The organism is Vibrio antiquarius, from assembly GCF_000024825.1.
In the GTDB taxonomy this organism is placed as follows: domain Bacteria; phylum Pseudomonadota; class Gammaproteobacteria; order Enterobacterales; family Vibrionaceae; genus Vibrio; species Vibrio diabolicus.
In genome coordinates this window covers 1,843,825-2,074,510 of sequence record NC_013456.1, presented here as the reverse complement: position 1 = coordinate 2,074,510, position 230,686 = coordinate 1,843,825, and the positions used below count along the sequence as shown (strand labels likewise).

207 protein-coding genes and 2 pseudogenes (2 of these 209 running past the window's edge) are annotated in these 230,686 nt (G+C 43.6%); 78 read left to right on the top strand and 131 right to left on the bottom strand.

Annotated elements, in window-relative coordinates; all coding sequences use genetic code 11:
• From VEA_RS09735 to VEA_RS09725, 4 genes and pseudogenes are all read left to right on the top strand, one after another.
• On the top strand, positions 1 to 3,317 hold the 3' portion of the coding sequence (locus VEA_RS09735) for an RHS repeat-associated core domain-containing protein (protein WP_006742583.1). 838 nt of this gene lie to the left of the window's left edge; the window shows 3,317 of its 4,155 coding nt (coding positions 839-4,155); the start codon falls outside the window, past its left edge; it ends in the stop codon at positions 3,315 to 3,317.
• 2 nt (positions 3,318 to 3,319) lie between these two features.
• Positions 3,320 to 3,826 carry an ankyrin repeat domain-containing protein gene (locus VEA_RS09730; protein ID WP_012841835.1) on the top strand — a complete coding sequence of 169 codons (507 nt, stop codon included), beginning with the start codon at positions 3,320 to 3,322 and terminating at the stop codon, positions 3,824 to 3,826.
• Between the two features lie 9 nt (positions 3,827 to 3,835).
• A pseudogene (locus tag VEA_RS24675) lies at positions 3,836 to 3,946 on the top strand (immunity 49 family protein); the annotation flags it as partial.
• Positions 3,947 to 4,288: 342 nt separating this feature from the next.
• Positions 4,289 to 5,509: an ammonium transporter gene (locus tag VEA_RS09725; protein ID WP_012841834.1), complete on the top strand. Its 1,221-nt coding sequence runs from the start codon at positions 4,289 to 4,291 to the stop codon at positions 5,507 to 5,509.
• Positions 5,510 to 5,541: 32 nt separating this feature from the next.
• On the opposite strand, the gene VEA_RS24455 is transcribed toward VEA_RS09725, so the two are convergent.
• Entirely contained in the window at positions 5,542 to 5,715 is a 174-nt protein-coding gene (locus VEA_RS24455; protein WP_012841833.1) for a hypothetical protein, read from the bottom strand.
• Between the two features lie 118 nt (positions 5,716 to 5,833).
• On the opposite strand from VEA_RS24455, the gene cobB reads away from it, so the two are divergent.
• The gene (cobB, locus tag VEA_RS09720) at positions 5,834 to 6,565 is read left to right on the top strand and encodes a Sir2 family NAD+-dependent deacetylase (RefSeq protein ID WP_005396469.1); all 732 of its coding nucleotides are present in this window, start codon (positions 5,834 to 5,836) and stop codon (positions 6,563 to 6,565) included.
• Positions 6,566 to 6,655: 90 nt separating this feature from the next.
• On the opposite strand, the gene VEA_RS09715 is transcribed toward cobB, so the two are convergent.
• From VEA_RS09715 to potA, 5 genes are all read right to left on the bottom strand, one after another.
• The gene (locus VEA_RS09715; RefSeq protein WP_005396470.1) at positions 6,656 to 7,693 is read right to left on the bottom strand and encodes an extracellular solute-binding protein; all 1,038 of its coding nucleotides are present in this window, start codon (positions 7,691 to 7,693) and stop codon (positions 6,656 to 6,658) included.
• 247 nt (positions 7,694 to 7,940) lie between these two features.
• Entirely contained in the window at positions 7,941 to 8,972 is a 1,032-nt protein-coding gene (locus VEA_RS09710; RefSeq protein ID WP_012841832.1) for an extracellular solute-binding protein, read from the bottom strand.
• A gap of 106 nt (positions 8,973 to 9,078) precedes the next feature.
• A complete protein-coding gene (potC, locus tag VEA_RS09705; protein ID WP_005396472.1) occupies positions 9,079 to 9,849 on the bottom strand; it encodes a spermidine/putrescine ABC transporter permease PotC in 771 nt (256 codons plus the stop codon).
• The gene (gene potB / locus VEA_RS09700; protein WP_012841831.1) at positions 9,849 to 10,709 is read right to left on the bottom strand and encodes a spermidine/putrescine ABC transporter permease PotB; all 861 of its coding nucleotides are present in this window, start codon (positions 10,707 to 10,709) and stop codon (positions 9,849 to 9,851) included. The genes potC and potB overlap by 1 nt, the downstream gene beginning before the upstream one ends.
• Positions 10,690 to 11,805: a spermidine/putrescine ABC transporter ATP-binding protein PotA gene (potA, locus tag VEA_RS09695; protein ID WP_012841830.1), complete on the bottom strand. Its 1,116-nt coding sequence runs from the start codon at positions 11,803 to 11,805 to the stop codon at positions 10,690 to 10,692. The genes potB and potA overlap by 20 nt, the downstream gene beginning before the upstream one ends.
• A 401-nt stretch (positions 11,806 to 12,206) precedes the next feature.
• Between potA and VEA_RS09690 the strand changes: the two genes are divergently transcribed.
• The 4 genes from VEA_RS09690 to ttcA all read left to right on the top strand — a co-directional run bounded on the left by VEA_RS09690 (position 12,207) and on the right by ttcA (position 15,602).
• Positions 12,207 to 13,004, top strand: coding sequence for a DUF2189 domain-containing protein (locus tag VEA_RS09690; protein WP_012841829.1), 798 nt, complete (start codon positions 12,207 to 12,209; stop codon positions 13,002 to 13,004).
• On the top strand, positions 12,997 to 13,833 hold the full coding sequence (locus VEA_RS09685) for a glucosaminidase domain-containing protein (RefSeq protein ID WP_031780554.1): 837 nt from the start codon (positions 12,997 to 12,999) through the stop codon (positions 13,831 to 13,833). Before VEA_RS09690 ends, VEA_RS09685 begins: the two co-directional genes overlap by 8 nt.
• 13 nt (positions 13,834 to 13,846) lie before the next feature.
• Positions 13,847 to 14,509, top strand: a complete 663-nt coding sequence (locus VEA_RS09680; protein WP_005396478.1) for a DUF2987 domain-containing protein — start codon at positions 13,847 to 13,849, stop codon at positions 14,507 to 14,509.
• A gap of 199 nt (positions 14,510 to 14,708) precedes the next feature.
• Entirely contained in the window at positions 14,709 to 15,602 is an 894-nt protein-coding gene (gene ttcA / locus VEA_RS09675; protein WP_005377502.1) for a tRNA 2-thiocytidine(32) synthetase TtcA, read from the top strand.
• A gap of 139 nt (positions 15,603 to 15,741) precedes the next feature.
• On the opposite strand, the gene uspE is transcribed toward ttcA, so the two are convergent.
• The 10 genes from uspE to ccoN all read right to left on the bottom strand — a co-directional run bounded on the left by uspE (position 15,742) and on the right by ccoN (position 24,740).
• Complete coding sequence (gene uspE, locus VEA_RS09670; protein WP_006742588.1) at positions 15,742 to 16,689, bottom strand: universal stress protein UspE; 948 nt, start codon at positions 16,687 to 16,689, stop codon at positions 15,742 to 15,744.
• 180 nt (positions 16,690 to 16,869) lie between these two features.
• Positions 16,870 to 17,616, bottom strand: coding sequence for an FNR family transcription factor (locus VEA_RS09665; RefSeq protein ID WP_006742589.1), 747 nt, complete (start codon positions 17,614 to 17,616; stop codon positions 16,870 to 16,872).
• A gap of 90 nt (positions 17,617 to 17,706) precedes the next feature.
• The gene (locus tag VEA_RS09660) at positions 17,707 to 18,384 is read right to left on the bottom strand and encodes a sulfite exporter TauE/SafE family protein (RefSeq protein ID WP_006742590.1); all 678 of its coding nucleotides are present in this window, start codon (positions 18,382 to 18,384) and stop codon (positions 17,707 to 17,709) included.
• A gap of 8 nt (positions 18,385 to 18,392) precedes the next feature.
• Complete coding sequence (gene ccoS, locus VEA_RS09655) at positions 18,393 to 18,557, bottom strand: cbb3-type cytochrome oxidase assembly protein CcoS (protein WP_012841826.1); 165 nt, start codon at positions 18,555 to 18,557, stop codon at positions 18,393 to 18,395.
• 15 nt (positions 18,558 to 18,572) lie between these two features.
• On the bottom strand, positions 18,573 to 20,936 hold the full coding sequence (locus tag VEA_RS09650) for a heavy metal translocating P-type ATPase (RefSeq protein ID WP_006742591.1): 2,364 nt from the start codon (positions 20,934 to 20,936) through the stop codon (positions 18,573 to 18,575).
• A 4-nt stretch (positions 20,937 to 20,940) separates the two neighbouring features.
• On the bottom strand, positions 20,941 to 21,417 hold the full coding sequence (locus tag VEA_RS09645) for a FixH family protein (protein ID WP_005396484.1): 477 nt from the start codon (positions 21,415 to 21,417) through the stop codon (positions 20,941 to 20,943).
• A gap of 105 nt (positions 21,418 to 21,522) precedes the next feature.
• Positions 21,523 to 22,497, bottom strand: a complete 975-nt coding sequence (gene ccoP / locus VEA_RS09640) for a cytochrome-c oxidase, cbb3-type subunit III (RefSeq protein ID WP_005377487.1) — start codon at positions 22,495 to 22,497, stop codon at positions 21,523 to 21,525.
• Positions 22,497 to 22,670, bottom strand: coding sequence for a cbb3-type cytochrome oxidase subunit 3 (locus tag VEA_RS09635; RefSeq protein ID WP_005396487.1), 174 nt, complete (start codon positions 22,668 to 22,670; stop codon positions 22,497 to 22,499). Before VEA_RS09635 ends, ccoP begins: the two co-directional genes overlap by 1 nt.
• Before the next feature lie 9 nt (positions 22,671 to 22,679).
• Complete coding sequence (gene ccoO / locus VEA_RS09630) at positions 22,680 to 23,300, bottom strand: cytochrome-c oxidase, cbb3-type subunit II (RefSeq protein ID WP_005377475.1); 621 nt, start codon at positions 23,298 to 23,300, stop codon at positions 22,680 to 22,682.
• 12 nt (positions 23,301 to 23,312) lie between these two features.
• Complete coding sequence (ccoN, locus tag VEA_RS09625; protein WP_005396488.1) at positions 23,313 to 24,740, bottom strand: cytochrome-c oxidase, cbb3-type subunit I; 1,428 nt, start codon at positions 24,738 to 24,740, stop codon at positions 23,313 to 23,315.
• Positions 24,741 to 24,997: 257 nt separating this feature from the next.
• Here ccoN and VEA_RS09620 point away from each other — a divergent pair, with 257 nt between their 5' ends.
• The 3 genes from VEA_RS09620 to VEA_RS09610 all read left to right on the top strand — a co-directional run bounded on the left by VEA_RS09620 (position 24,998) and on the right by VEA_RS09610 (position 28,360).
• Complete coding sequence (locus VEA_RS09620) at positions 24,998 to 25,354, top strand: hypothetical protein (protein WP_041852960.1); 357 nt, start codon at positions 24,998 to 25,000, stop codon at positions 25,352 to 25,354.
• A 113-nt stretch (positions 25,355 to 25,467) separates the two neighbouring features.
• Positions 25,468 to 26,649 (top strand): FIST signal transduction protein, encoded by a 1,182-nt coding sequence (locus VEA_RS09615; RefSeq protein ID WP_006742592.1) that lies wholly within the window; start codon positions 25,468 to 25,470, stop codon positions 26,647 to 26,649.
• Positions 26,639 to 28,360, top strand: coding sequence for an ATP-binding protein (locus VEA_RS09610; protein WP_006742593.1), 1,722 nt, complete (start codon positions 26,639 to 26,641; stop codon positions 28,358 to 28,360). The genes VEA_RS09615 and VEA_RS09610 overlap by 11 nt, the downstream gene beginning before the upstream one ends.
• Before the next feature lie 174 nt (positions 28,361 to 28,534).
• Here VEA_RS09610 and VEA_RS09605 read toward each other — a convergent pair whose 3' ends face one another.
• On the bottom strand, positions 28,535 to 28,903 hold the full coding sequence (locus VEA_RS09605; RefSeq protein WP_005389163.1) for a DUF3693 domain-containing protein: 369 nt from the start codon (positions 28,901 to 28,903) through the stop codon (positions 28,535 to 28,537).
• Positions 28,904 to 29,086: 183 nt separating this feature from the next.
• Here VEA_RS09605 and VEA_RS09600 point away from each other — a divergent pair, with 183 nt between their 5' ends.
• From VEA_RS09600 to VEA_RS09565, 8 genes are all read left to right on the top strand, one after another.
• The gene (locus VEA_RS09600) at positions 29,087 to 29,704 is read left to right on the top strand and encodes a 3'-5' exonuclease (RefSeq protein ID WP_012841823.1); all 618 of its coding nucleotides are present in this window, start codon (positions 29,087 to 29,089) and stop codon (positions 29,702 to 29,704) included.
• A gap of 3 nt (positions 29,705 to 29,707) precedes the next feature.
• A complete protein-coding gene (locus VEA_RS09595) occupies positions 29,708 to 31,738 on the top strand; it encodes a replication endonuclease (RefSeq protein ID WP_006742595.1) in 2,031 nt (676 codons plus the stop codon).
• A gap of 83 nt (positions 31,739 to 31,821) precedes the next feature.
• Positions 31,822 to 32,127 (top strand): hypothetical protein, encoded by a 306-nt coding sequence (locus VEA_RS09590; protein WP_012841822.1) that lies wholly within the window; start codon positions 31,822 to 31,824, stop codon positions 32,125 to 32,127.
• A gap of 269 nt (positions 32,128 to 32,396) precedes the next feature.
• The gene (locus VEA_RS09585) at positions 32,397 to 32,660 is read left to right on the top strand and encodes a major coat protein (RefSeq protein ID WP_012841819.1); all 264 of its coding nucleotides are present in this window, start codon (positions 32,397 to 32,399) and stop codon (positions 32,658 to 32,660) included.
• Positions 32,661 to 32,730: 70 nt separating this feature from the next.
• The gene (locus VEA_RS09580; protein ID WP_006742597.1) at positions 32,731 to 34,311 is read left to right on the top strand and encodes a hypothetical protein; all 1,581 of its coding nucleotides are present in this window, start codon (positions 32,731 to 32,733) and stop codon (positions 34,309 to 34,311) included.
• Positions 34,311 to 34,670 carry a DUF5455 family protein gene (locus tag VEA_RS09575; protein WP_012841818.1) on the top strand — a complete coding sequence of 120 codons (360 nt, stop codon included), beginning with the start codon at positions 34,311 to 34,313 and terminating at the stop codon, positions 34,668 to 34,670. Before VEA_RS09580 ends, VEA_RS09575 begins: the two co-directional genes overlap by 1 nt.
• A complete protein-coding gene (locus VEA_RS09570; RefSeq protein ID WP_012841817.1) occupies positions 34,670 to 35,743 on the top strand; it encodes a zonular occludens toxin domain-containing protein in 1,074 nt (357 codons plus the stop codon). Before VEA_RS09575 ends, VEA_RS09570 begins: the two co-directional genes overlap by 1 nt.
• A gap of 17 nt (positions 35,744 to 35,760) precedes the next feature.
• Positions 35,761 to 37,113 carry a secretin N-terminal domain-containing protein gene (locus VEA_RS09565; RefSeq protein ID WP_005389156.1) on the top strand — a complete coding sequence of 451 codons (1,353 nt, stop codon included), beginning with the start codon at positions 35,761 to 35,763 and terminating at the stop codon, positions 37,111 to 37,113.
• Between the two features lie 39 nt (positions 37,114 to 37,152).
• Here VEA_RS09565 and VEA_RS09560 read toward each other — a convergent pair whose 3' ends face one another.
• The 7 genes and pseudogenes from VEA_RS09560 to matP form a co-directional block, all read right to left on the bottom strand.
• The gene (locus VEA_RS09560) at positions 37,153 to 37,812 is read right to left on the bottom strand and encodes a DUF2726 domain-containing protein (protein WP_006742600.1); all 660 of its coding nucleotides are present in this window, start codon (positions 37,810 to 37,812) and stop codon (positions 37,153 to 37,155) included.
• A gap of 136 nt (positions 37,813 to 37,948) precedes the next feature.
• Positions 37,949 to 39,340 carry a hypothetical protein gene (locus VEA_RS09555; RefSeq protein WP_012841814.1) on the bottom strand — a complete coding sequence of 464 codons (1,392 nt, stop codon included), beginning with the start codon at positions 39,338 to 39,340 and terminating at the stop codon, positions 37,949 to 37,951.
• Between the two features lie 35 nt (positions 39,341 to 39,375).
• Positions 39,376 to 39,741, bottom strand: coding sequence for a phage protein (locus tag VEA_RS09550; protein ID WP_041852959.1), 366 nt, complete (start codon positions 39,739 to 39,741; stop codon positions 39,376 to 39,378).
• Positions 39,719 to 39,922 (bottom strand): annotated as a pseudogene (locus VEA_RS23420) (DUF3693 domain-containing protein); the annotation flags it as partial. The pseudogene VEA_RS23420 and the gene VEA_RS09550, both read right to left, overlap by 23 nt.
• 170 nt (positions 39,923 to 40,092) lie before the next feature.
• Positions 40,093 to 40,416, bottom strand: coding sequence for a hypothetical protein (locus VEA_RS09545; RefSeq protein WP_012841811.1), 324 nt, complete (start codon positions 40,414 to 40,416; stop codon positions 40,093 to 40,095).
• A 114-nt stretch (positions 40,417 to 40,530) separates the two neighbouring features.
• Positions 40,531 to 40,842, bottom strand: coding sequence for a DUF3634 family protein (locus tag VEA_RS09540; RefSeq protein ID WP_005396496.1), 312 nt, complete (start codon positions 40,840 to 40,842; stop codon positions 40,531 to 40,533).
• Between the two features lie 15 nt (positions 40,843 to 40,857).
• Positions 40,858 to 41,307: a macrodomain Ter protein MatP gene (gene matP / locus VEA_RS09535; protein ID WP_005396497.1), complete on the bottom strand. Its 450-nt coding sequence runs from the start codon at positions 41,305 to 41,307 to the stop codon at positions 40,858 to 40,860.
• Positions 41,308 to 41,517: 210 nt separating this feature from the next.
• On the opposite strand from matP, the gene VEA_RS09530 reads away from it, so the two are divergent.
• Positions 41,518 to 43,158 (top strand): S16 family serine protease, encoded by a 1,641-nt coding sequence (locus tag VEA_RS09530; protein WP_012841810.1) that lies wholly within the window; start codon positions 41,518 to 41,520, stop codon positions 43,156 to 43,158.
• A 70-nt stretch (positions 43,159 to 43,228) separates the two neighbouring features.
• Positions 43,229 to 43,747: a bifunctional 3-hydroxydecanoyl-ACP dehydratase/trans-2-decenoyl-ACP isomerase gene (fabA, locus tag VEA_RS09525; RefSeq protein ID WP_005396499.1), complete on the top strand. Its 519-nt coding sequence runs from the start codon at positions 43,229 to 43,231 to the stop codon at positions 43,745 to 43,747.
• Between the two features lie 120 nt (positions 43,748 to 43,867).
• Here the strand turns inward: fabA and rmf are convergent, their stop codons facing one another.
• The 14 genes from rmf to VEA_RS09460 form a co-directional block, all read right to left on the bottom strand.
• Complete coding sequence (gene rmf / locus VEA_RS09520; RefSeq protein ID WP_005377453.1) at positions 43,868 to 44,041, bottom strand: ribosome modulation factor; 174 nt, start codon at positions 44,039 to 44,041, stop codon at positions 43,868 to 43,870.
• A 181-nt stretch (positions 44,042 to 44,222) separates the two neighbouring features.
• The gene (locus tag VEA_RS09515; protein WP_006743220.1) at positions 44,223 to 45,956 is read right to left on the bottom strand and encodes a DUF3466 family protein; all 1,734 of its coding nucleotides are present in this window, start codon (positions 45,954 to 45,956) and stop codon (positions 44,223 to 44,225) included.
• A gap of 7 nt (positions 45,957 to 45,963) precedes the next feature.
• A complete protein-coding gene (locus VEA_RS09510) occupies positions 45,964 to 47,883 on the bottom strand; it encodes an ABC transporter ATP-binding protein (protein ID WP_006743219.1) in 1,920 nt (639 codons plus the stop codon).
• Positions 47,861 to 48,061: a glutaredoxin family protein gene (locus VEA_RS09505; protein ID WP_012841808.1), complete on the bottom strand. Its 201-nt coding sequence runs from the start codon at positions 48,059 to 48,061 to the stop codon at positions 47,861 to 47,863. The genes VEA_RS09510 and VEA_RS09505 overlap by 23 nt, the downstream gene beginning before the upstream one ends.
• A gap of 63 nt (positions 48,062 to 48,124) precedes the next feature.
• On the bottom strand, positions 48,125 to 50,245 hold the full coding sequence (gene rlmKL, locus VEA_RS09500) for a bifunctional 23S rRNA (guanine(2069)-N(7))-methyltransferase RlmK/23S rRNA (guanine(2445)-N(2))-methyltransferase RlmL (protein ID WP_005396504.1): 2,121 nt from the start codon (positions 50,243 to 50,245) through the stop codon (positions 48,125 to 48,127).
• Positions 50,246 to 50,733: 488 nt separating this feature from the next.
• On the bottom strand, positions 50,734 to 51,276 hold the full coding sequence (locus VEA_RS09495; RefSeq protein WP_005396505.1) for a cell division protein ZapC: 543 nt from the start codon (positions 51,274 to 51,276) through the stop codon (positions 50,734 to 50,736).
• 168 nt (positions 51,277 to 51,444) lie between these two features.
• The gene (pyrD, locus tag VEA_RS09490) at positions 51,445 to 52,455 is read right to left on the bottom strand and encodes a quinone-dependent dihydroorotate dehydrogenase (protein WP_006743218.1); all 1,011 of its coding nucleotides are present in this window, start codon (positions 52,453 to 52,455) and stop codon (positions 51,445 to 51,447) included.
• A 314-nt stretch (positions 52,456 to 52,769) separates the two neighbouring features.
• Entirely contained in the window at positions 52,770 to 57,611 is a 4,842-nt protein-coding gene (locus VEA_RS09485; RefSeq protein ID WP_012841807.1) for an NAD-glutamate dehydrogenase, read from the bottom strand.
• 201 nt (positions 57,612 to 57,812) lie between these two features.
• On the bottom strand, positions 57,813 to 58,031 hold the full coding sequence (locus VEA_RS23415) for a DUF2835 domain-containing protein (protein ID WP_046876238.1): 219 nt from the start codon (positions 58,029 to 58,031) through the stop codon (positions 57,813 to 57,815).
• A 64-nt stretch (positions 58,032 to 58,095) separates the two neighbouring features.
• On the bottom strand, positions 58,096 to 60,702 hold the full coding sequence (gene pepN / locus VEA_RS09480; RefSeq protein ID WP_012841806.1) for an aminopeptidase N: 2,607 nt from the start codon (positions 60,700 to 60,702) through the stop codon (positions 58,096 to 58,098).
• A 228-nt stretch (positions 60,703 to 60,930) separates the two neighbouring features.
• Entirely contained in the window at positions 60,931 to 61,596 is a 666-nt protein-coding gene (locus VEA_RS09475) for a hypothetical protein (RefSeq protein ID WP_005396553.1), read from the bottom strand.
• Between the two features lie 196 nt (positions 61,597 to 61,792).
• Positions 61,793 to 63,799, bottom strand: coding sequence for a carboxy terminal-processing peptidase (gene prc / locus VEA_RS09470; protein WP_005396554.1), 2,007 nt, complete (start codon positions 63,797 to 63,799; stop codon positions 61,793 to 61,795).
• A 17-nt stretch (positions 63,800 to 63,816) separates the two neighbouring features.
• Positions 63,817 to 64,443, bottom strand: coding sequence for an RNA chaperone ProQ (proQ, locus tag VEA_RS09465; protein ID WP_005396555.1), 627 nt, complete (start codon positions 64,441 to 64,443; stop codon positions 63,817 to 63,819).
• A 97-nt stretch (positions 64,444 to 64,540) separates the two neighbouring features.
• Positions 64,541 to 65,014, bottom strand: a complete 474-nt coding sequence (locus VEA_RS09460) for a GAF domain-containing protein (RefSeq protein WP_012841805.1) — start codon at positions 65,012 to 65,014, stop codon at positions 64,541 to 64,543.
• A gap of 92 nt (positions 65,015 to 65,106) precedes the next feature.
• On the opposite strand from VEA_RS09460, the gene VEA_RS09455 reads away from it, so the two are divergent.
• From VEA_RS09455 to rsmF, 4 genes are all read left to right on the top strand, one after another.
• A complete protein-coding gene (locus tag VEA_RS09455; protein WP_006743267.1) occupies positions 65,107 to 66,903 on the top strand; it encodes an ABC transporter ATP-binding protein in 1,797 nt (598 codons plus the stop codon).
• 24 nt (positions 66,904 to 66,927) lie between these two features.
• Positions 66,928 to 68,178: a paraquat-inducible protein A gene (locus VEA_RS09450; RefSeq protein ID WP_006743266.1), complete on the top strand. Its 1,251-nt coding sequence runs from the start codon at positions 66,928 to 66,930 to the stop codon at positions 68,176 to 68,178.
• The gene (locus tag VEA_RS09445) at positions 68,171 to 70,819 is read left to right on the top strand and encodes a PqiB family protein (RefSeq protein WP_041852958.1); all 2,649 of its coding nucleotides are present in this window, start codon (positions 68,171 to 68,173) and stop codon (positions 70,817 to 70,819) included. The genes VEA_RS09450 and VEA_RS09445 overlap by 8 nt, the downstream gene beginning before the upstream one ends.
• Positions 70,820 to 70,969: 150 nt before the next feature.
• Positions 70,970 to 72,406, top strand: a complete 1,437-nt coding sequence (gene rsmF / locus VEA_RS09440; RefSeq protein ID WP_012841802.1) for a 16S rRNA (cytosine(1407)-C(5))-methyltransferase RsmF — start codon at positions 70,970 to 70,972, stop codon at positions 72,404 to 72,406.
• 283 nt (positions 72,407 to 72,689) lie between these two features.
• Here rsmF and VEA_RS09435 read toward each other — a convergent pair whose 3' ends face one another.
• The gene (locus tag VEA_RS09435; protein ID WP_006743264.1) at positions 72,690 to 73,523 is read right to left on the bottom strand and encodes a CvfB family protein; all 834 of its coding nucleotides are present in this window, start codon (positions 73,521 to 73,523) and stop codon (positions 72,690 to 72,692) included.
• Between the two features lie 192 nt (positions 73,524 to 73,715).
• Here VEA_RS09435 and VEA_RS09430 point away from each other — a divergent pair, with 192 nt between their 5' ends.
• Positions 73,716 to 75,068, top strand: a complete 1,353-nt coding sequence (locus VEA_RS09430) for a hypothetical protein (protein ID WP_006743263.1) — start codon at positions 73,716 to 73,718, stop codon at positions 75,066 to 75,068.
• A 28-nt stretch (positions 75,069 to 75,096) separates the two neighbouring features.
• Here VEA_RS09430 and VEA_RS09425 read toward each other — a convergent pair whose 3' ends face one another.
• Positions 75,097 to 75,594, bottom strand: coding sequence for a DUF4442 domain-containing protein (locus VEA_RS09425; RefSeq protein ID WP_012841801.1), 498 nt, complete (start codon positions 75,592 to 75,594; stop codon positions 75,097 to 75,099).
• A gap of 374 nt (positions 75,595 to 75,968) precedes the next feature.
• On the opposite strand from VEA_RS09425, the gene VEA_RS09420 reads away from it, so the two are divergent.
• Together VEA_RS09420 and VEA_RS09415 are read left to right on the top strand one after the other, a co-directional pair.
• A complete protein-coding gene (locus VEA_RS09420) occupies positions 75,969 to 77,027 on the top strand; it encodes a 3-deoxy-7-phosphoheptulonate synthase (protein ID WP_006743262.1) in 1,059 nt (352 codons plus the stop codon).
• A gap of 21 nt (positions 77,028 to 77,048) precedes the next feature.
• On the top strand, positions 77,049 to 77,531 hold the full coding sequence (locus VEA_RS09415; RefSeq protein ID WP_012841799.1) for a YajQ family cyclic di-GMP-binding protein: 483 nt from the start codon (positions 77,049 to 77,051) through the stop codon (positions 77,529 to 77,531).
• A gap of 101 nt (positions 77,532 to 77,632) precedes the next feature.
• On the opposite strand, the gene VEA_RS09410 is transcribed toward VEA_RS09415, so the two are convergent.
• A complete protein-coding gene (locus tag VEA_RS09410) occupies positions 77,633 to 78,553 on the bottom strand; it encodes a precorrin-2 dehydrogenase/sirohydrochlorin ferrochelatase family protein (RefSeq protein ID WP_006743261.1) in 921 nt (306 codons plus the stop codon).
• A 460-nt stretch (positions 78,554 to 79,013) separates the two neighbouring features.
• On the opposite strand from VEA_RS09410, the gene VEA_RS09405 reads away from it, so the two are divergent.
• Positions 79,014 to 80,042, top strand: a complete 1,029-nt coding sequence (locus tag VEA_RS09405) for an amino acid ABC transporter substrate-binding protein (protein ID WP_005396567.1) — start codon at positions 79,014 to 79,016, stop codon at positions 80,040 to 80,042.
• A 6-nt stretch (positions 80,043 to 80,048) separates the two neighbouring features.
• On the opposite strand, the gene VEA_RS24450 is transcribed toward VEA_RS09405, so the two are convergent.
• Entirely contained in the window at positions 80,049 to 80,189 is a 141-nt protein-coding gene (locus VEA_RS24450; protein ID WP_005396568.1) for a hypothetical protein, read from the bottom strand.
• A 71-nt stretch (positions 80,190 to 80,260) separates the two neighbouring features.
• Between VEA_RS24450 and VEA_RS09400 the strand changes: the two genes are divergently transcribed.
• From VEA_RS09400 to VEA_RS09385, 4 genes are all read left to right on the top strand, one after another.
• Positions 80,261 to 81,466 carry an amino acid ABC transporter permease gene (locus VEA_RS09400; protein ID WP_006743259.1) on the top strand — a complete coding sequence of 402 codons (1,206 nt, stop codon included), beginning with the start codon at positions 80,261 to 80,263 and terminating at the stop codon, positions 81,464 to 81,466.
• Position 81,467: 1 nt separating this feature from the next.
• Complete coding sequence (locus tag VEA_RS09395) at positions 81,468 to 82,565, top strand: amino acid ABC transporter permease (protein WP_012841798.1); 1,098 nt, start codon at positions 81,468 to 81,470, stop codon at positions 82,563 to 82,565.
• Between the two features lie 23 nt (positions 82,566 to 82,588).
• Positions 82,589 to 83,338 (top strand): amino acid ABC transporter ATP-binding protein, encoded by a 750-nt coding sequence (locus VEA_RS09390; RefSeq protein WP_005377400.1) that lies wholly within the window; start codon positions 82,589 to 82,591, stop codon positions 83,336 to 83,338.
• Positions 83,339 to 83,588: 250 nt separating this feature from the next.
• Positions 83,589 to 84,251 carry a Bax inhibitor-1/YccA family protein gene (locus VEA_RS09385; protein ID WP_012841797.1) on the top strand — a complete coding sequence of 221 codons (663 nt, stop codon included), beginning with the start codon at positions 83,589 to 83,591 and terminating at the stop codon, positions 84,249 to 84,251.
• A 76-nt stretch (positions 84,252 to 84,327) separates the two neighbouring features.
• Here VEA_RS09385 and VEA_RS09380 read toward each other — a convergent pair whose 3' ends face one another.
• A complete protein-coding gene (locus tag VEA_RS09380; protein ID WP_012841796.1) occupies positions 84,328 to 84,702 on the bottom strand; it encodes a chromosome partitioning protein ParB in 375 nt (124 codons plus the stop codon).
• Between the two features lie 408 nt (positions 84,703 to 85,110).
• Between VEA_RS09380 and VEA_RS09375 the strand changes: the two genes are divergently transcribed.
• Positions 85,111 to 85,440, top strand: coding sequence for a TusE/DsrC/DsvC family sulfur relay protein (locus VEA_RS09375; RefSeq protein WP_005377396.1), 330 nt, complete (start codon positions 85,111 to 85,113; stop codon positions 85,438 to 85,440).
• A 3-nt stretch (positions 85,441 to 85,443) separates the two neighbouring features.
• On the opposite strand, the gene yccX is transcribed toward VEA_RS09375, so the two are convergent.
• On the bottom strand, positions 85,444 to 85,716 hold the full coding sequence (gene yccX / locus VEA_RS09370) for an acylphosphatase (RefSeq protein ID WP_041852957.1): 273 nt from the start codon (positions 85,714 to 85,716) through the stop codon (positions 85,444 to 85,446).
• A 90-nt stretch (positions 85,717 to 85,806) separates the two neighbouring features.
• Between yccX and VEA_RS09365 the strand changes: the two genes are divergently transcribed.
• Both VEA_RS09365 and VEA_RS09360 read left to right on the top strand, forming a co-directional pair.
• Entirely contained in the window at positions 85,807 to 87,210 is a 1,404-nt protein-coding gene (locus VEA_RS09365) for a methyl-accepting chemotaxis protein (protein ID WP_012841794.1), read from the top strand.
• 162 nt (positions 87,211 to 87,372) lie between these two features.
• Positions 87,373 to 88,566 carry a class I SAM-dependent methyltransferase gene (locus VEA_RS09360; RefSeq protein ID WP_012841793.1) on the top strand — a complete coding sequence of 398 codons (1,194 nt, stop codon included), beginning with the start codon at positions 87,373 to 87,375 and terminating at the stop codon, positions 88,564 to 88,566.
• A gap of 72 nt (positions 88,567 to 88,638) precedes the next feature.
• Here the strand turns inward: VEA_RS09360 and VEA_RS09355 are convergent, their stop codons facing one another.
• The gene (locus VEA_RS09355) at positions 88,639 to 94,794 is read right to left on the bottom strand and encodes a Calx-beta domain-containing protein (RefSeq protein WP_041852956.1); all 6,156 of its coding nucleotides are present in this window, start codon (positions 94,792 to 94,794) and stop codon (positions 88,639 to 88,641) included.
• 402 nt (positions 94,795 to 95,196) lie between these two features.
• Here VEA_RS09355 and VEA_RS09350 point away from each other — a divergent pair, with 402 nt between their 5' ends.
• Both VEA_RS09350 and VEA_RS09345 read left to right on the top strand, forming a co-directional pair.
• Positions 95,197 to 96,513, top strand: a complete 1,317-nt coding sequence (locus VEA_RS09350) for a TolC family outer membrane protein (RefSeq protein WP_006741558.1) — start codon at positions 95,197 to 95,199, stop codon at positions 96,511 to 96,513.
• A gap of 2 nt (positions 96,514 to 96,515) precedes the next feature.
• Positions 96,516 to 97,130, top strand: coding sequence for an OmpA family protein (locus VEA_RS09345; RefSeq protein WP_006741557.1), 615 nt, complete (start codon positions 96,516 to 96,518; stop codon positions 97,128 to 97,130).
• A gap of 87 nt (positions 97,131 to 97,217) precedes the next feature.
• On the opposite strand, the gene VEA_RS09340 is transcribed toward VEA_RS09345, so the two are convergent.
• Positions 97,218 to 111,764, bottom strand: coding sequence for a tandem-95 repeat protein (locus tag VEA_RS09340; protein ID WP_012841790.1), 14,547 nt, complete (start codon positions 111,762 to 111,764; stop codon positions 97,218 to 97,220).
• A 400-nt stretch (positions 111,765 to 112,164) separates the two neighbouring features.
• Here VEA_RS09340 and VEA_RS09335 point away from each other — a divergent pair, with 400 nt between their 5' ends.
• The 4 genes from VEA_RS09335 (at position 112,165) to VEA_RS09320 (ending at position 116,773) form a co-directional block, all read left to right on the top strand.
• Positions 112,165 to 113,475 carry a TolC family outer membrane protein gene (locus VEA_RS09335; protein ID WP_005395046.1) on the top strand — a complete coding sequence of 437 codons (1,311 nt, stop codon included), beginning with the start codon at positions 112,165 to 112,167 and terminating at the stop codon, positions 113,473 to 113,475.
• Positions 113,476 to 113,477: 2 nt separating this feature from the next.
• Positions 113,478 to 114,092 (top strand): OmpA family protein, encoded by a 615-nt coding sequence (locus tag VEA_RS09330; RefSeq protein WP_012841789.1) that lies wholly within the window; start codon positions 113,478 to 113,480, stop codon positions 114,090 to 114,092.
• Between the two features lie 167 nt (positions 114,093 to 114,259).
• The gene (locus VEA_RS09325; RefSeq protein WP_005395049.1) at positions 114,260 to 114,613 is read left to right on the top strand and encodes a DUF2750 domain-containing protein; all 354 of its coding nucleotides are present in this window, start codon (positions 114,260 to 114,262) and stop codon (positions 114,611 to 114,613) included.
• Positions 114,614 to 114,799: 186 nt separating this feature from the next.
• Positions 114,800 to 116,773, top strand: coding sequence for a tetratricopeptide repeat-containing diguanylate cyclase (locus tag VEA_RS09320; RefSeq protein WP_006741555.1), 1,974 nt, complete (start codon positions 114,800 to 114,802; stop codon positions 116,771 to 116,773).
• Positions 116,774 to 116,785: 12 nt separating this feature from the next.
• On the opposite strand, the gene queC is transcribed toward VEA_RS09320, so the two are convergent.
• Positions 116,786 to 117,481, bottom strand: coding sequence for a 7-cyano-7-deazaguanine synthase QueC (gene queC, locus VEA_RS09315; RefSeq protein WP_006741554.1), 696 nt, complete (start codon positions 117,479 to 117,481; stop codon positions 116,786 to 116,788).
• Between the two features lie 14 nt (positions 117,482 to 117,495).
• Entirely contained in the window at positions 117,496 to 118,146 is a 651-nt protein-coding gene (gene queE / locus VEA_RS09310) for a 7-carboxy-7-deazaguanine synthase QueE (RefSeq protein WP_041852955.1), read from the bottom strand.
• 216 nt (positions 118,147 to 118,362) lie between these two features.
• On the opposite strand from queE, the gene VEA_RS09305 reads away from it, so the two are divergent.
• Positions 118,363 to 119,172 (top strand): Cof-type HAD-IIB family hydrolase, encoded by an 810-nt coding sequence (locus tag VEA_RS09305; RefSeq protein WP_041852954.1) that lies wholly within the window; start codon positions 118,363 to 118,365, stop codon positions 119,170 to 119,172.
• Between the two features lie 162 nt (positions 119,173 to 119,334).
• Here VEA_RS09305 and VEA_RS09300 read toward each other — a convergent pair whose 3' ends face one another.
• From VEA_RS09300 to VEA_RS09255, 10 genes are all read right to left on the bottom strand, one after another.
• Positions 119,335 to 120,780: a bifunctional NUDIX hydrolase/phosphatase PAP2 family protein gene (locus tag VEA_RS09300; protein WP_006741551.1), complete on the bottom strand. Its 1,446-nt coding sequence runs from the start codon at positions 120,778 to 120,780 to the stop codon at positions 119,335 to 119,337.
• Between the two features lie 388 nt (positions 120,781 to 121,168).
• Positions 121,169 to 122,500 (bottom strand): trypsin-like serine protease, encoded by a 1,332-nt coding sequence (locus VEA_RS09295; RefSeq protein WP_012841787.1) that lies wholly within the window; start codon positions 122,498 to 122,500, stop codon positions 121,169 to 121,171.
• Between the two features lie 194 nt (positions 122,501 to 122,694).
• Entirely contained in the window at positions 122,695 to 123,171 is a 477-nt protein-coding gene (locus VEA_RS09290) for a GNAT family N-acetyltransferase (protein ID WP_012841786.1), read from the bottom strand.
• A gap of 190 nt (positions 123,172 to 123,361) precedes the next feature.
• Entirely contained in the window at positions 123,362 to 125,239 is a 1,878-nt protein-coding gene (locus VEA_RS09285) for a propionyl-CoA synthetase (protein ID WP_012841785.1), read from the bottom strand.
• A gap of 57 nt (positions 125,240 to 125,296) precedes the next feature.
• Positions 125,297 to 126,493, bottom strand: a complete 1,197-nt coding sequence (prpF, locus tag VEA_RS09280; RefSeq protein ID WP_006741548.1) for a 2-methylaconitate cis-trans isomerase PrpF — start codon at positions 126,491 to 126,493, stop codon at positions 125,297 to 125,299.
• A 9-nt stretch (positions 126,494 to 126,502) separates the two neighbouring features.
• Positions 126,503 to 129,094, bottom strand: coding sequence for a Fe/S-dependent 2-methylisocitrate dehydratase AcnD (gene acnD, locus VEA_RS09275; RefSeq protein ID WP_006741547.1), 2,592 nt, complete (start codon positions 129,092 to 129,094; stop codon positions 126,503 to 126,505).
• 156 nt (positions 129,095 to 129,250) lie between these two features.
• Positions 129,251 to 130,393 carry a bifunctional 2-methylcitrate synthase/citrate synthase gene (prpC, locus tag VEA_RS09270; protein ID WP_012841784.1) on the bottom strand — a complete coding sequence of 381 codons (1,143 nt, stop codon included), beginning with the start codon at positions 130,391 to 130,393 and terminating at the stop codon, positions 129,251 to 129,253.
• A gap of 130 nt (positions 130,394 to 130,523) precedes the next feature.
• Complete coding sequence (gene prpB, locus VEA_RS09265; protein WP_005395068.1) at positions 130,524 to 131,420, bottom strand: methylisocitrate lyase; 897 nt, start codon at positions 131,418 to 131,420, stop codon at positions 130,524 to 130,526.
• Positions 131,421 to 131,432: 12 nt separating this feature from the next.
• Entirely contained in the window at positions 131,433 to 132,146 is a 714-nt protein-coding gene (locus VEA_RS09260) for a GntR family transcriptional regulator (RefSeq protein ID WP_005395069.1), read from the bottom strand.
• A gap of 265 nt (positions 132,147 to 132,411) precedes the next feature.
• The gene (locus tag VEA_RS09255) at positions 132,412 to 132,810 is read right to left on the bottom strand and encodes a GFA family protein (RefSeq protein WP_041852953.1); all 399 of its coding nucleotides are present in this window, start codon (positions 132,808 to 132,810) and stop codon (positions 132,412 to 132,414) included.
• Between the two features lie 259 nt (positions 132,811 to 133,069).
• Here VEA_RS09255 and VEA_RS09250 point away from each other — a divergent pair, with 259 nt between their 5' ends.
• The 5 genes from VEA_RS09250 to VEA_RS09230 all read left to right on the top strand — a co-directional run bounded on the left by VEA_RS09250 (position 133,070) and on the right by VEA_RS09230 (position 137,966).
• Positions 133,070 to 134,041 carry a tripartite tricarboxylate transporter substrate binding protein gene (locus VEA_RS09250; RefSeq protein ID WP_005395072.1) on the top strand — a complete coding sequence of 324 codons (972 nt, stop codon included), beginning with the start codon at positions 133,070 to 133,072 and terminating at the stop codon, positions 134,039 to 134,041.
• 239 nt (positions 134,042 to 134,280) lie between these two features.
• Positions 134,281 to 134,775: a tripartite tricarboxylate transporter TctB family protein gene (locus tag VEA_RS09245; protein ID WP_012841781.1), complete on the top strand. Its 495-nt coding sequence runs from the start codon at positions 134,281 to 134,283 to the stop codon at positions 134,773 to 134,775.
• Positions 134,776 to 134,794: 19 nt separating this feature from the next.
• Positions 134,795 to 136,321, top strand: a complete 1,527-nt coding sequence (locus VEA_RS09240) for a tripartite tricarboxylate transporter permease (RefSeq protein WP_006741545.1) — start codon at positions 134,795 to 134,797, stop codon at positions 136,319 to 136,321.
• Between the two features lie 277 nt (positions 136,322 to 136,598).
• On the top strand, positions 136,599 to 137,114 hold the full coding sequence (locus VEA_RS09235; RefSeq protein WP_012841780.1) for a P-loop NTPase family protein: 516 nt from the start codon (positions 136,599 to 136,601) through the stop codon (positions 137,112 to 137,114).
• A gap of 81 nt (positions 137,115 to 137,195) precedes the next feature.
• Complete coding sequence (locus VEA_RS09230) at positions 137,196 to 137,966, top strand: sulfite exporter TauE/SafE family protein (RefSeq protein ID WP_005395076.1); 771 nt, start codon at positions 137,196 to 137,198, stop codon at positions 137,964 to 137,966.
• Between the two features lie 305 nt (positions 137,967 to 138,271).
• Here VEA_RS09230 and VEA_RS09225 read toward each other — a convergent pair whose 3' ends face one another.
• The 14 genes from VEA_RS09225 to sctW form a co-directional block, all read right to left on the bottom strand.
• A complete protein-coding gene (locus VEA_RS09225) occupies positions 138,272 to 139,243 on the bottom strand; it encodes a TAXI family TRAP transporter solute-binding subunit (protein WP_006741544.1) in 972 nt (323 codons plus the stop codon).
• Between the two features lie 292 nt (positions 139,244 to 139,535).
• Positions 139,536 to 139,901, bottom strand: coding sequence for a hypothetical protein (locus VEA_RS09220; RefSeq protein ID WP_031780445.1), 366 nt, complete (start codon positions 139,899 to 139,901; stop codon positions 139,536 to 139,538).
• Positions 139,902 to 140,302: 401 nt separating this feature from the next.
• Positions 140,303 to 141,307: a type III secretion system translocon subunit VopD gene (gene vopD, locus VEA_RS09215; RefSeq protein ID WP_006741542.1), complete on the bottom strand. Its 1,005-nt coding sequence runs from the start codon at positions 141,305 to 141,307 to the stop codon at positions 140,303 to 140,305.
• A gap of 10 nt (positions 141,308 to 141,317) precedes the next feature.
• Positions 141,318 to 142,517 (bottom strand): type III secretion system translocon subunit VopB, encoded by a 1,200-nt coding sequence (gene vopB, locus VEA_RS09210; RefSeq protein WP_006741541.1) that lies wholly within the window; start codon positions 142,515 to 142,517, stop codon positions 141,318 to 141,320.
• Between the two features lie 7 nt (positions 142,518 to 142,524).
• A complete protein-coding gene (gene vcrH, locus VEA_RS09205) occupies positions 142,525 to 143,010 on the bottom strand; it encodes a SycD/LcrH family type III secretion system chaperone VcrH (RefSeq protein WP_012841779.1) in 486 nt (161 codons plus the stop codon).
• Positions 143,011 to 143,021: 11 nt separating this feature from the next.
• Positions 143,022 to 144,845: a virulence-associated V antigen gene (locus VEA_RS09200; protein ID WP_006741540.1), complete on the bottom strand. Its 1,824-nt coding sequence runs from the start codon at positions 144,843 to 144,845 to the stop codon at positions 143,022 to 143,024.
• Between the two features lie 10 nt (positions 144,846 to 144,855).
• On the bottom strand, positions 144,856 to 145,140 hold the full coding sequence (locus tag VEA_RS09195; protein ID WP_005395092.1) for an LcrG family type III secretion system chaperone: 285 nt from the start codon (positions 145,138 to 145,140) through the stop codon (positions 144,856 to 144,858).
• Positions 145,141 to 145,200: 60 nt separating this feature from the next.
• Entirely contained in the window at positions 145,201 to 145,614 is a 414-nt protein-coding gene (locus VEA_RS09190) for an LcrR family type III secretion system chaperone (protein ID WP_041852952.1), read from the bottom strand.
• Entirely contained in the window at positions 145,614 to 147,740 is a 2,127-nt protein-coding gene (vcrD, locus tag VEA_RS09185) for a SctV family type III secretion system export apparatus subunit VcrD (RefSeq protein ID WP_081442430.1), read from the bottom strand. Before vcrD ends, VEA_RS09190 begins: the two co-directional genes overlap by 1 nt.
• Complete coding sequence (vscY, locus tag VEA_RS09180; RefSeq protein WP_005395110.1) at positions 147,724 to 148,065, bottom strand: type III secretion system chaperone VscY; 342 nt, start codon at positions 148,063 to 148,065, stop codon at positions 147,724 to 147,726. Before vscY ends, vcrD begins: the two co-directional genes overlap by 17 nt.
• A gap of 5 nt (positions 148,066 to 148,070) precedes the next feature.
• The gene (gene vscX, locus VEA_RS09175; RefSeq protein WP_005377246.1) at positions 148,071 to 148,448 is read right to left on the bottom strand and encodes a type III secretion system protein VscX; all 378 of its coding nucleotides are present in this window, start codon (positions 148,446 to 148,448) and stop codon (positions 148,071 to 148,073) included.
• Complete coding sequence (gene sycN, locus VEA_RS09170; protein WP_012841776.1) at positions 148,445 to 148,819, bottom strand: type III secretion chaperone SycN; 375 nt, start codon at positions 148,817 to 148,819, stop codon at positions 148,445 to 148,447. Before sycN ends, vscX begins: the two co-directional genes overlap by 4 nt.
• The gene (locus VEA_RS09165; protein WP_012841775.1) at positions 148,806 to 149,090 is read right to left on the bottom strand and encodes a TyeA family type III secretion system gatekeeper subunit; all 285 of its coding nucleotides are present in this window, start codon (positions 149,088 to 149,090) and stop codon (positions 148,806 to 148,808) included. Before VEA_RS09165 ends, sycN begins: the two co-directional genes overlap by 14 nt.
• Positions 149,071 to 149,964: a type III secretion system gatekeeper subunit SctW gene (gene sctW / locus VEA_RS09160; RefSeq protein ID WP_006741538.1), complete on the bottom strand. Its 894-nt coding sequence runs from the start codon at positions 149,962 to 149,964 to the stop codon at positions 149,071 to 149,073. Before sctW ends, VEA_RS09165 begins: the two co-directional genes overlap by 20 nt.
• 185 nt (positions 149,965 to 150,149) lie before the next feature.
• Here sctW and vscN point away from each other — a divergent pair, with 185 nt between their 5' ends.
• From vscN to VEA_RS09110, 9 genes are all read left to right on the top strand, one after another.
• Positions 150,150 to 151,472: a SctN family type III secretion system ATPase VscN gene (vscN, locus tag VEA_RS09155; protein WP_006741537.1), complete on the top strand. Its 1,323-nt coding sequence runs from the start codon at positions 150,150 to 150,152 to the stop codon at positions 151,470 to 151,472.
• Positions 151,469 to 151,930, top strand: a complete 462-nt coding sequence (locus tag VEA_RS09150; protein WP_012841774.1) for a type III secretion protein — start codon at positions 151,469 to 151,471, stop codon at positions 151,928 to 151,930. The genes vscN and VEA_RS09150 overlap by 4 nt, the downstream gene beginning before the upstream one ends.
• Positions 151,931 to 151,939: 9 nt before the next feature.
• Entirely contained in the window at positions 151,940 to 153,088 is a 1,149-nt protein-coding gene (locus tag VEA_RS09145) for a type III secretion system needle length determinant (RefSeq protein ID WP_006741536.1), read from the top strand.
• Positions 153,085 to 154,053, top strand: coding sequence for a SctQ family type III secretion system cytoplasmic ring protein VscQ (gene vscQ / locus VEA_RS09140; RefSeq protein ID WP_006741535.1), 969 nt, complete (start codon positions 153,085 to 153,087; stop codon positions 154,051 to 154,053). The genes VEA_RS09145 and vscQ overlap by 4 nt, the downstream gene beginning before the upstream one ends.
• Positions 154,050 to 154,700: a SctR family type III secretion system export apparatus subunit VscR gene (gene vscR, locus VEA_RS09135; protein ID WP_005377232.1), complete on the top strand. Its 651-nt coding sequence runs from the start codon at positions 154,050 to 154,052 to the stop codon at positions 154,698 to 154,700. The genes vscQ and vscR overlap by 4 nt, the downstream gene beginning before the upstream one ends.
• Before the next feature lie 13 nt (positions 154,701 to 154,713).
• Positions 154,714 to 154,980, top strand: coding sequence for a SctS family type III secretion system export apparatus subunit VscS (vscS, locus tag VEA_RS09130; RefSeq protein ID WP_005377227.1), 267 nt, complete (start codon positions 154,714 to 154,716; stop codon positions 154,978 to 154,980).
• Positions 154,977 to 155,762: a type III secretion system export apparatus subunit SctT gene (gene sctT, locus VEA_RS09125; RefSeq protein ID WP_006741534.1), complete on the top strand. Its 786-nt coding sequence runs from the start codon at positions 154,977 to 154,979 to the stop codon at positions 155,760 to 155,762. Before vscS ends, sctT begins: the two co-directional genes overlap by 4 nt.
• A gap of 15 nt (positions 155,763 to 155,777) precedes the next feature.
• Positions 155,778 to 156,833 carry a SctU family type III secretion system export apparatus subunit VscU gene (gene vscU / locus VEA_RS09120; RefSeq protein ID WP_006741533.1) on the top strand — a complete coding sequence of 352 codons (1,056 nt, stop codon included), beginning with the start codon at positions 155,778 to 155,780 and terminating at the stop codon, positions 156,831 to 156,833.
• 284 nt (positions 156,834 to 157,117) lie between these two features.
• Positions 157,118 to 157,720, top strand: a complete 603-nt coding sequence (locus VEA_RS09110) for a TetR/AcrR family transcriptional regulator (protein WP_041852950.1) — start codon at positions 157,118 to 157,120, stop codon at positions 157,718 to 157,720.
• Between the two features lie 51 nt (positions 157,721 to 157,771).
• Here the strand turns inward: VEA_RS09110 and VEA_RS09105 are convergent, their stop codons facing one another.
• Genes VEA_RS09105 through VEA_RS09095 form a run of 3 tightly spaced genes read right to left on the bottom strand, consistent with a single transcriptional unit; the run spans position 157,772 to position 160,634 of the window.
• Positions 157,772 to 159,304: an MFS transporter gene (locus VEA_RS09105; RefSeq protein WP_006741531.1), complete on the bottom strand. Its 1,533-nt coding sequence runs from the start codon at positions 159,302 to 159,304 to the stop codon at positions 157,772 to 157,774.
• A 5-nt stretch (positions 159,305 to 159,309) separates the two neighbouring features.
• Positions 159,310 to 160,323, bottom strand: a complete 1,014-nt coding sequence (locus tag VEA_RS09100; RefSeq protein ID WP_005395128.1) for an HlyD family secretion protein — start codon at positions 160,321 to 160,323, stop codon at positions 159,310 to 159,312.
• A gap of 50 nt (positions 160,324 to 160,373) precedes the next feature.
• Positions 160,374 to 160,634 carry a hypothetical protein gene (locus tag VEA_RS09095; protein WP_041852949.1) on the bottom strand — a complete coding sequence of 87 codons (261 nt, stop codon included), beginning with the start codon at positions 160,632 to 160,634 and terminating at the stop codon, positions 160,374 to 160,376.
• Positions 160,635 to 160,769: 135 nt separating this feature from the next.
• Between VEA_RS09095 and VEA_RS09090 the strand changes: the two genes are divergently transcribed.
• The 3 genes from VEA_RS09090 to VEA_RS09080 all read left to right on the top strand — a co-directional run bounded on the left by VEA_RS09090 (position 160,770) and on the right by VEA_RS09080 (position 162,830).
• Positions 160,770 to 161,222, top strand: a complete 453-nt coding sequence (locus VEA_RS09090; RefSeq protein ID WP_012841771.1) for a MarR family winged helix-turn-helix transcriptional regulator — start codon at positions 160,770 to 160,772, stop codon at positions 161,220 to 161,222.
• 63 nt (positions 161,223 to 161,285) lie between these two features.
• On the top strand, positions 161,286 to 162,029 hold the full coding sequence (locus tag VEA_RS09085) for an SDR family NAD(P)-dependent oxidoreductase (protein WP_012841770.1): 744 nt from the start codon (positions 161,286 to 161,288) through the stop codon (positions 162,027 to 162,029).
• Between the two features lie 597 nt (positions 162,030 to 162,626).
• Positions 162,627 to 162,830 carry a hypothetical protein gene (locus VEA_RS09080; RefSeq protein WP_005395134.1) on the top strand — a complete coding sequence of 68 codons (204 nt, stop codon included), beginning with the start codon at positions 162,627 to 162,629 and terminating at the stop codon, positions 162,828 to 162,830.
• A 75-nt stretch (positions 162,831 to 162,905) separates the two neighbouring features.
• On the opposite strand, the gene VEA_RS09075 is transcribed toward VEA_RS09080, so the two are convergent.
• From VEA_RS09075 to VEA_RS08980, 20 genes are all read right to left on the bottom strand, one after another.
• The gene (locus VEA_RS09075) at positions 162,906 to 164,384 is read right to left on the bottom strand and encodes a hypothetical protein (RefSeq protein ID WP_006741527.1); all 1,479 of its coding nucleotides are present in this window, start codon (positions 164,382 to 164,384) and stop codon (positions 162,906 to 162,908) included.
• A 9-nt stretch (positions 164,385 to 164,393) separates the two neighbouring features.
• Positions 164,394 to 164,852: a CesT family type III secretion system chaperone gene (locus VEA_RS09070; protein ID WP_005395137.1), complete on the bottom strand. Its 459-nt coding sequence runs from the start codon at positions 164,850 to 164,852 to the stop codon at positions 164,394 to 164,396.
• Positions 164,853 to 165,082: 230 nt separating this feature from the next.
• Positions 165,083 to 166,057: a type III secretion system effector VopR gene (gene vopR, locus VEA_RS09065; protein WP_006741526.1), complete on the bottom strand. Its 975-nt coding sequence runs from the start codon at positions 166,055 to 166,057 to the stop codon at positions 165,083 to 165,085.
• A gap of 10 nt (positions 166,058 to 166,067) precedes the next feature.
• The gene (locus VEA_RS09060; protein WP_031780449.1) at positions 166,068 to 166,514 is read right to left on the bottom strand and encodes a type III secretion system chaperone; all 447 of its coding nucleotides are present in this window, start codon (positions 166,512 to 166,514) and stop codon (positions 166,068 to 166,070) included.
• Positions 166,515 to 166,778: 264 nt separating this feature from the next.
• The gene (locus VEA_RS09055; protein WP_006741525.1) at positions 166,779 to 167,942 is read right to left on the bottom strand and encodes a VopS family T3SS effector adenosine monophosphate-protein transferase; all 1,164 of its coding nucleotides are present in this window, start codon (positions 167,940 to 167,942) and stop codon (positions 166,779 to 166,781) included.
• A 3-nt stretch (positions 167,943 to 167,945) separates the two neighbouring features.
• A complete protein-coding gene (locus VEA_RS09050; protein ID WP_230198177.1) occupies positions 167,946 to 168,431 on the bottom strand; it encodes a CesT family type III secretion system chaperone in 486 nt (161 codons plus the stop codon).
• A gap of 132 nt (positions 168,432 to 168,563) precedes the next feature.
• The gene (locus tag VEA_RS09045; protein ID WP_006741524.1) at positions 168,564 to 169,202 is read right to left on the bottom strand and encodes an HrpE/YscL family type III secretion apparatus protein; all 639 of its coding nucleotides are present in this window, start codon (positions 169,200 to 169,202) and stop codon (positions 168,564 to 168,566) included.
• Positions 169,181 to 169,846, bottom strand: coding sequence for a SctK family type III secretion system sorting platform protein VscK (gene vscK, locus VEA_RS09040; protein WP_006741523.1), 666 nt, complete (start codon positions 169,844 to 169,846; stop codon positions 169,181 to 169,183). The genes VEA_RS09045 and vscK overlap by 22 nt, the downstream gene beginning before the upstream one ends.
• The gene (gene sctJ, locus VEA_RS09035) at positions 169,839 to 170,585 is read right to left on the bottom strand and encodes a type III secretion system inner membrane ring lipoprotein SctJ (RefSeq protein ID WP_081442429.1); all 747 of its coding nucleotides are present in this window, start codon (positions 170,583 to 170,585) and stop codon (positions 169,839 to 169,841) included. The genes vscK and sctJ overlap by 8 nt, the downstream gene beginning before the upstream one ends.
• A complete protein-coding gene (vscI, locus tag VEA_RS09030) occupies positions 170,585 to 170,929 on the bottom strand; it encodes a SctI family type III secretion system inner rod subunit VscI (RefSeq protein ID WP_005377202.1) in 345 nt (114 codons plus the stop codon). The genes sctJ and vscI overlap by 1 nt, the downstream gene beginning before the upstream one ends.
• Before the next feature lie 8 nt (positions 170,930 to 170,937).
• Positions 170,938 to 171,573 (bottom strand): YopR family T3SS polymerization control protein, encoded by a 636-nt coding sequence (locus VEA_RS09025; protein ID WP_006741521.1) that lies wholly within the window; start codon positions 171,571 to 171,573, stop codon positions 170,938 to 170,940.
• Positions 171,570 to 171,929 (bottom strand): YscG family type III secretion system chaperone, encoded by a 360-nt coding sequence (locus VEA_RS09020; RefSeq protein WP_012841768.1) that lies wholly within the window; start codon positions 171,927 to 171,929, stop codon positions 171,570 to 171,572. Before VEA_RS09020 ends, VEA_RS09025 begins: the two co-directional genes overlap by 4 nt.
• 3 nt (positions 171,930 to 171,932) lie before the next feature.
• A complete protein-coding gene (sctF, locus tag VEA_RS09015) occupies positions 171,933 to 172,181 on the bottom strand; it encodes a type III secretion system needle filament subunit SctF (RefSeq protein WP_012841767.1) in 249 nt (82 codons plus the stop codon).
• Between the two features lie 17 nt (positions 172,182 to 172,198).
• Positions 172,199 to 172,402 (bottom strand): EscE/YscE/SsaE family type III secretion system needle protein co-chaperone, encoded by a 204-nt coding sequence (locus VEA_RS09010; RefSeq protein WP_012841766.1) that lies wholly within the window; start codon positions 172,400 to 172,402, stop codon positions 172,199 to 172,201.
• On the bottom strand, positions 172,389 to 173,690 hold the full coding sequence (gene sctD / locus VEA_RS09005) for a type III secretion system inner membrane ring subunit SctD (RefSeq protein WP_012841765.1): 1,302 nt from the start codon (positions 173,688 to 173,690) through the stop codon (positions 172,389 to 172,391). The genes VEA_RS09010 and sctD overlap by 14 nt, the downstream gene beginning before the upstream one ends.
• Positions 173,691 to 173,695: 5 nt before the next feature.
• Positions 173,696 to 175,570, bottom strand: a complete 1,875-nt coding sequence (sctC, locus tag VEA_RS09000) for a type III secretion system outer membrane ring subunit SctC (RefSeq protein WP_006741519.1) — start codon at positions 175,568 to 175,570, stop codon at positions 173,696 to 173,698.
• Positions 175,567 to 175,995, bottom strand: coding sequence for a YscB family type III secretion system chaperone (locus tag VEA_RS08995; RefSeq protein WP_012841763.1), 429 nt, complete (start codon positions 175,993 to 175,995; stop codon positions 175,567 to 175,569). Before VEA_RS08995 ends, sctC begins: the two co-directional genes overlap by 4 nt.
• A 12-nt stretch (positions 175,996 to 176,007) precedes the next feature.
• The gene (locus VEA_RS08990; RefSeq protein ID WP_006741518.1) at positions 176,008 to 176,988 is read right to left on the bottom strand and encodes a T3SS regulon anti-activator ExsD domain-containing protein; all 981 of its coding nucleotides are present in this window, start codon (positions 176,986 to 176,988) and stop codon (positions 176,008 to 176,010) included.
• A 148-nt stretch (positions 176,989 to 177,136) separates the two neighbouring features.
• On the bottom strand, positions 177,137 to 177,997 hold the full coding sequence (locus tag VEA_RS08985; protein ID WP_006741517.1) for a helix-turn-helix transcriptional regulator: 861 nt from the start codon (positions 177,995 to 177,997) through the stop codon (positions 177,137 to 177,139).
• A 615-nt stretch (positions 177,998 to 178,612) separates the two neighbouring features.
• Positions 178,613 to 179,020 carry a YscW family type III secretion system pilotin gene (locus VEA_RS08980; protein ID WP_012841762.1) on the bottom strand — a complete coding sequence of 136 codons (408 nt, stop codon included), beginning with the start codon at positions 179,018 to 179,020 and terminating at the stop codon, positions 178,613 to 178,615.
• 387 nt (positions 179,021 to 179,407) lie between these two features.
• Here VEA_RS08980 and exsC point away from each other — a divergent pair, with 387 nt between their 5' ends.
• Both exsC and exsE2 read left to right on the top strand, forming a co-directional pair.
• Positions 179,408 to 179,854, top strand: coding sequence for a type III secretion system regulatory chaperone ExsC (gene exsC, locus VEA_RS08975; RefSeq protein WP_005397386.1), 447 nt, complete (start codon positions 179,408 to 179,410; stop codon positions 179,852 to 179,854).
• A gap of 8 nt (positions 179,855 to 179,862) precedes the next feature.
• Entirely contained in the window at positions 179,863 to 180,168 is a 306-nt protein-coding gene (gene exsE2 / locus VEA_RS08970) for a T3SS regulon translocated regulator ExsE2 (RefSeq protein ID WP_012841761.1), read from the top strand.
• 132 nt (positions 180,169 to 180,300) lie between these two features.
• Here exsE2 and exaC read toward each other — a convergent pair whose 3' ends face one another.
• Entirely contained in the window at positions 180,301 to 181,821 is a 1,521-nt protein-coding gene (exaC, locus tag VEA_RS08965) for an acetaldehyde dehydrogenase ExaC (protein ID WP_012841760.1), read from the bottom strand.
• 235 nt (positions 181,822 to 182,056) lie between these two features.
• Between exaC and VEA_RS08960 the strand changes: the two genes are divergently transcribed.
• Positions 182,057 to 183,817, top strand: coding sequence for a sigma-54-dependent Fis family transcriptional regulator (locus VEA_RS08960; RefSeq protein ID WP_006741515.1), 1,761 nt, complete (start codon positions 182,057 to 182,059; stop codon positions 183,815 to 183,817).
• A gap of 66 nt (positions 183,818 to 183,883) precedes the next feature.
• Here VEA_RS08960 and VEA_RS24445 read toward each other — a convergent pair whose 3' ends face one another.
• Positions 183,884 to 184,021: a hypothetical protein gene (locus VEA_RS24445; protein ID WP_012841759.1), complete on the bottom strand. Its 138-nt coding sequence runs from the start codon at positions 184,019 to 184,021 to the stop codon at positions 183,884 to 183,886.
• A gap of 575 nt (positions 184,022 to 184,596) precedes the next feature.
• Between VEA_RS24445 and VEA_RS08950 the strand changes: the two genes are divergently transcribed.
• Entirely contained in the window at positions 184,597 to 184,800 is a 204-nt protein-coding gene (locus tag VEA_RS08950) for a hypothetical protein (protein ID WP_005397371.1), read from the top strand.
• Between the two features lie 10 nt (positions 184,801 to 184,810).
• Here the strand turns inward: VEA_RS08950 and VEA_RS08945 are convergent, their stop codons facing one another.
• The 4 genes from VEA_RS08945 to zwf form a co-directional block, all read right to left on the bottom strand.
• Positions 184,811 to 185,338: a hypothetical protein gene (locus VEA_RS08945; RefSeq protein WP_041852947.1), complete on the bottom strand. Its 528-nt coding sequence runs from the start codon at positions 185,336 to 185,338 to the stop codon at positions 184,811 to 184,813.
• A gap of 231 nt (positions 185,339 to 185,569) precedes the next feature.
• Positions 185,570 to 187,018: a decarboxylating NADP(+)-dependent phosphogluconate dehydrogenase gene (gene gnd / locus VEA_RS08940; protein WP_005397369.1), complete on the bottom strand. Its 1,449-nt coding sequence runs from the start codon at positions 187,016 to 187,018 to the stop codon at positions 185,570 to 185,572.
• Positions 187,019 to 187,055: 37 nt separating this feature from the next.
• Positions 187,056 to 187,772, bottom strand: coding sequence for a 6-phosphogluconolactonase (gene pgl / locus VEA_RS08935; protein WP_006741513.1), 717 nt, complete (start codon positions 187,770 to 187,772; stop codon positions 187,056 to 187,058).
• The gene (gene zwf / locus VEA_RS08930) at positions 187,769 to 189,271 is read right to left on the bottom strand and encodes a glucose-6-phosphate dehydrogenase (protein WP_012841756.1); all 1,503 of its coding nucleotides are present in this window, start codon (positions 189,269 to 189,271) and stop codon (positions 187,769 to 187,771) included. The genes pgl and zwf overlap by 4 nt, the downstream gene beginning before the upstream one ends.
• A gap of 539 nt (positions 189,272 to 189,810) precedes the next feature.
• Here zwf and VEA_RS08925 point away from each other — a divergent pair.
• Complete coding sequence (locus VEA_RS08925) at positions 189,811 to 190,743, top strand: AraC family transcriptional regulator (RefSeq protein WP_006741511.1); 933 nt, start codon at positions 189,811 to 189,813, stop codon at positions 190,741 to 190,743.
• Positions 190,744 to 190,860: 117 nt separating this feature from the next.
• Positions 190,861 to 192,996 carry a TonB-dependent siderophore receptor gene (locus VEA_RS08920; protein ID WP_006741510.1) on the top strand — a complete coding sequence of 712 codons (2,136 nt, stop codon included), beginning with the start codon at positions 190,861 to 190,863 and terminating at the stop codon, positions 192,994 to 192,996.
• Positions 192,997 to 193,073: 77 nt separating this feature from the next.
• Here VEA_RS08920 and VEA_RS08915 read toward each other — a convergent pair whose 3' ends face one another.
• Both VEA_RS08915 and VEA_RS08910 read right to left on the bottom strand, forming a co-directional pair.
• Positions 193,074 to 193,760, bottom strand: coding sequence for a response regulator (locus VEA_RS08915; RefSeq protein ID WP_006741509.1), 687 nt, complete (start codon positions 193,758 to 193,760; stop codon positions 193,074 to 193,076).
• The gene (locus tag VEA_RS08910; protein ID WP_006741508.1) at positions 193,757 to 195,376 is read right to left on the bottom strand and encodes an ATP-binding protein; all 1,620 of its coding nucleotides are present in this window, start codon (positions 195,374 to 195,376) and stop codon (positions 193,757 to 193,759) included. Before VEA_RS08910 ends, VEA_RS08915 begins: the two co-directional genes overlap by 4 nt.
• 476 nt (positions 195,377 to 195,852) lie before the next feature.
• On the opposite strand from VEA_RS08910, the gene VEA_RS08905 reads away from it, so the two are divergent.
• From VEA_RS08905 to VEA_RS08875, 7 genes are all read left to right on the top strand, one after another.
• Positions 195,853 to 196,080, top strand: a complete 228-nt coding sequence (locus VEA_RS08905; RefSeq protein WP_005377125.1) for a hypothetical protein — start codon at positions 195,853 to 195,855, stop codon at positions 196,078 to 196,080.
• A gap of 130 nt (positions 196,081 to 196,210) precedes the next feature.
• The gene (locus VEA_RS08900) at positions 196,211 to 197,626 is read left to right on the top strand and encodes a TolC family protein (RefSeq protein ID WP_012841755.1); all 1,416 of its coding nucleotides are present in this window, start codon (positions 196,211 to 196,213) and stop codon (positions 197,624 to 197,626) included.
• 3 nt (positions 197,627 to 197,629) lie between these two features.
• Positions 197,630 to 198,610, top strand: a complete 981-nt coding sequence (locus tag VEA_RS08895) for an HlyD family secretion protein (protein WP_005377122.1) — start codon at positions 197,630 to 197,632, stop codon at positions 198,608 to 198,610.
• Positions 198,611 to 198,632: 22 nt separating this feature from the next.
• Complete coding sequence (locus VEA_RS08890; RefSeq protein ID WP_006741506.1) at positions 198,633 to 199,799, top strand: ABC transporter permease; 1,167 nt, start codon at positions 198,633 to 198,635, stop codon at positions 199,797 to 199,799.
• Positions 199,796 to 200,947, top strand: coding sequence for an ABC transporter permease (locus tag VEA_RS08885; RefSeq protein ID WP_006741505.1), 1,152 nt, complete (start codon positions 199,796 to 199,798; stop codon positions 200,945 to 200,947). Before VEA_RS08890 ends, VEA_RS08885 begins: the two co-directional genes overlap by 4 nt.
• 259 nt (positions 200,948 to 201,206) lie before the next feature.
• Positions 201,207 to 202,271, top strand: a complete 1,065-nt coding sequence (locus VEA_RS08880) for an HlyD family secretion protein (protein ID WP_006741504.1) — start codon at positions 201,207 to 201,209, stop codon at positions 202,269 to 202,271.
• Positions 202,261 to 203,253, top strand: coding sequence for a DUF2955 domain-containing protein (locus VEA_RS08875; RefSeq protein WP_006741503.1), 993 nt, complete (start codon positions 202,261 to 202,263; stop codon positions 203,251 to 203,253). The genes VEA_RS08880 and VEA_RS08875 overlap by 11 nt, the downstream gene beginning before the upstream one ends.
• Positions 203,254 to 203,474: 221 nt before the next feature.
• Here VEA_RS08875 and VEA_RS08870 read toward each other — a convergent pair whose 3' ends face one another.
• Complete coding sequence (locus VEA_RS08870) at positions 203,475 to 204,392, bottom strand: LysR family transcriptional regulator (RefSeq protein ID WP_006741502.1); 918 nt, start codon at positions 204,390 to 204,392, stop codon at positions 203,475 to 203,477.
• A 301-nt stretch (positions 204,393 to 204,693) separates the two neighbouring features.
• On the opposite strand from VEA_RS08870, the gene VEA_RS08865 reads away from it, so the two are divergent.
• From VEA_RS08865 to VEA_RS08855, 3 genes are read left to right on the top strand one after another with little or no spacing between them, the layout of a single operon-like run.
• Positions 204,694 to 204,906: a DUF1656 domain-containing protein gene (locus VEA_RS08865; RefSeq protein ID WP_012841753.1), complete on the top strand. Its 213-nt coding sequence runs from the start codon at positions 204,694 to 204,696 to the stop codon at positions 204,904 to 204,906.
• Positions 204,907 to 204,916: 10 nt separating this feature from the next.
• Positions 204,917 to 205,780: an HlyD family secretion protein gene (locus VEA_RS08860; RefSeq protein ID WP_031780619.1), complete on the top strand. Its 864-nt coding sequence runs from the start codon at positions 204,917 to 204,919 to the stop codon at positions 205,778 to 205,780.
• Positions 205,781 to 205,794: 14 nt separating this feature from the next.
• A complete protein-coding gene (locus VEA_RS08855) occupies positions 205,795 to 207,150 on the top strand; it encodes an FUSC family protein (protein ID WP_006741501.1) in 1,356 nt (451 codons plus the stop codon).
• Between the two features lie 46 nt (positions 207,151 to 207,196).
• Here the strand turns inward: VEA_RS08855 and VEA_RS08850 are convergent, their stop codons facing one another.
• The 22 genes from VEA_RS08850 to VEA_RS08740 form a co-directional block, all read right to left on the bottom strand.
• Complete coding sequence (locus VEA_RS08850; protein ID WP_041852946.1) at positions 207,197 to 207,538, bottom strand: hypothetical protein; 342 nt, start codon at positions 207,536 to 207,538, stop codon at positions 207,197 to 207,199.
• Positions 207,539 to 207,696: 158 nt separating this feature from the next.
• Positions 207,697 to 208,161, bottom strand: a complete 465-nt coding sequence (locus VEA_RS08845; RefSeq protein WP_005397344.1) for a DUF2846 domain-containing protein — start codon at positions 208,159 to 208,161, stop codon at positions 207,697 to 207,699.
• Positions 208,162 to 208,330: 169 nt separating this feature from the next.
• Complete coding sequence (locus VEA_RS08840; protein ID WP_006741500.1) at positions 208,331 to 208,957, bottom strand: LysE family translocator; 627 nt, start codon at positions 208,955 to 208,957, stop codon at positions 208,331 to 208,333.
• A 306-nt stretch (positions 208,958 to 209,263) separates the two neighbouring features.
• Positions 209,264 to 209,617, bottom strand: a complete 354-nt coding sequence (locus VEA_RS08835) for a DUF1428 domain-containing protein (RefSeq protein ID WP_012841750.1) — start codon at positions 209,615 to 209,617, stop codon at positions 209,264 to 209,266.
• Positions 209,618 to 209,714: 97 nt separating this feature from the next.
• Positions 209,715 to 210,320: an SDR family oxidoreductase gene (locus tag VEA_RS08830; RefSeq protein ID WP_041852945.1), complete on the bottom strand. Its 606-nt coding sequence runs from the start codon at positions 210,318 to 210,320 to the stop codon at positions 209,715 to 209,717.
• Positions 210,321 to 210,408: 88 nt separating this feature from the next.
• Complete coding sequence (locus VEA_RS08825; RefSeq protein WP_012841749.1) at positions 210,409 to 210,705, bottom strand: antibiotic biosynthesis monooxygenase family protein; 297 nt, start codon at positions 210,703 to 210,705, stop codon at positions 210,409 to 210,411.
• A gap of 143 nt (positions 210,706 to 210,848) precedes the next feature.
• A complete protein-coding gene (locus VEA_RS08820) occupies positions 210,849 to 211,112 on the bottom strand; it encodes a putative quinol monooxygenase (protein WP_012841748.1) in 264 nt (87 codons plus the stop codon).
• A gap of 143 nt (positions 211,113 to 211,255) precedes the next feature.
• Positions 211,256 to 211,897, bottom strand: coding sequence for an alanine--tRNA ligase-related protein (locus VEA_RS08815; RefSeq protein WP_012841747.1), 642 nt, complete (start codon positions 211,895 to 211,897; stop codon positions 211,256 to 211,258).
• A 142-nt stretch (positions 211,898 to 212,039) separates the two neighbouring features.
• A complete protein-coding gene (locus VEA_RS08810) occupies positions 212,040 to 212,585 on the bottom strand; it encodes a GNAT family N-acetyltransferase (RefSeq protein ID WP_012841746.1) in 546 nt (181 codons plus the stop codon).
• A 149-nt stretch (positions 212,586 to 212,734) separates the two neighbouring features.
• Positions 212,735 to 213,304 carry a hypothetical protein gene (locus tag VEA_RS08805; protein ID WP_230198176.1) on the bottom strand — a complete coding sequence of 190 codons (570 nt, stop codon included), beginning with the start codon at positions 213,302 to 213,304 and terminating at the stop codon, positions 212,735 to 212,737.
• 135 nt (positions 213,305 to 213,439) lie between these two features.
• Positions 213,440 to 213,781 (bottom strand): RDD family protein, encoded by a 342-nt coding sequence (locus VEA_RS08800; protein ID WP_230198182.1) that lies wholly within the window; start codon positions 213,779 to 213,781, stop codon positions 213,440 to 213,442.
• A 223-nt stretch (positions 213,782 to 214,004) separates the two neighbouring features.
• Positions 214,005 to 214,613, bottom strand: coding sequence for a pyridoxamine 5'-phosphate oxidase family protein (locus VEA_RS08795; RefSeq protein ID WP_012841745.1), 609 nt, complete (start codon positions 214,611 to 214,613; stop codon positions 214,005 to 214,007).
• A 146-nt stretch (positions 214,614 to 214,759) separates the two neighbouring features.
• Positions 214,760 to 215,161, bottom strand: coding sequence for a putative signal transducing protein (locus VEA_RS08790; RefSeq protein WP_012841744.1), 402 nt, complete (start codon positions 215,159 to 215,161; stop codon positions 214,760 to 214,762).
• Between the two features lie 104 nt (positions 215,162 to 215,265).
• Positions 215,266 to 215,787: a GNAT family N-acetyltransferase gene (locus VEA_RS08785; RefSeq protein ID WP_012841743.1), complete on the bottom strand. Its 522-nt coding sequence runs from the start codon at positions 215,785 to 215,787 to the stop codon at positions 215,266 to 215,268.
• A gap of 146 nt (positions 215,788 to 215,933) precedes the next feature.
• Complete coding sequence (locus VEA_RS08780; RefSeq protein ID WP_012841742.1) at positions 215,934 to 216,530, bottom strand: glutathione S-transferase family protein; 597 nt, start codon at positions 216,528 to 216,530, stop codon at positions 215,934 to 215,936.
• 173 nt (positions 216,531 to 216,703) lie between these two features.
• Positions 216,704 to 217,186, bottom strand: a complete 483-nt coding sequence (locus VEA_RS08775; RefSeq protein WP_146192903.1) for a hypothetical protein — start codon at positions 217,184 to 217,186, stop codon at positions 216,704 to 216,706.
• Positions 217,187 to 217,197: 11 nt separating this feature from the next.
• A complete protein-coding gene (locus VEA_RS08770; RefSeq protein WP_041852942.1) occupies positions 217,198 to 217,635 on the bottom strand; it encodes a DUF5675 family protein in 438 nt (145 codons plus the stop codon).
• Positions 217,636 to 218,239: 604 nt separating this feature from the next.
• The gene (locus tag VEA_RS08760) at positions 218,240 to 218,686 is read right to left on the bottom strand and encodes a GNAT family N-acetyltransferase (RefSeq protein WP_012841740.1); all 447 of its coding nucleotides are present in this window, start codon (positions 218,684 to 218,686) and stop codon (positions 218,240 to 218,242) included.
• 714 nt (positions 218,687 to 219,400) lie between these two features.
• Complete coding sequence (locus tag VEA_RS08755) at positions 219,401 to 219,976, bottom strand: AbiU2 domain-containing protein (RefSeq protein ID WP_012841738.1); 576 nt, start codon at positions 219,974 to 219,976, stop codon at positions 219,401 to 219,403.
• Positions 219,977 to 220,113: 137 nt separating this feature from the next.
• The gene (locus VEA_RS08750) at positions 220,114 to 220,551 is read right to left on the bottom strand and encodes a GNAT family N-acetyltransferase (RefSeq protein WP_041852940.1); all 438 of its coding nucleotides are present in this window, start codon (positions 220,549 to 220,551) and stop codon (positions 220,114 to 220,116) included.
• Between the two features lie 332 nt (positions 220,552 to 220,883).
• Positions 220,884 to 222,788: a UvrD-helicase domain-containing protein gene (locus VEA_RS08745; protein ID WP_006741495.1), complete on the bottom strand. Its 1,905-nt coding sequence runs from the start codon at positions 222,786 to 222,788 to the stop codon at positions 220,884 to 220,886.
• Positions 222,770 to 224,914 carry an ATP-dependent nuclease gene (locus VEA_RS08740; RefSeq protein WP_006741494.1) on the bottom strand — a complete coding sequence of 715 codons (2,145 nt, stop codon included), beginning with the start codon at positions 224,912 to 224,914 and terminating at the stop codon, positions 222,770 to 222,772. The genes VEA_RS08745 and VEA_RS08740 overlap by 19 nt, the downstream gene beginning before the upstream one ends.
• A 468-nt stretch (positions 224,915 to 225,382) precedes the next feature.
• Here VEA_RS08740 and VEA_RS08735 point away from each other — a divergent pair, with 468 nt between their 5' ends.
• Positions 225,383 to 225,910 (top strand): hypothetical protein, encoded by a 528-nt coding sequence (locus VEA_RS08735; protein ID WP_041852939.1) that lies wholly within the window; start codon positions 225,383 to 225,385, stop codon positions 225,908 to 225,910.
• Positions 225,911 to 226,062: 152 nt separating this feature from the next.
• On the opposite strand, the gene VEA_RS08730 is transcribed toward VEA_RS08735, so the two are convergent.
• From VEA_RS08730 to VEA_RS08710, 5 genes are all read right to left on the bottom strand, one after another.
• Positions 226,063 to 227,607 (bottom strand): replication endonuclease, encoded by a 1,545-nt coding sequence (locus tag VEA_RS08730; RefSeq protein WP_006741493.1) that lies wholly within the window; start codon positions 227,605 to 227,607, stop codon positions 226,063 to 226,065.
• Positions 227,604 to 227,855, bottom strand: coding sequence for a hypothetical protein (locus tag VEA_RS08725; RefSeq protein ID WP_012841736.1), 252 nt, complete (start codon positions 227,853 to 227,855; stop codon positions 227,604 to 227,606). Before VEA_RS08725 ends, VEA_RS08730 begins: the two co-directional genes overlap by 4 nt.
• Complete coding sequence (locus VEA_RS08720) at positions 227,848 to 228,090, bottom strand: helix-turn-helix transcriptional regulator (protein WP_012841735.1); 243 nt, start codon at positions 228,088 to 228,090, stop codon at positions 227,848 to 227,850. The genes VEA_RS08725 and VEA_RS08720 overlap by 8 nt, the downstream gene beginning before the upstream one ends.
• Positions 228,091 to 228,619: 529 nt before the next feature.
• Positions 228,620 to 229,573: a hypothetical protein gene (locus VEA_RS08715; RefSeq protein WP_012841734.1), complete on the bottom strand. Its 954-nt coding sequence runs from the start codon at positions 229,571 to 229,573 to the stop codon at positions 228,620 to 228,622.
• A 107-nt stretch (positions 229,574 to 229,680) separates the two neighbouring features.
• Positions 229,681 to 230,686, bottom strand: partial view of a site-specific integrase gene (locus VEA_RS08710; protein ID WP_006741492.1) — the 3' portion only. 200 nt of this gene lie beyond the right edge of the window; the window shows 1,006 of its 1,206 coding nt (coding positions 201-1,206); its start codon lies beyond the right edge, outside the window — the gene reads right to left on this strand; its stop codon occupies positions 229,681 to 229,683.

Genomic DNA, 230,686 nt, shown 5'->3' with positions numbered 1-230,686 from the left:
TCAGAAATGGCACGTTTTCAACGTTTCAATTGCAGTATTCTCGAAACCATCGATTGATCGAGATCGCATATAACAAGCGTCCGGTTCTTGAATGTCAATATGATAAGCAAGGACGCCTTGTAGAACTGCTTAATGCAAAGTCGCAAAAAGTTCTGACAACTTATACCTATGATGAGCACGATGATTTGGTCAGTGCAACTAATCATTTGGGCTTGAAGGAACAGTATCAATACCGCGGCCATTTAATTGTTAAGCGTGTACGACCAACTGGCTTTACTCATTATTTTGAATGGGATGGCGAAGGTGCTAACGCGAAATGCATCAGGAACGTTGGGGACGCAGGAATTTATGACTATCGCTTCCATTATCAGGGAAATCATTCTTCTTATTCTGACTCGTTAGATCATCAATGGTCTTTCTTGCATGACGAGCAGGGTAACTTACTCGAGAAAATAAGCCCCACCGGTAAAACTTGGCGATGGCAATATGATGAATTAGGACGAAAAGCACAAGCTATCTATCCTGATCAGTCAACGGTCAATTATCAATATAATCAGCATGGTCAATTAGTTTCTAAGTTTCATTCCTCTGGCAAAGAAGTTCAATATGGTTATGACGGCTTAGGTAAGTTAGTTAAAACGGTTTCACCTGACGGGGATATCGAGAAGGCTTACTACAATAGCCTTGGTCAAAGAGTTTGGGATACCGATCAGTTCGGCTGTGTCACGGAATATGATTACGATAAACACGGTCAAGTCGTCAAAAAAGAGTCTGAAGATGGTAAGAAAAGTCAGTGGTGGTGGGATGAACAACAAAGACTTATCGCGAATGAAATAGACGGTACATTACTTCGTTACAGCTACAACGAAGAAGATCTGGTGAATGGCGTCGCTTATCCCGATGGGTGTATTGCTCAACTCGCTTATGATCAATTTGGCAGGCGTACATCAGTTCGTTATTTTAACGACGAAGACAAAGTCGGTTATAGCGAAGAATATTCTTACGATGAGCACAGCCGTGTTGCTCAGATTCGAACGCCAGCAGGCATTACCTCGTATCAGTGGGGAGCACTCGCGCAACAAGAAGCAGTCATCTTCCCCGATGGCAGCCATATTTCTTATGAATACGATCAACAACGTAACCTGACTAAATTAGTTCGGAGTGACGGCTTAGAATTCGAATTCCTGTATGACGATGAAGGCCAGCTGTCAGGAACTGTTGGGTTTGATAATCTACAAAGCCAATTTGATTATGACGATATGGGGCGCATCCATCGTAAGCAAGTCGCCGATAGGACTGTGCTGTACCGCTATGACGCTGCGGGTTATCTCAAGCACGTCAAAGCAGGAAATGGTAGCAGTATTGTAGAGAACCACTTCAATTATACGTTTGGTGGGCGACTTACTTTCGCATCCAATCGCCATCAAACATTGCAATACCAATACTCTTCATTCGGGCATTTAACAAAGCGCATTCAAGGTCAGTTTGAGATAGCGCAGGAGTTTAACAGAGTTGGCCAACGCGTATCTCAGGTACTGCCAGATAATACGGAGCTGAACTTCTCTTATGATCGATATGGGCGTTTTTCAGCGATTCGATTTGGAAACCTAGATTTACCTCAAATCAAATTTCATTACGATGAAATGGGACGAGTTTCCCAAATTAAAACGGCACATTTTAATGAGCGCATCATTTATGATGGTGTTGGTCGTTTGGTTGAACAACATTGGCCAGATAGAGAGAAAAAGTACGTTTACAACGCACAAAACCGTATTTCATCAATCATTGATAATACGGCAGGAGCAACACACTATCAGTACGATGCCTTAGGGCAACTGAAACGAGTCAATGCTTCTGGAGAAGTGACTAAGTTTGAATACGATAGTTTTGGCAATCCTACTTTGCCATCTTCGGAGGTATTCGCTGATCGTATTGAAGTGCACGATGATGTCCGGTTCAAATATGACGCGCAAGGAAATCAGACAAAACGTGAGGGGCAAGGACACGTTCAGACTCGCGTATTTGATGCGTTAAATCAGCTCATTGAAGTTCACACCGACGATGGTATCAGTCAATATGAATATGATGCATTAGGGCGCAGAACGAAGAAAATTACACAACAAGGCGTTACGGAGTTCCTGTGGGAAGGTGAACGTTTAATTGGTGAACGCTCTTCAGGTGCTTTCCGTTGGTACCTATATCAACCAGAAACCTACACGCCAGTGGCACTGCTAGAAAATGACGTTATTTATTGGTACCAGTGCGATCAAGTTGGTAAACCAGAGCGACTGATCGATTGCGAGGGGAATGTTGTATGGAGTGCAAGTTACGATGCTCACGGCTTTGCTCATGTACATATTGAAAAAGTAGTAAATCCATTGCGTTTTCAAGGGCAGTATTTCGATCAAGAAACCAACTTACATTACAACCTCGCTCGGTATTACGATCCTAAGCTAGGACGCTTTATCCAACAAGATCCGATATCAATTGCTGGTGGCATTAACCATTACCAATATGCAATCAACCCTATCCAGTGGATTGACCCAACAGGTTTCCTATGTGAAGAAGGGCTAAAACGCTTGCAGCAAATGCTGGCTGAGTATCAGGCGCAAAACAACGTCCCTCAAGAGGTTTGCGATCAGATTTTAGAGGCAGCAAAAGAGTCATCCGTCGGAGAAGATGGCGTCCGTTCACAGGTCAAAATCCGAAGACCGGATGGCCAAAACCATATTCGCTATGAATATGATTTAGAGCGCATTGATTCGCAGAAAAACGAGATTACCTTCTATCGCCACATAAATTATTCTGACGGCAGAAAACATGAAGTTCATTGCGTTGTCAAGATAGAAGATTTTGTAAATGCACACGTTATCGACAGAAATGAAGGATCTGGTATTGCGAACACATCTTTGGATAAAAGTGGAAGTTTGCGAATTTTACAAGGATTGTTATTGGAGACGAAGAACTCTGATGAAACCTTTGATTTTGGAGCATATTTAAGGTCTGTCGTGGGGCCTCCTCCTAAAGATATGCCTGATCCACATGCTCACCACATACTCTTTAAGAAGGGCTTGGGGGCAGAGCAACAAGCTCTCGTTACTGAGGGCCAAATTCTTTTGAGGAAATATGGCATTGATCCAATATTTGGCCCTGAGAATTTAGTGTGGGCTCCAAATCGCATTGAAGGTCAACATGATATTAAGGCGTTACAACAAGTTATTGATTTTCTTAAAATGACCGATGAAATGTTTGGTACGCGTGATGAGATGATCAACGCTTTAAAATCACTGGGTAAAACAGCAGCTGTGAGGAGATAAAGATGGCAGGTGAGCATAGCGCAAAAGATGTAATGGCCGCGATTAAATCGGGTGATGTAAGTGAGGTTGAAAAAATTCTCTCAGGAGATGACAAATTACTTCATCTAATTACGCCATTGGGTTCGTGGTTGCACATCGCAACGGAGCAAGGGCAAGATAAAATTGTAGAGCTTCTGGTGAATCTAGGTATTGATGTAAATGTCAAGGGGGGGCCTTCAGGTGTAACTCCCTTAAATACAGCTGCATATGAAGGTAATTTAGACTTACTTATCTATTTTCTAGAAAGAAGTGCAGTGATGGATATATCTGAACCAGACCGCAACCCATTGTTTGCTGCGATCCATGCAGGTCATAAAAATATTGTAGAGTTATTACTAAAAGCTGGTATAGATACAACGGTTAAATATACTGGTAACTCTATGAAAGACATGGACGCTATAGCGTTTGCTTATGAGTGGGGACGCAAGGAAATCGCAGAAATGATTAAAGAGCACAATAGGCACGCTTAGTAGAAGTTAATATGGTACGACAAAGGTAACCGTTTATCTGTTGAAACTGGTTGGCTTCCTCCTTATCTCGTCGAGGGGCGTTGGCTAGAAGAAGTAAAAGCAGGGAAGATCACTCGATAAACTCCTTTAGTTAGCAATTCAGTATATAAGCCACCTCTCATGAGGTGGCTTTTATGTTTATGGTGGGGAGTTTGCTGCTTGTTGAGCTATATGGTGCGCATTATTTTGGTGCACTAAAACCACATTGGTGCATTTATTAGCGTGTTAAGCACCATTTCAAGAATGCATAATTTTATTAAAGTTCATACAAAACAATAAATTAAAGTGTAAGTGTTAGAAATGTAAATTATGGAATGAGAATTGCTCTGTTAGACGCTCTATAAATTAAGTTCACCAAATTGGTGATGAGCCTAACTTTGATGCACAGGATAAGTGCGCTACAGATCAACGGAGACAATCATAATGAGTGTAACTGCCAATCAGGTACACGGCGCTGTACAAACTCTCACGCAAAGTTCCGACACACTTTTCTTACTACTTGGCGCAATCATGGTTTTTTTGATGCATGCTGGTTTTGCTTTTCTTGAAGTAGGAACCGTGCGCCAAAAGAACCAAGTTAATGCTTTAGTTAAAATCTTGGCCGATTTCGGTATTTCCGCCATTGCGTATTTTTTCATTGGATACTGGGTCGCTTATGGCGGCACCTTCTTTGCTGATGCAGAGACGTTATCTCAAGGCAATGGTTACGAGTTGGTGAAGTTCTTTTTCTTGCTGACCTTCGCTGCAGCGATTCCTGCTATTGTTTCTGGTGGTATCGCAGAGCGAGCTCGTTTTTATCCGATTCTAATCGCAACATTTTTCACTGTCGGCATCGTATACCCGTTATTTGAGGGAATGATCTGGAACGGAAACTTTGGTGTTCAAGCTTGGTTTGAAAATACCTTTGGTTATGGCTTTCACGACTTTGCAGGTTCAGTCGTTGTACATGGTGTTGGCGGCTGGATAGCGTTGGTTGCCGTTGTGTTTTTGGGCATGAGAAAAGGCAGAGTTCGAGCAGGAAAGCATACCAACTTTGCACCTTCGAATATTCCGTTTTTGGCTTTGGGAGCTTGGATCTTATGTGTGGGGTGGTTTGGCTTCAACGTCATGTCAGCTCAAACCGTGTCAGGCATAAGTGGCTTGGTGGCTATGAACTCATTGATGGCAATGGTCGGAGGCATTGTCGCGTCATTGTTGGCTGGTAAGAATGACCCCGGCTTTATTCATAACGGCCCACTAGCTGGCTTGGTTGCTGTATGTGCGGGCTCAGACTTAATGCATCCTATCGGTGCTTTAGTGACAGGTGCGATTGCTGGCGTGCTATTTGTTTATCTTTTTACCTACCTACAAAACAAAACCAAGATTGATGATGTGTTGGGTGTCTGGCCTTTACACGGTTTATGTGGAGCTTGGGGTGGTATTGCTGCGGGGATCTTTGGTCAAAGCGCGTTGGGTGGGCTAGGTGGCGTGAGCATTATCGTTCAGCTTCTAGGAACGCTTTTGGGCATTTCTATCGCAGTGATTGGGGCGCTTGCAGTCTACGGCGCGATCAATGCCAGTATGGGACTAAGGCTTTCGGAAGAAGACGAATTCAATGGCGCTGACCTAGCCATTCATAAAATATCTTCTACCAACGAGGATTGAGGCCAATGTGGGAGCGGCGTAAAGCCGCTCTTTTAGCAATTGCCTTTTTTTGCTTGGCCAGGGGGACAGAAATCTCCATTACCACGATGGTTATCGTCATTGGTGCTGACTCTTACTTTTACGTCGTCCACTTCGCCTTCAACATTGGTTAGTTGGCAACCTGCTAAAGTCGTAAGTAATATAAGCGCTAGAGATACTTGTCTCATTGCTGTTCCTCTTAAATTGTAATTCTAATAGTGACCATTACGACCATGGTCTAATCCATATTACTACTGTTGCTATTCTTTCAGTGTTAAGCTAATGAAAAAACAGCAAGGATGAGTTATGAATTTCCCTTATAGAAATATTGTAGTACTTACTGGTGCAGGTATCTCGGCCGAATCTGGTATTCAAACATTTCGTGCGCAAGATGGCCTTTGGGAGAATCACCGTATTGAAGATGTAGCAACACCTGAAGGGTTTGCTCGCGATCCGGACCTTGTTCAAGACTTTTACAACCAACGCCGCAAGAAACTTCAAGACAATGCGATACAGCCGAATGCCGCGCATAAGGCACTGGGCCGCCTAGAAACCGAGTTAGAAGGTAAAGTGACGGTCATCACTCAAAATATAGACAACCTTCACGAAAGAGGCGGCAGCCATAACGTCATTCATATGCACGGTGAGCTTTTAAAAGCGAGATGCAGTGAATCAAACCAAGTTATAGAACATAGTGAAGACATTAAGACTGGTGAGCTTTGTCATTGCTGTCAGATCCCTTCACAAATGCGACCACATATTGTTTGGTTTGGTGAAATGCCACTACGAATGGGGGATATCTACGCAGCATTAGAAGAAGCAGATTTATTTATTTCTATCGGGACTTCTGGCGTCGTATATCCCGCAGCAGGTTTTGTTCATGATGCAAAAATGCATGGCGCACATACTATTGAAATTAACCTCGAGCCTAGTGCGGTAGAAAGTGAATTTGAGGAAAAACGCTACGGAAAAGCAAGCGTCGAGGTTCCAAAATTAGTTGACGAAATACTGGCTCTAGAAGGAAAAGAAAGAGCGTAATAATTCTCACAGAGGAGAGCTTTTGTCTTGTCATTGAGAACAAAAAAAGCGGCTCATGAGCCGCTTTTTCATATCTTTAAAACTAACGAATTAGTTGTTCACTTTTAGCTTTTGGAAGTACTCATCGTACATTACGCTCGCTTCGCCAACTTCATCTTGCCAAGTACCGCTGTCCATCACTTCTTGTGGTGGGAAAATGCTTGGATCGTTAGCAAATTCTTTCGGTAGCAGTTCGTGTGCCGTTTTTACTGGAGTAGGGTAACCAATCTCTAGTGCGATCTTAGCTGCGTTTTCTGGGCGAAGTAAGAAGTCAATCATCTTATGAGCCGCATCAACGTTCTTCGCACCAGCTGGAATTGCCAGGCTGTCCATCCAGAAGATCGTTCCTTTTTCTGGCCAGATGATGTCGATGTTCGCGCCTTCTTGACGAGCCATGTAAGCAGAACCATTCCAAAGCATACCAAGTGAAACTTCACCCGCTAGGTAAGGGTTTGCAGGAAAGTCTGAGTTAAATACTAATACGTTTGGCATTAGCTTTTTCAGTTCTTCGTAAGCGGCTTTGATTTCTTCTGGGTTAGTCGTGTTTGGTGAGTAACCAAGCTTAGTCAATGCAATGTGGAATACTTCGCGAGAATCATCCATCAACATTAGTTGACCTTCCCACTTGCTATCCCAAAAATCATCCCACTTCGTAACAGATGATTTGTCTAGCATGTCAGCATTGATACCAATACCTGTCGCACCCCAAATGTAAGGGATAGAGTAGTTGTTGTTCGGATCGAACGGCTTGTTAAGGAAGTTAGTATCAAGATCGGCAAAATGAGACAATTTCTCTTTGTCGATCTGTTGCAGCATGCTTTCTTTACGCATTTTAGAGACGAAATAGGTAGACGGTACTACCAAGTCGTAACCAGAACCTTGGGTTTTAAGTTTTGCGTACATACTCTCGTTAGATTCATATGTAGAGTAAATAACTTTGATTCCAGTTTCTTTTGTAAAGTCTTCAAGAACTTCGTTTGGAATGTATTCCGACCAGTTGTAGAAATACAGTTCTTGATCAGCAGCCATTGCAGGGGTAGCGATGAGCGTCGCTGCACATAGAGCGCTTGCGTAGAATTTACTTTTCATTTGTTTTCCGTTTTGTTTCGCGATTGGACAAGTCAATACTAGCTGGAGTTATCAAGTTGATCCAAATCGCAGTAAGCACAAATCTGTTTATTTAGCTCGAGGGCTGTATCTCCGCTTTGTGAGAAGATAAAACTAGACATCGAGCCAGATAAACCTAGCAACGCATAATTATATCAGTCAATTACAAAAATAGGCAGCGTATTGCTGCCTATTTTCTTTTAGTCGATGACTTGTTACACAAGCTCGATTACTGTCCCGCTTTCAGCTTTAGGAAGTAATCTTCGTACTTAACGGTTAGATCACCAACCGCATCTTGCCATTCCACTCGATCAAGATCTTCTTGAGAAGGAAATAGCGGTGCAACATCTTTAAACTTAGCGTTCGATTCCTCTACCGCTGTTAAGTAACCAGTATCACGTGAGATTTGCTCTGCGATTTCTGGACGTAGTAGGAAGTCGATCATCTTGTGAGCTGCTTCTACGTTCTTCGCACCGGAAGAGATAGCGAAGTTATCAACCCAACCGATACCGCCTTCTTTAGGAAATACGAGTTTAAGGTTTAGGCCTTCATTTTGAGCAGCTGCAGCGCTGCCGTTCCAAAGCATACCAACGCCAACTTCACCAGACATGTAAGGTGCGCCTGGGTTGTCAGAGTTGAAAACTAGAACGTTTGGCATCAACTTTTGTAGCTCAGCGTACGCTTCATCGATTTGTTTAGGGTCTTTTGAGTTACCTGAATAGCCAAGTTTACGCAGAGCGATATGGAAGACTTCACGAGTGTCGTCCATCAGCATTACTTGACCTTCAAGCTCAGGCTTCCATAGGTCTGCCCAGCTTTGGAAGTCGTTTGGATCGTACATGTCTGCGTTAACCGCTAGACCTGTAATCGCAACAACGTGTGGAATAGAGTAGTCGTTATTTGGATCGTAAGGCTTGTCTAGATAGTTCTTATCTAGGTTGCCGAAGTTTTTCAGCTTAGTCTTATCGATCTTTTGTAGCATACCTTCATCGCGCATTTTTGCTACAAAGTACGTTGAAGGTACCACTAGATCATAACCTTGGTTATGAGTTTTTAGCTTTGCGTACAAAGTTTCATTCGACTCGTAAGTCGAGTAGATCACTTTGATACCAGTTTCTTTGGTAAATTGCTCTAGGATATTACTGTTGATGTAAGGCCCCCAGTTCATAAATACCAATTCTTTATCGTCCGCTGCTGCTGAACCTGAGAACAGAGAAAGCGCACATGCACTACCAGCTAATAGAGTAGCCCATTTTTTCATTGACGTTAGCTCCAAACCAAACGTTGTCCAAATCATTTTGGACGGTAGATAGAAAAACAGAATGGCATGTAACCATTCTGTTTCGTGATGTTAACGGATGTGGATTTTACTTTACTTTTTCTCTTGCGAGCAACTGAGAAATTACGACAAGAATTAAAGAAACCACCAACATGACCGTTGCAAGAGCATTCACTTCCGGTGAAATACCCACCTTAACCATCGAGTAAATTTTCAATGGTAGGATTTCATACGTTGGACCTGTTACGAACGAACTAATAATTACGTCGTCCAGAGACAGGGTAAAGCTAAGCAGCCAGCCTGCCGCAACTGCTGGTTTTGCAAGAGGAAGGATGATCTGCTTTAAGATAACCCATTCACTTGCGCCAAGATCTTTTGCTGCTTCCAACATCTTCACATCGAAGCCATTTAAGCGGCTGTATACGGTTACCACCACAAATGGCAAACAGAAGGTGATGTGGGCAATCAATAGAGTAAAGAAGCCCAGCTGTGCGCCTAATACTAGGAAAAGAGCAAGTAATGAAATCGCCATGACAATATCTGGAGACATCATTACGACAAACAGCATGCCGTTTACAGCACCTTTGCCTTTGAACGAGTAACGGAATAGGGCAACCGCTGTTAAGCTACCAATAATAGTAGCCGCTGTTGCAGAAAATACCGCCACGTTCAATGAGTGCCATGCAGCCTGCATTAGGCTGTCGTTGTTGACTAGGGTTTCATACCATTTCGTGGTGAAACCACCCCATTTCATACCAAATTTATTGGCGTTAAATGAATTTACGATTAGTACAACGATTGGCAGATACAAAAATGCATAAACCAACGCCATAAAGCTAAATCTAACTGTGCGTCCCATTAGTCTAGCTCCACTTTCTTATTCAATAATTTTCCTGCTCGGTAGTAAGCGTAAAGCATGACCGCCATTGCGAAGGTGAGGGCGATACTGGTCGCAGCACCAAATGGCCAATCACGAGCGTTCAATACCTGACTCTTAATTACGTTACCAATCAGTAGATTCTTCGCACCGCCTAGAAGATCTGAGATGTAGAACATACCCAGGGCAGGCAGTAGAACCAACAAACAGCCACCGATAATGCCAGGCATTGTCAGAGGTAGAATTACTTTAGTAATGGTTTGGAGCTTGTTCGCACCGAGGTCTTTTGCTGCCTCGATGTAAGTGTTGTCCAACTTCTCGATTGCCGAGTAAAGCGGCAGAATCATGAAAGGAAGTAGGATGTATACAAGACCAATCATTACAGCCGTTTCGGTATACATAATACGCAACGGCTTGTCGATGATTTCCATTGCCATCAGCGACTTGTTCAAAATGCCCTGTGTACCGAGAACAATCTTCAGTCCGTAAGTTCGAATCAAAGAGTTCGTCCAAAACGGTACGATCACCAAAAACAGCATAAACGGACGCCATTTTTCAGGCATTTTCGCTACGATATAAGCAAACGGGTATCCAATGACTAAACACAACAACGTTGCCACAATTGCCATGTAGAACGAGTGCATCAGCACTTTCGCATACAGTGGGTCCAGCAGACGCAAGTAGTTGTCGAAAGTGAATGTCATTTCGATTAAGTTTGCTTCATCACGCGTTAAGAAACTGGTACCAATAATCATCACGTTTGGTACCAACACAAACAGTGTTAGCCAGCCTACGATTAAGGCAATGATCGCGTTCTGAAGATTAATCTTCTTGCTTATCATTGAGTACTACCTCCCAGCTCTCAACCCAAGTGATAGCGACTTTCTGGCCAAGTGAGTGGTCCACATCAGGATCATCTTCGTTAAAGAATTCGCTTACCATTACACGCATACCTGAATCCAATTGGATAACAGAATCTAACGTCATACCTTTATAAGTACGCTCAGTTACGTGACCAACAATGCCTTTTTCTTCAGACTCTTTGATTTCTTCGATACGTAAGTCTTCAGGGCGAAGTAGTACTTGTAGTTTGTCGCCTTTCTGTGCTTCCTTATCGTAGTAAACGACGGATTCAACACCTTCAATTTCTGCGCGGATGCGTTTGTCATCGATGCGCTCTAGCATGGTTGCATTGAATACGTTGATCTCACCAATAAAGCGAGCAACAAACAGGTTCTTAGGCTCTTCGTAAATCTCACGCGGAGAGCCATCTTGTTCGATAACGCCATCACGCATCACGATAATGCGGTCTGACATCGATAGGGCTTCTTCCTGGTCGTGTGTTACAAAGATAAAGGTAATACCAAGTTGACGCTGAAGCTGCTTCAACTCGATCTGCATTTGTTTACGCAACTTGTAGTCCAGCGCCGATAGCGATTCATCGAGCAGAAGTACTTTTGGTTTATTAACAACTGCACGAGCAATTGCGATACGCTGTTGCTGGCCACCAGAAAGTTGGTGCGGTTTACGCTGTGCCATTTTTTCTAGACGAACCATACGTAATGCTTCCATTACTCTTGGTTCAATCTCTGCTGCAGGCGTTTTTTGCATACGAAGACCAAAAGCGACATTCTCATATACGGTCATGTGTGGAAACAGTGCGTAACTTTGAAATACCGTGTTGACGTGTCTCTGCTCAGCAGGAACCTGTGTTACATCTTGGTCATCCAAAATGATTTGACCGTTATCCGCCGCTTCAAAACCAGCGATCATTCGTAAAACTGTCGTTTTACCACAACCAGAAGGCCCAAGAATCGTCAGAAACTCACCATGATTAACATCCAGATTTAAATTACCGATGATTTCCTTACCATCGAAACTTTTACTAATACCAGATAAACGAATAACTGGCTTTCCTGCTTGCGGTTTTGCGTTCAACGTCTGTATTTCCCCCACGTTCAAGCTGGGATAATCCCAGCTGATGTGACACTAGCCATTCACTTTTGAGGCGCGCATCATAATCACCAAAATTGTGAAATTAAAGCATTTTCTTATCTTGAAACAGAAAAAATTTTGCAGGCAAAAGTCATCATTCCTTACCATACTGTTTTTATAAGATTAATTGGCATTTAAACACAGTTTGATAGCACTAAGCTCTGTACAATAATTGTTTTCAATTTCATAACTTTGAGAGTGGTTAATTATCAACCATACAGTTGAGATTGCAAGGATAGTACGTGAGTTGTGATGTTAGATGTGGAAAGATTTCTTTATAATAACGGCCACATTAATTGACTGGAATTCCAGTGAAAATTTTACAAGTTAATCTTGGATAAACTATGAACGACGATTTTGAGAAAGATTTCAATCTTGGGGGGAGTGTAGAGCGAGCTTTGTCTGGCAACTACGAGCTTAAAGCTGGGGCTGTTTTCAATGAAGCTTGGCGAGCAACCATCCAGCACTTTTTATCCTTTTCTCCCGCTATTATTGTATTGCTTTTTGTCCAGTTAGGTATTTTCTATATCGCGTTACAACTACAGTTGGGTGATCTGACCGTTATTCTTGATGCATTTGAGAATCCAGAATCATTCACTAACGATATTGTGTCTTCTATTTATGTCGCGAACTTTAGTTATGAGGTGATCAGCGCTCCAATTTATGCAGGGATCAGCTTGATGGCCATGAGCCATATCGCGGGCCTAAAGACTAAGTTGCGCCATGTAGGCAAAGGGCTGCAGTTTACTATTCCCGTGATCCTAGCAACGCTGATGAGCCTAATGCTGCAAGGCGTAGTTGGTATGATCTTCCCTCTACTGTCCCTGTATCTTTCTTTAGCGTTTAGTCACTCTATCTTGTTGATTTGTGAAAAAAGAGTGCCACCAATGCAGGCGCTACTGTTATCACTTCGCGCTATTAACAAGAAGATTTTTGTCGTCGCAGGGCTTTACTTAGGCGTGATGTTGATGTTTATTGTCGCAGCGATGTTCTACGGTATTGGCTTGATTTTTGTGTTGCCATTCTTCTTCCATTTGAAAGGCATACTCTACCGAGAAATGTTTGGAATTAAGCTCAAGATCGTTGCAACACAGAAAAACGACAATGATCACGATGGTAACTCACAGGTGTTTGATGCCTAATTCTTTAAAATCAATAAGTTTACGAGTGGCGGCTACCTGTATAGCCGCCACTTTCATTTCCATTGGACCGTATTTACACTACGAGCAACAGTTTAAATATGTTGAGAATCCTGATGTGCTGTCCGGGACAATTAAGCATGTCGATTTGTCTCATTTGCCACACATTGGTGATATCCCTGACTTCAACGCAATAAAAGACACCAAAGAGAAAAAAGCGGCGTTTTTTGATTTCTTAAGGCCTAAAATAGCACTTGAGAATCAACGAATTCGCCATGAACGAGCGTTTCTTACTTCTTTAAAGGTGGGACAAATCACTCAAGAGCAAGAAGAGTACGCTCAGCGACTAGCGGCTCTGTATTCTTTGCCTTTGAGCGACAACAAAGTCGATCACGCGTGGTTGGGTGAAATGCTTGTGCGAGTGAATGTCTTACCAGAAGCACTGGTTCTAACTCAAGCAGCAAATGAATCTGCGTGGGGCACTTCTCGTTTTGCCACTCAAGCGAACAACTTGTTCGGCCAATGGTGTTATAAAAAGGGTTGTGGAATTGTTCCTGCGCAACGTGGCGCAGGCAAAGCTCATGAAGTTGAAAAATTCGATTCTGTACAGCAGTCGGTTCATGGCTACTTTATGAATGTTAATCGAAACCCAGCGTATGCTGAACTGCGTGAAATCAGAGCTTCTCTAGCCGAAAAGAACAAAGACCTGTTATCGGTCGCAACGGCGTCAGAGTTAACTCATGGATTGCTAGCATATTCTGAACGTGGCATTGCTTATGTACACGATCTTCGCGCTATGATTCGTCATAATAACGCCTACTGGACACAATAAAATAACGGATAAAATGAAAAAGTTAAGCCTAAGTCTATTGGGAAGTGCGGCGCTAATTCTTGTATCGCCAATAACCCAAGCTCAAGAGTACATGTTCACATACTCAAAGTTATACACCCAACTCAAAAACAACAATAAAGAAGGGCATGACGACGTGAAAGTTGGCGTCTTCTTTGTGGACGCAAAAACTAAGCAAATTTGTACAATAGAAAAAGCTTGGATGGAAAAAGAAGAGCACTATGAAGAGTTTGTTATCCCTGCTTCACAAGAGTTGCCTCTGCCAGTCGATAAAAACTTAAAGTCAGCGAATCCGTTGGTTTTTGTCGATACTCCAAAAGATACTCGCTGCGATTACTCACTTGTCGTGATGACCAAAGAACCATTACAGGGTAACGTTTCTTACGAGCAACTTAAGCCTCTTCTACCTCAAATGCAGACGATGTTGGAAGATTTAGGCGGTATGTTTGCGGGTTGGTTTACACCTGAAGTTCAAGGTGTGACGATGGAGTTTGCAAATCAACTGAATGATAAAGTGATTTTCTCAAACGGAACCGAAAAGCCAATTGTCAATGGCAAGATACAAGTCGCACTAAGTGAAATAGGGCAAGGTGGCACAATGACACTACCAGAACCGACGATGCGAGTGCTACCTTATCTGCCTAACGCAAAGAAGTGAACACTGAGAGTTTAGAAAGAGCTGCAATTGCGGCTCTTTTTTCATTTGTGACCGTAACTAAAGTATCTTTCACACTCTTTTCTTAAAGACTCAATAAGACAAGCATTTAATCCTGCGTAAAAAGCTCGTATAATCCACGCCCCAAAGAAACCCATGTTAGGAAGTCCTAGTCGATTTATCGGCGATGTGAGAGCCCGCAATGAACCAAATAGATACAAGAAAAGAAACCCTAGAATTCAACAAGCTTCAGAAACGCCTGAGAAGACATGTTGGAAATGCCATTACTGATTACAACATGATCGAAGAAGGCGATGTTGTGATGGCATGTATTAGCGGTGGTAAAGATTCATTCGCGATGCTTGATATCCTGTTGAATCTTCAAAAAGCTGCGCCAATCAAATTTGAAGTGGTTGCGGTAAACCTAGACCAAAAACAACCGGGCTTCCCTGAGCATATTCTGCCTGAGTATTTCGAAACACTGAATATCCCTTACTACATCGTAGATAAGGACACGTATTCAGTCGTAAAAGAGAAAGTGCCAGAAGGCAAAACCACTTGTGGTCTGTGTTCGCGCCTGCGACGTGGTACGCTGTATTCATTTGCAGAGAAGATTGGTGCAACTAAGCTTGCGCTAGGTCATCACATGGATGACATCGTCGAAACAATGTTCTTGAATATGTTCCACGGCTCTCGCCTTAAAGCGATGCCACCAAAACTACGCTCTGATGATGGTCGTAACGTGGTCATTCGTCCATTAACTTACTGTCGTGAAAAAGATCTGATCAAATACGCTGAGCACAAGGATTTCCCAATTATTCCGTGTAACCTTTGTGGCTCTCAAGAGAACCTTCAGCGTCAATCTATAAAAGCAATGTTGATTGAATGGGATAAGAAGACGCCAGGGCGTGTGGAAGCGATTTTTAAATCAATTCAAAACGTAAGCCCAAGCCAACTAGCAGACCGCGAATTGTTCGACTTTGTTAACTTACCGCTAGATCGTGAAGGTAACCGCGAAGAATATGAATTTAATGAGGCTGTCGTTTCTTCGACGAATATTGATGAATCAATGTTCATCGATGTTACGAACATCTAACTCGTAAAAAAGGAGGTCAACTAGACCTCCGTTTTTGTATTCAACGCTTTAACTGTCCCCAAACAAAAATCCCCCTTTTATTAGGGGGATTTATTAGCGTCTGTTTGAAAGCGCTCAATATAGCAATGCTAAAGAGAGATTAGGTTGCTGTATTTGGATCGAGAGGGCTAATGTAGCCTTTTGGTTTTAGAGCCAATACATCGCAATTTATTTTATCGATCACGTGCTCAGCTGTATTACCAATAAAGACAGCAGAAAGCCCGGTTCGCCCTGTGGTGCCTAAAATAACCATTGCAGTATTCAAGCGCTCTGCTGCTGCTGGAATGACATCTTCAGGTAAGCCTTGCTCAACAATCGTTTGCTCTTCATCAAGGCCGTGTTTTTGGCGTAATGCTTTCATCGCAGTTAAGTGATGACCTCGAACGGCATCGGTATAAGTCGTTGGATCAAACTCAGGAAGTTCAATGGTAATGTTCGCCGGTGTAACGGGATACGCATTAACAAGGTATGGTTTGGCATCCAGTCGGGTGGTGACTTCTTTTAGTCGCTCGACCATGGCATCGTTGAGATCAATATGAGTTGGATTTTCAGAGCCTACGTGCACCGAGGCAAGAATGCTTGCTTGTTCTGGCCAATCTGCATTTTTAATCAGAAGTACTGGGATAGGGCATTTACGTAACAAGTGCCAATCGGTCGGAGTGAAAATCACAGATTCTAACACGTCGTGCTTACGTGTGCCTTTAATGACTAGGTCATGGCTGCCTGCATAGACCTCAGCGATAATTGCTTCGTAAGGACGGTTGTGCCAGACGACACATACATCAAAGTCGAAGCCATCGTTTAGATAAGGTTGAGCAATTTTACGCATCCACTGCTCACGTTGATGGATAACACCTCGACGCATAGCATCTCTTTCATCCACTGATAGCATTGACGTCATGTCATAAGAGAAATCGTAAATGGATAAAAAGAAAGTGATTCGGCTTCTAGATACACTTTTTTGAGCTAATTGAACAGCTCTTGCAAGTGCGGGCTGCTCATCATTATTGATGTCAGCTACAACAAGGATCTTACTGTATATACTCATAACTAAGCCCACTTCTATTGCAAAACCAGATACTGAATATAAATTAAATCAGTATTTTGGAGTACTCACCGTACATTTTTACTGTAGCTTAGTTTGGGTAACTTTTTGAGGACTTTCGAAAGGAATTTATGAGAAACATGATGTAGCTCATTTTCGAGCTACATCAATAATTGGGGTGTATTATTCTTTAGTTACACCAGCAAGTTCCATCAATGCATCGTGGTCTAAGATAGTGATATATTTACCTTTTACACTTAGGGTCTCGGATTTCTGGAAACGACCCAACAAGCGACTGATTGTTTCCACTGTAAGACCAAGATAGTTACCAATATCACCACGAGTCATCGTTAAACGAAACTCTCTAGGGCTGAAGCCACGTTGAGAAAAACGAGTTGATAGGTTGTATAGGAAAGCCGCTAGACGTTCTTCTGCATTCTTTTTAGAAAGAAGCAAAATCATTTCCTGATCACCTTTAATTTCGTTACTCATCAAACGCATAATTTGCTGGCGAAGCTTAGGCATTTTACCTGATAGGTCGTCTAAAATTTCGTATGGGATTTCACATACCATCGACGTTTCAAGCGCTTGAGCAAAGCTAGGGTGGGAGTCACCTGTAATGGCATCGAAACCAACTAGGTCTCCGGCCAAGTGAAACGCTGTGATTTGCTCATCACCTTGCTCTGTGATCGTATAGCTCTTGATGGTACCAGAGCGGATAGCGTACAGAGATTTTAGCTCGTCACCAGCCTTAAAAAGCTCTTGTCCTTTTTGGATAGGCTTCTTACGTTCGATGATTTGGTCAAGCTGATCAAGTTCTGCCTCATTCAGAGTGAACGGGATACACAGCTGACTAATGCTACAATCTTGGCAATGAATGGCGCAACCGCCTGATTGGATACGCTTTGTTGCAGGTTTTTCAGAAATCATAACAACCTTTCACTATTTGATATACATCAATATTTTAGCATCGCTTAATCCTAAAGGGTAGCAAAAATGTCACCTCAATAGAGTTTAACGTTATATGAAACCGAGTAACTCCATGGCTCCTACAGCAGTGTACGAACCATACCCAATAAGGATTAATGCTGAAATATTTCTAAATATTAACGATTTTTGTAATTTCTGAAAATGGTTGGCACCATATCCAATAATCAGCATTGCCGGAAGTGTTCCGAGGCCAAACGCGAGCATAATAAGACCACCGTTTATTGCGCTGCCTGAAACCGCCGACCAAGTTAGCGCAGAATAAACCAAGCCGCATGGTAACCAGCCCCAAATGAAGCCAAATGGTAAAGCATGAAGAGGGTGCTTTAGTGGCAACAAACGCTTACCAGCAGGTGAGATAAAGCGCCAAATGTGCTGTCCTAACTTTTCTATTAACAGTAAACCTTGCCACCATCTAGCAATATAAAGCGCAACCAGAATCATGAACAGTGCGGCAATCAGCCTTAACCAAGCAAGAGAATGCGTTAATCCACTTAGCTCAGATAAACCTGATATTGCTCCGCCTACTAATGCACCGATTACGGCATAGCTGCTCAATCGCCCTAGGTTGTAGAAGAGTGGAATAAGGGGGGAGCTTTTACTTGTAGAAGAGCCCATGGTAAGCAGAGACGCGATACCACCACACATTCCCATGCAATGACCCGCCCCGACGAGGCCGATCATCAAAGCACCAATAAAGTCAGGAGTCATAAAGGTTGCTATTTTTTATCACTATTAGATTTGTCTTCTTCATCAAGAAGAATGTTATGTCCTTGTCGTTCTAGATCTTCAAACTGATCACTTCTTACTGCCCAAAGAAAAACGGCAACAGCAACACAAACGAGAACGATAGCGATGGGAATCAATATATAAAGACTTTCCATGTTTGCTTTCTCTACTTATTTCTCTTTGAGCAGGCGCAAAGAGTTAGATACAACGATAATTGAGCTTGCAGACATGCCAACTACTGCAATGTAGGGAGCCACTAAACCAGCGACAGCTAAAGGCAAAATTAACAGGTTGTAACCCAAAGACCAAGCCAAGTTTTCTCGAATAATCTTTCTTGTACGCAGTGCAAGCAAACGTGCCTCTAGTAGCTTTTCGAGATTATCCCCAAGTAACGTCATATCTGCAGATGCTTTAGCGACATCCGTACCACCGCCCATTGCAACAGAAAGATGAGCTCCGGCGAGAGTAGGTGCGTCATTGATGCCATCGCCAACCATCATTGTGATACTGTCTTCATCAAGACTCTTAAGGTACGCGAGTTTGTCTTCTGGTTTTGCTGACGCAACGACGTGATCGATACCAATTTCATTCGCTACAGGTCGAGCGTTTGAGAGAGAGTCACCTGTTAGCAGCGTTGTCTTAATTCCAGCGTCAGCAAAACGTTGAACAAAGGCTTTGCTTTCTTTTCGGATAGGGTCGCGGTAGTAAAAGCTAGCGACATGCTCGCCATCAACTGAAAGATAGACCGCATGGCTTTCATCGCTTTCCTTGCCTTGAACAAAAACCGCACTGCCTATCTTAACGATTTTGCCATTCCAGATCCCCTCAATCCCTGAACCAATCACGTTTTGCACTTCATACACAACAAAGTCGTCATTGGCGTAACTTGCAAAAGAGCGAGCGATAGGATGGTTTGCATGAGCTTCTAATGCTGCGGCTAGAGAGAGACAATCTTCTTTTGGAAGATCACTCAACACTTTTGTATCGCAGATCTCAATATCGCCTTTCGTCAGAGTACCTGTTTTATCTACAACTAAGTGGTTGATCTTACATAGCGTCTCGAACACATGACCTTTACGAAGCAAAATGCCAAAGTTTCCCATACGAGAGGTAGCACAAGTTAGAGCAGTTGGAGTCGCAAGAGATAGGGCACATGGACAGGTGGCTACCAATACGGATAGCATGATCCAAAACGCATCATCTGGTTTTGTTTGATGCCAGTAAAACCAAGTACCAGCAGAAATAATAAGAATTGCTCCAACAAAGTACCGAGCAACAACGTCTGCAATTTCTGCGATTTTAGGTTTGGAGTGTTGAGCTTCATCTTGTAAACGCACGATATTGGAAATCATTGAGTCGGCTTTGGAACTCATGACCTCTAGCTCAAATGACTCATCACCGTTTAGTGTTCCTGCATAAACCGCATCGCCTTCTCGTTTCACAACATGTACGGATTCACCCGTTAGCATGGATTCATCAATATGAATACGACCCGAAATAACTTTGCCGTCAGCTGGGATATGTTCACCAGGAAGGACGCGAATACGATCACCAACTTTTAGAGTTTTCACTGGTATTTGCTCGCCATCCAGCGTCGTGGCGATCGCTGGGATCAACTTTAATAGGTTACCACTCGCCGCTGCGGCTTTGCGACGCGCTCGCATCTCTAAAAATCGTCCAACCAATAGGAAGAAAGTGAACATTGAAATCGATTCGAAGAAGACTTCGCCCTGTTCTGTAACGGTTGCTATTAAGCTGGCTACATAGGCAAAAATAAGTGCAATCGAGACAGGCACATCCATACCGAGGGTTCGGCCTTTGATGCTTCGCCACGCATTTAAGTAAAACGGAAGAGCAGAGTAGAGTAGGACTGGCGTAGCAAAGATCAAACTTACCCAACGAAAGTAATTTTTAAACTCCGGTTCTAGGTCACCAAAAACTTCTAGGTACAATGCGACGGCTAGCATCATAACTTGCATGGTAGCTAAACCAGCAATACCTAATCTGTATAAGTATTGCTTCATCATTCGATGATAAGAGGCTTCTTGCTTATCAGCTTCAAATGGTGCGGCTTTATAACCCAATTTATGAATGACAGATAGGAGCTCACTTAATCGCACCTGAGTTTTGTCCCAGGCTAGTAATGCGCGGTTAGTGGTTGTATTCACGCGGATAGACACTAACCCAGCCGTATTAGAGACTTGCTTTTCGATTAACCACGCACAAGCTGCACATGAAACGCCTTCTAAAGAAAGAGTTACTTCAGAGACATTTTCACGATTTCGCACAAATTCTGATTGTACATCTTCATTATCATAATGAATTAAAGCTTGGAGTTGCTCTGGTACTAAATCTGCTTTTTCCGCAGGCGCAGTTCTATATTGATAGTAGGATACTAAGCCGCTGTCTACGATGGTTTGAGCAACCGTCTCGCAGCCAGGACAACACATCTTGCGGGATTCACCGAGTATATCAACTTTAAAATCCGTGTTGGCTGGTACATCTTCACCACAGTGATAACAGGATTCACACATATGCTTACTTCATTAACGGTGTTGACGAGGCAGGAAATTCAACTTTACCTTGGATCATCCATTGTTGGTCATGTGGTTGTAGTTCGACAAACCAAGGGCCTTGAATAGATTCTTCTGCCGTTAGGCGGTAATTACCAGATGCATCCGCCGTAACGAGCTTTGTAAAGTCACGGTCAGGAAGAGTACGATGAGTGAAAGTGGCCGTTAGAGCAGGGTAATGAGATAGCTTCCCTTTAGCGAAAACAATCACAACATTGTTATTTTCAGAAGAAATCTCTGCGTTAAGACCTAGGTCACGAGCGACATTCATTTTACTAATGTCGATGTTAATGCCTTTGCCTTTTTTATAGTAATCCTCGGCGACTAAAGAAACAGAGTTGTTCGAGAAAACGACCACAGTAATCACAGTCCAAACTACGACAGTAAGAGGAAGGATGATTAGGAACCACGGCCAAAATTGTTTATACCAAGGCTTTACCATAAAAAAGTTCTCAACAGCTAAATGAAAAAATGTAAGGCGTTAAATTTAAAGGAAAGACAGCCCCTATGAAAGGGGCTGTTATTGCTATGTTACTTAATATCTCAGTTACTTACTCTCTGAGTTACTTAAGCTCCAGACATAAGAGGCAACGAGCTGAACTTTATCTTCACCCAAAATGTCTTTCCACGCGGGCATTACACCTGAGCGGCCGTTCATTACGGTTTCGGTTACAGCTGCACGAGAGTCGCCAAATAGCCAATCTTGGTCTGTAAGATCAGGTGCACCGACTGCAGGGTTACCCTTACCATCAGTACCGTGACAAGCTGCACACACGACGAAACGTGCTTTACCTGCCGCTGCTTCACGAGCATTCACTTTACGACCAGATAGGCTAAGTGTGTAGCTTACAACTTCTTGCACACCTTGCTCACCAAGCGCATCTTTCCATGCTGGCATTTGACCAATACGGCCATGCATGATGGTTGTTACGATTGCAGCTGGTTCACCGCCGTATAGCCATGCATCATCAGTTAGGTTAGGGAAACCTTTCTGACCACGAGCATCAGAGCCGTGACATTGAGAACAGTTTTGCAAAAACAAACGTTGGCCAACTTTTAATGCTTCAGGATCTTGCGCAATTTCAGGAATTGGGCGTAGACCACTGTCATTGTGCGCGAGTTTACGGAATGCTTCGCCGAAGTAAGCGTCGGCATCATCCAGTTCTTTTGCATATTGGTTTAGTTGCTTGTTCTCTTGTGCTGCAGCGATGGCTTCTTTTGACTCTTCTAGTGAGCGAACGGTTTGAGCCGAACTCTGCCAGTTTAAAAAGCCCTTGAAGCTACCTAGACCTGGGAATAGGGCAAGGTAAACTGCTGCGAACACAAATGTGCTTACAAACAGGTAAGTCCACCACTTTGGTAGAGGGTTGTTTAGCTCGCGAATACCATCGTACTCGTGGCCCATGTCTTCCCCTTCCTCGACGCCCATTTTATCTTTAGCGCACCAAGTCAGGAGAATCGCACAGCCTACCAGCGTACCGACAGTAATCACGATAATCCAGAGACTCCAGAATGTAGTCATTACTTCTTCACTCCTTGGTTATTTGGGGTCGTTTGTTCTTCGTCAGCAAACACCAAGTTGGCATCTTCTTCAAAGCGTGCTTTACGCTTTTTACTAAATGCCCACCATACGATGCCGATAAAACTAGCGAAGAGTACAACGGTATAAATACTATGAATTGTACCGAAATCCATATGATCCCCTTACTTCATTGCATGACCAAGAGACTGAAGGTAAGCGATGATTGCATCCATCTCTGTTTTACCTTCTACTTCTTTAGCCGAATTCGCGATCTCTTCATCAGTGTATGGAACACCGAACTGATCACGAAATAGCTCAAGTTTCTTCTGAGTTAGCTTACCGTCTAAAACGTTTTCAGCTAACCACGGGAAACCTGGCATGTTTGACTCAGGCACAAGCTCACGAGGATCTAGTAGGTGAACGCGGTGCCATTCATCAGAATAACGACCACCAACACGAGCTAAATCCGGACCTGTACGCTTAGAGCCCCAAAGGAATGGGTGTTCCCAAACACTCTCACCAGCAACAGAGTAGTGACCGTAACGTTCAGTCTCTGAGCGGAAAGGACGAACCATCTGGCTGTGACAAACGTTACAACCTTCACGGATATAGATGTCACGACCTTCCATCTCCAGAGGAGTGTAAGCACGCAGATTCTCTACAGGTTCAGTCGTTTGCTTTTGGAAAATCAGAGGAGTGATCTCTACAAGAGCACCCCAGCTGATAGCAAACACGATAAAAATAGCCAACAAACCGACATTACGTTCTAAGATTTCGTGGCGATTATTAGAATTATTACTCATTCTTAAATCTCCTTATGCCGGATGTGGGATAGCTTTTAGGCTTTCTTTTGGTGCACTTACCGTTTTGTACGTGTTGTATGCCATTAGGAACATACCAGATAGGAAGATAAATCCACCTAAGAAACGTACAAAGTAGAACGGATAAGACGCTTCTACAGACTCAACAAAGCTGTAAGTTAGCGTACCGTCAGAGTTAACCGCGCGCCACATCAGACCTTGCATTACACCAGAGATCCACATCGCAACGATGTAAAGAACGGTACCGATTGTTGCTAGCCAGAAATGCACATTCACGAGACCAACAGAGTACATACGCTCTTGGCCAAATAGGCGAGGTACTAAGTGATATACAGAGCCGATAGAAACCATCGCAACCCAACCTAACGCACCAGAGTGAACGTGACCAATGGTCCAGTCTGTGTAGTGAGAAAGTGCGTTAACCGTCTTAATCGACATCATCGGGCCTTCAAAGGTAGACATACCGTAGAACGACAGTGAAACGATTAGGAAACGTAGGATAGGGTCATAACGAAGCTTATGCCATGCACCAGATAACGTCATAATACCGTTGATCATACCACCCCAAGAAGGAGCAAATAGAACCAGCGACATCACCATACCTAGAGACTGAGTCCAGTCCGGTAGCGCTGTATAGTGAAGGTGGTGAGGGCCTGCCCAAATATATAGAGAAATAAGCGCCCAGAAGTGAACGATAGATAGACGGTAAGAATAAACAGGACGTTCAGCTTGTTTAGGAACGAAGTAGTACATCATACCTAGGAAACCAGCGGTCAGTAGGAAACCTACCGCATTGTGTCCATACCACCACTGAACCATCGCATCCACTGCGCCTGAGTAAATCGAGTAAGATTTACCAAGTGACACAGGAATAGCCATGCTGTTCACGATGTGAAGTACTGCTACTGTGATAATAAAGGCACCGAAGAACCAGTTTGCCACATAAATATGTGACGTGTTTCGCTTCACCAGTGTGCCAAAGAACACCACCGCATATGATACCCATACTAGCGCAATTGCGATATCAATAGGCCATTCTAGCTCAGCATACTCTTTACCCGATGTTAAACCGAGAGGCAAAGTAATGGCTGCTGCCAGGATGATTGCTTGCCAACCCCAAAAGGTGAAGGCAACGAGTGGGCCACCAAAAAGACGTGTTTGACATGTGCGCTGTACAACATAATAAGACGTTGCGAACAGAGCACTTGTACCAAACGCAAAAATTACCGCATTAGTATGCAGTGGACGTAAGCGACTGTACGTCAACCACGGCGTATCAAAGTTTAGCTGTGGCCAAACTAATTGAGCGGCAATCAAAACACCAACAGCCATACCAACTATGCCCCATAAAATGGTCACAAGGGTAAATTGGCGAACGACTGTATAGTTGTAGTTTTGTTCAAGCTGCTTTACTTGGCTCATTTGCATGCTTCCAATTTCTAATTAACTACACTTTTACTTCCAACACGACTTGCGTCGTAACACCACCCAAGTAAACTCTAGAATTCAAGTGTTATCATCACCTTATTTCCATTGCTGACTTTAATAAAAAGTGGCATTTTCAGCGTGACACTATACTTGAATTAACAATTCAATGACAGGGTAGTAACCTTACTGGCCCCCTGGAAATCATTTTTTATTTAAAAAGTTTGAAGTTTGTAACAAGGATATTAGTAATTATGCCTGCACAAAAGTTAACAAAGGCGCGACTTGCACAAATCTTAATCATGCTCAGTGTGTTAATAGGCGCATTTTTCTGGCGTACCTTTACACACGAGAGCGTTACTAGCATTGACTGTTCACAAAAAGAACGATGCGATGTAACAATTGAAGGTGAAATAATCACAATTAATCGTGACTCAACGGGAATTTCGCTCGAAACGATAAAAAGTAGCACTCTAAAAATTGATCCAAATCAATCTGGCGAATTTATCAATCTCGATCGAGAGCATAAGAAAATAGAATGGGACACAATGCCTGAATCAAAAAAAATCACCTTTAAAAAAGGCGAAAACATTGTTGTAGTTCAATTATAAATACGATCTGTCACGAGATAATCGCAACTTCTTAATGAAATTTTCACCTTCTTACCTAGAGAAAATTGGTTGGAATGGTATAACAGCAGAGTGATACCCAATTATAAAATCGTATGCATTGCCAATCAGTTTTTACTCATATTAAAGATGAAGACTCAGCGATAGAAACGCTTAGGTCCGAACTGACACAACAGAACTTGTCTTACGTGATGTGCTACTACACGGAAGAGTACGACTTCGAGTTAATTCGAGAAGCGTTTCTTGAGCATTTTCCCGGTGTGCCTTTTCATGGCGCCAGTTCATGCCAAGCAGTAATGACAGACCAGGGGTTTCATACGGGCCCAGTGATTGCGGCGCTCGCAATTTATGACTCAGGCCCTCATGCTTATGGCACTGGTATTTCTAACTATGATTCAGGTGACAGTGTAACTAGAGCCTTAGATATGGCTCTTGAGAACGCTAACCGCGTAGGAGAAGTGCCAAACTTAATACTGCTTCATGCAACTCCAGGGCAAGAGGAATCAATCATTGCATCTATAGATGAAAGGTTTGGTACGCTGATCCCAATTATTGGTGGTTCAGCCGCTGATAATCATATCACGGGAAAATGGTCTGTCATTACCACCCAAGGATCTCAAACTGCAGGTTTAAGTCTGACATTATTTTACTCCTCACAGCCTGTTGATATTGCTTTTAGTGCTGGGCACACTCCAACCAATATCAAAGGGGTTGCAACCAAAACTAACGATAGGTGCTTGCTAGAAATTGATGACGAACCGGCCCTCAATGTTTATAGAAAGTGGACAAACCATCAAGATAACCAAGTAGGTAAAAACAACCTGCTATTTACAAACTCGAGTGCTTATCCACTAGGGCGTGTCGCTGGCCACCTCTATGAGCGTCCATATTACAAATTGTCCCATCCAATTCGTGAGACGCGAGATGGAGGAATTGAGCTATTTACACGAATAGAAGAGGGTGATGAACTCACTTTAATGAAAGGAAGCAGAGAACACCTCGTTGCACGCGCCGCTAAAGTTGTAAATGCAGCCTTTAATCAAAAATTAGAAGAATCTCGAAAAATTGGGGTGATAAACATCTTTTGCGCAGGTCCTATGTTGCACTTAATGCAAGACATGAATAGCGTTTGTGAACAAATTAACCAAGAACTAGAACAGTTACCTTTTATTTGCCCTTTTACTTTTGGTGAGCAAGGTAGATTTATTGGTGGTGAGAATGGACATGGAAACCTGATGATTTCATCAGCGATATTCCATAAACCTTATGAAAGATAAATACTTAGACATATACCAACAGGAAGCGCTGCAAGAAGCGTTAGTCGAACTAAAACAGGCTAGGCAAAGAGAGCGACTGCTCGCCGATGAGAATAAAGCTATTCTTTCAGCGATATCCGCGATGAGTGAAGCAAAAAACCGGCACGAGATATTTACGGGATTAAATAATGTCCTTAAGAAGTACATCAACTTTGATGATTTTATCGTTCTAACTCGTGATGATGAGAGGTACTCCTTCAAAACGTTGATATCGACAAATAGTGTATTTGATAACATATCTTGGTTACACGGTAACGCATCTGAGAGGGCGCTGAATGGCGAATGTATTCTGCTGTTCGAACCAGATAGGCTTGCGGAGTTTATTAACCTGAACAGCTTTATAAAAAGCCATGTAAACTCGGTAGTCCTAACGGGCATACGTTCAGAAGTAACACAAACGGTCATCTTACTTATTGGTGCTAAGAAAGGGCACTTTAGCATAGAAAATAAGGAAACCTTAAGACGCTTTCGGCCTTTAATTGAGAGGGCTGTCATCGATATTGAGACCAAAGAGAAGTTACAACGTATTGTTGAAGTGCGAACAACTCAGCTTGCTAAAGCAAGAGAAGAAGCAGAGCTTGCAAATCGCTCAAAGTCAGAATTCTTAGCGATGATGAGTCATGAAATTAGAACCCCTCTAAATTCCGTCCTTGGAATGCTCGATATTCTGAAACAATCCACCTTATCAGAAGAGCAAATCGATGCCCTGAGCCAAATGGAATGCTCAGCGGAGTTGCTTCTCGCGATTATCAGCGACATCCTTGACCTCTCAAAAATTGAATCAGGTCGCTTTCAACTCAATGAGCAGTGGGTTAATTTAAGAGACACTGTCACTTTTGTTATTTCTCAACAAAAACAAATAGCTAAGAAGAAGAGCCTTCAATTTAAACTCAATTGCATGGTAACTACCGACAAACAGTTTTGGATTGACTCTACGCGATTATCTCAAATCCTGTTTAATCTTATTGGGAATGCAATAAAGTTTACTGATGAAGGAGAAGTAAAAGTTTCAGTATCTGAGCAAGACACCGAGCTTGTAATTTCAATATCAGACACCGGAATTGGTATATCTAAAGCCAAGCAAGAACATCTATTTACGGCATTTCATCAAGGTGATCGTTCCATCACGAGACGCTTTGGTGGCACAGGACTAGGGCTTGCAATAACCAAGCATTTAGTTGAAATGATGCGCGGCAAGATTATCGTTAAAAGTGACGAGCATGTCGGCTCAACATTTACTATTAAGATTCCCGTTTTAACTCGTTGCAATCAAAATCGTCCAGTTAAAATAGAAAACAACCAACCAACAAAAGCGATGGATCTTCTCGTAGTAGAAGATACCGAATCGAATCAGTTTGTAATAAAGCTCATTTTAAATAAGCTTGGTCATAATGTTCATATCGCAAGTCATGGAGCAGAAGCATTAACGTTCTTAGAGGAAAATGAGGATTTAATCGACCTGATTCTTATGGATGTCTCGATGCCAGTAATGGATGGGATTACTGCAACAAGGCTTATCCGAGATAAAGGCTTCAAGACTCCAATCATCGCATTAACCGCTCATGCGCTAGAAAGTGATAGAGATAAATGCCTTGACGCAGGTATGGATGGATTCATTTCCAAACCAGTTCGAAGACAAGATATCTTTGAAGCTATACAGCCATTTCTGTAAGTAGAAAAAGCATTAATATAGATCTTAACAATCGATAGATTATTAAGATCTATATTAAGTATTTTATGGTAAATAGCCATTATGTTTAATAGTTATGATGGAGACCTTAAATTTCAAATCCACAGGGGAATAGGAGTGCTCATTGGCAACATTTGGCGTACGAGCACATCTAATTTAACATAACACATATAATGCGCACTGTAATAGTGGTTCCTGTGGACTTGCAATCACTAAAGCCAATCCGGCACAAACCATTGAAATGCTTGATAATCCAAGTCCGTTATACTTTTTTGCAATGCTTTCCCACATGCTTTTTATCGCTGGATTTTCATTGCGATCAGCGTGACATCCTAGTAACGCGATCTCAGGGTCTATACCTGCGCCGTGTGCGAGAAAAACTGCTTCTTCATCAGTAAGTTGCCTAACACCTTTGCGAATTTTACTAATCTTCGGCGGGTCTAGATTCAAATCGTGCGCAACCTGCTTATCTTGTACGTAGTTTTTCGCCTTTTTGTAGGCGTTAATTAGTTCAGCTGTGTACATAAGAACCTCCATTTCTTCTCATTGTAGCCACAAAGTTGCCATAAATCGCATCTTGCAGTTGCCATTCTTCGCAACTAGGATTGCCATAAATCGCAATTAAGACCGCCTAGCTCTGGGCGTTTGCCCTTGACGCTTTCGCGCTTGGCTTTGGCGGTCGCTCTCACAACTAGTCAAGGTGTTGCTATGAAAAAACTTCCTACTGAAAATGCGATCATTATCGATACAGAAACTACTGGCTTAGGAGCTGACGCAGAAATTGTTGAGTTCACTGCTATCTGTGCTAATTCTGGCGAAGTTATCGTTGATGAACTTGTTAAACCAACGTGTTCGATTCCTGCTGACGCTACAGCTATTCATGGCATCACCAATGAAGACGTTAAAGACGCGCCCGACTTTCATCTGATGTTCTCCAACCGTTTTCTTCCACTTCTTAACGGTCGTCCCATCATCATCTACAACTCAGATTTTGATACACGCTTAATTATCCAGTCTTTGGATAAGCACTGTAACGCCGCTTACGTTCAATCCGTTCACGATTTGTTTTTCAAGTTCTGTGTTCCTCAGTGCGCAATGCTTTGGTACGCAGAGTTTTACGGTGTTTGGAATGAATATCATGAAGACTACAAGTGGCAATCTCTTACTAATGCCTGCGCCCAACAGCATGTTGATGTGTCCGACTTAATCGCACACCGAGCCCTGGCCGATTGTGAAATGACTCGTCGATTGATTCATGCCGTTAACTCAAAGATTGAATACCAAAACAATCAAAAGTGTGACCGCGTCACGGATTGTAAGGCGTAACCGATGCGTGAACTTGTTATTGATTTAGCGTCCGGCAAACAAGAATGGATTGATTTTGTTCCTGTCCATTCTTGGGCTTCATGTGAGCATATTCCTGATAACTTATTTGACCATCGTTTTGAGTACGTCGACCACAGATTCACAACACCTGAGGATTTCATTCCGTCGGCTGTGAAATCGGCAATGAGTGCGTCAATCTACTCACACGACTTGTCAGATTTTATTGAGCGCCCTACTTCTAACCCTTGTTTGGACTTGCCGAAATCATTACACCGTAACGGTGACTTCGCTCGACACATGACACGCGCTTACACCGACATTCTGAAAACACGCAACGCTTTGGAAGCCGTTCGCGCAGTTAACGAGGCTCACGACCGTTTGACTGAGCACGGCTACAGCTACGCGATGTCAGATGAACAAATTACCAATCTAGCTAAGCGCAAATCACGCGACTTTTCTCGCGTATTAAGTGCGATTCCGCTTGAAGAATCACAAGCGCGTTTTGATAAAGCGTGTCAGCTTCTTGATTCATTAGGCTTGGCATTCTCACCTGAGCAAATTCAATACGCAGAAAACAACTGTGAGCTTTTCGCATTGGTAAACCGTGCGCTTGATGAGCATTGGCTTGTTCGTCAGCTTCGCCGTAAATGTGCTTACGAGGTTGAATGTGTCGCGCGTGATTTAGCGCTTGTTCAACGTCGTAAGCAAGTTTACTGCTCGGATTTTTCTCTAAACCGTCAACGTGATCGCAATACGTCTAACCGTATCGCGCTAGAAAACACGATTGCTTACGATGAGGCTGACCCATCTAACTACTTCACACTCAGTGAGTTATCCGCTAAGTCGGTTTCTAACGCTGAGATTCGCCGCGCTGAAATGTTCGTTCGTCTGCGTGGCTTTGAGGAAATCGCTCAAGAGTCGAATCACGATGCGGTGTTCTTCACTGTGACGGCTCCGTCTCGTTTTCACTCTGTTTCTAAAGGCGACATCAACCCGAAGTGGCTTGAGGCTGGCAAGCCTGATGCGAAAGCGGCTCACGCTTATCTAATGGGCGTTTGGGCAAATCTTCGTAAGTCGATTGATAAGAGCAAAATCAAGGTTTACGGGATGCGCATTGTCGAGCCTCACCAAGACGGCACACCGCATCACCACTTGTTGCTGTTCATGGAGAAATCCGCACGCAAATTTGTGACGTCTGAGTTTCGTCGTCTTGCTATGGCTGACTCGCCAGACGAAAAAGGCGCAAAGAAAGCTCGTTTCAAAGCGGAGGTTATCGACTGGTCGCAAGGTTCAGCCGTTGGTTATGTCGCTAAGTACCTGAGCAAAAACATCGACGGTCAACACATCGATTCTGACAAAGGTTCGTCTTTGTCTGGCTCGGATGCGGCAGAACGTGTCGTGACTTGGGCGCGTGTGAATCAAATTCGTCAATTTCAATTTATTGGTGGTCCATCTGTCACGGTATGGCGTGAGCTTCGTCGTCTTCGTGATGAATTCAAAGAGGACGATGCTTTGTTTACAGATTTATCTCAAGACGAACATTTTCTATTAGAAAAGGTTCGCCGCTCTGCTGATGAGGGCGACTGGAAAGCGTTTTGTTACGCAATGGGCGGCGTGTTCGTTAAGCGCAAAGACCAACCAGTAAAAGCGGAATACTCCGTTTCAACCTCTATCGAAAAATTGATTGCTTCGGGCGGTGAATACTCATCGACTCGCTACGGTGATATGGCTCAAGCGCGTTTGAATGGCTTGATGTTCCATAAGATTTTTATCGCGACTCGCTTCCGTACTTGGAAGACCGAGAACAAAGAGCAATTCATCCGTGCTCAACAAGGCATCATGTCTAACGTGGTCGATTACTTTGATGCGCTAGAACGTGAAAAAGAGTACGAGCGTATGTATGACGACCTTTACGAGCAATACGAAAAGCACCTAGCGCTCTATGACGAAATGGAAGCGCTGTTGCTCACCGACCCTCAGGAAATTAATGCGTCGTGTTGGGTGGGCGCAGCCCCGCCCGACATGATGCATTAATTTCCCTTGGACTTGTGTCAATAACTGTCATTTCAATTTTCAACTAACCAACAACGTAAAAATAAGGGCAAAACACTATGAGAATGGAAGGTTTAATTCTAGATGCTTCAGACATCGTTCAAGAAACCAAAACAGACCGTAACGGCGAACAAAAGCAAAACGGCAAACTGCGTCTCATCACAACCAACCCAACAGACACCATTGAAGTGCGTGTCTCTCCTGAGCTTTGGGAAAACGGCAAGGCTGGCGAACTGCTCAAGCGCTGTGTGGGTAATCGCATGATGTTTGATGTGGAACACAAGAAATTCAGTTTTGGTAACGATGAGGGCAAGCACGTCTCTATCGACGGTTTCCACCTCTACGCCCTACCTCAATTAAACGAAAAGTAAGGGCTAAATCATGACCGAGACGCAATTTGCAGAGCTAATGGCTCGACTCGATAACTTTCAGTTGATGGTGTTCTTAGGCATTTGCTTCTTGCTAGTTGCGCTCGGTTGGATGGTCGGAGGGCAAAGATAAATGCTGTCATCAGAGTTCATTCTCGGCTGTTTCGCGACAGCCTTTATCCTTGGCTTCTCGATTGGCTTCCACATTCTCGGATTCAAGAAAGCGGCTGAGGTTTCAACTTCTTCATAAACATAACATAGGAAATAAGACTATGGAAAAGCAAAGCAAAGTACGCGCAGCAATGGCTAAGGCTGGCGCAGTAGTAACAGCAAAACGTGCGGCATTTGGTGGTGCACTTCTAACAGCGGCGTCTGGTGCTAACGCCGCACTTCCTGAGGTCGCTGCTAGCGCCTTTACTGAGCTTGGTAGTTATGTCACTGATATGCTCACCTCGACTTGGGGTATCGCTGTTCCACTAACGGTTGGCTTCATCGGCATCAAGCTATTCAAGAAAGGTGCAAACAAAGCAACGTAATTCTAACGACTGCTTTATACACCCATTGGTCAACGCCTCCGAATGGGGGCGTTTTTTATGAGGAAAATAAATGAGTATTAAACAAAGCATTGCGTCACTGGTTATTTTGCTGAGTGTTTCGTTTAATGCTTTTGCTTCTGATTATTTGAAAATTACCCAAACTGGCAACAACTCACATTTAGTTACTGGTTGTACTGGTATTTCTGTTGGGTCTGTAGTTGCTTTTGGCTCTCGCTCTTTGGGTAATAGTTACAATGGTGGCACTTGTACTCAATTGTCGGTTGGTACATCTGGAGTCAGTGTTTCTTGGAAATATGGTAGTAAAACCCATAATGGTTATATGTACGGCTCCTTGGTTTCATCTTGTCCTGATGGTGAACAACTAAACCCTGATACTGGCAAGTGTGAAGAACCTCCAGTTCCTTTCTGTGAGAGGCCTGACACTATAAATCAAATGAATCAGTTTAAAGATGCTTGTTTCGACAAGGGTTGGAACCCTGTGGTGTCTTGTACTGATTCAACTGAATCTTTAGAGATGTCATGTAACCCACCTCCAGAGCCTGAAGAGTGCACCCCTGATTCATCTGATTGGCCTGCATGTAAAGACCCAGAGCCTGAGGAATGTACACCTGATTCGCCGGACTGGGACCCTAGGTACGGTACGTGCTGTAGACCAGAAAACAACTGGTGTGACACACCTGAACCCGAATCTTGTGTTATTGGTGGTCCTAATTGGCCAGCGTGTGCGACTGATACCGATATCGACCCTCCAACAGGCGGTGATTTGGGCGACCCTGATAAACCAAGTGGTGGCGGTACTGGTAATCCTGACCCAGATAAACCTGAGCCTGATGTCGATAATACGAGTGATACCCTCGCCGCTATTAAATCCATGAACAGTGATTTGAATGCGCAGTTAACTGGCATCAATAACGATATGAACAAGAATCAGGCGGAAACTAAGTCCGCTCTTGATGCGCTCAAGGCGTCGGTTGATTTGAATACCGATACCGTTGTCGATAATGCAAACCATGTAGCAAATGCCATTCAAGGTCAGTCCGATATGCTGTCTGATATTGGCAATAATACAAATCGCTTGCTGACTTCGGCAAACAACCAGTTAAGTAATGGTTTTGGTCAGCTGTCTAGCGACCTTGGAGATTTGCAGGAAACCAACCAACAAGGTTTTGATGACCTTTTGAACAAGCTAGACGATTTAAAACAATGCGACCCTACTCCTGAGAATAGATTCTGTGAAAGCCCTCATGGATTGGATAGTAACTTTGTTGGTGATGCACTAACTCAAGCGGATTCGATTGTTTCTGGTGCTTTAGGCTCTTATGAATCGACGGTTGTTGGTGCGGCAAATGATTTGCTTGAAAAGAATATTACGGCTGAATCTGAGGCGCATATTACTGCGGTTTCTGATTCATTCCTTAACTTGCTTCCACAACCTAGCGAATGTATGCGGCTTTCTTTGCCAACACTCAATGGTGGGAACGTTTCAATCTCTTGTGAGTTCTCTCATAAGTTAAAAATGATCCTCTCCATTCTGATTTACATCTACACGATTAAGACGCTTGTTGAAATCCTGCTGACTGAGGTCACGCCTGTACCAAGTAACAAGCCAGGTTCGGGGAGATATTACTAATGATTCAGCTATTACCTATTGTTTCAGGCATTAGTGCGGCGTTGCGTTTACCTGCTTTGGTCGCGTTTATAGCACAAATAGCGACGACTCTGTTTGGTTGGTTCTTTATCGCCAAGGCGCGCAACGTCACGATTAACTTGGTGATTATTACCTTATTGATTGGGCTTACACTCGCGCTCACTCTTGCCATTTATACGCTTGCCACTGGGCTTTCTTACGTCACGCCTCCGTTTTGGTCACAAGCGGCGGGCATGTTTATCCCAAATAACGCAATTCCTTGCGTGAGTGCGATTTACTCGGCGCGTCTGCTGCGTTGGGTGTGGGAGTGGAAGTTCTACGCGATTGTGAGGGCGGCGTAATGGCATCGGTCTACTTTGTCACGGGTAAGCTCGGCTCAGGCAAAACGCTAACAGCAGTCGGTAAGATTCGCGAGGCGTTTATGCGCGGTGTGCCTGTAGCGACAAACCTCGATATCAACTTGAAAGAAATGCTTGGACGCGATAAGCGCAACACTCGCCTTTACCGTCTGCCGGACAAGCCTCAAGTGGAAGATTTGATGGTGATTGGTTCGGCAAACAAGAGCTATGACACCAAAAAAGACGGCTTGATTGTGCTCGATGAGTGCGGAACGTGGTTTAACTCGCGCACATGGAACGATAAGAATCGACAAAAGTTAATTGATCACCTTTTGCATATTCGAAAGCTTGGATGGGATGTGATTTTCATCGTTCAAGACATTTCGATTGTTGATAAGCAAGCGCGTCTCGCTCTGGCTGAACACACCGTTTTTTGTCGTCGTTTAGACCGTCTTCAAGTCCCTATCATCTCGACTGCGGTATCCGTTCTGACGCTCGGTCAACTCAAGTTGAAAATGCCTAAGCTGCACGTTGGCATTGTGAAGTATGGTGACAACGCTAACTCGCTCACCGTCGATAAATGGATGCTCTGGGGTACGGACTTATACAGCTCTTATGACACTAAGCAGATGTTTAGAAACAACTATGAGGACGGCGTTTTTTCAGTATTGCCGCCCTATTATACCCATGGACGTTACACTGTCCCGTATACGTTGAGAAATATCATGCGCATTACGAAAATCTATCTCCGTAAATACTCTCGATTCAGTGTATTTGCGGCAGGTGTCGCCGTCTCGTTTGCGGTGTTCACCTTAGTTGGCACACCGAACATATCGACGGAACCCGAAACGGCTCAAGCCTCGGAGCCTCGCGAGTCATTGAGTGACTTGCTCGACGGCTATCGAATCGAATCGTCAATGAATCCCCCAAATGTAGCCCCGTCTTTTGTGCTCGTTAAGGACGATGTGCGTCTGTCGTCGTCGCAACTATACGCAAAGGGCTTTACGGCTCAATCTAACGGCTCTTGCTCCATTACGGTTAGCGGCAACGGTCAATCATTCAAAGTCATGTGCTAGGGAATAAGGTGCGCTTTATGTCATGGATAATCGCAAAACTCACAGCTTGTCTTTCAAAAAAACAAAAAAAATCTTATTGTGCCGGAGGCTTATTATCAGCGCTCTCGTTGCTCACTATGCGCTGTGGTAAAGTTGAGAAACAAACTACGGCTTGTTCCAACTTTTCCACATCCAGCATTACCACCTTTCTGCTCGCGTGCACCCTGCTCAGCTCCCCTTCTTTTGCTGCAAGCTCTGCGCCTTTTGAGGCAAAGAACACACCGATTGGAGACTTTGCATCGTGGTTCTCGGTTCATACTGGGAATACGGTGGTGCTCGGTCAAGGTGTTACTGGTGAGGTCAGCTTTACCGCACCGGATTTGAAAGATGAGGACTATCCAGCCTTTTTCCTTTCCGTGCTTCGTGCGCATGGTTACGAGCTTACGCATGACCACGGCGTTTTTACCATCATTGCTGACGCTAACAAGGTGGAAACCTTCGAACCTTCTCAAGTGAAGCTGTACTTCTTTGAGAATGTTCGAAATACCAAGGTCGTTGATTTGATTTCTTCGATGCTTGCTGCAACGCAGAATCAAACACTGAACAATAAAGCAATTAAGAATTACAAGGTTGAGGTATTACCGACCACAAACAGCATTATCGTGACTGGCTCTGAGAACCAATTGAAGCACATTGATGTGCTCATCAAAGGGATTGATAGACCACAAAAGCAAGTCTTTATCGAGGCAGTAATTACCGAAACTGAGCTCGGTGATTCTCAGGAAGTCGGTGTAAATATGGATTTGGCACTGAGTGAGGCTGGCTTTGTTTCGCAGCCTACCGCAATTAAGAAAGCCGTTGATAACTTGTTGTTCTATGAGGGCGGTGATTTTAATGCGCTTATCAAAGCTGTATCAAAGAATCAGAATACCAAGCTCTTATCACGCCCAAACATGTTCATTATGGACAGGGAGCGCGGTTACATCACGGTTGGTCAGAACGTGCCGTTCCTCACTTCGTCTGAGGTAACTGACGGCGGTAATCGAGTCCAGCAAATTGAACGTAAGGATGTGGGTGTATCACTTGAGGTAGTACCGCATGTGATTGGTGATCATGTTGTGTTGCAGATAATGCAAAAATCCGATTCGGTAACGGATTCCTCTATCGCATCCGATATCATCACCAATACGCGAACATTGCAAACAGTGGTCAAGGTCAAAGACCGCCAAACGATCTCTTTAGGTGGCTTGATTTCTCAAGAGCAGCGAGACTCGGTAAGCGGTGTGCCTGTCTTGATGGATGTGCCTTTGCTTGGTGCTCTATTCCGGTCAGAAAAGACCAATACGGTAGATAAAGAACTTAAAGTAACGATAAGAACCACGATACTTTGAGTTAAAAGAAAAGCCGAACAATTGCTGTTCGGCTCTGCTTTAGCTGTACTGTAATACGCTTTCCAATTCTCTACACTTTATTATCGTGTCACGTTCTAATACGGTTGCGATATGTGTTTTGTCATAAGAGCTTTTAGCTTCAAACCGAAGCAACGGATGGTGTCCGTTAAGTGCATTGTTTACGTATATATCTCGTTCTTGTCTCTTCTTCTGTCTATGAGATGAATCATCTAGCTCGATGACCGCCAATACTTTTGTGTCTCTATCCGTTATCACGTAGTCCATTCTTTTAGCCCAAGTTCGAGAGTTATCTTTAAAATTGGTCGGTTGAACTAACGCCATCAATGAAACTTGGCTATGAATCACGTATTTATCAGGTATAAGCTCCTGCAACACCCTATAGAATTTGCGCTCTGTCTTGGTAGCCAAGTATGTACTTTTCTTGTGAGGTACAGAATTGGTCTTATTGCCAGTCTTCGGCAGAGGTACTTCGACTATCTTTGGGGTCTTTTCTACAACTTTGGGTTCAAAAGAATGCACGCTGTTCGGTCTTCTGATTGCTGCACCTTGTTCCCATTCGTTAAGCCTACGTTTAGGTTTCTTTCCCTTCTTTGTAAATAGATACACAATACACGCTAAGGATATAAGTATCAGTAATTCAGGCACTTTCTGTTCCTCACTCATAAAAAATGAGTGCATGGTAGCATATCATTTTTGTTCGGTGTGTAATTGAAATCAGCTTTTATACACCCCCGTAGAGCATTACGGGGGGAAATTACCACTCAGAAACTTGCTTTGTGCTCTGATATGAGAAAGTGTCAGTCGCTCTGTTGGCTTAAAGTTTTTTAGTCAGGTTTGCCATGCTGTCCTTTATTGTTCCCATATCAATACTAGAATTAACTTCATTTGAAGGTTGATGATTTTCACTCATTTCAATGCTGAGCAAATCTCGAACAATTTTCATTTTCTCATCAACTCTCATTTTGTAAACATCTTTTGTTTCCAAACCTTTTTCGATTAAATCAAATGATTGGCTTTCACTTATATGAGTCACTAAATACACGGTTTTCTTTAATCTTCTCATATCTTCAAGGTTATCTTTTAATAATGAGTAGAAATGTGCTAAACCTTTCCCTGCCAAACCTAGTAGACCTATATAAATTATTACTATTGGTGTTCTACTTAATATCAATTGATATATATCCTCACCTTTATTAAACAGCTCTGCCAAGTTATAAGCGCCTTCTATTAACTTATAAAATACCGCATATGATATAATGAGACCCAGTGTAAACAATGTCAGGTATAAGTAGTTTTGTTTTTGTATTTCCTCTTTGTATGTTACAAAGTCCTCACTATATTTACTTCTTTCTAATTCCAATCTTCTCAATTCATTGTTAATTTTTTCTTTATTTTCGTTCAAAGATTGTAAATTTTCAGCTTTAGATCTGATTGCCTTTTTGATGCTATCCGACTCTAACTCCAAGAAATTCAAGTCTTTTTTGACTTCGTCAGTGGATGCTTCTAAATTCAGTATTGTCGCCTTCTGGTCCTCAATCTTAGAGTTCAAATTACCAAGCTCTAACTTTTTAGTTTTGATTTCACTATCTATTTCTGACTTTTCTTCATTTGCATCCTGTATATCACTTCGCAAGCCATTCAACTTTCTAAGCTCTTCATTTGCTTCTTCTATCTCCTGATGCAACTGACCACTTTCATCCATAAAGTCGCCCATAAGCTCAGCGATATCTTCAGCACTTCTTCCGGTTATGCTTAATACAAATAATTTATCGTATATTTCATTACTAGATAATATTTTTATTTCTTTAACAAACCTTTTTATATCCCATCTATAGTAAGTAAGTGTTACTCCTGAAGGCTCTCTTTTTGAGTAAGGTATTTCTAATATATTCCCATCATAATCCTTAACCATTATGGATATTTTATGATTTTTTATACTTGAAACTTTCATTCTTAATGTAGAAACATAATATATTTCACCATCTAGAACAGTTAAGTCACCATTGCTATGGTCATAGTTCAATAAGTTTCTATCTGTTATTTTATATTCACCATCTTTATATTCATAAAATGCTTCCCCATTACTTTTAGGTTTCAAGATATATTGATTTCTAATATCTATTAATTTTTTATACATCATAAAATTCCATACACGACTCTTATCGAAAGAGTTTATCAGCGCATATGCCACTAATCCAACAGCCATTTGACGCAGTCTTCATTTATGAAGACTGCGTCATCTTATTTCATAGAGCTTAGAATCCGTGCAAACTTTAAAATCTTAGTTGATATCAAAAGGTCGGTTTCAGCCCCTATCTGTAAAAGAGCTATCCCGGTTACAATTTGCTGCGGCGTAACCAACTCTCCACTTGGTAGCTCCAACCTCTGACCTTGTATTTTGAAACCTTCCCAACTCGGGTCTTGACCTAGCTCTCTTCCTTTAACCATTCTCATTAACCGTTTACACTCAGGTGGAATGGTTTTCCCCTTATCCCATTCCTTGACTGTCCTCACAGTTTTTAAACAAAGTTCAGCAGCTTGTTCGACGGATAAACCACATTCAAATTCACGAAAAATATAGTTTTTAGTCATTTCGTGATACTTCATTGAATAGTCCCTCAAAAGAGAGACATTTTATAGGACTAGCATATGCAATCGCATTCAACATAAGCAGATATAATGCGCACTGATATAGGGGTTCCTGTGGACTTGCAATCACTAAGGCTAATCCAGTGCAAGCCATTGAGATTCCTGACAATCCAAGCCCATTAAACTTTTTTGCAATTCCTTCCCATACTGATTTTATCTGCGGATTATTATTGCGAGATGATTGGTTTATGGCTCACCTGTAGCCTGCATTCCCAACCAATTACACGAGAGCCACTTCATTTTCATCTAGTTCATCGAGTCTGAAAGCTTTGCGCTCTTGCTGCCCGATGCTTCTAATCAACATTGCAATCACGAACCTGTGGCTATATGAAGCCGAATATACTTTTCTGGATATTTATAACGATAGTGTTTTCCTTTCCTCAAGTTGGATTTCACATACCGACAAACTTTTTTGTCACCACTACTGGTTACTCTTTTTATTACTGCTTTTTTACCTTTGTGTTCCATCTCTATCATGACATCACAATAACCTTGGTAGTCATCAAATTTATTGTCTGCTTTCCTTTGAATCTTAGTTTTAATCTTTTTAGCCAATGGATTCGTTTCCGAGTCGTCAGACAAAGCTGAAGCACTTACAAAGAGAAAGATCATTAAAGTTACAACGTATCGCATAGTTTAAGTCCGTTTATCTTATTGATTAATCAATGATAAATAATTTTTCTATAGATACGAAAATGGGACGCTATATTGCGTCCCATTTAACACGATTAAGTAACTGATATGTAATTAAGCTCGCTTCTTGCCTTTGCTCGCTTTGAAACCTTGATGCGGAAAAACGTTGCGAATCCGCTGTTGGATTTTTTTGGGAACGTCCTTGGAAAAGCTCAAACGCATGCCAGTTCGTTGGCTATATACCTTCATTTCACCACTAAAAGGATTATGTTCACTAATATCTTGTAAGTTATGTTTGAAAGAAGGTGGTAGATGCCCTTTTACGTTACTGATATGGCCGTTATCAAACTTTACTTTTAGCACTGGTCTATCAACTGCGATCAACCAAAAGATTACGATGGCAGCAATTAAGATTACATATAACATTTGGCACTCCCTATCCTAGCTAGATAGCAATTTACTCAAATCCTCTTTGATCGAGGTAACTTTTTGACTCGCTTTTTCACTTCTCGATGCTTCAGAAAGTAGATATTCAATTGCGTCAGATAATGTACAACCGAGCTCGTTTGCTCTGCTAGAAAGCTTTTCCCAAACTCGATAATCTAAATCAATGGACTTTTTCTTTGTATGGACTTGCTCTGCATTGAAATGACGCTTCCTTTTCGCTCGGATAGCCTGCTTGAGTTTGTTGTCCAACTCTTCTGACATGTGGTTTTCTATCCAAGCCAAGACAAGTGTAGGCTCGTGTTCAAGGCGTTTTAGCTCTGCAACCGCGGCATCTGCTTCACTTGTATCAATATGTCGGGTAATCGCTTCACCATCTTTCCATTTCTTGATGAGATACTTCCATTTCCACCCACACTCTAGATTCTCAAGCTGCTGATATTTCATTTATTCCGACCCATAAACATAACCTAGTGACAGCGTAACCCAGATAATTTACTTGGGCAAATAAAACTCTTAGAAGTATCGATGTTGATCACTCATTTGTCTAAGTATTGTTCATTGAGTGTTGAATGCCGTGAGCGAACAAAATTGGTGCTAGGGTGTTATAGTCCATTTCGTTATAATGTCGGCAAGATTGAATTACGATGAATTTTAATGAACCAACTTAATTGGCAAGACGTAACACCTTCACTTGAACAGTACGAAGCACTTTTAAAGTCTGCACCTTCGTTACCAAAGAAGTCTTTTACTGATCTTCAACCGAGGATGTCGGCAACGATATCTCGCTTTTCCAAAATGTCGGGATTGACACGCGTGCTACTCATTAACTGCGTCGATAATTCTGTCTATAGAGAGTTCATCAGTAAAGCTCTTCAGAGTCATTCTAACGCTGCGATTGTTTTGTCGGAATCACTTGATGCCAAACGTTTATTTGACCGTTACAGTGTTGATGTAAGTGGTGATATTGCCTTCCAACCTGGCTTGATTTCACAAGCTGACGACGGTTATTTGATTGTACCTGCTAATCTCATTCTGGCTAACCCGGGACTTTGGCCGAATATAAAGTCTGCAATTCAACAAAACCTTATCGAGCCACTGAACCTAAGCCCTACTCGCTTACCTACTTCAGTACCGCCATCTAAAGCTTATGATGTAAAACTGATTGTAACTGGGGAAAGAAGTCAGTTAGCAGAGCTAGAATATATCGACGAGGACTTTTGTTCAGGCTTTGCCATGTATACCGAAGTTGAAGAAGATATTCATTTGTCAGAGCAGAATTTGACAGATTACTTTGGTTTGGTGAACTGGATATGTTCTCAATATCAGCTGCCTCACTTAACGGAATGTGGCTTTAGAAGACTGTTGCTAGCTGGTATGAGATTTACTGAAGATCAACATTATTTGCCGTTAGGTGTAATGTGGCATTCTCAACTTCTAACACTTGCCAGCCAGTTCAGTGATGGCCAAACATTAGATTACGAGTCATTAGATAAAGCGATTGACGACAAGTATTATCGCGAATCCTATCTTCCTCAGCGTGCCGTGTACGATATTTTAGATGGACAAGTCATTATTGAGACAACTGGGGAACAAGTTGGTCAAATCAATGGCCTAACCGTCATCGATATGGCTGGACACCCTGTCAGCTATGGTGAGCCTGCCAGAATATCGTGTGTAATTCACTTTGGTGATGGCGATGTTTCCGATGTTGAGCGCAAAGCTGAGCTTGGAGGCAATCTACATGCGAAAGGCATGATGATTATGCAAGCTTTCTTAAGCTCTGCTCTAAAACTGGATGAACCACTGCCTTACTCCGCCTCGATCGTATTTGAACAGTCTTATAGTGAAGTTGACGGTGACAGCGCATCTCTCGCAGAACTTTGTTGCTTGGTGAGTGCGTTATCTGAATCTCCAATTAATCAACAAGTTGCGGTTACAGGAGCCGTCGATCAGTTTGGTCGAGTGCAAGCAGTCGGTGGCTTGAACGAGAAAATTGAAGGTTTTTATCAGGTTTGTAAACATCAGGGTTTTACGGGAAATCAAGGCGTTGTCATGCCGAAATCAAACCTTAAACACCTTGCATTACATAAAGATGTAATAGAAAGCATTAAAAATGGTGAGTTCCATATTTGGTCCGTCTCTACGGTAGATGAAGCTATTCCGATTGTTATGAATAAACCCTTCAGAGGCGAAGACGATAGCATTATTGGCAAAATAGCGGAACGTATTGAAAACTTTGAAAGACATGAGCATCCAGAAGGAATTGTGCAGCGCATCAAAAACTGGTTTGTCTAGTACTGATCGGAGTTGTTTAGCGTACACGTGTTCACTAAGATGCAGCTATCAAAAATTGGAGTAATTGATAATGCAAAACAAACGTGATTCTTATAACCGTGACGATCTACTTGCTTCTAGCCAGGGTGAGCTATTTGGACCAGGTTACCCTCAGCTTCCTGCACCAAACATGCTAATGATGGATCGTATTACTAAAATGTCTGAGACAGAGGGCGATTTTGGTAAAGGTTTGATCTTGGCGGAATTGGATATTACTCCAGATTTGTGGTTCTTTGATTGCCACTTCCCTGGTGACCCGGTAATGCCTGGCTGTCTTGGCCTTGACGCGATGTGGCAACTTGTTGGCTTCTTCCTTGGCTGGGTTGGCGGTAAAGGTAAAGGTCGCGCTCTAGGTGTTGGTGAAGTGAAGTTTACAGGCCAAATCTTACCGACGGCGAAAAAAGTAACCTACGAAATCCATATGAAACGCGTCGTAAACCGTAAGCTAGTAATGGGTTTGGCTGACGGTCGTGTATGCGTAGATGGCAAAGAAATCTACGTTGCGAAAGATTTGAAAGTTGGTTTGTTCCAAGACACTTCAAACTTCTAATCACGACTTTAATCGATTTATAAAGGCTCCTATTTAGGGGCCTTTTTGTTTGCCTAGTCTATAAATGTAGAAAAGGCTCCGTAGAGCCCTTTCGAATCCTTCTTTTTGTATGTGGAGAGTTTATTTGTAGAGACCAGATTGTCTTTCATCTCTGGCATCACGCCAACCACCTAACCAATACGACCGAGCATCAACTTGTTGATATGGGCAAGCCTCTTGAGACCTTCCATTCAACCCAGCTTTATAGCCTTGAGATTGAGCTCGTTCTAGGCGATCACGCTTTTGTCTCTTCATAGTTAATTCCTCATACAGGTCCATTTACTAACGTACAGCTGTTATTGTGAAACTTTGATGGAGTTTTTATGACTCCACTTATAAGAATCGATCAAGTTGAGTGATTTCTCAAGGCATAAAAAAAGCAGAGGCTCAAATGTGTGAGCCTCTGCTTGATTTAAAAATTACTGACGATTTTTGACTATTTTCTACGGAACCCAAACAATCCAAGCATGGTCAAAGCTAACCAACCAAGGCCTGCACCTTGACGCTCTGTTGTCGTTGAGTCAACGCTTCGAGACACAATGTCCTTCTCAGTCGCACCTGCAATAGGCACCAATTTTACAGCTACGATTTGTTCATCAGAACTACATGTCGCATTGTTTGCTGTTGTACTGTAACCGCCAGCACATTTCATCGCGGTACCAGAAATCACACCTGCATCGTTGATATCGGTTGCGTCAAGAATACGGAACTGGTTGTTTTGTTCAGAGTAGTCACCGCCATTAGTCAAACTATCTAGGAACCAAGCTTTTCCATTAAATAGTGTTGAAGCACGTTCACTAGTCTCACCACCTACACTATATGGGTAGATAAAACCGCGCTTACGACGTGGCTTACCATCGTCTTCACGTGTCGTTTCCGCATCGAGCTGTCCGACAATTTCATTGTAAGAGTTGATCCCGCCCATCTTACCGCCCGCACCGCTAAAGAAAATACCTGTAGTTGGGTAAAAAGCGTTAATAGAATCCTTACGAACATCATTTACGATAAAGAGACGATTTGGAGCAGAGCCCGTTGGCATTAGATATCCGCCGGAACGTTTTGCTTCACCAATAGCAACAAAATTTGAGTTAACATCGGTTAATCGTGAGTTTGTATGAACCGTATCATCACCTTCACGCTGTCTAGCTCCTACAACAACTTTGTTTTTCCAAGTTGCGTTTTCAACGCTACCTTCTGCCTCTAGTGTTCCGACAAAAACAGTAGCATTCAGATAGTTATCATCACTGTATGTGTTGTAACCCACGCCGTAAACCGTTGTTCCATCTGTGACAAGGTCACGCATGCTTCCTTGAGCCAGTCTTTCTCCATCTTTAGATGTGCCACTTGGCCAAGCCAATTCACTGACGGTTCCACTTTGATCCCAAATAGCTGCTTTCGATGTGTGGTGAGCGCCATTGGTATTACTTGCTGTTCGAGATACACTACCAACGGTAAAAGTGCCATCGGTTTTCCAAGCGTGGCTTTGCACAACGCTTGCGTCGTTATCACCTGTAACAAAATTTGGTTCAACAGGTGCTACGACGGTATTTCTTGTTTCCAGTGTCGACTTGTTTTCACTGTTGACTTTACTTTGATTACCGACAGCGGCACCATCTTCGGTAAGCTGATTGATAACATTGTTATATTCATTTTTATAAGCAGCAGAATCGCCTTCTACAAATGCTAACGCATTAGAAGTAAAGTCTTTACTACGCTCTTTGTTCCATGGGGTCCAGTTTACAGAAGCCCAAGAGTCACAAGTAGAATAGCGAAGCTGGTTATAACAGTAACGTTCAAAATCTTTGAGTTCTTGGATGTAATAAAAGCCCGCGTCCAATCCAAATGGAATTTCCTCACGATAGCTATTTCCATCCACGGCTTGTGTTGCTGAAATAGGTGTTGTGCGAGTTTCCATCGCAAGCTTAAATTGGTCTGGTGTACAGTTTGCTGCCGCATCAAAACAGCCCAAAGCGAAAGGGGAACCTGTTGAAGGATCTGTACCCGCATCACCTTGCTGAATTGCAACCCCATAAGCCGTTTGGTAGTCACCGTTTGAGCCATGATCCTGAGGTGAAACCTCAACCACTTGATACAATGCCGCCTGTGCGTTCATTGTGGTACCAACCATCATTGCAATGGCGGTCAATTTGAATTTATTACTACAATTCATTGAATTCTTAACTATCCTGTTGCATTGCTTCGAGTTCTTCCCATCTCTCGAATGCGATTTCCAACTCCTGCTCTAGTGCAGCAAGCTGTTCCAATACCGGCTGAGTTTGCTCTACAGGTTTAGCAAAGAACTCTGGATCGTTCACTTGCTCCTGAAGGCCCTCGATATCCGACTCTAATTGTTCTAGTTTAGCTGGTAGAGCTTCTAATTCTCTTTGCAGCTTATACGATAACTTCTTCGAGTTGTTCTTAGGTTGGGTTGTTTTGGGAGTTTCCTCAACCACTTTTTCTTTTTTCGCTGGCTTTTCAACCGCTTGACGAACCGCCAATACCTGTTCACGCTGCTGTCTTGCATCGTGATAACCACCAACAAACTCTTCAATCACTCCGTTTCCTTCGAAGATCCAGCTTGTGGTAACAGTATTATCAACAAACTCTCGGTCGTGGCTAACTAAAAGCAACGTGCCCTGATAGTTGGCAAGCATTTCTTCTAAAAGTTCCAACGTTTCGATATCCAAATCGTTGGTTGGTTCATCAAGAATAAGTAAGTTGTTTGGTTTCAACAAGATACGAGCTAGCAGTAATCGGTTTTTCTCACCACCAGAGAGCGCCTTAACCGGGGTTCTTGCGCGCTTAGGTGCAAATAAGAAGTCTTGAAGATAACTCAGCGCATGACGCTGACGTCCCCCAACCATTACTTCTTGTTTCCCATCCGCTAAGTTATCGATCACTGTCTTTTCTGGATCCAAAATCTCTCGGTACTGATCAAAGTACGCGACTTCTAATTTTGTTCCGCAGTGTAAACGACCAGACTGCGCTTCCAATTGCCCTAATAGCAATTTAAGTACCGTACTCTTACCGCAGCCATTTGGTCCGATAAGTGCAATACGGTCACCGCGCATAATGTTAAAGCTAAAGTTGTCGACGATTGTCTTGCCTTCGTAAGCAAAAGATATGTTTTCTGCTTCAAATACAATTTTCCCTGAACGTGAAGCATCATCGATATTAAGGTTAACTTTGCCTTGGACATCCCGGCGATCGCGACGCTCTTCACGAAGTTTCTTCAATGCGCGTACACGACCTTCATTTCGAGTTCGGCGTGCTTTAATGCCCTGCCGAATCCAAACTTCCTCTTGAGCAAGCTTTTTGTCGAATTCAGCATTCTGCATTTCTTCAACGCGGAGCATCTCTTCTTTTTCTTCTAGGTAGTTGTCGTAATCACCAGGGAAAGAAGCTAATTGCCCGCGATCTAAATCAACAATGCGTGTTGCCATTGATTTGATGAACGCACGGTCGTGAGAAATAAAGATGATCGAGCCTTTGAAGTCTTTTAAGAAGTTCTCTAACCATTCGATAGTTGTTACATCAAGATGGTTTGTTGGCTCATCAAGAAGCAATACATCAGGGTCACAAACCAGCGCGCGAGCCAAAGCAGCTTTACGCTGCCAGCCACCGGATAAATCGGTTAGTTTAGTTTCTGGACTTAGTTTTAAAGCACCAAGTACGTTCTTGACACGGTCATCAAAACGCCAAGCATTAGAATGGTCAAGCTGCTCTTGAACCTTGGCTAAACGGTTGATGTTTTTCTCACTCGGGTCTTGAGCAACAAGATCGAGAAGATCGTGATAGATCTTCAGTTGTTCGCCGATTTCAGCCAAACCGCCAGATACGTATTCGTAAACCGTACCCTCTTGATTACGCGGTGGATCTTGTTCAAGTCGAGAAACAACGACGTCTTGAGTGATTTGAATCTTGCCGTCGTCCAACAAAATGTCGCCGGCAAGCACTTTCATTAACGTGGACTTACCTGCTCCGTTGCGACCCACTAAACAAACGCGTTCGTTTTCTTGAAGAGCGAACTCCGCTTTGTCCAGTAATGGGTGGTCACCAAATGCAAGTTGTGCGTTATGAATGGTAAGTAATGCCATTATTATCCAACCAATGTGTGAGTTGTTCTAAGTCAAACGGCCAGTTCAACTCAGAATCTTGATACTTTAATACGGGTATTGTGACGCCGTAACGAGAAAACAGTGCATCATCGAACGCAATATCAATGATATCTGTTTGCTCGGCCAAACCAATTTGGTCTACTAGAGCAAATGCCATCTCACAAAGATGGCATCCCTCCGTGCTATACAATATCAGCACGTATTAATCCTTTTGTTTATACTACGCGTGCGTTACTAGCCAACAGTTATGAATCTGTTTATTACGCGCAAAATCTAATGGTAACGTTTGAGAAGAAATATTCTGAGCCTTCAAACCAAGTTCAGCCAGCGACTCTTCATCCATCTTGAAGTGGCGCTTGTTATTCGAGAATACGATAGTGCCTTCACTTCTTAGTAAACGTTTAAGATTCTTCATCAGTTTAATGTGATCACGTTGTACATCGAATGATGTTTCCATACGCTTAGAGTTAGAGAACGTAGGTGGATCAATAAAGATCAAGTCGTACTCACCTTTCGCGTTTTCTAGCCATTGCAAGCAGTCTGCTTGTTCATAGCGATGCTGACGTCCTACACAGCCGTTAAGCTGCATATTGTCTTTCGCCCAGTTCAAGTAGGTATTTGACATATCAATAGTCGTTGTGGAACGAGCGCCACCAACCGCTGCGTGAACCGTCGCACTCCCAGTATATGCAAACAAGTTTAAGAAATCTTTACCTTGCGCCATTTCACCTAAGCGACGACGAGTGATCTTATGATCCAAGAACAAGCCAGTGTCTAGATAGTCATGAAGGTTTACGATCAGCTTCACACCGTACTCGTTTACTTCAAGCGTCTCTGATACCTGACCTAATTTTTGGTATTGGCTGCGACCCTTCTGCTTTTCACGAACTTTAAGTACTACTTTGTTCGCCTCTACACCTGTCACCTGAATCGTTGCACGAATGATATCCGTTAGGCGACGTTTTGCTTTTTCTTCTGGAATGTTTTTTGGCGCAGCATACTCTTGAATTACGATTTGATCGCCGTATACGTCTATCGCCACATTGTATTCAGGAAGATCAGCGTCATAGATTCGGTAGCAATCAAGCTTCTCTTTACGAGCCCACTTGCCAATCTTGCCAATGTTTTTCTTTAAACGATTTGAAAAGTCTGGTGCGATTTGAACATTAGTATCAGCACCCTTCACCTCATCAGCACTGCGCTCTGCAATACTGTAGTTCTTTTGGTGACAAGGTAACGCACCATTATTCAATTTAAATTGTTTATCAGCACGCATACGAAGACAGCTCAGCAGCTCGTCTGAACTCGAGAAGATAGAGGCTTTACATCCACCAAACTCAGATTTTAGCTGTCCACCAAATGCGGTGTAGAGCGCAATTAGCCCCGGCTCAGTTCCTAGACGTTCACCGTAAGGTGGGTTTGAAACGATAACACCGTGTTCGAATCCTGCAGGACGAGTAATGGTTGCAGCATCACCTTGTGCGAACTCAATCAATTCTTCAACGCCTGCTCTGCGCGCGTTTTCTTGAGCAACTTTTAATACTTTAGGGTCGTTATCGAAGCCAAAAAACTTAGCGTCAACTTTCTTGACACCTCGTCTAGCTTGAACATTAGCCTCTGATTTAATCTCTGCCCAAGTCTCTGGTTCAAAGTCTTCCAACACTTCGAAACCCCATTGCTTTCGCTTAACGCCAGGAGCCATGTTGGCAGCCATCATCGCAGCTTCAATAAGCAAAGTACCAGAACCGCACATTGGATCGAGTAATGGTTGATGCCCATCCCAGCCACAACGCATGATAATCGCAGAAGCAAGCGTTTCACGTAACGGGGCACGACCCGATTCTGGTCGGTAGCCACGCTGATGCAAACCACTGCCTACCATATCGATCCCAAGCAACGCTTTATCTTTATGCAAACGAACGTGAATACGAACATCTGGGCGTTCTTTACTGATGTTGGGACGCGGCAAACCTTTATTTTCAAAGCAATCTACGATGCCATCTTTGACTTTCATCGCACCGTATTGGCTATTTCTGATCTCACGGTTTGTGCCGTTAAAGTCCACAACAAAACGTTTAGAGCTATGAAATTGGTTAACCCAGTTAATAGCAGATGTAGATAAATACAAGTCCATGTCGTTGTTACACGTGAACTCAGATAAAACACGTACAAATCGAGACGCTAAACGGCTCCACAAACAACAGCGATAAACCTGTTCGTTTGTCGCTTTAAATTTTACGCCTGCCTGTACTGGTTTCGCATTTTCAATGCCTAGTTTAGTCAGTTCTTCAACAAGCAAATTTTCCATGCCATTTGAAGTTACCGCGAGATATTGATTCATAGTGTTCTTTCGCTGATAAAAAATGGCTTCAATTATACCTGACTTTACGATCAATGCCTCGTTTTTAAAGGAATTTCCCCACCTGTTAGTTCAAATCATCACCAACAAAATGATCTGAAACTTTCAACATCTTCAATTTGAGTATTTTTTATTCACGAACGAAATTTTGTTCCCTTGGAAAGAAGTGAATACTTATTTACATAAATTTTGGTATATACCAGGCAATGATTGTTGATGTAAGTTACTTACATTTTTTCCTTATAGGGGAATAAATGGGGTCATTTTAAGCGCTAGGTTGCCTAGTTAAGGGAGTCATCAGATTGAAATAAGTAAAATAAAAGTGACCAGCTTCATGTTTGCATGCATAGAAAACATACAGTTTCATGGCTGATGGGGATCTAGTATCAAAGGAAAGGACAAAAAAAATCGACCTAACGAGGTCGACTAATGCAAACAAAGGAACGAAATAAAGAAAAAATTAAACAGGTTTACCCCACCATTGCCATAGGGGTTATTGCAAAGAGGTGATTTGCACAAGCCATGCGGTCATGCATTACTTTAATCGGCTGCCCAAACTGAAGCGCCTTATTGCCATCAAGCACAAACGCTTCTTGGTTAACATAAGCACATAAGCTCGACGTCTCGCCTGGTTCTAACACGATGAACATGCCATCAGAATATTGGTTTGTTAGAAAGACCATGTCCCCTTCTTCAGGCTCGTAACCTGAGGACTGTGCGTCAAAGAACCAGCTTTTAGGCTGTACAGGTTTATGAAAGCGCTTTGCCGCAACACAATACAGTGTTAACTCAGCTTGGCGGTATTCACTGATGTCGAGGCATCGAATACGTTCATTAAACGTTTGGAATGCACTGGCGTCATCAACGGTAAATTCATTGTTTGAGAAGGCACAGTTAACCAACAATTTTCGGGATAAATTGGTTTGGAAAATCATTTCCTCCCCCAGATCCAGCATTAAGCAAGCTTTTTGCTCGTCAAAATACCAATTCCATTTGTCGCTGGGTTTAAGCATTATTCCGTTCTCTCTTGACTAGTTAAATCAGTGGTAAAGAGGTAAGACGCTTAATTACCTACTCGTGATTTTTAAATTTTACAAACGAACGGATAAAAAAAAAGAGGAAACAAAGTCCTCTTTTTTATGTAATAGCTACTGATTTTTCAGTGGTTTTTGATGTGTATGTTAAAGATTCTTAACAATATCACGTACTAGGCCTGGGCCGTGGTAAATAAAGCCGGTGTAGACTTGAACAAGTTTAGCGCCTGCCATCAGCTTTTCTTTGGCTGCAACATAGGAATCCACACCACCAACACCGATAATTGGAAGTTTGTCTCCTAGCTCTTCATGAAGCTTACGTACGACTTCCGTAGAGCGTGATTGCACAGGGCGACCACTTAAACCACCTGCCTCATTGGCGTGTTTCATTCCTTCTACGATCGTGCGATCCAGAGTTGTGTTAGTCGCGATCACACCATCTATATTGTTTTTCAATAAAGAATCGCAGATTTGGCAGATTTCTTCGTCACTCAAATCAGGCGCAATTTTTAATGCTAGCGGGACGTATTTGTTGTATTTCTCTGAAAGTTCCGCTTGTTTCGCTTTTAATTCAGAAAGTAGTTCATCAAGCGCTTCACCATATTGAAGTGAACGAAGACCCGGAGTGTTTGGTGATGAGATATTAACCGCAATGTAGCCTGCGTACTCATACACTTTCTCCATACAAATCAGGTAGTCCTCTGCCCCTTTCTCAATTGGTGTGTCTTTGTTTTTACCAATATTAATTCCGAGAACACAGTTGAATTTTGCTTGCTTTACATTCTCGACCAAATTATCAACGCCTAGGTTGTTAAAGCCCATGCGATTGATGATACCTTCAGCTTCGACTAAGCGAAATAAGCGTGGTTTATCATTCCCTGGTTGCGGACGAGGTGTTACTGTGCCAACTTCGACAAAGCCAAAGCCCATGGCATCAAATGCTTCAATGCATTCACCGTTTTTATCTAAGCCAGCCGCAAGACCTACTGGGTTACGGAATGTTAGTCCCATACACTCAACTGGACGAGTTGGTAATTGTTGGCGGTAGAAGAGATCAAGTGGTGTGCCGTTAAAGCGTTGGAAGTTCTTGATTGCAAGATCGTGTGCCTTCTCGGCATCGAGTTGGAAAAAGCCAGTTCTGGCTAGACGGTAAAGCATTGTGCCTCCGAAAGAAAAAAGCCCCGTATAAACGGGACAATATTATTTACTGTTTTTCATCGTAATTCAATGAAAATGAATGTATTAAGTAAAAACCTATATCTTTCTAATATTTTCAAATATAAAACAAACAATTAGAGTAAGATTTCAACAATAAAATTTATAACTAACCACCCTAAAGCAATCGATTTCAGCCTATTTTAACTTCCCCGTGCCGTTACGCTGTAACTCACTCGGCGCTATAATAGAAGAGATGAGCAACAAAAAAGCCTCGCTAAATAACGAGGCTTTTACTTACAATTTGACTAACTCATCTACTCTTTCGACGAACAGTTGAGATTCAAGAGTACTAATTCTCGAAGTGCTACAGAAAACTTAGCAAATTCGTGGACAGAGCCAACTTTGAACTCATTCAAGATGCTTTCCCAACGGTGCAGTGATTGCTCGTTAGTTTCCATCCAATCTTCTAACGCTTTCATCACGTCTAGCTCTTCCGTTGCACAGCCGCAATTTAATACCTGAGCCGTAAGTTGACGTTGTTGCCAGTCCAGATCTTCTCGGAATGCAGCTCTTGCCAGTGCCTGCCAGTTATTATCAACGGCTTGGCTGTTAATTTGCTTCAAGAACCAGTGTAACGACAAACGGTCACCTAAGTTAAAGTAGAGCTTCGATGCTTGCTCAACCGTTTTACCTGTTTCACTCGCCACTGATGAGATATCCAGTGCAGATTGTAAGCTGGATAAACGAGCGACTTGATGTGCAAGTTTCTCTTCTACCCCTTTCTCAATCCACCCTTGAGCAAGTTCATTGTGTTCTTCTACTTCAGACTCAACCAGCATAGTGTCTAAGGTTTCAGTGATAACATTGACATCTTGCTTGTAGATAGCAATCAGCTCACCAACTGTGCATTTACCACTGCGGTTGCGAAGCAACCAACGTGCAATTCGACGTAGTGCTCGACGAACATAAAACATGATTTCGTACTGAGCTTGAGCTGTGGCGGTATTATCGAGTTCACGAGTCTGCTTAAGAATTGCTTCTAGATCGAAAATTTCACGAGCCGCACTGTATGCGTTAGCAATATCGACAACACTTGCACCGGTTTCTTCTTGCAAACGAGTGACGAAATTACAGCCCATTTCATTAACCATCTGGTTAGCCAATGCTGTAGCGATAATTTCAGCTCGCAGTGGGTGATTAACCATTTGATCTTTATAGTTACGTCGTAACGCACTTGGGAAATATTCAACAAGCTGTTTCGCATGGAATTCATCATTCGCGATTTCATCCGTAACAAGTTGCTGTTTAAGTACCATTTTACCGTAGGCAACTAACACTGATAGCTCAGGGCGAGTCAGACCTAGTCCCTGTTTTTCACGCTCGATTAGCGTTTCATCATCAGGGATGTATTCGAGAGCACGATCCAAGTACCCTGCTTTTTCCATGGTATGGATGAATCGAATTTGTTCCTTAACAATGCCAACACCTTGCTGTTCAGTCACGGAGATCGACTCCGACTGACGGTAAGCATCATCTAAGACAATTTCACCCACTTCGTCTTCCATAGACTCTAGAATTTGGTTACGTTGCTTAACCGTAAGATCGCCATTTGAAACCAGTCCATTAAGGAAGATCTTGATGTTGACTTCATTATCCGAACAGTCAACGCCACCCACGTTATCAACGAAGTCTGTGTTCACTCGGCCGCCAGTCAGTGCGTATTCAATACGACCAAGCTGAGTCATACCCAAGTTACCGCCTTCGCCAACTACTTTTGCTCTTAAGTCACGGCCGTCAATGCGTAGCATGTCGTTAGCACGGTCACCAACATCCGTATGAGTTTCTGTCGAGGCTTTAACGTAAGTGCCAATACCACCATTCCAAAGCAGATCGACTTTCATTTTCAAGATCATCTTAATCAGATCATTAGGCGCTAAAGATGCTTTCTTAGTACCTAACATTTTCTGAATTTCTGGTGTCAACTGGATCGATTTTGATCGACGAGAGAAGATGCCACCACCTTGAGAGATCAAATCTTTATTGTAATCTTCCCAGCTTGATCTTGGCAGATTAAACAAGCGGTTACGCTCTTCCCAGCTGGTGGCTGAATCTGGATTTGGATCAATAAAGATGTGCATGTGGTTAAAGGCAGCTTGCAATAGAATGTGCTTCGATAACAGCATACCGTTACCGAACACGTCACCTGCCATATCACCTACACCGATTGCGGTAAAGTCAGTGGTCTGGCAGTTGATGCCCATTTCACGGAAGTGACGCTTAACAGATTCCCAACCACCTTTTGCAGTGATACCCATCGCTTTGTGGTCGTAACCATTTGAACCACCTGAAGCAAATGCGTCACCTAACCAGAAGTTGTACTCTGCAGAAACAGAGTTCGCTAGATCTGAGAATGTTGCTGTGCCTTTATCTGCAGCCACTACTAGGTATGGGTCATCTTCGTCATGGCGCACAACGTTTTGTGGTGGCACGACTTCACCTTCAATGATGTTATCTGATACATCAAGTAGCGCACGAATAAATCGTTTGTAACAACGTTGGCCTTCAGCAAAGATCTCATCACGGGTTGTGAGAGATGGCTGGCGTTTACAAACAAAGCCGCCTTTTGCACCCACAGGTACGATAACGGTGTTCTTAACTTGCTGAGCTTTTACGAGACCAAGAATCTCTGTACGGAAATCTTCTTGACGATCTGACCAACGTAAACCACCACGAGCCACTTTTCCGCCACGAAGGTGAACACCCTCAATATCTGGTGCGTACACAAAGATCTCGAACGCGGGTACAGGCTGCGGAATCTCTGGAATATCGCTCGGTTTCATTTTCAAAGATAACCAAGGCTTAGGTTGCTTGCTTTCGTCTAATTGATAGTAGTTAGTACGAAGTGTCGCCATGATCATGTCGATGTAACGACGAATAATACGATCATCATCCAAGCTCTCTACACGATCCAACTGCTCTGTTAGCTTTTTAATCAGATCGTTTTGGCCTTTTTCACTGCCTTTGTGTTTCGGATCGAATCGCTTGGTGAACAGCTTGACTAGACCTGTTGCTAAGTCTGGGTAGTGGCTTAGCGTGTCTTCGATGTATTGTTGACTGAATGGGAAACCGACTTGGCGCATGTATCGAGCATAAGCACGAAGAATGGAAATCTCACGCCCAGATAGCGACGCACCTAGTACCAATCGGTTAAAACCATCACTTTCAAGGTTGCCCGCCCAAATTGCGGCAAATGCTTGTTGGAAACGATCACGAGCCTCACGAAGATCAACCGTTTTCTCGCTCTTATGCAGCATAGAGAAATCAAGGATCCAGAATGTCTGTCCGTTATTTTTCTCGATCTCATACGGTGATTCACCGATCACTCGTAAGCCAAGGTTTTCAAGCATTGGCATTACGTCAGAAAGATGGATTGGCTCATCGCGGTGGTATAACTTCAAGCGAACAGCTTTTGAATCCGCCCCCTCTTCTTGAGGTCGGTAGAACAACATGCCAAGTTTATTATCATCACTTAACGCTTCTAAGCGTTCAATATCTGCAACCGCAGAACCTGGCATCATGTCCTCTTTATATGAGCGAGGGAACGCACTCATGTATTCTTTTGAAAGAGGAAGGCCTTTGCTTTCACCAAAGTTAGCAATGATGGATTCTTTTAGTCTGTCATCCCAAGAGGTAGAAACTTCCATTAGGTTTTGCTCGATCTTTTTCACGTCTACGTCAATGTTGTTATTGTCTACACGAACAATGTAATGTGTTCTCGCTAGTGGGCTTTCTGAGAAGAACGTTGTAAATTCAACCTCTTGCTCGCAACCAAAGTACTGCTTAAGAATGCGTTGAGTTTGACGACGTAACTCTGTGTTGTAACGATCTTTAGTGACATAAACCATGCAGCTAAAGAAACGACCAAATGGGTCCTTACGAACAAATAAACGCAGTAGGTCACGATCTTGCATTTGTACAACACCCATACCCACCTCAAGCAGCTCTTCTTCATTTGCTTGAAGTAGTTCATCGCGTGGGTAGTTTTCTAAGATATTGTGCAATGCTTTGTATGAATACGATCCGTGACGATATCCGCTCGCTTCAAGGATACGGTCCACTTTTTCACGGATCAGAGGGATGCTTTGTACCGCTTGGTTATACACGGCAGAGGTATATAGACCAGTAAAGCGATGCTCACCTATTACTTTACCGTTTTCATCAAACTTCTTAATACCGATGTAATCAGTATAAGCTGGACGGTGAATACGAGATGCTTTGTTACCTTTTGTGATGATCAGAGCGTATGGCTTTTTCGCTTCTAACCGCGCTGAATCTGAAAGCTCAGATAGCTTGACGCTACGCACACGCTTGTCATCAGCAAATAGACCAAGTCCTTTTTCTTTAGCAGGAACAAGCTCGGTATCACCATTGACTTCTTCTAAGTCATAATCTTTGTAACCCATAAAGGTAAAGTTATGATCTTCTAGCCAACGAAGAAATGCGATCGTTTCGTCCATACGATCCGTTTGGATAGAAACACGATCTTTATTTTTCTCAAGTTCATCAGTCACAAGCTTAAGCTTATCAACCATTTGCTTCCAGTCATCAACGACTAAACGAGTGTCAGATAGAATTTTTAACAGCTCTTCTTTAAGCGCTTGCATCTCTTCTTTACTAGTAAGGCGGTCTACCTCGATATGGAACAGTGATTGAAGAACACCACCCTCACCGTTTACGTCGGTAACTTGGCCTTTTTTATCACGCTGTATCTGTGTTGGGTTGTTTAACATTAAGTGGCAAACAAGATCCAAACGCGCTAAAGCCATTTTGACTGAGTCCACTAAGAATGGACTATCTGGAACAACAATTTCTACGATTGTGTGTGTGGATTGCCAGCCTTGACGACTTACGGTCGGGTTAAATACTCGTACCGAAATCTCTTCTGGTTTTTTTTCATTGATATGGTGCCAAAGGCTGACGACAGCACCATAAAGATCGGATTCGTTTCGCTGAATCAGGTCATCATCAGCAATGTTACTGAATAAGTGTTGAGCAAGTTTAGTTACAAGCGTTTGGTGAGAAAGCTCGAGTTTGTCTTGAATCAGTTGGTAAACTTTTTCAAGCAGAACCGGCACTACATTTTCACGCGCGGTCATATTCACACTCCACATTAGAATTGTTGTTTTGTAGGGGGACTTAGTAGCTAGGTTGTTACCTTAGAAACTAAGCATAGGTAATGCATGTGCCCATTGTAAAAGCATAATTACAAATGTTTAACAACTAATCGTGGTGGTAAGAGGTGAAATGTCCGATTCTGTGACTAAGATTCCTATTTAACTCTCTGCAAATACAATACATCACAGAGTTTCTAACTTAAGAAACTTATTATTTTGGTCAGTTGTTAGTCTAAACTGGCCTTTAATGCCTAATTGACTAAGAAATGGTCTAAATCGTGCGGCGGGTAACTGCAAACGTAAACCATTATGTGTGACGACTTGAACAACACTTGCCGCGCCAGAATAATGGGATAAAAACGTTTGATATGAAATGTTGAGGTTGAAGTAGTAATAGTTCATGAAGTAAAAACTAAGTGACATAAACAATAAGGTGGCCTTAATGACCACCCTATTGTGTTGTTTACTATTCGTCTAGTGCTTTAGTCACTTTTTCGAATAAGTCTTTAGCAAGATTATCCATTGCTTTGAGCTTTTCAAGTTCTGCTTTGATCAAAGCTTGGCGACCTTCATCGTATTTACGGAACTTAAGCAAAGGATCAATCATTCTAGATGCGACTTGTGGGTTCGAATCATTAAGTTGGCGAAGGATTTCTCCTGCAAATTGGTAACCTGCACCGGATTTATCATGGAAACGTACAGGGTTAGCACTTAAGAACGAGCCAATCAAACTGCGCGTACGGTTCGGGTTCTTCAAACTAAATGCTTCGTGGTTCATGGTTGCTTTTACTTTTTCAAGTGCATCCTCTGCAGGATTGCTACCTTGAAGTGCAAACCACTTGTCCATAACCAAACCATCGTGCTTCCATTTATCGCTATAGTCTGCCATAAGAGCTTCACGACACTCAAGCTGAGCACTATTTGCCGCACTCATCGCTGCAATCGTATCTGTCATGTTATTTGCAGATGCGTATTGTGCTTTCACTAAATCATTACCTTTTTCCGTATGTGCTAGGTATTGCAGACAACGGTTACGTAATGCACGCTTGCCAATCGCAGCATGATCGATCGTGTACTCTGTTTGCTTCAGTGTATGATAAGTTGCACTTAGCTCATCTTCTAACTCTTGGGAAAGTGACACTGTAATGCTGTTTAGAACTTTGTCTACGGCATCGATGTCAATTTGCTGGTACCAGCCAGTAATCTCATTAATTGAAGGCAAAGAGAAAACTTGAGCAATGAAAGCTGGCTCAAGCGTCTCATCCAATAGCACACCACGGAACGCATCTATCACGCCTTCAGAAAGCGACACGTCTTGTCCGGCTTGAACGTTTTTCACGTTCTGACGAATGTACTTAGCCAATAGCATTTGGCTTGCATCCCAACGAGCAAAGTCATTCGTCGCGTGTTTCATCAAGAAGACTAATTCATCATCACTGTAGTCGTACTCTAGTTTTACTGGTGCCGAAAATTCACGCAACAAAGATGGCACTGGTTGTTCTTCAACATTCTCGAATACGAACGTTTGCTTATCTTGTTTAATATCTAATACGTTATGAACAGATTCACCGTTAATCAGTAATGGGATAACGTGACCTTTCGAATCGTACAGCTCGATATCAAACGGAATGTGCAGCGCTTGCTTCTCAGCCTGGTCTTGCGTTGGCGCCGTAAATTGCTCTACCGTTAGTGCGTAAGTTTTTGCATTGGCATTGTATTCGCTATTTACGCGCAGCGTCGGTGTACCAGACTGGCTGTACCATAGACGGAATTGTTTTAAATCGACACCGGTGGCATCTTCCATTGCAGAAACAAAGTCTTCACATGTGGCAGCAGTACCATCGTGACGTTCAAAGTAAAGTTTCATCCCTTTTTGGAAGCCCTCTTCGCCAAGGAGTGTATGGTACATGCGAATAACTTCGCTGCCCTTTTCATACACTGTTAGCGTGTAGAAGTTATTCATCTCAATGACTTTGTCAGGACGAATCGGGTGAGACATTGGGCTTGCATCTTCTGCAAACTGAGGGCCACGGATGATACGTACGTTATCGATGCGGTTATCTGCACGAGAGCCTAAGTCAGAAGAGAATTCTTGGTCACGGAATACGGTTAAGCCTTCTTTTAGACTTAGTTGGAACCAGTCACGACAAGTGACACGGTTGCCAGTCCAGTTGTGGAAGTACTCATGACCGATCACAGCTTCGATACCTAAGTAGTCACGATCCGTCGCCGTTTGGTCATTCGCCAAAACATACTTTGAGTTAAAGATGTTTAGGCCTTTGTTTTCCATTGCGCCCATATTGAAGAAATCAACGGCAACGATCATGTAAATATCCAGATCGTATTCAAGGCCAAAGCGTTCTTCATCCCACTTCATCGAGTTGATCAGCGATGTCATCGCATGGCCTGCACGATCTAAGTTACCTTTATCAACAAAGATTTCTAAATCAACACTGCGACCTGACATCGTTATGTATTTGTCACGCAGTACGTCAAAGTCCCCTGCGACAAGAGCAAACAAGTAAGCTGGCTTTGGATGCGGGTCCTGCCATTGAACCCAATGACGACCGTTCTCTGCATCGCCTTCTGCAATTCGGTTACCATTGCTCAGCAAATATGGATAAGCGGATTTATCTGCGATCACTTTTGTCGTGTATTTTGCCAGAACATCAGGACGATCTAAGTAATAAGTAATACGACGGAAGCCCTCGGCCTCACACTGAGTACAAAATGCGCCGCCTGATTTGTACAAACCTTCGAGTGCTGTATTCGCTTCAGGATCAATTTTGGTGACGATTTCAAGTTCAAACTCGGATGGAAGATCGGTCAGTACAAGCGATGATTCTTTCACTTCGTGATGAGCCCAATCCTCACCGTTTACTTTTACAGCGCGCAGCTCAAGCCCCTCGCCATCGAGTTCTAGCGTTGTTGTATCGCCTTTTTGAGCAACCTTTGATATCGCCGTAACGATGGTGTCATTGTCATAAAGATCAAACGTAAGATCGATATCGGTAATCGCGTGAGATGGCTCTTGATAATCTTTACGATATTTGGCCTGGGGAGCTTGGGACATGAGCATAAATCCTTGTATGTCGAACAACAAAAATACCAGACTGCATGATCAAAAATGCAGTTCTGGTATCACTATATAAGCTATTTGTAGGGGTTGTGGTATCAGAATACAAGTCTTTCCATCAAAAAACGGAGCTTTTAGTGCTCTAGCTCCGTTTTTTGATTAACATTTAAACAACATTGACAATTTACCGTATGCTCGCGTAATTTGTCGTAGCAAGATAAGCTATCAAGGCGTTACCCGATTAAGTACCGCGTACATATCGCCATTTGAATCTTCAATCGTTAATTCATTTTTGTTGAGCTTATAGGTGGTCCCGTGCTCGCCATTTTCATAGAGCAAGACTAAATATTCATCTTCTGTGTAGAAAACACCTTGCTTGATTGACTCATCCCCTTCTTCGTTGGATACCCGAAACATAAACACGAAGTCAGGTTGAAGTATCAGATCCATATGGTTGATGTTGTTTGCCACAAGGCCATCTCCGGATACATAAGAGCTAGACCATATGCCCGCTAGCGAGTTAGACAACCCTTTAGTAAAAGTCACACCATTAAGATCAAGCGTATTGTGATTATTGCGATAGGCATAAATTTGAGGCTCATCTGTGTTTAAGCCAAGAACGATGGTGTCTTCATTGGCGTTATACAATCCTTCCCAATGATCGACAGAATAATCTTTCTTTTGAATATCAATAGAAAAGCTGTAGTCGGAACCCAGTGACAGTTTTATCGCACGAAAATTTTCAGCCGACTCTTCGGGGTTTGGGTTCATTAAATACCAGTCTCCGATGAGAAACGGCGTGTCAAAGTGACTTAATTCATCCTCTCTGGTGTTTTCTCCGCTAAACACACTAAAGCAGCAAAAGCTAAGTAAAATAAAGAACCATTTCATATCGGCATCCTTATCGTTTTCTTTTAGCTTAGGCAGTAGTCCTCACTTTCGCGAAATTTTAGATGTAGATCACGTAAATTATTGGGAAAAAATAAGCGAATATCTTACTTGATACTCAATACAAACAAAGATGAAAAGACATAAAAAAAAGAGTGAGCCTGAAAGACTCACTCTTTTTACTTTGAATTGCCAGTTATTATGACTGATTTTTCTGCTTGAGTAGATCAACCATAATCGCGACAGACTCATCTAAATAAACATCAGGCGCTTCATAATCTTTAGGTATATCATCCAATGTTTTGAATGCTTCCTTACCTAAAGCAGCTTGACGCTCATTGATGCGTTGCAAACGAAGTGCTTCCGCTTTATCCGATTCAGCCTTACGAACTTTCTCGTTCAAAGACAACATATTATCGTCTTTTTCTTTACGATACTTCTCTATGTCTTCATTGATGAAACGGAATTCCATCTCATCAGAAATACGCTTGTTATGAAGAGCGGTAAGCTTTTCAACTAGTGCTTCGTTGCTTGGGAAGGTTTGATATTTTGCTTTATCAATCTGATCCCAAGGTAGTGCATTGTCTTCTACACTTTCACCCGTTTCAGAAGCTTCAATTGGTGTTGGGTACGAAATATCGGGTGCAACACCACGATTTTGCGTACTTCCACCGTCAATACGGTAGAACTTCTGAATCGTGTACTGAACGTAGCCTAGCTCTTTATCGAAAAGATCGTAGATATGATTCAGTGAACGATGCTGTTGAACCGTACCTTTACCGAAAGAATTTTCACCTAAAATAATTGCACGATTATAATCTTGCATTGCTGCTGCAAAAATTTCAGACGCTGAAGCACTGTAGCGGTTAATCAACACCGTCAGTGGACCATCGTAGCTCACTTTTCCGTCAGTATCGGCGTTCACCTTAATACGACCATAGCTGTCACGAACTTGAACAACAGGACCTTCTTTAATGAATAACCCTGTTAATGCTGTCGCTTCCGTTAATGCACCACCACCGTTGTTACGTAGATCAACGATTACGCCGTCAACGTTTTTGGTTTTTAACTCAGCAAGCAGTTTATCGGTATCTTTCGACAAACCGACGTAGAAACTTGGCACTTCTAAAATACCAATCTTCTTACCATCTTTTTCGATGATCTCCGACTTCACTGCGCGATCTTCTAGGCGAACTTTGTCACGAACAATTGTGACAATGTAACTCTTCGCATCGTTACCTTCTGGCAAGATCTGTAGATTAACCTTTGTGCCTTTTGGGCCTTTGATTAATTGAACTACATCATCCAGACGCCAACCGATCACGTCGACAATCTCTTCACCGTCTTGTCCAACACCGATGATTCGATCCCCTTCGCCAAGCTGCTTGCTCTTCGACGCAGGGCCACCAACAACAAGTGAACGAATTACTGTGTAATCGTCAGTCATTTGCAGAACGGCACCAATGCCTTCCAGAGAAAGGTTCATTTCCGATTGGAATTGCTCAGCATTACGTGGAGAAAGGTAGCTAGTATGAGGGTCGACTTGTCGGGCGAAGGCATTCATATATAACTGGAATGCATCTTCGTTATTAGTCTGTGTGATCCGCTTCATCGCGTTGTTATAACGCTTCTCTAAAACCTCTTTAATCTCTGGCCATTCTTTGCCAGTCAGTTTCAGATTTAACGCGTCATATTTCACGCGCTTACGCCATAACTCGTTGAGCTCCGCTTCGTCTTTTGGCCATGCAGCTTCAGAACGGTCTAACTCTATCTCGTCATCAGTATCAAACTTGATCTCTTCGTCGAGTAGCGTTAACGCATAAGCAAAGCGCTCGAAACGCTTTTGCATTGAGAGGTTATAAACATCAAAAGCAATTTGGTTGTTACCAGCCTTTAGCTGATCATCAAGCTCAATTGACCAGTCTTTAAAAGAGTCGATGTCCGCTTGAGTAAAAATATTTCTATTATAATCAAGCAATTCTACATAGCGTTCAAAGATCGCTTTGGAGAAATCATCATTGAGGCTGAAATGCTTATAATGAGAGCGGGTAAATCGAGAGGTGACTCGTTTGCTAGCTGTTTCGTGCTGAACTTCAGGAGCGAGAACCGGCAAGTCATCTTTATGTAGTTTGGCTTCGAGAGCCTGAGCTGATGCTGCTAGCCATAAGCTAGCAGCAATCAGTGTCACTTTTGAACGGCAATTCATGCGTAGGAGTATCTCCTTTATGCGCGCAAGTGCTCCGCTTTCACAACCATTTGTAGGCCGTTAGCAAGTTGAACACGTACATCATCCTTATTGATTTCAACAATGGTCGCTGCCATGTTTCCTTTGCCCATGTTCACGTTAACTGCGTTACCTACTGTGATTTCATCAGCATTTAGAGCGCGCGTTTCTACAGGCTTAGTTGGTTTTTGTACTTTTGGTTTGTTAGTACGACGAGGCTGTTGAGGCTTTTTAGCCGCTGGTTTCGCTTTCGCCTTACCCTCTTCACGAGCTTTTTGTGCTTGTTCTTTACGACGAGCTTGAACTTTTGCCTTGCTTTCTGCAAGTGTCGCTTTCGCGTGTTCAACGTGCTCTTCTTCTAGCTCACCACAAGGGTTGCCGTCTAGGTCTACGCGTACTGCACCTGGTTTTACACCATGTAGGTAACGCCATGATGAAGTGTACTGTCTTAACGCTGCACGAAGCTGTGTTTTGCTTACTTTTTCGTCTTCACTTAGACGTTCCGCAAGATCTTGAAAAATACCAATTTTCAGAGGTTTTGCTTCACCTTCTAAAGTAAAGCACTTAGGGAAACATTCAGCAATATATGCAATAACTTCTTTGCTGTTTTTTAACTTTTCAGTCATGAGGGGTCCTGATTTGAGCGGATTTCCGCGAGCATTAAGAAAAAATATTCTCGTATTATAGTGACATGCCAAGGAAAAACCACACTCGAAGGCTAATTTATGCGTCGTTCGCGTGTGAATTAAGCAGCTTTTCTACTTCAGCCATGAAATGAGTGAGACCTTCTTCGTCTGTTTCATTGAATCGACCAATACTTGGGCTGTCAATATCAAGGACACCAACCACCTTTCCATTAATAGAAAATGGAATCACAATTTCTGAATTGCTCGCTGCATCGCACGCTATATGTCCCTCAAATTCATGAACGTCGTATACTCTTTGTATGGTGTTAGTTTTTGCAGCAGTACCACAGACACCGCGCCCCATAGGAATGCGGACACAAGCTGGTTTTCCTTGGAACGGACCAAGAATGAGCTCTTCACCTTTTGCTAGGTAAAAGCCAGCCCAGTTAAGATCGTCCAATTCCATGAAAAGCAGTGAGCTCAAGTTTGCTAGGTTAGCAATAAAGTCTGGCTCAGACTCAATTAGAGCAACGGCTTGTTTGGTTAGTCTATGGTATTGTTCTATGTTCATATTAACTTCCTACTTACTATAAAAGCTTCCATTCTCACTGTATGGCGCTAAAATGCAGCCCTACTTTATAATAGGACTTATTCTCAATTACAATGCTTCTGAAAAATGACACTATTAGCCGTTCTTGGTTGATAACACAAGTAAAAAAGCACAAGTCCAAGCTGATCATAGCGAACTTGATAGCGGTGCTTGCAACCTTGATTAGTGTTCCAATCCCCCTTCTCATGCCGTTGATGGTTGATGAGGTTTTATTGGACCAACCAGCAAAAGGCTTAGCTGCTATGAATGCCATTCTCCCTGAAGCGTGGCACACTCCGACGGGTTATATATTTTTCACCCTTTTCTTGGTCGTCCTGATGCGAGCTGCAAGTCAGGGGTTAAATATCCTTCAAAGCCGACAATTTACACTTGTTTCTAAAACGATCACGTTTGAGATGCGCAGTAAAATGATCGACAAGCTTGGTCGTATCAGCATCCGCCAATACGAAACCAAAGGCAGCGGAGGCATCAACGCCCACCTTATCACTGACATTGAGACCATTGATAAATTTATTGGTTCTACGTTAGCAAAATTCGTTATCAGTTTTTTAACGGTCATTGGTACTGCCATCGTTCTGCTTTGGCTCGACTGGCGACTTGGTCTATTTATTCTGCTAGTTAACCCTATTGTCATTTACTTCTCACGTAAACTAGGAAGTATGGTTAAACATCTGAAACGGAAGGAAAATCATTCTTTTGAAATTTTCCAAAATCGTTTAGTTGAAACATTAGATGGAATTTACCAGCTGCGCGCAGCCAATAAAGAGCGAGAATTTCTCCAGCAACTCAAAGACAGTGCGAACCAAGTTCGTGTGGATGCAGACAAGTATGCGTGGCAATCAGAGGCGGCAGGTCGCGTCTCTTTCTTACTCTTCTTAATCGGTTTTGAGTTATTCAGAGCCGTCGCCATGCTGATGGTCATGTTTAGTGACCTCACTATTGGTCAAATCTTTGCTGTTTTTGGTTACCTATGGTTTATGTTGTCTCCTGTTCAAGAGCTGCTCGGCATTCAGTTTTCTTGGTACAGCGCGAAAGCTGCGTTAAAACGCATCAACGACTTACTAGTATTAGAAGAAGAACAAAGACCGGTACCTAAGGTAAATCCTTTCAAAGAAGACAGAGAAGTCGATGTTAAAGTAGAAAACGTAGACTTCTCTTATAATAATGAAAACAAAGTCCTAGATAACCTTTCTTTACATATACCGGCAGGAAAGAAAGTGGCGTTAGTTGGTGCGAGCGGAGGCGGTAAGTCGACCTTAATACAACTACTTATTGGGGTTTATCGTCAAAACTCCGGTAGCATTCGCTTTAATGATGAATTAACAGAAGATATTGGTTTTGAAGTAATTCGCGACAAAATTGCCGTGGTATTACAGCAACCTATACTATTTAACGACACCTTGAGGCATAATCTAACGCTCGGTGGGAATTTTGACGAAATGTCACTTTGGCGAGCACTTGAAGTTGCTCAGCTGCAAGATGTTATTTCTCAACTGAACCACGGTTTGGATACTCAAGTCGGCCGTAACGGCATTCGTTTGTCAGGTGGTCAACGACAACGCCTTGCCATCGCAAGAATGGTGCTGAGTAATCCTCAATTTGTTATTTTAGACGAAGCCACGTCTGCGCTTGATACCGCTACTGAAGCGGCATTGCACAAAGCATTGACTGAATTCTTACGTGGCAGAACAACATTAATCGTTGCGCACCGTCTATCAGCCGTAAAACAAGCCGATTTGATCTACGTGCTTGAAGATGGAAAAGTGACGCAAACAGGTACTCATGGTGAGTTAGTTGAGCAAGAAGGCTTATATCAAACCTTATATGGGGGCATACAGTCCCACGCTTAAATCGTTCAAGTTAGAGAGGTCGTTATGACCTCTCTGTCTAAGCACGCCATGCAGCCAAATAATGTGCGCTTGTGCCAAGGTTGCGAATTGCCTGTCGATATCGTCGACTTACCCAATGGAAAAAATGCACACTGTCCTCGTTGTGGCACACAGTTGTATCGAGGCGGTAGCCCTAGCCTCTCAGGTAATTTAGCCGTCGCGATAACCTGTATCCTGCTATTTATTCCATCACACTTTTTTAACTTTATTAGTATCCGACTCTTTGGTGTGATGATTCCGGCAACCCTACCTTCAGGGATGATCACATTGATGGAAGAAGGCTTTGTTCTTCTTTCACTGCTTATTCTATTTTGTAGCTCTCTAGCGCCTCTGACGGTTTGTGTTTCAGTGGTTACGGCACATATCTCGCTGCATCAACGATGGTTTCGAGGGCTTCGTGTTTCACTGTGGCTAATTCAACATTTGAAACATTGGGTAATGCTGGATGTGTTCTTAGTTAGCATCGCCATTTCCTGCTTCAAACTCCAAGATTATTCCGACATTTTTGTAGGCCCAGGGTTAATTGGTCTGGTTCTTTTGCAGATATTTACCGTTTTGTTAGTTTCTCGAATCAGTGTGCGTCGTTACTGGGAAGCCTGGAAGCCAGAACGTCTTTATTCCTTTGAACACAAAGACGTGCATTGCCATGAGTGCCACTTGTCTCAACCTGAAGGTGACCATTGTCGGCGTTGTCACCACGAGTTATATCATCGCAAGCCCAACTCCATTCAGAAGACATGGGCTTACCTCATTGCGGCAACGATAGCGATTTTCCCTGCCAACTTGATTCCTATTTCCATCTTGCTGACCAATGGCAAACGTTTGGAAGATACTATTTTCTCAGGCGTAGCTGGGTTGGTAAAAAGCGGTATGTATGGCATCGCAGTGATCATTTTTGTGGCCAGTATTGTTGTGCCAGTTGTAAAAATACTTGGCCTTGCCTACATCATGCTTTGCATTCAATTCAAACGTTCGGTGTTTAAGAGACAACGAATGATGGTTTACTTTGTTGTTAAATGGATCGGTAAATGGTCTGTGATGGACTTGTTTGTTATTTCTATCATGATGACCTTAGTCGATCGTGGTCAGATACTTGATTTCACACCAGGATATGGCGCCGTGGCCTTTGGTGTTGTCGTGGTATTGACCATGCTTGCAGCGGAAAGTATTGATCCAAGGCTAATCTGGGACCAAACAGGCCCAACACAATCAGAAAAAGAGTCAATGAATGAGTGATCAGAACAGTTCTCAAACGTCATACGTACCAGATGTAAAGCGGAGCAAAGGCATATCTCCTCTTTGGCTTTTGCCAATTTTGACCATGGTCTTAGCTGGCTGGCTTGTGGTGAAGTCGATACACGATGCAGGACAACGGGTGCAAATCTATTTTTCTGACGCTGCTGGCTTGGTTGCCGGGCGAACCACTATCCGTTACCAAGGGCTAGAAGTCGGTATGGTGAGAGACATTAACCTCACTGAAGATCTCGGCAGTATTTATGTTGATGCCGATATCTACCCTGAAGCGGCAAAATTGCTGAACGATAAAACTCGCTTTTGGCTGGTAAAACCAACAGCAAGCCTAACAGGAGTTTCTGGGCTCGATGCGCTCGTGTCGGGTAATTACATTTCGATTCAACCTGGAGATGGTCAAGAGTTTGAAACAACGTTCCATGCGTTAGACTCTGCACCAACAGATTTGCGCGTTTCACAAGGTTTGAACATTAAACTCAAAAGCCGCGATTTAGGTGGTGTGTCGATTGGATCTCAAATTGTTTATAAGAAAATTCCAATCGGTGAAGTCTACAGCTACCAGTTGGATGAAGACGCAAAATCTATCACGATTCAAGCCAACATTCAGGATCAATACCGACATATCATTAACAACCGCAGTCGGTTCTGGAACGTAAGTGGAATCGGTGCCAGCATCGGTTTTGAAGGCGTCGATGTAAGGCTAGAAAGTATGAGTGCTCTACTCGGAGGCGCGATCGCCGTCGACTCTCCGGATGACGGTGAGCCTGTAGAAGAGAACACTGAATTCCGTCTGTATAAAGATTTGAAAACCGCAGGTCGAGGTATCGCTGTTAAAATCGTCCTCCCTGATGACAGTAAAATCAGTGGCGAAGGCGCACCCATTATGTATCGCGGAATCGAGATTGGCCAAGTTACAGACTTAAGCCTATCCGAAGGGCGAGAAGTGATATTAGCGTCAGCGGCAATTCAACCAGCTTTCAGTGACATGCTGACGACAGGTACCCGATTCGTCTTAGAAGAAGCAAAAGTGTCCCTCTCTGGTGTTGAAAACATTGCCAATCTCGTGAGAGGAAACTTCTTAACCATTGTGCCAGGTGCTGGTGATCGCTCTCGCCGCTTTACTGCCATTCGTAAAAACGTTTTTAACCAACAGCAAGAAAAGTCCATCGCTATTCGTTTAGTGTCTGACAACTCGTTTGGCCTAGATAGCGGTGCCAACGTGCTTTACAAAGGCATCGTTGTCGGTTCAATTATCAACGTAGGCTTAGTTGAAGAAGGTAAAAAATCGCAACATGAAGTATTTATGGATGTATTGATTGATCATGAATACAAACACCTGATCAAATCAAACAACCGTTTTTATGTAACCGGAAGTGCCTCTGCAGAATTAACGGAATCGGGCCTCAGCGTTACCGTTCCTCCGGCAAAACAGTTGTTAACTGGGTCCATTAGCTTTGTAAGCGAAGGCAAGCAAGATATTCAAAAAGAGTATCAACTGTTCCAAAACGAATCATTGGCAGAACTAGCACAGTACAACCAAAGTGGCTCTAGAGCACTCACACTGTTTGCTTCTGAATTGCCGCCGATTTCCAAAGGCAGCCCTCTACTCTATCGTAATCTTCCTGTTGGTAACGTCTCCGATTTCCAATTGGTTGATGGCGGTGTGTTAATTAAAACAACCATCGAAAACCGCTTTGCTTACCTCGTAACACCGCAAACCGTCTTTTGGAACCGTTCAGGGATAGAGATAGATGCATCGCTAGCCGGTGTGAGTGTAAAAGCTCACCCTTTAAAATCGTTAATCGAAGGTGGCATCGCTTTTGACTCTGTTCCTGGCGTTGAAAACAAAATTGGAGACAACTGGAAGTTATATACAGATCAAAAAACCGCTCGCAAGTTTGGACGCGTCATTGCTTTAGAAACCGACGGCTCGCAAGAGATTGCTAAAGGAATGCCGATTGAGTATCAAGGCGTCAAAGTTGGTGAAGTCACACTGGTTGTACCGAATTTTCGTCGCAATATGGTTGAAATTACCGCAAGAATTCTACCTGAATACGTAGAAAACATTGCGGTTGAAGGCTCACATTTTTGGCTAACTGAGCCAGAGATTGGCTTAGGGGGCGTGAAAAACCTTGGCGCATTGGTGTCGAAATCCATCAGTGTTGAGCCAGGTAAAGGTAAAGCTAAATTTGATTTTCAGTTGGAAAACGGTTCAGAACGTGTTCAGGGCATGATGTTTACTTTACAAAGTGAACAACGAGGCTCAGTACAAGTCGGAACGCCTATTCTTTACCGCGAGATGGAAGTCGGCCAAGTAACCGACGTGAGCCTAGGAGAATTTGCCGATCGCGTCGTCACGACCATCAAGATACAGCCTGAATATGCTTACCTCGTTCGTCAAAACAGTGTGTTTTGGAATGTTTCAGGAGTAGATGTCTCCATCGGAATTACTGGTGCGAACATCAAAGCGGGCACATTTGATAGTTTAGTTCGCGGAGGAATTGCGTTTTCAACGCCAGAGCAATCGACTATTCCACCAGCGGCAAAAAGTGGGCAATCTTTCTTTTTATATCCACAAGCTGAAGAAGGCTGGACTCAATGGCGTACTGCGATTCCTAAGCCGTAGAATAAAGCTCAATTCACATACCATTGAAGTTTGATTACCTTAAAAGAGCAGCAATCGCTGCTCTTTATTATTGCTCGGCCCTTGTCACTATTCGTTTCTGCTTCGCTTTCGTATATTATTTGCCACAAATTCTGCAAACGAGATCCCACATTGCATCCTAATGTTTACATCCCAGACGCGTTTCTGGAAAAAATCCAAACTATCCTTCCTGCTCACCTCAACATGGAAGACTTTATCGCATCGTGCCAAAAGCCACTGCGCAAAAGTATTCGTGTTAATACGTTGAAGATCAGTGTTGAAGCGTTTCTAGAACGTGCAGACGCAAAAGGCTGGAAGCTTTCTCCTGTGCCTTGGTGTGACACAGGTTTTTGGATTGAAGCGGACGAGTCAGTTGTACCATTAGGCAACACTGCAGAGCACATGTCAGGCTTATTCTACATTCAAGAAGCCAGTTCAATGATGCCAGTATCTGCGCTGTTTATGAATGACGAATCTTACGATGCCGTGTTAGATACAGCAGCTGCACCAGGATCAAAGACCACTCAAATCGCGGCTTTAATGAACAATGAAGGCGTTCTCGTGGCTAATGAATACGCCGCAAGTCGTGTAAAAGTGCTGCATGCCAACGTGGAACGTTGTGGTGTACGTAACGCCGCACTAAGTAACTTCGATGGGCGCGTTTTTGGCGGTTGGCTACCAGAACAATTTGATGCGGTTCTGCTCGACGCGCCCTGCTCCGGCGAAGGCACCGTTCGCAAAGACGAAGATGCAATGAAAAACTGGACGCAAGCTTCCGTGCTCGACATAGCTGACACACAGAAAGATCTTATTGAAAGCGCCTTCCATGCACTAAAGCCCGGTGGTGTGATGGTTTACTCAACGTGCACACTCAGTACCGAAGAAAACCAACAAGTTTGTCATCACTTGAAAGAAACCTTTGGTGATGCCGTTGAGTTTGAAAGCCTTGAGACCTTGTTTGAAAACGCAAATGCTGCTCTAACTGAAGAAGGTTTTTTGCATATCTTTCCACAGGTCTACGACTGCGAAGGGTTCTTTGTTGCAAGAATTCGTAAACTGGCTGCTGTTGAACCACCAAAGGTCAAAAAGCGCATGGGCAAGTTCCCGTTTACCAAAGCATCGAAAAAAGAATCGGTTGAAATTGCCCAACAGCTGCAAAGTGCGTTAGGTATTGAACTTCCGAATGACAGTTCTATATGGCTTCGCGATAAAGATGTCTGGTTGTTCCCTAATTCTTTAGAGCCAATGATCGGCGAATTACGCTTCTCTCGTATGGGTATAAAGATCGCGGAAGCCCATAAAAATGGCTACCGTTGGCAGCATCAGGTGGCGACGGCCTTAGCGACGGGCTCTGAGGCAAACGCCATCGAGCTAACCATTGAAGAAGCGCGCGAATGGTACATGGGACGTGATGTTCGCCCACAAACGATTCCTGATGGAATGAAAACAGGTAAAGGCGAAGTGCTTGTCACCTATCAAGGCGCAGTCATTGGCCTTGGAAAATGGGTAAGCAACAGAATTAAGAACGGTCTTCCTCGCGAATTAGTACGAGATAAGAACTTATTTTAAAGAAGTAGCGAATCATAAATAAATGAAAAGCCATCGTATTTGCGATGGCTTTTTAATTCGTAAGTATGAAAGCAACTGGGCTCGCTAGCGATCCGGATACGCTGTACTAAACTAGTTGTATCAAAGTAATGCTTTGATATGGCATTTCTCTCTATGTTCACCAACAAAATTATTGTTGGAAAAAGTTTAGCGCAGGCTCTGCGGAGCCGTTTCCCCTAGGCCCAAAAAAAGGAAAAGTTTGGGCCGTTTTTTTGGCTGCAGATCCGCTATACGTTAGTTTGGGCTACGCCAGACGAATACCGTCTTTCTCGATAACAATCTTGCCCTGCTTGTACAATCCACCAATGGTCTTTTTGTAAGTACCTTTACTTGTACGGAAAGCATCAAAAATCGCTTCAGGAGAAGACTTATCGTTCAAAGGTAAAAAGCCGCCTTTCTTCTCTAACAGATCAAGAACCTTGCTAGAAAGATCGTCCATTTTTGCCACGCCGACTTTTTGTAGCGCGAGATCGATTTTGCCATCTTCACGAATTTGCTTAATAAAGCCTTTCAGTTTCTTACCGATGTAAAGCTTACCAAACACATCTGATGGGAAAATCATGCCCCAATGCTTACCGTTAACGATAGCTTTATAACCAAGTTGACTACGCTCTGCGATGATCAAATCAACTTGTTCGTTAACTTCATAATTCGCAGGAGTTTTGTCTAACCATTTGTTGAACTTAGTCGTACCAACAATGCGGCCTGACGCTTTGTCAGTGTAAACATAGACAAGAATAGTTTGTCCCGCAGAGAAGCGAGTGCGTTGCTCACTAAAAGGAATAAGTAGATCCTTTTCTTTGATGCCCCAATTTACAAAAGCACCTGTCGCGTTGACGCCCTCAATCTTCATTAAGCCCCATTCACCCACTTGGGCAATAGGTCTTTCAATGGTCGCAGCAAGCTGGCTTTCTGAATCGAAGTACAAAAATACGTCTACATGATCACCAATTTCAGTACCCTCTGGTACATACTTATTAGGCAGTAGAACAGAACCGTAATCATCACCATCCAGAAATACGCCAAAATCAGCCTTTTTAATGACTTCTAAGCTGTTAATTTGACCAATTTTAATCATTGATTTTGTCTCTTTTTAAATTTACGTGGAATTATACCTAAACTAACAAGAAAATCAGAGAGAAAAGCATAGTGCTCTGTTATGCTGTTGTCGTTCAGCTATATGCCCCAGTCACTCTTTTAGCACTTTTATGCTTACCTGCTCAACAGTACGCATAAGTTAAGAATGCTTTAACAAAGTCAGGAGCTTTCTTTGGTCACCGTCGATAAACAAGACTCAATAACATTAAAAATCAGTCATGCACTCGCAAAGAGCAAAAGTGTCGACCTAGATATTTACTTTTTTATACCTGGTGAGCTTGGTTTAAACGCCGATATCATCAGTGAATCCGAATTTTATTACACTTCAATCACACAGCAACGCTCTTATTACAGTACTGAAATCCTTCTACCGCTAGTACACAGTCGACTTGCCAAACGTGGACGCCTGTCGAATCAACAATACCGAGTAAGTTTGAGTTTGTTCGCGTACCAATACGTTATCGCGCTAGACAAAGCGGTAGCAAGTTTAAACAAGCATCAGAACAACTCCGTAACGGAAGATGAAGTTGACGAAGTTATCGAGCTCACGCTTGAGATCTTAAAGCGCTTGCGACGTTCTATTCCTTATGAAGAGAACTTAAAACGGTACTACGTTAACATCGATAACTACCTGTCTTGGTATACCGAGCAGAAGTTTTTATCTCTAGTGGCTCATCTCCCGCGTGAAGGCGATTATGGCACGATTAAGAAACGCTTGATCACGCTCTGTGAAAAAGAGCAAGCCCATCGAAAACTCAACAAGTACAACTCTCCAAGAGTCGTTGAAGACGTTACTCGCCTATCTAACAAAATGCGCTTGCTAAGACGCTTGATTGAACACCCTATCGTGCTTCGTGAAGAAACCATATCAATGGGTAACAACATCAAGCGTGCTATCAAAGGTATTGCTACTGGCTTGGTGATGGTTGTCGTGACCTCAACCGTGATTCTCGCTCGCGATTACCTTGGGGAAATTTCTGCGTCCTTCATTATCGCGATGTCATTTATTTATGCTCTGCGAGAAATCTTTAAAGATGATTTGCGCGATGCGATGTGGCGATGGATCCGTAAAGGTAAACCAAAGTGGCGTAAGAAGTATGTTGATCCAACAACGAAAAAAGTGGTCGGCAGAAAATTAGAGTGGCTCGATTATCGTACGTTAAGTAGCTTGCCAGATAAGATTCAAAGAATACGTAAGAAGCGCGTCGTGCAGCGCGAAGAGCAGATACTTCATTATCACGAAAAAACCGAAATGGCGACCTCTCTATTCTTAAGTGGTTATGAGCAAACAAGAGAAACACTGAACATCAGTTTGCGCCCTATCATCCGCTTGATGGATAAAAGCTCAAACCGAGTTTACCGTTTAAATGAAGGGCAAGTGACCAAAGAGTCGGTAGAGAAACGTCATTTGCTCAATGTGATTGTCAAAGAGGACAACCACACCGATGAGCCTGTTTATTACCGTTGGAAAGTGGTCTTAAACCGCTCCAAAATAGTCTCGATTGAGCAGATTGAACTCAATTAAAGCGATATTCTTTAAAAACAGCAAACCACTAAGCAGCCTCTTTTCTTCGTTGGGCTGCTTTTTTTATCGAAAGAGTCAACGAGAATTCAGCCATAGGTTCGTCACCATGTAAGCTAGGACACAACGCGACGATTTTTACATCGCGATTCACTCGTTCACCCGTTGCCAACGTATGATCGAGCATCTCATCAATGACATGACCATCGTTACACACAAAGTGTACATCCGCTTCCGGACGTTTTAAAAACTCGGCTTTGACGCCTTTAAATGCTAAAGAGATCGCTTCTCCTTTTTCTTGCGCCTTGCTCATAGCAAGAAAACCACCAGCTACATCCGCCCCAACAGCTAAAGCGCCGAAATACATGCTATTCAAATGGTTCTTTGTTCTTCTTCGCAAAGGGATTCGAACCTCAACGTGCTCGCTATCTATCGCAATGATCTTAGGGTGACAAAGCCAAATCAGAGGCACTTTAGAAAAGCCGAATAGATTTAGATACAAATTTGCACGACGTACAGCTGATAACATTTTGGTCTCCTTACCAATCTAGTCAGACCAGTTAATCAACGAAAGAAATAGATGTCAAAGAAATGTTAACAAAAGCTCGATCTCACGAGTTATTTAGCCACCATTTTAGTGACATTGTCACACAGATAAACATGAGGTTTGCCGCAGTTATCTTGATTGCCTAACGGTGAGATAGATGAAATGGTTATAAATTCAAATGTATATATATTGATTTAATGATCAAGTTTTGTCATTTATACATAAGTCATTTAAATGAATACCTACACCTTTGTATACAATTCGGTATTTCCTGGCGAAGATTCCCGTGAAACGGTTTATTCCTGCCTGTAATTCCGTTATCTTTACCCCTTCGCAATAGAGAATAAAGCTATAACATGCCTATAAAAACAGATGAATTGAGAACCCAACCTTTGGGTCCAATGCCTACCCCAGCAGAGCTAGGTAGTGTACATCCTATTACGGATGACGTTGCAGACCGTATCGCTCAATCTCGTCGTCAGATTGAAAACATTTTATCGGGTGAAGACGATCGCCTTCTTGCGATTGTAGGTCCGTGTTCTGTTCACGACACTGAAGCTGCCATTGATTACGCCACTCGCCTGAGTGAAATCCAAGACAAGTACAAAGACGAACTGTTTATCGTGATGCGTACTTACTTTGAAAAGCCTCGTACAGTAGTTGGTTGGAAAGGTTTAATTACCGACCCTAACCTAGATGGCTCTTACGCGCTTGAAGCTGGTCTCCATAAAGCACGTAAACTACTACTGGATATCAACAAGCTTGGTCTTGCGACTGCTACTGAGTTTCTTGATATGATTACTGGTCAATACATAGCGGATTTGATCACGTGGGGCGCGATCGGTGCTCGTACAACAGAATCGCAAATTCACCGTGAAATGGCATCGGCGCTGTCTTGCCCAGTTGGTTTCAAAAATGGCACAAATGGCAACGTAAAAATTGCAATTGATGCAATTCGCGCATCGAAAGCCTCGCATTACTTCTACTCTCCAGATAAGAATGGCCGCATGACGGTTTACCGTACAAGTGGTAACCCATATGGTCATATTATTTTACGCGGCGGAGAGAAAGGCCCTAACTTTGATGAAGCGTCAGTAAAACAAGCGTGTGATGCTCTAGCCGAGTTTGGCTTGCCACAACGTTTGGTTGTGGATTTCAGCCACGCAAACTGTCAGAAGCAGCACAGAAAACAAATCGACGTTGCTCAAGACATTTGTAACCAAATTAAGTCAGGCAGTACTCGTATTGCGGGTATCATGGCTGAAAGCTTTATTCTTGAAGGCAATCAGCCAATGACTGACATCAACAACCTAACGTATGGTCAATCTATTACAGACCCATGCCTAGGCTGGGAAGATACTGCTACAATGCTAGATATGCTGGCAAACGCCGTTAAATCCCGAAAGTCCCTATAACAAAATAATCAAGGAATCTTCATGCCATCGTTTGATATTGTTTCTGAAATCGATACGGTTGAACTACGTAACGCCGTTGATAATGCTAACCGTGAATTGTCTACTCGTTTCGATTTCCGCAACGTTAATGCGAGCTTTGAGCTAGTAGAAGAAAACGTAAAAATGTCTGCGGAAGGTGACTTCCAACTTAAGCAAATGCGCGATATTTTACGTGGCCACTTGGCAAAGCGTAATATTGATGCAAACGCAATGGATGCACAGGAACCAGATGTAACTGGTAAGAACTGGCACCAAACTCTGCTTTTCCGCCAAGGTATCGATACACCAACAGCCAAAAAAGTAGTGAAACTTATTAAAGACGCAAAGTTAAAAGTACAAGCCTCTATTCAAGGCGACAAGGTACGTGTTACTGGTAAGAAACGTGATGACCTGCAAGCGACAATGGCAGCGATTCGTGAAGCAGAGATGGGCATACCATTCCAGTTTAACAACTTCCGTGATTAATCTGTCTGAGAAGTAACTTAGTTTAAAAACGCCAGCGCATAGTTCGCTGGCGTTTTGTTGGCCTTTTAATCGAGAAGCCAAGTGCCCACTTTTTAACGTGGTTATATCACCAAGTCCTGCCCTTGCAGCAATAAGAACTCGCTCGTCCCTTTAGGGATAAACACGCAAACTCGAAGCTTTTCAGATTTAGCCTTGGTCAACATATCAGAGAGTTCAGCTGCGCTGGAGAAAGCTTCTCGCTCTGCATCTCTTCGTATTAGCTCTAACACGTTCGCTTCGCATCGAGTTGAGTAAAGTGCTAGCTCGGCTTGTTGCATGTAGCGCACGGCCTTAATTGGCAACATCTCAACGTCTTTCCCTACCTGTATCCAAGTACAACTTCCCTTTTCATCCAAAGGTGTTGCCATGGTCGCTTGGTAAATCGTTTCTAACTCTCTATTATCTCGCGCGTTTTCAACCTCAGGATTCGAGAAGAATTGCTCCCAAAACTTACGACGTAAATCGACGCTAGGTAGTGCTTCTTTAATCGAATTACGCTTTGAGTTAGCAAAGTCCGCCATCAACCCCATGTTTTGTGGCAGTATCGATTCAAGCTTTTCACGGATGTTTCGAATTAAAACTGGTGAGGCACCGCCACTAGAAATAGCAATTTGTATGCGGCCACGATTGATCATAGAGGGCGTAATGAAGTCACAATAAGGCTTATCATCCACAACGTTCACTAGGATGCCTAATTCTTTCGCATCTTTATACACTTGGTGATTTAGCTCAGGATTATCTGTCGTGGCCCACACTTGAACAAAGCTTTTAGTGACAATGTCACTTGAATAGAAACGTTGCACCCAGCGCACTTGATGCTCTGCAGCAAGCTTAGACAGAAAATCGACCAACGTTGGAGAAACGATAGTGACATCCGCCCCTGCCTTTAGCAACGCTTCCACCTTTCTGCTTGCCACTTCACCGCCGCCCACGACAAGAACGGGTTTATTGATTAAATCTAAGAACAGAGGAAAATATCGCATTTCAATCCATGATTACTCTAATTAGCTATTGCAGACCATGCTACCAAAAATGGGGCAAGCTCATCACCCTGTTTCGGTATCACAAATAATTTTTGTTCGAATTTTTACTGAACTTCACCAAGCTCAGCTAATGACAGTTTTAATAACAACTTTTTATTCTCTTGTATTGTTCACTCTTCTATTGATTGTTCTGATGCACCAAATTGTCCATGATTTGCACTATTTACAAACAATTAACATTTCGTCATTCTAAATCTCAAGGCGCTTTGTAAGTTCTCTCAAAACTTCATTTAAATTATATATTTGAGAATTAACAGATCCTTTCCTACGCTTATAACTGGTTGATCTATCGAATACCGTTTCTTCGAAAATCAATCACGTAGGACGATAACTCTAACGAATTGGACACGTTATTTCAGGTCACTCCTGATTAAACATGGATCATACAGGAAGGATACAAATGGCAAATAAACTCACAGTTCTTGCTTCCGTCGTAGCGGCTTCTACTGCGATGATGGCAACATCAGCTCAAGCAGCAGACACTACTCTGGACAAAGTCACAAAACAAGGTTTTCTTACTTGTGGCGTAAGTACCGGTCTACCTGGTTTCTCTAACCCTAACTCAAAAGGTGAATGGGAAGGTATCGACGTAGAATATTGCCAAGCACTGGCTGCAGCCGTTCTTGGGGATAAAACGAAAGTTAAATATGTACCCCTAACCGCGAAAGAACGTTTCACTGCGCTTCAATCAGGTGAGATTGATGTGCTTTCTCGTAACACCACCTGGACACTGCATCGTGATACTGCACTTGGCCTAAACTTCGTAGGGGTAAACTACTACGATGGCCAGGGCTTCATGGTGAAGAAAGATCTTGGCATCTCAAGCGCAAAAGAGCTTGATGGTGCATCAGTTTGCGTACAGTCCGGTACAACAACTGAGCTGAACCTTGCTGACTACTTCCGTAACAGCGGTATGTCATACAAGCCGGTCGTATTCGATACGGCAGCCCAAACGTCAAAAGGTTTCGATGCAGGACGTTGTGATGTGTTAACGACTGACCAATCTGGTCTTTATGCATTGCGTCTAAACCTGAAAGATCCCTCTTCTGCAGCCGTTCTTCCGGAAATCATTTCCAAAGAACCACTAGGTCCCGTCGTTCGTCAAGGTGATGACCAATGGTTCAACATTGCGAAGTGGACATTATCAGCAATGATTAACGCCGAAGAGTATGGTATTAGTTCGAAAAATGCGGATGAAATGCTGAAATCGAAAGATCCAAACATCAAACGTATTCTTGGTGTTGACGGTCCGAAAGGCAAAGGTTTGGGTATTCGTGATGATTGGGGCTACCAAGTTATCAAGCAAGTCGGTAACTATGGTGAAAGCTTCGAACGCACAGTCGGTACTGGTTCGCCGTTAGAAATTTCTCGTGGCGTTAATGCGCTATGGAATGCAGGCGGCTTTATGTACGCGCCACCAATCCGATAGAACGAGTTAATCAGGGCGGTTCATGCCGCCCTTTTTCTTGATTTTATCCATCTGTATGAGTAAGGACCGCTCATTGAATGGCAAGAAGTATTCGCTTAGATAGGCTATTTCAACTCGAATATCGCCGTTTAGCTCTGGTGAAAACATGCTTCGACCAGCAAGGACGTGACTATTTATACAGGGAGATATCTATAACTAAGGTTTGAGGTTATCGCTGTATGAAACCGACAAAAGATGCATCGCCAAGTACGATGTCCAAACCGAGCGGAAGCAAGAGCTTGATTTATAATCCCGCCTTTCGTTCTGCTATTTTCCAGATCATTGCCATAGCTGCACTGGTATTTTTCTTTTACACGATTATAAATAACGCACTGAACAACTTAGATGCTCGTGGGATCGCTACGGGTTTCGGTTTTTTAAATCAAGAAGCCGGGTTTGGTATCGGGCTGACGCTAATTGAATACGATGAAACGTATTCTTACGGCAGAACGTTTATTATTGGCCTTCTTAATACAGCGCTGGTCTCCGTATTAGGTATTATTCTGGCTACCGTGATTGGTTTTACCATGGGGGTTGCTCGCCTTTCTTCTAACTGGTTAGTGAGTCGCTTGGCTGCTGTTTATATCGAAACGTTCCGAAATATCCCACTTCTTCTACAAATATTTTTCTGGTATTTCGCTGTTCTTCAAGCATTACCCTCACCGCGTCAAAGCTTGAGCCTTGGCGAAGCCATCTTCTTGAATGTTCGTGGTTTATATTTTCCAGCACCAGAAATGGAGCCAGGCAGTGGCTTTGTTATTGCTGCATTAATCTTCGGGGTGATCGCCAGCTTGTTGATTAATGTATGGGCGAATAACAAGCAACGCCTAACTGGGCAACAAACGCCAATGGGAAGAATAGCTTTAGGCTTAGTCGTTGGCCTTCCGCTGATTGTCTACTTCCTTGCTGGTATGCCAATTTCACTAAATTATCCTGAACTGAAAGGGTTTAACTTCCAAGGTGGTATTAGCATTATTCCTGAACTTGCCGCACTACTTTTGGCATTGAGCGTTTATACCGCCTCCTTCATTGCCGAAATTGTACGTTCTGGTATTAATGCGGTTAGCCATGGTCAAACGGAAGCGGCGATGTCGCTGGGCTTACCACGCGCGAAAACTTTAAAGCTTGTTGTCATTCCGCAAGCGTTACGAATTATTATTCCACCTTTAACCAGTCAATATCTCAACCTCACCAAAAACTCATCGTTAGCGATGGCGATTGGTTACCCAGACCTTGTCTCTGTCTTTGCTGGTACTACCCTGAACCAAACTGGGCAAGCGATTGAGATCATTGCGATGACGATGGGCGTGTACTTAACCTTAAGTTTGATTACGTCTGCATTAATGAACTTGTATAACCGTAAAGTCGCGCTGGTGGAGAGATAATATGAGTACTCATCAATTTCAACCGGATCTCCCACCACCAGCCAATACCGTCGGTTTTGTTGGTTGGATGCGGAAAAACCTATTTAATGGACCTGTCAATTCCATTGTTACCGTAATTCTTGCTTATCTTGTCTTTAGTGCAATTTGGCATATCGTTGATTGGGCGTTTATCAACGCGGACTGGATTGGTTCGACGCGTGACGATTGCAGCCGAGAAGGTGCTTGCTGGGTATTTATCAGCGTGCGCTGGGAGCAGTTCATGTACGGTTTCTATCCTGAGTCTGAACTGTGGCGCCCTCGCCTTTTCTATATCACATTGGCTATATTTACTGTGTTGCTAGCGTATGAAAAGACACCGAAACGGATTTGGATTTGGCTTTTCTTCGTAAACATCTACCCATTCATTATCGCTGGGCTGTTATATGGTGGGATATTTGGGCTAGAAGTGGTCGATACACACAAATGGGGCGGATTACTCGTTACGCTCATTATTGCGCTAGTCGGTATTGTCGTTTCATTACCGATTGGTGTGGTACTCGCGCTCGGTAGACGTTCAGAGATGCCCATCATTCGCAGTATTTGTACCGTCTATATTGAAGTTTGGCGTGGTGTGCCACTGATTACCGTTCTGTTCATGGCTTCCGTTATGCTGCCTTTGTTTATGTCCGAAGGATCAGAGACAGACAAACTTATTCGCGCTCTTATTGGTGTGGTGATGTTTGCCTCGGCGTACATGGCCGAAGTGGTACGGGGCGGCTTACAAGCGATTCCAAAAGGCCAATATGAGGCTGCCGACGCACTTGGGTTAAGTTACTGGAAAAAAACAGGGCTTATTATCTTGCCGCAAGCGCTGAAGATTACGATCCCTTCTATCGTGAACACGTTTATCGGATTGTTTAAAGACACCAGTTTGGTTCTTATCATTGGTATGTTTGACGTACTAGGTATAGGACAAGCAGCAAACACAGACCCTGACTGGCTAGGCTTTGCTACTGAAAGTTATGTATTTGTCGCGTTAGTGTTTTGGGTATTTTGTTTTGGCATGTCGCGTTATTCGATATGGCTTGAAAACAAACTTCATACCGGTCACAAACGATAACTCATCAAGCTCAAGGACGTATTATGACGCAACAACAAGACTATATGATCCAATTGAAGGACATGAATAAATGGTATGGTGAGTTTCACGTACTAAAAAATATTAACCTCGATGTTAAGCGCGGGGAAAAAATCGTAATCTGTGGCCCATCAGGGTCAGGAAAATCAACGATGATTCGCTGTATTAACCGCCTCGAAGAGCACCAAGCTGGTAGCATCTATGTTTCTGGTACGGAGTTAACTGAAGATTTAAAAAATATTGAAGCTGTGCGCCGTGAAGTGGGCATGTGCTTTCAGCACTTTAATCTCTTCCCTCATTTAACCGTACTGGAAAACTGTACGCTCGCGCCTATTTGGGTGAAGAAGATGCCTAAAGATGAGGCAGAAGCTGTCGCGATGAAATATCTGGAACGCGTTAAAATTCCGGACCAAGCAGAGAAATATCCTGGCCAGTTGTCTGGTGGTCAGCAACAACGCGTGGCGATTGCTCGTTCATTGTGTATGAACCCTAAAGTTATGCTTTTTGATGAACCAACATCAGCGCTTGATCCGGAGATGGTTCGCGAAGTGTTGGATGTAATGGTCGAGCTCGCCGAGGAAGGCATGACCATGCTCTGTGTGACACATGAAATGGGGTTTGCGAAAGAGGTTGCCGATCGCGTGATATTTATGGATGCAGGAGAGATCATCGAAGAGAACAACCCTGTTGATTTCTTTGAAAACCCTCAATCAGATCGAACTCAAAATTTCCTAGCGCAAATCTTACATCACTAAGATCTTTTCCAACTGGCATAATAAAAGCACTGATTTCAATGAAGTCGGTGCTTTTTGTTACTAAATTCAAAGTTCTGTGTGACAATCACTATGACTTTGCTCTGCAGTAATATTGTGTTACAAGTTGCCAAATACATAACATCTTATTTCTATTATTATTTTATCTAAGTTACGCATGGTTAGGGCTTGATTTTTTGAACTTTCAATCCCATAAATGTACTTAAAAGAAAGTCTCTTATCGAGGAAGATTATGAACAGTCCAATGTTTACCCGCACTTCAACACAAGAAAGTGCTCTACAAACAAACAAAGTGTTGCGTAATACTTACGCACTACTTTCAATGACGCTTTTATGGTCGGCAGTCGTTGCTGGCGTAGCAATGGCATTTAACCTGCCACATCCAGGAATCATCCTAATGTTGGTTGGTTTCTACGGCCTGTTATTCTTAACAGAGAAAAACCGTAACAACAGCCTTGGCCTTGTGTTTACGTTCTTATTCACTGGTTTCTTAGGCTACACGATTGGTCCAATCTTAAACATGTACATCGGTGCTGGGATGGGCGATATCGTATTAACCGCTCTAGGTGGTACGGCGCTATCTTTCATGGCGGCATCAGCTTATGCACTAACAACAAAACGTGACCTATCTATGATGGGCGGCTTGATGCTATCGCTGTTTGTTGTGCTTGTTGTGGGTATGATTGCAAGCTTCTTTATTCAATCAACCATGTTACACTTGGCGTTGAGCAGCTTGTTTATCATTTTCTCTACGATGGCGATCCTGATGACAACACAAAGCATTATTCGTGGCGGTGAAACAAACTACATCTCTGCGACAGTGACTTTGTATGTATCAATCTACAACATCTTCATCAGCCTACTAAGCATTCTAGGTATTATGAACGACGATTAATTGTTCGCTCTAAGGTGAATACTAAAAGCCCGAAGGTAATTCCTTCGGGCTTTTTCTTTGTCAGTGGTTAAGTACATTACGCCTGTTCGACTGCTAACTCGATAACTTCATCAGCCTCAGGGTTTTCTCTAAAACGTCTCACTTTAATCGTATCTTCACCCAACATGATTTGCTTGGCGATTCGATGCATACCATCAAAAACGCGGTAATCATTGGTTAAAATTACGGGATACGACAAATCGGCATTGTTGATGCGTTGGCAATGCTTCGCGATCTCACGACAGGTTGGCTGTGGTCCATCATCACTAAACCAGGTCACTTCATTAGGGCCTTTGATATCATCAATAGCAATTTCTTCTACAGGTAGGGACTCCGCGAGATCCCAAATACGCTCGATAGACCAAATGGATTTTACGTTGTCATTTATTTCAATGTAACGTTGTTTCGACATGACTAACTCCTTGTCATCGTTATTGTTTACAACCTGAATGTAGGTTGCTTATCAACCAAGAGAATATCGGTCTATAAGAGCAAACACAACGTCGTAAGCTATTCATTCACCGATAAAATTCCATATTCAAACAAGTAGCCAAGAAAAAACCAAAACAAAAATGAATAAGCCTGGATATCCATGCAATTTTATTGGTACTCAACCCGAAAAATTTCTAACAAACTGAATAGTTTCCTATTTATTTGAATAAAAGAGCATTTATATCAAAGCACCTGGCTCAGTCAAAAAGCACTCACCATTTTGTACGCTTTTGCTTCGCTCGGCACTACTTCGAGATTCTTTTGTTGAGAACATCCTCACCTGTCGCTAATCTATAAACATCCATGTTCACTTAACGGATAAAACGTTATGTTCGTTTACAACGGCAAAGAAATTGAAACTGATGCTCAAGGCTACTTACTGGATCATACTCAATGGGAAGAAGGTATGATTGAGCTTTTAGCAAAAGAAGAAGACATCGAGCTTACGGATGCTCATTTGGAAGTTGTGCACTTTGTGCGAGATTTTTATGAAGAGTTTAATACTTCCCCTGCTGTGCGTATGCTTGTCAAAGCAATGGAAAAAGCGCACGGCCCAGAAAAAGGTAACAGTAAGTATCTATTCAAGCTGTTTAAAAAGGGGCCAGCCAAACAAGCGACTAAATTAGCCGGCCTACCAAAGCCAGCTAAATGCTTGTAGAATTTACAAAATCTTAAAACCGCGCAACGGCTTATATGACGCAGACTCCTGTATCACACTCTCTACTGTTGCCGTTCGCGGGCCTTCTTTCAACCACTCGGAAAACGCAGCTATTTGTGCACCTGTTCCACACGCCATCACTTCAACATCACCATCGTTTAGGTTCTTCGCGTAACCCGTCAAACCCAGTTTCAATCCTTGATGGGAAGTATGGTAACGAAAGCCGACGCCTTGAACGTGACCTTTTACTATAAATCTCTCACACTTTACGTTCATCTTTGTACCGCTTCTTTTTACTGAGTGATATATTCTTTTCGTCTATTCACCCCACTAAGGATAGTGGGTTTTTGCACGGTTACTATAATTATGAAAGAAATTCCATTCCGCTGGATTGATAAGTATCTCATTCACTTAAAGATTCAAGAAAAGTTCTATTTGCTCTTCGTTCTCCCTCTTCTTGCTTTAGTCATTCTCACTCTCGTCCTTAATAGCGCGGCTAATACGTTGATCTCAAGTATGTACCAAGAAGAGCTCATGCTTATGAAAGGTCTGATAGAGGCAGGCAACCTTTCTCAATCTCAAGTAGCAAACCTCATAGCTAGTTCAGAAACCGTTTCTCTTGGCTCTGGTCCGCAATCCGTGTCTGTTCTAAATGGTGCGTACAGCTTGGTTGCAAACCATGAACTTTCTTTATGGTCTGCCCTATCAACGACTCAAGTGAGCATCATCTGTGTGAGCTTGTTTATTCTCGCGCTTGGCGTTTACTACATCATGACGTTTATCGGCGGCGCAATGTTCACGATGAATAAAGCATTAAACACCCTAGCGGATGGTGACCTAACCGCGAGAATGAACTTCTTCCCAGTTCGCGACGAGTTTAGTGAAATTGCTATTACGATAGACAAAGTTGCAGAACGAGAGCAACAAATGGTGCTGTCGATACAAGAGTCTGTGGCGTTAATGCAACAAATTAGCTCAGACCTGAATCAATCAATTCATCACAGTTCAGATATTTCTGCGACGCAACAAGAGCACCTCAACTCTCTTGCGAGTGCAACGGAACAGATGGCATCAACGATTCGAGAAGTCGCGACATTAGCTCACGATTCAAGCGCGCAAACCGATGATGCGCGCAGTGTGGCTCAGTCTGGACAAGTAAAAGTAGAGAATACGCTTCACTCGATTTCGAACCTCTCTAATGAGATTCAATCTGCGTCTCAAGCAGTAGCGGAGTTAGATGCTAATGCCGCACAAATTGATGAAGTCGTGACAACCATTAATGGGATTTCCGAGCAAACTAACCTACTTGCATTGAACGCAGCCATTGAAGCAGCACGTGCTGGTGAGCAAGGTCGTGGATTTGCGGTCGTTGCGGATGAGGTTCGCGCTCTTGCGGGACGCACTCAACAAGCAACTGTTGAAATCCAAACGATGATTGAATCGTTACAGCGTAACAGTCAGTCGCTTACTAAGCTGATGGAAGTGACAGTTAATAATGCAAATGAGGGACAAAACCTCATGACGGAAGTGAATCACGAAATCGGCTCTTTGGCAGATAAAAATCAAACTATCTCCGACAGTAGCATTCAAATTGCAACAGCAGCTGAAGAGCAAGGTGTAGTCGCGGACAATATCGCCTCAAGCGTTGAAGAAATTCGAGTTCAAGCAGATAACGTGTGCAATATGATCAGCACGACTTCACAAAACGTGGATCAACTGCGTAAGCAAAGCGACACCATGGAGTCGCTCCTTACTGGACTTAAAGCGTAGCAACGTAATCTGTTACGACCAGTTCAAATAAAAGGGTTACTTTAGTGACCCTTTTTTGTATTTAAAAGCCACTACAATGTACTGGATTGCCGAGGGATATTGCTTTTACCATTCACATCCCGGACAATACGCCCCTTTCAAAATTCAACAAGAGCTAATGAAATGACAGCTGCTATCTATTTGGTAAAAGGTCGTGAGAAATCGGTCAAGCGCAAGCACCCTTGGATCTTCTCTCGAGGCATCAACAAAGTTGAGGGCGAACCGGCTCTTGGCGAAACGGTTGATGTATTCACTCACGACGGTAAATGGCTAGCTAAAGCGGCATATTCGCCAGCTTCACAAATTCGTGCTCGTATTTGGAGTTTTGATAAAGAAGAAATCGACACCGCGTTTTTCGTAAAACGATTAAAAGACGCACAACTTCTTCGTGAAGACATTATCGAACGTGATGGCCTTACGGGTTACCGCCTTATCGCGGCAGAGTCTGATGGTATGCCAGGCGTTACGATTGACCGTTACCAAAACTTCTTTGTGTGTCAACTTCTCAGTGCTGGCGCAGAACACAATAAACAGGCCATTGTTGATGCTCTAGTTGAGTGCTTCCCAGACTGTAGCGTTTACGAGCGTTCTGACGTCGCGGTACGTAAGAAAGAGGGTTTGAAAGAAACTACGGGGGTACTGCACGGCGAAGAGCCACCTAAATCGGTAGTCATCGAAGAAAATGGCGTAAAGATTAGTGTAGATATCGTTGGCGGTCATAAAACAGGTTTCTACCTAGATCAACGTGATAGTCGCCAGCAAGCGATGAAATATGTGAAAGGCAAGGAAGTTCTTAACTGCTTCTCTTACACAGGTGGCTTCGGACTTTACGCTCTGAAAGGTGATGCAAAGCGTGTGATAAACGCTGACGTATCACAACCTGCTCTAGACACTGCGAAGTTCAACGCAGAACTGAATGAATTTGATATCTCGAAGAAGCGCGCCGTGTTCCTAAACGCAGACGTGTTTAAACTGCTTCGCGAGTATCGTGACCAAGGAACTCAGTTCGATGTGGTTATCATGGATCCACCTAAGTTTGCAGACAGTAAAGCCCAACTAAACGGCGCATGTCGTGGTTACAAAGACATCAACATGCTAGCAATGCAAATCCTAAAACCTGGCGGTACGCTACTGACCTATTCGTGCTCTGGCTTAATGGATCAAGTTTTGTTCCAGAAAATCATTGCTGACGCAGCCGTAGATGCTAACCGCCAAGTAAAGTTTGTGGAGCGCTTTGAACAAGCTGCTGACCACCCAACCGATACAGCATACCCGGAAGGTTTCTACCTGAAAGGTTTTGCATGTAAAGTTCTGTAATCACAGTGTTAGTTTACCGTATTATTAAATAAAAAAACGGAGCGAAAAAACGCTCCGTTTTTTTTGGGCCATCTATTCTCGTAATTGCTCGAGATTAGAAATCAGACTATTGGCAATATCGGCTGCAGAGGCACCATCAAAGTTAACCTCTAGCTGTTGTCCATCTTTGTTGATGGTCAACGTCGAGTTACCTCCACTTTCAGTCACTTCAACGGAAATGTCATCCACACTGCCGCGATAGTCACCCGAACCAAGATCATCAAGCAAGGCGGAGATATCCGTACCACTCATATCATCAAATACATCGGTAAAATCAAGCTGATCCCCGTCACTGAAATCTGTCACGGTATCCGTTGCGGATTGCATTTCTGTCCATTTGAATACGTCATCACCTTCACCGCCAGTCAAGATATCATTACCTAAACCACCGATGATCAGGTCATTGCCTTCAGTACCAACCAGAATATCATCGCCATCTGTCCCCATAACCAGATTCAGATCCGAATTTAAGGCCATGGTTTGATAACCAAGCGCCGTGACAGCGTCTACCGTGACGTTCTCGAAATCAACCGCTACCGTAGCTTCGTTACTTACCGCACCATCAGTGTCGATTGCCTGATAAGTAAAGTCATCGTTCACATCAGTAAAGCTGGTAATTTCAGTCCCCACCAAGGTAAAGCCCGCTTTATCACTCGCGCTATCGGTTTCTGGAGTAAGTCGAATTTCATCAAAGCTGCCATTTGCTAACGCAACGGTAATAGAACCTTCGTGGTTGCTGGTATAAGTAATATCCGTTGAGTAAAACTGCTGAACATCAACAAGTGCACCATTTAGGAAGATGTATGCCGTTAACCATGCACTACCACTGTTGAAGCGGTCATTCAGGCTGGCTAAGTTCAGCTTCGCTTCGTTTGCTGATAAATCCTCATCCAGTTCTAACGTAATATATTCACCAGTACTGATTTCATCACCCTGACCCGTTTCATTTGGCGAAACGACAACCAACCCGACCTGTTGATTCGCAAAATCGACTGAAATCTGAGCGTCGGAATCAAAGATGATGCTGTTGCCAATGGTGGTGATCTGACCTCCAGTGAACGTTAAGTTCGAGTTAGGAGGAGTGTAAGAACCAACCAAGATATCTTTCCCTTGTTCTTCAAGAAGATCGGCTGAGTCAAAGCTCTGCTCCTCAAAGAAATCTTCAGTCAGACGATACTTAACCTCTGTGTTTTCAGGGAACTGTGTGGTTTCGTCTATAATGACTTCCTGTCCATTTCCATCCACATAATACAGTTCACCGTGTTCAGGAAGGCCAACGACCTGAATTAAAATATCATCATCATTTGCAGTAACTGCGTCATCTTCGAGATCTTCAACACGCTGTTCCCCAGACGTCGTTAATCCATCAAACTCAACATCCTGAACCGGGAAAATACCATTTTGAACATCGAGCGAAATGATGAAATCACGGGCTGTGGGTGGTGAGTTATCCACGATGGTCGCCAGACCAGTATCGCTGCCTTGCACTGCTCCCAAGCCAGTTACTGTAACGCTGAAATCTTCAGGGCCTTCGTACACACCGTCATCAATTGATTCGATGCGTAGATCAAATTCCGTCATACCTGCCGGCACCGTCACAATGCCACTTACAGGTACACTTACCCAACCTGAACCGGTGTTGTACTCTAGAGTGCCAAGGTCACCTACTTCTGTTTCATCCAGGTTCAGCGTTAACTGAACCTGGACCGCGGCTTCTGAAGCATTACTCAATGACACGGTAAATGTAGCGAAATTACCTTCATCAATGGTACCCGCATCCGAGATAGACACAGTTGGTCGATCGTCATCCGTTTTAGTGCCATCATCCACAATGGTCGCCAAACCAGTATCGGTGCCCTGAACTGCGCCCAAACCCGTCACGGTCACGCTGAAGTCTTCCGGACCTTCATAAACTTCATCATCAATGGTCGCAATGCGCACATCAAATTCGGTAAGCATTGCTGGCACTGTTACGATGCCATCGACAGGCACAGCAACCCAACCTGCTCCGGTGTTATATTCTAGCGAGCCAAGATCATCCACTTCTGTTCCGTCTGGGTTTAAGGTCAACTGCACCTGGACTGTACCTTCCGAAGCATTACTCAATGACACGGTAAACGTCGCGATATCACCCTCATCTACGATACCCGCATCTGAGATAGATACGGTCGGGCGATCATCATCCGGGTCAGGACCAGGGCCGTTACCGCCGTCGTAAATAATGCCCAACGCAGTGTCAGTACCAAGTACTCCAGTTGCACCTTGCACTGCAACCGTGAAGGTTTCATCTCCTTCATACACATCGTCGTCCGTGGTTGGGACAAACAGTTTGAGATCGGTTTCACCTGCTGGGATAGTATACGTGCCATCACTGTTGGCGGTCACGACAGTTACTCCATCAGATAATGTCAGCTTAATAGCACCAATGTCGCCAGGCTCTGCCGTATTAGTTCCTCCTGTTGATGTGCTCAACCTTACCGTCACGTCAATATCGGCAGCCTCCGACAACCGGACGGTATACACAGCCTCAGTACCTTCATTCACGCCCACGCTATCTTCGACAATATAGACACTTGGACGGTCATCGTCTGGATCGGTACCAGGGCCGTTACCACCGTCGTAAATAATGCCCAGCGCACTGTCACTGCCTAGGACGCCCGTGTCACCTTGTACCGCCACAGTGAAGGTTTCATCCCCTTCGTAGACGCCATCATCTGTGGTTGGCACAGTGACTTTCAGCTCGTTCTCACCGGCGGGAATGGTATACGCACTGTCACTGTTGGCATTCACCACTGTCACACCATCAGCAAGGGTCACCACAAAGCTACCTATATCGTCCGCTTCCGCCGTGTTGCTGCCGTCGGTTGAGGTGTTCAACCTGACGGTCACATCGATATCGGCCGCCGCCGATAATCTAACGGTATACACAGCATCAGTACCTTCGTTAACACCCACGCTATCTTCAACGATGTAGACATTTGGACGGTCATCATCTGGATCGGGTCCTGGGCCAGTGCCGTCATCCACAATCGTTGCCGTGCCCGTATCACTGCCTTGTACTGCGCCAATGCCCGTTACCGTAACGCTGAAATCCTCTGGGCCTTCATAAACGGCGTCATCAATAGAAGCAATTCGCACATCAAATTCGGTCTGTCCGGCAGGCACCGTCACCACGCCAACGTTTGGCACCGCAACCCAACCGGAGCCCGTGTTGTATTCCAAGGTGCTTAAGTCGCCGGCTTCGGTATCACCGAGATTAAGACCCAACTCCACTTGCGTTTCCGCTTCAGACGCGTTCGATAATGTGACTTTGAAGTTCGCCGTATCACCTTCATTAATGGTGCCAGCGTCGGTAATAGTCACACTCGGGCGGTCATCGTCTGGATCGGGGCCCGGGCCACTGCCGTCATCCACAATCGTCGCCGTGCCCGTATCACTGCCTTGTACTGCGCCAATGCCCGTTACCGTAACACTGAAATCTTCCGGACCTTCGTACACCGCATCATCAATGGAAGCGATACGCACATCAAACTCAGTCTGCCCGGCAGGCACCGTCACCACACCATCGTTTGACACCGCAACCCAACCAGAGCCCGTGTTGTATTCTAAGGTACCTAAGTCTCCGACTTCGGTGTTACCTAAGTTGAGGCCGAGTTCAACTTGAACACTCGACTCTGAGGCACTCGATAATGTGACTTTAAAGTTCGCCGTATCACCTTCATTAATGGTGCCAGCGTCGGTAATAGTCACACTCGGGCGGTCATCGTCTGGATCGGGGCCCGGGCCACTGCCGTCATCCACAATCGTCGCCGTACCTGTATCGCTGCCTTGCACCGCCCCAATGCCCGTCACCGTAACGCTGAAATCCTCTGGGCCTTCATAAACGGCGTCATCAATAGAAGCAACGCGCACATCAAATTCGGTTTGCCCGGCTGGCACGGTCACCACGCCATCATTTGGCACTGCAACCCAACCACTTCCCGTGTTGTATTCTAAGGTGCCCAAGTCACCGACTTCGGTATCACTCAAGTTGAGGCCTAGCTCGACTTGAACAGTGGACTCGGAGGCATTCGACAGCGTCACTTTGAAGTTCGCCGTATCACCTTCATTAATAATGCCAGCATCGGTAATAGTCACACTTGGGCGGTCATCATCGGGATCAGGTCCAGGGCCACTGCCGTCATCCACAATCGTTGCTGTACCCGTATCGCTGCCTTGCACCGCACCAATGCCGGTTACCGTGACACTGAAATCTTCAGGGCCCTCATAAACGGCGTCATCAACAGAAGCAATACGCACATCAAATTCGGTTTGCCCAGCTGGCACCGTCACCACGCCATCATTTGGCACTGCAACCCAACCACTTCCCGTGTTGTATTCTAGGGTGCCCAAATCTCCAACTTCGGTATCGCCTAAGTTGAGGCCAAGTTCAACTTGAACACTCGATTCGGAGGCATTCGATAAGGTGACTTTGAAGTTCGCAGTCTCACCCTCATTAATGGTGCCAGCGTCGGTAATAGCCACGCTTGGACGGTCATCGTCTGGATCGGGACCTGGGCCACTGCTGTCATCCACAATCGTTGCCGTGCCCGTATCACTGCCTTGTACCGCACCAACGCCCGTTACCGTTACACTGAAATCTTCTGGACCTTCGTACACCGCATCGTCAATAGAAGCAATGCGCACATCAAACTCAGTTTGCCCGGCAGGCACCGTCACCACACCATCGTTCGGTACTGTGACCCAACCAGAGCCCGTGTTGTATTCCAAAGTGCCCAAATCTCCAACTTCGGTATCGCCGAGATTAAGACCCAACTCCACTTGCGTTTCAGCTTCAGACGCGTTCGATAATGTGACTTTGAAGTTGGCTGTCTCCCCCTCATTAATGGTGCCAGCATCATTGATGGTCACACTTGGACGGTCGTCATCCGGATCGGGATCTGGGCCGCTGCCGTCATCCACAATCGTTGCCGTACCTATATCGCTGCCTTGCACCGCCCCAATGCCAGTTACCGTCACGCTGAAATCTTCAGGACCTTCATAAACGGCGTCATCAATAGAAGCGATACGCACATCAAATTCGGTCTGTCCGGCTGGCACCGTTACCACTCCATCGTTTGGCACTGTGACCCAACCACTTCCCTTGTTGTATTCCAAGGAGCCTAAGTCGCCGGCTTCTGTATCACCGAGGTTGAGACTTAGTTCGACCTCAACATCTGTAGCTGATGGATTCGATAAAGACACTTTAAAGCTGGCTAACTCACCTTCATTAATCGTCCCTGCATCGCTCATCGTTACCGTTGGACGATCATCATCAGGACTTAAACCAGGCCCACTACCATCATCAACAATGGTTGCAATCCCAGTTGCAGGTGTACTTTGTTCTTCTGTGTTGCCAGAAAGCGTAAATGTTTCTGGACCTTCGAATATAGAGTCATTTATAGAGTCGAGAGAAACCGTAAAACCATTTTCACCTAACGGGACCGACATAGTAAAAATACCGTTGTCATCGACTGAGATTTCTTCTGTTGTGCCATCGGAAAATGTTATGAGAACACTCTCGTTGACGTAGTCACTTCCGCTCTCGTTAGTAGATCCACCAGTCGCAGTTTGATCGAACAGAGAAAAAGTGATATTGATATTATCTTCTGTTGGTTGGTTAAGTGTGACGTCGAAGGAAACCAGATCGCCCTCATTGACAGTTGGGCTAGAAATCTCTTGAACAATTACTGTTGCAGGAACTGATATTGCTGTTGGTTCTGGTGGTTGTATTTGGAAAATATCGAGTAGCGTCTCTACCTGAGTACTTGAAAATCCTGTTCCGTCAGTTCCCACTGTCTCAAAATTGGTACTGGCGAGTAATTCAGCACCTGTGCGATCTATAGCCCCGGTATTTTGTGGGCTAGACCCGTTTCCTTCACCTGCAGCAGGATCAAACTCTTCACCCAGCTCAGTCGGGTCTTCCCCACTAGCAATTGCTTCAATTAACGCTGTGATATCATCAGTTACGTTTATCGAACTTCCTTGTGGTGTCACCTGCTCGATCACAAGCTCAGAAGTATCTGATACCTCATCAATTATTAACTCTCCTGGTTGAGGTAGTTGTCCCTCTTCTAGGGTCCTAATTTCCCCATCCAGCCCGATAACCACGATGTTGCCCATCAATGAGCTCAAAGTTACTCGATCCATATCTACCTCGCCCCACTTCAAACCAAGTCAAAAGTTTGTCACCCCTACATTTACGTCTATAGTTTAGTCAAAATCATCATTTTTTCGTTGTATGCGCAGCTCGTGGGATGCTTGGTAACTCAAGGGGCGGAGTTATTCAAAAAGTATAGAGTTACGCTAGCTGCGAAACGCTATGATATTAAGAATTCAAGCTTTTCTCTGGCCTAAACATGCTGTGTTGCTGAGCAACATTTGCCATATGTGCTAAGGTTTAAAAAGGCGAAATTCTGGAATTTTTAAACAAAAGCCTAGTTTTAACAGTAGGTTGATAAATCCCTTACTCAAGCACTGTTATTTATGATGTTTCGTCTCAGTTATGAGATGAAATAGCAAAAAGCAACACGAATTTTTAGGAGAAATACCGTGAAATGGAACCGACTAAATATTGCTTGCTGCTGTAGTTTAATAGTGTCTTTACCCGTTTTCGGTCAAACTTTAGAGCAAGCCGTGGCATTGACGTTAAAAAACAATCCTGACATTAAGAGCGCATTTAACGAGTTCACCAGTCGAAAATACGTAAATGAAGCCTCTTCGGGCGCCTACTTACCTTCTATTGATTTAGATGCGGGCATTGGTTACGAGGGATTAGACCCTTCTGACGAGGTGGGACGTGGGGATACAGATTACACTCGAAAGGAAGCTTCGGTAACACTAACTCAGCTCATATGGGATGGCAGTGCAACCTTAAATGATATCGATCGTACCGCAGCCGATGCAGAGTCAGTTAGATTTCAACTTTTGGCCGATGCATCAGATAAAGCGCTTGAAGTCACCAAAGTGTATTTAGACGCAGTAAAAGCTTACGAAATACTCAAGCTTTCTGAAAATAACTTGGCGGTTCACAAAGATATTTACGAAGACATTAAAAAACGAGTCAACTCAGGTATAGGCTCTACCGCTGACTTAACACAGGTAGAAGCACGTTTGGCAAAAGCACACGGTAATTTGGCAGCTGCTCAAAATAATTTGTACGACTCTCACACTATGTTCACTCGTTTAGTGGGTCAAACCCCGCAAGGGTTGAGCTTTCCAAGAGCGGATCAGAATTTCATTCCATACACCATTGATGAAGCGGTAGGTTTGGCATTTGAGCTGCACCCTGTCATTCAGGTCGCGCTCGCAGACGTAGATTCGGCTAAGTTTCAATACAAACAATCTAAAGGTGTTAATTACCCAACCATTTCCATTGAAGCTTCACAAACATGGCGTGACGACGCTGATGGCTTAAAAGGCCGCAGTGATGAGACTCTTGCCATGCTACGTCTACGCTACAACCTATTTAATGGCGGCAGTGACGCTGCAAACTCAGAAAACTTCGCCTATCAGTTAAATAAAGCGAAAGACTTACGTGAAGGTGCTTATCGCAATGTTGAAGAAGGGTTAAGGCTTTCATGGAGCGCACTGGATTTGACCCTACAGCAAAAAGAGTTCCTGTCAGATCATGTAGACTCGGCATCTGAAACCGTTATTGCGTATGAAAAACAATATCGCATTGGTAAGCGAACACTGCTTGATCTATTGAATACTGAAAACGAACTCTTTGAGGCACGTAAAGACTACTTAGATTCTAAATACGCAGAGCAGTACGCCAAATATCGAGTGATGAACGCAACAGGTCAACTGTTGAGTGCATTAAGGGTTGAAATGCCTAAAGAATGGCTAGAAGAAGTGGAGTATTAATTATGAAATACATAACTCTTATTGCACTCTCATTGATGATTTCGGCATGCAGTTCATCCGATAAAGGCGATGAATATGATTATATTGATACGCCAATTGCCGATCAGTGGGCAGATCATCTTGATGATGATTCTGATGGAGTCATTAATGAGCGCGATTTATGTCCGGGTACTCCTTTAGGTGCCGAGATTGATAACGATGGCTGCGGTTCGTATGTCGACTCCTCGCAAGAAATGCAAATTCGAGTTCTGTTCGCGAATGATTCCGATGTGATCAATCCTATCTTTACGGAGCAAATTCGAGAACTATCCGACTTCTTGAAGGAGTATCCAAATACATCGATAGAGATTCAGGGCTATGCCAGTCGTACTGGTACTGCAGAACACAATCTTGACTTATCTAAACGCCGCGCTGAGAACGTTAGAAAAGAACTCATGATGAATGGTATTAGTGGAGATAGAGTCACCATTGTCGGCTATGGAGACACGGTACTTGCAACACAAGGCACCGACCAAGTGAGTCATGCGTTGAACCGTCGAGTCACCGCAACGGTGATTGGCCACAAAGGTGAAGTGAAGAAAGAGTGGACCGTTTTCACGACACTTCCTAAGAGCTAACATCGCAATGAACTGAGTTTAAAAGTAAAAGGTCTAGCAAAATGCTAGACCTTTTTTGATTTTCAATTTCACCTGTGGCTAGACATGCTACATGTCTTTGTATTGCGCTTCTAAACTTGCAATCAGACTTTGAGTCACATCATCGACACTTGCACCATCAAAATGGATGTCCAATGTCGAGCCACCTTTCGTAATACTCAAGTTCGCTTCCGAGCCGCCATCTGGTGCCACTTCTACGTGATACTCTCCGACATCACCAGTATGATCACCGGACTGAAGATCATTAAGAAGCTCACCAACTTCATCTTTTGATAAGTCATCAAACAGATCGGAGAAGTCTAAAGTATCCTCATCTTTGTTGAAATCAGTAACCGTATCAACCTCGTTGGTCACTTCACTCCACTTAAAGATGTCAGAGCCCTCATCTCCCGTTAAGATATCATTACCCAAACCACCAATCAGAATATCATCACCTTCACCACCAACGAGTATGTCGTTACCACCCTGACCAAACAGTAAATCGTTGCCAGCACCACCAGATAAGTTATCCGACTTATCACCTTGGTGAGATTGGTTGAATTCTTCTAAGTTATTTTTAACGTATTCATGGATGTCTTCACCATCAATGGTAGAAACATCTTGACCCGTTTGCTGTGCCACATGTGATTGAATTGCACTCAAACCTTGCTCATTACCGCCAAATTCAATTAAATCACCCAGCAAGATATCGTCACCTTCTCCACCCTGAATAGTGTCTGAGCCTTGCTTCAGGGGCACATCTTGACCCAATATCGTTTCAGCAAGTTTAGTAACATCGATATCTGACTCTACCACACCATCAGTGTCATACTGCTTAAGTGTCTGTTCATCAACACCACTACCAAGACCTATCGACTCTACTGAAGACAATGCTGCTAACACTTGATACATATGTTGAGCTTGTGTTGAGCTGCCACCTTCATCGTAGTAACGGATAGAACCATTATATCTGTCGATATCACCAAGGGTTCTGCCTGTTAGCGGTGAATATACTTGACCGTAACTATCTATAACGACGTCACCTTTGTAGGTAACCGTCTGTCCGTATGAATAACTACTGTTACTAACTATATCTTGCAGGGTAACAAGCTTGCCAGAATCATCGACATCCAAAATCACTTTCGAGAATTCATTCGGCGCTAAATGATAGAGATGCGTTGCTCTATTTGGTTGACCATCAGTAACAAAGTACGTGATATTTTGGCCATTAGGGTTAGGTTGACTGCTAAACCATTCAACAGCTGACTGTAAACCCGCCTCATAGTTTGTGCCACCGTCACCCTCATCACCTATAGCACTATTCAGTTCTTTTACAAACTCATCTCTTGCTGTTGGAGAACTCAAGTCAACGGAAATAACTGCTGACGCACTTGAAGCAAACTCACTGAGGTGAATATTCACTGTTCCAGGCTTCTCACCCTGATTTGCAGCGCTTAACAATTCATCAAACACATCTAGTACTTCTTGCTTCGCAGTTCCTACCCAGTTACCCATGCTCCCTGAAGTATCCAAAACAAAGGCGATGTTGTAGTCCTGACCCGCAATAATCTCCAATCCTTGTACATCGCCAACAATAATATCGTGATCGTCACTGCCCGTTATCTGATCGTTCCCATGTGAACCCGACTCTAGAACATAGTCACGAGCTGTAAGCTCAACAGACTCTGTTGTTGAAGCAGCATCATTATTTGCTTCTTCAACCGACGTCGCGGTAACGCTTAGTGGGAACTCTAGACTACCTTCATAATCAAACGGCACTCTGATATCTAAAGAGACCTTACCGTTAGCATCCAGAGTGACAAGGTAATTACCGTTTGCGTCCTGATTAACGGCATGTCCATCGATATACAGCTCTACACCATCCGGCAAACCTTCCACAAAAACAGTTTGCGCCAAGCTTTCACTTCCATCGACATCAACCAAATCAACGTTAATATCAACGGGAATCCAACGCTCTTGAAGCACTTCATAGGTGCCGTCGGGCTTCAATTCAACGACTTTGTCTGCAAAAACAATTCGTTCAATTTCATATAAGTGATCACCACGATCATCACTACCTGTGTGGTCGTTTACCGAATCGATAGAACGATTATCTAGCAAAATCCAATATGGAACTTGACCTCCATGATCGTCTTTGAAGGTCATTTTGTAGTCACTGAAGTTTCCAGTTAAGTAAACCGTATCTTGGCCATCATAATCTGTAATAGTGGACGCATCATCACCATAGAAAGAGTCGTTATTACCACCGCCAATAAATACGTCATCACCGCCGCCACCGTAGAAGGTGTCATTGTAATCAGTCCCAACGAATAAGCTATCGGTATCACTTCTGTCGTTGTTGTCTCCTAGCATCACTCCGGCGTATGAGTGATTTTTTTGCACAACATCATCCAAACCAAGATCAGCAGCGACGAGTTCATTCTCTGTAGGCGCTTTATCTATCGCAGAAGTAGCTAAGTTGTGATTAGGATCAACAGCATCTCTTTTTACTAACTCTCCAACATTAATCGTGATCGCAGGGGCATCTGCAACTGCGACAACGTTGATATCAAGCGTATTTGTTGCGCCAGTATTTGTGGTGTAACTAATTAACGGAACATCACCTGACCAGTGCTCGGTAGGTTCAAATACGTAACTACCATCTTGGTTTACTAATAAAGTGCCACTGGTCAAAGATACGTTTTGACCTACCGCATAGTCAGTACCATTAATAGTAATGTGATCAACCATCAGGGTGTTGTCGTCATCAAAGTCATTACGCAATACGTTACCCTGTAGCGAATTATCTTCGTTGGTCTTCCCAATATCACTTTCCGTTTCCGTCGGTAAGTTCTCATGTACTACAACATTGATCGCTAAGTTAGACTCTGCTGAATCACCATTCGCGCGTTCTGTACTCGTTGCCGTCAAATTGATTGTGAAGTCATCATGGGAGCCAGCTGGTGGAGTCACAGTAAGTGTATCTAATGCCCAACTTGTCACGTCCAGTTCTTCATCAATAGTTGCGACAGTAATAGAACTGTTTCCATCTGAAAGGATCGCACCTACAGGTAAGCCAGTTAGCGTGACTTTAAGTGATTCAGAGCCATCTTTATCATTTAAGCTTGCTTTAATTTCAGAGAGCGGTATCGCTGTATCTTGTAACCCTTCGTTCAGCTGATATGTTTCGTAAAACGCAACACCATTAACTTCTTGTAGTTCAGACGTTCTGATATCAGTTGCTTCTAGTGCACTTTCATCACTAACTACGTAAAGACTGCTGTTGCTCAGATTGACAGGTGCTTGTCCATTAATGGATACATCCACATTAAAGTTACCCGGACCACTTTGGTTATGGTGATAAATTTCAATTGGATAAAAACCAGATACCGAAGGTGTAAAGCTAGCACCCTTAATATCACCACTGTCGCTACCCCAACGAGCTTGATCAAGTAACGTACCACCCAACTTGATTGCAAGGCTATCATCGGCTTGACCGACAAAGTCGTAACTCGAACCAGCTTCCAGATAAACAAGAGATGTGACTAGAACGGCCTCATTTGCCAAGGTTGCATTAGTACCTAAATCTTCCACATTTGACCAACTCAATTGAGTTCCATCTGCTGCATCAAGAACGTTGATCGCTGAGATTAGAGTCTCTCCATTGACCCCCATACCATCACTAGAACCAACTTGAACATTACTCCATGTCGTAACGTTAAACTCTTGTTGGGGTAATGAGTTCTCGTGCGTCACTGCGATTAAGTTCGGTTTATCAGCGATAGGGTTTACGTCTATTGTCAGTGTTGACTCTTGACCGGTACTCTGTCCATCTGTTGGTTTAAAGCCAATTTGAGCGTAACTAGACTCCTGGTCTCCGACTTGATTTCCGCCGAAACTGTCACTGCCAGACTCATTTAATTCAGGTACAAAGCGAACACTGTTTTCATCAAAGAGCGATTTATCAAGCACTTGATCGATTTGGACAGACTGCCAATCGCCTTGCGAATCTTTATACTCTAATGACCCATCGCTAGGAATCGTTGTGATTTGGACGCAGAGCTCTGATACGTTAGAGTCCACATCGCTAATACCGAATGATGACCAATCAAGCATCACTTGGGTATCTTCACTCATCTCAACCGCGGAAGGCGAAGATTCAGGTGCATCATTCACATTTACCAGAGAAACATTGACCTCGGCAGTATCAATCCCGCCAGTTCCATCGATAGCCTCAACCTGAAGCGTATAATCGCCCAAGTCAACATCATCGATTGTCTTGTTCAATGAAATCTCTCCGCTTGTCGGGTCGATATCAAAAATACCATTAGTGGTCGAGCCATCTGCAAAGCGGTATACAAGCACGTCATTATCGTGATCTTCAGCAACGACCGTACCAATAACGGACCCACTCACCGTGTTTTCGTTAACTGACCCGAAGTCGTAAACATCATCATTTGGTTTGTCACCAGCACTATCGCCGCCAGAAATAAACTCTGGAGCGTGCTGAGCATCTATAATAGAGACTGTTGCTTCATTCGAGTCACTTGCAAGCGTCGAATCTGCACCAACCGTACCAATTAGAGTCACAGTTAGGTTTTCAAGATCTTCGTAAATACCATCATCGAGAGTTTTTATATCAATCGGCGCCGACGTTTTACCCGCTGGAATCGTGACTGTGTACGTACTTGGAGCAATATAATCTTTGTCATCAACATTCCCGCCGATTGTGAATGTTACCAGTACATCTTCATCTGCTTTTTGGTCAATGTTGACGATAAATTTTGCATCACTACCTTCATCAACTGAGGATTGATCTGAGCTAATAGTCACTTTCGGTGCACTTTGGGCATCAACGATCACAACACTTGCGCTGTTATTTGAAGCAATGCTCGCATCAGCGCCATCCACCTCTTTAATGGTTACTGTGAAAGATTCTGCGCCCTCATAAATACCATCGGTGAGCGTCAGTAAGTCAAGAGCCGCTGAAGATTGACCCGCAGGAACTTCAACACTAAGAACGCCAACAAAATCTTTTCCATCTTGGGCCACGCCACTATATTCGACATGAACCGTAACACTCTCATCTGCAACTTTATCAAGTGTCAGCGTAAAGCCTGCCGTTTCACCTTCATTTACACTGTTTTGATCGGCACTAATACTAACTAAAGGTGCAGGATCAGAATCCACAATATTTGCGTTACCAGTTGCAATACCATTACTGGTGACACTACCGATTTCCGTAACCGTCAGACCAAAGCTCTCATCACCTTCATGGACATTATCTAGTTTGGTCGGGACAGCGACTTTAATTTCAGCGACACCTAGAGGTATGGTAACGTCTCCATTAGGCGCCATATCTAATGTTTGAGTTTGACCATGAGTATCCACATAGGTCACTACCATAGTGCCTAAATCAACATCTTCCGCAGTATAGCTATCATTTGTTGTTGACTTCAGATTGACGACAACGGCCTCTTGAACAGGGTTAGAGAGTAAAACGGTAAATATTGCGTCAGTTCCTTCAATGACATCGCCGGCATCTACTACGCTAAGTTCTGTACTATCATTATCAAGAACTGTTGCCGTCCCCGTTTCACCGCCGAGCTCAAGAACGATCGTTTCGCTGCTTTCCACAACCAAATCATCAATAGTCGGAATCGATATTTCGAAGCTACTTATACCTGCAGGAACAATCAAGTAACCACCTAAGAAAACAACACCATTTGTGTAGGTTGCATTTGATAGATTTACGTCATTCTTATCAACTGAAGAACCTTGAGCAAGCATATCAACTTGGTACTTAACAGCAGTACTGGTGACTTCATCTAGAACAACCGAAAAAGTGACATTGTCACCCTCAGTCACGCTATCACCGACCACAGACAGACTTGGCCCATTTTCAGCAACATTACCATCTAGCATTTCATTAACGATATTGACTGTAGATGGATCGCTAACGCCACTTTCAGAGTCGACGGCCACATATCCAAAGCTGTCCTCTGCAGGAACACCTTCTACATAACGTAACTCCCAGTTACCTTCATTTTTCGTAGAAAAATCTAACTGAGTAATGACCGAACCTTCAGGAAGAGCTAGATCTTTCCCATAACCAACGCTTGTTTCTTGGAATAGCATGAAGTTGCCTTCAGGCTTCAAAAACTCGAACGTTTGAGTCTGTTGGACATTATTTGAATCTAAGTATGTAACCGTAATAAGCGCTGCGTTGTCATCACCGTAATCAAACAATCCACCTAGTCCATCTAGTCCAAGGTTTACGCTGCCCACAGGGTTATTAGACAAATCGATCGTAATCGTTTCACCCTTCTCAATACCCTGCCCATCATTGTCAGCGATACCATTGCCGATATGTGACACCTGGCGGTTGTACTGTGCAAGCTCACCGCTATCAGAAGAAATGGTGATAGAGGCTCCATTTGCTAAATGCTCAGTACGTGAATTTGATGGACCACCATCCTCACTTAATCCCCAGTTATTGAAATCTGTTGTAGATTCCGAGCCATTAGGCGTATTTGGACGATCTTTGATACCTAATAAGAAGCCAACATTATCAGCTTCATAGTAAAGACTGTCTTTGTCATAAAGCGTATCGCTTACTTCTTTAATTTCGTGCAACTCACCGTCACTATCTTTAAAGAACAACGTACCTGATGTTGGCAGTTCAGTAATCCGAACATGTAGATCGTTGCTATTTAAGTCATCTTCAATATCCGCTATCTGATCCTGAGAGTCGCCATCACCTAAAGGTTTCGTATCGGTATCAAACACAACGTGCGTAAGCTGATCATCGGCCACATGCGTAAAGTCTTCACTGTCAGGTTTGTCGTTTACTGGCGTGACATCAACTTTAACAATGGTGGATTCACTGACGCCCCCAGACGTAACGATGTAGGTGAAGCTGTCTGCCCCGTGATAGTTATCGTTTGGCGTGTAAGTTACGCTGCCGTCAGGGTTGACCGCGACCGTGCCGTTGGCTGGTCCGTTATTGGTATCGAGCGACACCACTTTATCGTCACCTTCGAACGTGTCGTTACCTAAGACCTTGACGATGGTCGGCGTGTCTTCCACAACCGTCGCTTTATCTGCCACGATGTCCGCCACAGGCGCTACCGTGAAGTTCACCGTTTGGCTGACGCTTTCACCACTTGAGTCTTTAGCTGTGAACGTAATTGTCTCTTTGCCATTCCAATCCGCAGTCGGAGTGATGGTGGCAACGCCATTCACAATAGAAATTTGGATGTTGTTATTGCCAGAGACTGAGAATTCTAGCGAGGAATCGGAATCTTTGAATACTTCATTCAAGTCTATCTTGTATGCATCGAAATCTTCCGATAACACTTGGTCTGCAATCGCATTTTCAACAGTCGGTGCATCGTTAACACGATTCACAATCAAACTATCACTGTCGTTAGCCGTTGGATTAGCACCATCCGAAACTGACGCGCTGATAGTCAGATCTTTAAGGTTAAGTTCATCGTTGTTAATCGCATCGACGCCCGCTTGAGTCAGCTTGACTTCATTGCCAACCAACACGAAGTAACCGTTTGAATTGTTTTCTAAAGAAACGGTTAATTGGTCTTCTGGAGTATCAGAATCAGCGACTTCCAACGTCGCCACTACCGTATCAGTGCTCACTGCGTCTTCAGTAATGCTTTCCACGGCATCAACCTTGATAGTTGGTGCATCGTTTACTGGGTTAACGGTAACGGTAACCTTCGCTTGGTCAGTCAGCACACCGTCGGTGATGGTGTAAGTGATCTCAGCATCACCATTGAAGTTTTCTGCCGGAGTGAAGACGAGTTTTCCATCCACCACTTCAACCGTACCCTGCTCTTTAGGTACAGAGGCTGATTCAATACTCAGCTTATCGCCATCCACATCAGTGTCATTTGGCAGAACATCAATAGTAACTGCGGTGTCTTCTTGTGTCGTAGCGATGTCATCTTTCGCCACAGGCGCATCGTTGACCGGTGTCACATCGACGTTCACCGTGGTGGACTCACTTACGCCACCGGAGGTGACGAAGTAGGTGAAGCTGTCTGTACCGTGGTAGTTGTCGTTTGGCGTGTAAGTCACGCTGCCGTCAGGATTGACCGAGACCGTGCCGTTGGCTGGGCCGTTGTTGGTATCCAGCGACACCACTTTGTCGTCGCCTTCGAACGTGTCGTTACCTAAAACTTTAATGATGGTTGGCGTGTCTTCCACAACCGTCGCTTTATCAGCCTCAATGTCCGCCACAGGCGCTACTGTGAAGTTCACCGTTTGGCTGACGCTTTCACCGCTTGGATCGGTGGCAGTAAAGGTTAGGATTTCTGAGCCGTTCCAGTCTGCCGTTGGAGTGAACGTAGCAATGCCATTGACGATCGCCACTTGGATGTTGCTGTTGCCAGAGACGCTAAACGTTAACTCGCCATCAACGTTATCCACATCGCTGAAAGCGGTATTTAGATCGATGGTGTATGGCGTAAAGTCTTCCGCCAAAGTTTGGTCTGCGATGTTGCTTTCAACTACAGGCGTGTCGTTCACCGCATTTACTGTAACGGTCACCTTCGCTTCGTCGGTCAATTCACCGTCCGTAACGATGTAGGTGATTTCAGCGTCGCCATTGAAGTTCTCGGCCGGAGTGAAAACAAGTTTGCCATTCACCACTTCAACCGTACCCTGCTCTTTAGGTACAGAGGCTGATTCAATACTCAGCTTATCGCCATCCACATCATTGTCGTTTGTCAGAACATCAATAGTAACTGCGGTGTCTTCTTGTGTCGTAGCGATGTCATCTTTCGCCACAGGCGCATCGTTGACCGGTGTCACATCGACGTTCACCGTGGTGGACTCACTGACGCCCCCAGATGTGACGATGTAGGTGAAACTGTCTGTACCGTGGTAGTTGTCGTTTGGCGTGTAGGTTACGCTGCCATCCGGGTTGACCGAGACCGTGCCGTTAGCTGGACCGTTATTGGTATCCAGCGACACCACTTTATCGTCGCCTTCAAACGTATCGTTATCTAAGACCTTGATGATGGTTGGCGTGTCTTCCACAACCGTCGCTTTATCAGCCTCAATGTCCGCCACAGGCGCTACTGTGAAGTTCACCGCTTGGCTGACGCTTTCACCGCTTGGATCGGTGGCAGTAAAGGTCAACGCTTCAGAGCCGTTCCAGTCCGCAGTTGGAGTGAACGTAGCAATCCCATTGACGATCGCCACTTGAATGTTGCTATTGCCAGAGACGCTAAAGCTCAGCTCGCCATCCACGTTATCCACATCACTGAAGGCAGTATTTAGATCGATGCTGTATGGCGTAAAGTCTTCCGCCAAAGTTTGGTCTGCGATGTTGCTTTCAACTACAGGCGTGTCGTTCACCGCATTTACTGTAACGGTCACCTTCGCTTCGTCGGTCAATTCACCGTCCGTAACGATGTAGGTGATTTCAGCGTCGCCATTGAAGTTCTCGGCCGGAGTGAAAACAAGTTTGCCATTCACCACTTCAACCGTACCCTGCTCTTTAGGTACAGAGGCTGATTCAATACTCAGCTTATCGCCATCCACATCATTGTCGTTTGTCAGAACATCAATAGTAACTGCGGTGTCTTCTTGTGTCGTAGCGATGTCATCTTTCGCCACAGGCGCATCGTTGACCGGTGTCACATCGACGTTCACCGTGGTGGACTCACTGACGCCCCCAGATGTGACGATGTAGGTGAAACTGTCTGTACCGTGGTAGTTGTCGTTTGGCGTGTAGGTTACGCTGCCATCCGGGTTGACCGAGACCGTGCCGTTAGCTGGACCGTTATTGGTATCCAGCGACACCACTTTATCGTCGCCTTCAAACGTATCGTTATCTAAGACCTTGATGATGGTTGGCGTGTCTTCCACAACCGTCGCTTTATCAGCCTCAATGTCCGCCACAGGCGCTACTGTGAAGTTCACCGCTTGGCTGACGCTTTCACCGCTTGGATCGGTGGCAGTAAAGGTCAACGCTTCAGAGCCGTTCCAGTCCGCAGTTGGAGTGAACGTAGCAATCCCATTGACGATCGCCACTTGAATGTTGCTATTGCCAGAGACGCTAAAGCTCAGCTCGCCATCCACGTTATCCACATCACTGAAGGCAGTATTTAGATCGATGCTGTATGGCGTAAAGTCTTCCGCCAAGGTTTGGTCTGCGAGGCTGCTTTCAACCACAGGCGTGTCGTTTACGGCATTCACGGTGACGTTGACCGTCGCTTGGTCAGTCAGTGCACCATCGGTGACGGTGTAAGTAATTTCGGCGTCACCATTGAAGTTCTCGGCCGGTGTGAAGACCAACTTGCCGTCAACAATTTCAACTGTACCTTGGTCACTCGGCACAGATGCCGAGTCAATCGACAGCTTATCGCCATCAATATCGGTGTCGTTTGGCAGAACATCAATAGTAACTGCGGTATCTTCTTGTGTTGTTGCCGTGTCATCTTTCGCCATTGGCGCATCGTTCACTGGCGTCACATCGACATTCACCGTGGTGGATTCCGATACCCCGCCTGACGTAACGATGTAGGTGAAACTGTCTGTACCGTGGTAGTTGTCGTTTGGCGTGTAAGTTACGCTGCCGTCAGGGTTAACGGAGACCGTGCCGTTAGCTGGACCGTTATTGGCATCGAGCGACACCACTTTGTCGTCGCCTTCGAACGTGTCGTTGCCTAAGACCTTGATGACTGTCGGCGTGTCTTCAACAACCGTCGCTTTGTCTGCCACGATGTCCGCCACAGGCGCTACCGTGAAGTTCACCGTTTGACTAACGCTTTCACCACTTGAGTCTTTAGCTGTGAACGTAATTGTCTCTTTGCCATTCCAATCCGCAATCGGAGTAATGGTAGCAACGCCATTCACAATAGAGACTTGGATGTTGTTATTGCCAGAGACGGAGAATTCTAGCGAGGAATCGGAATCTTTAAATACTTCATTCAAGTCGATCGTGTATGCATCGAAATCTTCCGATAACACTTGATCTGTAATGGCATTATCAACTGTTGGCGCATCGTTAACACGATTCACAACCAAGCTATCACTGTCGCTAGCCGTTGGATTAACACCATCCGACACTGACGCGCTGATAGTCAGGTCTTTAAGGTTGAGTTCATCGTTGTTAACTGCATCGACGCCCGCTTGAGTTAGTTTGACTTCATTGCCAACCAACACGAAGTAACCTTTTGAGTTGTTTTCTAGCAACACCGTAAGCTCATCTTCCGGCGTGTCAGTATCGTGAACCGTTAAGGTTGCGACTACCGTATCAGTGCTCACTGCGTCTTCAGTGATGCTTTCTACGGCATCAACCTTGATGGTTGGCGCATCGTTCACTTGATTAACGGTAACGGTCACCTTCGCTTCATCGGTCAATTGACCGTCCGTTACGTTGTAAGTGATTTCGGCGTCGCCATTGAAGTTTTCTGCCGGTGTGAAGACGAGTTTTCCATCCACCACTTCAACCGTACCCTGCTCTTTAGGTACAGAGGCTGATTCAATACTCAGCTTATCGCCATCCACATCATTGTCGTTTGGCAGAACATCAATCGTCACTGGTGTGTCTTCGTCAGTAACAGCGGTATCATCTTTTGCCACTGGCGCGTCATTGACCGGTGTTACATTGACTTCAACGGTGGTGGATTCAGACACTCCACCTGATGTCACGATGTAAGTGAAAGTATCGTTACCGACGTAGTTATCATCAGGTGTGTAGGTTATCGTGCCGTCGTTATTTACGATGACGGTGCCATTTTCAGGCCCCTTATCGGCGTCCAAAGACACCACTTTATCAGTGCCTTCGAACGTGTCGTTACCTAAGACATTAATGATGGTTGATGTGTCTTCGACTACATCCGCACTATCAGCCTCAATGTCAGCTACTGGTGCTACCGTAAAGTTCACCGTTTGACTTACGCTTTCACCGCTTGGGTCTTTAGCTGTGAACGTAATTGTCTCTTTGCCATTCCAATCCGCAGTCGGAGTGATGGTAGCAACACCATTCACAATAGAAATTTGGATGTTGTTATTGCCAGAGACTGAGAATTCTAGCGAGGAATCGGAATCTTTGAATACTTCATTCAAGTCGATCGTGTATGCATCGAAATCTTCCGCTAGCACTTGATCTGCAATGACGTTATCGATAGTCGGTGCATCGTTAACACGATTCACAACCAAGCTATCACTGTCGTTAGCCGTTGGATTAGCACCATCCGACACTGACGCGCTGATAGTCAGATCTTTAAGGTTAAGTTCATCGTTGTTAACTGCATCGACGCCCGCTTGAGTTAGCTTGACTTCATTGCCAGCCAACACGAAATAGCCGTTTGAGTTGTTTTCTAAAGAAACGTTTAATTGATCTTCTGGCGTATCAGTATCAGCGACTTCCAGCGTCGCCACTACCGTATCCGTGTTCACTGCATCTTCAGTGATGCTATCCACGGCATCAACCTTGATGGTTGGCGCATCGTTCACTGGGTTAACGTTAACGGTCACCTTCGCTTCGTCGGTCAATTCACCGTCCGTAACGATGTAGGTGATTTCAGCGTCGCCATTGAAGTTTTCTGCCGGTGTGAACACCAGTTTGCCATCAATAATTTCGACTGTACCTTGAACACTCGGCACTGACGCCGATTGAATAGACAGCTCATGGCCATCCACATCGGTGTCGTTTGGCAGGACATCAATCGTCACTGGCGTGTCTTCGTCAGTAACCGCCGTGTCATCTTTTGCCACAGGCGCATCATTGACCGGTGTCACATCGACGTTCACCGTGGTGGACTCACTTACGCCACCGGAGGTGACGAAGTAGGTGAAGCTGTCTGTACCGTGGTAGTTGTCGTTTGGCGTGTAAGTCACGCTGCCATCAGGGTTGACCGAGACCGTGCCGTTGGCTGGGCCATTGTTGGTATCCAGCGACACCACTTTGTTGTCGCCTTCGAATGTGTCGTTACCTAAGACCTTGATGATGGTCGGCGTGTCTTCCACAACCGTCGCGCTGTCTGCCACGATGTCCGCCACAGGGGCAACTGTGAAGTTCACGGTTTGACTAACACTCTCGCCGCTTGGATCGGTGGCGGTAAAGGTCAGTGTTTCTGAGCCGTTCCAGTCCGCAGTTGGAGTGATCGTGGCAATACCATTGACTATCGCTACTTGAATGTTGCTGTTGCCAGATACGCTAAACGTTAACTCGCCATCGGCATTATCCACATCGCTGAAGGCCGCATTCAGATCGATCGTGTATGGCGTGAAATCTTCCGCCAAGGTTTGGTCTGCAATGCTACTCTCAACCACTGGCGTATCGTTCACGGCATTCACCGTAACTTTGACCGTCGCTTCGTCAGTCAGCGCACCATCGGTGACGGTGTAAGTGATCTCAGCGTCGCCATTGAAGTTCTCGGCTGGCGTGAACACCAGTTTACCGTCAATAATCTCGACTTGACCTTGGTCACTCGGCACAGACGCCGATTCGATGCCTAACGCATCGCCATCGATGTCAGTGTCGTTTGGCAACACATCAATCGTTACTGAGGTATCTTCCTCTGTAATTGTTGCGTCATTAAGGGCAATAGGCGCATCGTTAACTGAGTTTACTGTTACCGAGACTTGAGCTTCATCCTCTAGCTCACCATCTGAGATAGTGTAGCTAATAGTTGCATTACCATTGAAGTTTTCAGCCGGAGTGAAAACAAGCTTACCATCGACAATCTCAACGATACCTTGCTTTTCTGATACAGAAGCAGAAGTAATGGATAAATCGTCACCTTCAATGTCACTGTCGTTAGCGAGCACATCAATTAAAACCTGGGAATCTTCGTCAGTTTGAATCGCATCGTTAGTCGCTATTGGCGCGTCATTAACAGGCTTAATATCTAAATTAGCATTGCCATTAATAACACCCCCATCGTCATCAATGATGTCATAGGAGAATGACACTTCAGTATCATCATCAGCTTCTGGGATATAAGTCCAAGATCCATCGTTGTTATCAATTAAAGTTCCATTCCCACTCTCAATAGTGACGTTTGTAACGATAAGAGTATCAGCATCGTCAATATCGACATTCGATAGTAATTCTTCGGTAGTTATCGTGATGGGATCGCTATCTTCTTCGATAGCGCTTAATGTCACTGGAGAATTAGTAAGTGGTTTATTTGAGCCATCTCCACTGGTTTCTATATTTGTTGCGAAAAAGTCATTTAAGGTCAACGCTTGTGTTTCAGATAAACCGAGGGATTCCAAGCCAATAGTTTCAAAATTTGTTGAGGCCAGCACTTCAGTGCCATCCCGTGCAATCGTGGCACTATTTTGTAAACTTGAACCACTGTTTTCACCCGCAGCTGGCGCGAGTTCTTCATCAACTATAGAAGGGTCTTGACCTTGCTCAATAGCACCAATAATTCGTGCCACATCATCAGAAATATCTTTTGAGCTTTGCTCTTCAGTTAGTTGAATGTTCAAATTTAGAGGTGCAGCATCTGTCGTTGCCACTACCACTTCACCTGGTAGGGGCTGTTGTCCTTCTGTTAGGACTCTCAGTTCCCCATCTAAACCTATTACGACGACTTGATTACCGAGTGACACTAACGCTGTACGATCCATATAAATCTTAACCCTAAATAACTGTCAAGTTTTTGACTAACAATACTAATTTGCTATATATTGCCTGATTATATAGTGCAATAACAGCAATTTGATGCTCAATTAAGTAATTATGTGTCATACATCAATAGGAATCTATGCGCATATTTGTCTTGTTTTAATAAAAGCCACTCAACTCTTGTTAAACATCAATTTCACTTTAAAATCGGGATCCTTATTCAAAATTTAGACCCACCAAATGAATTGATTTATCAAGAATGAAACAAATGAACAATGAATCAACAGGTTACTTCATCGTGTATTAATGTTATTGTGCGCTAAATTATTGACGCCCTTATAGGTATCCCACTTATAAGCCCTCTCACCTCGAGAAATTTTATTATTATCTAGGAGAATCACAGTGAAGTGGACTCGTGCCAACGCCTTTTGCATTGGTGTGTTCGCAGCTAGTCATGCTTTTGGGCAAACACTAGAGCAAGCGGTTGAAAACACATTAAAAACCAATCCTGACATCAAAAGTGCGTTCAATGAATTCGTTAGCAAGCAGTATGTGAATGAAGCATCTGGCGGTGCTTACCTCCCATCCGTAGATTTAGACGCCGGTATCGGTTATGAAGGCATTAACCCAGCAGAAGCAGGGCGAGATTCAACGGATCTGACAAGAAAAGAAGCGACCGTGACACTAACCCAGTTGATATGGGACGGTTCTGCGACACTTAACGATATGGATCGAACAGCAGCTGACGCAGAATCAGTTCGTTATCAACTGCTCGCTGATGCTCAAGACACGGCACTCGAAGTGGCAAAGGTTTACTTAGATTCAGTAAAAGCTTATGAAATTCTTACACTTTCAGAAAACAACTTGAAGGTTCATAAGAAGATCTACGAAGACATTAAAAAGCGAGTTAACTCAGGACTTGGGTCTACCGCTGACCTAACTCAAGTAGAAGCTCGTTTAGCAAAAGCTCACGGTAACTTGGTGGCGGCTCAGAACAACTTATATGACAGCCACACCACGTTTACACGCCTTGTCGGACAGTCCCCACAAGGATTGATTTTTCCGCGAGCGGACCAGAACTTTATTCCCTACACCATAGATGAAGCAATTGACTTGGCATTTGAATCGCATCCAGTAATCAAAATTTCGATGGCAGATGTAGACTCAGCTAAGTTCCAATATAAGCAATCTAAGGGAACTTACTATCCAACGATATCTGTAGAAGCGGCTCAAACGTGGCGTGATGATGCAAGCGGTATCGAAGGAAGCAGTGATGAAACGACAGCGATGCTGCGTATGCGTTATAACCTCTTTAATGGTGGTAGTGATGTCGCCAATGCTGAAAACTTTGCCTATCAACTAAACAAAGCCAAAGATTTACGAGAACGCGCATACCGCAGCGTTGAAGAAGGGCTTCGTCTATCATGGAGCGCGTTAGATTTAACGCTTCAGCAAAAAGAGTTTCTGGCGGATCACGTAGATTCGGCATCTGAAACTGTTATCGCCTACGAGAAACAGTATCGCATCGGTAAACGAACCCTTTTGGATTTGTTAAATACTGAAAACGAGTTATTTGAAGCGAGAAAAAACTACTTGGATGCTCGATATTCAGAGCAATACGCGAAATACCGTGTAATGAATGCGACCGGCCAATTGTTAAATGCCTTGCGAGTCGATGTGCCTACGGAATGGAATGAAAAGGTGGAGTACTGATCATGAAACCAATGAAAATTCTATTTGTATTAAGTCTTCTCGCCGTTACTCAACAGGTTGCTGCTGAAGACGAGTATGACTATCGACCTGTACCAAGTGCAGAGCAAATTGCTGACCTTCAAGATGAAGATAACGATGGCGTCATCAACGCTCGAGATATGTGCCCTGGCACACCGGAAGGCTCAGAAGTCGATAATGACGGTTGCGGCGAATACATTAAAGCATCAGATAACATGCAAGTAAGAATACTTTTTGCCAATGATTCTGATGAAATCAATCCCGTGTTCAGAAGACAAGTACGTGAACTGTCCGATTTTTTAAAAGAATACCCTACTACGTCGATCGAACTGCACGGCTACGCGAGTAAAGTTGGTGGCTCTCAACACAACCAAGATCTATCAGAGAGACGAGCACGCAATGTCCGTGAGGCGCTATTGAGCTACAACATCGAACCGAGCAGAGTTCGTATTGTTGGCTTTGGAGATACTCACCTAGCGCAACAAGGTACCGATGAAGTCAGCCACGCTTTAAACCGCCGAGTAACTGCTTCTGTCGTTGGTTATAAAGGCGAGATTAAAAAAGAGTGGACAATATTCACTACCCTCCCTGAAAGGTAAAAATATCTGTATTAATGTTTGTTCAAACAAGCATTAATAAACCTAGAATGACATAAGAAAAGGAGCTTCGGCTCCTTTATTTTTACTCATTGCAATAACCGTATTATGCTTTAGGAATCGGCACTTTAGTGTTACCCTAGCGGCGTCATAACAACGAGAGTTTTGAAATGAGCAAACTTACATCAGATATCCAAGCAAACCTTGACCTTTTTGTTGCAGAAACAAAAGAAAACCAACTGGTTTGGGGTTTACGCAATGAAGAAGGTTGGCTATCTTGCGATTCAACTGAATTCGAAAACAGTGAAGTCATGCCTTTCTGGTCTTCTAAAGAAGATGCAGAAGCGCACAATGTTGAAGAATGGGCTGACTTCACTGTACTAGAAATCCCACTAGATATCTTTGTTGAAGATTGGCTTTTAACTCTTGCAGAAGATGGTGTTCTTGTTGGTACTAACTGGAACGATCAGCTAGAAGGCAAAGAAATGGAGCCTCAAGATCTAGCTAAGCTTTACATTGCATAACGACTTCTAGACCTCAACTTTATGTTGGGGTCTTTCTTTTTATGCTCTTTTTTGATATGTCGACCAAGTGCATAGTTTTCCTATTCTTTTTCTTCGTACACCCAACTCAATCACAACGCTGATCAATTAATAGCGTTATGATTCTCCAATTCCAAAGCAACAAAAGAACATAAGGCACGTTTAAATATGCGCACGCTCTATCCTTTGCTTGCGTCACTCTTACTCGCCCCGGTATATGCTAGTGACACTCAAGATATTGAGCCAGAACAAAATATCACGCAGTGGCACGCCGTTTATCAAACCACATTGAGAAGTAATCCTGACTCAGCATTAAGCATGCTTCAAGATCGATACCACACAGCGAAATCGCACAGCGAAAAACTCTACGTCAGCGGGCTGATTTATGAATACATGTCGAACATAAAGCAGCCGTACTATGGAAGCAGCCAAGTTCTCAACAATAACTTTGCTCAGTTAGAGTCAGAGTACATTCTTGCCTTAAATGAACGTAAGCATGGTAGTTATGACGCCTCAGTAAATAGCTTTTCTTCATTGCGACAAAAAATGAAGCAGACCTCAGATTCTGAAGGCAAAGCTTTGATGAACTATCAGCTCTGTTATACGTTGAATCAACAAGGTCGTTATCACAAAGCAAACTTTTATTGCTCGTCGTTAGAAAGCCATCTAAGTCAACAACACCAAGAAAACTTCCCTATTGATCTCGCGTTACGTGTGGTAGCGAATAACTATAACTATCGTGGTGACTATGAAAAAGCGCTGAGCCTTTATCGAAAGCTGCTGGCCAACATGTCTGCTCAAAGCGATCCTTCTGGCATTTACAATGACGTCGGAAATTTGCTTGCAGAGCTTGGGCAGTTTGAACAATCAGAACAATATCTCATCCAAGCCCTACTCGCTCGTCAAGATGAAGGGACACCACTCAAAGTCGCCCAAGTCGAACATAGCCTTGGGGCAATGTATAAGAAATCCAAAGAATTCGATAAAGCCATCAATCATTATCAAAATGCATTAACAATACTCAACCAGCTCCAATACCCATATGGTCAAGGGTTAAGCTACTTAGGGCTGTCTGCGGTTTTAGCCGAAAGTGGGCAACTGGATACCGCAGTAGATTACATTGGAAAAGCTTTAGACATTGCTGAAACGTATGAAAATACGCACCTCGAAACGGAAGGACATTTAGCTGCTGGGTTCGCGTATTTGAAAAACCATGCTACTGAAAAATCGATTGCACATGGCAAAGTCGCGTTAACACTAGCGATCAATAACTCTAGGCCATTATTACAGGCACAAGCTCAATTACTCCTTTCCAAAGCGTACCAAGCCCAAGGTGATTATAAACTGGCATTAGAGCACCACGAAGCCTATTCAAACATTGAATTGGCCAACCGAGACGCTAGCAATATTAAAGCATTAGAGGCATTAGACCTCACAAAGAAAGAGTACGAATATGATCTTCAAGTCGCTCGGTTGAATAATGAAAAAAGCTTAAATCAGAATCAATTTGAGAAGCTTACCGATCAAAAGCGCACTTATAATTTTGTGGTTTCCTGTTTGTTGGTCTTGCTCATTCTGGCATTGATACTTCAGCGACAAACACGACAAAAAGCCAAAATAGATAGTCTAACATGTGCGTTGAATAGAGCGGCAATTATAGAGACCATCAAAGGTCAAACCTCCAAAGCGGACGAAGACTTCCGCTATGTTTTAGCATTAATCGACCTTGATGACTTTAAGACGATAAATGATCAATACGGTCATCCGACTGGCGACTTGGTGTTACAGCAAGTTTGCCAAGTGCTTAAAGCTAAGCTCAATAAGGGAGAGTATATAGGCCGTTTGGGTGGAGAAGAGTTTATCTTACTACTGAAAAACGTCGATGAAATTGACGTTCCTTTCCGCGTACAAAGCCTACACAAAACGATTTCAGAGAAGCGCGTACGCACGGTAAATAATAGTGATCTGAGTGTAACCGCTAGCTTGGCCTATCTATCAACATCAATGCCGCTTACCAACTTTGATGAACTTTATTCGATACTAGACCAAGCTTTATACCAGGCTAAAAAGCAGGGAAAAAACATCATTATAGACGCATACGATGAGCCAATTAGCCTAGGTTCTGACTATGTTAGCCAGTAAAGCAAGGCACGACTAAACGTCAGCAGCCTGCTTGTTCACAAGAGACTGCATTACGGTCTCTTTATTGTTTAGGTAATCATCTAAGCCAGCCTTGCGCAAATCGCACGATGGGCAATCACCGCAACCATCACCAATGACCCCGTTGTAGCAGGTCAACGTATTTTCACGAACCAGTTGCAACGCGTCATATTGATCAGCTAACGCCCACGTTTCTGCTTTATTTAGCCACATTAACGGTGTTTTGATCGTCAGGTTACGGTCCATCCCTTTCACCAAAGCCGTGTTCATTGCTTTCACAAAATCGTCACGACAATCTGGATAACCACTAAAGTCAGTTTCACACACGCCAGTAATTACGGTTTCAGCCCCAATTTGGTAGGCGTAGATTCCTGCGAGCGTTAAAAATAGAATGTTACGGCCAGGAACAAAAGAGTTTGGTAGGCCGTTTTCTTGCAATTCGTGTGAGACAGGGATGTCATCGCGCGTGAGAGAGCTAATCGCAAGTTCGTTTAAAAGGCCAACATCCATCACTTTATGCGCTTTGACACCAAGATCCTTTGCGATATTTTGTGCCACTTCTATCTCTAACTTGTGGCGCTGACCATAATCAAAAGTAATGGCATGAACTTCATCAAACTCTTTAAGTGCTTGAACCAGACAAGTCGTGGAATCCTGACCACCACTAAAAACAACAACGGCTTTTTTCATTTCTCTCTCCGCTCTTAAGCAATACTTAGGTATTTATGAGTTTGAACAGACAAACGCCAATTGCGAGCAATGCACGTTTCAATACACAATTGCGTTGCACGAGGCTTTTGGCTAATAGGCTGCAATGCAATGACAGTCTCAACCGCGACATTCGCATTTGCCAATAGCTCATCAAGGTGGTCGATGTCTTTTTGCGTACCAACTGGGTGCTTAATCTCATTCGCACGCTCTAACGCGCTATTGAGAACTGGCAGTTTACCCTTCATCGCCACTTTTGGTGACACGGTCACCCATGTATTTTCTGACGTGATGACTTCTGATGTGCCACTCGTTTCGATTTGGCATTGGCAACCCATATCCTCAAACGCCTTTGTTAAAGGGCGGAGGTCATAAATACAAGGCTCCCCACCAGTAATCACGATATGTTTAGCATTAAAGCCTTGCAGTTGATATTGCTCTACGATGTTCTCGGCAGATGCGACGCACCATGTCGGAGAATCTTCCGTCTTCACCAAAATATCACCAATTTGACGTTGGTCATTCTCATCTGCATACCAAGTTTGTTTGGTATCGCACCATGAGCAACCAACCGGACACTCTTGGAGGCGAACAAAAACAGCAGGTACTCCAGTGAAAACCCCTTCCCCTTGGATGGTTTCAAACATCTCATTTAGCTTATACAACGTAGAACTCACTCAACTCATAATACTTCGAGGCGAAGACCTTAATGGACACACGTGTCTAGGTCAATTTAAACCAAAAATTAATTGTTAAAATAGACCATTTTGTAGTTTCATAGTCTCGGTGAGCGTAGGTTTCTGGTTAGCGTTATACCAAACCTTATTCACTTACAGTTCCCAAAAACTTTAAGGTAAGAAATGATGTATAAACTGATCGCATTAGATATGGATGGCACACTGCTCAATAGTGATAAAGCAATCTCTGAAGAAAACAAACAAGCGATCGCAAAGGCTCGAGAAGCAGGCGTAACTGTCGTTCTCGCTTCTGGTCGCCCATTAGAAGGAATGCAAGGCAAGCTCGACGAACTGAATATCCATTCCGATAAAGATTTTGTCCTTTTCTACAATGGCTCTATGGTTAAGAACGTAGGAACAAATGAAATCATCCACCAGCAAATCATTGATGGTAAGGCAGCAAAATTAGTCGCTCGTAAAGCGAAAGAATTAGGCGCTTATGTGCACGCATTCAGCCAAGTACATGGCTTGATCACCAATGAGAAAAACCCATACACTGACATTGAAGCCAACATTAATGGCTTAAATGTGACAGAGATTAATTTTGAATCGCTAGAAGATGATCATCCAATCATCAAAGCAATGATGGTTGCCGAGCCAAGTAAGTTAACTGAGGTCATCGCTGCGCTTCCGTCTGAAATGCGTGAAGAGTTTACGGTGGTTCAAAGCGCTCCGTTCTTCCTGGAATTTCTTAACCCAGCGAGCAACAAAGGTATTGGTGTTGCTGCAATTGCTGAGTATCTAGGTATTCAACCGGAAGAAGTGATCTGTATGGGTGATGCTGAAAATGACCACCACATGCTGAAGTACGCTGGCCTTGGTATCGCGATGGAAAATGCGATGGAAGAGACCAAACAAATCGCTGATTACATTACGGCAAGTAATGATGAACACGGTGTAGCTAAAGCGATTGAAAAATTCGTCCTTAACGCTTAATTCTCTCCGCCGCTATGGCATCAACGTTATTACCTTTAACTCAGCCATGGCGTCAGATATGCGCAAAGCCACATTGTTGAGCTACTCAACGTACAAAAAAGCCTTGCTGTAAAGCAAGGCTTTCTTTTTACTCGTATGCTTGAGAAAGAAAACATACAACCATCAATCTAGCACTGTTTCTCTCTGTTGTTTTTCATGAATTAGCTTTCTTGCAAGCAAGATAAACAGCAACATCAACAATGGATAATGCAACGTCGACAATACCAATGACCACAAACCACTAAACGAGACAACAGAGCTTGAGTATAAATAAAGTTGCTCAACGAATACCAACGCAAGCGTTACAAAAATCATCTGACGAGAATCCAAATGCACTTTTGACTCTCTAAACGTCATAACCAACGCTGATGCCGTAATTAAAATAGCTAACCAGCGGCCAAACACAGGTAATGGCCAGATAACAGAGATGACCGCCGTTACCGCAGTCATAATGAACCAGACGCCTTTTGAGCTCAGCACTTGATCAACATTCACGTCTTGATTTGTTTCCAATCGCAGAACATGCCAGGCCACCAAGCTTCCTAACAGCGCACCAAACAACATATCTAAGAAAAAGGCGCTACCAAGGAAGAACTTACATAACATAATAGTAAGCGTGATGAGCATCATGACAGCGGTCGTACCATTCAAACCGAAATAATGCGTTCTCTGAAATAAAAAGGTTAAAACACAAAACCAAACGGCAATAGGCAAACTTGGAAAACTAAATCCAAAGCTGTGTGTTAACTCCATCATTGGTATATAGACATGCGGGCGAGGAAGCGCAAAGCCCTGTTGAGCTACAAGTACCATCAGGGACGTCGCGCTAATAGCGAAAAAGAGTCGGAATACAAATCGACTGCCAAAACGCATCATTACTAACGGAAATAGAAAAAGCAGTATCGTAGGTTCTGTCAGTTCTATAACAAGATTTGAGATCTGATTCGCTACCTCGAAACTCGTTTCTGATAAAGCCCCTACCCAGCTTTGTAAGTCTTTCATCCACCTCAATTCAATCTGACGAAATGAAGGCGCGGATTCGATCAGCTGAGTCACATAAGATGCGGACTGCTGAGTAGCTTGTTCAAAAAACTGAATGGCTTGTGGCCATTGAGCGGGATAGCGGTACAAAAATGATGGCAGCTCGGATGGTCCAAGTAACATAGCTGATGCGATTTCTACTCCATAGTGAGGAGCAAACCAAATAGGTAACTCATTCCCACCTAAGGAATTGTTCATCGAAAAAGCAATAATCTCAGAATCTGATATGCAATCGTAATAAACCGCGGTGTCAGTTCTGCCAAGTTCCTCCCCAACCGTGACCACTAAACCCGTTTCTTCCCACGTTTCTCTTTGCGCAGCAACTTTGGGGGATTCTCCATCAATAATTGTCCCACCAGGTAGAGAAATCTTATCCGTCAATATTTCATGAACTAGCACTAACTTGTCGTCAGCACGAACAACGCAGAGCGCCCCTTTTACTTCGCTCGCGGCAGCTTTAGCCGTAGAGATTGGTGAAACAGGTAACAAAATAAAACAAAGGATGAGTAATAACAGCTGTCTCAACACAAAATATGACCTTAAGTAAACATTATGATAACCAATGAATAATGGCAGTTAATCTTATCTTTTTCGATAAAAATTAAGTAACGAGTTATGCCAAACAACGTTGATCGAATAAAGCATGATCTTGAAGCTCATTGGAGAGTAATTTAATGCAAACCTGACAAAAATCAGACAAAACATGAAATGTTGATCGCAATTCTGCCAGTTATATGAAGATAGCGTCAGGATAAAGTCATACACATTTTATGAGTTCTCAAAGTTGGAACAATAAAAAAGGGCTTATTATTCGAAAACAATAAACCCTGCTTATGATAACTATGCGCTGCTCGTTGAAACCAAGAATGAATTCTACCTCAAGTCACCAACGAATCAGCTTTTGAATGCTTGATGGCTAGTTAGACTTGCAATGTGCGTCGCGAACTTCTTGCCAAACACCCCAAGGTCCAGAGTCTGCTGGGTTATCGCCTTGAGTCCACCACTGCGCCTGCCACACTTTGCCATTCCAAGTAACGTTATCCCCTTTGAGATACACCGTACTCGCTTGCCATTCTGCTGCGCAGTTATCTGTTGGAGGCGTTGTCACTGTTTTCGCTTGAGCCGACACTAGCGCCTGATATTGTATACTGGTCTTATCAACGTTGAAGTTCAAAGCAACTCTTGCTTCTCCCGCCTGAGCTGCTCCAAATTCGACATCGACACGACAGCTTGCATTCATTGCTAACGTCGCCTGAGAACACTGATCATTTGCAATAACGGCAGCATCAGCAACGCCAGAAGCAAACGCGCGAACGTTTTCTACAGTGAACGTCGTGTTACCTGAATTTTTGATAACAAAACTATGTTGCTGCAACTCGCCAACATTAAATGATGCCAATGTCTGTTCGGTGGTATACCCAACAGAAACATTCTCTTTCGGAGGTGTAGTCGTGCCAATGACACCATTAACAAAATTACGCATGGCGGCGATATCGCTATAAACACCATACATACCCGGACGAGCACAACCTATCCCCCAACTGACCACGCCAAGTTGAGTAATTACGCCACCACGATTAATAACGATTGGGCCACCGCTATCTCCCTGACAGGAATCTATCCCACCTTGAGGAATTCCCGCACAGAATGACACTTCTCCAACGGTTGTGTAATTGCCACCGGCTTGACGACAAGTCGTGTCTGACACGAGTGGAACGTCAACCTCTTGCAACCGAGATGGAGAGCTTCCTCCTTCAGAGGTTCTCCCTAAACCTGCGACTGTAAGCCAATCTCCGATGCTGGCGTATTGCGTTAGACTGCCATCGGCAATTTCAACCGCAGCAACACCTTGAGGTACAGAGTCTAACTTTAAGACTGCGAGATCGTGAGAAAGCGTTGCTCGGCGATATGCCGGGTGCATGTGGATTTCACTCACGTTAGATCGAACACCGTCAGTGCCATTGTAAACGACGCCACCGATTTTAACCGCAATCTGATTCGGTGAATCACCCTCGACACAGTGGGCCGCAGTAAGGACGTAGCCATTCCCAATATAACTGGCACCACAATATGATCGGTTACCATAACGGCTAACAATTTGGGTGTAGAATCTCCACTCACTAGGATCAGCAGTGATGCCGCCTACGATCTGGGGTTGTATAGTGTGATTTTGTGTCTGTGACAAATCATCAGCACTTGCGAACATTGGCAAAACAGCCAACGCAAGTAACGATTTTGTTAGTTTCAAAATATTGTCCTCTTGTTTTTGTAAGCACGATCCTCGTGCTACTAATAAACAAGCAGACAAAAACGCCAATACCAATGTGGGCGCATATTAATTTACTAACATTGCGAGCAACTTATAGAGAAAAGTCTATTGACGAACTGAATGATTTCAATTCGCTAGAATGTGTATCACAATATTAAAATTAAGCATGGTCATTAGCTCAACGGCTTTCTTAGATAGTGAATATGGTGTGCAAACCCTTGTTTTTCATACAAAGAGACTGCACCCTGGTTAAAGTGCCATACTTCAACAAACATCTGTTTTGCACCGTAATCAGAGAACGTTGACTCAATTTTGTTAATCAATGCCTGAGCCGTGCCTTGTTTCCGAAACTCAGGTAACACATAGAGCTCATCCACACTTCCCATCATAACCGGCTGACTGACGGTAGAAACAAGTTCACAGAAATGACCAGAGATAAAACCAATAATTTCATCTCCTTGTTTTGCTACATAAACAAGACATTCAGGATCATCAATGTATCGAGCAATACTCTTTTCTTGCTCTATCTCCTCTGCAGTTTTGAACAGCTCAGGAGATTGAAGATGATGCTCATCATGCAGCTCAAACATAAGGTCGTTGAGCGACTCAAGGTCGCTAAAACACGCAGATTTAATTACAAACGTGGTCATACAAAGGGTCACTAAAAATTGAATGGCTGTAGTTTGTGAGGAAAATGCCGTATTGGCAAGTCACAAAATTGCCTGCACGAGACGTTTACGCTATCTACAAACAAAAAAGCCCCTGCACTTAATAAGCGTACAGAGGCAGAACCAACCTACAGAGTTCGAGGATCAGGGGTTAGCTAGAATTGAGTTTTAATTAGCGTCTTAACACTCGTTCAATTTCGTTCAAGCTACTTGGGTCATCAATCGTTGACGGAACGGTGTATTTTTCACCATCGGCTATTTGACGTATGGTTCGGCGCAGAATTTTACCCGAACGTGTTTTCGGTAAGCGATCCACAACCAATGCATGCTTAAAGCAGGCAACCGCACCGATCTCACTACGTACCTTGCCAACAAGCTCACCTTCAAGATCAAGCTCGTCCACTTTGACACCATCTTTAAGCACAACAAAACCAAGTGGTAACTGCCCTTTTAACTCATCGTGGATACCCACGACTGCACATTCCGCAATCGCCGGATGACCACCGACAATTTCTTCCATTTCGCCTGTCGATAAACGATGCCCCGCGACATTAATCACGTCATCAATACGTCCCATAATGAACAGGTAACCGTCTTCATCCAGATAGCCCCCATCACCTGACACATAGTAGCCAGGGAATTGGCTGAGATAACCGGTTTCAAAACGGTCATGGTTACGCCAAACCGTTGGCAGACAACTCGGTGGCAACGGGCGTTTTAATGCGACAAAACCTTGTTGGTTAGGCCCGACCGACTCTCCAAGTTCATTCAGAATCTCGACCTGATAACCCGGAATTGGCTTCGTCGAAGAACCCGCTTTAACTGGCATCATTTCAACACCTGTTGGGTTGCCCGCGATAGCCCAACCCGTTTCCGTTTGCCACCAGTGGTCAATAACGGGTTTGTCTGCTTTGCTCTGAACCCATTCCAGTGTTGGAGGGTCAAGGCGTTCTCCTGCCATAAAGATGGTTTTCAATTTAGAGAGATCATACTGTTTTAAAAACTCACCTTCTGGGTCTTCTTTCTTGATCGCACGGAACGCTGTCGGGGCAGAGAACAACGCATCTACTTTGTATTCGTCACACACTCGCCAGAATGCGCCAGGATCCGGTGTTCGGACGGGCTTGCCTTCGAATAGGATTGTTGTGCAACCGTGAATCAGTGGCGCGTAAACAATGTAAGAGTGCCCTACTACCCAGCCAACATCAGATGCCGCCCAAAATACGCCATCTTGAGGAATGTTGTAGATTGCGCTCATAGAGTACTTCATCGCGACGGCATGGCCGCCGTTATCACGCACGACGCCTTTTGGCTTACCTGTCGTACCCGAAGTATAAAGAATGTAGAGTGGATCGGTTGCTAACACCGGAACACAACCGTGTGGCAACGCTTGGTTGTACTCTTGCTGCCAATCCAGATCTCTTTCTTGGTTTAGATCGGCTTCGCACTCAGGACGCTGGAATATAAATACTTTTTCAGGCTTCCATCGGCTGTCCATAATGGCCTTGTCTACCATTGGCTTATATGGAATAACTTTGTTGATCTCAATCCCACACGACGCCGTCATGATGACTTTCGGCTCTGCATCTTCAATTCGTACAGCAAGTTCATTAGGTGCAAAACCACCGAATACAACGGAGTGAATCGCCCCTAAACGCGCACAGGCTAGCATCGCCATTGCGGCTTCTGGAATCATCGGCATGTAAATAACGACTCGGTCGCCTTTTTCAACTCCTTGGGCAGACAGCATGCCGGCAATTTTTGCCACTTGGTCACGCAGGTTACTATAGGTATACGTGGTTTTATTGCCGGTTACTGGCGAGTCATAAATGAGTGCCGTGTTATCACCGCGTCCTTGCTCGCAATGGTAATCCAATGCTAACCAGCACGTATTCATTACACCATCTGGAAACCAACGTTCTATGCCGTTTCCATCAGATTTCAAGATAGTTTTAGGAGATTCGAACCAATCGATATTCTCCGCTTGAGCGCGCCAAAAACTCTCCGGTTCGTTTTTCGCCCATAAATATTCTTTTTCGTATGAAGACATATTGCTTCCTCCAGTATGTCCTGACATTGCTCTCGTTCTATTCAAAGACCGTTCTTTTCACTCAAAGACATCAGAGGGTACACGCACAAATCCCTCCATTAGTATTCTCGCACTTCGGCTCATGATGGCTTTTTGTACCACCCAGCCCTTTTCAGTTTGCTTCGCTTGTGCTCCAACTTTTAACGTTCCTGAGGGGTGGCCAAAAGTCACTGACTCTTTTTCACCGCCACCAGCAGCCAAGTTCACCAGCGTCCCCGGCACACACGCAGCTGAAGCAATCGCCACAGCTGCGGTTCCCATCATTGCATGGTGAAGTTTGCCCATCGACAACGCACGAACCAACACGTCTATGTCTGTATCATTGACCGCTTTGCCACTTGAAGACAGGTAACTTTTCGGTTTAGCAACAAATGCTATTTTCGGCGTATGTTGGCGTGTTTGAGCTTCTTCTAAATCAGAAATCAGGCCCATTTTTAATGCGCCATGCGCACGGATAGATTCGAACATCGCCAATGCGGCATCATCGTTGTTGATATCGTCTTGTAGCTCAGTGCCCTGATAACCAATCGATTCAGCATCAATAAAAATGGTTGGAATGCCCGCATTTATAAATGTGGCGTTAAACGTACCTACGTCCGGTACCACTAAATCATCGACTAAGTTGCCTGTTGGGAACATGCTGCCTTCGCCATCAGAAGGGTCAACGAAATCGACTTGAATCTCGGCGGCCGGAAACGTCACGCCATCGAGCTCAAACTCGCCGGTTTCTTGGACGAAACCATTAACAATTGGAACGTGAATCAAGATGGTTTTGCTGATGTTCACCTGCCAAACACGCACCGTCACAATGCCATTTTCTGGAATGCGATCTTGTGGAATCAGCCCAGCATGAATGGCGAAGGGACCAACTGCCGCAGACAAGTTGCCGCAGTTACCACTCCAATCGACGAATGGTTTGTCGATCGACACTTGTCCAAACAAGTAGTCAACATCGTGATCTGCTCGGCTACTGCGAGAAACAATCACTGTTTTACTGGTGCTGGAGGTCGCACCACCCATGCCATCAATTTGCTTCGCGTAAGGATCCGGGCTGCCGATAACACGTAACAACAGCTTGTCACGCGCGGCTCCAGCCACTTGCGCTTCTTGAGGCAAATCCTCTAGGTTGAAAAAGACACCTTTACTTGTACCGCCACGCATGTACGTCGCCGGCACTTTGATTTGGCTCATTTGATTCGGAGTATTGTTTTCCATAGCCACTCCTTATTGCGCCAAGAAATCTTGAGCAAAGCGTTGTAAAACACCACCTGCGTTATACACGTGCACTTCGTCAGCGGTATCTAAGCGACAAGTAACCGGAACGTCGACTTTCTCACCGTTGCTACGTGTAATAACCAAGGCCAGATCCGCACCCGGTTTAATCTCGCCAACTACGTCGTAAAGTTCCGTACCATCCAGTTCTAATGTATTGCGGTTAACACCCGGCTTAAATTGCAGTGGTAGCACGCCCATGCCAACCAAGTTAGTACGGTGAATTCGCTCAAAACCTTCTGCAACGATGGCTTCTACACCAGCTAATCGAACGCCTTTTGCTGCCCAGTCGCGAGACGAGCCCTGACCATAATCTGCACCCGCGACAACAATCAGTGGCTGTTTGCGGTTCATGTAGGTTTCAATCGCTTCCCACATGCGTACAACCTGACCTTCTGGCTCGATTCGCGCCAGAGAACCCTGAACGACTTCACCGTTCTCTTTCACCATTTCGTTAAATAGTTTCGGGTTAGCAAAGGTCGCACGTTGCGCCGTTAAGTGATCGCCACGGTGAGTCGCATAAGAGTTAAAGTCCTCTTCCGGTACGCCCATTTTGGCAAGGTATTCACCCGCCGCGCTGCTCGCCATGATCGCATTCGATGGCGATAAGTGGTCGGTGGTAATGTTGTCACCAAGAACCGCTAATGGACGCATGCCAGACAGTGTTCTTTCACCCGCAAGCGCACCTTCCCAGTAAGGTGGACGGCGAATGTAGGTACTCATCGGACGCCAGTCGTAAAGCGGACTAGAGCTTTTCTCTGCGTCATCGAGCTTAAACATCTGGATGTAAACTTGGTTAAACTGCTCTGGCTTAACGTGTTTGCCGACCACAGCATCGATCTCTTCGTCACTTGGCCACAAATCATTTAAGTAAATTGGTTTACCGTTTTGGTCAGTGCCAAGTGCATCACGCTCGATATCAAAACGAATCGTACCCGCTAGCGCATAAGCAACAACCAATGGTGGTGATGCAAGGAAAGCTTGTTTTGCGTAAGGATGGATTCGGCCATCGAAGTTGCGGTTACCAGACAGAACGGCTGTCGCATATAAATCGCGATCAATGATCTCTTGCTGGATTTTTGGATCCAACGCGCCACTCATGCCGTTACAAGTGGTACATGCGTAACCGACGATACCAAAGCCAAGCTTTTCTAACTCTGGTAATAAGCCCGCTTCTTCCAGGTAAAGACGCGCTACCTTAGAACCCGGAGCAAAAGACGATTTCACCCAAGGTTTACGTACAAGGCCGAGCTCATTGGCTTTCTTCGCGACAAGGCCAGCAGCGACGACGTTTCTTGGGTTACTGGTATTAGTACACGATGTGATAGCAGCGATGATCACTGCGCCATCTGGCAGTTCGCCTTCTTTCTCTTCCCACGCACCAGAAATGCCACGCTGCGCCAACTCAGATGTTGGTAAACGGCGGTGAGGGTTTGACGGGCCGGCCATATTACGACTTACTGATGATAAATCGAATTCCAGTACACGCTCGTAAACCGCTGTATCAAGATCGTCTGCCCAAAGACCAGTTTGTTTTGCGTATTTTTCTACTAGAGCAACTTGCTCTTCATCTCGACCAGTTAGTTTTAAGTAATTGATGGTCTGCTCATCAATATAAAACATGCCAGCTGTCGCGCCGTATTCTGGTGTCATGTTGGAAATGGTTGCGCGGTCTCCGATCGTTAGATCGCGTGCACCTTCACCAAAGAATTCAAGATATGAAGAAACAACACGCTCATTACGTAAGAACTCGGTAATCGCGAGGACAATATCCGTTGCGGTAATGCCTGGTTGACGTTTACCCGTTAGTTTTACACCAACAATATCAGGTAGACGCATCATTGATGGTCGGCCAAGCATTACGGTTTCAGCTTCCAGACCACCAACACCGATCGCGATAACGCCCAATGCATCAACGTGCGGCGTGTGACTGTCCGTACCCACACAGGTATCTGGGTAGGCAATACCCTGCTTCGCTTGCACCACAGGAGACATTTTCTCCAAGTTGATTTGGTGCATGATGCCGTTACCCGCAGGAATCACGCTTACGTTCTCAAACGCTGTTTTACACCACTCGATAAAGTGGAATCGGTCTTCATTACGGCGCTCTTCAATCGCGCGGTTTTTGTCGAAGGCGTCAGGGTCAAAGCCCGCATGCTCAACCGCTAAAGAGTGGTCGACGATCAGCTGAGTCTCAACCACAGGGTTCACTTTTGCAGGGTCGCCGCCCTGATCCGAAATGGCATCGCGCAGACCCGCTAAATCGACTAGAGCGGTCTGACCAAGAATGTCATGACAAACAACGCGTGCTGGATACCAAGGAAAATCAAGATCACGCTTACGTTCAATTAACTGTTTCAGGCTATCCGTCAATGTGTTCGGTTCACAGCGACGGACCAGTTGCTCAGCTAGCACGCGGGAGGTATAAGGGAGTTTTTCATAGGCTCCAGGAGAAATGGCATTGACGGCTTCGCGTGCATCAAAGTAATCCAGTTGAGTTCCCGGAAGCGGCTTACGATATTGGGTATTAATATTTGTGTTCATGGTTTGCTTCCATTCAGTCTGTACATCTTGCCTTCATCAACGTTTTTCCATTGCTCCAGAAACATCGTGATGAGAGGGGCTCCTTCCTCTGTCAGAGAGAGGTACAAAGGAAGGAGGTGGTCAATCAAAGCATATGTGCCCTGATTGACCTTCGCGCTAGCGATTCTCGATAGGTACCCATTCTTGATGATCTGGGCCCGTGTAATCAGCACTTGGGCGAATGATGCGGTTATTAGCACGTTGCTCATAAACGTGTGCAGCCCAACCCGTTAAACGACTCATCACAAAAATTGGTGTGAACAGCTTGGTTGGAATGTCCATGAAGTGGTAAGCCGATGCATGGAAGAAGTCCGCATTACAGAACAGACCTTTCTCTCGCTTCATCACTGATTCCACACGCTCAGAAACAGCATATAGATGTGTATCACCGACTTGCTGTGACAACTCTTTCGACCAGCGCTTAATCAACGCGTTGCGAGGATCACTTTCGCGATAGATGGCATGACCAAAGCCCATGATCTTGTCTTTGTTGGCCAGCATTTTCATGATGTTCGCTTCCGCCTCGTCTGGCGTTTGCCAATCTTCAATCATTTCCATCGCTGCTTCGTTTGCGCCGCCATGAAGTGGCCCGCGAAGCGTACCGATTGCTGCCGTGATACAAGAATGAATGTCTGACAACGTTGATGCACAAACACGCGCTGCAAAAGTTGATGCGTTGAATTCATGCTCAGCGTAAAGGATTAAGGAACAGTGCATCACTTGCTTGTGTAGCGCTGATGGCTCTTTATCTGTAAGCAATCGCAAGAAGTAACCGCCGATGCAGTCTTCGGTTTGATCTTCTGTATCGATACGAACGCCATCGTGACTAAAACGATACCAGTAGCAGATGATAGCTGGGAAAAGCGCCAGCATACGTTCCGTCGAATGCAATTGCTCATCGAAGCTCATTTCTTGCTCTAGGTTTCCTAACACAGAACAACCAGTGCGCATCACATCCATTGGATGAGCAGTAGCAGGAATAAGCTCTAACGCTTGCTTAAGCTCAGTTGGTAAGCCGCGAAGGTTTAAGAGATGTGTCTTGTACGCATCCAGTTCTTTCTGAGTTGGTAAGTGACCGCGTAACAGAAGATGTGCAACTTCTTCAAATTGAGCATTATTGGCAAGGTCAGTAATATCGTAACCGCGATAAGTCAGACCGGTCCCCGTTTTTCCGACAGTACATAAAGCTGTGCTTCCAGCGCTTTGACCGCGTAGGCCTGCACCACCTAACTCTGCTTTCTTTTCTGCAGTTTGAGACATTGTTTGAACTCCTTTTCTGTCTGGCTTTGCCCTCTTTGGAGCGTTTTTTAGCCAGACGAATTTCACGTTATTGAATTAGATAAATTCCGATTATCTTTTCTTGGGCTTCCGTCTATCTTTTCTTTTCCAGCTATTTTCCTTCAGAGAATAGCTGGTCAAGTTTGTCTTCGTAATCGTGGTAGTTCAGGTGCTGATACAACTCTTTGCGTGTTTGCATTGAATCAACCAAAGCTTCCTGATTGCCCACTTCTAGCAAATGCTTATAAACCGTTTCAGCGGCTTTGTTCATGGCACGGAACGCACTTAATGGGTAAAGCACCATATCGACTTTCGCTTTTGCAAGCTCATCGCAGCCGTAAAGTGGCGTTGCGCCGAACTCGGTAATGTTGGCCAGAATAGGAACGTGCTTTCCAGTTGCTTGCTCAAGTGCGTTTGAGAACTGAAGGTACTGATCCAGCTTGGTCATCGCTTCTGGGAAGATCATGTCTGCGCCTGCTTCCACACAGGCAATCGCACGCTCAATTGCACTGTCCATACCTTCAACAGCTAGCGCGTCTGTACGAGCCATAATCACAAAGCTTTCATCATTGCGTGCGTCAACCGCGGCTTTTACGCGATCAACCATCTCTTGCTGGCTCACAATTGCTTTGTTCGGACGATGCCCACAACGTTTCTGTGCGACTTGGTCTTCCATATGAACCGCAGCAGCACCCGCCTTTTCCATTGCTTTGATCGTGCGGGCAATATTAAATGCGCCTCCAAAACCGGTGTCGATGTCGACCAATAGCGGTAAATCACACGCGTTAGTGATGCGGTCAACATCGACCAGTACGTCGTTCAATGTTGTAATACCGAGATCCGGCAATCCGTATGACGCGTTTGCAATACCGCCGCCAGACAAATAAATCGCTTGATGCCCCAAATTTTTCGCCATCATGGCGCAGTAAGGGTTAATGGTGCCAACAATTTGCAGCGGATTGTTTTGTTCAATAGCGAGTCTGAACTTCGCTCCCGGTGTTAAGCTCATGACGAATTCCTTCTAGTCTTTGTCTAAACTTTCTGTATGTATAATTTGCGATTGGATGAGCTTTCGACTTCCTGAGATGTGTCTTCTCATCAGCATTTCTGCAAGCTCTTCATCGCGATTGCGAATGGCTTCCAGAATGAATTTGTGTTCAGTCAGCGCTTCATTTGGACGAGATTGCGCGCGCGGTGACTGATAGCGATACATGCGTAACAAGTGGTAAAGCTCGTCGCACAGCAGAGAAATCAGCTTGCTGTTTCGGCTTGCTTGGATGATGCGATAGTGAAAATCAAAATCTCCATGCTGATGGAAGTAAGAGGCTCCCTCCACTTGATCGATGTGCTTAGAATGTGTCGACAATAGCATTTCCAAGCTCAAGAGCTCTTCTTGCGTAATATGTCGCGCTGCTAACCTTGCCGCCATACCTTCTAGCGCTTCGCGAACCGCATAGAGTTCTATCAGCTTTTCTGGAGAAAAAGTGGTCACTCTAGCCCCGACATGAGGAATACGTTCAATGAGCCCTAGCCCCTCTAAACGCATTAATGCTTCACGCAAAGGGCCACGGCTGACTTGATATTTCTTCGCCAGTTCAGGCTCCGAGATTTTATGGCCAGGCTTAACATCGCCATTCACAATGACTTCAATCAGTGTTTCTGTCAGTGTTTCTGACTTGGTGTGTTCTTTCTCAGAACCCAGTACTTTATAACGAGTTTTCAACTCAGAGTTCATACTCAGATACTCACGTTACCGACATCAAAATGTCTACAATTTCTTAACCTGAATATAAAGTAGTCGATCAAAGTGTCGACAATCAAGTAAATTGTCGACAATTTAGACTAAGGTCGTAATTTAAATCGATGAAAATCATCTATTACGAGCTAAATTGAGGGGTAATTGCGAAGGAAAAAGAAAATTGTCGACAACTAAACACCTCTTAACATTATGATATAAAAGAAAAACAATTAAGCTGTCGAACAATTAAGGATACAAAAAGTTATTCTTTAGATGAAAATTGCTCAAAAACTTGCTGCGATGTCATCTTTTGTGAGGTGGGATTGAGGTCATAATACGCGGGCTTTTCATCGGTAAAGATCTCTAATGTGAGTTTGAAATCTGGATTGTCGAACAAACCAGCGGAGAGAATGTACTCGCCTGTCGGTAACAAATGATAGAAAAGGTTTGTACCGCATTCGCCACAAAAACCTCTCACCGCCCAGTCAGACGATTGATAACGCTTTGGCTCGGCCCCCTTAAACGTTACGTTAGGGCCACAATGCACAGCATGGAGTGCTCCACTCGACCATTTTCGACACATCGAGCAGTGGCATAGACTCACTTCATTCTTAGCATCTGCGATCACTTCAATAGCGCCGCACAAACATGTCCCTTTCATTCTCTGTTTCCTTATTCGTTTGATGTCATTCCATTATGACGCAATTGTTAGCACGCACGCGTGATGTGCAACCAATTTTTCAGCGTGAACTTTATGAACACAATACCCGTTATGCTCAATATTCTCTTTATCGACGTTTTAAAGACATCAATTTAACACTTGATTAACCTTTGATACATCAGCATCCAGTTCGAGTTAAAAGCTGAAACAAAAATAAGACTCATCAAAAAATAGAGTCATCAACATAAGGAACGTGAACATGTTAAAGGTAATCAAACCAACGCTCGCCGCATCGATCATCGCAGCTTCATTTTCATTTAACGCTTTTGCTGCTGATGTAGAAAAAATGCATTTCTTGATCCCTGGAGGTGCCGGTGGCGGCTGGGACATGACCGCACGAGGTACAGGTGATGTGCTACTCAAATCAGACATCGTTGAGACGGTATCTTTCCAAAACCTTTCTGGTGGCGGCGGCGGTAAAGCCATTGCGCACTTGATTGAAACGGCAGATCGCCAAGAAGATACGCTGATGGTGAATTCAACACCGATCGTCGTTCGCTCTCTAACAGGTATTTTCCCTCAATCCTTTAGAGATCTCACTCCCGTTGCAGCCACCATTGCGGATTACGGTGCCATCGTAGCCTCTGTTGATTCGCCATACAATTCTTGGGAAGACGTAGTAAAAGCATTTGAATCTAACCCTCGCAAAGTGAAAATTGCAGGTGGCTCTGCTCGTGGCTCGATGGACCACCTCGTCGTTGCCGCCGCATTTAAAGGCGAAGGATTTGATGCGCGTAAAGTGCGTTACATCGCTTACGATGCGGGCGGTAAAGCCATGGCAGCCCTTCTTTCAGGCGAAACTCAACTGCTCTCTACGGGCCTAGGTGAAGTACTGGAGATGTCAAAATCTGGTCAAGTCAAAGTGCTAGCGGTAACTGCACCAAAACGCCTAGAAGCTGCACCAAACATCCCTACGCTAACAGAATATGGTAACGAAACTGTCTTCGCTAACTGGCGTGGATTCTTTGCTGCACCAGGTACTAGCCAAGAAAAGCTGGATGAATGGAATGCAGCATTTACCAAAATGTACAACACTGACGAATGGCAAGTCGTCCGTGACCGCAATGGTTGGATCGACAACTATAAAGCGGATAAAGCATTCTTCGCGTTCCTTGAAGAGCAAGAGCAGCAAATGGGTGACTTAATGCGCGAGTTAGGATTCCTAAAGTAACAGTCGAACTGGGTCCCTCAGATTCCAACCTCACCCAATAACGTGGGGTTGGTATTTCCCCAACTGTATTTGCACTCTAAGTTTCACCGTATATGGATATTGTCGACAATCGGCATGCACACTCCTTTGTTTATATACCCAAAGCAGCTCGACTAGCAGCGAAATGCTTAATTGTTAATGGTTTAGTTTATTCATTAACGTCCATATGCGGTCTTTTTTATTTTTGTTAGGAGTTGAATATGTCTCGTTCAACCAACTTTTTCACCAAAGAATATTTGCTCTGTCGTGACCGTGTCGGCGCAATGATCTTTCTACTATTCTGTCTTTGCTACGGTTATCAAACCTCACAAATTCCATTGTTCCCTGGTGATGAATACGAACCGTTCACCGCACGTACTTTGCCAACCATCCTGACTTACGTTGGTGCAGGCCTTTCTTTGTTATTGCTGGTAACAGGACAACCAGATAAACAAAGTGGCGCGGTGCTGAACTTTAATTGGAAGTTACTGATCGCTTTCTTGGTTTTGATGGCGCTTTACGGCGTAGGCCTGACTTACCTAGGCTTTGTTATAGCTACTGGCTTCTTTTTATTGGCTGGCTTTTATCTGCTGGGGGAAAGACGTAAACCCGTTCTGTTCGGCGCGTCGTTTCCATTCGTGATCGCGTTCTATTTATTACTCACTCAAGGTTTGGACATCTATCTCGAACCGGGTTTGATTTTCACCATCTGGTAGTCAAAGAAAGGACTGAATTATGTTAGATGGAATTCTACAAGGTTTATCCACTGCAGTAATGCCAATGAACATCATGATGGTGATCGTTGGTTGTTTCGTCGGTACATTTATCGGCATGTTACCTGGGCTTGGGCCGATCTCAGCCATTGCTTTGATGATCCCAGTTACTTATGGCCTAGAGCCCTCTTCTGGCCTTATTTTGATGGCGGGTGTTTATTACGGTGCGGTATTTGGTGGTTCTACATCGTCGATTTTAATTAACGCGCCGGGTTGTTCTTCAACCGTGGTGACAGCATTCGACGGCTACCCGATGGCTCAAAAAGGCCAAGCAGGTAAAGCATTAGCTTTGGCAGCTTATTCGTCTTTCACTGGCGGTACGCTATCTGCCATTATGTTGCTTGTCGCAGCACCAGCATTGGCTAGCGTTTCACTTAGCTTCCAATCGTCGGACTATTTTGCGTTGATGCTACTTGGGTTATCAGCAGTCGCAGCTTTTGCTGGGAAAGGTCAGGTCATCAAAGCGTGGATGATGACCATTCTTGGTTTGATGCTATCTACAGTTGGTATCGATAAAGGCGTAGGCGTTGAACGCTTTACCTTCGGTTTGACGGATTTAATGGATGGCTTTAGCTTCTTGTTGCTTGCAATGGCGACATTCGCACTGGGTGAAACATTGATGGGCATTCTTAAACCATCAAAAGACACCAGCGATGAAGAACAGGAAAAGCTGAGTAACATTGGCTCAATGAAAGTGACGAAGGAAGAAATCAAAGATGTTGCGCCTGTTTCAATTCGCTCTTCAATATTAGGTTTCTTCACTGGCGTTCTTCCTGGCGCAGGAGCAACCATTGCTGCTTTTTTAAGCTATGGTATGGAGCGCAACCTCGCACCTAAAGAGAAAAAGGAAGAGTTCGGTAAAGGCAGTATCCGTGGTTTGGTCGCGCCAGAATCAGCGAACAATGCAGCCTCTAGTGGTTCATTTGTACCGCTGCTAACGCTTGGCATTCCGGGGTCTGGTACAACAGCAATAATGCTCGGCGCGCTGATCGCTTACGGTATTCAGCCAGGCCCTCGCCTGTTTGTTGAACATCCAGATGTGTTCTGGTCGGTGATCATTTCCATGTACTTCGGCAACATCGTACTCGTGATCCTGAACTTACCGTTGATTCCGTACATTTCAAAGCTTTTGGCGGTTCCAAGAACGGTACTTCTGCCGATGATTTTATTCTTCTCAATCACCGGAGTTTATTTGGTCTCATTCAATACCATGGATGTGTTCGTGATGCTGATTGTCGCTATGGCTGCCATTGCACTTCGACTCGCTAACTTCCCACTTGCGCCTTTATTGCTGGGTTTCATCCTTGGGGGATTAATGGAAGAGAACTTACGCCGCGCATTAATGATTTCAGACGGCGAATTGAGTTTCCTATGGGAGCGCCCTATTACCCTTACCTTTACTGTTTTAGCCGTATTGGTACTGGCAAGTCCACTAATCGTAAAGCTGATTCAAAAGTTTAAAGCACAGCCAGTGAGCGTTGAGCAGTAATAGCTGTCTCTTTCAACCTAGATAAAGCCATCCATCGCGATGGCTTTTCTTTCTCCTATCAAATCGTTCACTTATTAAGCAAAACAATATTGACAAGTCATCGCCTATATATAAGAGTAGTTGCATGAATACACACTTAGCGCAACTTAACCAACGAATTATCATCATTCCATAGGAATGGTGGGATATTTGATGCGCTCAATATTTATCGAACCCACCCATAGCGGTGGGTTTTCTGTCTCTGCCGTATGGGGAATATTCTCTTGGAGGCGTTCACATGCAAAAAATAGCGGTTTTTGGTAAGCCCGGCAGCGGAAAATCGACGGTAAGTAAAGCAATCGCGTCTGCTACCGATCTCCCTCTTCATCAATTAGATTCCATAGTCTATAAACCAAACGGTGAGCCCGTTGAGCGTAACGTTTTTGATGAAGCACATAGCAATATACTTCACTCAGATCGTTGGATTATAGATGGTCTGGGGCCTATCAGCTCTTTTAATGCTCGTTTAGATGCAGCCGATACTCTCGTTTATATTGATCTACCATACTCCGTAAGCTATTGGTTTGTGACGAAACGTCTCCTTAAAGGACTATTCATTAAACCCGAAGGTTGGCCTGATGGCAGTTCGGTATTGAAAGGAACGTTACAAAGCTACAAAGTTCTTCAGCAATGCCCTGCATTCTGGAATGATGACTTCATGTCTCGTCTCGAAGGGTACTCTCAAAGTAAAACCGTTCATGTCATCAAAAACGTCACAGAACTGAACAATTTTGTTTTAGAGCGGGTAAAGTAAACTTCATATCAGAACACTAGAGCATGTGGGATGGGCCATCTAAAGCTCTAACAATGAAAAAGAACATAACAAGGATTGTTTATGCTTTTAGAACTAGCGCTTTTATTCGTTGCCGGCGTAGTTGGTGGGATCATTAACTCCATTGCGGGAGGCGGAAGCTTTATTACTTTTCCGGCCCTATTGGCGGTTGGTGTGCCTCCAATTATGGCCAACGCAACAAATACTTATGCTTCATGTGCAGGGTACATTAGCGGAGCCGTTGGCTTCAGAGAAGAGATCATGAAGAACAAGCAAGAACTGTTGTTCACAGTCTCATTCAGTTTAGTAGGTGGCGCTGTCGGAGCATATCTGCTGCTCAACACACCAGAATCGCTATTTTTGGAAGCCATTCCTTGGCTACTCTTGTTTGCCACCGTGCTTTTCTTGACTGGTTCTCGTTTAACAATGCTTATCAAAACTGTCGCGAAAGAGCACAAACACGCAGGAATACTCGGAGCAATCGCTTTGGGTCTATTACTTGTTGGTGTCTCTGCTTACGGTGGTTTTTTCAACGCAGGTTTAGGGGTTATTGTTCTGAGTTATCTGGTAGTAGCGGGTCACCAAGACATTAATTTAATGAACGGTTTGAAATTGCTGGTATCTACGTGTGTTTCACTCATTGCTATCGTGATTTTTGTTGCGAATGGTTCCATTGACTGGCGCACAGGTAGCGTTGTTTTGGTCGGTACGTTGGTGGGTGGTTATCTTGCAGCTCGTGTATCTCGTCAACTTAATCCCAATCATGTTAAAGGGTTTGTTGCTCTTTCTTCTATTCTCATCACTATCTACTTTTTCATTGATGTTTATGCTTAAGTAAAACTTGCACATGTAGATAACACTCCTATAAAAAACGCCATCGCGAATGATTAATGCTGATCGCTGAACGAGGTTTTTGTGTCATTACAGCGAGCCTTGGCGTGACTAGGGATCTAATAGCAATACGCTGAGCGGCTAATGAAACAATTTTGACCATAAAGGGCTCGGATAGAAGATCCTGTATCACGCTCCTCCGTCGCTGTACAGGATGACGAGAGATAGAAATATGCCACTCGCTGTTAAACGAGTGGCATTAGTCGCGAAAGATGGCGTTCTACATCAATAATAAGAGAAAGTAACGGTTACTTAATCAGCCCTACTTCTTTGTAGTATTTGAGCGCACCTGGGTGAAGAGGCGCAGATAAACCGTCTTTTACCATTTCCTCTTTCTTCAAGTTCGCAAACGCTGGGTGGAGACGGCGGAAATCATCGAAGTTTTCAAATACCGCTTTGACCACGTTATAAACCACATCTTCTGGTACCGCAGTAGAGGAAACAAACGTCGCACCAACACCAAAGGTTTGAACATCACTATCTGTGCCACGATACATACCACCCGGTACATTTGCGACACGATAAAAGCTATTGTCTGCAACCAATTTTTCTACATTAGGTCCAGCTACCGTTACGATATTACTATCACACGACGTAGTGGCTTCTTTAATCGCTCCACTTGGGTGACCAACGGTATAAATCATCGCATCAATTTTGTTATCACAAAGTGCTTTTGATTGCTCTGCTGCTTTTAACTCAGACACAAGCTTAAAGTCATCGTTACTCCAGCCATACTGGCTCATTAACACTTCCATGGTGCCTCGTTGACCTGAGCCAGGGTTACCAATGTTGACGCGCTTACCTTTCAAATCATCAAAAGTTTTGATGTTCGCGTCTTTACGTGCAACGACAGTGAACGGTTCTGGATGAACGGAGAATACGGCGCGTAGTTCTTTAAAAGGCCCGCTTTCCTTAAACTTACTGGTTCCTTTGTAAGCATGATACTGCCAGTCTGATTGAGCGATACCGAGATCCAATTCACCAGCACGAATAGTGTTGATGTTATAAATCGATCCCCCAGTACTTTCTACCGAACAACGGATACCGTGATCTTCTCGCGATTTGTTAACCAAGCGACAAATTGCTCCACCAGTCGGATAATAAACCCCTGTTACGCCACCAGTACCAATCGTGACAAACGTTTCTTCCGCAGACGCAGAAAAGCCAGTTGTGAGTGCCGCTAAAGAAGCAGCAAGTGCGATTTGCTTAAACTTAAACATTGAACATCCTTTTTACCTGTGTTGATGACCGTTTAAGTATAGCAACCGTTAACAATTTGATAACGTTTGAGTTCTCATCCTTGCAGATTGGCTTAGCAATCACCATTTTTATCAGCATATTCTGCCATCATACAAGGCTCTATATAAGATGTAAGCGCAACCCGTATCGCATAGAAAATTAAATATTTTTAAAATTTTTCATTTATGAAATGTTTAGACAGACATATCTATTCGAAATTATCTATTAAATAGAAACAATCAGGTCAATTACAATAATCTTGTTAAACAACCTTTATTCTATATAAATATGATGAATTATAACTCCAGACAAAAGACATGAGGCACTTGAAATAAACAAGACGAAAGAGAGAACAAATAATCGTTTAATATGCTTTGGAACTTTATCTCTCTTCTCTAGCATTTTATACCGTTTCGCATGAAACTTGCTCAGAAAGACAGTGCCATATTGTAGGACACCTTGACCTGATAAGAATATATTCAGAGTGTAGTATCGGACTCCATTATCAAGAGTATCTTCAAGATACTTCAACCAGTTGGATTTCAAATAAATAACAAACAAAACCCAAGTGAATATACCTAAAATTCCAACCGTAGTCAGATAAATAACTAAATCTGATGCTAAACTGATATCTTCCATCTTCGACTACTTATTAAGTTGAGTTTTATATAATTCTGTTCCCAAATACTCACCAGTCGAACCGCCATATTTTCTTTTTAAGTACTTCCACTACAAAAAACACTTTTTGTGAGTAATAATGACACTCTAACTCAATTTTATGCAACAAAGCCACTATGGAGTGATAACTTTGAGCTGAGTTCAACAAAAACAACAACTTCTATGCAAGATAAATCTCTTTTAGCATGATGATCAGATCATTGATGATTACTAAGGAAGCGGGATAGAGTAAATGTTTAACTACGTTATATTGTGTTACAAACCAATTCCTCAGTAAGTATCAATATCTAGTTGTTAGCTTAGATAACTGAAACAAAAAAAGCGTTGTATAAACAACGCTTTGTAGTTAATGAGATGGACGGTTACACCGTTGGGACTGACGCTCGCCACGCTTGGTTCTGACTATCTGAGATAGAACGGAACAAGTCACGTAGCTCTTTCAATAAACCTTCTTGGAAACCAATGTTTTCATCGGCTTTCTGTTTGGCTGCTTGTGCGCGAGTCGCTTGTACTTCATCATCTTTGCTGCGCGCTTGCGCTTTGGTTTGCTCTACATTCGATGCTGAGTTTGCCATCTGGCCCAAAGCTTGAAGAATAGCGTTCTTCGCTTGGTTTGAGCTCATCAACTTATCGAACTTACGGCCACCACTTGTCAGCTGCGCTGTCGTGTCTGCGATATTGTCTTTCGCTAGTGAGTGCGCACGCTTAACCTGATCTTGCTGAGTTTTAGACAAGCTATTGTTATTCAATAACTCTTCTGCTTGATCGAAGCCAGCTTTTTGCGTTTTCAGTACATTATTGCTCGCCATTTCATTCTTGATTTCTTTCCCTGCTTTGAAAGAACCAAGGGCACCAATAATTGCGGTAGCACCCGCTAATACACCCGAAACGACTGCCATCGCGATCATCGCACTTGCCGAGTTGTTTAGTTCTGCCGCTTGGCTTTCTAAACTCGCGACGTTTGCTTCAACAGCAATTTCACGTTGTAGCACTTGCTGCTCACGGCTCAGCTTTGATACTTGATACAACAATGTTAATAGCGTCAACGATTGTGATACCGCATCTGATGGTGACTTGATCACCTCCTCACCGTTAAGCGCTTTCATCGTTGTGCTCATTAATGAGCTCACCGTCGGTGCAAGAGCGCTCATTAGGTTTGCAACAACTTGAGCTTGGTTACTCACTGTAGGAGCTTTAGGCGTCTCTAACTGGTAGCGTGCTGCACCAGAAACACCTGGCTCACTTTGGCTTTTAACGGCGCCTGCTTCAAGCTTTGTTTCCGGCGCTTTTTCTGCTTTGTTGGTTTTAATGGTATCGCCTAAACCATACAGTTCGCCGCGTCCCGTTCCGCCTACTTTATCTAGCATAATAAACTCCTTATACCGTTGCAGGACGGCTTAACACCGTTTGCATGGTTTCACTTTTCGCTTGGATCATTTGCATGATGACGCTCATCAGCTCTTGGAAATCTTCCATCAACTTGCCAATTTCTTCTTTAAGCTTGTCGATGACGGCCTGGCTTAAGGTCATTTTGGCGCGAAGGTCCGTGATATCTGCCTGAATCTCAGTTACGTGAGCATTGTTAGCGGCATGAACACTGTCCGTAGCGCCTTTACCTACGTTGACGGCAATATCGACAGTTTCTGCTCCGTAACGAATCGCTTTTGCGGTCGTTGTCGCGGCTTTTGAGCCCATGTCCGCCACTTTCGCCATATTTGCAGCTGTTTTCGTAGCGATTTCTGTGACCTTTTGAGCTATCTTGCCAGCACCTTTTGCTGCAAGTTTCGCGATACCGCCAGCTGCTGCACCACCAAACGTCACAACAGCTCCGATAACCGCGACTGCGATTTCTAATGCCATTACGACTTTGTTTAGCACATCGACATTTACGCCCGCTTCTTTTAGCGCATCTTGAACGGCTGGCTCTTGCAGCGCCATGCTCACTGCTCCCATGACGCCACCAGCGATCATAAGAGCACCAGCTGCTGCACCAACACCCGTTGCCACCATTACGGCACCAACAACAATAGAAACCACCGCACTGATCCAACCAAAGATCTTCGCTGCTAAGCCTGATTTTTGGGCTTCTTTTGCAGCGGCTTCCGATTCTTTGATTTTGTCTTGGTTTTCCACCATCTCTTTTTCGTGCTTAGCTTTTGCGACCTTCACTTCCTGAATTTTCAGCTCGTTTTGAGCACTTTTCAGTTTATCCGTGATAGCAGCAAGCTCTACTTCAAAATCATCAGCAGAACCTGCGATGATTTTGACTGCAATCGAACCTGTTTGATCTGCAACTGCATGGAGAGATTTTGCAATGGTATCGACGATCTTTTGCAGCTGTGCCATGGCTTTTAGCGTCAAATCATTCACTTTGTCGCTAACAGCTGCGTTAGGTGCATCTAACTGAACTTTCACTTTTCCAGTGTTCAGTACATCTGCATCTTTACTCTTCACGTTTTCTACCGTCACAGAAGGCGTCGCTGTAGACGCCGTTTTCTGCACGTTATCTAACGTGGTTTGGCCAGATTCAGGGCTATAAACCTGCGTCTGGATGCGGTCAAGTGCAATAGAACTCATAGTCTAATTACTCCTTTTTATTTCTCACCGCTTCTAACATGATGCCTGCACGCTCATGCAAATCTGCATATTGTGATTTTCCGGCAGACATCTCCTTCGCGCTGTAAAACCCACTCTCTGCTTCTGTCAGTTGTTCCAGTTTCAGGTGACATTCAGCAGAGTGAAAAGGTGGGCGTGGATCATTTACGTCCACTAGCGCTGCGTAGCTGTAGGCGTCTATTGCCTGCAGATACTCACCCAACTCCTGACGAGCCGCGCCAAGGCCAATGAAAAATCGCGCCTGATAATGATCAAGCATGCTGAGTAATTGAAATACTTTCGCTGCTTGCTCAATCTTTCCCGACTGGAAAAAGTTGTAACCTACGGCATAAATGTGTTCGATGGTGTTCTGAGACACATCGTGCAACATTTTTAGCGTGCCTCCCTCTTCCAAAAAAGACAGCAGTTCTTCTGCTTGCATTTGAGATGGATCGGTCGCGTTTTGTTTAGTCATGGTTGTTATCCTTAAATGGCTCGTAGGATTTCTTGTAAAATACTGTGGTACTTCTGAACAAATTTGTTCATTGCTTCAACGGTCGAGTTGTATTGGGAACTGGTGTCGTTCAGCTCAGTGGTTTTGATTTGCACTTCATCGTTAAGCAACTTGGATTTAGCACTGACAGAACTAGAAAAATTAGACAGTTTTTTCGACTTCTCTTCGTCTTGGTACGACGCACCATCACCGATAGTAATACCTTGTTTTTGAAGGAAGTCTCGATGGTTTGTTATCTTATTATCCGTCAAATACTTGTACTCAGGTGAAGCTTCGAAATCCGTTTGATTGCTGTAGTTAAAGTCACTCGCTTTGAAGTTACTTTCTGGATCTCCCGGTTTATAAACTCCATCAACACTTTGCGTAGAGTGAATTTTCGACTGAACAACACCAAAGATTTTTAGTTGCACGGTTAAATCTTGCAGTGCTTCCTTTTGCTCGTTACGTTTTTCTAGGCGATTTACGCGACGCTCATTTAGTGCAAGCAGCACTTGCTCATCAAAACGATCTCCAATGCTAGATTCAACAACGGCCAACAAATCACGAGCCGTTAGAGAGTGCTCTGCTCTCACCTCGCGATCCGCTTTCTCTTTGTCGGTGATATTGAGTAGACGCTCTTTCAATGCCCCTAAGTTCTTGCGCAATGCCTCGTATCGCTCAGTAAATGAAGCCCCGGTAGATTCACCTTTTACTATTTTTTCAAACTGTAATCGGATGTCTCGTTCGGTGTTTTCTTTGATTAAATTAACTTGAGCTGCCGTTATTTGTATCTTTTGGACATCGGCTATCGCGCTATCTTGGTAAAAGTTGTCGATTTCTATCTTTGTTAAACTCACGGCGAAGTTGGCGAACAAGCCAGAAAGCGTCAAAGGTTCGGTTCCACCAATGACAGTGTTAAGTGCCGCTTTAAGATTTTTCGTTCCAGCCGCATCCCCATAAGCTGCGCTATATTGGCCTTTCACTTGAACGGCCATTTCATCTAACGCTTCTTTAAGCTGCTGTTTAGAAATACCAGGAGTCCAGGTAATTCTGTTAGCTAGCGCACTTGCGTCATCGGTGCTTAAAGTAATACCGATGCCTTGAAAACTACTTTTTAATTGAGCTGAGACTTGAAGAGCGAAACTCTCTTTAGTCAACAGGAAATCCGAGCTCTTCAGTTGCGCGAGATTAACGGAACCTAAGCTACTAAAGGCATTGCGAAGAAAAGAAATAGAAGCATCTCTCACTTCACGGGAGCCCATTTGATTAGCAAGCTCTGCAACAAAAAGAGATATTTCTTTGGTGGCATTAGCCAGACCTGTCTCGGAGAGGTTGGCGATCTGCTCCGCTTGGTTACTCTGAGTGCCCAAATTAAATTGACTAACAAACTCCGTAGATAACGAGCTATCTACGTTTTCCGTCAGTAACTTACTAAACCAAGACTGAAACTGATTTGATAGTGTTTGGTTTGTTTGAGCATTGAACTCGGCTGCGGTTAATTCGCCATCTGAGTTAGCACTTTGTAGCGACTTTATCCAAACAGATGCGGTGTCGGTCAATGATATATTAGCAAACCCGTTATTTTTTGCTTTTAGGTTTTCAAGTGTATCAACATAAAGCGCGATGCTTTGTGATTCCGTTTGTCCCGAGATAGTTGGCAATGAAGAGATTAGAGAGGCAAGTTGCTGAGTCTCTGCTTCACCCAGTACAGGGGTAAATGCCTCTTTCAAGTTTTGTTGGAAAGTGGGTAATGGTGCACTACTCGCAGCTGTGTCTGTTGCTCCTGTCGTAGAGCCAGTCGTTTTCATATTCGTCATTTCCAAACCTCTAAATCATCATGCCGCGCATCACTGTGGGACGCTTTCTGCGTTTACCTGACGTACCTTGTAGCTGATTTTGTTGTTGCCGGCGGCGCTGGACTTCGTCTATTAGCTCTTGCTCTGCACGTTTCATGGTATCTACTGGCGCTTTTATGCCGCCAAGTAAAACATCACCCGCAACAGGACCAACACCTAAGCCTTCCAATAGCTCGTTAAAAATATCGGTTCTGTCTTCAGCTTTTCTAATGGCAAGCTCAGCGTTCTCAATCGCATCGGTAAACGGTTGCTTCATCTTGATTCCTATCTTAAAGCGGGTCATCTCATCGGTGCTGTCAGTAACAGTCGTGAGTTTTTACTTTTTCAACTTTTTCAAAGGTCTATAATCTGCTAGGCGTAAACAGTACCAGTCGTCTAGCTCATCATGGCTTGCACCGCATGCTTTTAGATAGAACTGTGCTAATCGCTGGCTGCTCATGTTGCTACCACGTAATACATCAACGTTTCCGCGAATGACCCAATCGGAGGGATAAAGTTGAATAGCATGCTCAGCTAAGAGAAATAAGCCGGCAAAGGGGTTACTCAACCCTAGGTTTGGATGCACACGTTTCAAAAGAACGATGATGATTTCTCCGTCCTCCACACGAAAAACGAGCTCTAAGCCCTCAACTTCAATTCGATAACCAAGTTGAATTTCACTTTTTTGCCAAAAGTATGGCGTCACTTCGATCCCCGCTTGCGCAAGCGAGAGCATTAGTTTTGTTTTCATTACATCCCCACCCTTCCAAGTGGCTGAATATTGATTTGCTGGGTTAATTCTTGAAATGACAAAACGGGCAGATCGTAGTATTCCGATTCAATAAGCTTTCGCACATATCGGCGTACATCCATAGACACAACTAACACAGGCTTATTCGGCATGCGGCTTAAATCACCGATGGTCTGTTTCACATCACTCACAAATTGTTGAGTTACAGACGGGTCTAACGCTAAATAACTTCCTGCAGAGGTTTGACGAATACCGCTGCGTATTGTGTCTTCGAGACTTTGATCCAATAAGTAAGCGGGCAACATGTTTTGTCCACTCGCGTATTTGTAGCAAATGTAACGTTTTAAGCTGGAACGAATGTACTCCGTCAGCTGTACAACATCTTTCTCTTTTTGGCCCCACTCAACCATGGCTTCCAAGATCACGCGAAGGTTTCGGATGGAAATGTCTTCAGAAACCAAGCGTTGCAAGATTTCCGTCATTTTTTGTAACGGGACAATGCGCTGGGCCTCTTTAACTAGCTCCGAATAACTACCTTCCATCTGCTCCAACAGATAACGCGTCTCCTGAATACCAATAAAGTCTTGTGCGTACTCCTTGAGAACATGAGACAAGTGGTACGTTAAAATTCTGTCGGGTGTGAGAAAGCCGACATGGCTAGTGGTGAGTTTTTGCTCGTAACTTTGTGCCACCCAAATGCTAGAAATACCGGGTAGAAAATCTTCATCTTGCTCATAAGGCACGCCTAATAAGTCGATCTGCTCATTCCCTTCTGTCACCAAAAGTTGGTCTTTTACAATTCGTCCTCGTGCAACCGGAACTTCTTGTAACTGAATTAAATATTCGCCATTTTGCATCCCCTCGTTAAAACGCAGGTGGATACCCGGGAAAGGCACGCCGAGGTCGAGATATAGTGCGCGCCTCACCCTTGCTAGCTCTTCATTCAATGCGACCGCTTCCAAGCTTTCCTGAAGGCTCGCGTCAAGATCAATTAAGAGTGGGACCGTCATGGCGAACTCTTCTTGCTCACCTAATTTGCCTTTACTGTTTCTAGATGGGGTTGGTTTGCTTGGCTTCGCTGCTGGTGAACCCGCCCCTTGCGAAACAAAGCTTGATAAGTCGGTAGTATCTGATGCAGCCTGTTTTTTCTGTTGATAGAAAAGGAAGAAACCACCACCACCAACCACTGTGGCCAAGACCAGAAAAGTAATTTTTGGAAAACCAGGAATCAGTGCGAAGAGCACCAAAAGCACACCGCCAATAAGAAGCGCACGTGGCTGAGCAATGACCTGCCCACCAATGTCCGAACCAAGATCAGAAGAGTCTTCATGAGAAACACGCGTCACGATAATACCAGCCGTAATCGCGATAAACAGAGCCGGAATTTGCGACACCAAACCATCGCCAACGGTCAAAATCGCAAACAGCTCAAGCGCTTCAGAAGCACTCATGCCTTTTTGCGTTACCCCGATCGTGACGCCACCTAAGATGTTGACCACAATGATGACCAAACCAGCAATGGAGTCGCCTTTAACGAACTTCATCGCGCCATCCATCGAGCCATACATTTGGCTTTCTTTTTCAATCAGTGATCGTCGGTGCCGTGCTTCGTGTACGTCAATCACCCCAGCGCGCATGTCACCGTCAATACTCATCTGCTTACCAGGCATCGCATCAAGTGAGAATCGCGCACTAACTTCTGCAACCCTCTCCGAGCCTTTGGTGATCACCATAAACTGAACAATGGTAATGATCAGGAACACAACGATACCGACCACTAAGTTACCGCCCACAACGAAGTTACCGAAGGTATAAACGATTTGACCAGCATCGCCTTGCAGCAAGATCAAACGGGTTGTCGTGATGGATAAAGACAAACGAAACAATGTCGTGATCAGTAGCACCGCGGGAAACGCTGAGAACTCAAGCGGCGTAGTGATGTAAATCGCTAACATAAGCAGCACCACCGCAATACTCATGTTGGTGCCAATCAGCACATCCACCAGCGCGGTAGGCAGTGGCAATATCATCATAAAGACGATCGCGAGCAACATCACAGCAAGCATAATGTCTTTACGTTGCCCTACCTTGTTTAAAATATCGATCAACTTATTCATGTGATTCACTATTTAAAGATTGCAGATAGCGTCGGTGCGCTTGGCGTGCCCCATCGACGTCATTTTGTTTCCAACGAGCTTGGCTTAAGCAAAACCAGAGTCCTGCCGAATCAGGTTTAAGGTCGGATTTTAATAAGTGCTCACATACCTCAACAGCACGGGCATATCGACCACTTTGTAAACACGCCACTGCGAGCGTTTGCATCGCCTCTTTGTGTTGCGGGTCTATCTCTAAAACCGCATCGAGAATAGAGATAGCATGCTCTGGCTTTTGGTATTGAACTTGTAGTGCAGCGTGAACAAGCAACAGTTCAATGTCTTTGGATCTCAACATGTTGGTTAGACCTGGATAAGGAGATTGAGCGCCATAGTGAGGTAACGCTGATCAAGTTGCGTACTTTGTAGCGTTTCGGATGCTTTGATAAAAGAAGCGGAGCCTGAATCCTGTGCAAGAACTTGCAACTGAGCCAACGTTTCATCGAACTGTTGGCGGTACTTTTCTGGACGCAACAATTCTGAGTGCAACAATTTTGGCTTGGTTAACGCGATTAGGTATTGGTCTGAAGGCCTGAGGTCATAGAGCTTCTCTAAATGCGTAGCGACCGCCTGTCCATCAGGAAGTAATTGAAACCGTTCAGGGAAATCGGCCTTAACCTCACTATGAGTAACATGCGTGAAGGCTTCTATGCCTACGTTTAAAGTGCTTACTCGAGTCATGAGGTTGCCACATCGTTATGTAGACGAACCAAAAGCGTAAACGCTTGTTCTAAAGTCGGAAGCGTGACCTCTTCTCCGTTTAACCTCGCGGAAAAAACCAAAGTTTGCTCATCTAACAAACCAGTTTTAATTTCGAAAGGCCAGCCTTGATCGGCATGACACAAACTGAGGGCGCTTTGAATGATGTCACTGGTTTGATGCCAAGATAACGCTTGAGACAACATCAAGAATAGCTGTTCTCCGTGTCGCTCAATATGTAGTGTACCGCTTTGCTCAAAATCCAGCTGCACCCGTCCAGCTGATGAGAAATCGACGGCATCGAGCCCCATTCCTCGGCAAAATTCATTGACGGATGCATCAATCCAACTCATCTTCCCACGCTTCCTCTTCTTCTATATCAATGGCTTCGTCTAGCGCCTTTTGTACCGCTTGTATTAAATTCTGTCGTTGTTCTTCATCGGCGAATACATCAATAGGGATCGCGCGAACTAACTTGTGGAACTCTCGAAAAAAATCGATTTTTTGTTGTACCGCCGTCAATTCCATTGCGTTGGCGACTTTCCAAATCTCATCACTGCTTACCCATCGCTGCTCTACCAACGCAATCACATCAGCCATCAAATTAGAAACTTGATAAGCCATAACTCGTCCTTTCCGGTTTAAACATTTGGAACAGCTGACTCACGCGATCTTGCAACGTATTTAGAGTTTTGAGTTTTTGCATATCGGACATCAACCACTGCAACTTAACCGAGTCGATACTGCTGCCTTGAACACTAAGATCTGCACTCATGCCTTGCAGCATAAAGTCAACAGCGGTCGATACCTCCTGTTCACCAAAGCGCGCCACTACGTCTTGATAAGCGGCGCCGAGCCCTTGATAGCTATGAACGGTATCGCGATAGAAACCGCGCAGCTGATGTAATGAGCTAAACTCTTGCTCTTGGCTGTACTCATCAGCAAAGTTTGAGACGCGAATTTCCGTATCAATTTGAGCCCAAGAATCTGGGTTTTGCTCGATTCTCAGAATCGCTTGGTCAATCAGCGCTAGTAGATGTTTACTTTCTGGGCTCGAACTCAAAAACTTTTTAACGGCTTTTAACGCAAGGTATTGATGGCTTTTCTCCTCTGAAAATCCATTCAAATAAGCTTGCAATTGAGCGATGGTCGAGATATTTCCTCCCGCCATTTTTGCAGCCAGATCTTTGATCTTTTGGTTCTTTTCAAGATCAGGGACTTTTCGCAGATAGTCAGAAACGAGTTCGTGCGCTTCATTAACTCGAACGCCACTATCTTTCACTTTACGCTTGGTCAAATCTTTTTCTGCTTTTTCGGAACCGAGTGAAGTGAGCTCTTCCATCGCATCAAAAAGTGATTGTGTGGCATTGTGAACACGGACCGTTTCACCGCGGTAATTGCCTTTTCGTGAAGCGTCGGTACGAGACGATTCCAACCCGTTTTGGATAGACGCATCAAACTTTGGGTTTGTTGCGATATGATTGTTGATAATACTCATTCACTTGCACTCCTTCCGTACAATACAGGCGAATTATAGGAAGTGCGCTTTCTCGAAGCTGTCAAAATCAGACGTGTTTTTTTAGTGCGTTTTCAGTTTTCTAAAAACTCCCGACTGATATTCACTATAAATACCCCCTCATCCTTTCTATCCTCCCAACATCAATCATTGCGCATATTTTTACCTTGAACGATTTCTCATACATCACTGATATCCAACAATCTGCGATCAGGCAAACTCGTCTGATCCAAATTCGCGGGCGCGTTACGCAAGTAACCGGCACCATCATCAAGGCCGTTGTCCCCGGCGTTCGTGTTGGTGAGCTGTGTGAGTTGCGTAATCCTGATCAAACTCTGTCTTTATTAGCGGAAGTCGTTGGCTTTCAACAGCATCACGCTCTGCTCACACCGTTAGGAAACATGTTTGGGATTTCCTCAAATACAGAAGTTAGCCCAATGGGAAAAATGCATGAAGTCGGTGTTGGCGATCAGCTGTTAGGTACAACGCTTGATGGGCTTGGGCGTCCTTTCGATGGTACGCAAAGCCAGGAACCAAGTGCCTGGTATCCGGTTTATCGCGATGCGCCACCACCAATGCAACGTAAACTGATTGAAAAGCCAATCTCTCTTGGGGTTCGATCCATTGATGGACTACTGACCTGTGGTGAAGGTCAGCGCATGGGCATTTTTGCAGCGGCGGGCGGTGGTAAAAGTACCCTACTGGCAAAACTGATTCGATCCGCAGACGTCGACGTGACCGTTCTCGCCTTGATTGGTGAACGCGGACGCGAAGTACGAGAGTTTATTGAGCATGACTTGGGCGAAGAAGGAATGGCCAAATCGGTTTTAGTGGTCGCGACATCCGATCGCCCGGCCATGGAACGTGCCAAAGCCGCTTTTGTTGCCACTTCTATTGCTGAATATTTTCGTGACCAAGGTAAACGCGTGTTACTGCTGATGGATTCTGTAACGCGTTTCGCCCGCGCACAGAGAGAAATTGGCCTAGCCGCAGGTGAGCCACCAACACGACGCGGCTATCCGCCTTCCGTTTTTGCCGCTTTGCCAAAGCTGATGGAACGAGCCGGTCAATCTGACAAAGGGTCAATTACAGCGCTGTACACCGTGTTGGTTGAAGGCGACGACATGACAGAGCCTGTCGCCGATGAAACTCGCTCCATTTTAGATGGGCACATCATTCTCTCGCGCAAGCTTGCTGCAATGAACCATTATCCTGCCATTGATGTACTCCGTTCAGCAAGCCGCGTGATGAATCAGATCGTTGAACCTGATCATCAGGCGTCTGCTGCTCACCTTCGCGAAATGTTAGCCAAGTACGAAGAAGTTGAGCTACTGCTCAAAATTGGCGAGTACCAGCATGGGGCGGATAGCCGAGCGGATATGGCGATTGCGCAAAGTGATGATATACGCGCCTTTTTACGCCAAGGAACGCATGAGCCAAGTGATCTTGATGGTGCTATCGCTCAACTAAAAGGGATGGCGAACCAATGATCGAACGGTTATTAGAAATCAAACAAATTCGAGCTGAACGTGCGGATAAAGCCGTTAAGCGCCAAGAATACCGAGTATCAAATTCAGCAGCACAGGTTCAAAAGGCCGAACGTTCCGTAGCGGACTATCACGTTTGGCGTCAGGAAGAAGAAGAACGACGTTTTGCCAAAGCAAAGCAACACACACTCGTTCTCAAAGAGTTGGAAACATTGAGACAAGAAATCGCGTTGTTGAGAGAGCGAGAAGCCGAGCTTAAACAGCGCGTTGCCGAAGCAAAAAAAGCGCTTGAGTACGAACGTTCGGAACTTAAAGAAAAACAAAAAGAGGCACGGCAAGCCCATAAAACCAAAGAAAAATTCGTTCAGTTGCAACAACAAGAACTCGCGGAACAGTCGCGAGAAAGACAATACCAAGAAGAACTCGAACAAGAAGAGTTTCGCACTGTCGATATTATCTAAAGGTTCATTATGCGCATTACTCCAACAGAAGAAACACCGAATACGCTGTACAAATCAACGCCAGAAAAAAAGCCCCTGGAGCGAGAGGCTGAGCTTCAGTCACAGTTCGAGCGTGCAATGACGGAGAAACCTCGCAAGGAAGAAGAATCTACCGTTGCGAGCAAAAAAGACACTCAGAGCAGAGACGAGAGCCTTCCGTTAAGACATGAAGCATCTCAAAGCATAGACAAACAATCGAAACTTTCTAACCAAGAAACCAGCACTTATAGAAATACCGCTACATCAAAAGGCAAAAGTGACGTCGTCACCAAGAGAGGCGTAGAGAAACCACAAGACGACGCAACAAATAGCGAAGAACACCTAATTGAAAACAGTAAATTGCATGAGAAAGATAAGAAACTTGAGAGCGATCAGGCTCCAAACTCATCCTCGATTGAGCGCGTTGGCCCCCATTCTCAAGCACAAGCTTCTCTCGACGGTTCTCTCCCTAAAAAGGCCGTAGGGAAATCGCTCGCTCAAGATGCAATTAACCATGCTAACTTCACGACGAAACAAACCGAAACGACACACAATAAGCGTGCAACTCAGCGACTACAAGACACAGGCAAACTAACAGACAAAACCGATAGTCGCTCTGAAACTAAATCGCTTGAGAAAATCGAGACGAAAAGCGCAACACTGTCCGGTAAAGCGGATGACGAAAAAGCAGATCCTCAACACCTTGCGAGCGCGGCAACGCAAGGCGATGTCATTTTAAAGAGTGTCGCTTCACAGGCTCAGCCGGCCCCTGCTCGAGACGTAAACACGTTACTCCAACAATTGGTGGACAAAATCTATGTTTCGCTGCCAACCGCATCGGACAACAAAGAGGTTCGGCTGTTTCTGAGTGAAGGACAATTAAAAGGTGGCGAAATCCACATCAAGTTGGACGCGCAAGGTTATAGCGTGACGATTCGACAAGAGCATGCCCTTTCCATTATTAGCCAACAAGCTAGACAAGATCTTGCCGAACGCCTAAATCGATTTGGCGGTGATCAGCCACTTCGTCTAGCGATCAGCGAACAAACTCAACAGCTCGATCAACAACAACATGAACAACAACACTCACGCCAGAAACGTAGCGTGTATGAAGAATGGCAAGCGGAGAATGACCTATGACGCCGTTAACGATACCCAAAGTCGATTCAGACAGTATTGCGCTCAGTAATCAACTTTGTGCAAAGCAATGCCATTTCCAAGGGGCTGATGGTCAGAGCGTATCGATTACTGTTTCTCAAATCCCTTCATTTGAAGGATTCCGTTTAACCACGTTGATTGGAGGGCAAACGATCCAAGTGGATTTTTGTCGTGCGCAACTCCAGAAATGGCTTGAGTCTACTCTGAATGCCACTGCATTCGAGTCACTGCCCAACTCGCTCCAGTTAGCACTTTTGAGTTCTCAGATTGAACCGCATAGTGATGCATTCAAAGCACTATTTGGTCAGTTGCCCATTCTTAGCCAGTTACAACCGTTAGAGTCGAGCCAAGTTCAAGAGCATACCTTGATGTTAACCCTCAATAAACCTAACGGCTCTCTTTGTTTGTGGGTTAGCGAAGGATCAGACGTGTTGTTGGATGCGCTACCAAACAGCGCTGCTCTACAAGCTCGACACCTCGCTTTACCTGTGTGGTTAAGTCTTGGAAGGACCCATTTGACGTTAAGCGAATTTAATTCGCTCGAGCTGGGAGATGTGATCTTTTTTGACGATGGTTACATCGCCAAGCAACAAGCCATTTTTCAAGTATCTAACCAGAATCTCTGGCGCTGCCAGCTAGATGACCAAACTCTTCACATTATTGAAAAAGAAACCAATATGAATGACGTAAACACTTCAGAAATGTTAACCGACCACCAGCAACTGCCTGTGGAACTCACGTTTGATATCGGCCATCAAACCATCACGCTAGAGCAGCTTAACCAGCTTCAGCCAGGGTACGTATTCGAGCTAAACCAGCCTGTATCTAAGCCGGTAACATTGCGTGCCAACGGCAAAATCATTGGTGAGTGTGAACTGGTTAATGTTAACGAACATTTAGGTGTGCGCGTACTGGAGCTGTTCGGTGGCACACAGGAGCCAGCATGATCCAGTTACCCGACGAGCTCAATCTCATTGTCAGCTTAGCACTGCTGGCACTGATCCCATTTATCGCCATGATGGCGACGTCGTTTGTGAAACTCGCCGTTGTATTCTCACTGCTGCGTAACGCTCTCGGTGTACAGCAAATTCCGCCGAATATGGCGCTTTACGGATTGGCCATCATTCTGTCAATTTTCATCATGGCTCCCGTCGGGTTTGAAACCTACGACTACGTAAAGCAGCATGATATCTCCCTTGAAGATTCTGCAAGTGTAGAAGGCCTCATTGAAAGCGGTTTACAGCCTTATCGAGAATTTTTGAAAAAGCATATTCGGGAAACCGAAGCCATATTCTTCACTGATGCTGCACGCACATTGTGGCCACAGAAGTACGTAGACCGTTTAGAGTCAGATAGCTTGTTGCTGTTGCTGCCAGCGTTTACGGTCAGTGAGCTTACCCGTGCTTTTGAGATTGGCTTTCTATTGTACTTGCCGTTCATCGCTATCGACTTAATTGTTTCGAATATCTTGCTCGCCATGGGCATGATGATGGTATCGCCAATGACCATCTCTCTCCCTTTCAAATTGTTACTCTTTGTCTTGCTTGACGGCTGGACGAAACTCACTCACGGCTTAGTACTGAGTTACGGTTAATCACGGAGAAAGTATGCATTCTGCTGAAATCATTCATTTCACGACTCAAGCATTAACCCTAGTTTTGTACTTGTCGTTACCGCCGATTTTAGTCGCAGCATTGGTTGGTACATTGGTGTCGCTTATTCAGGCGTTAACTCAGGTCCAAGAACAAACGTTAGGCTTTGTGGTCAAGCTTATCGCGGTCATTATTACGCTGTTCGTCACAACGCAATGGCTAGGGGCAGAGCTCCACGCCTTCGCCTCGCTTGCTATGGATAAAATTCCTCAAATACGATGAGTTATCACGACTTACACCAGACTTTATTTTTGTACAGCCTGACGTTACCTAGGTTAATGGCATGCTTCATCTTTTTGCCTATTTTGAGCAAGCAAATGCTAGGCGGCACCATGGTGAGGAATGGTGTGCTTTGCTCACTCGCGCTGTTTATATTTCCGATGATTAATCAGCAAAGCTTGCCCGCAGAAGCCGACGGCATTTGGCTGATAGTGATTTTGGGTAAGGAGGTATTAATTGGGCTATTGATAGGGTTTGTTGCTGCTATCCCCTTTTGGGCGATAGAAGCGGCCGGTTTTCTGGTCGACAACCAACGTGGTGCTGCCATGGCAAGTATGTTTAACCCAACGCTAGGCTCACAATCCACACCAACAGCCGTGTTGCTGACCCAAACGTTGATTACCCTGTTCTTCTCTGGCGGGGGCTTTGTCACTTTTATCTATGCGTTATTCAAAAGCTATACATCTTGGCCGATCGTGGACTTTTTCCCAACCGTTAGCGACGCATGGGTGAGCTTCTTCTACGCGCAATTTGAACAGCTTATGTGGCTTGGTGTGTTGATGTCTGCCCCATTAGTGTTGGCAATGTTTCTTGCTGAGTTTGGTCTGGCGCTTATCAGTCGTTTTGCACCGCAATTGAATGTTTTTTTCCTTGCCATGCCAATAAAAAGTGCCATCGCGAGTGTTTTACTGATCGTGTATCTCGGGCTAATGATGGATCACTTTGAAGTACAGTTTTACGGCATTACCCGATTCGCAGAACAACTCAATACCATTTGGCAATAACGCTTAGGATTCTTTATGAGTGCAGAAAAAACAGAGCAACCCACCGCAAAAAAGTTACGCGATGCCAGGCAGAAAGGTCAGGTAGCCAAAAGCCAAGAAATCGTATCGTCTGCATTAATTTTGGCGCTCATAATTGTACTGTTTGCGTTCGCCGATTATTACATGTCGCACATCTCAGCGCTTATTCTCCTACCAAGTAAGCTTGCTTATCAGGGCTTCCAAGATGCGCTAGTCGATGTCGCTATTGCCATCGCAAAAGAAATTGCCTATCTACTCGCCCCGATTATTCTGGTTGCTGCACTCGTCGCCATCTTTTCCAATATGGGGCAGTTCGGCTTCCTATTTAGTGGTGAATCCGTTAAACCCGACATCAAAAAGATCAATCCCGTCGAAGGTGCCAAACGCATTTTTTCGCTTAAGAGTGTGATTGAGTTTATCAAGTCGATCCTTAAAGTCTCTCTTCTTTCCTGCATTATCTGGTTGACCTTACGCGGTAACATCAACGCTTTGATGCAAATTCCAACTTGCGGGCTAGAATGTGTCCCGACCATTACTGGCGTCATGATTAAACAATTAATGATTATCTCTTCGGTAGGTTTCATCGTCATCGCTGCAGCTGATTTTGCGTACCAAAAATTTGACCACACGAAGAAACTCAAAATGAGCAAGGACGAAGTGAAGCGCGAATACAAAGAGATGGAAGGCAGCCCAGAAATCAAAAGTAAACGTCGTCAGCTACACCAAGAGCTACAGGCCTCCAATCAACGTGAAAATGTTAAACGCTCCAATGTGTTGGTAACAAACCCAACGCATATTGCGGTTGGTCTGTACTACAAAAAAGGCGAAACGCCCCTACCCGTCATCACCTTGATGGAAACCGATGCGGTAGCCAAACGTATGATCGCAATCGCCAAAGAGGAAGGTGTGCCTGTGATGCAAAAAGTCCCTCTTGCTCGCGCACTATACGCGGACGGCAACGTCGACCAGTACATCCCAAGCGATCTTATTGAGGCAACCGCCGAAGTGCTTCGTTGGCTGGCATCATTGGAGTCGGATAAGACGCTGAACTAACATGATTTCGAGAGTAAAGGCTATCGTACGAAGAACGGTTACCACTTTTCTATACATAATGATATTTTTAAATGTGTCATCCTTCGCTATAGGTTTACGCATATCGAATTTGCCTACTTTTGCTTGTCTCAATGAAGCACTTGGTTCATGAAAAGTCGTGTTTACTAACGTCAATAGTGGTACTGTACTGGACAGTTTTACTTTCATCTCTAAACCACCTAAAGCTCGGTAATAAACCACACCAGCCACAACAAAGGTGGATTTTTGCTTGGGTTGATTTATTTATGCGCATATCTACCGAAAAGAAACGAACTCGAATCATCAAAGTTGCCACTGACCTTTTTATAAAACAAGGTTACAAAGACACATCACTCGATCAAATCGTCGCGATTTGTGGAGGCTCAAAGCAGACGTTATATCGCTATTTTTCGAACAAAGAAGGGTTATTTGTTGAAGTTTTAGCATACAATACCAAAACCAGCTTAGAGTCCGTCTTCCAGCTTGCCGACAAGCAATCGGAGCCTTTACAAGAAACATTGAATGACTTCGCCAAGAAGTACCTAAAAGGTGTATGCTCCAATCCTATGCTATCACTTTATCGGATCGTTTCGGCTGACTTCAACAAACATGATTCCGTACCAAATCAATTCTGGCAGACAGGGCCGCATCGCATTCATCAATACCTCATCGACTTTTTAAAGAGTGAAACTGTCAGCTCACAACTCGATGTTGAAAATGCCGACCTCGCTTGTGAGCAACTACTTGCATTAATTAAGCTTGATTACCAGAACATGGCACTAATTGGCTTCGACTTTCCGACAGATGAAGAGTTAGATGAACATACGAAAAAAGCGGTCACCGCCTTCCTAAATCTATACCAAAGGTAAACTCACTGAATATAAAAGGGAGCATCATCGCTCCCTTCTTGTTTCTATGGCTTAGTGAATCTCTCGCTTCGCCGCCAGTTTTTTACCGATTATTAAGATTGGCGCGAGAGCAAAGACCGAGATAATAAACATCAATAATGAATTACTCAGTGCGAGAGTGGTCGCCTGTTCTTTGACAACAGAACTAATTTGGCTCATTCCTAATGCCGAATTTGGCAAGTGTCCATGAGTCAGAATCGTACTGCTCAACGCATTTTTATAAGCACCAAAAGCATGATTCACATCATCTAGCGTTCGGCCAATCTCTCCAGCAGCTTGTGCACTATGGCTTTGCATTACCCGTGAGAACACGGCACCAGCGATCACACCACCAATGGTACGAAAGAGGTAGAAATTGGCGATGCCTTCTAAGCGCTGCCCGACATTGAAGTACATCAATACTGCAATGGTCACAGACACATTCAATAAGCCGACACCAAACCCTCGCAACATCATCGGAACGGGCAAAGATTCCGTACCAGCAAAGCTAGGTAACTGACTAAACTTATGTACCGAAAGTATAATCATCACCACACCAAACGGGACGACTGCATCCGCTAATGGCCGGCGGAAGTAATACACCAGCACGCTGACTAACATACCACCTAGCATGGCATAAAATGCCGGTAGTTGGGCATATCCAGCATTAAGGTTGTTGTACTGCAACGCCATTTTCAAAAAGCTAGTAAACAACACATTGCTCGCCATAACAGCAAAACCTGCCAAAAAAGCGTTGTACATAAAAACATTAGTTTTCAACTTACTATGCAGCTGTATTGATGCTGTATTTAAAGGACTGGTTTTCACAAAGTAATACACCACTAATAAAGTCAGAGCCGCGGCTATCGAAGAGGCTTTAACAAACCATTCCGAGCCAAACCAGTTGTAATAACTGCCTCTCATCAATAGAAATACAACGAGGCTTATTGTCAGGGCAAAAACTAAATAAAACCAACAGCCCGACTTGGCTTCGGCCTCGATTTGAATCGACTTAGGATTGTAGATGCATACAATTACCAAGGCAGAGAAGTACAGCCAAGCCGACACGACACACAACAGTGACCAATCAAAGATTTCGACAATATTGGCCACTACCCAAGGGTAAGCGCCGATCGGTAGCAAGGTTGAGAATACTAACGTTAAAGCAATAATGGCTGGTAGCCAACGCTGTTCAAAAAAGTGGAGCAGGTAAAGGTTTAATACCACCATTAACATGCTCATAAAAAAGCCACTCGAGAGCCAAGTCAGAGTGAACACCAGTTCTTGCTGTCCGCCCCAGTAAAGGACAAGATTGCTCGCTAGGCCTACCAATAAAATGGCATGTAAGAGAGTTAACGTACCCAATCTACGCACCAATATTGGTGTGAATATAAAACCTAATACCTGGGTAATCATAAAGCCGACTTTAACCAGAGCAACTTCATCGACAGATAAGCCTGACGTTGCCGCCATCTCATACGATAACTCGGTAAACATCACGGAGTTAATACCAAAAGCAGCAATCGCAAAAAGCGTCAAAATCAGCAGCGGTGAACGTTTTTCCATTGCAGTTAACCTTGTGCCGCGGTCTCGATCGATACTTCTGCAGACAACCCCGGATAGACTCGTTGACTCAACTCTTGAGGGATCTCTAGCTCAATACGTACTGGTACACGTTGTACTACTTTTACGAAATTGCCTGTCGCATTTTGAGGTGGCAATAAACTAAACTGTGCACCAGTCGCCGGGGTGATCGAAGAAACACGGCCATGCAATGGATGGTTTGGAAACATATCCAATACCACTTCAACCTCTTGCCCAGGCACAACGTTCTCAAGTTGTGTTTCTTTAAAGTTTGCCTCTATCCAAACATAATCTGGCACCATCACGATGAGCCCCATTCCTGGTTGTACAAACTTGCCGACTTGCACTTGTCTATCTGCCACATAGCCATCGAATGGCGCACGCACCGTGGTTCTTTCCAGTGAAATATTAGCCAGTCGTAAGTTTGCTTCTGCTTTTTTACGCTGTGCTGTCAGTTGCAACTTCTCGGTCATCAATGTGTCGAGCTGTTTTTGCTCAGCAGCTAAGCCCAATTTAGCGGTTTCAAGATTACTGCTTGCTTCAATAGATCGCGTTTTTTGTGCTTCAAACTGATTTTTGCTCACAGATTGCTTTTGTACCAAACGAGAAAGACGTTGAAACTCCGCCGCTTGGTGTTCGGCATTTGCACTCGCGCGGCGAATACCTTGCTTCGCCTGCTCAATTTTCATTAACTGCATATCCGTTTTGATTTGATTTGCAGTAAGCTCAGATTTCGCAACATCTAGTGCTGCTCGAGCAATTTCTTGGTTGGCAATAAAGTCTTCATCATCAATGACAAACAAAGGAGTTCCTTCTCTTACCCACTGGTTATCTTTGACAAAGATTTCGCTTACTTGCCCCCCAACCTCAGGTGAAATGGCCGTAACGTCTGAATGAACATATGCGTTATCCGTCATTACAGTATTCGGCTGGTATAAGGCACAGCCAGCAGCAAATAACGAACCAACAACAAGCGACAAGGCGATAACTTTCTTCTTCATGTTTGAAACCCATTTTATGACTTTCACAAACTGTACTGTACCGTACAGTTTTAGTAAAGATACATTTGATCATTGCCAATCAAAAAGATCAATCTCATTGATTTATCATGAACTTCTTGAGAAGAGTGTTTCGAATGAAAAGAATTAAAATCTAACCATTTGTAATGTAAACAAAAAACACATTTAAACTGAATAAATAAAGAAAGGATTGCAACTCCCCTACCTTTATTGAAGCTTGCTCCCCAACTCGGTGCATCAGGCGCAAACATTTGACTGGCCGAAGTTTTCGAAGCTACCTCACCAATTTTCATTAGCACCTCAATCTGACACATCAACCCAACGATAAGCACAAGCTAGTAGCATTTTCTTCAAACGAATTTGACATCGCCCAACATAGTTGTGTATACAACCATATTGTTCGTTCATGTTATTTGGTGAAATTTTCCATGTCCCAATACAACCATCATCAGTCTCTCGGTCACCTTACGGGGCTTGCTAGTCGCCTGTTTAACCGATTACTCACTACCCGTTTCAAAGGTGCTGGTATTGATATGACAGCAGAACAATGGGGTGTCGTGTTGCTGTTGCGAAACAACGGTGCCCTTTCTCAAAGTCAGATTTGTGAACTGTTGTACTTAGAAAAATCGAGCGTCAGTCGCTCAATTGATGGGCTTGAAAAGCGCGGTTGGACAGAGAGGAAACCTTCGCCAACGGATAGTCGAAGCAAGTTAGTCGTGCTAACAGAAAAATCTTTAGACACCGTTGATACATGTGCAAATATCGCTTCGCTAGTACTGCAAGAAGCCCAACAGAACCTTGCTGATGCCGACCTAGATAACAGCAAACAGCAACTTTCTAGCGTGGTAGCGAACTTACGCAAGCTTAACGGACAAATTTAACTTATCAGCGTGCGTTGCGACAGAAGCTGGTTTAACAGTCAGGCTCAACCTTGGAGAAATACGATGACAAAACGCAATGCTTTAATTACAGGTGGCGCTCGCGGAATTGGTGCAGCAACAGCAAAAGCACTCGCTGCAGATGGTTACCGAGTTTTTATCAACTACGTAAATAGTGCTGCGGTCGCGGAAGCGTTAGCTCAGGAAATTCAAAACGCCGGTGGTGAGGCGTACACTTTAAAAGCTGACGTTCGTGATGACGCACAAATACAAGGGATGTTCGACAGCATCGCAAATGAACATGGTGGCGTTGATGTTCTTGTCTCAAACGCAAACATGAGCTTTACCTCTAAACCTTTCACTGAGCAGTCGTGGGAAGAGTTTGCACAAAAGCTAAATGACGAAATGCACGCTGCATATCAAACGGCAAAATTGGCGGTAGAAAACATGAAAGCCAACCAGTTTGGGCGCTTAATTTTTATCTCTAGCACCTTATCAGAAGCCCCTGCACCAAGCTTTATTGCTCATGGTAGTGCAAAAGGTGCACTTGATAGCTTTAGTAAATACCTCGCCCAAGAACTTGGTCCCTTCGGGATTACGTCTAATGTCGTTGCTCCGGGCCTTGTAGAAACAGACGCAACAAAAGGTGCTCCTGAAGAGTTTAAAGAAACCATTCGAATGTTCACACCAACGCAGAAAATTGCCACACCTGAAGACGTAGCAAACACCGTGAGCTACTTGGCAAGTGAAAAAAGCGGACATATCACGGGCACATACAATCCAGTATGTGGCGGCGCATACCTACCATAGCGCCAAGTGTGCTAGGCACAAATACAAAGGCATGTACCCATGCCTTTGTATCTTTAGGTATTGCTTTACAACGCGCAAGCTTCCTTCATGGGCGGTTTTGTCTGAAGAAAAATAGAAAGTCCTATCTATTTCTTATAATCGGTGTATAGTGAGCTCAGCTCCTAACCGTGAGCTATTGATGAAATATTTAGTTCGAGTCTCTTCTTAGTTTTCTTTCGAGTCATTTCGTTACTCAACTCCTGTAGCAACTTATTCTTTATCTTCCATTAAATAGCCTCAGTTTTGATTTAAATACGAACGAGAGTTAGCTCTCTTAGCATGGTTATCACAACGCGCTGTCTTTACATCGATAGGTTTATAAGGAATTTAACCTTATAAAAACAATCAGTAAGCGTCAAAATAAGACATAACGCCGCATAGCCACTTCGTGTATATATCATCACTATTTAGGAATAGTCATTAGCGGTGAAATATATTAATCAGCGCGATGACAATGGAATATTTAGACTTAATTTAAACCATTTTGACTTCGTTATTCCTATAAAAGTAGAGGTTAATTAGATTGACCTTTAATAAACACGCTCTAGAGGAATAAAAATGAGAAAAAAACGAGATAGCTTTCAAAAAAAGAATAAAAAAAGCAATTATGAAGATAAGTTTGAGTTGATGGTAAAAGAATACCACAGCGCAAAAGAAGTATTAGACGCAATGCCAGAAGGTTCGGCTGACTACGACAAGCAGAAAAAGCACTGTGAATCTCTATTTGCTAATGCCGAGCGCTTTTTTAAGCGAAATCAGTAGGCCAATTTAACGCCTAGATAAACATCCGGCAAAACACCATATACGGTAAGGGAGCATCTGCTCCCTTACTTTCAATTAAACCCAACCTTCCGCTAAGTACATCAGTCGCAATTGACTTGGTGAGCCCAGTTTATCTAATGCATCCAACTGAGCGTCACTCAGGTTCGGGCATTTATCAAGGTATACTCGTCCATTTTCTGCATCAAGTGGCAGTTTGTAAGTCAGCTTTTCATTGATTTGACTCGCCTCACCTTTATCGATCGCTCGAACTGCAGGCATGAGCCAATCCCAATCTTCGCCCAACAGCTTTTTAAACGCACTATGAGCAGTTGCCTCAGTTTTACTTGGCGCATCTTCTGGACTTAGCTTCAAGATAGAATCAACGTCAGGGACTAAGTGTTCACTTGGCTCTGAGCCCAACATCTTTTTCAACGTTAAGCGAGCATCTTCCATCTCTTGTGCTTCTTTAGGCGCTTGAGGTGATGTCATCGCCGTGTTCTCTTTAGGACCAAGGTACGCCATCAATGCGCGTACAGAAGCTGGATCTTGCATACTGAAGGTAAAGTCTCCTTTGGCATTAGAAACTTCAAGCCTTGGTAAAACACCAGACATCTCACCTTGCATGAGTTGCTCTTTGACTTCTGTATTTAGTCCGTATGCTCCAGCTTGGTTCGCAACAAAACCACCACCACTGATGATGCCAGTCGTGGCAGCCGAACCAATGGCTTCTTTTGCTATCGGCGTAACACCCGCTGTCGCTACAGAGCTCACACCAAAAGTACCCAAGCTCCCTGTCGCCATGCCCAATGTTGCCCCAACTGCACCTTCAGCTGATAACATTGCATGACCTTGAGCCAATGTTTGTTGCGTCGGCATAGAGAGACGTTGGTCTCGCCCTGGAAGCTGCGAAATTTGCTCCAGCTGATGGTGGTAAGCTTCAGCATCGCCATTGACTGCCGCTTTGTGCAGCTCACGTCCTGTTGAAATTAATAGCCCTACGCCAGGCAAAGCTAGGTTGATGACAGCATTAACGCCAGAACCTTTCAGTTTTTCTTTGCCCATCTGTAACAGTTCGGCACCAAAACCATCCATTTTCCCCGGGTACTGAGCCTCTAAACTCACCTGCATACGCGGATCTTTGCTGATCGCGTCAAACGTATTTTTAAGCTGCTGGTACGTATCGCTGCTCACCTTGACTTCATCCAACAAGCTGACAACTTCTAAGATTTTGCGCTCAGTAAGCGGCTCACCGCGATAACCAGAAGGGCTAACTAATGAGTAAGCTAGCAAGGCAACCTCAGGCTTTTCTTGTTTAAGTAGCGCCTGTTTCAAATCAAGGTGAGTTTTGATGTTTTCTTGGAAAAACTTAGTGTATTTGCTTCTCAACACGCCTTCGTGGATAGAAGCAAACTTGTGACCTTTATGGAACGTTGAAGGTTCTTTTACTTCACCTCTTTTACTGATCACTCGGTCATCTTTTTGCGCAGCGACTGCACGAAACTGTTCTAGATCAGGTACTGGGCTTTGGCTGATTTTTTGCGTTGTATTGACCATTTTTCTCTCCTACACACGAAGTGATTGAACATGAGCTTGTTCATGATTAGGGGTGGTTGGAATCGCTTGATCCAACATTGCAAAACGCGCTTGCCACAATTCAGTCTGTTCAATAACCTCATGAAACCAAGCAGTAAGATTCGTCGTGTTTAGGTGCTCAACTGGTTTACGTCCCGCTAAGACAAGCTGTCGACCATTTGGGGCTAAAGCAAGTGCAAGGCTGCCACTACCGATGCCCTGATAATTAGCATGAGCAAGAAGCTCTAAACCTTTTAGTCTTTGTTCGCCCGACTTTTCTAATCCTCCGAACGTCACGGACAACATTAAGTCATCCGTATCTGTTGCGATGAAATACAGCATGTAGCGGTCGTCGACCAGTAGCTGACAACGTTCATTGTCTTCAAAATTCAGTTCGGGTAACTCATTGAGTTGGCAAAACTCCAAGAGCAGTTGTTGAATCGTGTTCATAACTTTTTCCTTTTGTTTCAATAACTCTATTGAACAACGATTGCAGATTGAACGATGTCGGTAATGGCTTTATTTTTGTCACTTTCTCGTCTTCATTGTGAGGTTTTCCGCAGAAATCTCGCTCTAAAAATGAGTTGCCAGAGTAATAAAAAAGAGCAGCTCAGGGCTGCTCTTTCAATAAAGGTTAGAAGATTAGTATTATGTGTTTGCTCACTTCTTTTGCAGAGCGACTAACCCAGTTTATGGCTATCAAAAATGACTTCTGTTGGCGGGAACATATTCGAAACAGGTGGTCGCTGCGCATCTCCAAACATTGGTGCACCGAATGCGGATGTTGCCCAAGGATCAACAATTTTCACATCCTTACTCCATGTTGATGGATCTTTGATATCACTCCCCTCTTGTCGACCAACCAGTACATAAAGGTGTGTACCTGAATGACCCTTTTTAAACGCAACCACTTCTACTTTAGGCTCACCTTCAGGTGTGCCTGACATGCCTTGAATCATCTCAGCAGCGGCAGCAAAGGCAAATGTAGTACAGCAGCCGGCTTTCGCGTTTTGTACTGCCTTAGCAATGTTCTGTAGAGTGCTTAATTGCGGTGCGGTTCCTCTTTGTGCTGCAGCTTGAACTCCGTTTGCGGACATAGTCGCTCGTTGATCTTGCATGATTCGCGCTTGATTCGCGTGAAGCGCTTCTAGTCTAGGCTTTCCTTTGGTTTCATAAAACTGCGAACCTTTTACACCAAATGTATTTAAGTCTGTACAGGCAAAATCACCAAGCTTTTGAAGGTTAGCTTTATGTTCGTTGATCAGCGCTATACTCGATGAGGTTTTATTCGCTTTAGAAGAAGAGGCCGTTTGTGCGGCTGGCCAATGTGAGCTCGGACCAGACGACAATCTCTCAAGATTTTTCAGACTACCAAGCGTTAACTTGTTTTCACCGTTCAACACATTTTGCAGCATCAGCTTAGCAACATCTTTAGGAATGCCCTGCTTCGTGAGCAGATTCACCACAATGTCTTTCGCTTTATTCTGGTGGCTAATACGCGCGCTGACGCTTTTGTTTTTGGGCGCCCCTTCTTTAACAAAAATATCTTTGCCATTATGCGCTCGAACCTCTTTATCGTCAGCTTGATTTTGTGTCGCCAAATGGGATGTTAACTGACTCAACGAATGCATGTGTGATGTATTAATATTGACCATGTTTGATGCCTTAAACCTGAATAAATGCGTGTACGTCTGTTTGGCTAAAATCTACAACCGTATTGTTCTGAAATAACTGAGCCCAAGTATCCACTAGCTCATTCAGTTGAATCATTAAGTTAGCAATATTGGTGAGTTCACTCTCGGCCGCGATGGCAACCTGAAGAACCACATCTTTAGTGGTTGGATTAACGCAAAACTGCACACCGCCGGTTTCTCGATATAAGAAGTTGTATTCAAGTAAAACTTGAAGTTTGTCTAACGTAATATCCTCTTGTTCTATGTGCAGGTTTTTAGAAATCAACAACTCGCCTTTTTCCTCCACAAGCAGAACATCGACACTGTTATTTTCAGCAAAATGCAGTGACCACATTTGATCGTCATACGCTGTCACGCGCTCAAGGTTCAGCACTTCTCCCAATTCAGAGAGAAGCATATTAATCTTTCCTGTATCCATGTTGTGTCCTGTCTAATTTAATATACCTAAGTAGCTTCGAAATATATGATGCAGCGAGACGACTTGGGTATAACGGCTTATTTAAATAAGCTCATAAGGATAAGAGCGATTTTATGGCGTGATAGACACAAGAGCTTTATTTAAACGTCTCAATTTTATTGCTATTAGCCGTTTTAGCGAGGTAGAAAAATGAAGAGTAAGTTGGATAAAGAAATAAGAAAAGAGCGGCAATCGCCGCTCTAAAATTGGAATAGAAGAGAAAAATTACTTGATGCCGTGAAGGCTGTTCTCTGCGTTCATAGCCAAAGGATTGAATGAGTCGTTACGAAGTTCTGCTATCGCGTATAGCATGCGTCCCATGCGACCGTTTCCATCGGTGAACCCGTGATACCCAATGACTCCTGCAAACAAGTGTTTACCCAGATCTTTATCCGCCACTGGGTTTTCTTTCAAAAATCCTTCAATGTGCTGCTTTAGCATCCCCTCACCGCCAATACTTGAAGGCAAAGTACCACCCGAAATATTTGGCCCTCGGTAGTCACGTTCAACATCAGGTACCAATCGAGCGTGTAGCTCTTTTAAGTTGTCCATATTCAATAAGTCTTTACCATTAGACGCGTACTCTTTAAGTAAAGACGTAATGTTTTCGGCATCGTTTCCTTTAGAGTTAGAAGCATTAATGATCCACGCCGCAGCTCGTTCGACATTATCGGTGACGCCACTTTTGTTAAACGCGTCCTCTGCCAGTCCTTCAGCGTATACACCTTGGCTTAGATCGGTGCTTGCTAGACCTTCGATATGGCGTTGCGCCGATTTAAGATGCATCACCTCCATATCAAACACCGCTTGCATTTGATTGATGCTACCTGCTGGATTTTTTTGCGCTGCAGACACACCACCGCCGTAGTCTTTTACTACACGTCCAGCAAGCGACTTCGCTGCACTTTCTCCAATCAGTGATGTGAGGTTTTTACCAGAATCGGTTTCTAGCATTGATTCTGTCATTGCTCGCTCCGCTAACTGGTTTAGCTCAGCAGAGTGCGATTGGACCGTTTTGCTATCCAATTTTGCGAATGCATTTAATACATCTGATGCGGTTTTTATGTTTCCATCTTTGAAGAACATTTGTCCATGCTCAACAGAAGAAGCAGCTCGTAAACGCTGAGCTTGGCCTTGCTCATTATCAAATACGGCTTTTGTAAGGGCTTTCGCAACCGATTGTGAGCTGCCTTCGCGAAACAATTTTCCTGTCGCTTCAAAAAATCGCGCTACCGCACCATTAGTAGGATTGGTACGAGTAAATTCTTGGGTCGCTGCGTTGATTTGATATTCTTTGCCACCAATACTCAGCTTGCCTTCGTTTAGTATCTCGTTGCGAGCTTGCGGCATGGCAGCCTGCAATGCGCTAACACTTCCAAAACTGATCATGTTTTAAACCCTTAATGTGGAAAAATGAGTAGTACTCGTTACCGGGACTTCGGTTGTTTTATTGATTACTTTTTGCGTGTTCGCACTTTTTAGCCATTCGATGAAATTCGCTAATGATTCATCAAGAAAAGAAGCAGTTAACAGTTGCTGGTGCAGGTGTGTGAAACCGATGTATCCCGTTTCTGCCTCCCAGAATACCGCTGGAGAGCCTTGCGTTAAGGCATCTTTCATATGTTGATGCAAAACATCATCACTCGGCTTATCGCCTGAAATCAGCCCAATAAGTGTCAGGCGATCTTCTTGTGCGCGAATTGTGATTGCTGTGTTTTGGTCAATGAGTAGATGACAACAATCATCCTCATCAAAAACCAGCGACTCCAGTTGGCAGCGGCTGGCAAAATCTGTCAGTAAAGAAGTTATAAATCCATTAGCCATTCGACTAAATAATCCTATTTTTGTTGTTTTAGAGGCGCTGCTTGGTTGCAACACTTATCACCTAAGCAGCTTTCTTAGGTGTATTCTTAAGGATTTATGGCAGTGAATATTTTAGAAATGGTCGGATTTTTTTTGTTTAAAGGCATTAAAATGAAAAAACTCAGCAAGTACTGAGTTTTTTAAGATTTATTCATGAATCGTAATTTTACGCTCGCTGAGTTGCTTCACCATCGCTTGCTTTAATGCATGCAGCTGTCCATCAATACTGGCGTCGATGATCCCGACTTCAGTTTCCAGAATGCAGCCTCCATTTTTCAAGCGAGCGTCTGCTACCACGTCAACGTAACCGACTTCAGGGTAATCACTCAATACACCAGCCACCTTTTCCCTCACATCAACAACCTGCTCTGGATGGACATGTAAAATGACCTGCTTTTGGTTGCTCACCAATTGCAACGCTTCTCGCACGACGCTCACCGTGGTATCGACATCATCAAAGGTATCGATGATCTTACGTACCGCTTCTAACACCACGCCTGTCATTTTTTCTTCGACTTGCTGATAGTAATCATTACAACGCGCTAGGGTTTCAACCATCGTTTGCGCATTTTCAATCTTGGCTTGTGCGAGACCATCTTGATAACCACGTTGTTTTTCAGTTTCGTAGGCTTGTTGGGCATTAGCAATTATGCTTTCAGCTTTGGAGTTCGCGGCTTCAACTAAGTGTTGCGAATCAAGATAACTGGCATAATCTTTCGCTTTCAGCACCTTTAAGCCAGGTGCCAGCTGCAAGTTGTCTGTTTTTATTTCAACAAATGAAACCATTGGGGAATAACCTGTTTTGCAATTTTTTTTGTGAGTCGATACGCCAGATCTCGCTGATCTTTTGCCAACCAGCTAGCCATTTCCGTACTCTCGCTGAGCTGCTGTTCTAGTTTGAATTGCCAACGCAGGACAATGTCTTCTGGCGAGTTAACTAAAACAAACCTTATCCAGGAGTACCCAAGCGCTTGCATTTTTGCTTCAACAGACCGCTCATCCAATGATTCTGGCAACGGATGTTGCCAACCTTGCGGCCAACTGGATAACAACATCGGCCCGTTTTGAATCAAGAACCGAGCGCCTTCCAATCCAAAGACGTTGTTCAGAACCTGTTTCGGATGTTTTAAAACAACGCCTCGCATTGCCACACAATGTAAAGCTCCGCCCACCATCAGTACGAGTTGGTTCAACGCATCCGCTGGGAGCAACGCCAAGCTATGGCAAGGTTTGTTAAAAGCCGTCTCTGGAACTGGAGATAACGCCCACTCATTTATGCACCATTGGTTAAACATGGGGTTATCTCTCCAACCTTCAATATTTAGTAACCAAGGCTGTTTCTGTTCTATCCAACTTTTATGGATGTATTGGCAAAGCGCGTAGTTAAACTGATGTTGTACCTGCGCGAGTGGTGTTTCTGGTTTAACCACGCTTTGTGTTCCTGCGGCACCAAGTAAAAGTAGCGATATTTGAACCGATAAGCGCAGCTACCAAGAACACCAAAATGGCGATAAGATTATTCGCCGTCTCTTTGGTGACCTGAACCGACAAAATGCTTTTAAATTGATTGTTTTGAGTAGCAATTCGTACCTCTGATGAGGGTACCATCACTACGCTGATTCGATCGTAATTCAACCCCTCAATACTATTGTTCACCAATAATTTAATCTGAGGAACATACGAATCAAGCGCAATATCCGCCGCGTGTTTAATAAACACAGAGGCAGACGCAGGAGTTGGACGCTCTCCTGGACGTAGATCTTGATCTTCCAAAACAACATGAACACGTGCCACCAGCACGCCATCAATCTGAGATAAGGTTGAAGAAAGTTCTTGAGATTTCGCGTACACCAAACGTGCTCGTTCTGCTAATGGCGACGAGATCAAATCGTCTTTGGGAAACACCTCTTTCAATGTAGAAAACTGCTCTCTTGGATACCCTTTTCGCTTCAGCGCGTCTACCGCGAAGGCGATTTGAGAACTGTCTACCATTAACTTGACGGTGTTGTCTTTGTCAGGTTCTTTTGTTGCAACGACACCTTCGGATAATAAGATCGACAACATCTCATTCCCCTCTTTCTGAGTTACGTTGGTGTACAGCTCGGTCTGACAACCCACCAGAAACAACGTGAGCATGATGAAAACCGCTCTCATTTTATTCATCATCACTATTGTGCCTTCAATAAGGTTTCTACGTTTTGTGTGGTTTTACCCACGGTTTTCGCGATCAGCTCTTCTTGAAAAGTAATGCGCGTCAGTGCCCACTGCATTTGCAGTAATTGCGCCGGATCATCACCCACCATCTTCATGTTGTCTTGCAGGTTACTTTTCGCGTTATCGATAGTATTTTTTAACTCGCTGATGTTTTCGAGCAAACCGCCCTCCAAGCCATTATTCGCCTCGGGAACCGACATGGCTTGTTCGAAACGTTCACTTAAACCGTCCTCGACTTGTGCATCCTGCAACTTATCAATGTTGGTTTGCATCACCTCGGTGTACTGCGTGTTTATCATATGTACTCCTAAGACAAATCTAACTTGTGACTATGAGTCACGATGTTTTTCACCATCGCATTTTTTTGGATCATGAAGCTAAGCTCATCACGAACCATGTCCAGTGTTGATGCCATATCAGGTAACGACTTCAACTCAGCCCAACTGTGCCACAAGGCTTGTTCTTTCTGGGCACCCAGTGGAAAATGCTGCGCCAACATTTCTTTAAGTGCTGCTTTATCAGCAGGAGGTTCGGCAATAAGCTGGCCCGAAAAATTCCCTAGTAACTCCTGCTTCAACACCTTTAACAAATCAGATTGTGGCTGTTCGGTGCCCTTTGCACTCTTCGCCTCATAAAAGGCGTACCACATTGCCTCTCGTTTAACTTGAGGATCGGAGAACGCTTCATTCAACGACGATAAGACGCTTTGTTTACTGACAACATCTGCGTCTTTTAGTGATTCATACCACGCTTTGATGTCCGCCAGTTTCGCTTCTGTTTTCTCTAACGTCTCTTTTGGAGAGGCGTGTGAGGCTTCCGCTTGCTTGGCATTACGCTCCATGAGCATATTCATCTTATCTTCATCGCTCCGCTCATAATGGTGCGACTCCGATTGGCGCAGAGGTTGTGATTGAAGAGTTAGATTGCTTGAATCAACGATCATCCAAGGTTCCTAATGTCCTGAGAAAAGCTTGCTGCAAATGCTTGGCTTTCTTCGCTTCCCTGTGATGCGAGTTCTACCCAACTTTCCGCTTTGCTCAATAAACCAGCTTTGCCGGAAGCAAGGGCCGCTAAACTGATCAGATCAGGATAGGCGTTGCAAAGTGGTTCTAGCAATTGATGAGCCTCTTCGTACAAGCCTTTATTCATAAGGCTCATTGCACGAATCATCACCACGGTCTCTTCAGAACCGGAGCTTGCTTCAAGGCCGTCCGCAATCGTGTTAGCTTCTTGATGACGATGCATACCGGTTGCCATCAGCGCGATTTCAGCCAGCAATTGGCGCATTTCTCGTTCCATGCTTTATACCTTTTGGAGAATCGACTGCATCACATCTTTAATCGCACGAGTGGTGGTCGCATTGATGTTGTAAACAACAGACCATTGGTTGATCGCGTGCTGAAGTTCAGCCAGCTTAGATGGGTCATCGGCGTTTGTTTCTAGGTTCTTGATGGCTGCCGTCACTTCTGTGTTGGCATCTTTCGCTTGTTTTTCTAACTTAGCTTTAACATCATCAAGGTTTACACTGTTACTAGCATCGTAAAATGACATAAGACTTCCTCGTATTTTTAGTTCGCTTCGTATGATTCAACGACCGCATGTGCGGCGGTGTAAGCTTCATACTGTTTGAGTAGCAATTGGTACTGCTGTGGTGAGCACCCTAAATCCAACTGACGTTTCACCACCGCTTGTGCTTCTAAGAGCTTGCTCTTAATCTTGTGCACTTCCGCACCGTTTTTGTCGTTATTTAAAATTTGTTCAAGATTTGTCATTGTTCGTCTCGCCCTCGTATCCGAGTTCTATTGTTATCACCCGCCCGCCTTTGACCAGCTCAATGCCAGCAGGCGTAACACTGGATATGCGGTAGCCTTGAGGCGTTCTTGCACCAACCATGTAACGAACGTTATCAGTCAGAATCACATATGGAACCTGACCAAAGTTAACGCTACGAAAAGGGAAATCGATGTTGGTGCCTTTACTCACCTTAGGTATGGATTTCAAAACTAAATATGGTTTTTCACCATATTGTTCTCGGAAGTCTCGAGTCACACCGTAAAATCGAGTCGTTTCGATATCATCAAGTTCCCCGCGTACTTCGATGCGATCACCGCTAGTAACCAACTGGACTTTTTTCAGTAGCTCTGCATCCGTCAATAAGGCTTTTAGCGTATCCATGTAGGCACCCGCTCTTTGCAGTTCAACCTTCCACGCTACTAGGCCCGGTACGTCTCGCTCTAAAATTTGCTCAACTTGGTTCCAGCGGCTTGCATCATCGATATAACCCGTCAGTAACAGTGTGCCCGTCTCATCCCCATTTTCGACTTTCACCTGGTGATAGCCGAGGTTTCGCAAAATAAATCGAACCCCGCGACGGATTTCTTCCATCGTTCTTAAGTCACTTTTGTAATTGATACCTAGTACATCAATTCGACCAAGCAGATCGAGTTTCTGAGTTCGATCTTCAACATAGCCTTCCAAAACCGCTTGGCGTGCGGCGGCATTCCATTCCACACGAACGTCGCTAAGTTTGAGCTCGCCTAAGATGTTGCGCACCAAAACAATGGGTTCTGCTTCTGTGACAGTCTCATTATTGTTTCCGTTAGCTTGGCTGTACCACATACCAGCAAAAATGACACTCGGGACAAAACTACAAAGCAAGGCGATGAGCGTTGTTTTTTTCCAGCTAGAGCGTTGTACAGCAACAACAGGTGTATCCTGTTCGCTAGATTCGTCGCTGACGTTACTCACGATTAACGCATCTTCTGCGTACCCCAGTGCGAACTTCACAACGCCTACAGAGACAACGGCATGGCGTGACAACTCGATCCCATCATCTTCAACAGAGATGTTTTCACCGTTAATATTTGCCTCTTTGCAGCCTCGTAAAATGACCGAGTCTTGCTGGCAAACCAACGTGAAATGGTTAGCTTCGACCCCAGCATCAGACAGCACGAGATCTGCGATAAAGTCGTCACTGCCAAGCACAAGAGCGCCCTCAGGTAAGGTGACTTCAACTCCGGAATGCACGCCTGATAAAATACGAATTTTCCATTGCTGCATCGCGGTTAAGGCTCCTCTGATGGATGCACACACTCACTTTGTGAGTCATCGCATTCCAATACTTTTACACGCCAACCCTTTTGCCCTGTCGGCAATTGGCACTGCGTCAATTGAGACGACTGTTGCTGTGACAATAAGTCTTGCTGATAGCGCTCTGCTTGAGTCTTTGATGTGCAGCTATACACTTCGACGACCGATTTAAATTCAGCACTGTTGTTGGAAATGTTGTTGAGCTTGCCAATGCTTGGTCGCAGATCGTACTCATTACCAATCAACACACTATCGCCAATACCATCCACAACGATTCGCGGTTCTAGAATAAACATGCGCACCGTGCGGCGTTTAGTGTTGGTATTACTTCTAAACAACGCACCTAAATATGGGATGTCTCCCAACAGTGGTACTTTACGTAACTGATGACTCACTTCATCTCGATAAACACCACCGATGAGCAAGCTCTGTCCTTGCTTCACCGTCGCCAAGGTACTGATTTCAGTTTTACGAACGGAAGGAAGGTCGTCGACACCACCATCGGTAATCTTTGCCCCGTCTTCGAGATGAAGGCTCAGATTGATTTTTGGTCGGGCAGCAAACCTGTCACCAACGATACGCGGGACAATTCTCAGTAACGTGCCGTACGTGACCTCTTCCAGTGCTGCGGTCTCTTTACCAACCAGCTTGACGTAAAACGTGCTGCTGTTGTTCAGTACAGCTTCGACATTTTCTTGGGTTAGCAGTGTTGGTCTTGAAACCACTTGAGCACTGCCTTGAGATTCCAATAAACGGATTTGAGCCAACAGGTAATTCAGATTGGTTGAATCAAGCAAAGACTTAAAATTTTGTCCGCTGCCGAGAGTCACATCACCCGAACTCACATCCCCTGTTGTTTTGATATCAACAATTCGATTATTTCCGACAGACACTCCCGCTCGCCAATCCACGCCTAACTGACTTAAATCGTTGGCACTGATGTCGACAATCGATAACGCAACTTCAATTCTTGATTGCGGTTGGTCCAATTGAGCGACCAGTTTGCGATAGAGCGGTAATCGCGCTTGAGTATCACGAACAATAATCGCATTAAGGCCCGGCTCTGCTTCAACCGTTGCTCCGCCATGAACTGAGGCGGTTTTATTGCTTTTTACAGGCGTATCTGAACTGGTAACTTCTTTGTTCGACGCACTCGTCACTTGAGTTTGAACACCAGACACGACTCGCTTTAAAACCGATGCGATACCCGGAACCGTAATGGTCTGATCTCGATATGCAATTTCTCTATCCGTTGCAGAAGCGTACTTCAAAGGAATTATTTCAACGAATAACTCGTCGGTTGAATTCGATTTCTGCAGCAGGCGCGTTTCTAATGCTTCGGCCGTTTGTACAACTAAGTCGACATAACGTGGAGGACCTGCAAGATAAACCAACCCTTTACTCTCAGCGGCCCTCCACCCATAGCGCGAATCCCACACTCCAGTGGAAATTAACGTGCTTCGTAGCTCTCTGGCGGTCAATAATTCTAATTGGAGTAAACGTGAGCGCGTTTCTGTCGCCTTATAGACATGTAAGACGGCACCATCGAAATACCACATCAAGTTATAGACTTGCGATAAGTAGTCGAGGAACTCAGCCGGATCATCAGGAGTAAAACGTCCACTCACTCGATCATTAACTTTGTCACTCACAGAAACCGAAACGCGATAGTTTGCGCCAAAGTTATTCAACAACTCTTTTAATGAGTCGTTATCTGCATAGTATCGGAATGGTTGTTCGGGCCAGTGTAAGTCTGTTGCTTGTGCGAATCCCAACGGAGCAAAGCTCACAGCACACAACAGTATCTTTGTGGCAGCACGTCTGATGTTCGGAAAGACTTTTCGCATCATGGCAACCACACATTATGATTAATCGTGTGGTTCACGCGCTCGTGCTCCAATAATGCCATATAACGCTCACATAGATTAACGTGCTTGGAAAGCAAAGAAGAGAACAGCTCAATCGAACAGTCCTCGATCCTCACTTTGCTTTGTAAAATCAGCTGCTGATCATCATTCGCTGTTAGTACGCAGCCATCTTCACGGATTGTTTTTAATGAGAGCTGCATGCAACGTTGTAACGCTTGTTCTTGTTGATAATCTAGATGCTCTTTAAACTGGAAGGGTAAAGCCGCTTCCCATAAAAACCATGATGCGTGTTGTTTGATGGTCAGTGACAACTGATCAACCTCGATGTTGTAAGAACCATTTTCTGAGGCAATAAAATCCCCTACCTTTAGCGTTTCCGCTAAAGATTTCATCATCTTATCTAACATTTAACGCCCTATTTAAATCTGGCTGAGGTGATTGCAAGCCTGGCCGCACTGGCCGCTTTGAGTGTCAAAATAGTAGTGATCGATGTCGCCAACAATTTGCATGCTCTTGAACCACTGCCATACTTTCGCAACCGCATTTTGGTCGTTGTAAACCACATCACATGCATCCCAGACTTCGTTCAGCTCAGGAGCTTCAAGTCGAACTTCCGAACACCACTTTTTCCACTCAGAGATAAACTGAGCAGTCGTAGAAGTGTACTCTGCGAACCCTTTAAGCTCGTCTAGGGACGGTTGCCACTTCTCAATTAACGAACGATGACATTCAATCACTTGCATCTGTTGTTCGCTCAACGTCCCGAGTTGATCTTTCAACTGGTGTTGTTGGCGCTCAATTAAATCGAGCTGCTGTTGCACAAACACCGCACTGGTGTCCTCTCCCGATAGTTTCGACCAATATTCCTTTTGAATATCGAGCTGATTGATAAGCTGTTCCACTTTAATGGAGGCATGCAAAGCGCTTTGATCAACTTGACGGTTAATCCACTCGTTTAGAGATAAATGAAAACAAAGCATCAACGTTTTTGGTACCGCTAAATTGAAGCGAAAACCAAGACGCGCGTTGATGTATTCCAGTCTTTGTTCAAAAGTCACGAGTGTGCGGCTATCACTGAGCTGCGACCCAATTTCCAAAAATAAACGCATGGCGAATCGGTCAAGCGACGCACCGAGCTTTTGATACGTTTTCACCAACTGGCTTGCGCACAGGCTATCGACGACGCTTCTATCCAACAAGCGCTGAAGTAAAGATAACTGTTCATAATTAATGACGCCTTCACTCAACAATTGTCGGTGATTGACGTGCACAACATTGAAATCCTGCGTTGATCTAGAAGCACTTTCATATCGAGCTCCTCTCTGCAAAACAGTCACTTTCCGTTGTGTCACAATGCTGTCTGGAAAAAGCGAACGGCGTCGCCAATGCTGCTTTTTCATTTATGTTCGTCTCCGCACCCCTCTCGAACGATCCAGAAAGAAAGAGGTGTAATAATTTTTAATCGTTCGTTGTTACATGACGCATAATAGAATTTACGCTGATGAGTGACTTTCAAAATTAGTCAGAAAATTTTAGTCCCAAGTCATTTCATTTCGCGATAGCTACTTGATCGTCTCCCGAACGTACACGGCTTGGCGTCGTTCCAAAACGACGGCGGTAACTCTGCGTAAAGTAAGACTGACTAGAAAACCCAGCCTCCATCGCCACATCCACGATGCTCATCTTACTCGTCAACAGGAGTTTATGAGCGTGCAACAATCGGCGCTCACTGATCCAAGCTCTTGGAGAAATGCCATAGTGCTCATTAAATAGCTCTTTAAAAGTCGTTAAGCTAGCACCAAACTCTTGCGCATAGTCAGTCAACTTCCACTCTTTGAGATAGTGTTGTTCCATAAATCGACGTAACCGTTCCGATGTTCGGTTAGTTTGTTGTGACAACAACGCATAGAGTGATTCTCCTCCTTTGCCGTGCAGCAAAAGAATGAGTAACTCTTCATATTTTAGGCACATGATCGCATCTGGATACGCCTGTTGCTCAAGCGTCTGCATGCTGGAAAGCACTTGCTCTACGAGTATGTTCAAACCAAAAGTAAACAAGCCAGAACAAACTTTATCTACCTTGGGCAGCATCATCAAAAGATCACTGTGCTTTTGTAATAGCTGGCTAACGAGTTCGTTGTCGTAGGTTATAATCGACGCTTTGTATGCCCCGTCTAAGGGCGAGTACTCGAATAAGTAATCCCCTTGGGATAGAAACACCCCGTTTTCTGCCGCAACATCGATTGTGCAATCACCTGTTTGAACTCGAAGCTGACCATTGTGAACGACAACAATGTGAGATTGGTCTGAGTGAAATACTTCGTCAGATTTTTCATAGCGGGAAAAACTACGAATTTTTCGCGAGCTCGAGCCGACCTTTTCTGTGTTTAGTTGGCCTGACACATCCATTTTCTACCCTTCATTATTTTGAGTTTCTCAGTACGAGTGTTGAGAAACTTTCAAAGCAATACTTTGATTGTTGTTATTTCTAAGTACTGCTATATCAATTAAAGAAGCAAAGAAAAGAGCATAGAAGTTCATATCACTTACCATACCCCCCGAATAATTAGCGAATATCCTAAGCATTACCCTTACCTAAAGGTAAAAGTTTATCTTAGTAAACTCTGCTGTCCGTCTTTATTATTTTTATCAGATAGCGTTTATTATTAGCCAAAACTTAAATATCATTTCGTTATTAAAGTTTAGGATTTTTGTTATACATTAGAATAAAATTAAATAGATTATGGTATCGTTTATCGAACAAACTGAAATTTCCAAAATCTTAAAATTGTATGTTTTATAGCCTAAAACGCCAAGCCAACGTGTTCAAGGAGCGAGATATAATCATAAAGAATGCTATTTTTGCAACAAGTATAAGTCTAAAAAACAACTGACCCGATGACTTAAACCATGTGATTAATGTTTGTAAAAAACAACAAAACTTTCACAACAGGAAAGAGCAAATCTTTATTTTTAATAATTTAGTAAGATCTAATTAAATGTAACCGATTACTTTTCATCTGGTTATTTTTTTGGCACGAGCATCAAATTTTCCTGCTTTCCCTCCACTGAAAATAAATAGTTCTTTTCTTTTTCCGCTACAAGTTCCCCATTCGAGTATAGCTTTCCAATTATCTTCATGTTTCCGTCACCAGCTTGAATCGGTGCAATTAAAAATGAATACTGTACGGGTAATTGAACGCCTTGGTAGTGCTGCGATGCAGACCTAAGGCACTGATTTTCAATCACTTTGCATATCTCCACATCAAGAGACGTAATCGAAGGTGGAAAGTATCCATCGACAGAAACCCAACCATAGAGTGTCGCCTGACTCTTTGTGTCAAAGCTACCTTCCCTTACAATCGGCACAGACTGACTACACCCACTTAGTAGGAATAGTCCGATAAAACCAGCCCACATAGAATTGTTCATTATGACACCATAAACTTATTTTATAGACTTAGTTCATTTTAATTTCACACAATTCTTTATGTAAAAATACAAAAGATCAACTTATATTTATACTACAAGCGGACAATAAATCGCATTCTTCAACAACACATATTTAACATTAGATTTAATTTAACTCATCGTGACTGCACCTTAATACACTTTCAATTAGGCGGGTATATTAGAGAACAAAGATATTTAAATATCTAAGAAGCACCACAATATGCATCAGAGCACATTTGTTATCGCTGTTTTATTTATCTCACCGAAATTAAAAACCAAAATATAATAACAACCGACCAATATTGATAAACACGAAGAGATACATCTAATATTTTCCTTGATAAAATTTCAAAAGGGACTATTCCTATGTCAGCACGCCAAACTATCGATGAGATTTTGCTAAAGTTTGCTCATCAAATAGGCTTGCCTGCACTGCATCTAACGGAAAATGAAGTAAGCTTAGCGTTTGATGATAATCTAAGAGTGCATATCATCTTTCATCCTGAATCGACAACCCTCCAGCTCGAAGCTGAGATTGTTGGTCTTCAAATCGTTAATTCCGATCTCTATCGTTCTTTCCTAGCCTTTAATTATCACTGGCCTGAGCATCAATTATTCTTTAGTTTAGATAATCATCGACATGTACTCTGTTTAAACCGACTCATTAACATTAAGCGACTGGATTATGAGTATTTTGAAACAGCTTTGGCGGAATTGTTGACGCAAAGTGAGTCGTGGGAGTCGTTATTGTCTGCTCATGTCGCCACTGCTGAGGTAGCTCCGATGCCACAAACTTTAGACTTAAGAGTTTAGGTGTCTCTATGTCCAACGACATCCAATCTACATACACTAACTCACCGATTCATGAAGTAAAGCAAGCGCAGCAAAGTGATGCTCTGCCACAAGGAACGTTTCATGGCCGCAAAGTGACCCTACTCTCTTCATCAGAAAGCAGTTTGGCTCGAATGAGCTCTAAAAGAGAACTTAGCGAATGTTTAAACCAGTTTGCGAGTCTTGAGTCTTGTAATCGCGTCTTGGATTTTGATCAGCAGTTTAGTCTTGAAAAGCAAAACACCGCGGTCGAAAAACTACTTGAACGAAAAGTGGCCGTAATTCAACGTTCCTGAGCACGCAATATAGATGGGTTCAAAATATAAATTTCACGTATATACACCCTCCCACCCGCAAGCCCATGCAATAAAAACCCCGAAGGCTCGGGGTTTTGGTTAGTACTGCTTTTTCTTTGTTAACTACTTCATTTAGAAGAAGCCTAGTGGATCAACACTGTAGCTAATCAATAGGTTTTTCGTATTTTGGTAGTGATCCAGCATCATCTTATGTGTTTCTCGGCCGATACCCGACTTTTTGTAACCACCGAACGCTGCGTGTGCAGGGTAAGCGTGGTAACAGTTAATCCAGATTCGACCAGCTTCGATATTACGGCCCATACGATATGCGACGTTCGCATCACGCGTCCAAACACCTGCGCCTAAGCCATATTCGGTGTCGTTCGCAATTTCTAATGCTTCCGCTTCATCTTTAAACTTAGTGATGGCAATGACGGGGCCAAAGATTTCTTCTTGGAAAATACGCATCTTATTGTGGCCTTCCAACATTGTTGGTTGAATGTAGTAACCCTGATTGATTGACTCTGGCTGTTCAGAGACACCACCACCAAAGACCACTTTTGCACCTTCTTCACGGCCGATTTCTAGGTAACTTAAAATCTTATCAAACTGTTCTTGAGAAGCTTGGGCGCCTACTTGAGTATCGGTATCGAGCGGGTTACCTTGCTTGATTAACTGCGCACGTTCCGTCAATTTCTCTACAAACTTATCGTAAATCGCTTCATGAACTAATACGCGAGATGGACAGGTACAAACTTCGCCTTGGTTGAAGAAGCCAAGTAGCGTACCTTCGATACACTTGTCGAGGTACTCATCTTCGTAATCGAAAACATCTGAGAAGTAGATGTTTGGAGATTTACCACCTAGCTCCACTGTCGATGGGATCAAGTTGTCTGCTGCACATTTTAGAATGTGATTGCCAACTTGTGTTGAACCGGTAAACGCTAACTTCGCAATGCGGTTGCTGGTTGCAAGCGCTTGGCCCGCTTCTGAACCAAACCCATTAACAACGTTAATGACGCCCGGTGGCAGTAGATCACCGATCTTTTCCATAAGAACCAGAATCGACGTTGGCGTTTGTTCTGCTGGCTTCAATACCACACAACAACCTGCCGCAAGTGCCGGTGCCAGCTTCCAAGCCGCCATCAACATTGGGAAGTTCCACGGGATAATTTGACCAACCACGCCAATCGGCTCCGGGAAGTGGTAGCTTGCTGTGTGCTCATCCAGCTCCGCCGCACTGCCTTCTTGTGCGCGAATACAGCCAGCAAAGTAACGGAAATGATCTACCACTAAAGGTAAATCTGCCGCCAAGGTCTCGCGAACTGGTTTGCCGTTTTCCCAAGTTTCGGCAACTGCCAACTCTTCTAAATGCTGCTCAATACGATCAGCAATTTTCAGCAAGATGTTCGAGCGTTCAGTCACACTGGTTTTTGCCCATTTAGTTCTGATGTTGTGTGCCGCATCCAATGCTAAGTTGATATCTGCCTCGCCAGAACGGGCAACTTTACAATACGCTTGCCCATTGATTGGTGAGATATTGTCAAAGTACTCACCGCCCGTTGGTTTTACCCATTCCCCACCGATAAAATTATCGTAATGCGATTTGAAATTAACGATGGCATTTTCACTACCTGGCTGTGCATAGATCATAACTCTTCCTTTTGTTTCTCGTTCATTAACGACAGTGTCGTATCGCACTGTTCACAAAGAGCATTACGCAAGTCACACGCCAACTACGCCGCACTTGTTGTTAATTAAATGTAAAACTATGATTACCAAGCGATAACAAACCAAGTGAGCGATGTTTGAGCGGATGTATGGTGTGAACACCAATGTTCAAGTGTTCCAAAATGGCACACCCTCACTGTGACAAAATGGTACAGTCATGGAACTTCAACACATTAGCGATAACAACTGGCTTTCTACGTCATGGATCCGAAGTGAACAGGCGGGTTTAAAACAGCGTCGACGCGCTGAAGATATTCGAGTGACACCGGCGACACTTCAAGATAGGCGTCACCAACTCAACTTCTTATTGGAAACCGTCACCCAGTTTGCTCTCCCGTTGTTTAATCAGCTTTTTGCTCACAGTGACAGCCGCTTAATTCTGACGGATGCCGACGGCGTTATCATCGGCAGTTGGGGACAACCTAAGTTCCGCGAAAAGTTGACCGAAATAGCGCTGAGTTCGGGGGCCTGCTGGCAAGAAAAGGTCAAAGGCACCAACGCGATTGGGACTGCGATAGTTGAAGCAAAACCGGTCTCAGTCATCGGCGATCAACACTTCATCCAACATCATCGTTTTATTAGCTGCTCGGCCAATCCTATTTTCGATCATCTTGGTCATTTGATTGGCGTGCTAGATATCACCAGCGAACAAAAGAAACATGACTTCTCAACGCAAGTGCTGGTGCAAAACATGGTCCAGCAAGTTGAAAATCAATTGCTTAACTTGATTCCACAAGGGCATATTCGTGTGGATTTGGCATGTGAGAAAGGCTTACTGAACAGTGGGTGGCAAGGGATTATCATCGCCAATGAAGATGGACAGATTCTTGCGCACAATCAAGTTGCTTCTCAGCTCCTCGCGCAACAAAACGTCATCGGGCAATCGCTCGACGACATTCTTTCTATCCAAAGTGACGAGCACCCTTTCGTGTTCAAAACAAAGCCGCTGACCGACAAAAAAGTGAAGTCTCGTTCCGTTACCGCTTCCAATGATCTGCATTATGGTGATTCCACTGTCGAGCATTGCTGGCAACAAGCCAATCGTGTTATCGATAAAGACATCAGCTTACTGATTCTCGGAGAAACTGGGGTTGGTAAAAATGAGTTTGTGAAAGCGCTACATAAAAACAGCCAGAGAAAAACGGGGCCGTTGGTTTCCGTCAACTGTGGCGCACTACCGAAAGATTTGGTTGAGTCCGAATTGTTTGGCTACGTGGCTGGTGCATTTACTGGCGCAAACAGCAAAGGCTATCAGGGAAAAATTCGCCAAGCACACAAAGGGATTTTGTTTCTGGATGAAATCGCAGATTTACCCTTGGAAGCTCAAAGCCGTTTACTGCATGTATTGCAAGATAAAACCGTGCTTCCTGTGGGCTCAAACCAAAGTGTTCAAGTAGATACGCAAATCATCGCGGCCACGCATAAAGATCTCGAGAACTTGGTTAGCGAAGGATTGTTCCGTCAAGACTTATACTATCGCCTCAATGGTTTGATCATCGAATTGCCTCGCTTCGAAGAGCGAGATGATAAGCAACAACTGATCGAGAATATTCATCGACGTCACGCTGAATCTGAACAACAACTTTGCCCTCACCTACTTTCTCTGCTGCTTTCTTACTCTTGGCCAGGAAACTTGCGTGAACTCGATAGTTTAATCAAAGTATCCGCATTAATGGCACAAGGTGAAGAAACGTTAGAGCTCACTCACGTACCGACTCACCTGAGTAAGAAACTCAGCCAGGCTCAAGACGTAACAACCGCTGCCGAACCCACGTTAGAACTGCGTGCAACCGTCGAAGACAAACTGCTCAAAACATATCAAGCCAATCAGGGGAACATCAGCAAAACATCTCGTATGCTTGGTGTGAGTCGAAATACAATTTATAGAAAGCTGAAAAGCCTTGGCATATTGGGTTAAGCCTATTGCCGTTCACCAGATACAAAAAGAGCACCTTGGCGGTGCTCTTTCTATTTGAAACCTAGCTTACAGGCCACCTTGTTGTTGCGCCTGTTTTACTAATGCCTGACGTTGAGTTTCCTTCTCAGAGATCACTTGGTTGTCCTTGTGTATTTCCTGATCCAATTCTGCCGGAATGAAAACAAAGTACTTGTTAAGAATCATCTTAGAACCTCAATTTGTTGTGTTAATCACCTTCTTGGTCAACGTAAACAACACCAGAAAAACACGTTTTACTGGATCCTTGTTGCTGGTTTCAAAAAATAGAGGATGTTCATTTATTAAACATCCTCCATGTGGGCGCTAATTATAGGCGTAGTTCAAAGGCTTACCTAGCACTCTTTTTCGCCTTTCTTGCAACCTTAGTTTCATTCTCAAACCTGATGCAATCACACATATTCAATAAAGTACTGTTAAACAAAGAAAAGTGATTTTCATCGTGACTGATAATGAGGATGAGCTTCCCGGAATTATTGACTTGAAATTACGCCTAGTAAACTCGAAGGCTGCAATAATAGCGTTAAAAGGCCTTAATCCGCACAGCAAAAACTTTGAAGTGATAGACAAATGCATTCATATATTTGTAAAGCCGTTTATGGATTTGTCTACCAGTTCAATATTTCACCTTTTTTGAGAAATCTTTAGCCGCTTTTTTGTGTGAAACGCCCAAAAAGAACAGACAATCAAAGTGTGGTATATGACCACACTTGTCTATCCCCACTCCGCTTTGGGAGGCGTTTATGAAAAGTAGCAAACTTGGCCATGTGATGTCTTTCAGCAGAATGTTTTCCTTCATTGCGTTTTTGACGGCTACATTCGCATGGATTCTCAGCATGTATGCCCTATTTACTGTTTCTGTAGTGGCTCTTGTGGTCAGCGCAATTCTCTACCTCAAAGACAGGTTTTATCAAAACAAGAAAACGACCACTGAAAAGAGCGCCTAGGCGCTCTTTTCTATTGAATGTAATTTTCCTGTGACTTGATATAGTTATCAATCCGTTCGAGTTCGTGAAAATAGCCATACACCGCAATGCGATTAATCTCAGCATCCAAGCAAAGCCTCTCATCTTTCACCATAGCTTCAATCGACATCCCACTGGACGCGATTGTGAAAGGTGGGCACGCTGAGTAACCATTATTTTCTGCAATATACTTCAATCGCCCAAATTCCAAAATTTGAACTGGAATAGCAACGATAAGGGACAAGACAACTGTTATGGTTATCACTTTAATCGGCACTTTGACTAACTGTGTCGTTCGATCAAATAAAATATAAACCAATAATGTAGGACACAAGAGTAAGCTTGCGATACTTAAAACATATGACGCATCAATGTAGACCACTTGAAAGCCACTACTGAGCTGAAGCGGTAGAGATTCGAAAGCGAAATGATGATAAAGGCGATAAATGGAGTAAATGATCAGTAATATGAAAATAAGCAACACGAAAGCTGTGTAAAATGGGGGCTTCTGTTGTGTCATTTCTATTACCTTGACCTTGTAGTTGAGGAGATGCAAGAGAGCGGCTTGGCTTCATCTTCGAAAAGAAATATTAAACTGCTAGCAAAAGCATGCTTTCCCATTTCTGAGAAGTGCGTAACGAGTCAAGGTTTGATGTAACTTTCAAATCTACCAATATCTCAATATCTTACGGACACAAAAAAGGATGCCAATTGGGCACCCTTTTGCTTTTATCCGTTTACTGACTGCGGATTACACGTCGTAAGTTGTAGACGCTGTGTCGCCGCCTGTACCAGTCCAGTTCGTGTGGAAGAATTCACCACGCTCACGGTCGATACGCTCGTAAGTGTGAGCACCGAAGTAGTCACGTTGAGCTTGCAGTAGGTTCGCAGGTAGACGAGCTGTTGTGTAACCGTCTAGGAACGTTAGTGCAGAAGTCGTACATGGCATTGGGATGCCTGCTTCTAGAGACTTAGCCGCCACTTTACGCCATGCTACTAGGCTGTTTTGTAGGATACCTTTGAAGTAATCATCAGAGCCTAGGAATGCTAGTTCTGGATTCGCTTCGTATGCATCACGGATGTTGCCTAGGAACGCGCTGCGGATGATACAACCACCACGCCACATAAGAGCAACGTTACCGTAGTTTAGGTCCCAGCCATTCTCGTTTGATGCTTCGCGCATTAGCATAAAGCCTTGAGCGTAAGAGATGATCTTAGACGCTAGAAGCGCTTGACGTAGTGCGTCAACCCACTCTTGCTTGTCACCTTCTACTGGCGTGATTGTCTTGCCGAACAGTTTCTCAGCTTCAACACGTTGATCTTTTAGTGCAGATAGACAGCGAGAGAATACGGACTCAGAGATTAGCGTTAGAGGAATACCTAGGTCTAGAGCGTTGATACCCGTCCATTTACCTGTACCTTTTTGGCCAGCAGTGTCTAGGATTTTCTCAACTAGAGGCTCACCGTCTTCGTCTTTGTAGCCAAGGATGTCAGCCGTAATTTCAACAAGGTAGCTGTTTAGCTCGGTGTTGTTCCACTCAGCGAATACCGCTTGCATCTCGTCTGCAGACATACCAAGACCGTCTTTCATGAACTGGTAAGCTTCTGTGATCAGCTGCATGTCACCGTATTCGATGCCATTGTGTACCATCTTAACGAAGTGGCCCGCACCGTCGTTACCAACCCAATCACAACAAGGCTCGCCTGCATCAGTTTTCGCAGAAATACCTTGGAAGATAGGCTTAACCGCTTCCCAAGCTTCTGGAGCGCCGCCAGGCATGATAGATGGGCCAAAACGTGCACCTTCTTCACCACCAGATACGCCAGTACCGATGAAGTGGATGCCTTTTTCGCGTAGTGCAGCAACACGACGGTTTGTATCTGGGTAGTTTGTGTTACCACCATCGATGATGATGTCGCCTTTGTCTAGTAGAGGGACTAGCGCGTCGATGAATTTGTCTACCACATCACCTGCGCGAACCATTAGCATCACTTTACGTGGCGTTTCTAGCTTCTCTACTAGTTCTTCTAGAGAGTATGCACCGATGATGTTCGTGCCTTTCGCTGGTCCTTCCAGAAACTCGTCTACTTTGGCAGCAGTACGGTTGTGAGCTACCACTTTAAAACCGTGGTCGTTCATGTTTAGGATAAGGTTTTGACCCATTACCGCTAGGCCAATTACACCGATATCACCTTTCATTGTTTCTCTCCAATTTTGTTTCATTGACGAGCAGCGTTTAAGCAATTTTTGCTGCTGCGTCCAAATCTAAATACCATTCCGTCAGGCCAGATTTCGCTTGAATCTTAGCCGCTGGGTATGGCAGTGCGTGTGCAGGTGAACTGTTGATCTCTTCAACGATGTCCGCTTTTCCTGCACCAAGCACTAAGTAACTGATGCGTTTTGCTGCTTCTAATACGCGTGCTGTTTTCGACACACGAAGTTGGCCCGACTCAGGATGAGACGCCACAAGAGATAGATTCGCATCATCATAATTCGTTTGGCCAGGGAACAGAGAAGCTGTGTGACCATCTGCACCAACACCTAATAAGATCCAGTCAAACACAGGGGTTCCGTTTTCAGTCGGAATCACCTCTGACATCTCTTTCGCAAAGCGTTCCGCTTCCACTTTAGGGTCATCTTCACCGTGTATACGGTGGATGTTTTCTGTTGGAATGTTTACTTGGCTAAACAGTAGCGCGTTCGCTTCTCCGTAGTTGCTTTCCGCATCGTCAGGTGCGACACAACGTTCGTCACCCCACCAGAAGTGGAGATTTTGCCACTGAATAGAGGTTGCGTAAGCCTCTGAAGCCAACAGTTTGAACAGCATTTTAGGAGTGCTGCCGCCAGAAAGAGAGATGTGAACAGGTCGGCCCATTTCGCTGAACGCTTTCATGTCGTTAGCTAGGCTTTCAACTACCTGCTCTGCTGTTTGGTAGATCTTATGGTTGATCATAGTTCACAGTAATCCGTATCTGTTAAGTTTTTACATGGGAAGCGCCAAGCGCGACCATCACGCTGTAGCAGGTCGTCTGACTCTTTAGGACCCCATGTGCCGCATGCGTACCCGAAGAGGGATTGTGGATCTTGTTTAAAATCTAAAATTGGCTGTACGTACTGCCAACACGCTTCCACCGCATCACTACGTGCAAATAGCGTAGCATCACCATTCAAAGCATCAAGTAGAAGACGCTCATACGCAGTTAGCATTTGCGTTTCTTGTAGGTCAGCGTAATGGAAGTTCATTTTCACTTCTTTCGCTTCAAAACCTGCGCCTGGCTCTTTCAAGCCAAAGCTCATTTGAATGCCTTCGTCTGGCTGAATGCGAATGATCAGCTTGTTTTCTGGTGCGTTTTGACCAAACACTGGGTGCGGTGTTTGTTTAAAGTGGATAACCACTTCAGTAACGCGTGTTGGAAGACGCTTACCAGTACGCACGTAGAATGGCACGCCATTCCAACGCCAGTTGTTAATGTAGGCTTTCAAACCGATGTAAGTTTCGGTACGTGAGTCGTCTGCAACCCCCGGCTCTTCACGGTAGCCACGTAGACTTTGTCCACGAACTTCAGAAGCGGTGTATTGACCTAATACTAGATCGTTACGCAGAGCGTTTTCGTCCAAAGGTTTTAAACACTGGAGTACTTTAACGACTTCATCACGCATCGAATCTGCATTGATCTGTGCAGGTGGCTCCATACCCACCATCGCCAATACTTGTAGCAGGTGGTTTTGGAACATATCGCGCACGGCACCCGAGTTGTCGTAGTAACCACCACGCTCCTCTACGCCGAGGAATTCTGCTCCCGTGATTTCAACATAATCAATGAAGTTACGGTTCCAAAGCGGCTCAAACATCGCGTTTGAAAAACGAAGTACAAGAAGGTTTTGTACCGTCTCTTTACCTAAGTAATGGTCAATTCGGTAAATTTGATGCTCTTGGAAGTGCTCGTGAATTTCTTTATCCAGAATACGCGCTGATTCAAGGTCATAACCGAATGGTTTCTCAATAATCAGGCGTTTCCAACCATCTTCTTCTTTGTTTAGGCCGTGTGCTGCAAGACTTGTAGGAATCACACTGTATAAACTTGGTGGGGTTGCTAAGTAGAAAAGCGTATTGCGCTGATCGAAACGATATTCGTCAGCAAGTTGGTCTAAACGAGAAGATAGCTTACTGTAATCTTGTGTGTCAGAAGTATTGATAGCTTGGTAGTGCAGATGGTTAATAAATGCATCAAGCGTTTCTGGCTCAGTCTTTTCCATTTCCTGAAGCGATTTTTTCAGCTTCGCGCGGTAAGACTCATCACTGTATTCAGTGCGACTTACACCCAGAATGGCAAAATTTTCTGGAAGCTGCTTGTTCGCATAGAGGTGGTATAAAGCAGGAATGAGCTTACGGTATGTAAGGTCACCTGAAGCACCAAAAATAACGATGCTGCTGTTTTCTGGTATTACCATCATCTTTCCCTTAAAAACGAGGTACTTATTGTGTGCCCGGATACGGCTAAAGGATGAGCCAACCCTATCAATGGCACCTCAAAATAGAAAATTGGTCTTACCTATTACGTTGATAGGTAAAGTCTATAGGCCCAAAGAACCTCAAGAAGTAGCACTCCCAAATCTGTTGGAAACACGACGTATTAAGGTCATTTAGGTCACTTATGTCTCAAAAGTACACACTGTACTCGCTGGAGGAGAGTCCGACACGGTGCAGTATTGTCTACGACTATTTGATTTACATCAACACTTGCCAGTGCAAACGTTTAAATAAGTTGCACAAAACATCATAAATATTTGTATTTTATGGATAAAAAAAGTTGCACTAACGTAAGACAAAAATTAAGCAAAAACTCTAATATGGACAATCCTTATCCATTCTTGCAATCCATTACAATTTTATTGTGATCTATGTGGCCTGAATTTTATCCTCTCACTCTATTGATAATGATACTCAATTAAAGATAATGAGGATACTATTAATGCGAAAGTAGAATGTCATGAAACCAAGCACAAAGAATCTGCACCCGATAAACCGAATACACTCTGTGCTTGATTACATTCACAACAATCTAGATATCGCACTTAGCGTGGATGAAATCTCGAAAGCAAGCTGCTGGTCACGTTGGCAACTGCAACGCGTTTTCCAGCAACACACTGGCGTGTCCGTCGCTCACTATATTAGAGAGCTTAAACTAAGCCTTGCGGCTGAACGCTTAATCCATACATCAGATCGCTCGTTAGATATTGCGATAGAAATGGGGTTTGCTTCTGAACATGCATTCAGTCGAGCGTTCAAAAATATGTTTTCAAAGAGCCCTCGAGATTATCGTAAAGCTCAGCAACTAACGGGCTTGAGGCAACCTTTAACATTGCGCGATACACCAGAAGACGAAAATAGACATAAGTGCTTTATCGAAGTTCGAATAGAAACAAAACCTGCTTTTGTGCTTGCTGGTTATCATGAACCTATTTATGGATTGTTTTCCGCAACGCCCAACTTCCAATCCAAAGTGCCCTCATTATGGTCACAGCTCTATTCATCTGAAAACCATACTCATCTGGAAAGAAACTATCTTGGTGTGATTGACGTAACAAAAGCGTATTCAAGCAACCAGCAACTCGAGTATTGGGCAGGTTATGAATACAACTCAGCGTCAAGAACTTCAATATACAAAGGCTCTACGCAAGAACCAGATCTTCTGGTTGTTCCTGAGCAAACCTACGCTGTGATTACGCACATAGGTAAAGCATCAAATCTAGCGGCGACGCTTGAGTGGTTCATTTTGCACTGGCTCCCCTATTCCAATTATCACGGTATTGATGGCTACGAGTTAGAAGTTTATCCAGAAGACTATGATGTTGAGAGCGAGAACGCCCAAATGCATTACTGGATACCTGTCAAACCGAACGAAGCCATGCCCATTAGATAGAAGCCTAAGCACTTAGGTTCTGGCTTTGCACCAAATTGTTAACTTTTCCTATTTCTTTCGCCATAGAATGCAAACAACAATCATTATCAACAAATAAAAGTAGTGGAATTAATAAATATGGAAAGTCCGAATCGATTTCATCGTTCTGCGGTTGCAGTCGTGGTATCCGCGCTTATTGCTGGTCACGCCAGTGCCACTGAGAGCACTTCTCAGCACGAAACTATCACAGTACTTGGCGAAACATACCGAAACACCGCAACTAAAACCGTTTTAGAACCGGAAGAAACGCCGCAAGCGATCACGGTAATCACTAAAGATGACATGGACCTGCGCGGCGTAAACTCGGTGAGCGAAGCATTGCGTTACGCGCCTGGCGTAAATACAGAGCTGCGTGGCGGTGCCGTTTCCCGACTTGACCTATTCAATATTCGTGGTTTTATTAACTACACCAACTTTTATGATGGTCTTCCTTTGCTGTACAACGGCTGGAACCTTCAACCTCAGGTCGATTCCGTTGCCCTTGAACAAATCGAGGTTTTTAAAGGGCCAACGTCTGTTCTTTACGGCAATATTCCACCAGGAGGCATGGTTAATATTATCGCCAAGGCGCCTCAGTCAACACCTTCGCACTCTGTCTCGATTAGTACTGGGACTAACAGGCTAAAAGAACTGACGTTCGACACCACAGGACAAATTGGTGACTCTAATGTTGATTACCGTATTATCGGCCTAGCAAAACAGCGAGATGGTCAAGCCGATACGTCTGAAGACGAACGTTATGTCCTCGCTCCATCTTTCAATTGGCAAGCGACAGAAAGCACCTTAGTCAACGTGAATGTTTACTATCAAAATGATCCATCAGCAGGTATCTACACGACCGTGCCAGCGTCTGGCTCAGTGATTGACAACCCACTTGGCTCGATGTCACCAAGCACTTATTTGGGGGATGAGGACTGGAACACTTACGAACGCGAAGTTCTGATGATGGGTTACAAAGTCCAACACGACTTTAACAACAGTTGGCAATTTCTACAGAATGCCCGCTACATGACCGCCGATGCCTATCAGGAAAACACATATAACGGTGCACTTGAAGCAGATAACCGTACCGTTGGTCGAAATGCTTATTTAACCGATGAAAAGTCCAAATCCTTTGTGATTGACAACCAACTATCTGGCTACGTTAAAACAGGAGACTTTGAACATAACTTATTGTTCGGAATTGATTATCAGTATCTAGATTCGGATGTAAAATACAAAGATACGCTTGGGTATTCGCTAACTCAGGACATCTTCAATCCTGACCACAACAGCATTGATCGTAATGCACTGAATTTCCAATACAAACAAAACTTAGATATCAAAACGAAGCAAATTGGCGTTTATTTGCAAGATCAAGTTCGTTACGACCAACTTGTAATGATTGCAGGTCTTCGTTGGGATAAATACGATTCAAATACGGACGCCGTGAGCGATTATCTAGGAACAATATCCAACAGCAAGGAAGAGTTAGACGACACCAACGTATCTTTCCGAGTCGGCGGTTTGTATGAACTCGACTTCGGCCTATCCCCATACCTTACGTACTCCGAGAGTTTTGAGCCAATTGCGGGTGCCGATGCCACAGGCAAAGCGTTTGAACCATCAACCGGGCATCAGTGGGAACTCGGTTTTAAATACGCGCCATTGTCTGGCGATATTTCGGGTAATTTAGCGTTCTTCCATATTACGAAGAAAAACGCGATCTTGACCGATCCGAATAATCCTTATGCACCGAACTATCAAGCGGGCGAAGTGGTATCACAGGGTGTTGAACTAGAGGCAAAGTGGCAAGCCACAGCACAAGCTGATTTCACTCTAGGCTACACGTATACCGATATGGAGATTACCGAAGACAGTTATTACAACCAAGAAGGTAAAACGCCGGTTTGGGTGCCTGAGCAAACGGCTTCTCTATGGGCCAATTACTTCTTTGAAGGAAATCTTTCAGGCCTTCGTACCAGTGCTGGCGTTCGCTATGTCGGAGAAGCACAAATTGATGCACAGAATAGTCAAAAAGTACCGGACTACACCTTGTTTGATTTGGCAGCAAGTTACGATTTTTCAACAGTATCTGAATCAATGAAAGGGGCTAGCGTCACCCTTTCTGCAAGCAATCTATTCGATAAAGAATACTATTCTTGTTACGACAAAAATAACTGTTGGTTTGGCGCTGAGCGCTCTATTGAAGCGAAATTAGAATATAATTTCTAACTCCTCAGCGCGAAAAAGCGATGGTTTGTTTAAAACAAGCCATCGCTTTCATTTCGTATTTAGCATCAAAATCTACGTTACCGTATCACTTTCTTATAGCACCTTTCCGGCCTACCTACCGACCCATAGTTTAAATCAGCCTCTAGTTCACCAGTGCTGATCAGATACTCCAAATAGCGCCTTGCCGTTGTTCGGCTCGCACCAATCTTTTCGCCTGCCTCATCAGCGGTCAGCACACTACCATTTGGGAACAACTCTCTGATCTTATCCAAGGTTACACCATCAATCCCTTTCGGTAATCGGTTCGGCAAGTTGTCTTGATTGGCGTGAGACTGCAGCATTTTATCAACGAGGTTCTGATCCAAACTCTCTGCGATGTCTAGTTGTTGACGTTGGGACACATACTTTTTCAGTGCGGCATCTAAGCGTGGAAACATCACTGGTTTGAGTAGGTAATCAACGACTCCCCCTCTCATTGCCTGTTGTAGCGTATCGACATCCCTTGCCGCGGTAATCAAAATGACATCACACGTTTGGTTGTTCGCACGTAATGTATTGAGTATCTCAAGCCCTGTTCCATCAGGAAGGTATACATCCATCAACAAGAGGTCTGGCTTAAGAATATCGAGTTGCATTTCCGCTTCCATTCTCGTGGTCGCAATGCCGACCACTTCCAAACCTGCCAATTGGCTTAAGTATTTGTGGTGCAGCTCAGCAATAGCCAGATCATCTTCAATGATCATTACGCGAGTCGCCATACTCATAATTGCTCTTCCTTGGGTAAATACACCGTTATTCTTGTTCCATAATTTGTGTTGGGCATCATCTCAACATGGCCGTGATATCGAGTAGCCAACTGGTTGACTAGATGCAATCCTACCCCCCGATTTTGACGAGATTTCGTCGACACCCCTTTTTTAAATAGCGCCTGCGGCTCTATATCGCTTGGTAAACCACAACCTTGATCTATCACCTCAAGTATCACTTCATTTCCGTAATCGCTCACTGACACATCGATATTTCTGCGCTCCGATGCGACATTCGATTCATCACGAATCGAGGTTAACGTTGCGTCAAAAGCGTTATCAATTAAGTTGCCCAGAATGGTGACAAGGTCTTCCGAATTTAGCCACTCAGGCAGAGGCTCCAAACGGCTACCTTCTTCAACCACCAGCTGTAAGCCTAACTCGCGAGCACGTTCAGTTTTTCCAAGCAACATACCAGCAATTAACGGGTCTTTAACGGTGTCTCTTAAAAATTCGATCATCGCTTGATAGTGTGCGGTTTCTTGCCCAATTAACTTTTGCACCGCATCCAGCTCACCCATCTGAACTAACCCGCTAATGGTGTTTAGCTTATTTCGATGCTCATGGGTTTGCGAACGTAATAAATCTGCATATTCTTTGGTTTGTGATAACTGCTCGGTTAGGTCGTTGATTTCATCCCTTAAACGAAAACTCGATACTGCCCCCACTATTTTTCCATCCACATAAATTGGCGAACGGTTTGCGATCAGACGTTTATGATTAAGGAATATCTCAATATCATGATCTTCCTGTCCGGTTTCTAGCACCGTATATAAGTCACTATCGCGTAACGTCTCAGTCAACGGTTTATTAAGAGCTGCCTCTCTATCAATACCGAGAATCTGACAGGCGCTACGATTGATCGAGCGAAGTATCCCTTGGGCATCAATACTTAACACGCCCTCTTTAATGGTACTCATCGTCACTTCTAATTCGCCGTACAACCGCCCTATCTCTTCAGGCTCGAACCCCAAAATGGCGCGCTGAAACTTTCTCGACGCATAATTGGATACAATGGCATTAGCGACAACAACTACGATGACCATGAAGATCAAAAAGGCCAAAAATGGCTCGATGCGGTCTTGCAGCCGGTCGAGCAAATAGCCAACCGAAACCACACCAATGATGTTCCTTTGCTCGTCAAAAATCGCAGCTTTACCACGAACTGAATAACCTAACGAGCCCTGTGCCGTCGAAACATAAGACAATCCCTGCTCTAGCGCTCGACGATTGTCGCCACCTCTCATTGGTTTACCCAATCGCTCATCAACGGGGTGAATTAATCGCACTCCCTCATGGTCGCCAATAACGATGAATGCAGCACCGATGGCTTCGGTTAATTCTCGGAAACGAAGTTGGTATGGCTGAGGATTTTGGGCTGCGACCATTTCGCGAACAACGGCGGAGTCTGCTAAAAAACGGGCAACACCCAGTGCTTTTTCTCCCATTTCTTGCTCTTGATTGATTTTGAGATAAGTGAATCCTGCAGCGACAAGCAATAGAAGCTCTATCAACCCCGACAGCGTCATAATAATGAGCATTCGCTTACGAAAGCTGATCGTTTTCCAACTCATTGATACATCCTTATGATTCACTCCCAAGCGATTACGTTAACACTCAGTTAACAGCATGGCTTTGTTGCGGTGATAAATCTGTGAGGAAGGCAAGCAAACCGCAGAGTTTACGGTTAATTAATCGACGAGCTGAAACATAAAATTACAACCATTCACCAAATTCAGCATTCCTCTCTGATACTCAATTCCATACATAAATTGCCCTTTAAAACATGATCGTGATCACATCGATTTTAGCGGTTTTTGAGGCGTTTTTAGACTTTCCAACGTATAATTTTTAATCAACGAAACCATTGAGAGTTTCGGTTAGAAAGCAGTGAAGCTGGAAGTCTATTAAAAGCTCAACATTGATGTCAGTGATTTGGAAAAAATAAAACAAAACACAAATACTGACTATATGACAAACACTTAGACACCATCTGAAAACTGGAAAACTATAAACAGAGGTGCATTTATAGTTAGAAGGAACACCAAACATGGAACGCGATACCTTTGGAATATGCCTGAATAAGGCCATGCTGTCAGAGAATATGTATTCAACATTTACACACGTCAGGGCTTATGAAAAAAACGGAGGCGGTACTTCTGATCTCAAGGTCCTGTTATCGTTCCCTCAAATGAGTGGAAAAGACCTATTGAATACGATGCGAGGTTCTCGTCAGCTTGAGTGGAGAGCAGAGTTTCACTGCCCATATACGAAGTAAACTTGTAACATCTCCCGCGCCCAGCACAAACATAACTGGGCGCATACTACTATCCAATTTCCCCTCCTACTTAACACCAAGTTACGAATCCTTTATATTAGAGCTTATACTCTACGACAAAGCAGCCATTATGAAAAAAACAGGAAAGTTTTGGATACTGGGCTTACTTAGCAGCTCGATTTCCCTTGCCTGTCATGCGGCACCGATCACTTTTGATACCGCATGGCAGTTATTGCTAGAAAACAACTACTCTCTTAAAGCTCAACGCTCAAACGTCGAGAATTACCAATACCAAGAGAGTGCCACCAGCAATCTCAACTTACCTCAGGTTACCATTGGCGCGAATTACACGCGTTTAGATACCGATATCACGCTGTCGGGAAAACAGATCCTAGACAGCACAGGAACACACATTAACGTACCTCCTGCTTTTCAACCTATTTTTGGTGCCTTAGCTAATACCACTTCGACCATATCCGAACGCGATATTTTCTCTTCGTCTATTCGTGCCATTTGGCCAATTTTTACTGGTGGTCGTATTTCTGCTGCTCAATCAGCAGCAGAAGGCAAAACAGATGAGGCTAAAAGCCAGCTTCTAATGGAACAACAAGCGCGCTTTGAAGATTTGTCGAAGTACTACTTTTCTGTCGTGCTGGCAAAGGAAGTACTCGCAACGCGGCAAGCGGTTGAAGCAGGACTAAAAAAGCATAGAGATTTTGCCATTAAGCTTGAAGAGCAAGGACAAATCGCACACGTTGAGCGCCTGCAAGCCGAGGCTTCTTTAGATAAAGCATCTGTAGAAACACGTAAAGCCGCTAGCGATTTGAGTATCGCTCAGGCCGCATTAGGTAAATTACTCGCACAAGATGACGCCGTAGAGCCCGCTGAATCTTTGTTTATCAACGACAGTCTTCCTCCTCTTACCGCTTTTGTCGATCAAACGTTGCTTACCTATCCGGGGTTAGACCTTCTGAGCGCTAAACACAAACAAGCCTCTAGCTTAATCAAAGCAGAAAAAGGGAAATACTATCCTGAAGTTTACCTTTACGGCGACTACAGCTTGTATGAAGACGACTCTCTCGCAAGCCAAATGAAGCCTGACTGGTTAGTTGGTGTCGGTGTGAGCATTCCACTGATTGAATCAACAGGGCGAAGCGAAAAAGTCAAAGCAGCTCAAAGCGTCGTCTCGCAGGTCGATTCATTAAAGTCCCAAGCCAAACAAGATTTATCGCTGCTAGTACAAAAGACATACTTGGAGGCTCAGCAAGCCATTGATGAAGTACAAGGGCTCGAATCTAGCATTGAACTCGCTAACGAAAACCTGCGCTTGCGTGAAAAAGCATTTACTCAGGGTCTGTCGTCTTCTCTGGATGTTGTGGATGCACAGCTTTATGTCGCTAGTATAGAAACACAACGTTCAGCGGCGCGTTTCCGCTATTTAATATCTTTAACCAAGCTACTCGCATTGAGCAGTGAAATGAACAGCTTCGAACAATATCAAAATACCGCTTATATCCCTGCTTCAACATCCAAAGAGGTGAAATAAATCATGGCAGCTAAATCACTAAAACCCGTTTTACTCTCACTTTGTGCTTTGGGTGTTGCCTCTTGGGTTGGGTACCAATTTTACCAAGCCTATCAACCGGAACCGATCCGCTTACAGGGATTAATTGAAGCCCAGCAATACAGCATTTCCTCAAAAGTTCCAGGGCGTATTGATGAGGTCATGGTACGTAAAGGCGACGATGTAGAGAAAGGTCAGCTTATTTTTACCCTTCATAGTCCTGAAATTGAAGCGAAGTTAGAACAAGCAAAAGCAGGTGAAAAAGCGGCGGACGCCTTAGCTCAAGAAGCTGAAAAAGGCGCACGCGAGCAACAAATCCAAGCAGCAAAAGATCAGTGGATGAAAGCCAAGGCCGCTGCGAATTTAATGGAAAAAACCTACAATCGTGTGAATAACCTTTATAACGATGGCGTGGTTGCAGAACAAAAGCGCGATGAAGCTTTAACTCAGTGGCAAGCAGCGAAATACACAGAAAGTGCCGCGTTTCAAATGTATGAAATGGCAAAAGAAGGTGCTAGAAGTGAAACCAAAGTAGCTGCGGCGGAAAAAGCGCGCATGGCATCGGGTGCGGTAGCCGAAGTAGAAGCGTATGCGAAAGATACTCAGATCTACAGCTGGTTTGACGGCGAAGTCTCTCAAGTTCTACTTCAAAGTGGTGAATTAGCACCTCAGGGCTTCCCGGTTGTTACTGTGATAGATACAGAAGATGCCTGGGCGACACTTAATGTGCGTGAAGATTACCTTCAACACTTTAAAAAAGGAGCAACCTTTGATGCCTATTTGCCTGCCTTAAACAAAAATGTTGAGTTCAAAGTAACGCATGTTGCTGTTATGGGTGACTTTGCAACGTGGAGAGCAACCGATGCTTCTCAAGGTTTTGATCTTCGTACCTTTGAAGTAGAAGCTCGTCCAGCTCAACCCGAACCTGAACTGCGTATGGGAATGAGTGTTGTCGTTGAACTTTAATCACAACCACTAGGTTAATGCTATGACGATTAAGATTTCACAGCGGCATATCTTACGACGAGACAAGTGGTTGCTTTCGTGCCTTACTTGGATACCGATTTTGCTCGCGATGATGATTTGGGGAGTGTTCTCTGCGGGCATTGCCCGGGATCTGCCAATCGGTGTGGTTGATCTACAACATTCCCAACTTTCTCGAAAGCTCATTCAATCTTTGGATGCGTCGTCGAGTCTGGCTGTTAACTATCACTACACCAGTGCAAGCGAAGCAAAAAATGCGATGATTGAAGGCGATATCTACGCTTACGCGGTCATCCCATCTAAGTTCGATCAGGATATTCTCCAACACCGCCAACCTCAACTTTCTGTCTTTTACAACAGTCAGTACATTTTGGTAGCGAAATTGATCAACTCTGCCGTTGCGCAAGCACAAGGCTATTTCGACGCTCAGGTTGAAGTAATGAGCAACTTGGCTAAGGGTAACACCACAACGTTAGCAGCGGCTGGTCAGGCTGTACCCGTGTCGACACAAATAACCGCATTATTTAACCGTAACAATAACTACGCACAATTTTTGGTAACGGCTATCGTGCCAGCCATTTGGCAAATATGTATTGTAGTAAGCACTATCTTGATTCTTACCTCGCACTTTCGCATTTATGGTGGAAAGAATGGCTTTGCGTTTTTGGGCGAAAAGCCATACGCCAAGCTCACTTCCCTATTAAGTCAGTACATTCCGGTCTTTATGGCGCAAGGTGCGTTGTTCTTGTATTGGTTTTATTCCGTGCTTGATTGGCCAATGGAAGGCAGTTTTGTGGTTATGCTACTAGCACAATTGGCGACGGTTATCGCCTGTATCATTATGGGATCGTTGTTCTTCTTCTTGTCGATGGATCCTGCACGTGCGATGAGTTTTGCTGGCGCGTTTACGGCTCCAAGCTTCGCGTTCATGGGAATTACATTCCCAGTTTCTGACATGAACACGCTCGCTTATGCATGGCGCTCATTATTGCCGATTACCCATTACATTGAAGTACAAGTGAGTCAAGCAAGCTATGGAACATCGGCCGCACAATCTTTAAGCTCGCTATGGCCTATGATTGGCTACGTTGTGCCCCTGCTCATTACCGCAGCCTTGATGGGTAAACATCGAACAGCTTCATCAACACGCCAAGCGAAGGAGGCGGTATGACATTGTGGCAACTGATTAAAGCGGAACTTAAGGCCGTTCTAACCAATCCAGTCGTTACGTTGACCGTGTTTGGTGGTGTCGTATTTTACTCGTTTTTATACCCTTTGCCTTATGCACAACAAACGCCTCGTGAACAACCAATCGCGATTGTTAATATAGATGGTAGTCAGACGAGTTTAAAGCTGGAACGTATGGTTGATGCCACCCCACAAGTCAACGTAGTCACTCGACTTCATACGATTGCTGATGCAAAGCAAGCATTTTTACAACGAGAGATCACCGGTTTTTTAGTCATACCGGAACACTTTTACAAAGACCTAATGCTAGGTAAAAGCCCGACTCTAGCCTACGCTGCTGACGCCTCGTATTTTCTCGTGTACGGAACCGTGGTAGAAGGATTGGCCCAAGCGGGAGGCACATTAGGGGCCCAAGTGAAAGTCAGTAAAATGGTGATAGATGGTGTGCCCATGAGTATGGCTAGCCATAATTACTCTGCTATTAAGCTTAATATGAAACCGACGTTCAACCCAACCATGGGTTACATCGAATACGTAGTGCCAGCAGTATTTGTTCTGATTTTACAACAAACGTTGATCATGGCGGTTGGATTACAAACGGGAACACAGCGTCATGGTCGTGGCTACTGGTCTCAAGTATCAACGGGATCGCTGCTGCTTGTGAGAACGTTAGTATTTGTGGCAATTTATTATTTACTCGGCGCCTATTATTTTGGTTTTAGCTTCGAACGTTTAAACGTAAACCATATCGCCAATGTGAGCGAACTACTTACCATGTTGTTCCCGTTCTTTTTAGGTTGTTGCGGACTAGGCTTCTGGCTAGGTTACTTATTACCTCGGCGTGAACTTGTCACCTTAGTCGTCCTCGTGAGCTCTATGCCGCTCATTTTCTTGGCGGGTTTTATTTGGCCGATTGAAGCCATTCCTGCTCCCCTACTATGGATTGCTGATTTAAGCCCAAGTACATGGGCGATCAAAGCGTTCTTAGCGCTAAACCAAATGGGGGCAACCTGGCAACAAGTCGCTCCACATTGGACAGCACTTTGGGCACTAACCGTGCTTTGGGGTAGCGTTGCGTACTGGATTGCTAAGCGCAATAACAAGCCAGTTGTAACAGAAAGTCTAAGTTGATTTCTCTCTACAGCTCAAAGAGATAATCACAAATCAAAAACCTGATGGACGATCTGAGGGGCGAAGTATCGCCCCTTTTTTATTGGCGATGTTAGCCAACGTGATTGGAAAGTTCGTTTAGCATGCTTCAGCCTCTCTAAATGGCACCTTCGGAACAATCCTATAACCTTATCGACAAATAGTTGATTTTTTGGAAGCATTGTTTATGTCACATGTTGTAACATTGCTTACCTAACGTATTGTAACAAGAGAGAATTGGATGTCTAAAGCGGAATCATCTTCCAGAAAGTTAAGCTTTATTATTATTGGCCTCGTTTTTGTGGTTTGGCTATATAGCTTATGGGCTGATCGAGTAACACCAATCACTGGCACCGCTCGGATTCATTCTTATCTTGTCCGCATTACTCCAGAGGTTTCGGGGAACCTAACTGAAATCCATGTTCGTAATAATCAAGTCGTCAATGCTGGTGATGTGCTTTTCGAAATTGATCCAAGAGATTATCAAATTAATCTGCGTTCAGCCGAAGCAAACTTAGCCATTGCTGGCCAAAACATTGGAGCCAACACCGCGGCTGTTGAAGTGGCACAAGCTAAGGTCATTGAATCACTCGCAGCTCGTGACAACGCAAAAGAACAAGCAGCTCGCGTAACCGAGCTCGCCGCAAAAGGGGTATTGAGTAAATCTGAGCTAGACAACGCCATCGAAGCTAAAGCACGAGCTCAAGCCACATTAGAGGCAGCAGAAGCGTCCTTAGCTCAAGCCAAGCATAATCTTGGCCCCGAAGGGCAAGATAATCCCCAGATTCTCGCAGCTATAGCAAATCTAGAAAAAGCGCAACTCGACTTACAACGAACGAAAGTGATTGCTCCATCAAAGGGGATCGTTTCTAACTTACAACTCACTGTTGGGCAAAAAGCGACGACTGGCTCACCTCTTGTCACTTTCATTGATCCGAGAGGCGTGTGGGTATCAGCGCTTGTTCGCGAAAACTCACTCGAGCATGTTCGTGCGGGACAAAAAACAAAGATTGTGTTGGATGCTTTACCTGGCAGAGTGTTTCAAGGGCGAGTAGAAAGCATTGGTTGGGGCACTGGTGGCAGTAACGACGTCGATCCGACAACTGGCTTTTTGGTTGCAGACAATAATTCCTTAAACGCACAGCGCTATCCTGTAAATATTGTTTTTGAAGGCGGAGATATTCCCGAAAACGTACGTTATGGTTCGAAAGCAACGGTCGCCTTTTTAACTGAGCAAAGTACCTTTGGAGAGTGTCTGGCGTCTCTCTGGATGAGAGTGTTGAGTATCTGGACTTATGTTTCATAGTTCAGCAAACCCAATCATTAGATTGGTTTTCACTCCGATTCTTTTACTGTTTTACTTACAGTATTCAGGTGCGCCTACTCCCTTTATCGCGCCAATATTCGTTGTGATTTTTCTAACACTGATGCCATCTAAACCCCCGTTCAACATGATGTTGAAATTGCTGGTAATACTCTCACTACTCAGCTTTGGCATCGTAACTTTAGCAGGAGCGCTCATGAGCTCCCCTAGTGGCTTCTTACTGTTTACTTGGTCACTTCTCTGTTGGAGTTATTACCGAAGTCATCGCGATCCCAAAGACATCGTTTCGACACTCACTTTGATTGTTGTATTGATTATCGTGGTCACAAGCCAACAAATGGGGTTGTCGCTTGAGGGGTTGCCATGGGTCTTATTTACTAACTTCATTGTTGCGTTGGTTGCCACATATATTAGCTTTTGGTTATTCCCTGGGGACGAAAAAGATATACAACCAGACCAAACCACTCTTGATGGTGCAGACGAACATATCGGGCTTATCGTCTTTAAAGCAACCGCATTGTGTGTTGTTTTGTACGCGCTAATATCATCTGGAAGCTCTCAAACGCTATTGATCGCAATAACATTTGGCAGCATGATTAAGCACCCAATTAATCAAGACAGTCATTCCTTTGGGCGGTATCGAATTATCACTACAAGCCTAGGGATCTTGTTTACTATTCCATGCATGCTTGCAGTAGCCACAGGTGCACCTACTTACGTTGTACTTGGCGTTACCATCTTTTGTGGCCTGCAACTAGCGTGTTTTGCAATACGTCGACAGACACACTTAACCATCTATCAATTGCTTTTTACTAACTTCACTGTGCTGACTTACCAGATTATTAACAATACGGGCATCGAATCATTTTCTGCTCAAATGACTCGATTCGTCTCTATTTCTATCGCTATAGTTCTAGGGGTACTGGTTCTCAATTTATTTAGATCAGAGCAAGAGGTGAAATAACTGCAGCCTCTCTTTCTTAAACTAACAGCGGCTGAGCGATATGAGCTTTCTCATTGAACGAAGATTGAATAAATAAAAAAAGCATCGATCTTATACTCACATACAGAGGATTACTCCCTCCCAATAACCATTAACGTCCAATCAGAAGAAAAGCATTTTTCAAGTAAAAAAACAAGACTCGAATTGAGTCTTGTTTATAAATGTGGTCTGGATGAATACGGTTATGGCGTCGCTTTAAAATCGCGGATTAGCTTCTCCCGATACGCCGTAACAACCCTCATGATAGAGTCTTTTACATCCCCTATTTGCTTAGAGGGTTGACACCAAAGGCCAAAACCAAACTTAAAGCCTTCTAGTAATTCACAGACTTCAACGGGCTCTATATCATTATTAGAAAATTCGGAATGAGCCAGCGTTCTAGGAAGAATCGCCCACCCTAGCCCTGCTTCAACCATTTTTACAACAAGAGCCAACTGATCGACTTCTTCATGATTCGAACTGACGATAACTTTTTCACCCATTCCTTCTTCAATGAAAGATCGCAACACAAATTGCTTGCTATTCCTCAACGCAGTTAACACTTGGTCGGGTGCCATAGAAGCCAGTTCACCACCTTTCTGGACAAAGGGAACAAATTCAAAGTGACCTAAAAACGTCGAGTCTAGACTGTGTATTGCACGGCTATCATGCACATTGACAATACCGAACTGGTACTCACCAGTCGCTAAACCTTCTTTGATCTCGTTACGGTTACGAACAAAAAAGTTAACTCGCATCATCGGAAAATCTGCCGCTAATTGAACACGAAGTAACACCAGCAAACGATGTGGGATGGCACTAGAATAGGCAATGCTGACACTCTCTAAGCCACCATGAGCAAGGCTCAATGCGACTTTGTCAAACGTACGGGCTTGTTCAATTGTTTGCTTTGCATAGTGGTAAAGAAGGCGAGCATCTTCAGTGGGTTCTACGGAACGGCCAACCCGATTAAACAAGCTCACAGCAAGTAAATCTTCTAAATTCGTAATAACCTGCCCGATGGTTGTTCTGTGCTTATTCAATTTTACAGCAGCCTTGCTAAACGAAAGCTCCTCGTAAACAGCAACGAATGCCAATAGTTGTTCAAGACTAAAATTCATAGGTTTTCTTATATCTTAGGGCTACATGGATAAACTATCACAAGTTATTGAGAATGCTAGCTCGAAAGAGCGACGGTTAACCCGAGGCTTTTATCTTCATCATTAGATACGTAGTTATTCCGCACGTAAATGCGAAAACTTATCGCACTCACACTCCCCTTAAAGCACGTTCGACATTAGACGTAACTCATTACGAACTCTCTAAAAAATACATTGATGGATTTGATCCTACAAAAGCGATTATTACATTTGTAGGATTTCTCTTATCTTTGCATTCATCAAATAAATAGAGAAAAGCACTATGAACTCAATGCCACATGAGCTTGTGTGGGGTGAAGTTTACTTCCCCCCCTTGTTGCTGGTTATTGCATTGGCTTACATTCTCACCATTTTGGTTGGAACCGTTGCAACAAAATTAGGGGTACACAAATACGTTGCGTTTCCAGCACTTGCTGAGCTGAGCCTAATTGTGATTTTTACTGGCGTTATTGGTCGATTCATAACCATCTTTTGAGGCAAATTCCGTGATAAAACGTTATCTAATCACATTTTTATTACTGTGTTCCGCTGGCACTGTGATTTTCAGTTACTACCAATCATACTCAAACAATCCTTGGACTAGAGATGGTCATGTCAGCGCGTACATTGTGTCTATAACGCCCCGTGTAACCGGGCAAGTCATCAAGGTGTATGTTGAAGACAACTCCCAAGTTAATGCGGGCGACTTACTGTTTGAGATTGACCCAAGCATTTATAAAGCGTCTTACCACAAAGCCCAGGCGGCTCAAAAGCAAGCCATTGCGTTGTTAGCGAAAGCCAAAAATGAAGAACAACGTGCACTGGAACTAGAAAAGCGTACACCTGGCGCGGTATCGGTGCTGACGTTGAACAATTTGAACAACGCCGTAGAGACAGCAATCGCAAACGTGGAGCTGGCGAAAGCAAACGTCGAAGAAGCAAAACTGAACCTTGATTACACCAAGGTGTACGCTCCAACAAATGGTTACATCACCAATTTTAATCTGCGCACCGGCTCCCAAGTTGTCGCAAACTCACCAGTTGTAGCATTAATTGATGAAGACAGCTTTTGGATCGAAGGCTATTTCAAAGAAACGGATTTAGTTGGTGTTGATCCACAAGATAAAGCATACGTAACCTTAATGATGCACGACGAAATGGTGCTAGAAGGCAAAATCAAGAGCATTGGTTACGGCATCGCGAAGCAAGACGGTAGTACAGGTAACGACCTTCTGCCTAATGTGAACCCTAACTTTCAGTGGATACGCTTAGCTCAACGCATTCCAATTAAAGTGAAATTAGACAACTTACCAAAAGATTTTCAACTACGCGTCGGTATGACGGCATCCATCAAAATCATCAAACAATAAATGCGGTGAAATGTATGTTCAATGCCTCAACCAAAGAAGCAATTAAAGCTGCACTGTCTATCGTTATCGCAATCTGCCTCGCCTTATGGTTTCAATGGGAGAAACCCTATTGGGCAGCGATCGCCGTCGCGGTAATGGCATTAAATGAAAGCTTCGCTCACTCGATAAACAAAGGTCATAATCGCCTAGTGGGAACCCTACTGGGCATTGGCTATGCCTTTTTCCTCATCACGGCATTTTCTCAAGATCGCTTTTTGTTCCTGACTTTTTTTACCCTATTTTTAGGTGTATGCATTTTCATGTCGAGCGACGAAAAGTACGGTTATGTGTTCTCCATAGGCTTTGCTGTGTGCTCTATCATCGCTTGTATGGGAGGGTTTGATAGTCAAGTGACGTTCCATTTCGCAGTACTTCGAATGCAGGAAACTATTCTTGGCATCATTACCTTCTCCGTTGTTTATCGTTTGGTTTGGCCAGTGAATACTGAAGAGAATTTCATTCAACGCTTTGAGAGCAGCCGTGAGGTGTTGCTTAAAGCTATGGACAAACCAAATGACATTGATATTGATGCCCTTGAAACCAACACAACAAACATTGAGAAGATGTGCCAACTACTGGGATTACCGCTCACGGGCAGTTACCACCTCAAAGAACATCGAAAACTGTGGCATCAGCGCCTCGAAGAGATGAAACGTATTCAAGAACGATTACTTGAACAAGTGGAAAAGCCTCACTGTGATGATATTGACTGGAAACCTGTGGCTCAAAACCTGACGCTATTTGATATCGCTCAGCCAACCACGCATCTAATTGGTCGTACCTTATTGACAGAACAAGTGAAACAGAAAACATCTTGGCATCGTGAACACCGGACTTTCATACAGCACTTGAAAGAAGACCGCAGAAAGGTTTTGCAAGGCCTATCGATGTTTATCACCTCATTATTGGTTTGGATTTATCTCCCTGTACCTGGTGGGTTTATCTTCCCTATGTTGGCCGGTGTCTTTTCATCAATAGTACCTACAATGCCTCCTAGCGTTGTTAAAGATGCCTTCTTTGGCGTTTTGGGAACAGGTTCAGTGATACTGCTGCAATACATCTTCTTGATGCCCATGATGACTGAGCTATGGCAACTAGGGTTATTTTATTTCATCAATATTATTTTGATTTGGGAGGTATTTTCTACACCACAGCTGATGATCCATAGAGTCTTAGGCGTCAATTTATTGGTGGTATTAACCTCAGGCGCACTTAACTTGACCCCGGAGTATCGTATCGAAACACCTTTACTCATGCTGGTAAACATCATGCTCATTTTGATGATCGCCAAGTTATTTAATGACCTGTTTCATCCCCGCGTAACCGCTTAAACAAGTAATTAAACTTAATAAGGAAATGCTTTGAACAATGCTTAGATCAAATTACATAATGGCAAATAACACCGCCCGAAAAGGTAAAAATTAAAGACCAAACCAACACACTTTGAACAGGAAACATATGAAATATCAGCGGTGGGAATACTTTAATATCACGAAATGAGAATAATATTTGAGGTTGAAGATCCCAACATGTAGCTAAAGATGCGCCTCTTTTGAGCCGAGGATGCTTGATCAAATACTCAGCATAGGATGAATAAACCGTCCACAACCCTAACAGCCCAAATAACTCGATGATAGAAATAACTTCCAGACTAAATGGCAATAGTGAAGGCCCACCAATGAGTAAGATAATTGCGAAGATCCACATCTTATTTTTCATTACACATCCTTGTTGCTGATTTACGCTTATGTATTACCAATAACAACACCAAGTAAAAGCTGTTGGCCATAAAAACGCAACCCAACGTTGAACTTTTCATGTCAAGCGCTGGGTTGTGTTTTTTTAAGTACTTTTAAATGTAAAATCAGTCAGTTAAACTAGATCGAAGGACAGTTTCCTTTTTCTGCCATGTCTACTTTTAGTACTTCTGCTTTACCTTTGCTTTCGTCCACGAGTTCTACGCCCGCACCACCAACAAATACACCCATTTTAATGTATTGATTAACGAAATAATTACGGCCCTCTTCCGTTAAGATAGTTAAGTGATTTTCAGAAAACTCAGACTCTGTACTTACTTGATGTTCTTTATTGCCTTCGACCTCATGGTAGAAGAATACACCAGGAGCTGTTTCACCAATACACTCCCCATCGACGTAAACATACTTTTTAAGCGCTGCTCCGACAAAAGCATCTTCTCGATAAATGTAAATCCCTGCGTTCCCCTTTTGAGGTGCTTCAAATGATTTCATTTGATTTGATACTGTCGAATCAACAGTAGGAACAGAAGCACAACCTGACAAACCCAAAAGGAATGCGGAACACAGAATTACTTTATTTTTCATGTTATTAACCTAGCTACGATAAAATCGCGCCAACCATACTATAAATAAATGCGTTCACTTATTGGTATTTTTGAAATTTGTGATTCAACCTATGCAATAGCACTCATCTAACGTATGGATTGAGCAAACATTAGCCATATAATAATCACGAGAATAAAATGCCCTGTATCTAACGATCACTAAATGCCACTTTACTCGCTAGACTGATAAGTAGAATACCTGAAACACCTTCAAGAGTTCTTGAATAACGCTGAGAGTGTGGACGACTAAATACCCAATTACCCACAGAGGCGTACAAAACGTTACATGTCGTCGCAAGTACGCTGAACAGCAAGCCAAGTACTAATAATTGCATTGATGTTGAGCTTGCAGACGTATCAATAAATTGAGGCAGAAACGAGAGAAAGAATAGCGCTACTTTTGGATTCAAGACGCTGACGATAACCCCCTGAACAAACACATTTTTATTATTATCAACATTTTTGTTTTCAACGATTTTATTTTCTCCACGCCACATGGACAGTAATGACTGAACACCTAAATAAACTAGGTAAGCGGCCCCTAACCATTTAACAACGCTAAAAGCCAAAGATGAACTCAGAATTATTGCTGACAAACCTAAACATGCCGCTAGTGTATGAAAAAAGTAACCAACACCAAGCCCCAGAGCCGCTTTCAGCCCAGCAGATAATTTACCTTTCATTGTATTGGAAACAATATAAATTACATCAGGTCCAGGAATCATGTTGATAGCGAGACAAGCGACAACAAATAATAATAGTGAGTTTGAATCCATTCTTTTCTCCAAATTAACGTCTTGCGGGATAACATTTCATCGAACTACAAGTAATGCAACGTCTAGGTTCCCGTTGGTTATCAAGGCGTTGACCGTAGTTCATTAACGTGCCTGCCATCGCAGGCCCGGGGCTAGCTATAGCTGATACGACAATCAGTGGATAATTTATCCTTCCATTTTTACTATAAGCTTCCACACGGAGTTTTATCAACGCTTATCGCGGAATGCCCTATTTAATCTACATCAGAAGCGTAATCCTGATTAAAACGCCAAGTGTCACGAATCAAGCTTGAGTTCTCTGGTATTTTACTGCTCCAAAATAACATCAAATCCACCATAAATGAGACGCTTTCCATCAAACGGCATTGGGTTATTCTCAGGACTCATTCGAGGATCCCCCATGATCCGCTGCCACCCTGAGTCTCTAACTTCTTTTGAAGGCCAGACTACCCATGAAAACACAACGGTTTCGTTGCTTTCAGCTTTAACTGCCATGGGAAATGATGTGATCTCACCGTCTGGTACTTCACTTCCCCACGTCTCAATAACCTTTAATGCCCCAAACTCCCTAAACATTTCTGCTGCAATTTTTGCGTGTGCGATATACTTTTCTTTATTCGCTGTCGGTACTGCAGCGACAAACCCATCAATGTATGACATAAGTAAACTCCTTTCATTGGAGTTATAACCATAGCTCAATAAAAAGTATGCACATGATGCCAAATCATAGAAGCAGGTACGTAATACAGCTTGAGAGCTACATTCCTAGCTTGGACTTTATATGCATATTTGAAAGGTATGTGTTTGGATCAAGCTTGGTTAGCATATTTATAATCTCCAAAACACTCGAATACTCAATACGTTCCTCTTCAGTATGCCCGATCCCACCTATTGTAAAGTGAGTAAAGCGGTAATCACGATAAACGTTTTGAAGCTGGCTAGAAATATCTTTGAGTAATCTTTTACTGAGGCTGAATGCAGGGTACTCACTATTTTCTGAAAGCTCTGCTGTAGATCCAATAGATACAATATTGCATTTATCGTTAAGTGAACCTAAAGCGTTAAGTTCATTGACTAAATTAAGATACCCAATCGGGCCAACATTCATAAACTCAATCAGTTCGTTTGTTGTCAATTTTGAAGACTCTCCCCACATCGACGCCAAATAAACTATGATGTCAAACTTTACACCTTTGAAGCACGTGTAATCTGGTTTTTTCTCCGGACTAACATCAATACGAACAGAAACTACTCCATCCTCAACTAGCTTTGATCTAGAAATAGTATAAGTTTCTGTACCCTGTAAGTTCGTAGCCAAGAACCTTCCTAGACCCTTGCTACCTCCAACAATTAAAATCTGCATAACCCTATTCCTTGGTTAAAGTTGTCTTTCATATTGTCCGCCAAACTGTTAGGCATCACTTTAACGTTTCTATTGTTTGCCTCTGGCCCTACTTAGTTCTATCTTCAATTTCATCGAATGGTTCAACTGAAATACGCTCTGCAATTTCACTCATCTTCTTCATTTTTTCTGGGTTACTAGTTCCCCAAAACCGCTCCCAGTCTTCGCGTGTTCGCCACTTCGCAATAGTTAAAACCTTTTCCGGTACATCGTAAGAACGAAGCATAAAACTACCAAACGCCCCATCTACTGACTGATGAATTGAATCTGTCGTCGTACGCCATATATTTTGAAACTCATCCATTTTTTCACTTGGCACACGCCATTCATACACAACTCTAAACATAACACTTCCATTAAAATTTCTAGATTTAATACGGCAAAGTATCAAGAACACTAAGCCAGGTTAATAGATGAATAAAGCAACATAGTAGAGCGTAGAGCCACCTGAAAAACAAAGCGTAAACGCTCTAAATCACTCCGAGGCGATTAGTCATGCACACATTCAAAGATTTCATATTTTCCCCAATGTGAGGCTTGAACTCTTTCCTGATGTTGTTTAAAAGAGGCTTTGTCGACGAACTCCTCATAGACATCAAAACGAAAAGGATTAGTCGAGCTTTGAGTCACAAGAAAAGTAAGGTAGCCCGGCTCTTCTAACGTGAGCCTTTTGTGAGTTATTAACTCATGCTTTACTAATTCTAAATCCTTTTCCGGAACTAAAATAAAGCCTTTCAATGCTACCTTCGACATATCATCCTCCCGCCCCTATCGTGTAGCGTTTCGCTAAGAAACAGCCAACACGCCCTCAATCTCAACCATCATATCGCAAATGTGAATCTCACCACGAACTAAAATGCCACGTGTTAGGAATCTATTTCGAATGCCCTATCGACTTACGAGCATAAGGTTATCTCAACCCTTTCTTTGCCTTTACCGATGTTCTTGCGTTTTAGTTGAATTTGGCCGACTTCTGATGTGCGCTTTAAATGAGTGCCACCGCAAGGTACTTGCGCAAACCCATCCACTCTCCAATACCTTCTTTCACTCTCTTGATCGGAAAAGTCACTAATAATAACTGAATCAGAGTTAATCAAATCTTGCACATCAGTTTCAATTGCTTTCAATAACGGACCAATACTTTCAGACCACTCGAAATCTATGCGGCTCTTATTTTCAGAAATATGCGCGCCTATCTTAACAATGCCTTCTCGACGCTGATAAAACATCTCGAGCACCACTTCGGCAGCAAAGTGTAGCTTCATTAAGGCGTATCTACGCTTCCAATCAATACACGTAGTTACAGCGTCACCAAGAGTAAAATTTGGAGAGGATTCCAATGTGTAAATAAGTCGAACACCTAACTTTTGAGCAATCAAAACCGGAATACCATTAATCGTTCCTTTATCACTCTCTTGTCCTCCAGACTCCGCAAAGAAGATAGTCTGGTCCAATTCAACTTTATTTCCGTCTACATTGGTCACTCTTGAGTTAAGTTCTGTTTGGTAGGGATTAACCCAAAATAATTTCTCGCTCATGCTGCTATCCTTGCAGTAAGTCCTATCCTTGATAGTACATTCAGTGACCACTAAGTCAATTCAAGAAACCTCACCGTCAAGTGTAAGGCTGTGTATAGAGCACGAGCAGGCTAGACCTATTAGATGCTTTTAAGGCCGGATACTAAACGCTGTCCAGAGGGTTAGCTAACAACCCATAAATTGCGGAATCTGATACTACTCCATTCACTTCCCAACGCTGCCTTAGGAAACCTTCCTTTATAAAACCTAACCGTTCCAAGACTTTACCTGAAGAAGCATTGTCTGGATCTATCTCAGCCTCGATTCGACGTAGATTCAGTGTTTTGAATGCGTGTTCGATTAATGCAGTTCCCGCCTCTAATACAATGCCTTTACCCCAGAAATTACGACTCACGCCAAAGCCAATTTCTGCGCGCCTAGACTCTTTCACGTGATTAAACAGCATTATCTTTCCTAGAAGTTGGCCATTGCTCTTTAGGAAGATGCCTAGTGTCACTTCTGTATTGCTATTCATGGCCTGTGCACTCTTGGCTATAAATGTCCGCGCTTCTTCAATTGAAACCCAAGGGCCAGTGTTCCAATATTTCATGACCTCATGGTCTGAGAATATGCCAAACAGTTCGCTTGCATCATCTTCAACTAGCTCTCTTAGAATTAATCGTTCCGTTTCAATCTTAGTTACTAACATTTTTTGGCCAGCCTTTTGATTTGTTATTGGTGAATAAAAACCAACTAAAGTGTGATATACGTAATACAAATGCTCTCGTATAACACTTTTTAATAAGCTCAACGCATAGTAAAAGCGCCACTTGTCACGATTCTCAATTGAAGCAATTTTTAGGCCTTCAAGTGCTTCAACAAGTAACCTTTGAACGCATCATAGTTTGGAATGAGTTGATAACGAGTCCTAAGTTCGGACTCAAAATAGGCCATATACTTTATTGCTTCATTTGGCGAAGTTTTACTTAGAAGCAAAGGAAGCAGTCGTATACGAGTGGAATAACTGAACACGGGCCAGACTTTTACATCTTCGCTTTTTAAACTCTCGATAACCCGCTTTCTATCTCTTAGTTTTTCTAACTCAATAGGTAGTAACTGTTTTACCATATAAGCGAAAGCTATAGGACTAATTGCGTCGGTATATGAATTACCAGTGATACTGCTCAACATGCGAGAAACACCACCAATACAACGCATTTCTCTAGGTAAGACCTTTTCTATATCTTTGTATTTAACCCCGAAGGAAGGGTTCAAAACAGTAAGCCCAAAGTTTAAGTGAAACCATTCGACATCGACCTTACCCACCTTGCGCTCCCATACTCCTCTAGATTTGATAAACTTGAAACCGCTCGGGGCTAAAACCTTATCAATCTCCAAAATGAAAGCTTCGGAATGCTCTTTATTCATAATTACGTACTGATTCTGATTGCCTAACACCGAATTGAGGTGTGAGCAAGGCCACCACCTAAGCGAAGCTGTTCCACCCTGAAAACAAAGCCCGACTTGAACCCAAACCCCCAGCGCTGTCAATTTTTAAACAAGCTAGTGAACTACCACCACTGTTCTCACTAACTTATCACCGAGCCGTTGCCTCTTTTTACCAAGAATGAAAATTGAGTCAATAAAACCGAAGAATGGAGTAATAATATTTCTAAAAAGTGACTGAAAAATATTGCACCTTTTACCCGTTCTTGCACTTATAACTGCAATGCCCAAAAGTTTTTTGCCCACACTTTGACCATTTGGGAAACTATCAGAAAAAAGGTAATACGATACAGCCGCTGTTACTGCTGTAGCGCGAACAAGTTCCTTTTCAATACCGATTTCTAAGCCGCCCCACAAAACGAGTGTAAAAATGCTAAAACTGACAAAAAAGTCAATCATTTGTCCAACACACCTAATTCCCGGACTAGCCAAAACGTAATTTTCTAGAGTAAAGTTTTCTACATTTTTCATTTTAAAATTTGGACTAACAATTGTTTATTTGTGGACTAACGTTATGGGTTGAATAACATCCCCACCAAACCTAATCCATAGTGCCGTAAAGCAGGTCAAACCTAAAGAGCCAAGCATTTTTCTCCCTTTTAAATACTTTACTACACTCGCTCTAAAGGCTGGATTGGTAATATTTCAACATCTCTTCTTGATTAAGCGCTTTATTTTCTAACTTTTGTTGATCTTTAAAGATTTGAGCTAATGAAGGGAGAATTGAGCGATTGACTTTATAGTCATCAGACCAAAGTTTCCCTCTCATCACAGCTTTCGCACAATGAAAGTACATACTCTCGATGACTATTTTGATAACAACCTTAGGATCTTTACTTCCATCGGGGCAAGCAGATATCAATTTGGAGTCTGTGTGAATACTTGCAATTCCTTTAATACGGAGTACTTCATCAATACCATTTACCATCAATAACAACCCAACTTTGGGGTTACTAATGATATTTTTTAGACTATCTATACGATTATTCCCCGAGCTATCAGGGAGCAACAATGTTGATTCATCTAAAACTTTTACGAAGCCAGGCTCCCCTCCTTTCGGAGAGAGATCGGTATAGCCTTGTGTATCGGCGGTACTTAGAACTGCAAAATGGCAATTATTAATTAATGTAATCGCATGAACATCCAGGGCAGGCAACGCTTTATTTTTAGCTCTCGCACTTGGCTCTGCGTAAATTTCTTTTAACTGCTCTATTGTTTTAATTTCACTCATTCAATGTTGTCCCTTCACTATCGTATAATGCTTTGCTTGGAAGTAAGCAGAACTCTGACTTCTGCATAGCCACTTAACCTAACGCAAAGTAAAAATGCTACGCGTGCAAATTATCTCTTCAACGCTTTGTTATCTAACGACTTAAATTAAAGCCTTTCACTGAATTCCCCACACTGCTTACACTTGTAACCATGCTTGTAAAAGAACAATGGAAAACCCAGTAAAATAAAGACTAAGAAAGCTGGACGCTTACCTTTTGTAAATGTATATAGCTCTTTACTACCACAGTTAGGGCAAACATCTTTTCCTACATCAACGGCAAGTTCATTTTCTAATGATTCTGAGAAATCACTGCTAAGTATTTGTTTCGCGTCTTCTGCATCACTTTCGGCCACCATCAGACGAACGCCACCCATTGCATTTGAATAAAGCCACTGAGTATTCACCGTGTGCTCGTCAGCAATGTGGCTTTCTATTCCGACACTATCTAGGCTTGCTCTCGCAATATGAGCTTCATGAGGAAAAGAAAACCTTGCTACTACAATCACATATTACTCCTTGTGGAAAAACGCTCTCGTAAGGTATAAGCTACGCGAATTGAAAATGCCACGTGTAGCGTTTCTTTTCAAACAGTTTATTAACCCACTACAGACTAGTACATATACCCTAACCAATCTATATGACCAACAGCCCAAATTTTGCCGCTGATAGGTTTAACATATAAATCATCGACTTGCTCTATAGCAACACCGTAATTTTTATGTTCATGAACTCGCAACCAAGAACTTAGAGAGTTAAGGCGCACATAACCATTAGCCACATAAAAACGATCCAAATCGGAGACTAAAATGATGAAGTCGACATCTTTAGTTGACGCATACTCGCTGAGTTGAGACAACATTGTTGTGCCAATACCTTGCCTTTGAAGTGTGCTCTCGACACAAAAGTCACTCACACCTAATACTTTATAAATTTCATCACCAACGCGAACAGCTCTGTAGTCTAATCCCATATAACCAACTAACTGGTCACCTTCGTACTTCAGAACTCTCATATGCGGGAGTTGCTTATAGTAAGAACGAGCAACCTGATGTTCAGGAAACGACTTGTTTCTCAGAGCCTCAATTGCATTATGCTGCGCTTTAGATAACTCGATTTCTGGGTAAATATCCATATTTGACCTTTGAGGGCTAATGACCTGTTAAAGGGTGATCAACACAATACCGAAACTCCCGCATACCGCCTTAATCACTGAGCTCAACGCATAGTTAAAATGCCACGCATAGCGAATCTATCTTAAACGCTATGTTATGCGCGTGGTTAATACATATCTACATAACCGTCCAACTTGCGAATTACCCCAATCCAACGCTCGATATTTGGGTAAGTTTCTAGGTTAAAACCACCCTCATCTGCGACATGGGTATAAGCATACAGTGCGATATCAGCAATAGAAATATTATCACCAACTAAGAACTTAGTTTTTGACAGCTGTAGTTCCATGATTTGTAATGCTTTATGGCCACCTGATTGTAGTGATTTATATTCTTCTAGACGGTGCTCCGGCATACCTTGATACTTCTGAATAAAACGCGCTACTGCAATATAAGGCTCATGTGAGTATTGCTCAAAGAAAAGCCATTCGTACATTTTTGCTTTTTGATAACTGTCCTTAGATAGATAAGGCGTATCTTCTGCAAAGTACCCCAATATTGCATTGGACTCACAGAGTACTCGACCGTCATCTAAAACGACTGTCGGGATTTTACCATTTGGATTGAGGGCTAAAAATTCTGTTGTTTTAGTCTCGTTATCTAAGATATTAACGTGTTTCCATTGGTGCTCAATGCCAAGGAATGACAATAGTAATTTTACTTTTAAGCAGTTACCTGACTGCAAATCTCCATATACAACCATTACACTCTCCATGTTTCAATTCGTAAAGCGCATAACGCGCAGTTAAGGCATGAACTACGCTACCACCCAAACTAAACGATTGTGCCTAAAACACGAAACCCAACCTTGAACTGAAAATGCCAAGCGTTGGGAGTCACTCTAAAATGCTTTGTTAGCTGGCTACTAGCACTGGCTTAATCTATCACGCTCACCTTTATAACCTCCAACCTTTCAACAAGTGCGTCAGCCATTAACTTTAACTTATCCGGCTGTTTTATAGAGTAGGATTTCATTGTTGCTAATACATCAACTCTTAACTTTTCTAACCGATTCGCCTCATTGCCTGTATGGTCTGTGAACACCATCCCTTCTAGCTCACTTAACCATTTGTCAAAAGACTCCGGGTTTTCAGATAGTAAAAGTAAAGTATTCTGAGGCTCAACTTTTAGTGCAACCAACAATAAGGGAGAAACTTCTCCCGAAATAGCTCCGTCTCTACGTTTCCAAATTTCTACCAAAGAAAAAAGCGTAGGAACTATTTTCGAACCGCCTTTTTTTTCAAGGTTTGATTCAATAGATTTGTAGTTTTCTATCATCCAGTTATGTAAGAGACTTACTTCTGGCGTCTTAGCATACAGTAGTCCTGAACAAAAAACAGACACAATTAAGATTGCCATATTCCTTATCATCATTGCTGCTCCAACTGATTAGATATATTTATGGTAATTTTTTTGTAGCTCGCGATTTCAGCAAAAATTTCTTTCAGAGCCGATTTACTATTACCTACATAGTAATGAGATTTAGCCACACTCCCCCACGTTTTACCAGGCATCAAACACCCAAGAGTGTCTTTGTGATAATTTCCGGCATGGATTAGAATAAACGTTCTCCCTGGAACATTTTGTAATTCATATACATTAGGATACTTCGGTGAGCTATAAGGCAATAATTTGTAAGCCCCTGCCTTGATCCTTTTATCGGATCCTTCAGTTATCGAGTCTGGTCCTGCGGGCTCCAATACAAACCAACTTTTACTTACTCCCTCAATCGTCAACTTACCTAAAGTTGTCTCTCCCATTTGATTTGTTCGCTTTAGATTTAGTTTAACTTCATCTAGTTTTTTCATTGCTCTTATCCTAGCTATCAAATCAATGAAATTAACAGAAGAGTATTGTTACAACAGATCCGTTTCATCATTAATAGAGACATCGCTAACTTAAATGAAATTGAGCATTAAGTTTTTTACACCAACTTTAGTGTAGACAGCTAACGCCGCGTTAAGGGACGCTGGCACACGATACAGAAGTGAGCACATAACACCCTAACAAATTGAAAATGCCACGTGTGCCAAGTCCCTCTTAAACGCTTTGTTAGGTAATACTTTTACCAAGATCTCAACAAAGTTATGGACGCTGATTCAACTTTATTTTCAGATATGTCGACAACAAAGAAATCTGTATGAACTGCGACTAAATTATTATTCGAGTCGTAGCCGCCAATTACCGGATAGAAACCATCTCCCCCCCCCTGAATGGAAAAGAATAAGGTTCTTATCGCTATTAGGCAGCTGTATGTTTGCAAGCCCTTCACGTATTAGTGTTTTTCTGTTCGTTTGATTGAACCAGCAGTCATCTCTACCATTGTCAAAAAGTCCTTCATACCAACAATCTTCCTCGGGCATTACGCATACTAAAAATGCCACGCGTGCTGAATCACTCTTAAATTGTTTGTTATGTGCGAACTAGTCGCATTGGAACAAACCTTACGCCATTAACGTTTTGCTCACCTTCTGTGGCAACAAAACCTTGAGAATCATAAAACTTTTGCGCGTTAACAGACGATCTCAATCTTACTTCACTGGACTCAGTAAGCGATAACAATTTATCTAGCAATAGTTTGCCTAACCCTTTGTTTTGAAAGTTAGTATCAATGAACAGATGAGTAATGCAATCATTTTCTCTCAACGCAGCAAAACCAATGACTTTGTTATTTTCTATCAGCTTAAGGTTTTGAAACTTTGATTTATCAAATGTAGTTTCAACATCAGACCGCACTTTTGAAGAAAACAACGCCTGCCCTTCATTGCTGAAATGAGGAAGGATATTTTTGTCGACAACGCGCTTAACCAAATCAACAACTTGGTTAAGGTCAGATTCTTGAGTTTCTTCGATTCTCACGTTTATCTCTCTAGCACATAACGCCCAATTAACGTGTGAGCAGCGCATACACTGAACTTGAATACTGCGCCGTAAACACTAAATTCAACCCGAAGTGAGAGCGCCAAGCGTTGCGAATCACTGTTGAATTGTTTGTTATGTTTTACCACAAGCTACTGACTTAATTGAGAAAGAACTGATATTTCTCACTAGTTTTCTGAGCTAAACCACAAGGCAAGAACCAACTTGGCCACCAAAGGCGATTAACCTAAAACCAGTAATTCCACTTCCCTGCCCAATGAGGCAACCCGCCCAAGAAACAACAAGCGCCCTATCTTTCCAACCAAAGCGCAAAACAATCTTGAATTGCTGAGGCAACTGCCAAGCTGAAATGCTGCTTGGTAATGAACCTGAAAGCGACTTTGAGCCAGTTCAACAAGAAGCCGACCGCCACGACCTGACAATGAAGCAACCCGTGAACATTGGCATGTTTTACGGCCTGAATGATTCAAGAACTTAGACCGACAATGCGGATTTGCTGAGTCTACTAGGGACAAACTGCCGAAGGGACAAAGAACTAAAGCCTAAGAACTTTAAATCTTTGAATTTAAAGTAAACATAACGCCCTGTTAAGGTGTGAGCAACGCAATACCGATGTTGCTACAGCCACCTTAATCACTAAAACCAACGCATAGTAAAAATGCCACGCGTTGCGAATCACTCTTAAACAGTTTGTTATATGCATTCTCGAAGCTTGCACAACAAGGCTTCACCACATATCTCACCAGTAAAGATAACCTCAAGAGACATAGTATAATTTTCTTTTACTAAACCAGCCTTAAACTCTATTAGTGAGACTATTTTCCAGAAACGATGAAGCAATTCTGTTATTAGCCCTGTGTTAAAGGGATAAAAGTCGAGCTTTTCTGTCTTGTGATCATTGTGAGACAACACTTTGTTTCGGTAGTCCTTTAGATTTGAGTCTTGGTACTGAGTAATCGCCAAACCTATTTCGTCCGCAATTTCGGTGTCACCTTGTAAACCAAGCTCATTATCTAAATGTGCGAATGATAGATTTTTGCTACCCATAGTTTTCGCTGGATCAAGAAGCCTTGAGATGGACATGTAGATTGAATCTATTAAGCACTGTTGAAAGCGATGAAATACTAGAGCTCCTGATGAATTTAGAACCTTTACATTCTCTTTATCAGAAAACAGTTGGTTATACTGCGTCAAATCAGAGTTTAAATGAGTTAGTTTTTCCTTGATTCGAACTAAGTCACGCTTCAATTCTTGTTTACTTTGGTTCATTTTTTCCTCTTAAGCATATAACGCCCAATCAAGGGGTGAACAACGCTACCACCCTACCTAAAGCATTGTGCCATAAACACTAAATTTGAAGTAGAAGCAAAAATGCCAAGCGTTGTGAATCCCTCTTAAATTGCTTGTTAGGCTTGTAGCTCCAGCAACTGCTCAGCCCCAGAGCTTTTCACGACTTCAAAGCCCAATTTCAAATACAGTTGCTTAGCTGGATTCGTTTCAATCACGCTTAACCCAACCTTAGATTTCGTTGTTTCCGCTTTAGCAATTAGGTCAAGAATTAGCTTACTGACTATTTTCAAACCTTGAAAATCAGGAGAGATCTGAATTTGAACCAAATACCAATAGTTAAGTTCTTCGGTGTATGTGGCTTTGAACAACCCAATAGGCTTACCATCCAATTCAACGATTTGCGCATGAGGAAACTCAAAGCGTATTCGCTTTTCATATTCTTCGGTACTCGTTGGCATACCTGCTTCTTCTAGATACTGCCTCATCGTTTTATCACGTAATGACAGCAAGAAGGGAATATCTGTCTCGCCCGCCCGTCTAAGGGAAATATCCATGCTTCCTCCAAAAGCCTAACGCCGCATTAAGGGGAGAATGTAAAATTAATAAATATATAGATTTCATAAACTTAACAGAATATGCGAGCAAAAATCAATCATTCATGTAGCTAATATGTATCAGACAAATTGTATGCTCCAGGTACTAGCAGGAACATTCAAAACTTAGATTTGGACCCAAAAGAGCTACGGTATTAAATCTAGTTCCGGCGATTTACATTAGAAAAATATACAAAAACCTTGTAAATAATTCTTTTTCTAAGAGCGTCCATATTTAACATCTTAATATCACTAAGATGATAGTCAGTGTTCTACGATTCTTGCTAACCTACTTAACTAGCGTCCAAGTTCACTACATTACCTTCACCGAACCACTCAAGAGCAGTTTCGATTGTTTTCGGCGTTGGGTTTGGAAAAAAGACAGCAAGCTTTTCTTTCGCACGTGTACAGCACACGTAGAAAATCTTCTCAGACCTTTGCCTAACACTGTCAGTTCCATTCTTTTCAAACAAATACTTAAAATTATATTGATTCCACTGACCATTATCTAACACAACTAACACATTAGAGAACTCTGAACCTTTTGTTTTATGCTGCGTAGAGAACGTAAGAAAACCCTCAAGATAGTTAAATACGTTACGAAACTCTTGATACTTAACGTCGCAAACTTGTGTGTACACGTAATGCCTATCTGAAATAAACTTATCCAGCTTATCATCTTTAATGACTAAACCTAAATTATGAGCAAGTTCGATAACTTTACCAATGGATATATCTTCACCTAACTTAAAATCTTGAATTGCGGCATTTAGTTTTACTTTGTCTTTCACTGATATTATTGAGTAATCTGTAGCCTTAATAAACTGGTTAAATTTTTTGGAGTCGTAAAGACGAATACAGTTCTCAATCTTAAACAAATGTTTGATTAGATCATCTCTATTAGAGCTGGGCTTACTATCGTCGCCTACATAGTTTTTTTTGTCATCAAGTAACTGATCTTTATCGACATACAACTTGCTAATGTGATCATATGGAAGCGATTTGGCGATCTCAAAATATTTTAGGTTATTATCAATATAAGCTTGTTGAGTTGGAGTAGGATTAGGGTTCCCAACATGCTCTAATACTTGAGCAAATGTTTTTCCTGAAGAATCGTATTCAGGTTCGGTTTCAACCAGAGCTTTCCTTACTTTAGTCCTTAAATATTCAAGGATTTTATCTTTATCATAGATACGCATCAACTCAGGAAAATTGGCTTTATTTGCGATTAAGTTATGAGTAAGATTTAGCTCTTTTACTGACTCAGCACAATTAAAGTCCCAACCCAAGTGTTGTCTTACAGCTTCTAAACTATTGCTAGTAGAATACAAGAACTTAATCTCACCCTGTTTTACCTCTCCAGCCTCATCCATATTTGGAGCATATTTGTCATCTGAAGGTTGTTGCTTGAGCCCATCGGTTCTTATTTTGTTTGCTAAGCATATGACTTTTCTAGGGTTTCTACGATTTTGCGTTTTGAATACTTCATATACTATTGGTCGCTCTGACTTGGTATATATATCCAGATCTCCGACACTCCCATCGTATATTGACTGCATTGAATCACCAAAGAAACCAACGACATTAGGCCTCTCTGACTTTTCCATATATTCAAGCAGAATCTTAACTACTATTGGATCTGTATCCTGATATTCATCTACAAAAATAAATGGATATCTATCCTTTACAATTGAGCATAGCCTTTCATACTTTTCAAACATTTTAGCAGCAAGAACAATCACTTGATCATGTGATATTATTCCATTTGCTATCTTCACATATTCTTTATATTTTATAAGTTCACAATCATCAAAAAAATCATCTTCGACCAGCTCCTCGCCTGGATTCTTTATTAATAACTGTTCAGGTTCATTAATTAGCTCAATTAATGTTTCCTTGATTTCCGATTGAAAGTTTTTAATGTTGTTCCATAGGAAATCATGAATAGTTGAAACATAAAGATTATCGTGTAAAACCCTGTCTTCAATTTCGGCAACAGCCGAGTTGGTATAAGTAATACAGGCAATATTAAGCGAAGGACTATCATTAATTACAGCTTTTAACACTTCAACTAATGAGTACGTTTTTCCACTTCCAGCGCCACCACTAAGTAAGAAGTGTTTTTTATCCTTTATTAACTTAAATGCTTCTATCGATTCATCTGATATTTTATTTAAATCTAGTTCTGCTGTAGCCATAGTAGCCCTTCCTTGATATACAACGGCACATTCCAGTTTGAAAATTCAATTTCTCTTGAATCACCTTCTGACTCAACTCCATCAGAAGTTGAAGTTTTACTATTTAGTAAAACTTCAATTGCTAGAGAAGGCTTGCTATTAACAGCCTTTTCAGCAAATTCAAAAACATCGATATCACCAGCTTGATATTTATCATAATGCTTCTTAGTCAAAGATGGGAATGCATCATGCCCAATATTTAGAAGTTCATTATTAATATGGAAAAAAGCATCCTCAAAACTTCTCGCAAGGTAACTATTTTCTTCTACTTGATAGACAATTTTAATTAGTCCATCTTGATCTTGCTCCCATAATTTTTTCTCAGGGCATTTACTTAAACTTTTGCCACTAAAACTCAAGGTTTTATAGAAATCCAACTCCTTTGTTCCAAAGAAAAATTCTAACGAAGAATTTGAAGTTTGAGATGCGCCAGTTTCGTTAGGACGACACTTCTCCCTTTTTGTTTTAGTTGGATCATCATCCTTGGGAACTTCTTTATTACTATCGATATCAGTAATAATTAGCGACTTAAGACCAATAAAATCTATGAATTTTTCAAATGTTTGAGAGTGAGCCCCAACCTCGATCATTGAAATGTTTTGAGATAATAGCGGCTGCATATTATCAACTTCATTCTCTTGATCTATTTTCTTCATCATTGCAGGTAAAATAACCCGCTCAGTATCGCCTTCTATAAAAATTGCTTTATCTGCAAAAAACAACTCAGCTCGATTCAGGGTTAAATATTGTTTCAAAAAACGATATGACTGTTTAAGCTCTGCATCTTTTTCAGGATCTTCTTTAGAGCTATACTCCAGCTCTAAATCCTTTAGGTTCTTAGCCTGTACTTGATGAGATTGCGGCTCTTTTTTCAAATACTTAATATCATCAAAGCTGCTTTCTGATACGATGTGAGAGGAATGAGTAGTAATAATTGATTGTAAATGAATCTCTATACCGTCTTCTCTTATGCGATTTTCCTTTAGCAGTTTTTTAATATTTTTAATAAATACATACTGCATCTGTGGGTGGGTATGTGCTTCAGGCTCTTCAATAAAAAGTAAGTTAATCGTAGCGGGTTGTTCTTTAAGTGACTTTCTTAACCTACTCATCAGCATTTCAATCTCGAAAATCATACTGATTAAGTTCATGTACCCTAAACCATTGTAGTGTTCAGGAAGGTCATGGCTTTGGTGCTGATACATTACCGTGGTGTTACCTTCCAACAACTCTCGATGCTGTAGCGTAGATGCAACTTTGATAGTTGTATCTGTCGGGCTAATACCACCAAACCTGTTAACTTTCTCGATGACATCTTTAAACATGTTCTGATAGATGCCACTCAGCTTAGTATCCGTTTTACGCAGCTCTTTTTTAAACTCGTTCGACGCATCTACTTGTTCATCAGATTCATCGACTTGTTTATACAAACTTGATGTTTGGTTCGATAGAGTTTTATCATTTTGCTTATTTGTTACGCTTCTTTTCGCATTGATGAACTGAATTGACAAAATATCTTTTAGGTTAATATTTTCTTTATTCAAATCAATAAATTGACTTTCATCACCTTTCAGTAAACTTTTCTTTACCACTGGGCCAAAGTAATCAGAGAGGTTCTCTTTCAAGAATAAACGAGGACTATTTTCAAATTTTTCCGCGTCATTCTCATAAGCTGCTTTCAGGTCAACTATCTTATCAAATGCTATTTTGTACTCAAAGGAAAGGACTACATTGTCATCAACAGGATCTAGACTCATAATCAACGAACTAATCTTGGATAGGTCATCTGATTCACTGTATTTTATAAACAGTTTTAGCTGAATGCCCAAAGGAGAGTATTCTTCTTCATTTCCTATAGTTTGCTCACCAAGCAACACAGCCTCAATAGAAGACATTAAATCAACATTGAAGTCCTCATAGCTAATAGCTTTTTTGTCAGATTGTACGGCGAGTTTATCTAAGCAAGCTAACACTGAAGTCTTACCTGTATTGTTTTTACCTATAACTAGAGACAATTCGTCTTCTAAGTCTAAGGTAAAGCTTTTTAGTAATCTAAAATTTGAAATTTCAATTCGCGCTACTTTCATGCTTTATCTCTCTGCTTATATTCTGGAGAATTTTGGGTGACTATTAATGCGTTACCCTCTCAACCTCAACCTCAACCTAAATCAAAGATAAGCATTCTATTGCATTACCGGTCGCCAAGCAGTGATACAGATCCACTGTTCTCTTATGAATGTCGTATTCATTTACTTAGTTTGGAAAGTTCTGTTTACCAGAATGAGAGTGAGTTAATCCTCTAACTAAAAAGGGGCAAGACTTTGTTAAAGCACTAAGCTAGCTAATAGAGAACCCGAATAGGTCCGTTTTATTTGAAAATACATACATCAAGTGTTAGCTTAGTCTTATAGAGCTGAAGAGCTTGCCTTCCGTTTGGCGAACAACTTGTTGTTTTTTACTTGACTTAATCAACATTACTCAATGCTGTATCGTGGCGACGAGTAGATTACTAAACGGACTAATAACTCGTAACTCGTGCAGCGTGGAGCAATGCCATGCAATTAATCGTAAAAGCAGCTGTTTTAAATGCAGAGCAGTTCAAGCAATTCGCACACTCTCTCTATCGTTCCCACCTCCATGTTCGTGAACAGTTCAAGAGGCAACCGCGGATGGTCGCTTTGTTAAAAGCCAATGGCATCTGCAGTGACTCGTTCTTTAATACAGGGTTAAAGGTTTATGTCGATGTAGAGGAGCTATACGACTATTTCTCGTTAAATTCAAAGTCCATTAATGAAGCACTGTCTGACGCTAAATGCCAAATACAACAACATATTAATTCGGACAATTTACGTGCGCGCTTTAGGGTACAATATCCAAACTATGAACCCCAATACGACTTTAGGGAGTATCCAGAGCTACAAAACCTGATAGATTGCTCTGAGGGCGAACTCAAAGAGCGTGTAGTATCACTTATAGACAGAGAGCCATTTCATGCTATTTGTCCCAAGGCGGTTTACAATTATCTCCGAGAATTGCAAGAAGATGAATTAATGACGTCGATACACATGGCAACAGGTTGGTAAACCCCTAAATTTCTATTCTCTCTTCAGATTAGACTAATTTAGTCAATAGTAAGCCCTAAGGCATTTAATGATTATCATATCTAAACGTCTTGGGGTATTTTCTTGTCACGATTACTTTATTACCAAAATACAGTTATTCACAGAACTCCAAGTTAAAGAGCAAAGCGCACGCTTGAAGATACCTGCCACTGAAAGACTCTTGTGATGAACTGTTGACCTGCTAAGGCTACGCCTTTTAATGCTCGCATTAGCTCGCTCGCGCAGTACTGGCTGGTTTTGATAATCCCCGTATCTTTATCCACTGAAAACTCATAGTGTGGTTTAAACACCTGTTCTTTACGCTTGCTAAATACGCCGCCCATTTGTTGGGTAAACGTCTTCCAGTCGCCTTTATCTGCCGCTTCAATGATGGTCTTCGCGTGGTCAGGTAGGTCTTGAGTCTCTTTAAGACGTCTTAGCTCTCTCCATACAGTCACCGAACAGCCACCTAACTGTTGAAACTGACGAATACCCCAACACGATGCCCATGCATCAACACGTGCCGCCGCATCTAACGGGTCTTCTCCGTAAATGCCATCTTCTAGATCTGCGCCATCAATGTTCTTGGAAATGTATTTGGCGATGTAACCTGTTGCGCTCCCTTTTGATGGGTCTATCTTCACTTCAGTAAAGCGGTGTTGCTCTGCTCCCTTTTCATCTCCATCTTCTCGCATTGAGTATTCACGCATGGTTTGAGTCATCGTTTCATAGTCTTTCGCTTCGACAAACAGCAACAGGTGCCAATGTGGTGTACCATCATGCTGCGGCTCTGCTACACGAAAACCATAGAAACGAACACCTAAGCGATTCAGTTTTGAGCGGATAAGTTTCCATGTCTCATTAAGGTAGGATTGACCGTCTAATGGGGTGTAACCCTCCCACTTAGGGTTGATGTGTCCGGACTTTGAATAGCTTCTGTGGTACTTGGAGGGACAGGTTATGGTTAGAAATGTTGCTACATGACCTAGCTCATTGGCTAAGTCTTCAAACCCTCTTGCTCTTACCATTAACTCCCCTTTGCGTATCTTCGGGTCTGATACCCCTTTTTGCGATAGCTCAAGCAGTGAGAAGCTCTGTCCAAGCTCGTTGGTCGCGATGGTGTTTTCTAGGTACGCTTTTTGGTATGCCTTTTGATTGAGTCGAGCAATAAGCGTTGGCTGGGAGCAATATAGACTCTTTTGCTTATTAACTTGATTGAGATGATGCAGCACGGTCTCGATATTACGTCTTAACGCCTTCCTAAGCCCTCTCAACCACCAATTTTTGTGGCTGTAACGCGCCACCTCCCCTATCAGGGAATATTGTCCCTGATAGGGGGTTAAGCCTTTTCGAGTCACATAGTCTCGTAATGGTTGAAGCGCGGACTCATCATTAAGATAGCGGCGACGTCGGTCTAATACCTCTTGGGCAAGTTGCTTCGCTTTAGCTCTCAAGTCTTCTTCGGTTAGGTTTAACTCAATCTTATCGATTGGCAAAGATAAGTTCGCGGCGATAGTGTTGGTCGTGACTCTGAGATAAGTATTTCGCTCGAATTTCGTTGGCTGGCGCAGATATTCATTAAATAGTATACGTTGAATTTCGTCCGAAAACGGAGAAAGCCTTTGCTGAACAAAGGCTCTGTCATCTCGGTCAACACTCGAAAGGTTGATGGTCATCATAGGAGCGTTTTCCCCTTACTCGTTAAGGAAAACACATCCCAACGCAAACCAAAGTACTTCTGGCTCGCATATTCAATCAAGCCTTCTTTAACGAGCTTGTGAATGGTCTTTTGATGCAACTGAATAGGCAACCGCGACTTTGGCTGAACGTCGCCCTGAGTTGGACAGTAGTCTGAACACACTTGGAAAGTGCGTCCGGTCTTCATCCATTTGATGAGCATGATTTGCTCTTGAGTCAGATTAGCCATGAGCCGCACCTCCCTGACACAAATGCTCAAGCTTGGTGTGATTATCTAGCCATGCATCTAAATCTTCTTTTAAATAACGGACAGCGCGCCCAATTTTAATAAATGGAGGGGCGATAGTTCGGTTATTGCGCTGGCCTTCCATTCTCGCTTGTCTTAAGTAAGAGCGGCTCATGCCAATGTAAGTTGCGGTTTCTTGCTCAGTATAAGCGCGCTTTTCAACGTTTGAATCTGTCATTACGGTATCTCTTTGATGTGAAGTTGATACCACGGTAAACAGTCGTAAACGTCACCTGACGATTTGGTTGACGATACGGTTGACGCCTCCCCTCTACTTTTGCGACAGACTTAACATATTGATAGTTTCAAACGGATTTCTTGGTGTGATTGCAGGGATTGAATAGCGACGAAATCGTGTCTAACAGTTTTCTCAAAGACAACGACGGTTAGCTTCGGTTGAGCAACAGAGACTTTCAACCAAGAGGAGAGTTCTCAACGCTCATTAAGCATTAAAGTAGCACTTTAGGGAGTGCTACACAGCGGTTAAATCAACTGTTGCGATATTTTTATGAACCCTTTAAATACAAGGCTTCAATACAGTTTTGGTACTCAACATCATGTAGCAGAGATAACGTATTAAATCGTAGTCCAGTATGCGTAGAGAGTGACGGTTGACTGAGTCAGAAAAGTGCTGAAAACCGTGTGCCTTCATCACGCCAAGCTTTCAACACACATCCAACCGATAAGCCAACCGAATCGCAACCGAACTAGTCAGAATTCTCTCTTATCGCTTTTCTTACCAACGGGAGGTGTTTCTTACGAAAGGACTGATACCCCAAGCGGTTCTCGGTTCCTTTATTGTCCAACCAAAGAATACAATCTTTCATCACTTCTATGATGTAGCCGTCAATATCGAATTGCTTTTTAACCTCTTCCAGTGAGTCTTTCTTGATTAACTCCCACACCTTGGGCGCGTCTTGGTCACCGTAGGTTTCCAATACGCGATAAGCAATCTTTTCAATGGGGTGTGACAGCGCCACTTCATGTAGCCTTGAGCTACTTTGCTTTACTGACTCAACCGTGATTGCCGGTTGAATAGCACTGAGCCAGCGGTTGATGCCTTCAACCTCTACCCGCAGTTGCTCAGGGTTAATGAGTACGGGTTTAGCGTTTAAACGCACGGCTTGTGAGGTTGAATCGTTAATATTCAGGTTCAATAATGCGTCTTGGAGTTTCGAGTGCTTCTCATCTTCTTTTGGGTTCAAGAAAGCCGATGCGAACGTAGACACGACATTTTCAACGGTTGGCGTGGCACTGAGTTCGGCAATAGCACTGATGCGAGTGGTTGGAAGCTCAGGGCATTGTTTGGTGTATTGTAGATTTGTCTTTTGGATGTTTGGGAAAACATCATCCACTGACGACCAACCTGTGATTCGTTCCGGCTCTATCGCCAAGAGCACTGAGATTTCAGTGGGCTTCATTAGACGGATAATTCGCGCGGCATCTTTCGATTTGAGTTGAACCATACCCTGATAATCAAACACGGCATACACAACTGTTTGGCTGTCTCTCTTGCCATAGGCGCCAAGGCGTTTCGCTTCAACATAGGCAAACAAGGTTAACTGATTGTCCTCTATGGCCGCCATCACATCGCCTTGTGTGGCACTGGTTTTCTCAGGTATCTCACTCAATCGAATAAATCGACGGGTTAACTGCTCCATGAATCGCCTTTTGTCTTCTTGCTAGTGAGGCAATTTAAACACTAAACTGAGTCTTGGCTTACTCTAGCCGCCAGTAAGCCAACTGTTTTTCAGCGCGGTTCACAACACTAACCAATCAGGTTCACCGCCGATGCTTTGTGTTCTGGTGCTAAGTGGGCATAGCGCAACGTCATCTTTAAATCGGCATGACCAAGAAGCTCCCGAACGGTATTCAAATCCACCGCTGCCATGACAAGCTTGCTGGCGAAGTGATGGCATAAGTCGTGAAAACGGAAGTTCTGAATATTGGCGTCTTTCAGTAATTGCTCCCATTGATATTGGTAGGTATCAATCGGCTTTCCATTTGAGGTAAACACGAGCCCACTTTCCTCACTATAGTTCTGAGCCTTCCAATCGTTCAGCATGGAGAAAACGGTATCGTTTAAAGGAATGGTTCGGCGTTTCTTAGACTTCGCATTTGCTGAGGTAATGGTGAGATAACGATTTTCGAAGTTAATGTGCTCCCAACATAATGACAGCATTTCACCCTTTCGCATGCCCGTATTAATCGCCATCACGATTAAAGGCTCTAAATAATCCGCATACCGCAGCTTGGGCACTTCCTGACGATGGGCTTGCTTCTGATTTTCCCTCAGGCGAATGTCACGCACTTTCAAGGAGTCTAATAACGCTGTTTCTTCTGCCGTAGACAGATAACGAATACGCTGATCATCTTCTTTGACTATCTTCACACTACTGAGCGTATGAGAATCAATGAAGTCCCATTCAACAGCTCGGTTAAACGCGGCTTTCAAGCGATTGTAGGCGTATGAAATGGTTGATGATGCCCTACCCAACTTGCGCTTTTCAGACACCCATTGTTGAACGTCCCAAGCCGTAATTTCAGACATGGGTTTATGAGCTAAATGCTTGAAGCTGCTTTTTATGCACATAAAGGATTGTTTGGCTGTTTTAGGGTTTAGAGCCTGTAAGTAACTCTCGTAATGTTCATCAAGAAATCGTTCTAGGGTCAGTGTCTTTCTTAACGCTTCACGTTTGGCTTCAAAACGCGTTTCCTGAACATCTTGTCCACCTGCGACAAGACCTGCTTTTTCTTTTGCTAAATCTCGGGCT

Excerpts from the sequence above, each read along its gene's own strand:
- VEA_RS09405 (WP_005396567.1), top strand. The coding sequence starts at position 79,014 with ATGGCAAATAAACTCACAGTTCTTGCTTCCGTCGTAGCGGCTTCTACT.
- prc (WP_005396554.1), bottom strand. The coding sequence starts at position 63,799 with ATGAATTGCCGTTCAAAAGTGACACTGATTGCTGCTAGCTTATGGCTA.
- VEA_RS09615 (WP_006742592.1), top strand. The coding sequence starts at position 25,468 with ATGCATTGCCAATCAGTTTTTACTCATATTAAAGATGAAGACTCAGCG.
- VEA_RS08925 (WP_006741511.1), top strand. The coding sequence starts at position 189,811 with ATGAAACCAAGCACAAAGAATCTGCACCCGATAAACCGAATACACTCT.
- VEA_RS08775 (WP_146192903.1), bottom strand. The coding sequence starts at position 217,186 with ATGGCAATCTTAATTGTGTCTGTTTTTTGTTCAGGACTACTGTATGCT.
- vopR (WP_006741526.1), bottom strand. The coding sequence starts at position 166,057 with ATGGTCAATATTAATACATCACACATGCATTCGTTGAGTCAGTTAACA.
- VEA_RS08720 (WP_012841735.1), bottom strand. The coding sequence starts at position 228,090 with ATGACAGATTCAAACGTTGAAAAGCGCGCTTATACTGAGCAAGAAACC.
- sycN (WP_012841776.1), bottom strand. The coding sequence starts at position 148,819 with ATGAGTTGGATTGATGCATCCGTCAATGAATTTTGCCGAGGAATGGGG.
- VEA_RS08740 (WP_006741494.1), bottom strand. The coding sequence starts at position 224,914 with ATGAAAGTAGCGCGAATTGAAATTTCAAATTTTAGATTACTAAAAAGC.
- yccX (WP_041852957.1), bottom strand. The coding sequence starts at position 85,716 with ATGAACGTAAAGTGTGAGAGATTTATAGTAAAAGGTCACGTTCAAGGC.
- vscY (WP_005395110.1), bottom strand. The coding sequence starts at position 148,065 with ATGTTGAGATCCAAAGACATTGAACTGTTGCTTGTTCACGCTGCACTA.
- vscQ (WP_006741535.1), top strand. The coding sequence starts at position 153,085 with ATGACGCCGTTAACGATACCCAAAGTCGATTCAGACAGTATTGCGCTC.
- acnD (WP_006741547.1), bottom strand. The coding sequence starts at position 129,094 with ATGAACACAAATATTAATACCCAATATCGTAAGCCGCTTCCGGGAACT.
- ccoP (WP_005377487.1), bottom strand. The coding sequence starts at position 22,497 with ATGACTACATTCTGGAGTCTCTGGATTATCGTGATTACTGTCGGTACG.
- VEA_RS08855 (WP_006741501.1), top strand. The coding sequence starts at position 205,795 with ATGTTCAATGCCTCAACCAAAGAAGCAATTAAAGCTGCACTGTCTATC.
- VEA_RS08780 (WP_012841742.1), bottom strand. The coding sequence starts at position 216,530 with ATGGTTGTATATGGAGATTTGCAGTCAGGTAACTGCTTAAAAGTAAAA.
- vscI (WP_005377202.1), bottom strand. The coding sequence starts at position 170,929 with ATGATAAACACGCAGTACACCGAGGTGATGCAAACCAACATTGATAAG.
- VEA_RS09080 (WP_005395134.1), top strand. The coding sequence starts at position 162,627 with ATGAGAAAAAAACGAGATAGCTTTCAAAAAAAGAATAAAAAAAGCAAT.
- VEA_RS08905 (WP_005377125.1), top strand. The coding sequence starts at position 195,853 with ATGGAACGCGATACCTTTGGAATATGCCTGAATAAGGCCATGCTGTCA.
- VEA_RS09565 (WP_005389156.1), top strand. The coding sequence starts at position 35,761 with ATGTCATGGATAATCGCAAAACTCACAGCTTGTCTTTCAAAAAAACAA.
- VEA_RS09460 (WP_012841805.1), bottom strand. The coding sequence starts at position 65,014 with ATGAACATAGAACAATACCATAGACTAACCAAACAAGCCGTTGCTCTA.
- VEA_RS09105 (WP_006741531.1), bottom strand. The coding sequence starts at position 159,304 with ATGGAAAAACGTTCACCGCTGCTGATTTTGACGCTTTTTGCGATTGCT.
- VEA_RS08840 (WP_006741500.1), bottom strand. The coding sequence starts at position 208,957 with ATGGATTCAAACTCACTATTATTATTTGTTGTCGCTTGTCTCGCTATC.
- VEA_RS09340 (WP_012841790.1), bottom strand. The coding sequence starts at position 111,764 with ATGGATCGTACAGCGTTAGTGTCACTCGGTAATCAAGTCGTCGTAATA.
- VEA_RS09585 (WP_012841819.1), top strand. The coding sequence starts at position 32,397 with ATGGAAAAGCAAAGCAAAGTACGCGCAGCAATGGCTAAGGCTGGCGCA.
- VEA_RS09110 (WP_041852950.1), top strand. The coding sequence starts at position 157,118 with ATGCGCATATCTACCGAAAAGAAACGAACTCGAATCATCAAAGTTGCC.
- VEA_RS09600 (WP_012841823.1), top strand. The coding sequence starts at position 29,087 with ATGAAAAAACTTCCTACTGAAAATGCGATCATTATCGATACAGAAACT.
- VEA_RS08725 (WP_012841736.1), bottom strand. The coding sequence starts at position 227,855 with ATGGCTAATCTGACTCAAGAGCAAATCATGCTCATCAAATGGATGAAG.
- VEA_RS09590 (WP_012841822.1), top strand. The coding sequence starts at position 31,822 with ATGGAAGGTTTAATTCTAGATGCTTCAGACATCGTTCAAGAAACCAAA.
- matP (WP_005396497.1), bottom strand. The coding sequence starts at position 41,307 with ATGAAATATCAGCAGCTTGAGAATCTAGAGTGTGGGTGGAAATGGAAG.
- VEA_RS09085 (WP_012841770.1), top strand. The coding sequence starts at position 161,286 with ATGACAAAACGCAATGCTTTAATTACAGGTGGCGCTCGCGGAATTGGT.
- vopB (WP_006741541.1), bottom strand. The coding sequence starts at position 142,517 with ATGAGTTCTATTGCACTTGACCGCATCCAGACGCAGGTTTATAGCCCT.
- VEA_RS09560 (WP_006742600.1), bottom strand. The coding sequence starts at position 37,812 with ATGCACTCATTTTTTATGAGTGAGGAACAGAAAGTGCCTGAATTACTG.
- VEA_RS08890 (WP_006741506.1), top strand. The coding sequence starts at position 198,633 with ATGACGATTAAGATTTCACAGCGGCATATCTTACGACGAGACAAGTGG.
- VEA_RS08920 (WP_006741510.1), top strand. The coding sequence starts at position 190,861 with ATGGAAAGTCCGAATCGATTTCATCGTTCTGCGGTTGCAGTCGTGGTA.
- sctF (WP_012841767.1), bottom strand. The coding sequence starts at position 172,181 with ATGTCATTTTACGATGCTAGTAACAGTGTAAACCTTGATGATGTTAAA.
- VEA_RS23415 (WP_046876238.1), bottom strand. The coding sequence starts at position 58,031 with ATGAACTATTACTACTTCAACCTCAACATTTCATATCAAACGTTTTTA.
- VEA_RS09410 (WP_006743261.1), bottom strand. The coding sequence starts at position 78,553 with ATGCGATATTTTCCTCTGTTCTTAGATTTAATCAATAAACCCGTTCTT.
- exsC (WP_005397386.1), top strand. The coding sequence starts at position 179,408 with ATGTCAGCACGCCAAACTATCGATGAGATTTTGCTAAAGTTTGCTCAT.
- VEA_RS08900 (WP_012841755.1), top strand. The coding sequence starts at position 196,211 with ATGAAAAAAACAGGAAAGTTTTGGATACTGGGCTTACTTAGCAGCTCG.
- VEA_RS09620 (WP_041852960.1), top strand. The coding sequence starts at position 24,998 with ATGCCTGCACAAAAGTTAACAAAGGCGCGACTTGCACAAATCTTAATC.
- VEA_RS08785 (WP_012841743.1), bottom strand. The coding sequence starts at position 215,787 with ATGGATATTTACCCAGAAATCGAGTTATCTAAAGCGCAGCATAATGCA.
- VEA_RS08810 (WP_012841746.1), bottom strand. The coding sequence starts at position 212,585 with ATGTTAGTAACTAAGATTGAAACGGAACGATTAATTCTAAGAGAGCTA.
- VEA_RS09665 (WP_006742589.1), bottom strand. The coding sequence starts at position 17,616 with ATGATTTCTGAAAAACCTGCAACAAAGCGTATCCAATCAGGCGGTTGC.
- VEA_RS09710 (WP_012841832.1), bottom strand. The coding sequence starts at position 8,972 with ATGAAAAAATGGGCTACTCTATTAGCTGGTAGTGCATGTGCGCTTTCT.
- VEA_RS09395 (WP_012841798.1), top strand. The coding sequence starts at position 81,468 with ATGAGTACTCATCAATTTCAACCGGATCTCCCACCACCAGCCAATACC.
- VEA_RS09345 (WP_006741557.1), top strand. The coding sequence starts at position 96,516 with ATGAAATACATAACTCTTATTGCACTCTCATTGATGATTTCGGCATGC.
- VEA_RS08850 (WP_041852946.1), bottom strand. The coding sequence starts at position 207,538 with ATGAAAAATAAGATGTGGATCTTCGCAATTATCTTACTCATTGGTGGG.
- VEA_RS09355 (WP_041852956.1), bottom strand. The coding sequence starts at position 94,794 with ATGGATCGAGTAACTTTGAGCTCATTGATGGGCAACATCGTGGTTATC.
- VEA_RS08770 (WP_041852942.1), bottom strand. The coding sequence starts at position 217,635 with ATGAAAAAACTAGATGAAGTTAAACTAAATCTAAAGCGAACAAATCAA.
- VEA_RS09360 (WP_012841793.1), top strand. The coding sequence starts at position 87,373 with ATGACAGCTGCTATCTATTTGGTAAAAGGTCGTGAGAAATCGGTCAAG.
- VEA_RS08825 (WP_012841749.1), bottom strand. The coding sequence starts at position 210,705 with ATGTTTAGAGTTGTGTATGAATGGCGTGTGCCAAGTGAAAAAATGGAT.
- vopD (WP_006741542.1), bottom strand. The coding sequence starts at position 141,307 with ATGCTAGATAAAGTAGGCGGAACGGGACGCGGCGAACTGTATGGTTTA.
- VEA_RS08880 (WP_006741504.1), top strand. The coding sequence starts at position 201,207 with ATGTCTAAAGCGGAATCATCTTCCAGAAAGTTAAGCTTTATTATTATT.
- prpF (WP_006741548.1), bottom strand. The coding sequence starts at position 126,493 with ATGGAAAACAATACTCCGAATCAAATGAGCCAAATCAAAGTGCCGGCG.
- VEA_RS08915 (WP_006741509.1), bottom strand. The coding sequence starts at position 193,760 with ATGAGTATGGCGACTCGCGTAATGATCATTGAAGATGATCTGGCTATT.
- VEA_RS08980 (WP_012841762.1), bottom strand. The coding sequence starts at position 179,020 with ATGAACAATTCTATGTGGGCTGGTTTTATCGGACTATTCCTACTAAGT.
- VEA_RS08990 (WP_006741518.1), bottom strand. The coding sequence starts at position 176,988 with ATGAAAAAGCAGCATTGGCGACGCCGTTCGCTTTTTCCAGACAGCATT.
- potB (WP_012841831.1), bottom strand. The coding sequence starts at position 10,709 with ATGATAAGCAAGAAGATTAATCTTCAGAACGCGATCATTGCCTTAATC.
- VEA_RS09400 (WP_006743259.1), top strand. The coding sequence starts at position 80,261 with ATGAAACCGACAAAAGATGCATCGCCAAGTACGATGTCCAAACCGAGC.
- VEA_RS09365 (WP_012841794.1), top strand. The coding sequence starts at position 85,807 with ATGAAAGAAATTCCATTCCGCTGGATTGATAAGTATCTCATTCACTTA.
- VEA_RS09715 (WP_005396470.1), bottom strand. The coding sequence starts at position 7,693 with ATGAAAAGTAAATTCTACGCAAGCGCTCTATGTGCAGCGACGCTCATC.
- VEA_RS09020 (WP_012841768.1), bottom strand. The coding sequence starts at position 171,929 with ATGGAACGAGAAATGCGCCAATTGCTGGCTGAAATCGCGCTGATGGCA.
- VEA_RS09070 (WP_005395137.1), bottom strand. The coding sequence starts at position 164,852 with ATGAACACGATTCAACAACTGCTCTTGGAGTTTTGCCAACTCAATGAG.
- rmf (WP_005377453.1), bottom strand. The coding sequence starts at position 44,041 with ATGAAGAGACAAAAGCGTGATCGCCTAGAACGAGCTCAATCTCAAGGC.
- VEA_RS09545 (WP_012841811.1), bottom strand. The coding sequence starts at position 40,416 with ATGCGATACGTTGTAACTTTAATGATCTTTCTCTTTGTAAGTGCTTCA.
- potC (WP_005396472.1), bottom strand. The coding sequence starts at position 9,849 with ATGGGACGCACAGTTAGATTTAGCTTTATGGCGTTGGTTTATGCATTT.
- exsE2 (WP_012841761.1), top strand. The coding sequence starts at position 179,863 with ATGTCCAACGACATCCAATCTACATACACTAACTCACCGATTCATGAA.
- VEA_RS09510 (WP_006743219.1), bottom strand. The coding sequence starts at position 47,883 with ATGGCATTACTTACCATTCATAACGCACAACTTGCATTTGGTGACCAC.
- uspE (WP_006742588.1), bottom strand. The coding sequence starts at position 16,689 with ATGAGTATATACAGTAAGATCCTTGTTGTAGCTGACATCAATAATGAT.
- VEA_RS24455 (WP_012841833.1), bottom strand. The coding sequence starts at position 5,715 with ATGAGACAAGTATCTCTAGCGCTTATATTACTTACGACTTTAGCAGGT.
- prpB (WP_005395068.1), bottom strand. The coding sequence starts at position 131,420 with ATGAGCTTAACACCGGGAGCGAAGTTCAGACTCGCTATTGAACAAAAC.
- VEA_RS09555 (WP_012841814.1), bottom strand. The coding sequence starts at position 39,340 with ATGGCTGTTGGATTAGTGGCATATGCGCTGATAAACTCTTTCGATAAG.
- VEA_RS09320 (WP_006741555.1), top strand. The coding sequence starts at position 114,800 with ATGCGCACGCTCTATCCTTTGCTTGCGTCACTCTTACTCGCCCCGGTA.
- VEA_RS09505 (WP_012841808.1), bottom strand. The coding sequence starts at position 48,061 with ATGGCATTTGCTCTAGTAGACCAAATTGGTTTGGCCGAGCAAACAGAT.
- VEA_RS08895 (WP_005377122.1), top strand. The coding sequence starts at position 197,630 with ATGGCAGCTAAATCACTAAAACCCGTTTTACTCTCACTTTGTGCTTTG.
- VEA_RS09150 (WP_012841774.1), top strand. The coding sequence starts at position 151,469 with ATGATCGAACGGTTATTAGAAATCAAACAAATTCGAGCTGAACGTGCG.
- VEA_RS08830 (WP_041852945.1), bottom strand. The coding sequence starts at position 210,320 with ATGCAGATTTTAATTGTTGGAGGTAGCAAGGGTCTAGGAAGGTTCTTG.
- VEA_RS09550 (WP_041852959.1), bottom strand. The coding sequence starts at position 39,741 with ATGAAGTATCACGAAATGACTAAAAACTATATTTTTCGTGAATTTGAA.
- vscR (WP_005377232.1), top strand. The coding sequence starts at position 154,050 with ATGATCCAGTTACCCGACGAGCTCAATCTCATTGTCAGCTTAGCACTG.
- VEA_RS08865 (WP_012841753.1), top strand. The coding sequence starts at position 204,694 with ATGAACTCAATGCCACATGAGCTTGTGTGGGGTGAAGTTTACTTCCCC.
- VEA_RS09610 (WP_006742593.1), top strand. The coding sequence starts at position 26,639 with ATGAAAGATAAATACTTAGACATATACCAACAGGAAGCGCTGCAAGAA.
- VEA_RS09435 (WP_006743264.1), bottom strand. The coding sequence starts at position 73,523 with ATGATTAAAATTGGTCAAATTAACAGCTTAGAAGTCATTAAAAAGGCT.
- VEA_RS09225 (WP_006741544.1), bottom strand. The coding sequence starts at position 139,243 with ATGTTTAAGTTTAAGCAAATCGCACTTGCTGCTTCTTTAGCGGCACTC.
- ccoS (WP_012841826.1), bottom strand. The coding sequence starts at position 18,557 with ATGGAAAGTCTTTATATATTGATTCCCATCGCTATCGTTCTCGTTTGT.
- VEA_RS09570 (WP_012841817.1), top strand. The coding sequence starts at position 34,670 with ATGGCATCGGTCTACTTTGTCACGGGTAAGCTCGGCTCAGGCAAAACG.
- VEA_RS09450 (WP_006743266.1), top strand. The coding sequence starts at position 66,928 with ATGACCTCTCTGTCTAAGCACGCCATGCAGCCAAATAATGTGCGCTTG.
- queE (WP_041852955.1), bottom strand. The coding sequence starts at position 118,146 with ATGTTTGAAACCATCCAAGGGGAAGGGGTTTTCACTGGAGTACCTGCT.
- VEA_RS08885 (WP_006741505.1), top strand. The coding sequence starts at position 199,796 with ATGACATTGTGGCAACTGATTAAAGCGGAACTTAAGGCCGTTCTAACC.
- VEA_RS09680 (WP_005396478.1), top strand. The coding sequence starts at position 13,847 with ATGAAAAAGTTAAGCCTAAGTCTATTGGGAAGTGCGGCGCTAATTCTT.
- VEA_RS09580 (WP_006742597.1), top strand. The coding sequence starts at position 32,731 with ATGAGTATTAAACAAAGCATTGCGTCACTGGTTATTTTGCTGAGTGTT.
- VEA_RS08845 (WP_005397344.1), bottom strand. The coding sequence starts at position 208,161 with ATGAAAAATAAAGTAATTCTGTGTTCCGCATTCCTTTTGGGTTTGTCA.
- VEA_RS09260 (WP_005395069.1), bottom strand. The coding sequence starts at position 132,146 with ATGAACTCTGAGTTGAAAACTCGTTATAAAGTACTGGGTTCTGAGAAA.
- VEA_RS08875 (WP_006741503.1), top strand. The coding sequence starts at position 202,261 with ATGTTTCATAGTTCAGCAAACCCAATCATTAGATTGGTTTTCACTCCG.
- prpC (WP_012841784.1), bottom strand. The coding sequence starts at position 130,393 with ATGTCTCAAACTGCAGAAAAGAAAGCAGAGTTAGGTGGTGCAGGCCTA.
- VEA_RS08960 (WP_006741515.1), top strand. The coding sequence starts at position 182,057 with ATGGAACTTCAACACATTAGCGATAACAACTGGCTTTCTACGTCATGG.
- VEA_RS09595 (WP_006742595.1), top strand. The coding sequence starts at position 29,708 with ATGCGTGAACTTGTTATTGATTTAGCGTCCGGCAAACAAGAATGGATT.
- VEA_RS09730 (WP_012841835.1), top strand. The coding sequence starts at position 3,320 with ATGGCAGGTGAGCATAGCGCAAAAGATGTAATGGCCGCGATTAAATCG.
- sctW (WP_006741538.1), bottom strand. The coding sequence starts at position 149,964 with ATGAGTATTATCAACAATCATATCGCAACAAACCCAAAGTTTGATGCG.
- VEA_RS09195 (WP_005395092.1), bottom strand. The coding sequence starts at position 145,140 with ATGAAGCAACCGTTTACCGATGCGATTGAGAACGCTGAGCTTGCCATT.
- ccoO (WP_005377475.1), bottom strand. The coding sequence starts at position 23,300 with ATGAGTAATAATTCTAATAATCGCCACGAAATCTTAGAACGTAATGTC.
- proQ (WP_005396555.1), bottom strand. The coding sequence starts at position 64,443 with ATGACTGAAAAGTTAAAAAACAGCAAAGAAGTTATTGCATATATTGCT.
- VEA_RS09635 (WP_005396487.1), bottom strand. The coding sequence starts at position 22,670 with ATGGATTTCGGTACAATTCATAGTATTTATACCGTTGTACTCTTCGCT.
- VEA_RS08795 (WP_012841745.1), bottom strand. The coding sequence starts at position 214,613 with ATGAGTGAAATTAAAACAATAGAGCAGTTAAAAGAAATTTACGCAGAG.
- VEA_RS09305 (WP_041852954.1), top strand. The coding sequence starts at position 118,363 with ATGTATAAACTGATCGCATTAGATATGGATGGCACACTGCTCAATAGT.
- VEA_RS08910 (WP_006741508.1), bottom strand. The coding sequence starts at position 195,376 with ATGAGTTGGAAAACGATCAGCTTTCGTAAGCGAATGCTCATTATTATG.
- VEA_RS24445 (WP_012841759.1), bottom strand. The coding sequence starts at position 184,021 with ATGATTCTTAACAAGTACTTTGTTTTCATTCCGGCAGAATTGGATCAG.
- VEA_RS09220 (WP_031780445.1), bottom strand. The coding sequence starts at position 139,901 with ATGGAAGATATCAGTTTAGCATCAGATTTAGTTATTTATCTGACTACG.
- VEA_RS09325 (WP_005395049.1), top strand. The coding sequence starts at position 114,260 with ATGAGCAAACTTACATCAGATATCCAAGCAAACCTTGACCTTTTTGTT.
- queC (WP_006741554.1), bottom strand. The coding sequence starts at position 117,481 with ATGAAAAAAGCCGTTGTTGTTTTTAGTGGTGGTCAGGATTCCACGACT.
- VEA_RS08815 (WP_012841747.1), bottom strand. The coding sequence starts at position 211,897 with ATGAGCGAGAAATTATTTTGGGTTAATCCCTACCAAACAGAACTTAAC.
- VEA_RS09455 (WP_006743267.1), top strand. The coding sequence starts at position 65,107 with ATGCTTCTGAAAAATGACACTATTAGCCGTTCTTGGTTGATAACACAA.
- VEA_RS09190 (WP_041852952.1), bottom strand. The coding sequence starts at position 145,614 with ATGAAAACAAAACTAATGCTCTCGCTTGCGCAAGCGGGGATCGAAGTG.
- VEA_RS09240 (WP_006741545.1), top strand. The coding sequence starts at position 134,795 with ATGTTAGATGGAATTCTACAAGGTTTATCCACTGCAGTAATGCCAATG.
- vscX (WP_005377246.1), bottom strand. The coding sequence starts at position 148,448 with ATGACTCGAGTAAGCACTTTAAACGTAGGCATAGAAGCCTTCACGCAT.
- VEA_RS08835 (WP_012841750.1), bottom strand. The coding sequence starts at position 209,617 with ATGTCATACATTGATGGGTTTGTCGCTGCAGTACCGACAGCGAATAAA.
- VEA_RS09025 (WP_006741521.1), bottom strand. The coding sequence starts at position 171,573 with ATGATCGTTGATTCAAGCAATCTAACTCTTCAATCACAACCTCTGCGC.
- VEA_RS09485 (WP_012841807.1), bottom strand. The coding sequence starts at position 57,611 with ATGACCGCGCGTGAAAATGTAGTGCCGGTTCTGCTTGAAAAAGTTTAC.
- VEA_RS08950 (WP_005397371.1), top strand. The coding sequence starts at position 184,597 with ATGAAAAGTAGCAAACTTGGCCATGTGATGTCTTTCAGCAGAATGTTT.
- vscU (WP_006741533.1), top strand. The coding sequence starts at position 155,778 with ATGAGTGCAGAAAAAACAGAGCAACCCACCGCAAAAAAGTTACGCGAT.
- VEA_RS09605 (WP_005389163.1), bottom strand. The coding sequence starts at position 28,903 with ATGTACACAGCTGAACTAATTAACGCCTACAAAAAGGCGAAAAACTAC.
- rlmKL (WP_005396504.1), bottom strand. The coding sequence starts at position 50,245 with ATGAATCAATATCTCGCGGTAACTTCAAATGGCATGGAAAATTTGCTT.
- VEA_RS09495 (WP_005396505.1), bottom strand. The coding sequence starts at position 51,276 with ATGCTTAAACCCAGCGACAAATGGAATTGGTATTTTGACGAGCAAAAA.
- fabA (WP_005396499.1), top strand. The coding sequence starts at position 43,229 with ATGCAAAACAAACGTGATTCTTATAACCGTGACGATCTACTTGCTTCT.
- VEA_RS09380 (WP_012841796.1), bottom strand. The coding sequence starts at position 84,702 with ATGTCGAAACAACGTTACATTGAAATAAATGACAACGTAAAATCCATT.
- ccoN (WP_005396488.1), bottom strand. The coding sequence starts at position 24,740 with ATGAGCCAAGTAAAGCAGCTTGAACAAAACTACAACTATACAGTCGTT.
- VEA_RS09645 (WP_005396484.1), bottom strand. The coding sequence starts at position 21,417 with ATGGTAAAGCCTTGGTATAAACAATTTTGGCCGTGGTTCCTAATCATC.
- VEA_RS09075 (WP_006741527.1), bottom strand. The coding sequence starts at position 164,384 with ATGGTCAATACAACGCAAAAAATCAGCCAAAGCCCAGTACCTGATCTA.
- ttcA (WP_005377502.1), top strand. The coding sequence starts at position 14,709 with ATGAACCAAATAGATACAAGAAAAGAAACCCTAGAATTCAACAAGCTT.
- cobB (WP_005396469.1), top strand. The coding sequence starts at position 5,834 with ATGAATTTCCCTTATAGAAATATTGTAGTACTTACTGGTGCAGGTATC.
- VEA_RS09420 (WP_006743262.1), top strand. The coding sequence starts at position 75,969 with ATGCCTATAAAAACAGATGAATTGAGAACCCAACCTTTGGGTCCAATG.
- VEA_RS08820 (WP_012841748.1), bottom strand. The coding sequence starts at position 211,112 with ATGTCGAAGGTAGCATTGAAAGGCTTTATTTTAGTTCCGGAAAAGGAT.
- VEA_RS08945 (WP_041852947.1), bottom strand. The coding sequence starts at position 185,338 with ATGACACAACAGAAGCCCCCATTTTACACAGCTTTCGTGTTGCTTATT.
- VEA_RS08745 (WP_006741495.1), bottom strand. The coding sequence starts at position 222,788 with ATGGCTACAGCAGAACTAGATTTAAATAAAATATCAGATGAATCGATA.
- VEA_RS09385 (WP_012841797.1), top strand. The coding sequence starts at position 83,589 with ATGAACAGTCCAATGTTTACCCGCACTTCAACACAAGAAAGTGCTCTA.
- exaC (WP_012841760.1), bottom strand. The coding sequence starts at position 181,821 with ATGATCTATGCACAGCCAGGTAGTGAAAATGCCATCGTTAATTTCAAA.
- sctD (WP_012841765.1), bottom strand. The coding sequence starts at position 173,690 with ATGCAGCAATGGAAAATTCGTATTTTATCAGGCGTGCATTCCGGAGTT.
- VEA_RS08995 (WP_012841763.1), bottom strand. The coding sequence starts at position 175,995 with ATGTTAGATAAGATGATGAAATCTTTAGCGGAAACGCTAAAGGTAGGG.
- VEA_RS09330 (WP_012841789.1), top strand. The coding sequence starts at position 113,478 with ATGAAACCAATGAAAATTCTATTTGTATTAAGTCTTCTCGCCGTTACT.
- VEA_RS24450 (WP_005396568.1), bottom strand. The coding sequence starts at position 80,189 with ATGTTTTCACCAGAGCTAAACGGCGATATTCGAGTTGAAATAGCCTAT.
- VEA_RS09445 (WP_041852958.1), top strand. The coding sequence starts at position 68,171 with ATGAGTGATCAGAACAGTTCTCAAACGTCATACGTACCAGATGTAAAG.
- VEA_RS09045 (WP_006741524.1), bottom strand. The coding sequence starts at position 169,202 with ATGGTTTCATTTGTTGAAATAAAAACAGACAACTTGCAGCTGGCACCT.
- VEA_RS09055 (WP_006741525.1), bottom strand. The coding sequence starts at position 167,942 with ATGATCAGTTTTGGAAGTGTTAGCGCATTGCAGGCTGCCATGCCGCAA.
- VEA_RS09230 (WP_005395076.1), top strand. The coding sequence starts at position 137,196 with ATGCTTTTAGAACTAGCGCTTTTATTCGTTGCCGGCGTAGTTGGTGGG.
- VEA_RS09575 (WP_012841818.1), top strand. The coding sequence starts at position 34,311 with ATGATTCAGCTATTACCTATTGTTTCAGGCATTAGTGCGGCGTTGCGT.
- VEA_RS09530 (WP_012841810.1), top strand. The coding sequence starts at position 41,518 with ATGAACCAACTTAATTGGCAAGACGTAACACCTTCACTTGAACAGTAC.
- gnd (WP_005397369.1), bottom strand. The coding sequence starts at position 187,018 with ATGAAAGGTGATATCGGTGTAATTGGCCTAGCGGTAATGGGTCAAAAC.
- VEA_RS09685 (WP_031780554.1), top strand. The coding sequence starts at position 12,997 with ATGCCTAATTCTTTAAAATCAATAAGTTTACGAGTGGCGGCTACCTGT.
- VEA_RS08735 (WP_041852939.1), top strand. The coding sequence starts at position 225,383 with ATGCAATTAATCGTAAAAGCAGCTGTTTTAAATGCAGAGCAGTTCAAG.
- VEA_RS09245 (WP_012841781.1), top strand. The coding sequence starts at position 134,281 with ATGTCTCGTTCAACCAACTTTTTCACCAAAGAATATTTGCTCTGTCGT.
- pyrD (WP_006743218.1), bottom strand. The coding sequence starts at position 52,455 with ATGCTTTACCGTCTAGCCAGAACTGGCTTTTTCCAACTCGATGCCGAG.
- VEA_RS09650 (WP_006742591.1), bottom strand. The coding sequence starts at position 20,936 with ATGTGTGAATCCTGTTATCACTGTGGTGAAGATGTACCAGCCAACACG.
- VEA_RS08730 (WP_006741493.1), bottom strand. The coding sequence starts at position 227,607 with ATGATGACCATCAACCTTTCGAGTGTTGACCGAGATGACAGAGCCTTT.
- pepN (WP_012841806.1), bottom strand. The coding sequence starts at position 60,702 with ATGTCCCAAGCTCCCCAGGCCAAATATCGTAAAGATTATCAAGAGCCA.
- VEA_RS09010 (WP_012841766.1), bottom strand. The coding sequence starts at position 172,402 with ATGACAAATCTTGAACAAATTTTAAATAACGACAAAAACGGTGCGGAA.
- VEA_RS09100 (WP_005395128.1), bottom strand. The coding sequence starts at position 160,323 with ATGAAGAAGAAAGTTATCGCCTTGTCGCTTGTTGTTGGTTCGTTATTT.
- VEA_RS08715 (WP_012841734.1), bottom strand. The coding sequence starts at position 229,573 with ATGGAGCAGTTAACCCGTCGATTTATTCGATTGAGTGAGATACCTGAG.
- VEA_RS09725 (WP_012841834.1), top strand. The coding sequence starts at position 4,289 with ATGAGTGTAACTGCCAATCAGGTACACGGCGCTGTACAAACTCTCACG.
- VEA_RS09475 (WP_005396553.1), bottom strand. The coding sequence starts at position 61,596 with ATGAAATGGTTCTTTATTTTACTTAGCTTTTGCTGCTTTAGTGTGTTT.
- VEA_RS08750 (WP_041852940.1), bottom strand. The coding sequence starts at position 220,551 with ATGGATATTTCCCTTAGACGGGCGGGCGAGACAGATATTCCCTTCTTG.
- VEA_RS09165 (WP_012841775.1), bottom strand. The coding sequence starts at position 149,090 with ATGGCTTATCAAGTTTCTAATTTGATGGCTGATGTGATTGCGTTGGTA.
- zwf (WP_012841756.1), bottom strand. The coding sequence starts at position 189,271 with ATGGTAATACCAGAAAACAGCAGCATCGTTATTTTTGGTGCTTCAGGT.
- VEA_RS08800 (WP_230198182.1), bottom strand. The coding sequence starts at position 213,781 with ATGATTGACTTTTTTGTCAGTTTTAGCATTTTTACACTCGTTTTGTGG.
- VEA_RS09390 (WP_005377400.1), top strand. The coding sequence starts at position 82,589 with ATGACGCAACAACAAGACTATATGATCCAATTGAAGGACATGAATAAA.
- VEA_RS09285 (WP_012841785.1), bottom strand. The coding sequence starts at position 125,239 with ATGTCTTCATACGAAAAAGAATATTTATGGGCGAAAAACGAACCGGAG.
- VEA_RS09375 (WP_005377396.1), top strand. The coding sequence starts at position 85,111 with ATGTTCGTTTACAACGGCAAAGAAATTGAAACTGATGCTCAAGGCTAC.
- VEA_RS09060 (WP_031780449.1), bottom strand. The coding sequence starts at position 166,514 with ATGGATACAGGAAAGATTAATATGCTTCTCTCTGAATTGGGAGAAGTG.
- VEA_RS09200 (WP_006741540.1), bottom strand. The coding sequence starts at position 144,845 with ATGACGAATATGAAAACGACTGGCTCTACGACAGGAGCAACAGACACA.
- pgl (WP_006741513.1), bottom strand. The coding sequence starts at position 187,772 with ATGATCAACCATAAGATCTACCAAACAGCAGAGCAGGTAGTTGAAAGC.
- VEA_RS09515 (WP_006743220.1), bottom strand. The coding sequence starts at position 45,956 with ATGAATTGTAGTAATAAATTCAAATTGACCGCCATTGCAATGATGGTT.
- vscS (WP_005377227.1), top strand. The coding sequence starts at position 154,714 with ATGCATTCTGCTGAAATCATTCATTTCACGACTCAAGCATTAACCCTA.
- vcrH (WP_012841779.1), bottom strand. The coding sequence starts at position 143,010 with ATGACTAAACAAAACGCGACCGATCCATCTCAAATGCAAGCAGAAGAA.
- sctC (WP_006741519.1), bottom strand. The coding sequence starts at position 175,570 with ATGATGCGAAAAGTCTTTCCGAACATCAGACGTGCTGCCACAAAGATA.
- VEA_RS08870 (WP_006741502.1), bottom strand. The coding sequence starts at position 204,392 with ATGAATTTTAGTCTTGAACAACTATTGGCATTCGTTGCTGTTTACGAG.
- VEA_RS09145 (WP_006741536.1), top strand. The coding sequence starts at position 151,940 with ATGCGCATTACTCCAACAGAAGAAACACCGAATACGCTGTACAAATCA.
- VEA_RS09540 (WP_005396496.1), bottom strand. The coding sequence starts at position 40,842 with ATGTTATATGTAATCTTAATTGCTGCCATCGTAATCTTTTGGTTGATC.
- VEA_RS09660 (WP_006742590.1), bottom strand. The coding sequence starts at position 18,384 with ATGACTCCTGACTTTATTGGTGCTTTGATGATCGGCCTCGTCGGGGCG.
- VEA_RS09235 (WP_012841780.1), top strand. The coding sequence starts at position 136,599 with ATGCAAAAAATAGCGGTTTTTGGTAAGCCCGGCAGCGGAAAATCGACG.
- VEA_RS08805 (WP_230198176.1), bottom strand. The coding sequence starts at position 213,304 with ATGAATAAAGAGCATTCCGAAGCTTTCATTTTGGAGATTGATAAGGTT.
- VEA_RS09425 (WP_012841801.1), bottom strand. The coding sequence starts at position 75,594 with ATGTTATCAGCTGTACGTCGTGCAAATTTGTATCTAAATCTATTCGGC.
- VEA_RS08985 (WP_006741517.1), bottom strand. The coding sequence starts at position 177,997 with ATGGATGTGTCAGGCCAACTAAACACAGAAAAGGTCGGCTCGAGCTCG.
- VEA_RS09290 (WP_012841786.1), bottom strand. The coding sequence starts at position 123,171 with ATGACCACGTTTGTAATTAAATCTGCGTGTTTTAGCGACCTTGAGTCG.
- VEA_RS09090 (WP_012841771.1), top strand. The coding sequence starts at position 160,770 with ATGTCCCAATACAACCATCATCAGTCTCTCGGTCACCTTACGGGGCTT.
- sctT (WP_006741534.1), top strand. The coding sequence starts at position 154,977 with ATGAGTTATCACGACTTACACCAGACTTTATTTTTGTACAGCCTGACG.
- VEA_RS09415 (WP_012841799.1), top strand. The coding sequence starts at position 77,049 with ATGCCATCGTTTGATATTGTTTCTGAAATCGATACGGTTGAACTACGT.
- VEA_RS09255 (WP_041852953.1), bottom strand. The coding sequence starts at position 132,810 with ATGAAAGGGACATGTTTGTGCGGCGCTATTGAAGTGATCGCAGATGCT.
- VEA_RS08755 (WP_012841738.1), bottom strand. The coding sequence starts at position 219,976 with ATGAACCAAAGTAAACAAGAATTGAAGCGTGACTTAGTTCGAATCAAG.
- VEA_RS09250 (WP_005395072.1), top strand. The coding sequence starts at position 133,070 with ATGTTAAAGGTAATCAAACCAACGCTCGCCGCATCGATCATCGCAGCT.
- VEA_RS09690 (WP_012841829.1), top strand. The coding sequence starts at position 12,207 with ATGAACGACGATTTTGAGAAAGATTTCAATCTTGGGGGGAGTGTAGAG.
- VEA_RS09095 (WP_041852949.1), bottom strand. The coding sequence starts at position 160,634 with ATGAAAATTGGTGAGGTAGCTTCGAAAACTTCGGCCAGTCAAATGTTT.